The following is a 226,062-nucleotide window of genomic DNA, read 5'->3' on the forward strand; positions in this document are numbered from 1 at the left end:
CGCCTCGGCAAGATCCACTTCTGGATGCTGTTCCTCGGCTTCCACGCCACGTTCCTGATCCAGCACTGGCTCGGCGTCGAGGGCATGCCCCGCCGGTACGCGGACTACCTGCCCGAGGACGGCTACACCGCCATGAACCAGTTCTCCACCATCGGCTCCTTCGTCCTGGGCGCCTCCCTGATCCCGTTCTTCTGGAACGTCTACATCACGTGGCGGACCGGCAAGAAGGTCGAGGTGGACGATCCGTGGGGCTTCGGTGCATCGCTCGAGTGGGCGACGTCGTGCCCGCCGCCGCGGCACAACTTCACCTCGCTGCCCCGCATCCGCTCCGAGCGGCCGGCGCTCGACCTGCACCACCCGGAGCTGCAGCAGACGCACACCCCCGATGACAGCGCCGCCAGCTTCATGGGCTCGGCTGACCGACAGGATGCCAAATCATGAGGATCGAGAAGAACCTGTTCCTGATCGGTGTGCCGATCTTCGTGCCCGTCGCCTTCATCTACGGGTGGCTGACCGAATGGTCTGAATGGGTCGGGTTCCTCGGGATCCTGCTCGTGGGCGGTCTCGCCGGCATGATCGGGTTCTACCTGGCCTTCACCGCCAAGCGCGTCGGAGCACGCCCCGAGGACCGGCTCGACGCCGAGATCCACGAGGGATCCGGCGAGCAGGGTCATTTCAGCCCCTGGAGCTGGTGGCCCCTGGTCCTCGGCCTGGCGGCCGCGACAGGCTTCCTCGGCATCGCGATCGGCTTCTGGATCCTCTACATCGGCCTGGGCCTGGCGGCGATCGCCCTCGTCGGCTGGGTCTTCGAGTACAGCCGTGGGTACCACGCCCACTAGTACCCTCCGCATAGTTCACGACAAGGGAGCCCGCCATGTGCGGGCTCCCTTGTCGTATGGGTACAGTCTGATGGACGACAGTCCGGATGGGCCCCGCACGGGGACACCTCCGGAGCGAGGAGACCGACCCATGGGCGTGTTGCCGAGGCCCTTCGACGCTGACCGCCTCGACGAGGCATCCGGCACCCCCAAGCACGTCCAGTTGCGGGAGAGCCTGCGTCGCTACGTGCGCCAGTTCGGTGAGCCCGGAGCCGGCATACCGTCCGAGCGGCAGCTGAGCGAGTACTTCGGCGTGGCGCGCATGACCGTGCGGCAGGCCGTCGACGCCCTCGTCGCGGAGGAGGTGCTCGAACGCGTCGTCGGACTCGGGACGTTCGTGGCGCGCTCCAAGATGGACCTGCACATGAAGATGACCTCCTACACCGAGGAGATGATCCGGCGCGGCATGGTGCCGGATGCGCGTGTCCTGAGCTTCGAGCAGCAGGGCGCCACGCCCCTGGTGGCGCGGGAGCTGCAGATCGAGATCGGCCAGCCCGTGGTGCGGTTCCGGCGGCAGCTCCTGGCCGACGGCGAGCCCATGAGCGTGGACGAGAACTTCCTCCCGGCGCACCGTGTGAAGGGGCTTCTCGACGGTCCGCCGCCCACCTCGCTCTACAACGTACTCAGCGAGAAGTACGGCCTCGTCATGGAGTGGGGGGAGGACACCATCGAGGCCACCGCGGCGTCACCGTCCATCGCGCGCCTGCTCAACGTGGAGATGAATGCCCCGCTGCTGAAGATCCAGCGGCACGCCTATGTTGCGCGCGCCATGATCGACTACTCCGTGTCCTACTACCGCGCCGATCGCTACAAGCTGTGGGTACCCCTGCAGCGACCCGGTGTGCGTACGCCGCGCGCCTACAGTTCCAAACGCCTCGGCTAGGCAGGCCCTCCACCGCGGCGCGGCTAGGGGCGCCGCTCCACCCGGCGTTGCGCGTAGTGGTGGCCCGCGGAGTCCGTATAGACGTCGATGGACCGGAGCGTCTCGTCCGACGTATCCTCGGCCGCGTCGTGCAGGTGCACCACCGTGCTGTGGCCGTCGGTGCGGTCCGCGGGTCCGAGGAAGGTGCGGGCGGCAGCATCGATCCCGTCGAAGAGCGAGCGCCGGGCCTTGGTCTTCTCCGAGGACGGGTCGACGTCGTGCGTGTGTTTTCGTTGCCTGCGATGGATTTCCATCAGACACCTGATTCGTCGTGGGGGCGTCAGTCTACTCCTGCAGAGGGGTGCGATCCGGTCATTGCCGGGACTTTCACGCCGCATCACCCCGACGCCCCTCCAGGACCTTCTCTCACGGCACCCTGGACTCGATCCGCCGGGTGAGGGTCAGGTGGACGACGCCGCTGGGAGACGGGATCGCCTCGATGTCGAACCGTTCCTCGAGGGCCTCGAGTCCGTCCCAGAGCCGCTCGCCCCGACCGAGGACGATCGGGACGAGGACGATGTGCAGGTGGTCGATCAGGTCGGCTTCGAGGAACTGCCGCACCGTGCCGACGCCGCCGCCGATCCGGACATCCAGGTCGCCGGCCAGCGCGCGGGCCTGTGCGAGCGCCGAGACCGGATCGGCGTCGATGAAGTGGAACGTCGTGCCGCCATCCATCTCCACCGTCGGCCGGGAGTGATGGGTCAGCACGACGACGGGCGTGCGGAAGACGGGGGTGTCACCCCACCATCCCTTCCACTCCTCGTCCTCCCACGGACCGCGCTGGGGACCGAACTTGTTGCGTCCCATGATCTCGACGCCGATGCCGGGCCCCCACCCACGGGCGAATGCCTCGTCCACGCCGGTGGATCCCGGACCGTCTCCCGGCAGGCCCATCTCGCGGAAGGTGCGCGTGCCCACGGCCCACTCCATGAGGCGCATGCCCGCGTGGCCGAACGGGGCGTCGAGCTGCTGGCCCTCGCCGGTGCCGAAGCCGTCGAGGGAGATCGAGAAGTTGTGCACGCGGACGAGGGACATGGGAGCTCCTGGCACTGGTCGTTGGCGATCACTCTAGGTCGACCGGACCAACAGCTCAAGGCAGCGCTTCTCACGGCGAGGAGCACGAACGCACGGCCGCCCTGACGGCCGCCGAACGGGTCCGGGCTGTGGATGGACCGCTCGTGCGTCTCTCCACCCCGTCGCGTGATGCAGGTGTGGGTGGTGCAGGAATGACGAAGGGCCCGGACGCGTGGTCCGGGCCCTTCGATCGGTACTTCTCGGGTGCTAGTGACTCGCGATGGACTCGCGGTCCTTGGCGCCGGCGATCTCGTCATGGTGGTCTCCATGCGAGGCTGCCAGCTCCTTCGGCGTCACTGGCGCCACCCGGTCCTCGAAGAAGAAGCGGGAGATGCGGCCGTGAGCCTTGTCGAGGAGGCTCACCTTGCCGTCGGCGTCCGGCGTGGGGACCATGACCTCCGGCGACTCGAAGGCGACCAGCTGGTAGCGCTTGTAGTCGTCGACCTGCTCGTGGACCTCGATGAACTCACCGTGCGGCAGGCGCACGATACGTCCGGTCTCGCGGCCGTGCAGGGCGATCTCGCGGTCCTTGCGCTGCAGGGCCAGGGCGATGCGGCGCGTGACCATGAAGGCGAGGATCGGCCCGAAGATCACCAGGAAGCGCAGCCAGTAGGTCACGTCGTTCAGCGACACCAGGAAGTGGGTGGCGATGAGGTCCGAGCTGGCAGCAGCCCACAGGACGCAGTAGAACGTGACACCGGCTACACCGATGGCCGTACGGGTCGGAGCGTTGCGGGGGCGGTTCAGCAGGTGGTGCTCACGCTTGTCCTTCGTGACCCAGGCCTCGATCCACGGCCAGGCGAACATCAGGGTGAAGACGATGATGGCGGGCACCAGAGCGGGGATCAGGACGTTCAGGGAGAGCGCATTGACGCCCCACGGGAACGGGATCATGAACTCGAAGTCGAAGTTGTCGCCGAGCGTGCCGGGCATGAGGCGCAGGGCGCCGTCCACCCAGCCGATGTACCAGTCGGGCTGCGTACCGGCGGACACGGGCGAGGGGTCGTACGGGCCGTAGTTCCAGATCGGGTTGATGGTGAACGCTGCGGCGATCGCGGCGAGCACGCCGAACACGATGAAGAAGAAGCCGCCGGCCTTTGCCGCGTAGACAGGGCCCACGGGGTAGCCGACCACGTTGGTGTTCGTCCGGCCCGGGCCGGGGAACTGCGAGTGCTTGTGCAGCACGACCATGAACAGGTGGATACCGATCATCAGCAGGATCACCGCGGGGATCAGGAGGATGTGCAGCACGTACAGGCGCCCGATGATCATCGTGCCCGGGAACTCCCCGCCGAAGAGGAAGAAGCTCAGGTAGGTGCCGACCACGGGGATGGCCTTCATGACGCCGTCGATGATGCGCAGGCCGTTACCGGACAGCAGGTCATCGGGGAGGGAGTAGCCGGTGAAGCCGGCGGCGAGGCTCAGGATGAGCAGGACGCAGCCGACGACCCAGTTGAACTCGCGCGGGCGGCGGAACGCACCGGTGAAGAAGACGCGGAGCATGTGCACGGCGACCGAGGCCACGAACAGCAGCGCCGCCCAGTGGTGGATCTGCCGCATGAACAGGCCGCCGCGGATGTCGAAGGAGATGTCCAGCGACGACGCGTATGCCACCGACATCTCGACGCCGCGGAGAGGCAGGTAGCTGCCCTCGTAGTGCGTCTCTGCCATCGACGGGTCGTAGAAGAAAGTGAGCCAGGTACCGGAGATGAGCAGGATGACGAAGGTGTACAGCGCCACCTCACCGAACATGAAGGTCCAGTGATCGGGGAAGATCTTCCGGCCGAACTCCTTGACGATCCCCGAGCCGCCGACCCGCGAGTCGACGTAATCGGTGACCTTGCCCACGCGCGTCTTCGGCACGTAGGTCGGCGTAGCAGTAGAGCTGCTCATGTCAGCCTCGCTCCCAGAAACTAGGTCCTACGGGTTCTTGGAAATCGCTCGACGCCACGAGGTAGCCCTCGTCGTCGACTTCGATGGGTAGCTGTGGCAGCGGCCGTGCAGCCGGTCCGAAGATGACCTTGCATTCCTGCTCGAGGTCGAAGGTGGACTGGTGGCATGGGCACAGCAGGTGGTGCGTCTGCTGTTCGTAGAGCGCTACCGGGCAGCCGACGTGCGTGCAGATCTTGGAATACGCAACAATTCCGTCGTAGCCCCAGTTCTCCCGTCCAGGAGAGGGATTGAGCTCCTCGGGGTCGAGGCGCATGAGCAGAACGACTGCCTTGGCCTTCTCCTCGAGCTTGTTCTCGATTTCGTTGAGACCTTCGGGGATCACATGGAACGCCGATCCGACCGTCACATCGGAGGCGAGGATCGGTGTTCCGCTCGGGTCGCGGGTGAGGCGGACGCCGGTGTCCCACATGGTCTGCTTCAGCGCATTGCCGGGCAGGGGTCCGAGATCGCGGAAGATGGCGATCGCAGGCAGGGGAGCGAGGATGGCCGCTCCGAGGAGGGTGTTCCGGATCAGCGGGCGTCGCTTGATACCCGACTCGTCGAGGATGTCGTTGACGATCTTCTCGGCGTCCTGGCGGTCCTGCTCGGGGCGGACCTCGTGGCGGCTCTCGGTCACCTCGTGATCCGGCATGAGTGTCTTGGCCCAGTGCACGATCCCGACGCCGATGCCGAGCATCGCGAAGGCGGTGCCCAGTCCGAGCATGAGGTTCTGCAGGCGGAGCCGCTCCACGCTCTCATCGAGCGGGATGAAGAAGTAGCCGACGAAGAAGAGCAGTGTGCCGAGGATCGAGATGAGGAACAGCAGGGCCACCTGCCGCTCGGCGCGCTTCTCGGCGCGTCGGTCCCGGTCCGCGAGGCGCGGCCGGTGCGGGGGCAGGCCCGGGTTCTCGAACTGGTCCAGCTCGCGGCCCGGCGTGGCGACGGTAACCGAGGTCCCGGGAGCGCCGTGACTAGAGTCGGCCATGATCCCTCTCATCCTTCTTCAGGTACTGCATACGAAAGTCTGTCTGTGATTCGTTCACGGTGGGCGCGTGGATGGTCAGGAGGACCGCGACGTGAGCCACACGGTGAAGGCGATGATGACACCCAGGCCGGCGACCCAGATGAACAGGCCCTCGGAGACCGGACCGAGCGAGCCGAGGTCGGCTCCACCGGGGGAACCCTGCTCCTCGATGGTCTTGAGGAACGCGATGATGTCCTGCTTGTCCTCCGGGGAGACGTTCGCATCGTTGAAGACGGGCATGTTCTGCGGACCGGTCACCATGGCCTCGTAGATGTGCTTTTCGCTGACACCATCGAGGGACGGGGCCCATTTGCCCTGCGTCAGGGCGCCGCCGGCAGCTGCGGCGTTGTGGCACATCGCGCAGTTGACGCGGAACAATTCACCGCCATGGGCGGGGTCGCCCTCGGATACGTCGAGGATCTCCTCGGAGGGGATCGCGGGACCGGCGCCGAGGGAGGCGACGTACGCCGAGAGCTGGCTGATCTGCTCCTCGGTGAACTGGACGGGCTTGGCCTGGGCCTGGGGGCCGTCCATCTGCATGGGCATGCGGCCCGTGCCGACCTGGAAGTCCACGGAGGCCGCACCGACGCCGACGAGCGACGGCGCCGCCTGCGATCCGGTGGCGCCCATGCCGTGGCAGGAGGCGCAGTTCGCGCTGAACAGCTTGCCGCCCTCCTCCACGTCGTCGGCCGTGAACGTGGTGGTCTGCGCCTGCGCTTCGTTGGCGGTGCTGGCGGCGGCGTACAGGCCGCCGGTGACGAGGAGCGCCATCAGGAGCAGCGCGAACGCTGCAAGTGGGTGACGCCGCCTCTGGGAGAGTGCCTTCACGGAGTGGTTCCTGCCTTTTGTGGTACCAGAGCTGCTGGAGTTCTTCTTTGAATTCTACCTCTAGTAGAAGAGTTTACGTGAGGCAGTTACTGGAGGAAGTAGATGATGATGAACAGGCCGATCCAGACCACGTCGACGAAGTGCCAGTAGTAGGACGTCACGATGGCGGACGTGGCCTCGAAGTGGCCGAACTGGCGGGCGATGAACGCGCGTCCGATGATGAACAGGAAGGCGATGAGCCCGCCGATCACGTGGATCCCGTGGAAGCCGGTGGTCATGTAGAAGGCCGACCCGAAGGCGTTGGAGGACAGTGCGACGCCCTCGGCCACCAGTTCCGCGTACTCGTAGGCCTGCACCGAGACGAAGATCGCACCCATGACGAAGGTCAGGAGGAACCACTCGACCATGCCCCAGCGGCCGACGGCGAACACGCCGCCGGTGCGGCGCGGCTGCAGTCGCTCGGCGGCGAACACGCCGAACTGGCAGCTGAACGAGCTCGACACCAGGATGATGGTGTTGATGAGGGCGAACGGTACGTTCAGCTTCTCGGTCTCCATGGCCCACAGCTCGCTGGAGGTGGAGCGCAGGGTGAAGTACATGGCAAAGAGGCCGGCGAAGAACATCAGCTCGCTGGACAGCCACACAACGGTTCCGACGGAGACCATGTTGGGGCGGTTGAGCGCGGGATGCGGGGCGGCGCTGGGGGCTTGGGTCGCAGATGTCACAGAGTCATTATGTCCCCAAGAACATGACGATCACCAACGCGAAATGGCCCTCCGAAGTCAGTCCGCAGGCCGTGGGGACCCCCAACGCCCGGTTTTCCGCGGAAGTTCCCCGTGATGACTTTCTACAATTCGTAGATAATCTGGGACGGTGAGCGTGACTACGACCCCCGACGGGGCGCAACCGACCTGGCCGTCGATCTTCTCGTCCCTCCTGTCAAGGACCGATCTGACGACGGCGCAGAGCCGCTGGGCGATGGACACGATCATGGCGGGTGAGGCCAGCCACGCCCAGATCGCCGGGTTCCTGATCGCCCTGCGCGCCAAGGGCGAGTCGGTCGGCGAACTCGTCGGGCTGGTGCAGGCGATGCTGGGGCGCGCACACCGGATCGAGGTCGGCGGACCCACCCTTGACATCGTCGGGACGGGCGGCGACGGACTGAACACCCTGAACATCTCGACCATGGCGTCGCTCGTCGCCGTCGGCGCCGGCGCCACGGTGGTCAAGCACGGGAACCGCGGGGCGTCGTCGGCGTCCGGCGCGGCCGACGTCATCGAGGAACTGGGCGTCCGGCTCGATCTCGCGCCGTCCGACGTCGCGAGGACGGCCGAGCACGCCCGGATCACCTTCTGCTTCGCGCAGGTCTTCCACCCGTCGATGAAGCACGTCGCCGTGCCCCGACGAGAGCTCGGGGTGCCCACCGCGTTCAATTTCCTCGGACCGTTGAGCAACCCGGCGGGGGTCACGGCGCAGGCGGTCGGCTGCGCCGACGCGAGGATGGCTCCCCTGATGGCGGGCGTGCTGGCGGCACGAGGCATCCGCGCCCTCGTCTTCCGGGGCGACGACGGCCGCGACAAGCTCACCACCAGCGGGTCCTCGACGGTGTGGGAGGTCCGCGAAGGTCGGGTGCAGGCGCACCATGTGCACCCCGGGGACTTCGGGCTCGACGCCGTCCCCGTCGACGCGCTCCGCGGCACCGACGCCACGGGCAATGCCGCGGTGGTGCGCGCGGTCCTCGCCGGGAACGCGGGACCCGTGCGCGACGCCGTCGTCCTGAATGCGGCCGCGGGCCTCGTGGCGCTCGACGACACCGCCGAGGGGGCCCTCGTGGACCGGATCCGGGCCGCGATGGACAGGGCGCGCGCCTCGATCGACTCGGGTGCCGCGGCCGGCGTGCTCGAGCGCTGGGTGGGCGTCACCCGGTCCTACTGACCGCCAGACGCCTGGCGCCTCCCCGCCGGGCGTCAGCTGTCGAAGCCGAGGGAGAACGCGGCGTCCAGGTCGTGCTGCGAGTACGAGCGGAAGGCGATCTGCGTCGTCGTCGACCGGACGCCCTCGATCTTCGACAGGCGGTCGGCGATGACGTCCGCCAGGTCCTCGTGCCGGGGCACGCGGGCGATCGCGATGAGATCCCACTCGCCGGTCACCGAGTAGACCTCACTGATGCCCTCGATCTCGGAGATGGCCTGCGCGCTCTCGGGGATGCGTGCGGCGTCGGTCTGGATGAGGACGAATGCGGTGATCATGGCGTGCCTTTCGGGTTGGGACCTCGGCTCTTACGCTACCGGCCGGCGACGGCGGGAGCTGACCATGCGCGCGACGGCCCTCGGGACCACCAGGAACACGCCGAGGACGAGCAGGGTGACGACCTGGAAGCTGAGGGCCACGCCGCCTCCGGAGGCGGCGCGCAGCGCGAGTCCACCGGCGACGGTCCCGAGCCACAGGACGACGCCGGTGGGCAGGGGCGAGCCCGGTAATCGCCACGCCCGCGTCACGAGGGCTGTGAGGGCGTAGGCGAGGAGGAACGGCCAGGCCGTCTCGAGCACCCCCGCGACGGTGACGCCGTGCTCGTGGGTGCGGCGACCGGACGCCGCGAACACCAGGACGAGGAGGACGTCGGCGGCGCACCACGCGAACGGAGCGGTCGTCCACGGCCGCCGGGTGGTCGGGCGGACAGGGGTGCGGCGGGCCATGCAGCCAGCCTACTGGTTGTCGATGTCGGAGCCGTGGACTACATTCGGGCCACGTCCGGCCGTCGGCGCGCGGACATGAGCGAAGGACATCCGCGATGGGATCGATCACCCCGTGCCTCTGGTTCGACGGTAAGGCCGAAGAGGCCGCCACGCTGTACACCTCTGTGGTGAGGAACTCCCGGATCGTGAACGTCTCACGGGCGGGCCACGACGGTCCCGCGCTGACGGTCTCGTTCGAGCTCGACGGTCAGCCGTTCGTGGCCCTCAACGGCGGTCCCCAGTTCTCCTTCACGGAGGCCGTCTCCTTCCAGATCTCCTGCGCGGACCAGGCCGAGGTGGACCACTACTGGACCGCCCTGACCGAGGGCGGCGAGGAGAGCCGGTGCGGCTGGCTCAAGGACCGGTTCGGCCTGTCGTGGCAGATCATCCCCGCGGTACTGCCCGATCTGATCGGCGGCGACGACGCCGAGGGTGCTCAGCGTGCCATGACGGCCATGCTCGAGATGCGCAGACTGGACATCGCCGCCCTCGAGGCGGCCTACAGCGGCGCCTGACGGGACCGGTTCATGGGCCGGGGTGGCTCAGGGCAGAGGGCTCAGGGGAGGCGCGAAGGTCGCAGCACAGAGGCCTCGCCGGCCCTGCCGGGATCCAGCGGCACGGGACTCACGAGCACCGCAGGCCCGCGATGAAGCGTCCCGCTCCCGAGCGGACGGCACCGCAGGCCGCCCCTGCCACGCATCGCCTTGTGCGCGCCGGGGGCGAGGACCCTGTCCATCCAGGCGCAAGGGTGGGCGTGCCGCCCGCCGTGGAAGGCGACGGATGCGTCCGCGGACGTGAGGACGAAGTCCTGACCGATGAGCGGCGGGAGTTCGACCCCGCGCAGCACCACGTTGCGGCGGGCGAGCAACGGGTCGAAAGGGTCGGCGCCGAGCTCCACGGCGATGGCCTCGAGCGATTCGACGGCGAACAGCGTCACGGCGGCGTCCATGTGAGCCGCCTTGCCGAAGAACCTGTCGCCGACGATCCCCTTCCCGGCGACGACCTCCGCGCTCGCGGCGTCGGTGGTGGGCACGTCGGCTGCGCCGTCCCGCGCGCGGCCGAAGTAGGCGTGCGCTGGTGATACGAGCAGGTGCAGGATGTCGACGTCGTACCGGAACTCGTGCGTCATGGCTCCCACGCTAGTCTCCCGCCCGTCGTCCGTGGGACCACCATCGCCGGTGCTGTCGTTCGTCCTGTCGTTCGTCCTGTCGTTCGTCCTGTGGTTCGCGCCCTCGGAGAGGCAGCGGAGGGTTCAGGCGTCGCCCGGGGGCGGTTCGCGCTCCCCGTGGACGGCCCAGTAGCCCACGGACCTGGCCTTGTAGATGGCCGGGTTGTGGGAGGAGATGGTCCGGGCGTTGCGCCAGTGCCGATCGAGGGCGCGGCCGGTCGAGGTCGCCGAGGCCCCGCCGACCTCGAACAGGTGGGTGGCCGCACGCAGCGCCTGGTCCACGGCGACCAGCTGCGCCTGGCTGACGGCGATGTCCGCTGCGTCGAGCGCCACCCGCGTGGAGCCCGGCCCGTCGGAGACGCCGGCGTCGTCGGAGCCGCCCGATACGAAGGCGTCGTCCTGTTCGCCCCTGGCCCGCTCGGCCCGGAGTCGCTCGTACGCGGTGTCCAGGAGGTCCGCGGCGGCGAGCACGACGGCGTCCGCCGCGAATGCATGGCCCGCCAGTTCACCCACCACCTGCAGTACCTGAGGGTCCTCCCGCGGGAGCGGTGTCGTCGCGTTGACGTAGGACCGCGTGCGCGGCCGGACGAACGCCGCGGCGTCCCCCGCCGCAGCGCGGGCGATCCCTGCCAGCGAGGCGACGAGCACGAGCTGGAAGAAGGAGTGCACGTGGCCCGGCGCATCGGGGGAGAAGGGCCGCACGTTCCGCGGGTCCACGCGGACCTCCGTGAAGTGGGTGGTGCCGCTGCCGGTGAGCCTCTGGCCGAAGCCGTCCCAGTCGTCGATCCGCTCGACGCCGGGAGCGGTGGCCCGCACCGCGTACCCGACGCGCTCGCCGTCGTGCACGGCGCTGCCGGCGATCCAGTCCGCGTAGAGGCTGCCGGTGCTGTAGTACTTGGTGCCCGTCAGCGCCAGGGCGCCGTTCGACGGGTCCGGCGAGGTGAGGGCCGTGCGGATGTCACGCAGCGATGTGCCGGTCAGCTCGCTCGAGGCGTTGCCGACCATGGTGCCCGCTGCGACGTCGAAGAGCCAGCGGTCCCGGTGTGCCGACGACGGCTGGAGGAGCGTCCCCTCGACGTAGGCGAAGTGCCCGCGCCACAACTGCGTGAGGTTCGAGTCCGCTGCGGCCAGGTCGGTGAGCAGCGTGAAGAGCTGGCGCAGAGATACGCCCGATCCGCCGTACTCGACCGGCACACGGAGGGCGCCGAACCCGGCATCCTTGAGGGCCGCCACCTCGTCATGGGGCAGCACGCGGTCCTGCTCGCGGCGGGCCGCACCGGCGGCGATGGTGTCGAACACGGGGCGGAACCGCTCCTGGAGCGCGGTCGTCGACGGTGGGGCTCCTGACGGTCCCGACTCGTTCGCCGGGGCCCGGTGGGTGGTCGTCGTGGTCGTCGTGGTCATGATGGACTCCTAGGCGTAGGACGGGGCGGTGGCGGGTCCGGCAGCCGCGCCGGCGGTATCCGCGGCGGGCGCGAGGGGCGCGGCGTCACTGCCGAGGTGGACGCCGCCCCGGTAGCGCGCGCCCGGGTGCTGGTCGAAGAGCCGCGTGTTGCCTGCGCCGAAGAGGCGCTCGCGGAGGGTCGATTCCTCGTAGGACCGGCGGTACAGGCCGCGCCGCTGCAGTTCGGGTACGACGAGTTCGATGAAGTCCTCGGCGGTCCCGGGGGTGAGGAACTGCCGCAGGTTGAACCCGTCGAGGTCGGTGCCCTCGACCCACCGCTCGATCTCGTCGGCGACCTCCGTGGGGGTGCCGATCGCCACGAAGGGGCCGCGGTCGAACCGCGTGATGCGCTCGAGCGCCTCGCCGACGGTGGTGCCTGCCGGGTGCCGCCGGTTGCTGGGCTGTCGGTCGCGGCCGGGGCGGTCCTCGCGCGCGAGGATGTCGTCGATCACCTCGTCGGGCCGGTAGGCCGCGAGGTCGATCCCGCCGCCTCCGGCGTGCGCGAGGTAGCCCTCGGCGCTGGAGAGGCGGCGGTATTCGTCCGTTTTCCGCTGGGCGTCCTTGTGCGTCCTGCCGACGATCACCACGGCGCTCGCGAAGGCCTTGATGTGGTCCGCACCGCGGCCGTTGGCGACGGCGAGCCGGCGGAGGTCCGCCACGTTGTCGCGGTAGGCCGCGGCGTCGCGACCGCCGACGAAAACGCCCTCGGCGTGGCGGGCTGCGAAGGCCTTGCCGGCCACGGAGCTTCCGGCCTGGAACAGCACGGGCGTGCGCTGGCGCGAGGGGGCGCTCAGGTGCGGTCCGGCCACGGAGAAATGGGGGCCGCGGTGGTTAATGTAGCGGACCTTCGACGGGTCGGTGTAGACGCGCCGTTCGCGGTCCTCGATCACGGCGTCGTCGTCCCAGGACCCCTCCCACAGCTTGTAGAGGACGTCGAGGTACTCGTCCGCGATCGCGTAGCGCTGGTCGTGTTCCACCTCGTCGGCGAGCCCGAAGTTCCGAGCCGCGTTGGGGAGGTAGGACGTCACGATGTTCCAGCCGAACCGCCCCTTCGTCAGGTGGTCGAGCGTGGATGCGCGCCGCGCGAAGGCGAACGGTGGCTCGTACGTGGTGGAGAACGTGGCCGCGAAGCCCAGGTGCTCGGTCACCGCGGCCATGGCCGGGATGACCAGGAGGGGGTCGTTGCTGGGGATCTGGACGGCCTCGCGGAGCGCCGTGTCCGGGCCGCCGCGGTAGCCGTCGTACGTTCCGACGACGTCGGCGAGGAAGACGCTGTCGAACAGCCCGGCCTCGAGCAGCTTCGCCGTCTCGACCCAGAAATCGAGGTCGTTGAAGCGGTGGCGGTTGTTCTCCGGGTGCACCCAGAGACCGTGGGAGATGTGTCCCACGCAGTTCATCTCGAAGAGGTTGAAGGCGATCTGGCGTGTCATGAGGTGGGGAGGTCCTTCCGGACGGCGGGGAGTTCGGGGATGGCGTTGATGAGCTGGCGTGTGTACTCGTGCCCGGGGTGGTCGAAGACGTCGGCGACGGTCCCGTGCTCCAGGACCACGCCGTCCTTCAGGACCAGCACCTCGCGGCTGACGTGCTGGATGACGCCGAGGTCGTGCGAGATGAAGAGGTAGCTGAGCCCGAAGCGCTCCTGCAGGTCCGTCAGGAGGTCGAGGATGCGGGCCTGCACCGTGATGTCGAGGGCGGAGACGGGTTCGTCGCAGATGATGACCTCCGGCTCGGCGGCGAGCGCGCGGGCGATGGCGACGCGCTGCCGCTGCCCGCCCGAGAGTTCCAGGGGGCGGCTGTGGGCCCGGTCGGCAGGCAGGCCGACGAGGTCGAGCAGGTCGAGGACGCGTCCGGCCCGCGCGGTCCGCGGAGTGCCGGCGGCAGCGACGGCCTGCCCGATGACCTGCCGCACGGTCTTCCGCGGGTCGAACGACTGCAGCGGGTCCTGGTAGATCATCTGCACCGAGCGGCGGGCCGCGAGGTCGCGAACGGCGCTGTGCTCAGCCCAGGTGCGGCCCCGGACATGGACGGTGCCTGTGTCCGGGGCCTCGACGCCCAGCGCGATGCGCGCCACGGTGCTCTTGCCGCTGCCGGATTCGCCGACGATCCCGAGGGTCGTCCCCTTCGCCAAGGTGAAGGACACGCCGTCGACCGCCGTGCGACGGCTGCCGTCGGGACCGGCGAAGGTCTTGGTGAGCGCCTCGACCGCCAGGGCGGCCGGTGGGCTCGGCGCCTCGCGGGAAGGCCCGCGGAACGGCTCGCGGGACGGGTCGGGCGCTGCGATGTCGGGCTCCGCGCGGTCCCGTACGGTCAGCCGCCGTCCGCGCGACGACCGGGAGGGGATGGCCGCCAGGAGTCCCTGGGTGTAGGGGTGCCGGGGGTCCTGCAGGACGGCCTCGACGGTGCCCTCCTCCACGATCTCGCCGTTGCGCATCACGGCGACGCGGTCGGCGAGGCCCGCGACGACGGCGAGGTCGTGGCTGACCACGAGCATCGCCGTGCTGCCTCCCTTCAGGCCGCCGAGCAGACGGAGGACCTGTGCCGCGATGGTCGCATCGAGCGCCGTCGTCGGCTCGTCGGCGATGAGGAAACCCGGGTCCGCGGCGATCGCCGAGGCGATCAGGGCGCGCTGGCGGAGCCCGCCCGAGAGCTGGTGCGGGTACTGTCCGGCCCGCACCTCGGGATCGGGCACGCCCACGGAGGCGAGGAGCTCGACAACGCGCGCCCGCCGGGCAGCCCGGTCGAGGTCGCTGTGGAGGCGGAGGACCTCACCCACCTCGTCGCCGACCGTGCGCAGCGAGTCGAGGGAGGAGAGTGCGTCCTGCAGGATGAAGCCGGCCTCCCGGCCACGGACGCGGGCCCACTGCCGCTCGCCCCACGCTGCGGCGTCCTGGCCGTTGAAGCGCTGGGCGCGGGACCGGACGTGGGCGCCGGCACCGGTGAGACCCACGAGGGTCCTCGCGGTGACGGACTTGCCGGACCCGGACTCGCCCACGAGCGCGAGGCATTCACCCGGGCGGACGGACAGGCTGAGGTCGTGGATGACCTCCCGGTGGTGGGCGCCGCGGCCGAACCCGACGGAGAGCCCCTCGAGTTCGACGACGGGTGCCTGCGGCACGAGTGCGGCGGTGGTGGCGGCCAGGGTGGTGGAGCTCATGCGAGCCTTCCTTCGGCGCGGCGACGGAGCTCGCGCCCGATCACGGTGATGGACAGGACGGTGGCGACGAGGAACGCAGCGGGGAACGTGATCATCCAGGGCGCGTTCGAGATGAAGTTACGGCCGGCCGAGAGCATCGCGCCCCATTCGGGGGCGGGCGGAGGGGTGCCGAGCCCGAGGAAGCTCAGCGACGCCCCGGCCCCGATCGCCGAGCCGATACCGATCGTGGCGAGGACGAGGACGGGCTTGATGACGTTCGGTACGGTGTGCGTCAAGAGGATCCGCCAGGCCGGCAGGCCCAGGGTGCGGGCGGCCTCGACGAAGCCCGACCGACGGACGAGGTGCGTCTGCGCCCGAGTGATCCGGGCGTAGTAGGCGATGCTGCCGGCACCGATCGCGAGGATCGCGTTCTCCGTGCCGCCGCCGATGATGCCGATGACCACGAGTGCGAGCAGGATCTCCGGGATGGCGAGGGTGACGTCGAGGAAGCGCATCACCGAGGCCTCCACGAGCCGCCCGTTGAGACCGGCGAGGAGGCCGATAGCGGTCCCGCCGACCACGCCGATCGCCGTCGCGCCGACCCCGATGTACAACGAGGTGGCGGCGCCGTGCACGATCCGCGTGTAGTTGTCGGCGCCGGAGTCATCCGTGCCGAACCAGGCGGCGGCGCCGGGCGCCTCGAAGCTCCTGGCGGTGTTCACGGCGTACGGGTCGGCGGGAGCGAGCAGGCCCGGGGTCAGGACCGCCGCCGCCAGCCAGAGGAGGAACGCGGAAGCCAGCAGGATCCCGGGGCGGACGCGCCACCGGCGTCGCCGTGGCCCGGGGGTCCCGACCCGTGCTGATTCAAGTACGGGGAGTGCGGCCGGCGGGGCGACGGCGGGCGGGACGGTGCGTGAGGCGATGCTCATGCGGTCACCACTTTCGGGTCGATGAGCGTGTAGAGGAGGTCGATCACGAGGTTCACCACGACGTAGACCGCGGCGGACAGCAGCACGATCCCGAGGATGACCGGCAGGTCCTTGTTGTAGACCGAGGCCAGGGTCAGCGACCCGATGCCCTGCCTGCTGAAGAGGGTCTCGACGACCACGGACCCGCCGAGCAGCGCGGCCACGACGAAACCTGACATGGTCATGACCGGGATGGCCGCGTGCCGGAGTGCGTGCCGGATCCGGACCGGGAGGTCGCGCATGCCGCGGGAGCGGGCCGTCAGGATGAACGGCTGTTCCAGGACGTCCTCGAGTTCGTTCCGCAGCACCTGGGAGAGGGTCCCGAAGACTGCGAGGGCGAGGGTGAGGGCCGGGAGGACCAGCGCGGCCGGTCCCTGGTTCCCGCCGATGGGGAACCAGCGCAGCGTGAACGAGAAGACGATCAGCAGCGCGAACCCGATGATGAACGTCGGCGTCGCGGCGAAGACCACCTCGATGCCGGAGACGATCGACCGGATCCAGGAGGCGCGCTGCGCGGACAGGATCGCCACGACGAATGTCAGGGGCAGCGCGACGGCGACGGCGGACGCCGCGAGTGCCGCCGTCGCGCCGATCTGCTGCCCGATCGCCACCGAGACGGGCAGGCGCAGCCTGTAGGACTGCCCGAGGTCGCCCTGCACCAGGTTGCCGAGGTAGCTGCCGTACTGCACGAGGAGGGGCTGGTCGAGGAGGTAATCGGCGCGGACCTGCGCCAGCGTCTCCTCCGTGGGCCGTGCGTCGGGCCCGCCGAGGATCAGCAGCGCGGTGTCGCCCGGGATCAGGTAGACGGCGAGGAACGTCAGCGTCGCGGCTCCCCAGAGGACGCCGATCCCGATTGCGAGTCGCGTGAGGACGCGGCGGAGCACGGTCACCTACTCGGCCTTCCAGGCGTAGGTGAGGACGGGCACCGGGTGGGAGGTGTCCACCGCGACGTCGTGCAGGGTGTTCGCGTACGCGAACTGGCTCGGGTTCTCGTAGAGCGGTACGCCGGGCACGATCTCGAGCAGCCGGTGCTGCGCCTTCGAGTACGCTTCTTCGGCCACAGGCCCGTCGTCGGCCTCGCGGGCCGTGGAGAGCAGGGCGTCGAGCTGGGGGTCGTCGACGTAGGACGAGTTCTGGCCGATCCGCTCACCCGTGATCTCGGAGGAGTGGTAGCGGATGAACAGGACGTCGGTGGTGTTGGTGTGCCAGACGCCGGCCAGGGCGTCGTAGTCGCCGGCGTAACGGAGTTCCGTCAGTTGTGCCTGAGGAAGCTGGATGATCCGCAGGTCGAAGCCCACCTTGCGGGCCTCTCCCTGCAGCTGCACGAGCAGTGGGCTCGGCGTGGAACTCTCCACCGTGGGGACCTCGACCGTCAGCCTGCTCCCGTCCTTCGTGCGGAAGCCCTCGCCGTCACGCCCGGTCCACCCGGCGTCGTCGAGCAGCTGGTTCGCGCGCTCGGGGTCATACGTGAGGACCCCCTCGACAGTCGGGTCGTAGTACCTGCTCTCCCTGGACAGGAAGCCGTCGATCGGCGTGTAGGTGCCGAAGCCGAGGCTCTCCGTGACGGCCTTCGTGTCCACTGCGGCGGCGAACGCCTGCCGCACCGCGAGGTCGTCGAACGGTGCACGATTCAGGTTGAAATTGAGGACGTAGGGGTTGCCGGTCCGGGCGAGGTTCTCGTACGTGAAGTTCGGGTCGGCCTGCACGGCCGAGGCGTTCTGCGGCGCGAGGTTCTCCGTCAGGTCGTACTGGCCCGAGACGAGGGACTGGTGGCGGATGACGGGTTCGCTGACGAGGGTGACCTCGACGCCGTCGAGGTACGCGGCACCGTCACCGTCCAGCCACTCGGGCGCCCAGGCGTAGCCCTCCCGCTTCGTGTAGCTGATGCTCTGGCCGGGGCGGTAGTCGGCGACGGTGAAGGGCCCTGTGCCGATCGGCTTCTGGCACAGCGTCTCGGGCGCCTCGGTGATGGCCTTGCCGGAGTTCATGCCGAGCCAGGACTGGGCGAGGGTGTAGAGGAAGGGGGTGTAGGGGTAGGCGAGGTGGGCCTCGAAGGTGTATTCGTCGAGCACCGTGCCGTCGACGTACGGGGCGATGTACGCGGCAGCGAGGGGTGACTTCGTGGCGGGGTCCCTCATGTGCTCGAAGTTCTGCCCGAGGACCTCCGCGTTCCAGGGCGAGCCGTCGCTGAACGTGACCCCCTGCTTGAGGCGGAACGTGTACGTCCTGCCGTCCTCCGAAACATCCCAGGACTCGGCGAGGTACGGCGCGATGTCCCCGTTCTCGTCGAGGGTCACCACGTTGTCGTAGATCAGGCGGCCGAGGAACTGCTGCTGCGTGGCGGAGATGCCGTGGCCGTCGAGGCAGCCCGGCTCGGCCGAGATGGACACGTCCAGGACGCCGCCGGAGACCGGCTCGCCACCGGTGACGGCGGACGAATTCGCCGGACCGGCGCAGCCGGCCAGGAGGACGAGGAGGCCCACCGCGGCCAGGACCGTGGCGTTCCCGGAGCGGTTTCGATTTCGGGCAGGACGAATTAAGGGTGCGTTCATGGGAAATTCCTCAAGAGTCGTTCCGGCGCAGCGCGGAGCATATTGCGTCCGGAAGGAGAATGAAAAGGAGAGTGAAGGGAAAAGACGCACCGAGGGCGCCGGGATCCTGCTAGGGGAGGGCGGTACAGCTCACGATGAGTGCCTTTCGAAGTGCTCTTGCCCGCACCGGACCGGCACTGTGTGCCGAGGAGAAGGCCGCTTCGTCATCCGAACCACCCAGGAACATGGGGTTGGCGCGCGATCCAGTCGGAGCTTTACGATCGCGTCTCTTGAAGCTGGAACCAACTATAGGCAGATGCCCGGGGCGTCCGACCAATAAAAAGAAATATGACACGGCGCGAATTGCCGTGGAGTGGACGGAATGTCCTGCGGTGCATTTCAGCGAAGGGTGACGGTGCCGTCGTCGAGGATGCGCCACCCGGGATTATGGGCGATCTCCCACACGATTCCGTTCGGATCGCGCACGAGCCCGCGGAAGATGCCGCCGAAGACGCTCTCCTGCGGCTCCTGGACAGGGGTGCCGCCGGCGCGCATCATGGCAGCGACGGCGGCGCGGACCTCTTCCGGGCCGTCGACATTGTGGGACAGCACTATGCCCGACGGTACCGGTGTGGCGTCGAGCCCGAGGTCCTGGGCGAACTTACCGGCGAGGAACAGCCCGAGGAGCACTCCCGGAGCCACTTGGTAGAAGATCACCTCGTCGGGCACATCGAGAGTCGGCGTCCACCCGAGCCCTTCGCTGTAGAAGGTCCGCGCGGCGTCGAGGTCCCGCGCGGCGACGGTGACGAAGTGGAGGCGTGCGTCCATGGAGAGAGCGTACGGGTTCCGACCCTCGCGGAAGCGTTCCCGATCCCGGTGGAACCGGGAACGCTTCGGTCGGGACGGGTGTCAGTGGCTCAGAGGAAGAGGGTGCGTCTCCCTGTACCGCTGGATGTGGAGGGCGAGCTTCCGCTCCGCTTCACGGCGACGCTCGCACTGGCGTTTGAGGTCGGACTCGGACAGCGCGGGTGCGCCGCGCTGGATGCGTTCCCCTGAGGGGGGAGCGGTGGCAGGCAGACTCACGGGTCGGGGCTCCGACTGTTCTGTGGTCATGGCGGTCTCCTTCGGTGGGAAGGGCGCGCGACGAATGGTCCGACGGTGGGTGGTCGACGCGCGCCTTCGTCGACCCAGGGCTCGTGTCGGTCCTCGAGTTCCGCAATTGTGCACCTGATCGGCGCATCCCTCTAGGGTCTTTCGGCCCCACCGCGCAGCGGAAGGGGGTCGTCGGCCGGCAGAGACCTGCTGACGTCCGACCTGGCGAGGATATACAGTGCCCTATGCGCGCTGAGCCTGTTGTGGAGATCGAGCGGAAGTTCGACGTCGAGGATGACACCCCGCCTCCCGCACTCGAGGACGTCCCCGGGGTCGGAGGTGTGGATGCGCCCGTCGAGTTCCACCTCGAGGCCGAGTACTTCGATACGGAGGACCTGAGGCTGGCGTCCCAGCGGATCACCCTGCGACGCCGGACCGGCGGCGAGGACGCCGGTTGGCACCTGAAGCTGCCGGCCGGTGCCGACGAGCGCCACGAACACCATGCGCCACTGGGCAGGACCTCGGTGGTGCCGAAGCCGCTCCTGAAGCTGATCCGGGTGCACACGAGGGACAGTGCGCTGGTGCCGGTCGCCCGGCTGGACACGCGGCGCGTCGTGCACCGCCTGCGCGGTCAGGACGGGGTCCTCGCCGAGTTCATGGACGACCGCGTGCAAGCAGAGGCGCTCCACCCCGAGCCGTCCAGCCTGCGCTGGCGGGAATGGGAGATCGAGCTGGTCGGCGGCTCCAGGGACGTGCTGGACGCGGTGACGGAGATCATCGCCGCCGCAGGCGTCCGTCCCGCAGCTCACCGATCGAAACTGGAGCGCGCCCTCGTCACCGGCTTCCCCGCAGACGCGGCGAGGGTGACGGAGCCCTCGGCGGAGGGCCCGGCAGGCGATGTCCTCCTCGCCTACCTGCGCGAGCAGGTGGCCGCGCTCAAGCAGCAGGACCCGCAGGTCCGGATCGACGGGTCCGACGCCATCCACAGGATGAGGGTCGCCATCCGGCGCATCAGGTCGGTCCTCGCGACCTACCGGACCCTGCTCGACGACGTCGAGGGCATAGGGCGCCTGCGGGGAGAGCTCAGGTGGCTCGCCGGGGTGCTCGGCACAGCGCGGGACGCGCAGGTGATACACGCACGGCTCCAGCAGATGCTCGCCGACGAACCTCCCGAACTCCTGCTCGGCCCGGTGCAGCGCAGGCTCGAGATCGAACTCGGAGGGGACTACCGGAAATTCCACACCCGGGCCGTCAAGTCGCTGGACGGGGAGCGGTACTTCCGCCTCCTGGACTCACTCGACGCCCTCGTGACTGCGCCCGCGCTGACGCCCCGCGCAGCACACCCCGCCGGTCAGGTGGTCCCGGGCCTGATCAACCGGGACCTGAAGCGCCTGCGCAGAGCGGTGCATGACGCGAGGAACCACCGCGCGGGGATCGGTGACCACCCTGCGCTGCACGAGGCGCGGAAGGACGCCAAGCGGTTGCGATACGCAGCGGAGGCCGCCTCGCCTATCGGCCGCAAGAAAGTCGCCCGCATCGCGGAGGCCGCGCAGGTCCTGCAGAAAGTCCTCGGCGAGCACCAGGACAGCCTGGTGACCCGCGACCTGCTGCGACGGATCGGCAGCAAGGCCTTCCAGGAGGGTGAGAACGGTTTCACCTACGGCCGGCTGCACGGCCTGGAACAGGCGGCGGCGCTCGACGCCGAAGCCCGCTTTCGCCATGAATGGAAGTACATCCCCTCGCCACTGCGGAAGAAGTAGCCCTGGAAGGACCGGGCGGTGCCGGCGTCCTCGTGGGACCACGGGCGTCGCCTGACCCGCGTCTTCGCCCTCACCAGGCGTGGGTCAGCTCATGACGGGTCGGAGGCCCTCCGGACGACGAGGACCGGGCAGTGTGCGTGGGCCACGCAGGCGCTGCTGACGGACCCGAGCAGCAACCCTCTGAACGTGCCGTGGCCACGCCCGCCGATGACGAGGAGGGCCGCATCATGGGACACCCGCACGAGGGTCTTCACGGGGTGCCCAAACACCACCGCCTTTTCCAGTCCTGGCGGGGGATTCTCCCCGAACGCGGCCGTGACGGCCTCGTCCAGCTGCTTACGGGCGACGTCCGTGTACTCGCTGCGGCCGAGCGGAATGTACGCGGGGTACTCGGCGGGATCGTCCCACGCAGCGACGGCACGGATGCTCGCGTCGAAGACGGGCGCCAGTTTCTCGGCGTAGCGCAGCGCCGCGATGGACGGTTCCGACCCGTCCACGCCGACGACGATGTGGGCTGCGGGGGTGGGACTCATGGCGCTTCTCCCTCTGGTGGCGGAAACATGAACCTGCTGTGAGCACCCTTCAGGGAATCCGTCCGATGACCTAGGGTCTTTCGGCCCTACTTCCGCTCCTGTCGGGGGCGGACGGCCGTGCGTCAGCCGAGGGTTGCGAGGGCCTGGCGGATGCTGTCGACGGTGATGTCCGTGCCCGCGTCGACGTCCTTCACTTCGCCGTCGATCTGGTAGGGGAGTGGCTTGAGCGTCGAGAAGCGGTACTGGGAGTAGCTGGGCTGGTCGCCGAGTCCCTTCGTGGAGGCGCGCAGGGCGGTCAGGAGGATCTTCCATTTGGCCATGTGGGGGAAGGTGATGACCTCGAACTTGCCGTCGGAGGGATGATCGTCGGCCTCGCTGAGGGTGGCGTACTTCGCCATCTGGGAGATGTTCGCGAACACGAGGCTGTCGAATTTCCGGCGCCTGCCGTCGCTCTGCCGGATCTCGAAGGGCTTGAACTTGCGGAAGGTCCGGACGACGGAGAACATCTCCTTCATGGCGCCCTTGCTGCCCTTCTCGAGGTCGATCGCCATGATCGGGGTCAGACCGAAACCGATGTAGGAGTGCGCGTACACCGGCTCCGCGGCGGGCACGGCGTCCGTCCCGGCGATGCTGATCCGGAGCAGGTCGATCCTTCGCACCTGCCCCTCCACGATTGCCTCACCGAGCGGCTTGCGACCCGTGACGCGGCTGTGGTCGTTCGCGTTGCCGGCCGCCAGGACGGCGCAGACGACGTCGTCCGCGCCGCTGGCCATCACACCGTTGACCACCTCGTTGTACCCGCCGTCACCGCTGACCGAGACGACCAGGGCGTTTCCCGATGATGCGGCTTGGCGGGCGAGGTCGATCGCATGACCGGCGTGCTCGGTCGGGGTGAGCCTCATCTCGGTGTCCGGCAGGGCGGGCACCAGTTCATCCCGGAGCTCCTCGGCCAGTTTCGGCGCATCGCCGGTGCTGTTCGGGTTGAAGATGATCGTGATCGTGTCGAACCTGCGCGGCGATTCCATGGTGTCTACCTTCGGTGATGACTCTCGTATGAAGCGGCAGCTCCCAGCATAAGTAAGCGGGCTTATTATAAGAAGTCACAGGCCGCCACGAGTGCCCGTTCGGGCGTCGACGGCCGGCAACCCCTCCAGTAAGAGCAGGCGTATCGGGGTCGGGCGGTTGCGGGTCCGGCTCGTCCAGCCCATGATTGTTGCGTGCCTCGCTGCCGGATCGCGCCGATCGGTCTCAGATCATTGATCGATCTCAGATCATTGATTCACGATGGCCACGCAGGCCGGTATCAGTCCGGTTCACCTTTGTGGGGTGGTGGCGTGAGGAATCCGCTGGCGGAGGATCGCACCTATGACGAATGTTCCAGCCCCGGCTGACGGTGGTGGGTGGCAGGGTCTACGAAACACTGTTTTCGGTCACCCCGAGTTGCGGGATGTCCAGCGGATGACGGAACGTCTTTTCTTGTTCGACGGAGGACGCGCGAAACTTGCGGCGTTCTGGGTTCTCATCCTCCTGGCAGCTGTGATTGCTTCCGCAGGTGTTGTCGCTGATTCGACGGCTACGGTCATCGGGGCGATGATCGTCGCTCCGTTGATGACTCCGATTCTTGGCACGGCGTTGGCAATCGTCCTGGTTGAACACCGAGCGTTGCTACTCAATCTGGCGCTCGTTGCGGCGGGGGGCGTAGCCGTCGTAACTGTCGGGTTTCTTATCGGGCTGACAACTCCGTTCGACGTAGTCGCTGCGACTAATAGCCAGGTCTCAGGCCGGGTGAGTCCCCGCCTGGTCGACTTGCTTGCGGCTCTTGCCACGGGCTTGGTGGGCGCATACGCACTCATCCGGTCGGACGTATCCGACACCGTACCGGGGGTTGCTATCGCCATATCCTTGGTGCCGCCGCTAGCCGTTGTCGGCTTGACTCTCGAATCCGGGGCGGCTGATCAATCGGTCGGCGCCCTGCTGCTCTTCGGGACCAACGTCACCGCGATTCTTGTCACCGGGATGGCCGTGATGCTTGTCGCGGGTATCAGGAAGGCTGCCTTCGGGGCATCCGCGATGAACGCGATGCCGAGCAGCAGGGCATTACTGGTCCTAGCGGCGGTGCTCGTGGTGATCGCGGTTCCACTTAGCCTGGGCAGCGCTCACCTGGTGAGAGAAAACGCCCTTATCGGGCAGGCCGACATAGTGGTTCAACAGTGGGAGGAACGATACGACTGGCGCACTGTCGACATCGCCTATCGTCAGGGAAAGCTTGTCATTGTGCTGCTGGGACGGACACCTGCCATACCTGCCCAGATTGAGGAAGAGCTCGACTCCTCAGGTTTCGGGAACGTTCCGGTCGAAGTTCTGCTGGTAGGCGGAGATGACACCATTGTGCAGCCCTGATGTCTATTCTTTCGATGCGTGATGCCGGTTGTGGAAGACCAGCCAGTTGCCAATAGCACTGAGGATCGATATGAAAGTGGCGGCGAGGAGGGTACCCAGAGGGCCGCCGACCTGTAACCAGTCGCTGAGGCCCGCGCTGATGCCAAGTAGCGCACCGTTGACGACCAGCGCGAACAGCCCGAAAGTAATGGCAGTGATTGGAAGGGATACCAGCTGAAGTAATGGCCCGAGAACCGCGTTGACCAATCCGAATACTGCTGAGGCAAGGACCAGCCCTCACACGCCACCAGATATCTCGACGTCCGGGAAGAGTTGCGCCGTGATTGCCAGTACAACAGCGATGACCAACCAATTCAGTGCTATCCGCTTGAGAAGCTTCATCTCGCCATTCTTTCCTTGATCAGCGCAAGGACTCCGCGAACATCTGATTCTTGATGTCGGCGAAGCGTGCGTGCCGGCCTTGCCATGGAGTATTGACCCGGCGAACTCAGTACAGACCGATGTAGGTTGAGCCGTATTCACCCTTCGCGGGTGAACTCGACAGGATCGGGGGGATGGCCGAGTCCTGCAGCCTGATACCCCCGAAACCACTGACGCATCCGCTCGTAAGCCATCCGGCGGGGTTGTGGGGCGGACAGGACCACATCGTGCATGGCGTCCTTGACTCGGATGACTGTCACGTACTCGCCGAGCGACAGCGCCCGGTGAGCGACCACATCGACGTTCAGGGCGATGTCCGACGACGCGACGTCATCGGACCAGACGGGCTGTAGGTAGCTTTTGTCCGACAGCATCACCAGCGTGGGCAGCTCCAGTTCTAGGCCCTCTTCGACTGTGGCCTGTCCTTGCATCACGGCGTAGAGAAACGCGACGGTGACGGGAAACCCCTGGCGCGGCCTCCACTCCTCGTTGTAAGGAAGACGGCCATCGAAGGCATCTGCCACAGCTCGAGCGTAGTAGCCGCGGTCCACAGGAGGCAGGGGGGCCAGGGGATGGCGTCGAGCTTCGAATCCCAGCAGCGGAGAAATCAGTCGTCGGGCCGCACCGGTGGCCTGGAACTCCAGCCATGGGCTGTTCAGAATCAGGGCGGACGCCGTTCCAGGGTGACGTGCGGCCCAAAGACTGACCGTCAGCCCGCCGGTGGAGTGGCCCATGAGGATCAGTGGCAGTCCGTCGTGGTCCTCTGCGATCCGGGTCAGTGCAGCCTGCAGGTCTTCGTCGTACTCCGTGAGGTCGGTCACGAACCCCGGGACGAGCCCCGGCCGCAGGCTCCGACCGTAGTTGTGCAAGTCGAGAGCGTAGAAGGATGCCCCTCTGTCATGCCAGAAGCGAGCGAGGTCGGCTTGGAAGAAGTAGTCGGACCAACCGTGCACATACAGCACCACGCAGGATCGGCGGCGAAACGAGTTGAGGCTGAAGTGGGGGCGATACCTGACAAGCGTCGCGACGGCGCCCGAGGGAAGATGCAGGGTGCACTGTTCGAAGTGTCTCCCGAGAACGTCGGGCCGCCATGGATCAGGCATGACCGGGCCCAGACATGGTGCTACTGGAGCCGTCGTGCAGGGACGACGACCCGGTTGATGATGAGCAGGAAGGCAGCGGCGACAGGGATACAAACGAGCGCTCCTGGTAGGCCCAGCAACGTACCACCCGCGGTAGCTGCGATCACGACCAACGCTCCAGGCACCTGCACAGCTTTGCTCATGACGCGCGGAGTGAGGACGTACGCCTCGACCTGCATGTAAACGAGCATGCCCGCCAGCACGATAATCGCAGCCGACAATGACGTCAGCAATGCGATGAGTGTCATGAAGACTGTGGTCAGGATTGTCCCGATAAGTGGAATGAGGGTGATGAAGAAGGCGGCGACGGAGATCAATAGTGCATAGTCCACGCCCGTGACGGTCAGCAGAATCAGGCTGTAGGTAGCATTCAGGAAAGCCAGAACCACCATTCCGCTAAGATATTTACCCACGGAGTCGGCGATTCTTTCACTCAGGGAGGTCACGGTGCGGCGGCTGGATGCCCGCACGAGCGCATAGAATCCCTTCTTGATGCGGGGGAGCCCAGCAAGAAAGTAGAGCGTCAAGATCGCGATGAAGATGACGGACGTGATGAATCCCGCGACGCCGGCGCCCAGCCCGATCAGGCCGTTCGCCACTCCGGTCAGCACCTCGGGTGTAAAGACCGCCGAATCCAAGGTAACGAATGCGTCCTGAGCGGCGCGCCCGCTCATGTGGTCCACTCGAACGAACCAGTGCTGCGAGGCCACCCCTTGGATGGCATCGGGAAGAGCCGAGACGAACGACGAAGCTTGGCTCGCGAGGAATGGAACTAGAAGCCAAAGGGATCCGGCCACCATGACGGCTACCGTGATGCCGACGAGCGCAAACGCACGGGATCGAGCAAGGACTTGCCGGCCGAGTGCCCGGACCAACGGATTGAGCCCGAGCGCGAGGAACAACGCGGCTTCGACGGAGAGCACGACCGGCCTCAAGGACACTAACGCTGCAGCAAGCAGGAGAGCTGTCAGGACTCCCAGGGCTATACGGAATCCGGCACTGAAGAACGAGCTCCTGAACGCGTTCGCTGGATCATGGTGTCCGGGCACCTGCAGTGGGGGACCGGTCACGGATGAGCCTCGGCAGCTTGGTCCTCCCACATCGCAGATGCTGCCGATCCTGAAGACCAGCCATGCCGAATCGGCCCCTGAGCGTGCCTCATGGCCATCGATGCATGATTCTGAACCGGGATGACTGACGGGCAGTCCGATATGCGGTGACCCGGAGCGCAGACGGCATCTCCGAAGCTATGGTCGAGAGCTTGATCACCATTGGCTGTGGCCTCCCATGAGTCGGAATGATCCTAGAGTGCTACGAATACAACAGTGGCGCGGGGGCATGCCTGACCAATGATCACCCTCAGCGGGTGAACGGGTCCGAGCGTCATGGTTCTACTCCGGCGGTTGAAAGGACCGGCGTCCGGTCGCAAGGGCTCTGCTGCGCATTCCAAGCCCACATGCCGCTGCCGCGCCATCCGAACGAGTATCTTCGTTCCGGGATTGAGGCCGCTCGCGAGGAGAGGAGCACTGGCTTACCTCAAGGGGCGGCTCCCAATTTTGCGCAGTTGGCTAGGCACCGTCGAGGTATCGAGGAAGCCCAGTGTGACAGCAGCGGTGATCGCATCGCGGCGGGTTCTGACTCCAAGTTTTCGATAGATGCCCTTGAGATGGGTTTTCACCGTATTCGTCGAAATCTGCAGGTCGCGCGCCATCTCCTCGGCTGTCGCGAATGTCGGTAGGAAAGTCAGCAGTTCTACCTCACGGGGAGTGAGCGACGGCCCCCCGGCAGCAGGTTCGTCCTTCGGCAGATCCGCGATCGAATTCAAGGCAGCCTGGTGGGCGGGGTAGAAGTGCCGGTCCCGCTTCAACGCCGCGCAGGTCTCCGCGCCCGCAAATTTGAAGGCGCGCAATGTTCCTTGATCTGTGGCAAATTGTAACGCCTTCTCGAAGGCATCTCTGGCTTTGAAGGGCCTGTCTTCGATCATTTCAACGCGACCGAGGAGTGCGAAAGCGGTCATCGCGCCGACGATACTCTGACTATGCACAAAATCGCGTGTCACGGTTGTCAGCAGGCGCCGCGCCCGAGACAGCTGCCCGGAGGTCATCAGCTCCCATGCAGATATGGTGACCAACTCACCGCTCATACCCTGATGTTTTCGCATTCCCGCCTGCAGCCGGACGAGATCCCTTGCTCGTCGCAGAGAGAGCATCATTTCGGTTACCTGCAGGGAACAGAGCGCGATGTCTTGTGGCGCAGCACCGTGTTCCAGGTCGAAGCACACCTTGTCGAGGAGGTCATCCGCTACGGAAGCCCGTTCCTCACATGCCGGGAAAGCGAGGATCGACGACAGTTTGGAGGCGGAATACTCGACGATCGGCGCCGCCGACTGGGCTCTGAAGACGAAGGCATTGTGATGCCGGGCGGCCGCGTCGTCGAGGCGGTGATAAGAACACCAGGCTGCGATGAGGCGAGCCGGTCGTAGGCGTTGATGGTAACGCATGCCATGTTGGTCCCCGAGATCGATCGCTGCCTGAGCGTGCTCTGCGCCGTCAAGAAAATTCTCCCGCATCAAACTAAGAGCGCCACGGGCGATGTGCGCGTCTATGAGGCCTTCGGGATTTTCGCGGACCGCGGCGATCTCCAAATTGTGTTCTGAGACCGCCTCCGCTTCATCCACCCGTGAATCGGCGAGCAGTGCTGAAGCCCGAATGCTTGAGATGAAGAGAGCGGAATCAGGATGCAGTCTTTCTGCCTCGAGGTGATGTAATTCCTTCAAGGCATCGGCAAAACGTCCCCGGGCTACCATGAGCTGAGCCGTCAGGCCCGACTGTATAGCTGTGAAAGCCGGGGTCAGCCGCGCCGGGCTGGAGGCGGGTGTACGATTTTCGAGCCAATGATTCGCTGGCCCGATATCGCCTTTGCTGAAAGCTATGAAGCTTGCCAGTAGTGGGATTTCGTTTATGCGTGTACCGTCCATCTCGTTTATCGCGTCGAGTAATTGTTCGCCGTCATTGTGCCAGAGCAGATGAATGCCGGACGTCGACAGGATCTGCTTCAACAGATCGTCATCATGGGCCCTGCTTGCGTGTCGTAGAGCTTCCAGATGCCGCCCTTGTGCGGACCTGCGCTTCGATGCGCGCGCATAGACTGAATCGTCGACCAATTCACCGGCGCCCTGAGCGACATTCCGAAGGTACCTGCTCATCAACCGATGCAGGCGGAACGCCGTTGGACTTTCGGCACACCCTGTCGGCGCTATCATCCCGGTCGTCTGCCGGGTTCGCAGGAGCGTTTGAGTTCCGGTCGCGCTGCCCGTGATGGCTTCCAGATCGTCGACCGTAAAGGGTTCGATAAGTGCCATGATGTGTAGTGCTCGGCGCTCGGCGGCCGGGTACGAGGAGAATAGTGGACCGCAAAGAGCTTTGAGCAGCTCGGGGCAGTCGTAGCTGGCGGCTGCATCGGCCGAGCTGCGGACTGCTCGTTTGGCGAGCATGACAGCTGCCGCCCAGCCCTCCGTGACTCCGAGGAGCGCGTCGACGTCGCAGGAGGTGTGCGGAAAGAGAGTGAGAATTTCCTTCCTGGACATGACAAGATCGTCCTGGCTGATTCGGCCCAGAGTGCCCTCCAATTCAGCTGTATAAAGCGTGTCCACTGCTGGGACGGATCGTCCCGCTAGGAGTGTCACCATATTTGCCGGGGAGCGCTTGAGGAAGTAATCCAGTTCGGAGAGCAAAGTGGCATTTGTCAGGCACTCGCAGTTATCGATGATGAGGGTTAGTTGCAGGTCAGCCGGGCACTGGTGATCGATGATGCTGTCGATGTGGTCTGTGTGCGTCTGGGGACCGCTGGGGAGTCCGGTAGGGGCGTCTGGCGTCCGGTTTTGAGCGAACGCAAGGGAAGCATCCAGAAGGTTCCAGAAGCGCGTCGAGCAGTTGTCCGCCGGATCCAGGGTGATCCATGCGATCGGAGCGTGGCGGTCTGGTTTGTGGTGTGCCCATTGAGTCAGTAGAGCCGTCTTTCCGTAGCCTCTGGCCGCGGCCAGGGTGATGACATCGGAGCCGGTGTCGATCATCGCATCCAGTTTGTCCAGCAGACGCTTGCGGACTGTGTATCCGCTGGAAAGACCAGGGATCAGGTGGAAAGACCAGGGATCAGGATCTTGCTCTGTGTCGCGCTAGTCATGCCGGTTAGTGCAGCATGTCGGCTGCGCGTAGTCCAGCAGGTCGGCTGCGCGGATGGTGCTGTTTTTGCGGGTTGACGCCGCGAAACAGGTGTGTCCGACGTCGCTCTCGCTGATCCCGGACACGCAGCGATGGACGATCGGCCCTGTCATCTGTGACTTACTCCTGCGTAAAGGCACCGCGCAGGGCTTCCTCACCTTCGTGGCTGAGGTTCGTCTCGAGTAGCTCCATATGGGTTCCTTGAAACGCCTCGGCGACTCGGTCCGTGACTGCTCCGGATGTCATGACGAACAGGGCAGAAGTTCCGGGTACCACCTTGTCGCGGATTCTCTTGATGAAGGAATCGTCGATGCCGACGTCGGTAAGGGCTCCGGTGAGCGAGCCGACGGCAGCACCTACCGCAGCGCCCAGCAGCGGAACGAAAAAGATGATGCCGAACAGCAGACCCCAGAACGACCCTCCGAGCCCCCCTACGCCGGCCATGTTAGTGAGCTGTTTCGTCTTCGGCTTCTTGGCATCGGGCGCCCAATAGACTACGGCCGCGTCGTGCACCCTGATGAGTTCCTTGCTTTGCAGGTCCAGGAGCACGCGTTCGGCCTTTTCTGCGCCATCGACGTCACTGAACTTCCATACAGATAGAGTAGACATCAGCGTTCTTTCTTATAGAAACGATCGGGCGGGTTCGCCCTTCAGCCACCTTTCCCCTTTGTGCATGCCGGCGTATCACCCGCCAGGGGTGATCAGCACTCTGCCGTCACCCGGGCGCATAGAACGCCGACGCCCATCTGTTGCGTGAGTCGTCACCACCGACCAGCACACAGATGACCAGAAGAGTCATCGGCACTGCCAGCACCGCCCCAACCGGTCCCAGTATCCACGTCCACAGGACCAGGGAAAGGAACGACGCCGTGCCGCTGAGCCCGACGGCGCTCCCGGCCACGCGCGGCTGTATGACGGTCTGGACGAGAACGTTCAGAACCGAGTAAGCGGCAACGACGGCGATGAGTCGGGCCGGTCCGCCCTCGAGGAGCGCCAACAGCGCAGGAGGGATAAGGCCGATGACAAATCCCACGTTGGGTATGAAGTTGGTGATGAAGGCGAGTAGTCCCCAGAGCCAGGGCAAGGGAATCCCCAGTAGGTACAGCACACCGACGTCCAAAACCGCGACGATCGCACCGAAGACAGTAGACACAAAAAGGTACTTCCGGGTCCCGTGCACGAATCGCTGCATCGCGGACGAAAGCTGGGCGTACTCCCCGCCGATGCCTCGAAATTTCCGAGCGAAACTGCCTAGATCCAGTCCCATGAATAAGAGGAGTGAGATCAAGAACACGAGGTTCGATAGTAGCGATGCGGCACTGCTGATGACCTGCACCACGGCCGCGGTGATTTGTTCGAACCCGAAGGTGCGTTGCATCCAATCGACCGCGTCTGTCGTCAACCCTCCTCTTCTCAGCACTTCTGCAACATCGGTCCGCGTAGTTGCGAAAGCGCTTTCGTACTGAGGGAGTATCTCGGCAAGGCGCGTCACCATGAGATAGAACACCCAACCGAGACCGGCCAGGACAACGAACACGACAGTCAAAATCGCGCCTGTCGCCAACCATCCTGGTACTCCACGGGAAACCAGCATCTCCCTCAGCGGGGAGACGGCGATCGAGACAACCAGTGCAAGCAGCACTGGGGCGAGTACATCCGACGCCGCGCGGATGCCTGCCAGTACAACGACGGCGGAGGCCAGCGATATCAAGATAGCGGTTGGGCGTGGTGACGACGCTGACGATCCTGAGACGGGCATGGCCATACCTTCTCAGCCCGGTTGGGTAGGGCAGATCACCCCACGGGTGTGAGGTTTGCCGGCATCAGACACTTGATGATCTTCATAGGCGACAAGTTGGTGGAAGGAACAATCATGAAGGTAGGCCCTGTGGAGGTGATCGTGTGTGCCTTTCCCAAGCACACTGTCAGCAACCTGGTGACAGAAGCGTTGAGCGAGGCGGTTCAAGCTGGGGCGGTGGCGCTTATCGACCTCGTCCTCATCGAGCGAGGAGCGGATGGTGCTCTGACCATCATCGACTTGGATGATGACCTTCCGCCGGTGTGGGCCGACATGATCATCGATCCGCGTCCAATGACGTTGTTCAGCGATGACGATCTGGCTCTCGCCTCCCGAGCTATCCGGAACGAGGAACTGGCGGTGGTGGCGGCGGTGGAGCACCGGTGGGCTCGTCGACTGTCCGAAGAAATCCGAAACGCCGGCGGACTCACTTCCCTGCATGTGCGTGTCCCGCACGACGAAGTGGTCAAGGCCTTTGAAGCCGACGGCGTCGCAGCCAGCTAGCCCAGCCTCCCTGGAAGGAAGCCCATCCGATGACATACACCCGCCGGGGCCGGCCAGGTCTGCTGGGAAGCATCTCGAAAACGGGAGTCATAACCGGTACAACACGGATGACGATCCACGCAGTCAGCGTCAGAACGAAGACCGACGACTTGAGATGCCTGAACAACCAGTCCCTGAAATCGGACCAGCTCCTGGAAAGTCTGAATCGTGTCGCAGCGATGCGCGCCCAGGGACTTCTGACCGCCGATGAATTCAGCACGGCCAAATCCAGGCTGCTGGCGGCTCCTTCGCAAGAAGGTTCGGTGCAGGGCCCCGATCAATCGTGAAGCAGAGCCACGCGGACATTCCCTCCCACACCACACCATGGGCGCGCTATCGCGCACCAGATCTGCCATCGGGCCTCATCGACAGGCCTCGCCTCGTCGGATCCGTCGAGAGAACGACAACGCAATATCCGGTGACCGTCATATCCGCGCCCAGCGGGTACGGAAAAACCATGGCCGTCGCATCGTGGGCCTCTGGCCACTTCGGGTCGGTAGCATGGCTCACACTCAGCTCCGCCGACAGCGATGCTGGACCTCTCGCGTCCGGGATCGTGGAATCCCTTCGATCGCTGCCTTCGTCATTGCAGGACGCGCAACACTCCTTCCTCGACATCGCACCCGATGGTGACGTCAACGCCATCTATCGGCGAATCTGTCAGGATGTCCTCCGTCGGCGTTCCACGATCTATTTGGTGATCGATGACGCTCAACGAGCCGGCGCGGGTCTCAGGAACGGCCTCTTGGGGCTCCTGTTGGAGGGTGTCCCGGATCGCCTTCGTTTGATCCTCGTGGGAACCCCGTATCTGGAGATGGCAATGCCCAAGAAGTTTGTCGCCGAACCGGCTGCTTTCTTGACCGGCGCAGACTTAGCCTTCGACGATCGAGAACTCTCCCGTCTATGCGAACGATCCGGTTCACCTGCAACGCCTGAATCCATCATGCGGGAGACCCAAGGATGGCCCATTGCCGCGCACATGGTCGTGATGTGCGGCGAGCCGCTGGGTGCAGCGGATCACGCCGCGCGATTGCGACTGCGTCACTACGTCGGCGCGCACGTGTTGGCAGCCCTTCCGGAACACCTGATCTCATTCATCCTCTCGACGACGATCTGTGCGGAACTGACTAAAGACCTTGCGGCCGCAATTACGGGTCGGAACGACGCGGGGGCCCTTCTTGAGGACCTCGCTGACCACGGGTTCTTCCTGCAGCGGTTCTACCTGGACGACCAGACCGTCTACCGATGGCATCCCGTCTTCGCCCGTCAATGCAGGCACATGATGTCCGCACGCGGAGGAGACAGGATGCTCACCGCGCACGTCCGCGCCGCGCAGTTCCTCGAAGAAAGGGACCCGCTCACGTCCATGGGACACCTCATTGCTGCGGGAGCAGCAGCGCAGGCGGTGAACACCCTGCTGCGCCACTGGGTGAGACTCCTGGTGGACGATCAGGCGGTCGCCGTCGCCCAGTGGTGTGCCGGCCTCCAAACACATCACTCCGAGGACCCCCGTGTTCTTCTGGTGTGGGCCTGTGCCGAGGACATCATCGGAGAACGAAAGGTTGCTCGGACGCGCTTCGACCGCGCCGTGCGGCTGACAGCGAAAGCACCAGGAGATGAGAGCACCGAAAGCGTTCTGCGTCTGGCGCGGCTTTTTCTCGTCGATGACCGGGCGGAAGCCCTGACCGCCAGCACTGCTGTGCAAGCTCTGATATCCGGCCATCAGACAATCAGCGGCCTGGACCAAGGAGCTCTGTTCTTCCTTTTGGGTTGGACCGAACTGCGGTTAGGCGCTCACCCGTGGTTGGCCCAGGAGCTGCTTTCGGCGGCGGCGCGCGAGGCCGCCGCGGTAGGAGACATCGTCCTGGAACGCCGTGCCTTGAGCCACCTCGCCTCCGCATCCGCCTTGGCCGGCAAGCACCGCCGCGCGGAGGAGCTCGTAAGTCAGCTGTCAGCATCACCCGACTCAGCGCTACCGATACGAACGTCTTATGGGGGAGACGGATGTGCATTGGCGGCAGGTTGCACAGCCTATTGGTCAGCCGATTTTGACATGGCAAACCACAATCTGATCAGGGCAATTGAGAGCGAAAGTTCACGGGTGTCCTTCGCTGCATTCGCTCGCATCTTGCTTGCCTTCAACGCTGCCGCATCCCATGACCCGGGCATCCGACGTCGTGCTGCAGCGGAGCTTCACGCCTTACCCTACAAAGACGTGCATGGACTCGCGTGGACGGTCTATCGAGACACCGCCGTCGCTGTCCTGGAGGAAGCAGCCGGACATCGCACGAAGGCAGTTGCCATCGCTACGAAGTACAGCCAGACCAGCAATTCACCCTTGATCGGGGTAACCCTCGCCGGCGTCCTCCGCCGGGCGGGAGACCCAGCAGCTGCTCTGACGCTGCTGGCGCATCATCGGAAGTACCTTGATATTTCGTACGTCCAAGTTGCGACTCGGGTCACCTCGGCGCTTTTGCACAAGCGGCACGGGAAACTGGACCTGGCTCACGAGATGTGCGAACTAGCACTCGACACGGCGTCGATCGAAAATGTCCGACTGCCTTTCTGCGAAGGTGATCTGGACATGCGGCTGCTCCTTGCCGAGCACATGCTGCGTCGGACCAAGCACGAGGCCTTCATCGCGGAATGCCTCACCGAAATGCCAGGCAGCGGAATACTGGACGTGCTGTCCGATCGGGAGGTCGATGTCTTCCGACTTCTACAAACATCAAGGACGATTCGGGAGATTGCCGACGACATGGGCGTCTCCATCAACACGGTCAAGACTCATCAACGGTCCATCTACCGCAAGCTGAAGGTTCAGACTCGTCGGGAAGCGCAGAAGGTTGCTCTATGACGTTGCTCACTGCTATGGGCTGGTGAGTAACCGCCGCGCCACCCTAGTCCTAGGCATCCCTCAGTGCGAACTCCACGATCGAGGGTGGTATCTGCGCTACGGACCGGACTGTTGCCCCCGGGTGCATGAACCTGCGATCGGGGAAAGACCAGGTGTGTTCCACCAGCACAATAGCCCAACTACCTGGAGGAACAATCGTCAGGACGTCGCGGATATCTTCTTCCGCGATCAGCCCTGAGGTGACCAGTTCGATGCCGGCCAGAGCAAATTCCTCCACATCGACGTCGCTCCAGGAAACTCCGCCATGGGGGCTACCGGTAGAGAGTACGAAATCCAGGACCCGGATGCCGCCAGCACGAACTAGGTCACTCAGTCGTTGCAGCAGGTCGGGGTCCGGCTGGTTCTCGGCCAGAGGGGCAACGAGAATTTCAACGAGCCCGAGGCCTTTCAGCGTCATGATGCTTTTCCGACTTTCGGATCAGTATCGGAATCATGCAAGTACTCGGGCTTTGATCTTCTCGAACTCTTCGGGCTGAATGGTCCCTGCATCCCGAAGTCTTGCCGCCTTCTCGATCTCATCACTCGGACTTACGCCGGCGACATCACGGATATATGCGTTCGCATCTTCCTGCTGCCTTTGCAGACTTTCCGCCCCGCGTCGTGCCATTCCGCCACCGCGCACGATCAGGTAGATTATGGCGGCAAGGAATGGAATGAAGATCAGGAACGCAATCCAGATCGCTTTCGCCCACCCTTTGAGTTCTCTGTCCCGAAAAATGTCTGCGAATATCCCGAATATCGCCATCAGGTATGCAATGAAGACGAACGACCAGATGAACCACCAGATGATCGACCAGAACGACTGCCAAAACTCCATTTGTCTGCCTTCCTCGAATGCTGAAGTAGTACCTGTCACACGTTGATCGGTGTGTAGTAGCGAGGATTACATGCGTCGAGACCATGGTGGTGTGCGCCTCACCCTGAGAGGGCGAAAGCGCTGCTCGTCACCGTCCACCCGGCCCGGTGCCCAGAGAACGGACACCATCAGCTTTACCGCAGGGATCCTGCCTCGCCCACTTCAGATGAGCGACCGACAACCGCTGCCTTTGGGGGGGAACGATGGAGCAGACGATCGTCACCTCGCACCCAAGCCAAGAAAGGTCGATCAAGGACATGAACGGGAACCGCATGCCTGAATTCCGATATGGACCCGTCGAGCTCTACCTAGTCGGTTTTGCTGAAGAACAACCGGATCCCAAAGCTCTACGAGCCCTGTCCGATCTGCTGGCCACCGGAGTCGTCCGGCTTCTCGACCTCGTCATTATCAGCAAGAAGGGCAATGGTGAGGTCGCTGTTGTCGACCTCGAGGAGGGATCCAATCCACTCGGGCTTGCTGCGGAGCCGGATGCCGTCGCCACTGGTCTCGTGTCTCATGAGGACCTTTTCGATCTTGCAGCCTCTATGAGCCCAGGATCCTCCGCAGTTGTTGTCGCTCTGGAGATGACTTATGCGAAGACACTTGCGGCGGAGCTGGCGCGAGGCGGAGGCGAGGTTCTGCGAAGCGAACGAATCCCGGCGCCGGTGGTCAATGCACTCATCGACGTATACGAGGACCTGCAAGAACCAGTAGAGAGAAGCTGATCATGCCTATTCGTCGTATTGGCCGCCCTGGCCTTATCGGACTTGCCGCTCGAACCGCCGTTGTAGCCGGCACGGCGCAAGCTGTGTCAGGGCGAGTAGCTGAGAACCAGCAGCGTAGAGCACAGTCCCAGTACGAGCGCGAGCAGGAGCAGTATGCGGCCGCCCGACAGCAGGCACAGATGGCCGTCCCTCCGCAGGCTGCTTCATCGCCACCACAACAACCAGTCGCCCCAGCCCCCAATGCGGGTGCGGATGTTCTCGCGCAACTACAGCAACTGGCCGATCTCAAGCAGTCAGGGCTACTCAGCGACGAGGAATTCGCTGCTGCAAAAGCCAAACTTCTCGGTTGAGCCTACGAGTACTTCCCACCACGCCGTACCCCATCGACAGGAGATCTTCATGGAGCACAAGCCAGCAACCCCGTCCATCAAAGCTCAGCACAGTGGAACTCGCGAGAATCTCCCCTTCGGGGATACCGCCGATTTCGACCAGGCCGAACGCGGCTTCATCGCCACGATTCAGCCCAACGTCATCCGGAACACAGCTGGGGCTGTGATCTGGGACAGCGACAGCTTTGGCGACTTCTCCGGCGAGGCACCGGACACCGTGCATCCGAGTCTGTGGCGCCAGTCGACGCTGATTGCTCGCGCCGGCCTGTACGAGGTCACTGACCGCATCTACCAGGTGCGCGGTTTCGACCTGTCCAATGTGACCTTCGTCGAGGGGGACACCGGAGTCATCGTCATCGACCCGCTGCTGACCAGGGAAACTGCGGCCGCTGCCCTGAAGCTGTACAGGGAACACCGGGGGGAGAGAGAAGTCGTCGCTGTGATTCACACCCACAGCCATGTCGATCACTTCGGCGGCGTCTTCGGTGTGACCACTCAGGAGGATGTCGATTCCGGTGCGGTCCAGGTCATCGCGCCTGACGGATTCGTCGAGGAAGCGGTGTCGGAGAACGTCTATGCCGGTACGGCCATGGCTCGGCGCGCCGGCTACATGTACGGTGCGGCACTGGGGCGCGGACCTCTGGGCACTGTCGGAGCGGGGCTGGGCCAGACGACGTCCACCGGTGAAGTCGGGATGATCGTTCCTACTCTGAGCATCCACGAGACAGGGGAGACCCATACTCTTGACGGCGTCGAGATCGAGTTCCAACTCGCACCAGGCACGGAAGCACCGTCAGAGATGCATTTCTATTTCCCACAGTTCCAAGCGCTGTGCATGGCAGAGAACGCCACCCACAATCTGCACAACCTCCTGACCTTGCGAGGTGCACTCGTCCGCGATCCTCACGTGTGGGCGCAGTACCTCACGGAGGCCATCGAACGGTACAGCGGTCGCGCAGATGTCGTGTTCGCTTCCCATCACTGGCCGACGTGGGGTCGGGAAGCGCTTGTCGAATACCTGTCCATTCAACGCGACCTCTATGCCTACCTCCACGATCAGACCTTGCGGCTGGTGAACCGCGGGTACACGGCGGCCGAAGCGGCCGAACAGTTCGTGCTGCCTCCGGCACTCGAGAACGTCTGGCACACACGGGGCTACTACGGTTCAGTCAGTCACAACGTCAAGGCCATCGTGCAACGGTATCTTGGCTGGTTCGACGGCAATCCGGCGCGCTTGTGGCCGCACCCGCCTGTCGAACAGGCCAAGCGCTACGTGGAAGCGATCGGCGGCGTGGACAAAGTGGTGGAGGCAGCGCGAAAAGCCTTCGATGCGGGCGATTTCCGCTGGGCCGCGACTCTGCTCGACCATGCCGTCTTCTCGGACGAGCATCACGCGGCGTCGCGGGAGCTTCTGGCTGACACGTTGGAGCAGTTGGCTTATGGATCAGAGAACGGCACGTGGCGGAACTTCTACCTATCCGGCGCCACGGAATTGCGCGACGGCAACTTCGGCACGCCGACCAAGACCAATGCGCCGACCGTCATGGCTCAGCTGACACCCGAGCAACTCCTCAGCGCGATAGCGATCACAGTCGATGGGCCCAAGGCCTGGGACCTCAGTCTGACCTTCGCGGTCGAGTTCACCGATCTGGACCGACGGTTCCTGGTCACCTTGAGGAACGGCGTACTGATCTATCTGGAGACAGACGACGTGGAGACAGACGGCGAGAAACTACAGGCAACCGTCCGTGTCACCAAGGGCCGCCTCCTGGCGTTGCTGGCTGGCGATAGTGATTCGCCAGGTGTTGACGTCGAGGGCGACGCTTCGGTGCTGCGGCAGCTACTCGCAGTCCTGGAGCCCGGTGATGAAGCATTTGCAATAGTGACTCCCTGACGTGCGATCGCTGGTGTCGATAGCGGCCTCTTCGGCCACGATCGGCACCAGCGTTCGCTTTTGCCGGCCCCCAGCCAGCCCTCCCTATATCGAATCTGGAGAGATGAGCGGTGGGGGGCCTGGAGATGCACTGACGGATCCGGACAGGCCGTTGGCGCTCAGTGCGGCTGACACCTGGGCAACGACGTCGGAGGTGACCTGGGGGCCGGACAGGGGATGATGCCAATACCGAAGACGCATGATCCACCGGTCCGGTGATGTGGACAGTACCAGGGCACGCGTCGGTCTGGTCTCGTCCACGCCGTCGACTGCGGCCGCGACATCCTCCAGCAGCTTGAGCATTGCGTGAAGCTGCTGGAGGGTGTCACCAGCCCGTCTCGTGCGGACCTGTATTTCGCTTCGACGTAACCCCTGCCGGGAATGGTTGATGAGGACCCCGCCGAGTAGGACAGCATTGGGCGTGTGGACCGTCCTGCCATCCACCGTCACCATGATGACCGAGCGGGCGTTCAGTTCCGTGATCGTTCCCGTGATCTGGCCCTCGGGACCCTCGACTTGTATTTCGTCTCCTACTCGGACCGGCTGTCGCGACTGAATGAGCATGCTTGCAGTGAAATTTTCGACAAATCCCTTGATCACCAGGACGAAGACAGTGATGACAATCGCTACGACCGCGAGCAATGGTTGGACGTTGACGCCGAGAAACGCCAGAGCCAGCCCTACCCCAACCAGGACCAGCACGTACTGGACGATCCGGGCTATCACATAGGACACATTGCGCGGGGCGCCTGGCGTCCGCTGCAGGAGTAGGAGTGTCCCGCGCCGGGCGTATCGCGCGGCAATCCATCCGACGACGACCGACAGAATCGCTAGGAGCACGTCCCACCAGGTCGTCGTTGTAGGGATGTACTGAGTCGGGTCGAGCTGTGTCAGATCAGTCATGACGAATGCGAAGCGTCAGGTGCAACGGATTGGCCGTCCTGGCACGCATCAGAAGCTGCCGATACCTTTGCCGATCGAGTTGACGCCAAGGACTAGGAGGAGAACGGACATGATGGTCGAATTCTCCTTCACGAGCCAGGCCTGAAGCTTTCTGAGCGGTTCACGAAGTCGGTCGGCTGCGAGAAGAAATCCGACGACAGGCGTGAGCACTGTGGCACCGGCCAGAAGCGTGAAGATGACGATAGCGACGGCTCCCGCCCCGATACCAAGAGAGGCGGAACCGATATCCAAACCCGCAGAGGCGGCCATCACCAGATTCTTTGGGTTGACCGCCGCGAGCAGGAAGCCCAAGCCGAAGGACTTCATGGCCTTCATGTCATCAATGGCTTGCATCCACTGCGGCAGCGGAGGCTCTTCGCCAGCTACTGGCCGCTTACGCCACTGCCTGATGGCGACGATCAGCAGCAGGACCCCGAAGGCGAGATGAATGATGCCGCGGATCGGTCTGGAACCCTCGTCCTCGGTACTGGGAAGTAGCGACGAGAGCAGGGTGAACACGATTGCGATGGTGAAGATGCCGCCCAGCCATCCAAGCAGGAAGCCCACAGCTGTCGATTTCGCCCTCGGCGACATCAGCATCAGGACGGCGGCAATGATTGGAATGGGGCTGATCGCTACGCCTAGAGCCAGGGGAAGCATGTCTCCAATGACTGGACCCATGTCACGTTCCTTCCTGATCGTTCTCGGTGGACTCGTTGATGGTCGAGACGGCGTCCACGGAGTTCTCCCGCCTCGATGTCAGCGATGAAATGGCCTCTCGATTGGTGGGATAAACGGTGGCTCCTTGAAGCAGGCCCAATCGCTCCAAACGCGGCATTGTGGTTGACCTGACACGACTGAAGGAAAGTGAGATCCTGCGGTCCTCGAGCCAGGCTCTGAGTCCCTCGAAGGATTCTGCGGCAGTGACATCGACATCGTTGACCGCTTCCATATCGACGACCAGGTGACGGACGCGGTGTTCGCTGTCTTGGACGTCCTCGTCAGCAGAACTTACAGCCGCTTTCACTGCCTGCCCGAACACGTCGCTGTTGGCGAAGAAGAGAGGAGCAGCCAGTCGGACCACGACAATTCCTGGAGCGGTCATCGTTCCCTCCGGTGCGCTTTCCAGGAGGGACTTACTCAGGTCTCCGTCCGATCTCAGTACATCGACGACCGGATTTGCCGCACGTCGAGTGAGGTTGATGAGCGCCAGCACGAAGGCGACGAGAATTCCAGGGATGGAACCGACCAGCAAAGTGACGAGAAAGCATGTGGCACCGATGCCGAACTCAAAGCGGTCGAGTTTCCATAGTTCCCTGAACTCGGTGATCCCGAGCAGAGGCAGGATTGCGACACCGACAATGGCACCGATCGCAGGCGATGGAATGTCCTCAAGGAGAGCCGTCCCGAACAGAAGCAATAGCAGGGTCCCGGCGGCCAGGACGATGGAGGGTAGCTGGGTCCTCGAGCCTGCCTGATCCATGGCTGCGGTTCTGGAGGTTGACGATCCGACGGAAAAACTGCCACTGACTCCGGCCGCTACGTTCGCAACGCCGAAGGCTGCCAGATCACGGTTCGGGCTCGTCGAGTAACCTCCTTTCTCGCCATAGGATCTGGACACCAGAAGGCCCTCAGCCGTAGTGACCATCGTCAGGGCGAGAGCCGAGGGGACGAGCAGGAACCAGTCCAGCCACGACAGAACTGGCCACGTGAGCACAGGGGGGCCGGCAGGTACCTCGCCCAGGACAGCCACACCAGCCTCATTCGCGGCCGTCCACACCGTGATCACCGTCGCGGCGATAAGCACAACCAACGCCCAAGGCACCGCAGGCATCAGGCGGCGGCCTACCAGAAGACCTGCGATTGAGAACACAGAGATCAGCAAGGACCAGAGATTGAGCGTCGGCAATCCTGAGAATAATCCGATCACCTTCGAGACGAACTCGGCGCCCGGCTCAAGCGTGACCCCGACCATCTTGGCTATCTGTGAAATCAGGATGTCGAAGGCAAGACCCCCCACGAATCCGACGAGGATCGGCCTGGACAAGAAGTTTGCGAGAAAACCCAACCTGAACCATGACATGAGTAACAGCATGACCCCGCAAAGAATTGCCTGTGCCATCGCCATGACGAGGTATTGGTCATCACCTGCAACTGCGAGGCCCCCAAGAGAGGAGGCCACGAGTGCGGCTGCAGCGGCATCCGGGGACGCGACAAGCTGCCGTGATGACACCACGAGCGCGTACAGAACCGTCGGGACGACGAGTGCGTACAAACCCGCCGTCGGTGGCAGGCCCGCAATCTGCGCATAACCGATATTGAGTGGAACGGCGATTGCGATGAGCGTGATGCCCGCGAGAACTTCCCGACCGGCATTCTGCCTTGTGAGCCCGACCAGGGGTCGTTGCACGTCTGCCTCCCATCAGTGGATAGGACGACAGTAATCACGAAGCGGATCGGCTCGGGGCGCTGCTCATCCGGACAGGGTGACGCTGTCTTCCGCGGCGATCGATCCGTGTCTACGGTGGGCGGAGGAGGCCGACATGACCGAGCAAGACGAGCCGAACTCTGCGCCCGAACGGACACGTGGTGACAGGATCTTCAGCATCATCACCGTGTTCGTGCTGTCCGCTACAGCAGTGCTGACCGCCTGGTGCGGATTCCAGTCCTCCAAGTGGGGCGGTGAGATGTCAATCGCATTCAGCGAGGCCTCCAGCTCCCGAATCCAGGCCGAAGCAGCCGCGGGGCAGGCCCGCGACGCTCGGCAGTACGACTTGTCCATCTACTCGCAATGGGTTGTGGCCGAGAGCGACCGACGGCGGGGATTGACCGAGTTCATCGAAGAACGCTTCACACCTGAGTTCCGGACCGCCTATGAAGCCTGGAACGCCGGCGACCGACAGGAGTTGGGCCCGCTTTCGATGGAGGAATATGTGCCACCCGGCGCACTCGAAGCCGACCAGTTGAGAACCAAGGCCGACACAAAATTCGATGAGGCTTTGACGAACAATCAGCGGGGTGACAACTACTCGCTTCTGACGGTCCTCTTCGCCCTTGTCCTGTTCTTCACGGCCATGTCACAACGCTCGCTGGAGACGTGGTCGCAGCGACTTCTTCTCGGATTGGCGATTGCCGTTGGTTTTGGCTCCCTTCTCGTCATGCTGACATTTCCTGTCAAAATCTGAGCGTGATGCCGCATTGCAAGGCCAGCTTGCCACCAATTGGAATTACGCGAGGAATCGCGGTGTGTCGAGTTGCACGTTATCCGCGTCGAATTTCCATGAGTACTGTAGTTCGAGTTCACCCCGGACGGGTGAAGTGGCTCGTTCGCACTGCGGCTGACCATAGTAGAGCCAAGGGGGCACGAATCTGGCCAGCACAAGCAGGCCAGCGATCACGGAGAGGATATCTAATGTTGGAGCGACACTCATTCATGACGAGGCTGGCGGGGCTTGGGGTAATTCTCATGGTGGCCACGAGTTGTTCATCCAGTCCTGAGGAGAATGTTTCACAAGCATGTGAAGCATCTTCGACCTACGAAACTGCGCTGCAGAACTTTCAGGACACTCTCACGCCGGATGCGACAGTTGAACAGATCCGAACGGCCCGAGAGGAGGTTTCCAGCAGCCACGACGAATTGGTGGAAGAAAGCGAAGATGTTGTCGAGGACCGAGTCGAAGAACTAAGGACTGCTGAGGAAGATTTGGGCGAAGCCGTCGATGCACTTCCTGATGAGGCAACGGTTCCTCAGGCAATAGACGCGCTGAAGGACAATGTGAACTCAGTGGAATCCGCTCGAAACAACGTAGAAAGCGAACTCAACTGCTGACCGGCAGCGGAACGCCTCTCGACAAGACGTCGCTCTCATCCTGACGCCATCATCCAACAAGCGCAGGTGAGACCAGACCTGGTAGGGGAGTCCGCGGCAGGAGCTGGCCGTGCTTGGCGAATCCGCAATGCAATTCAGGTCCGGTGTGTCCCTGCGCCGGCACCGGATGGCCCGAACCTTCGGAGGCAGATTTCAGCGCCTTGTCGTGCGAAATGGAACGATCCTCTCGGCAGTGCCTCCGTCGTACACGCTCTAGTTCGGCCTTCTTGTGGTCTGCTCCTGCATCTTCCCGGCGCGGCCGGTGTGGAGGTCGACGTAGTGATTGCTACCAGCCGTGATCGACCCGCCGATGAAAGCGCATGCCGGCCTTACCTCCGAGTATGGCTCCGACCAGTGGGATGACAACGGCAACTGCGAGACCGATAAGGCCACTGATCGTGAAGGTTCAGAGACAGATCGCCACCCCCTGCTTCGCGCCGTCGAACCGCGCCAAACGGCCAGCGACGTAGCCGCCGCGTCGGTGCTTCTACGATCGGCCGGCGCTTCGAGCCGTGCACGCGTGCAACAACTACCGCTACCAACATGAAAACGGATGCGGTCAAGTCGCCAGGCACGTGATGACTGGCGGCCAAGGTTGTCCAGGGACGACGCATACCGGGACGATCTTGGTGCACACCTCAATTTCAATCACTCCCAGCCATGCCTGCATCACCCCACGGGGGGGTGACGGTGTGCCTCACTTCTTGCCGGGCAGGGTTCGGCTCAGCTTGCGAACGGTGTGATTCGTCCAGCAAGTCATCGCGGGGATCGGCAGGAGGATCACGCGAGGATGGAAGGCTGGCAGCAGTGGCGAGATCCAGGACTGCGGTAGCAACCAACAAGAATGGGTCCGCGCCCGAGGGAACTCGAAGCTGAGGCGTCACCCAGCCATGGAGCTTCACCCAGCCATGGAGCTATGGGCTGGACTCCTGGTGACATAAGAGCACAACCCCGTCGTCGAGTGTGGCGGCCCGGCCGTCCGGCCCAGTTGTTTCTCGGGCGCGCACTTCAGCGATGCGCACCTTCCACCGGTCTGGGTCCAGTCCTAGCTCGGAGATCTCCTGGTCGGGGGTGAGAAAGGTGTGAGCAGCGTGTGCCTCGGGCGGCGCCCAGGGCGGCACTGCCGCATGGGTCACTAGGAGCAGGTGACCGCCGGCGGCCACACGGGATGCTGCCTGACGCAGAATTGACGTCCTGGCCAGGGCGACGGGGGAGTGGAAGAACGATGCGGTAACAAGGTCGTACTCATCACTGCCTGACCAGTTGTCTAGGTCGACCACCTCGAATTTGATCGAGTCTGACCCAAGGCCGACAGCGGTGGCTGCAGTTCCTGCCCGAGCTATGGCGGTGGGGGATATGTCGACACCCGTTACTTCCCAGCCCTGCTGCGCTAGCCAGATCGCGTCGCTGCCCTCACCGCAGCCGAGATCTAGGGCTCGCCCCGGCTGCAGTCCGCGGACTACGTCGGCTGTCGTTGCGTTGACGCGCCCTGACCAGACGACGCCGGATCCCTGGTACCGGTTCTCCCAGAATGAGAGTGGAGTCTGAGTATCTGCCGTGCTGTGGGTGCTCACCTGATGCTCACGCCTTCATTGTTGCTGATTCGAGTTCCGCACCCAGCGGCGCAGGGGAGGTAGCCGCACTTGACCCGGATGCGCCATCACTGATGATGATCGAATCAAGACACTTGTCCGCAGCCATGCAAGAAGCCTCACCCATCGCCCTCGGCAGCGCCAAGGATTCTTGCCGAGTCGGCAAATTGTCGATCGCCACCTCCACCATATGCGGATAGGGATGGGTGCTCTCGGCCGGTTCCGCTGCCGCCGGTGCGGCGCGAGTGTTTACGAGATCTGTAGGCCACCGTTGATGTCGTAGGTGGCGGCGGTGATGTAGCCTGCGTCGGGTCCCACCAGGAAGCAGATCAGGGCGGCAATGTCGTCGACGGTGCCCACGCGTCCCATCAGGATGTCCTTGGACATGTCCTGCTTGCGGTCCTCCGTGAGAGTTCCGCCCATAATGTCGGTATCGACAGGGCCGGGCGCCACGGCATTGACGGTGATGCCGTGTTCACCCATCTCGCGCGCGAGGGCACGGGTGAAGCCGATGATGCCCGCTTTCGATGCACTGTAGGCCACCTTCGAGTAGGTGCCGCCGCCGCGCTGGGCGGAGATGGAGGAGATGCTGACGACGCGGCCGAGCTTGCGTTCGATCATCCCGCGCAGGGCGCGTTGCGTGACGAGGAAAGTGCCGGTCATGTTGACGGCGAAGACCCTGTCCCAGGCCGCCCTGGTCTCCTGCATGAACTCGGTGGGGGAGCTGATGCCGGCCAGGTTGATGACGGCGACGATCGACGGTACCGACGCCTCGACCGTGGTGATCGCGGCGTCCACTGACGCCTCGTCGGACACATCGGCGGCGACACCGACCGCGCGAACGCCGTGGCGGTCCGCGATGGCTGCCGCGGCTTCCTCGGCCGCGGCGCCGTCGATGTCGAGGATGGCGATTGACCAGCCGTCGCGGGCCAGCCGGTCGGCCGTCGCACGGCCGATGCCGCGGGCCGAGGCCGCGCCGGTCAGGACTGCGGTGCGTTCTGTCGGGAAGCTCACGTGGTCTCCTGGTGTCGTTGCTGCTGGTGGATGAAGTGCTCGTAGTCATCGTAGGTCTGGTTGATGTGGAGCAGCTGGCTGAGCGGGCCGAGGATCACCGGGAGGAACGGTTTCGCCGAGGCCTGGAAGATCGCGTCGTGGAAGGCGATGTCCGAGGCGGTCGCGGCGTCGAGGTCACCGGCCTCCACCATCCGGCGGATTTCCAGCAGACGCAGCGCCACGCCGGGGGAGTCGGCCGTGGTCGACGCGTACCGGAGGATGGCCCGCAGATCGGTCGCCTGGGCCGCCGGGTTCACGTACGTGCCGAGGCCGCGTCTGATCTGCACGATGCTCTGGGCCTGCAGCCGATTGAGCGCTTGCCGCCGCGTCAGGCGACTCAAGTCGCTCGACGCGGCGAGGTCGTTCTCGGGCGGGAGGGCTGAGCCGGGCGCGTAGGTGCCGTCAGATGTGATATGTACAGTGCTAGTGTGACGGGCAGCACATTTCCCGTCAAAGTACCGGCCAGGTCCGTGCTACCCCTGAGATGGCAACGAGGCCTACTTAGTGACCGAGGAGCAGTACGTGGATATTCGACTTCTTCTGGCGCTCGTCCTGGGCATCGCCACCATCATCGTGCTGGTGCTGAGGACCCGGCTCGATGCCTTCGTCGCCCTCCTGATTGCCGCGCTCGTCACCGGCATCGTTGCCGGCCAGGCGCCGCTGGACATCGTCACGGCGATCACGACGGGCTTCGGCAACACTCTGGCCTCGATCGGCATCGTGATCGGCCTGGGGGTCGGCATCGGCAAGATCCTCGAGGTGTCGGGTGCCGCCAACTCGCTGGCGATGGCCTTCCTCAAACTCTTCGGCAAAGGACGTGAGCCCTGGGCGCTCGGCAGTGTGGGCGCGCTGGTGTCCATCCCGGTGTTCTGCGACTCCGGCTACGTCATCATGAATCCGCTGGCCCGTTCGATCGCCCGGGTCAAGCGCGCCGGCTATATCACCCTTGCACTGGCACTCGGGTGCGGCATGACGCTGACCCATCATCTGGTACCACCGACCCCCGGCCCGCTGGCCGTCGCCGGTATCCTCGGAGCGGATCTCGGAGCATTGATCCTCGCGGGTCTCGTGTTCACGGTCCTGCTGCTGCCGATCGTCGTCGTCTACGCTAAGTGGATCGGCCCGAAGATCGAGCCATCCATGAACGAGAGCGTGCGCGAGGTCGTCTACGGCACGGCTCAGGCCCAGTCCGGGCACCGGGGCGGTACCGCTGTCGTGGACCGTGACGGCCCCGCCGGGACCGGCGCCGTCGACGGCGCCGATCATGATGCTCCCTCGATGGACGTCGACAACAGCACCCTCGGCACCCCGCCGGAGGGCGCCGCACCGCACCGGGTCGGCGCCTTCGTAGCATCACTGCCGCTGCTGGTTCCGTTACTCCTGATCATCCTCAACACGGTCAGCGGCGCGATCGACCAGAACAACCAGGGCGTCGTCGGTACGGGGGAGTACGTCCCGTCGTCATGGGCCGTTCCTCTGGCCTTCGTCGGCAACCCCGTCGTCGCGCTGGTCATCGGCGTCATCCTGGCCGTCTACATCCTGCTGCCGCGCTGGACCCCGCGTTCGAAGGTGCAGGGCTGGTTCGCCGAGGCCGCGGCGTCCGCCGGCCTGATCCTCCTCATCACCGGCGCCGGTGGCGCCCTCGGTCAGGTGCTGCGGAGCTCAGGCGTGGGCGATGCCCTTGCTGAGGCCATAGCCGGCACCTCCTTGCCGGCGTTCCTCGTGCCGTTCCTCATCGCCACACTGGTGCGCCTTGCCCAAGGCTCCGGAACGGTCGCCATGATCACCGCCGCATCGGTGACCGCGCCGCTGGTCGGCTCACTCGGCATCGATCCGATCGTCGCGGCGATGGCCTGTACCGCTGGATCCATGGTATTCAGCTACTTCAACGACTCCTACTTCTGGGTTGTGACCCGCTTCGCCGGACTCGACGGCGTCGCAGCCCTCAAGGGCTGGTCGGGCATCACGACGGCGGTGTGGGCCGGTTCGATCCCGCTCCTGTTCATCGCCAACGCGGTTCTCGGCTGAGTGACGAAGGCCCACTGACGTCCAGGGCGGTCCATCGGTCCCGCTTGTCCACGGCTTCCACCTCGACTTTCCACCTCGGCGAGATATCTCCGTCGAGGCGCGGGGACCGTCCTCGGCGTCAGGTTCGTCTCCGAACGCGGCTCCGATACGCAGAAGTTCGGTTTCGTTGTAGGCGGGGCCGACCTGACGGTTCGGGCAATGCCGAGAAGGGGTGCTCGTCAAAGCAAGTTGACATAATGTAGATTATCGGCGAGTTGGTGTGGTCTCGAAGAGAGGGCGTTTGCAGCCCCTGAACCGTCGCCCGATACGTCATTTCTTCCTTGATGACGGAGTTGATCGGCAGGATCGAAGGTCTCAGCTGTCAACCGCGTTTGGTTGTCTCGTGCTCGAGTGCAGCGGTGATGGTGGCCGGTGACGGCAAGGTGGCTTGTTCATCGGCGGGAAGTGCGTCGTAGGTGTAGGAAGTCACGGCCAGGGGTTGGGTGGATCCCTTGAGGGCGTAGCGTACGACGCGTTCGGTCTTCGAGCCGCATATGAGGATCCCGACGGTGGGTGCTTGTCGTGGGAGGCGCAGGGTGTCGTTGACGGCTGCGACGTAGAAGTTGAGTTGTCCCAGGTTCTCCGGTTTGAACTTGCCTGCTTTGAGTTCGACGACCACGTACCGGTCGGAGGGAACGTGGTAGAGCAGCAGATCGATGTAGAAGTCGTCCCCGTCGATGTTCAGGTGGTGTTGCCGGCCGACGAAGGCGAAGCCGGGACCGAACTCCGCCAGGGTCTGTGCCATCCGGCGGGTCATGGCCTCCTCGATGGCGTGTTCCTGGGCCTCCTCGGTCAGGCCCAGGAAGTCGAGCACCAGGGGCTCCTTCGCGGCTTCCCGAGCCAGATCCGTACCGACACCGGGCAGCCGTGCCTCGAGGTCATTCGGTGCCGCGCCGGCCCGGGCGTAGAGGTTAGTGAGGATCTGATGTTCAAGGACGGCCTCGGACCAGCCGTGCTGGGCGGCGCGCGAGGCGTACCAAGTGCGGAGGTCGTGGTCGTCGACCTTGTTCAGGAGGATGACGGCGCTGAAAGCCCGCATGTTGTACAGGTTCGTCCGGGAGAAGCCCCTCATGTGGGGGAACTCTGACTTCAAGTCCTTTGCCAGCCGGTCGAGGACCCTACTCCCCCAGGGTTCGTCGGCCTGCCTGTCCAGAATGGACCGCCCGATGTTCCAGTACAGCTCGATCATTGCGGTGTTCACGACGCGCTGCGCAATGCTGGGCTTCCCGCACCAGCGCCGTCAGGGCTGTGAGGGTGGCGGCATAGTCTCCCGGAAGATCCGGCTCGAGCCGGGGCATGAAGCCAACCTCGTTGGGCTCGCCACTGTTCATTCCGCGTCAACGAGAGCAGGATCCCCTGATAGCACCTCACCTTTGGTGCCACCAAGGGATTGCGGCGCAGGAGGTCCGCACTTCTGCGTATCCGTGCTCGAACCGCTGAGGGCTTGTTCCAGATACGGGTAAGTCGACTTGTACTGATGGAGGACTATCACTTCCGGGCTCTCGGAATTCGGGACTGCGGAAGTCTGGAAGTTCGGATGGTCGAGTCGACCGAGCGGTGGAAGAACGGCGTCTTCTTGCTGCTCCGACCCGTTGCGACCGCGATGGCGTCCTGTCTCCGCAGGGTGGGCGCCTGTGGCCCGCTGGTTCCGCTTCTCAAGTTACACGGTGGGGACGGTCCCGCCGTCGATCACGTATTCTGCGCCCACGATCGATGACGCTCGATCGGACACCAGGAAGCCCGTGAGGTCGGCGACTTCCTCGGGGGTTGCGAACCGGCCCAGCGGTACGCCGCCGAGAGAATCGAAAATCTTCTGCTTGGCTTCCTCTCGGCCGATACCGCTTCCCTCGACGATCCGATCAACGAATCGTTCGTACGCTTCGGTCTCGATTCCGCCGGGGCTGATCGCGTTGACTTTCACGCCAAGCGGTGCGACTTCGTTCGCAAGGCCTTTGCTGTAGGTACGCAAGGCCGCCTTCGAAGCCGCATACGCCAGTGATGCTTCGTATTGCGGCATCTGGTTCTGAATGGAGGTGAAGTGGACGACGACGCCGGAGCCGGAGCGAATCATTGCCGGAAGGAGCGCCCGGTCGAGACGGACGGCGCCGAGGAAATTGAGCTGCAGCTCGGTCAGCCACTGCTCCTCGGTGATGACCGCATATCCGCCGGCAGGTGTCGATGCACCACCCACGACGTGAACGAGGATGTCTACTCCGCCTACCTCACTCAGTCGTGCGGCAACTGTTTCCGTCCCGCCGGCAATCGAGGTGTCGGCCTTGATGAAGTGGTCAGGGAATTCATAATTGTCTGGCATTGATCTGGCCGTCACGAAGACATCGGCACCGAGCTCGCGGAGCCTCTCGGCCACCGCTTTGCCCGATCCTTTCGACCCGCCTGTAACAAGTGCTCGACGTCCATCCAGTCGATCGCGATTCACATTCGACATGTCTTCCCCTCTGGAGCCCGTGGCTCCACCAGAAAATCCCTAGAATTCGTGCGTACTGCTGGGCGGTCTTCTTGAGGCGACCGGCCCTGACTATCTCTCGTGAGGCAGCGGACAAGCCCGGCTATCTCTATTCACTGCAGCGACCGGGAGCGGGTATCTTCGCTACTCAACCGGACTGGGACCGGTCCTGCTGGAGCAGCCTAGAATCGTTCAGCGGGCATCAGACCTCGCTGTGGTGATGCGATTGCCGGCCTCGACAAGCCCGTCGCGCATGAGAAGGCTCCGGCCACCTTGCTCGAGGTCGATGTCCCGCGTCTCCGGTGGCCGCTGGTCACGTGCACCTTTTTGAGGATGACCGAGCGACGCCAGCACTGGTAGGAGCCAGTTGCAGGTCCGGGCCCGGCGTTTGCGTCCGTCGTCGCCCTTAAGTCACTTGTGCTTTTGACCCAGTCCGTTCGGCTACCTGAAGCGGAGGACCTGGTGCCGATGTTCATTCCGCCAGATAGGGCCCGAGGAGGGAGCGAATCCTCGCAGCCCCTACCAGGTGTGCAGCCTGACCTGCCTCCCCCACGGCTATTGGTCAGGCTGCGCCTCGTGCGGCTTGTTCGATGGTGTCCGCCACCGCTGCAGGCTGGGTGAAAAAGACGGCATGACTGGCCGTGACCTCGGTGATCGTCGCGTTCGCGCGTGCGGCCATGCGCTGCAGCATGGCCTGATCGAAGGCGCGGTCTTCGGTCGCTATGACAGCCCAGGTGGGCTTCTGCCGCCATGCCGCGTTCGTTACCGGGGACGCGAAGACCGCCATGTTGATCGGTACCTGCGAGTCCCGGAGGAAAGCGGCGTCAGCGTCGCTGGTGTCATGAGCGAAACCCGCCTTGAACTTGTCCCGGTTTACGTAGCCGTACCCATCACCACCGACGTCGATGACGAAGTCGGGGGTCTCAGCGAAGCCTTCGTACTGCTGCGCGGTCGTCTCCCCCGCATCCGGTATTAGCGCCGAGACATAGACCAGGCCGGCAACATTCGGATGCACCCCGGCTTCGGTGATGACGGTGCCTCCCCACGAATGACCGACGAGGATCGACGGACCGCCTTGCTGGTCCAGCATACGGCGGGTAGCCGCTACGTCATCCTCGAGCGACGTCAACGGATTCTGCACGATCGATACCTTGTATCCGCGCGCAGTGAGGTCGTCATACACCCCCCGCCACCCGGCGCCGTCAGCGAACGCTCCGTGCACCAGCACGATGTTCGAGATGTTCGCTTCTGCCTCGGTCGCTGAGCCTTTATCACCCATGATTCTCATCCTTTCGTCATGACTTCTCTGTGTACAAAGAACTGATTCGGCACTCACAGTGCCTCTGGGCGCTCTCCTCTGTGCGGGAGCGGATCAGCTGCTCCCGCCGTTGCGCCAACTAGACCGGGCCGATCACCAGGCTGGTAATGACGTCGTTCTCCTCAGTGAAGTCGAAGGCGAAGGTCAAGGGTCCTCCAGGGAACTCGCCGTTGACCGATCCAACCAGTCGGCCTCCCCGGAATGAGATCGGAGTGATGACGATCATGGGATCGATCTGGTGAACCTTGATCCACTCGCGAATCGCGGTTTCGGTGTCGTAGGTGGTTCCATCGTCAACAACGGCCGCTCCCAGGGCGAAGACGTCGAAAAGCGCCTCGGCATCATGGGCGTTAGTGGTTGCCACGAACATGTGAACAGCTTTGGGAAGGGCGATCTCAGCCATCTTCTATCTCTCCTTCTTCGAGGGTGAACGCGACACACGCCCACCGAGTTCGGTGAGGGTCTAGACCGGTTGAAAGGCTGCGACATGGTGCCGCACAGCCTGAGCATCCTCACCAGGGATACGGATGCAGCCGCGTGCATCGCTCTACCTGGTGGATCAACTGGGAATAACACTAGCAAGTACTGTCCTGCAGGACAATACTTTCGGGATTGTTTCGCCCCGGAACGGTGACGTTAGAGTGCTGGAATGACTGAGACCAATGAGGACCACGAGAAGGAGCGACACCGGCCCCTCGTCGCCGGCGACTTCCCCTACCAGTCGAAACTCCTTGCGAATCTCAGTGCGCTGATCCTGCTGTGGGACTCCCCTGCCCTACAGGGACAGATACTCGCAAGAAGTGGCGAGTCGTTGGATCAGCCCTCGCACCAAACGCTTCGGCTCCTTCTGGCCTGGGAGTCGATGCGACCGACCGCCCTCGCGGACGAGCTCGGCGTCGGCGCATCGTACGTCAGCAAGATCGTGCGTCGTCTGGAAGCTGATGGGCTCGTTGAGCGGACCCCGGACCAGTCCGATCGCCGGGCGAACCTGATCCGCCTGACCGAAGCAGGAGTGGAAGCCGCACGTGGCGTCTACGCTTTGGGAGACCGGATGATCGCCGAAGTGCTCGATGACTGGTCACCTTCAGATGTCCGCCGCTATACCGAACTGACGGAACGCTTCGTCAATGACGCAATCAGATCGGCCGCGCAGATGCGCAAAAGAGGCCTACGACCTGCTGAGTGAGGCTAGGGGTGGATCAATGGTGGGCGCCTCTCTATCTGCAATCGGACGAGGTTTAAGCGCATGCAATGGGGACTTGACGGCCTCTAGCAGTCCACCGATTGGAACAATGCCGGCGCCAAGTACGAAATGGCCCCTTCCGCGACCAGCAGGAGTACCCGGATAGGGGTGGCACACAGCGAAGCCGAAGGCGCTTGTCAACCAGAGCGCATGACCGCTCCAAAGACGAGGAACCCAGCACCCACCGCACCTGCTCCCCACCGTTCCCGGCTGCCTGACAGTACGCTAGGTTATCGGCGATCAGGTGGCTTCTCGAGAAGGGGTCTGCAGCGCACGAGTTCTGGCGCATCAACGGCAAGCTGCCCGTTCTGTCCCCCAGCTGGCCAGGAACGGCATTTTTCGTGCTGTCTCGGATTCAGGTTGCGTCGTGTAGACGACAAGCACCTGGTTCTCCGATCGTGGAGACGTGACCGTCTCGATGGCGAAGGACAGTTCCCCGACGACGGGGTGCATGATCCGTTTGTCCGCCGAGGCATAGTCCTGCACCTCGTGGTCTTCCCACCACCGGTCCGCATCCGCGTCGCGCGACCGTAACTCATCGATCAGGGTGATCAGTCGTTGGTCGTCGGGGTGGCGGCCGAGTTCGCCGCGGAGAGCGGCGATCGACGTCGCGGCGAAATGCTCCCAGTTCACGATGCGTTCACGAGCAATCGGGTCGAAGAACATGAACCGAGCCAAGGATGTGGGCGGCCGGAGGCCCTCGAGGGCGGCGGTAAGGAGCGCGTTGGTGGCCAGTACCTCCCCACGGCGACCCAGGACCAAGGCCGGCACATCGTCCAGTGCCGTCATGAGCCGCAGGAGGCCCTGGTCGGCCTGCTGCGCACCGGGCGACGCGACGCGCGATCTGGTGGAAGGGTTCGCCAGGGCGAGGAGGTGCTTTCGTTCCACGTCGTTCAGGCGCAGCGCGTGTGCCAGCGCGTCGAGCACGCTCACGGAGACATTCGCCTGTCGCCCCTGTTCGAGCCGGCTGTAGTAGTCAGGACTGACCCCGGCCAGCACCGCGAGTTCTTCCTTGCGCAGACCGGGCACGCGGCGCGGCCCCGGGAAGGGCCGCATGCCGGCGGCTGCGGGGGTCAGGGCGTCGCGACGAGAGCGCAGGAATGCTCCGAGTTGTGTGCGATCAGCGGCCATCTCCTCACTGTAGATCCCCTGGACTCTCCGAACATGGCCCTGCCATGCCCCGGTTGACCAGGATCTGGCTGAAGAAAACGGCCCGATCTACAACTGACTCATGACAACGAACACCACACCCATCAGCACCATCCGCCTCGACGGGCGGACTGCTCTCGTCACTGGTTCCACCAGCGGTATCGGAGCTGCCATCGCCTCCGCCCTGGCCGCGGCAGGGGCTCATGTCGTGGTGAGTGGACGTGACCAGGCCCGCGGGCTGGAGGTCACGGCCCGTATCAGGAAAGGCGGCGGCCACGCCGAGTTCCTCACCGTCGACCTGTCAGGCAGCTGCACCGGGATCCGTCAATTCGCCGCGGACGCCACAGCCTTGCTGGGAGGGCACATCGACATCCTCGTTAACAACGCCGGAATCTACCCCGCAACGGCAACCGCTGACCTCAGCGACCAGGACCTCGACGCAATGCTCGCGGTCAACATCCGGGCACCTCACGTCCTCGCCGCTTCCATCCTTCCCGCCATGGCCGACACCGGTGGCGGCATTGTCGTCAACATCGGTTCCTGGATGGCATCGGTCGGCAATCCCTTCGCCGCCCTGTACACGGCGACCAAGGCCGCCATGGAGCAGCTGACCAGGTCCTGGGCCGCTGAATTCGGCCCGAGAGGCGTGCGTGTCAACACGGTCTCACCAGGCGTGACGCTCACGCCCGGCAACGAATCCGCCCGCACCGTCCTGGACGCGATGACCGCCACGACCCCCGCAGGCGTTGTCGTGCAACCCGAGGACATCGCGCAGGGCGTACTGTTCCTGGCGTCGGACACGTCCCGGATGATCCACGGAAGCATCCTCGCCATCGACGGCGGGATCTCTTCGGTCCGGCCGGCCTGACCCCGACCATGCCATGCGCTGCAACCTGAAGGACGAGGCACCTGCCGTGACCCATATCGAATCCCCCTTCGATGCGACGAGCACCGCGGAAGAGGTGGTCGAGGGCATCGACCTCACCGGCAGGCGGGCGATCGTCACCGGCGCCTCCTCCGGCATCGGCATCGAGACCGCCCGGGCCCTGGCCCGCGCCGGTGCGGAGGTGACCCTCGCCGTGCGCGACCTGGACGCCGGGCACCGCGCCGCCGCCGACATCATCCGCACGGATCACCATGCTCACGTGCGAGTCCGGGCACTCGACCTCGCCGACATCACCTCCGTACACCGCTTCGCGGATGCCTGGTCAGGGCCCCTCCACCTCCTCGTCAACAACGCGGGGATCATGATGACGCCTGAGCTGCGTACAGGAGCCGGCTGGGAGCTGCAGTTCGCGACGAACCACCTCGGACATTTCGCACTCACCTGCAAGCTGCACCACGCGCTGGTCGCCGCAGGCGGAGCGAGGATCGTGTCCCTGAGTTCCAGCGGCCATGGCATGTCCGACATCGTCCACGACGACCTGTTCTTCGACCGCCGCCCCTATGACGCAGGCAAGGCCTACGGTCAGTCCAAGACCGCCAACGCGCTCTTCGCCGTCGGAGCAACACGGCGGTGGGCTGGTGAGGGCATCACCGCGAACGCCGTGATGCCCGGCGGAATCTGGACGAACCTGCAACGCCACTGGACCCCGGACACCCTCGCTGCAGTCAGGGAGCAGGCCGCTGCCGCAGGCCTCGCCGTGAAAACTCCCGAGCAGGGCGCCGCAACATCCGTATTCGCCGCAACCTCTCCCCTGCTCGACGGCATCGGAGGTAGGTATCTGGAGGACTGCGCCGAAGCTGCCGTCGTACCGGAGATTGTCGACGGCATGCACGGAGTCCGCGCCTACGCTCTGGACCCTTCCAACGCCACCCGGCTATGGGAGGTCTCGCTCGAACTGCTCCATGGTTACGCAGCTGCCCCACCGCGATATCGTTCGGCTGGGTCGACGCGACCGTAGCCCATCTGCACGGTCCGAGTGGCACCTGACGCCACGGCTCGGAACCCGCAGCGTGCGGCTCAGGACCCTCTGGCGGGCAGCAGCTGACGGGTCCGCGTGGCGCCGGGCGCCGGGACGCCAGTACCGATCCCGTCGGCGACGCCGATGGTGGGTGCGGTGGCACCGAACGTGGCGGTGACTGAGGTCCCGACCCCCGGGGCCAACCGGACGTCGAGTGTGCCGCCGACCTGACGGATGGTGTTCCTGAGGATCCTGAGACCGAGGTGGCACTCGGCGCGGGTCGCCCCCGGGTCGAAGCCGACACCGTCATCGGTGATGCAGATCTCGCTCAGTCGCCCGGTGTGCCGGATCCGGACGACGACGGAGCGTGCCGAGGAATGCTTGCCGACGTTCACGAGGGCTTCGCGCGCCACCCGGAACAGCAGTGCCTCCCGGTCGCGGTCCAGGACGAGATCCCGGGGACCTCCATGGCCAGGCCTATCCCGCGCTCGACGAGGGGCGCCCCGAGGCGCATGAGCGACGCCTTCAGCCCGAGCTCGTCGAGATCGGGGGGATGGAGCTCGGTGGTCATGGCTCTGGATCACCTCGTCGTGGAGTTCGCCGGCGATCCTGCGGCGCTCCTGGTCGGACGACTCGATCGCGCATCGCAGCAACGCCGTGCGGTCCGCCTGGTGAACCTGGATCCGCCGTGCCAGGCGGACCGCTGAAACCAGTTGCGTCGGCTGAAGTGCCGCCAGGAAGAGCAGCATGGGTGGGATCACGCCCATCAGGACCGTTCGCTGCTCTCGTCGGACCCCCTCGCCGGAGGAGTAGGACTCGAGGATCACCGGAGCTCCGCTCTGCGACGCGGAAAGGACGTGGACCTCCAGACTTCACCGGAACCCGCCTCGTAGTCGTCCTCCTCCGTGGTCCGGGATTCGAGAGCGACTGTGGCCGGCCCGCCCGCGAGGAGTCGTCGGACCCGCTGATCCTGCTCGGCCTCCAGTGCGATGAGCGACTCAGCGTCCGATTGGACCAGGCGGCCGTGTCCGCCGGCGGCTGGGTGACGTCCCGCGCATTGGTCAGTGCATGGCGCTTCGCCTCCGCCCAGACCCAGAGGACGATGGGAAGGGCCACCAGGACCGGAGCCGCGAAGCCGGCCGTGAGGAACCGTCCAACTGCCGCCTTCACCTCGTGTCGTTCCACGGGAGCACAGATGATCTCGGTGCCCTGCGTGCGCTCCCCCGCGTCAGATCCGCACATCGGGTTCTGCCCGGTCGCTGTCCCGCAGGTCGCGCACGGACGAGGCACTGCGGCGCCACCTCGAGCACGAGGACCAGCGCGGTCCACGCCCGTTCGTCGAGGGGATCATCCTGCGCCGCAGCACCTGCGAGCGCGATCACCAGACCTGCCTCCTCCACGGACAGTGCCGCTTCAGCGGCCAGGACGCAGACCCGGCCGACGGGCGCTGCATGTGCTGCTCGTTCCTCCTCGGCCCACGCGGGCACCGACGCCCCGGTACCGGGTCGGCTGCGCGGGACGCAGTGTCCGGCAACCGCTCCACCGAAAGCCCTCAGGCGCCGACGTACTCGGCCAGGTGCCGGCCCGTGAGAGTCGACCGTGCGGCGACGAGGTCAGCGGGCGTTCCCTCGAAGATGACCTTGCCGCCGTCGTGCCCCGCGCCGGGTCCGATGTCGATGATCCAGTCAGCATGCGCCATCACGGCCTGGTGGTGCTCGATGACGAGCACCGACTTGCCGGCGTCGACCAGGCGGTCCAGCAGGCCGAGCAGATTCTCGACGTCGGCCAGGTGCAGGCCCGCCGTGGGTTCGTCGAGGACCAGGATGCCGCCCTTCTCCCCCATGTGGGTGGCGAGCTTGAGGCGCTGGCGCTCGCCGCCGGACAGTGTGGTCAGGGGCTGACCGACGCTCAGATACCCGAGCCCCACGTCGGACAGCCGGCTGAGGATGGCGTGGGCGGCGGGCACCTTGCCCTCGCCGACCCGGAAGAACTCGGTGGCCTCGCTGACGGGCATCGCCAGGACCTCGCTGATGTCCTTACCGCCGAGCTTGTACTCCAGCACCTCGGCCATGAACCGCTTGCCGCCGCAGACCTCGCAGGTCGTGGCGACGCCGGCCATCATGGCGAGGTCCGTGAAGATGACGCCGGCGCCGTTGCAGGTAGGGCAGGCGCCCTCGGAGTTCGCGCTGAACAGGGCCGGCTTGACACCGTTGGCCTTCGCGAATGCTTTCCTGATGGGCTCGAGCATGCCGGTGTACGTAGCGGGGTTGCTGCGGCGCGAGCCCTTGATGGCGGTCTGGTCCACTGCCACCACGCCCTCGCGGGGAGATACCGACCCGTGGATCAGGGTGCTCTTGCCCGATCCGGCCACACCGGTGATCACGCACAGCACGCCGAGCGGGATGTCGACGTCGACGTCCCGCACGTTGTGCGACGTCGCTCCCCTGATCTCCAGCTCGCCACGGCGCCCGCGCACCGTGGCCTTCAGGGCCGCCCGGTCGTCGAGGTGCCGGCCGGTGAGCGTGCCGCTGCGCCGCAGTCCATCGACGGACCCTTCGAAGCACACAGTGCCCCCCGCGGTCCCGGCCCCCGGGCCGAGGTCCACCACGTGGTCGGCGATCGCGATCATCTCGGGTTTGTGCTCGACCACGAGGACGGTGTTCCCCTTGTCGCGCAGGCGCAGCAGCAGGTCGTTCATGCGCTGGATGTCGTGCGGGTGGAGCCCGATCGTCGGTTCGTCGAACACGTAGGTGATGTCCGTCAGCGACGATCCGAGGTGCCGGATCATCTTGGTCCGCTGGGACTCGCCCCCGGACAGCGTGCCCGAGGGGCGGTCGAGGCTGAGGTAGCCGAGCCCGATCTCCACGAACGAGTCGAGCGTCTCCCCCAGCGCGGTCAGCAGCGGTGCCACGGACGGTTCGGCGAGCCCGCGGACCCAGGCCGCGAGGTCGCTGATCTGCAGGGCGCACGCGTCGGCGATGCTGACGCCGTCGATCTTCGAGGACCTGGCCGCCTCGCTGAGGCGCGTCCCGTCGCATTCCGGACACGTGGTGAAGGTGACGGCCCGGTCCACGAAAGCGCGGATGTGCGGCTGCATCGCCTCACGGTCCTTGGAGAGCATCGACTTCTGGATCTTGGGGATCAGGCCCTCGTAGGTGATGTTGATGCCGTCGACCTTGATCTTCGTCGGCTCCTTGTAGAGCAGGTCCTGCAGCTCCCGCTTCGTGAAGGCCCGGATGGGCTTGTCCGCGTCGAAGAACCCGGTGGCGCTGTAGATGCGCCCGTACCAGCCATCCATGCTGTACCCCGGGATGGTGAGCGCTCCCTCGTTCAGCGACTTCGCCTCGTCGTAGAGCTGCGTGAGGTCCATGTCGGTGACGGACCCCATGCCCTCGCACCGCGGGCACATGCCGCCGGTCACCGTGAAGCTGCGGCGTTCCTTGACCGTGGTCCCCCCACGCTCGATCGTGACGGCACCCGCTCCGCTGATCGACGCCACGTTGAACGAGAAGGCCTGCGGGGATCCGATCTGCGGCTGGCCGAGACGCGAGAACACGATCCTCAGCATCGCGTTGACGTCCGTCGCCGTGCCGACGGTGGACCGCGGATTGGCGCCCATGCGCTCCTGATCGACGATGATCGCGGTGGTCAGACCCTCGAGGACGTCCACCTCGGGGCGGGCGAGGGTCGGCATGAAGCCCTGCACGAAGGCACTGTACGTCTCGTTGATCATGCGCTGCGACTCGGCGGCGATGGTGTCGAAGACGAGCGAGCTCTTACCGGACCCCGAGACGCCCGTGAACACCGAGAGCCGCCGTTTCGGGATGTCGATCGTGATGTCCCTCAGGTTGTTCTCCCGCGCGCCCCGGACCCTGATGAGGTCATGGCTGTCCGCGGCATGCGCCTGTCCCTGCTCGGCGTCCGTCGTGGCCGTGCTCATCGTGCCTCCATCCTCCGGCCTCCCGCCCTCGCGAGCGGCCGGTGTGCGTACGGGATACCGCCGCGGGACCGGCCGCGGGCAGCACGTCTGATTCTCCGTCGTCGCCCGGCAGGCGGCAATGGGGCGCGCACCCGTTCCTGTCCGCGATTGTGCTTTGCTGGAGGGATGACTGCAGCTGCTCCAGCCGACGATGTCCCCCCGATGCTCCCCTCCGGGGCCCTCGTGGAGCGGGTCGAGGCCGTGCTGGCCCAGGACCTGCCCGCGGTAGTCCGCGCGGGGCACCCGGTTCTGCGTCGACCGGCCCAGGACTTCGACGGCCAGCTCGACGACGGGACGCTGGGTCGGCTGATCTCCACGATGCGGCGCGTGATGCACGAGGCGCCGGGCGTGGGCCTCGCCGCACCGCAGATAGGCATCCCGCTGAGGATCGCCGTGCTCGAGGACCGCGGTGTCCAGGACCCGGCCGTCGCCGACGCCCGCGGCCGCACTCCGCTGCCGTTCACCGTGCTCATCAACCCCCGTTACGAGGCCGCGGACGGCACCCTGGCGGCATTCTACGAGGGCTGCCTCTCCGTGCCCGGCTACCAGGCCGTCGTCGAGCGCCACGCCCGCATCACGGCCACCTACACGCAGCCCGGCGGCATCACCGTCACCACCGGGTTCGAGGGCTGGCCCGCCCGGATCGTGCAGCACGAGACCGACCACCTGAACGGGCAGCTGTACCTGGACCGGGCCGTCCTGCGGTCCCTCACGGCCGACTCCGAGCACCACCGGTGGGCGCAACCGACCGTCGACGCCGCACGGCAGGGTCTCGGCTTCTGACCCCGCCGCGCGGCGACCGGATCCGCTACTGCGCGGGAGAGTGCGCGGGATTCGCTTCCGTGGGCAGGTAGCGTGCCCACCACCGCAGGATGTGCTCGAAGCGCTGCCTGCGGTGCCACGGTGACCCCGACCTCGACAGCTCGTGGGTCTCGCCCGGGAACACGAGCAGCTCCGCCTCGACCCCCTGCTTCTTCAAGGCCGTGTAGTACCGCTGGGCCTGCTCGATGGGACACCGCAGGTCCTCCTCCGAGTGGATGACGAACGCCGGCGTCCGCACCTGCCCGATCTTCGCGAACGGGTTCTGCTCCGCCACCCTCGCCGGGTCCGTCCCGGTGTACTGCTCGGAGAAGAACCAGCCGATGTCCGAGGAGCCCACGAACGACGGCGGGTCCAGGTAGCCGCGCTCGACGATCGCGGCCTCGAAGCGGTGGTCGTGGGCGATCGTCCAGGCCGTCAGGTAGCCACCGTAGGAGCCGCCCATGACCCCGAGCCGCTCGTCGTCCATGACGTCGTACTCGGCGAGCGCGCCGTCGAGGAACGCGAGGACGTCGTCGAGGTCCACCGTACCCATCGCCTCCTTGATGACGCGGCCGTGTGCCTGCCCGTAGCCGGCGGCGCCGCGTGGGTTGCACAGCAGCACCGCGTAGCCCGCGGCGGCGTACACCTGGGCCTCGTCGAAGTAGCCCCACCCGTACTGGGCGAAGGGCCCGCCATGGATGACGAGCAGCACCGGGTGCGGACCCTCGCCCTCGGGCAGGACGACCCACCCGTGCACGGGCGTCCCGTCGGGCGCAGGGTAGGTGCGCTCCTGCGGCTCCGCCACGCGTGTGTCGTCGCGGAGGGCGGCCGAGAAGTCCGAGACACGACGCAACTCGCCGCTTTCGACGACCGCGGCGTCGCCGGAGGTGGTCGGGTCGGTGTAGGACACGACGACGCCGCCCCCGGCTGCCGAGGCTCCCGTCACCACGGTGGGCCCGGTGACGAGGGTCTCGCTCTCCCCTGCGGCCGAGACTCGGAGGAGTTCACCCATGCCGCGCGAGCGGTTGACGACGAGCACGGAGGCGGGCCCGTCCGCGACGATCTCCTGGACATCGCCGACGTCCACGGTCTCGGGGTCGGTGAGTCGCCGCACGTCCTGCGGGTCCCCGATCGGCAGGACGTGGAGGGCCGTGTTGCGGGCCACGAAGTCCAGGCCCGAGGGCGAGAGATCCGATGCCAGGAAGAACAGCCACGCGCCGTCGGTGCTCGGCCGAGGTGCGCTGCACCCGAGGCGCGTGTCGCCGCCGAGGTTCGTCAGCGTGCGGTGTTCGCCGCCGTCGAGCGCGATCGAATGGAGGTCGGACACGAGGGTGGAGTCCGCGTCCTGCGCGAGCGCGGCCGTGAAGAGGATGCGCTGCCCGTCGGGGGAGAACACCGGCTCGAGGTGGTCGGCGTCCGCCGTCGTCAGCTGCGTCGCGGGTGGCACCGCTCCCTGCTCCTCGAGCGCGCCCGGGCCGTCCGCGTGCTCCTGCTTCATCCGGCCGACGGCGGCGATGTACGGCTCTGCATCGAGGCTGGGCACCGGGACGCTGAACAGCTGGGAGCGCTTGTCCGTCGTGTAGCCGAGGCCGTTCATCCGGTACTTGTACCCGGTGATCAGGCGCGGATCCTCCAGTGCGCTGCTCACGCCGTCGACGGTGCCGTAGCGCCCGTGCTCGGGTACGCGTGCCGCGAAGACGATGGTCGTCGCGTCCGGGGAGATGTCGAAGTGCGCGACGCCGAGGGGCTGGTCGGTGAGCTGCACGGGTTCGCCGCCCGAGGCGCGCACGGCGAACAGCTGCGGCTTGCCGCCCGGCGCCGTCCGGAGGAAGACGAGCAGCGCGCCGTCGCGCGAGTACCGGGGCGCCGTGTCGCGGAAGCCGCGAGTCAGCCGGCGTCGCTCGCCGTCGAGCGTGATCTCCCACAGCTGGCCCACATAGCTGTCGGCGCGGAGGTCGGGCCGGGTCGCGGCGACCACCAGGCGGGAGCCGTCCGGATGGAGCGTCGGTGTGCCGGTGGTGGTCAGGAGTTCGATCTGGTCTGGTTTCACCCTCCCGATCAGACCCGAAACAGTGGCCTGAGTCAACGGTGCAGGGCGTCCTCTCCCTAGGATGGGACGGTGTCCGCCCTCCCCCATCACCTCCTCGTCTGCTCCGTCTGCTCCTCCGCGCTCGAGGAGGGGGACCGGTCGCTGGCGTGTGCGCTCGGGCACCGCTTCGACGCCGCCCGCCAGGGCTACTTCAACCTGCTCACCGGCAAGGGGTCGCCCTTCGAGAGCGACACGGCCGAGATGGTCGACGCGCGGGAGCAGTTCCTCGGGTCGGGCGCCTACGCCCCGCTGCGCCGGGCGGTGGTTCGGTCCATCCTCGGCCATACGGCGGACCCCGCCGTGGCCCTGGACGCCGGCGCGGGCACGGGCTACTACCTGGAAGGGCTCGTGGCCGAGACGCCCGCGTGCTATCCCGTGGCGCTCGACCTCTCGAAGATCGCCCTGCGGCGTGCCGCCCGCAGGCTGCCCGGTGGGATCAGCCTGGTCTGGGACATCTGGCGGCGGCTCCCGCTCGCCGACGGGTCGGTCGACGTGCTCCTGAACGTGTTCGCGCCGCGCAACCCCGGCGAGTTCGTGCGCGTCCTCGCGCCGGGCGGGTGCCTCGTCGTCGTCACTCCGCGGCCCGGACACCTCGCCGGGCTGGAGGCGGTGGGTCCGCTGCTGTCCGTGCCGGCACACAAGGCCGACGATGTCCTCGCATCCTTCGAGGGAGCGCTGGTGGAGACCGGGCGGGAGGATCTGGACTACTCCCTGTCCCTTCCGCGGGACCTCGCCCGCTCCGCCCTGGTCATGGGACCCGCGGCGCGGCACGCACGGGCAGAGGACGTGGCGGAGGACGTGGAGGTGGCCGGCGCTGCCCCGCTGGAGGTCGCGGCACGCTTCACCGTCCAGGTCCTGACCCGCCCCTGACCACTGTCAGGCAAGGAGCCGCCAGGTTCGGAGCCGCCAGGCGCGGACGGCACGGAAGGGTAACAACTCGCGGGTATGCGGCCCGGCACCTAGGTATTGTCGGACCCCTTTGCCAGAATGGGACCGACGGCCGCTTCCTGCGGCACGCAGACGAGGGGATGCCCGATGGAGTGGTTGCTCGACAACGGCTGGATCCTGTGGCTGGTCCTGTTCCTGGGGCTCGCGGCAGTGGAGACCCTGACCCTCGACCTGCTCTTCCTGATGCTCTCGGTCGGCGCCCTGGCGGCACTGGTCGCCACGTTCGTCGGAGCGGGGTTGGTGCTGCAGGTCGTCGTGTTCGCCGTCGTCTCGCTGCTCATGATCCTGCTCGTCCGGCCGGTGGCCGTGCAGCACCTGCGCAAGGGTCCACGGGACCAGCTCGACAACATCGACCGCCTCGTCGGCGCGTCGGCCCTCGCCCTGGAGCCGGTCACGGCCAACTCCGGAACCGTGAAGATCGGCGGTGACACCTGGACGGCGCGCTCGTCGGACGGCGCCGCGCTGCCCGCCGGCACCCGCCTGTCCGTCGCGAGGATCGACGGCGCCACCGCCGTCGTCGAGCCCGCCGGCCCCGACACCGACCGCGCCGCGCCGATTGCCGGCGACTAGCGCCGACCGTCCCGCTTCCCGCTCCCCGACCGACCCCGGCCGGAGGGCAACCACCACAACAAAGGGGATTCATGAACGGCTCCGCCGGAACGATCGGACTCGCAGTAGCCCTGATCGCCCTCATCATCTTCGTCCTCGTCGTCCTCGTGAAGTCCGTGCGGATCATCCCGCAGGCCCGCGCGGGAGTCGTCGAGCGGCTCGGCAAGTACCAGCGGACCCTGAACCCGGGGCTGACGATCCTGATCCCGTTCGTGGACCGGCTGCTGCCGCTCCTCGACCTCCGCGAGCAGGTGGTCTCCTTCCCGCCCCAGCCCGTCATCACCGAGGACAACCTCGTGGTGTCCATCGACACCGTGGTCTACTTTCAGGTCACCGACCCCCGGGCGGCGACCTACGAGATCGCCAACTACATACAGGCCGTCGAACAGCTGACCACGACAACCCTCCGTAACGTGGTGGGCGGGTTGAACCTCGAGGAGGCGCTCACCTCCCGTGACCAGATCAACGGACAGCTCCGCGGAGTGCTCGACGATGCCACGGGCCGCTGGGGTATTCGGGTAGGTCGCGTGGAGCTCAAGGCGATCGATCCGCCCCACTCCATCCAGGATTCGATGGAGAAGCAGATGCGTGCCGAGCGTGATCGCCGCGCCGCGATCCTGACGGCGGAAGGAACCAAGCAGTCGCAGATCCTCACGGCGGAGGGCCAGCGCCAGGCCGCCATCCTTGCTGCAGAGGGTGACGCGAAGGCTGCGATCCTCCGTGCAGATGGTGAGGCGCAGGCCATCCACAAGGTGTTCGACGCCATCCACAAGGGCAACCCGACGCAGAAGCTGCTCGCCTACCAGTACCTGCAGACCCTGCCCAAACTCGCTGACGGCTCGGCGAACAAGCTCTGGATCATCCCGAGCGAGGTCGGCGAGGCGCTGAAGGGCATCGGCAACGTCCTCGGCACCACCACGCCGGATTCGCCGTCGGACGGGCCGGAGATGGTGTCGCGGTCCTGAGCCGCGCCTGCCGGACCACGATGGGCCGCCACCGCTCCGGTGGCGGCCCATCGCCGTCCGCGGCCCCTCGCGGAGCCCAGTGGGCGGCCCTGTATACTTAGGTGTTTACCCCTCCGCCCGCGGGAACATCCCTGCGGCGGACGGTGTTATACCGACAGCTTCCCTTCCGTCCCTTCGGCGGGAGAGGCACCGGGCGTTTCGGCGGCACGGCCCGCCCAGATTTCCGGTGAACACCAGCGGCAACGGCCCCACGGGCCATGGGAATGAGGAGATCATCATGAGCGATCGCAGCCTGCGCGGCATGCGCCTCGGAGCGCAGTCGATGGAGACGGAATCCGGCGTCGAGCCCGCTCCCCGGCAGCGGGTCGAGTATCGGTGCGAGGACGGCGAGCGGGTCTTCGTGACCTTCTCCTCCGAAGCGGAGATCCCGGCGACCTGGGTCTCCAAGACCGGCAAGGAAGCTCTCCTCGTCGACGGGGAGAAGCCCGACACCTCGAACGACAAGCCCGTCCGCACCCACTGGGACATGCTGCTCGAGCGCCGCTCCGTCGAGGAACTGGAGCAGATCCTCCAGGACCGCCTGACGATCTTGCGCGAGCGTCGCGGGGAGCGCCGCTCCGCCTGACCTTCAGGCGCATCACGGATACGACGAAGGCACCCGCCGGACGGCGGGTGCCTTCGTCGTTGGTGCGGTGCCGGGGTGGGGCCGGCTGCCGGCTGCCGTGGTGTGTCGGCGTCTGCCGGTGTCTGCTAGGCGCGGCCGGTGAGCTTCTTCCAGCGGGCGCCCAGGCCCCAGCGCGTGACATTCGCGATCGCCTCGAGCACGATGTTCCCGCTCATCTTCGAGTCCCCGAGCTCGCGCTCCACGAACGTGATGGGCACCTCCACGATGGTCAGGCCCAGCCGGGCGACCCGGAAGGTCATATCCACCTGGAAGCCGTAGCCCACCGACTCGACCGCGGACAGATCCAGGGCCTCGAGGGTGGAGCGCCGGAACGCCCGGAACCCGGCGGTGATATCACGGACCGGCAGACCCAGCATCAGCCGCGAGTAGGTGCTGCCGGCCCGCGAAAGGAGCTTGCGGTGCGCCGGCCAGTTCACCACGCTGCCGCCGCTCACCCAGCGGCTGCCGATCACCAGATCCGCCCGGTCCACGGCATCCAGCAGGCCCTGCAACTGTTCGGGCCTGTGCGAGCCGTCCGCGTCCATCTCCACCAGGACGTCGTAGTCGCGCTCCAACGCCCACCGGAACCCCGCGATGTACGCCGCTCCCAGACCCTCCTTGCCGGTGCGGTGCAGCACGTGCACCTGCGCGTCGGCGGCCGCGGCACGATCGGCGAGATCACCGGTACCGTCGGGGCTGTTGTCATCGACGATCAGGACATCCGAGGCCGGCACGGCCGCGCGTAGCCGGGCCAGGGTCCGCGGCAGGGACTCGACCTCGTTGTAGGTGGGGATGATCGTGATGACTCGCACGCAGCTGGGGCCTTTCCATCAGAGGGTGCGCATCGCGCAGGGACCGCCCCGCACACAACGGAGCCAGTGTCCAAGCATAGGCGACCGCCCCCGCCCTCCACGGCAGGCCCACGCCGGACGGGCGACGGAGGGGCGGCGGACGGGCGGGCAGATCCACGCACCTTCGTACCGGCGTCGGCACGGATGGCGGCGCCGTTTTCTAACGACACGTGGACCTGCCCTTGAGTGCCAGCTCTGCCTAGATGGGCAACACGCGCCATTCAGAAGGCCGATGCATTGCGCTCAGGAGACCAGCCAGGTGCCCTCCCGTGGGAGGTCATCCAACCCGTAACGCAAAAGCTTACGTGCTGTGGAGTGAGAGTCAACGGGCGTCTGACCTGCGACGACGTCTTCCATCGCAGGTCAGGACGGCGTGGGAAGACATCTGGGCCGTCCTCCGATGACCGCATCCCGCGTCCCGCGCTAGGCCGTGGCGAAGCCTTCGGCGGCGTAGAGGCGCCGCCCGTCGTGGACGGTCTCGAGGCAGAGCGGGGCGTTCTCGGTGTCCAGGGCGGGCAGCAGCGGTGTTCCGGCGCGCGGATCGGTGCTCCAGGGCTGCACCCGGTTGTCCGGGGTCTGCACCATCAGCTCGTCGACCTTCCACACAGCGAAGGACGCAGGGGTCCCGGGCGCGAGCTGGCCCATCATTGGGCTGCGGCCGGAAAGGCGCCAGCTCGCCCGCGTGTGGGCGATGAACGCGGCCCGGGCGGAGATGTTCTCCGCCGGGTTGCTGTGCTGCAGGCACGCGCGGACGGACGCCCAGGGGTCGAGGGGGGTCACGGGGCTGTCGGAGCCGAGCGCCACGAGGACGCCCGCGGAGAGCAGGGAGGCGAAGCGGTTCATGCCGGCGCTGCGCTCCCCCAGTCGCTGCCCGTAGAGGCCGTCCTCGACCCCCCACAGGGCGTCGAACGCCGGTTGACCGCTCACGGCGACGCCGTAGTGCACCAGCGCCGCGATGGCGGCGTCGTCGGCGAGTTCCACGTGTTCCAGCCGGTGCCGCGCCCGGCGGACCTCCTCCACGCCGAGCTCACGGGCGGCCACGTCGAGACCCTGCAGGACGACGTCGAGCCCGGCGTCCCCGATCACGTGGAAGCCGGCCTGGACGGTCTCGGCGGTGGTGGCGAGCAGATGTGCTCCGACCGCGTCCGCGTCGAGATAGAGCGTGCCCCGGTTGCCGGGATCGTCGCTGTAGGGCTCACGGAGGGCGGCGGTGCGAGAGCCGATGGAGCCGTCCACGTTGAGGTCACCGGCGAGGCCCGCGAGGCGGCCCCCGAAGCCCTGCATGAGCTCGCGCACCTCATCACGGGAGGATGTCAGCTGAGCCCAGTACGGGATGACCTCGGGCAGGGGGACGTCGCGGCCGGGACCGTCGAGGGACAGCAGCGTCTCGAGGTCCTCGCGCGGGGCGATGTGCGGCGCGGCCATCTCCGTGACGGCCACGTATCCGCGGCTCGCGGCGTGGAGCAGCGCGGCGCGCTGGTAGGTGCCGCGCTGCTCCGGCGTGAGGCTGCGTGTGGCCTGCCGTGACGCCTCGTGGGCCGCACGGACCACGAACCCGTCGTCCCAGCCATCGAGGGCTGCTAGGCCGAGCGCTGCGGCGAGCGTGCCGGATACCACGGCGGAGTGGATGTCGGCCCGCACGAGGTACACGAGGGCGCCGCCGCCGGCACGGTCCAGCTCCGCGGCCGTGGGGACGCGCTTCTCCGGCCACTGCGACTCGTCCCAGCCGAAACCGAGGACGGTCGCGGACCCGATGGCGGCCGCGGTGGCCACGGCGTCCAGCAGTCCTTCGAGCGATCGGCATCCCGTCAGGTCGATCGAGCCGAGGGCGATGCCCGTCTCGGTGGTGTGCGTGTGCGCGTCCACGAAGCCGGGCGTCACGAGTGCGCCGTCGAGGTCGACGCTGCGCACGTCCGGCCCCTCGAGGTTCGTTGCGGCGTGTTCGGTGCCCACCCAGGCGATCGTGCCGCCATCGACGAGCATGGCGGTGGCGAAAGGATCGGCGGGGCTGTAGACGGAGCCGTTGCGGTAGAGGACGGGTGCGGGGCGGGGGCTGGGCATGGGGGCGCTGGGCGGCTTTCTGTGGTCGGCGGGTCCGGGGCGGGGACTACTCACTGATGTTCGAGTATGCCACCACGCCGCGGCGCACCAGCCTGATGGCCCGCACGCAGGTCTGCTGCAGGTTGCCCGGTAGGTCCGGCACCTTCGCCATCTGATCGAGGAGGTCGATGACCTGCTTGGCCCAGCGCACGAAGTCGCCGGCCGCGAGTTCGGTGCCGCTCAGGGCTGCCTGCAGGGACCGGCCCTGCGCCCACTTGAACATCGGCCAGACGAGCGACAGCTCGGGCTCGCTGGTGACGGGGAGCCGGTGCTGCTCCTCGACGTCGTTGAGCTGGGACCACTGGCGGATGATCGTCTCGACGGAGCCCTCGAGCGAGACGCTCGGCATGACCGGCCGCACGCCCCGCTCCTCGCGCTTCGCCTGGTAGACCAGCACCGTGGTGAGGGCGGCGAGCTCGGCGGCGTCGAGGTCGCTGAACGCGCCCTGCTCGATGCACAGCGCGATCAGGAGGTCCTTCTCACCGTAGATGCGGCGAAGCTTCTGGCCCGATGCGCTGACGGACACCCCGTCATCGGTGTACTCCAGGTACCCGTAGTGGCCGAGGACCTCCGAGACGCGGTCGAAGGTCTTGGCGATCGTGTTCGTGCGGCCGCGGATCTGGCCTGCGAGGTTGTCGGTCTCCCGGCGCAGCTTCCACCACCGCTCGGCCCAGCGGGCGTGCTGCTCCCGCTCGCTGCACCCGTGGCAGGGGTGGGCGCGGAGGCGCCGGCGGAGGTCCGTGATGGCCCGCTCCTCGGCGGCTGCGGACGCGGAGTGGCCGGCCGAGACCCGGTCGGCGCCCCGGCGTGGCGGTCGCTTCTCCTCGAGCGCGTTGCGCAGGGACGAGGTAAGGTCGCGGCGGTCCTTCGGGCTGCGCGCGCTGAAGTGCTTCGGGATGCGGACACGCGAGAGGACCTCCACGGGCCCGTCGAGGTCCTGCACACCGACGCGTCGGATCTGCGTCTCGAGGGTGAGCACCGTGGGCCGCGGTTCCCGGGACGTGTCGCTGTCGAGCACCACGGCGTAGCCCTGGCTCCGCCCGCCCGGGACGTCGATCACGTCGCCCGGACGGAGGGCCTCCAGCGAGGTCTCGGCGGCGGAGCGCAGGGTCCGCGACCGGTCCCGCGACGCCCGCGACTCGAGGTCGGTCAGCTCGCGCCTGAGGTTCGCGTACTCGCGGAAGTCCCCGAGGTGGCAGGTCATGGATTTCTCGTAGCCCTTGAGCGATTCCTCCCGGCTGCGCACCTGCTTGGCGAGCCCGACGACGGACCGGTCAGCCTGGAACTGGGCGAAGGACGTCTCGAGGATCTCGCGTGAGCGCTCCTGCCCGAACTGCGCCATGAGGTTGATGCTCATGTTGTAGGTCGGCCGGAAGCTCGAGTTGAGCGGGTAGGTGCGCCGTGAGGCGAGCCCTGCGACGGCGCCGGGGTCTGTGCCCGGTTGCCACAGGACGACTGCGTGGCCTTCGACGTCGATGCCGCGGCGTCCGGCGCGGCCGGTGAGCTGCGTGTACTCCCCCGCCGTCACGTCCACATGCGCCTCGCCGTTGAACTTGTCGAGCTTCTCGAGCACGACGGTCCGGGCGGGCATGTTCACGCCGAGCGCGAGTGTCTCGGTGGCGAACACGGCCTTCACGAGCCCTGCGGCGAACAGGCGCTCCACGATCTCCTTGAACGTGGGCAGCATCCCGGCGTGGTGCGCCGTGAAGCCGCGGATCAGGCCCTCGCGCCAGGTCCAGAACCCGAGGATCTCGAGGTCGTCGCGCGGGATGTCCAGCGTGGCCTGGTCGATCGTCTCGCTGATCTCGTCGCGTTCGTCCTCCGTGGTCAGCCAGAGCCCGGCGTGCAGGCACTGGGTCACGGCGGCCTCGCACCCGGCCCGGGAGAAGATGAACGTGATGGCGGGCAGCAGGTCCGCGCGGTCCAGGGCGCTGATCACCTGGGGTCGGGTGGCGCGTCGTACCGCGCTCACCTGCGGGGGCCCGCCGCGTCCGTTGCGCTGCCGGCCGCGCCGCCCGCCGCCGCCCCAGTTCGCGCGCTGGTTCAGCCGGATCTCGTTGCTCGCCAGTTCCAGCAGCTCGGGGTTCACGTCGTACTGGTCCCGCGCTCCGCTGCCCGCCCCGGCGGGTGCCGTCTCGTCGAAGGCGACGTCGCCGGCGAAGAGGTCGATGAGGTTCTGCCCGACCATGACGTGCTGCCACAGCGGGACCGGGCGGTGCTCGGACACGACGACGTCCGTGTCCCCGCGGACGGTGTCGAGCCAGGCGCCGAACTCCTCCGCGTTGGACACCGTGGCGCTGAGCGAGACCAGCTTGACCTCGGTGGGCAGGTGGATGATCACTTCCTCCCACACCGCCCCGCGGAACCGGTCGGCAAGGTAGTGCACCTCGTCCATCACCACGTAGCCGAGGTTGTCGAGGGCGTCCGAGTTCGCGTACAGCATGTTCCGCAGGACCTCGGTGGTCATCACGATCACGTCGGCGTCGCCGTTGATGCTCGTGTCGCCCGTGAGCAGCCCCACGCGGTCGGCACCGTGCACCGCCGCCAGTTCCGAGTACTTCTGGTTGCTGAGGGCCTTGATAGGCGTGGTGTAGAAGGCTTTCAGGCCCTGCTGCAGCGCCATGAAGACGGCGAACTCGCCCACCACGGTCTTGCCGGCGCCCGTCGGCGCCGCGACGAGCACTCCCCGGCCCGCCTCGAGGGCCGTGCACGCCTCCTGCTGGAACGGGTCGAGCTCGAAGCCGAGGGTCTGCGCGAACTGGAACAGCTGGGTCCGTGAGCGCTCTGTCCGGGCCTTTGCAGCGGCGTATCTCTCCGCGGGGGTGGTCATTCGTCCACCCTAGACGGTCGGCCCGGAGCGGGCACGCCGAGCATGTCGACTCCGTCCGGGCACCGGTGGTGCTTGCAGGAGGGGCCGGAGCGTGTCCTGCGGACGGGGCGGTCGCCGTAGCGCTTCCGGCGGTCCGTCCGGCGCGGGGTCAGGCTGTTTACAGGGCGTCGAGGGGGGACGCGGTGTCGGCGGTGGCCTCGACGGAGGCTTCGCGGGCGGCGTTGCGCCGGGCGCGACGCTTGTCGTTGAGCAGGCACAGCCCGATGGCGACGAAGAACAGCAGCAGCAGCGGCACCGCGAGGTAGAACATGCTCAGCGCGTCCCCACCCGGTGCAGCCATCGCGGCGAACAGGCAGACCAGGAACACGGTGATCCGCCACGCCTTGAGGATCTGCCTGCCGGAGACCAGGCCCACCATGTTCAGGCCCACCAGCACCACGGGCAGCAGGAACGCGATGCCGAACGCGAGCATGAGCCGCAGCACGAACGTGAAGTACACGGTGACGCTGATGTAGTTGGAGAAGTCCTCGGGGGTGAACTCGGTCAGCACGCGCACCGCGTTGGGCAGGATCAGCCAGGCCAGGTAGATGCCCGCCAGGAACAGCGGGACGGCGACGGCGATGAACGCCAGCGCGATCCGGCGCTCCTTGGACTTCAGCCCCGGGGTGATGAACGCCCACAGCTGATACAGCCAGACCGGACTGGAGATGACAAGGCCCAGGAACACGGAGACCTGGATGAGCAGGTCGAACGGCGACGCGGCGCTGTCGAAGTTCAGCGACGCCGTCCTGCCCTCCTGGGTGTTGATCGCGATGATCGGTGCCGCCAGGGCGCGCAGGACCGGCTCGTAGACGAAGAAGCCGGCGACGGTTGCGAGGATGACCGCGATCGCGGACTTGAACAGGCGGTTGCGCGCCTCGCGCAGATGCTCCTTCAGGGCCATCCGCCCCTCGGGGTTGGCCTTCCTGCCGCGCGGACGGACCTTGGATGGTGACACCGGGACGTCCGGGCCTACTGGCCGGTCGAGGGGGAACTGCCGTGCTGCGACGGGCCGGCCTGGGTGCCATCAGCATGACCATCAGCACGGCCGTCAGCGCGGCCGTCAGCGCGGCCGTCACCCTGGTGGGGTGCCTGCCCGGGCTGCCCCGGGTGCTGCACGGGCGTCTGGTAGGTGGGCGCGTACGTCTGCGCGTTGGCCTGCGGGGCGGGGTTGGTGACCACGCGGCCCTCGACAGGATCGGTCCCGGCGTCCGGGGTGTTGTTCTCGTCCTTCATCTGCTTCACCTCGGACTTGAAGATCCGCAGTGACTGTCCCACGCTGCGCGCCAGGCCCGGCAGCTTCGGAGCGCCGAACAGGACGATCGCAAGAACGATGATGATGACGATATGCCAGCCTTCGAGCCTCATGCCCAATTCCTCTCGTTGATCCCCCCACCAGTTTAGGTCACAGGTGGGGCATGTCCTGCAGGAGCTGGGGCTGTCCGCGACGGGCGCGCTTGACGACACGCCTGCTGCGTCGGTCGTCGGCACGGCGTAGCCGGGCGAGCTCACGAGCGGCACGGATGTCCTCGGGCCGGGAGAACACGGCGGGCACGGGGATCCCGGGTACTCCCGATGAGCTCGCGGCGACGGCGTCGTCGGGCGGGACGTCCACCTGGAGGCGGTCCATCGATTCCCCGAATTCACCGAGAGTTCGCATTCCACGACGGAACACGCGGAACCCGACGACGGCCAGGAAGATCACACTGACCGCCACCAGTGCCACCCACAGCACGATCCACATCCACCAGAGCATGGGTCCAGTCTAGGCCAGGGCCTGGTGCGCCCTGGCTGCCTCGAGCCAGCGGAGGGTCTCCTCGCGCAGGTGGTCCGGCGCGACGACGGCGGCGGACCCGCCGAGTCCTGCCACCAGACCGGGGATCCAGGCGCTCGACGCCACCTTCAGGCGCGCCGCGAGGCGGTCCTCGCCGAGTTCCTCGACGGCGTCCGCGTTGTACTGGGCAGCGATCCAGCGCGCGCGCGGCTCCAGCAGGAGCGTGACGGCCTGGTCCGTGTCACCGGAACGGTACGGCAGGACCGCGCGCCGGTCCCGGGCGAGGGACTCCTCGTCCACCAGGGCCGTGGCCGGCTGGTCCGTCAGTGCCGCGCTCTGGATGCGGTCCAGGCGGAAGTTGCGCAGACCGTCAGAGTCCACGCTCCACGCCTCGAGGTACCAGGTGTCCTGATGCAGGAAGATCCGGATGGGCTCGAGGAGGCGGTGCGTGATCTCGTCGCGCGTGGGCACAAAGTAGTCGACCTCCACCCGGACCCGGGAGTGCAGGGCGGCCTGCAGCACCTCGAGTGTGGGGTCGATGTCGTCTTCCGTCAGCTTCGTCGCCACCGCGGTGCCGATGCGGGCGGCGTCGCCCGCGGCGGCGGTGAGCTTCGTCTGGGCGCTGACGATCGCCTCGTTGTTCCGCATGCCGGGCAGCTCGCGCAGTGCCTGGAGCCCGACGATCAGGGAGCAGGCCTCGTCCATGCTCAGCTTCACGGGCTCCGCCAGGTCGCGTGCGTTGGTGAGGTAGATCCGGCCGTCCTCGATGTTCACGTCCATCAGGCCGTCGGGGTAATGGCGCGGCCCGCTGACGAACAGCAGGTCGAGGTCCTTGGTCAGCTGGCTCTCGCTGACGTCGAACCGCCGTGCCGTCTCGCCCACCTCCGCGCCCGGATGAGCCAGGAGGTAGGGCACGAGGTCCAGCAGGCGGAGCAGATGGTCCTGGGCGGAGGATTTCCGCCGCGGCGCCGGCCGCACGCCCTGGGTGATCTCGAGGCCGTGCGGTGCGGCGACGGCGGCCTCGTAGGCACCGTCGAGCAGCCGCCCGACCTCCACGGCGAGCTCCTGGGGCTCGCGCACCCTCGCGTTGGTGCCCAGTCCCGCGACCGTGGCCGCCATGGGGCTGGCCGCCGCGTACGGTACCCGCAGGACGTCCCACTCCTCCCCCGTCTGCAGGACCTCCGTGTCCTTCCGGACCCGGAGCACCTGGCAGGAACCGGGGCGCACGGCGATGACGGCCGTGCGGTCGGGTTCGCGGCGCGAGAGCGAGGAGAGCGTCTGGTTCATGTCGAACGACGCCGGGACGTCGAACGTCCCCGGCAGGATCACCGGCTCGCCGGTCATGCGGGAGAGGCGGAAGAAGCGTTCGGCGTCGCGGGTGGTGTCGAAGCCGACCAGGTACCAGTGGCCGAAGCGCGCGCCCATCCCCCACGGGTGGACGGTGCGGACCTCCTCGCGCCCGGTGCTGGCCGCGCGGTACGGGAAGCGGAGGGGCGCCCGGGAGGTGAGAGCCTGCCACACGACGTCCCAGTAGGGTGCGTCGGTGGTGATGCGCGGCTGGATGAGGGGCGTGAGTTCGATCCCGCCGTCGGTGCTGCGGGAGCTGAGCTTGCGCAGAGCCCGGGATGCCGCGGAGTCGAGGGAGCCCTGGTCCCACACGCCGGCGGCGAGGTTGAGGACGGCGTATTCCTCGGGCTGGAAGGTGACCCCGCCGAGGCGGTAGTCCTCGGCGTCGATCCGGTAGCGCTGCACCGTGTTGTCGTTGTCGAACAGGGCGTCCTCGCTGAAGGACTCGAGCGGGATCCCCTGCTCGCGGAGGGCTGCCTTGTCCCGGTCGAAGAGCTTCTCCCGTGCTGCCACGGACGTCGCCTCGCGGTACAGGTCGATCTCCTCGAACAGTTCCTCCTTCGTGAACCCGCGGCGGCTCGACAGCAGCATGATCACGAGGGTGAGGAGGCGTTCGGTACGTTTTGCGGACACGGTGAAACCCTACCTTTCCTCGGAGCGGCAGGAGGGACGCACGCCAACCGGGGCTGACCTGCGTCCCTCCTGGACGATGCTGCTGGGCGAACGGGCTGGAGCGGAGGCTCCGGCCCGCGTGGTGCTAGCGGACGGCGAGCAGGTCCACCACGAAGATCAGCGCCTCGTTGGGGCCGATCGCCGAGCCCGCACCGCTCGGGCCGTAGGCGAGGTGCGACGGGATCTCCAGGCGGCGACGTCCGCCGACCTTCATGCCGAGCAGTCCCTGGTCCCAGCCCTGGATGACCTGGCCCACGCCGACGCGGAAGTCGAGCGGCGCCCCACGGTTCCAGGACGCGTCGAACTCCTCGCCCGTCGAGAACGCCACGCCCACGTAGTGCGTGGACACGGTGTTCCCGGGCTTGGCCTCGTCGCCGGTTCCCTCGATGATGTCCTCGATGACGAGGTCGGTGGGGGCGTCGTGGGCGGGGAAGTCGATCTCCGGCTTCTGCCGGTCGAAGCTGCGCTGTCCGAAGGACATGGTTTTCCTCTCGTGGGAAGGGCGTTGGAAGGGTGCCGGGTCATCCGGCGGCAGGGGTGTGCCTGGTACTACTGGGCGGCGTCCTTGCTGACGATCTCGACGTAGAACACGAGCGTGCCGGACGGCTGGCCCTGGGCGGCGTTGGGGTAGGCCCACGGCTCGGGGATGACCAGCATCACCTTGGAGCCGACCTTCTGGCCTGCGAGTCCCTTGGTCCAGCCGGTGATGACGCCGTTCAGGGGGAAGCTGGCCGCCTCGCCGCGGTCGAAACTCGAGTCGAACTTCTCGCCGTCGGCGTAGGTCCAGCCGGTGTAGTTCGCGGTGATGGTGTCGCTCTCGGCGAGCACCTCGCCGTCGCCCTCCTCGAGCACCTTCACGACGAGGTCGTCGGAAGGGTCGTTCTCGGGGATGGTGACCTCGGGGGCGCCGTTCCCATCGAACGTGAAGGTCGGCAGCTGCCCCTCGTCGTCGAGCTTCTTGACGTCCTCGGGGGACATCACCTCGGGCTCGGGCGGGGGCTGCTCGGCGGAGATGACCTTCAGGACGAGGATCTGCTTCGGGCTCTCGGCCGCTCCCGCGCCCTGTTCCGGGGCGGGCGCCGCGAAGGCGACCTGGGACCCGACCTTCGTGCCGATGAGGACCTCGAACAGCTCGGGGAACTCGCCCTTGAAGGTGTCGTCCAGGGGCAGGACCTGCGGCTCGCCCTGGCTGTACGTCTCACCGAGCACCGAGCCGTCCTCGGCGTTGAGTGCCACGAGCTGCACGCGGATCTGCTCGCCCTCCTGGATCTCGTCGCCGTCGCCCTCCTGGACCGTCTTGGCCGCAGCGGCGCTGGTGTCCAGCGGCTCGTCGAACTCGACGGTGGGCGCCTCCTCGTCGGAGCCTCCGCTGACCTCGACGGTGTCGAAGATCTCGGCGGCTCCCGCGGACTTCCCCGACGCGTTTCCCTCGAAGGAGTCCGTCGTCGGGCCGCCGCACGCCGTCAGCAGCAACAGCAGCGGAAGAAGGATTGCTAGTACTTTTCGCACAGAACCACTTTCAGGTTGGTGTCCAGGTCGGGCTGCCCGCGAAACAAAGGGCCCTGACAAGCCTAACGGCTCGGGCAGCACGGTTTCTCCTGCGCCTGCGCCGTTGACGGGCGGGCCCGTGCCGGCGGCGACCGGGACACACGGGGTAGCACCGGATGACGCGGCGTCCTGCCGCGCCAGGGTCAGGTCCGAGCTGTGTCAGAGCTGCTGGAGCAGGGCCTCGACGCGTTCGTCGACCGAGGCGAAGGGGTCCTTGCAGAGGATGGTCTGCTGGGCGCGGTCGTTGAGCTTGAGGTGCACCCAATCGACGGTGTAGTCGCGGTTCGCCTCCTTGGCCCGGCGGACGAACTCCCCGCGCAGCCGTGCGCGCGTGGTCTGCGGAGGTACGTCGACGGCCTCCTTCACCGCGGTGTCGTCGACGACGCGTGCAGCCTCCCCCCGGGCCTGAAGCAGGAAGAAGAGTCCGCGCGAACGGGAGATGTCGTGGTAGGTCAGGTCGAGCTGGGCCGCCCGGGCGGAATCGAGGTCGCCGCCGGAGCGGGCGAGGTAGCGGTCGATCAGCTTCTTCTTGATGGCCCAGTCCACCTCCGTGTCGATGCCCGAGGTGTCGCCGGTCTCGACGGCGTCGAGCACCCGCTCCCACAGGTCGAGGATCGCGGGCACGTGGTCGTTGTGCGCACCGTGCCGGCCGACGAACGCCGTCACACGCGCGAGGTACTCGCGCTGCATCTCGAGCGCCGTCATGTGCCGGCCGTTCGCGAGCTTGAGCACCTGCCGGCCCGTGAGGTCGTGCGAGATCTCGCGGATGCTGCGGATGGGGTTCTCCAACCGGAAGTCCCGCATCACCTCGCCCGCCTCGACCATGCGCAGCAGCAGGTCGACGGAGCCGATCTTCAGCACCATCGTGGTCTCGGACATGTTGGAGTCGCCTGCGATCACGTGCAGCCGGCGGTAGTGCTCGGCGTCGGCGTGCGGTTCGTCGCGCGTGTTGATGATGGGGCGGGACCGGGTGGTGGCCGAGGAGATGCCCTCCCACAGATGGTCGGCGCGCTGCGAGAAGGCGTAGATGGAGCCGGTCTGCGTCTTCAGGACCTTGCCGGCCCCGACGAGGAGCTGCCGGGTCACGAGGAACGGGATGAGGATGTCGGCGAGCCGGGCGAACTCGAGTTTGCGCGGGATGAGGTAGTTCTCGTGGCTGCCGTAGGAGTTGCCCGCGGAGTCGGTGTTGTTCTTGAAGAGGTAGATCTTGCCGTCGTAGCCCTCCTGGGCCAGCTTGCGCTGCGCCTCGGACACGAGGTCCTCGAGGATCAGCTCACCCGCGCGGTCGTGGGCGACGAGCTGGGCGAGGTCGTCGCATTCCGCGGTGGCGTACTCGGGGTGGGAGCCGACGTCGAGGTACAGGCGCGAGCCGTTCGTCAGGAACACGTTGGAGGAACGCCCCCAGCTGACCACCTTGCGGAACAGGTACCGGGCCACCTCCTCCGGCGAGAGCGGGCGCGAGTTGGGGCCCGAGTAGGAGATGCCGAACTCGGTCTCGACTCCGAAGATGCGCCGGTCCATCAGGTGTCCTGTCCGTGCTGCAAAAGGTTCTCGAGTTCGGGTCCGCCGATGCGGCGGAATGCGCGGCGGCTGCCGCGCAGGGTGTCGGGATCGCGTTCGAGGAAGGCGACTTCGAGGACCGACGGGTCGAGTGCGGCGCCGGGCCGGTCACCCTCCACGGTTGTGCCGGCGGTCGTGCCGGCGGTCGTGCCGGCGGTCGTGCCGGCGGTCCCGCCGTTCCGCAGGGCGCGCGCGGCGGCCCGGACGCCCTCGGGGAGGGCGAGTTCCGCGGACCAGGTGCCCTGCAGGGCGTCGACGACGACGTCGGCCGCGCCGCCCATGACCACGAACCCGGATTCGTCCGCGATCGAGCCATCGAAGGTGAGCCGGTACAGGTGGTCGGCGTCCTGGCTGCGGCCCACCTCGGCGACCACGAGTTCCACCTCGAAGGGTTTGCTCTCCGCGGTGAAGACGGCGCCGAGGCTCTGCGCGTAGACGCTCGCGAGACCGCGGGCCGTCACGTCCTCCCGGGCGTAGGAGTAGCCGCGGACGTCGGCGTAGCGCACGCCGGCCTGCCGGAGGCTCTCGAACTCGTTGTACTTCCCCACGGCGGCGAACGCGATGCGGTCGTAGATCTCGCCCAGCTTGTGCAGCGAGGGCGAGGGGTTCTCCGCCACGAGGGCGATCCCGTCGCGGCAGCTCATGACCACGACCGACCGGCCGCGGCCGATGCCTTTCCGCGCGAAGTCCGCGCGGTCCTTCATGAGCTGTTCCGGGGAGACGTAGAACTGCTGTGTCATGGCCTAGGCCTCCCGGCCCGCGGCGGAGCGGGCGTCGATGATGGCGTGCGCCACGGCCTCGAGATCACGTTCGGGGACGCGCCGTGCGCCGGCCGCGTCCACCACGTAGACCACGGGCCACAGCGAACGCACGGCGTCGGGGCCTCCCGTCGCGGAGTCGTCGTCGGCCGCGTCATAGAGGGCCTCCACGGCCACGCGCACCGCGGACGCCTCGTCCAGGCGCGGGTTCCACAGCTTCTTGAGCGACCCGCGGGCGAACACGGACCCGGAGCCCACCGAGTGGTGCTCCTGCTCCTCGTACCGTCCGCCGGTCGCGTCGAAGGAGAACAGCCGCCCGACGTGGCGGTCGGCGTCGAACCCGGCGAAGAGCGGCACGACGGCGAGGCCCTGCATCGCCATGGGGAGGTTCTGCCGGACCATCGCCGCGAGGCGGTTGGCCTTGCCGTCGAGGCTCATCATCGTGGCCTCGATCTTCTCATAGTGCTCGAGCTCCACCTGGAAGAGCCGGGTCAGGTCCAGCCCGATGCCGGCGCTCCCCGCGATCCCGAGCACCGAGGAGCGGTCGGCCGGGAAGACCTTCTCGATGTGGCGGCTCGCGATGACGTTGCCCATGGTGGCACGGCGGTCCCCCGCCATCAGGACGCCGCCGGGGAAGGTCAGGGAGACGATCGTCGTGGCGTGGGGGGCGAGGTGGCCTGCGTCGGCGGAGGGGCTCACGGACCCGAGCGTGCGGTTGGACGGCAGCAGTCCGGGGTGGTGCACGTCGAGGTAGTCGGCGAAGGAGGTCGAGGCGGCTCGGGGAACCGCTGCTGCTGCATCGTCCGGGAGCATCCGCTACTGGCCGCCCTTCTGGACGAATCCACGGACGAACTCCTCGGCGTTGGACTCCAGCACGCCGTCGATCTCGTCGAGGAGGTCGTCCACGCCCTGCGTCTGCGCGGAGCCCTGGGCTTCCGGGGCGGCGGGGGTGGGATCAGGTGTCTCCTCCTCCGCCTCCGTTGCCGATCCGCTGGTGTTCCTGCGGTCCTGCGTCGCCATGATGGCTCCCCTCCCGTGTCCGTGATCCGTTGTGGGATCGCAATCCTATGGTGCCACGCGCCGATCAGGCCCGCTCAACAATCGGGCGAGGAAATCCTCGGCGTCCGCTGCTACCTCGAACAACTCCTCGGTCAGGGCCGCCGTTCCCCGGAGTGGCTCGCGGGTCTGGACGCGCTGCAGCCGCCGCTCCCCCGCGAGCTCGAAGATCAGCGAGTCCCAGCTCGCACCGACCACCTCCGCGGGGTACTCCGCGATGCAGCGGCCCCGGAAGTACGCGCGGGTGTCCCTCGGCGGGTGGACGGCAGCCCGGGCCACCTCGGCGGGCGGCACGAGCAGGTCGACGTCGTTCCTGCGTGCGAGCCGCTGGTAGATGCCCTTCTCGGGCCGCAGGTCGGCGTACTGCAGGTCGATCAGCGCCAGGCGGGGGTCCGTCCAGGCGAGCCCGTCGCGTGCGCGGTACGCCTCCAGCACCTTCAGCTTCGAGATCCAGTCCACCTGCCGGGCGGCGTCCGAGGGGTCGCGGCGCAGCGTCGCGAGGAGCGCCTGCCAGCGGTCGACGACGTCACGCGTCTGCTCGTCGGCGTCCGCCGGAAGGGCTGCGAGCACGGCTTCGCAGTACAGGTCCTGCAGGTCGAGCCCCGTCACGCTCCGCCCGTCGGTGAGGCGCACCGTGGTCCGCAGCGAGGGGTCGTGGCTGATGGCGTGCAGCGCCCCGACCGGGTCCTCGAGCACGGGCACCGGCGCGACGCCCTGCTCGACGAGGGAGAGGACGAGGGCGGTGGTGCCCACCTTCAGGTAGTTGGACACCTCGTTGAGGTTCGCGTCGCCGATGATCACGTGCAGCCGCCGGTACTTCTCGGCGACCGCGTGCGGTTCGTCGCGGGTGTTGATGATGGGCCGCCGGACCGTGGTCTCGAGGCCGATCTCGTTCTCGAAGAAGTCGGCGCGCTGGCTGATCTGGAACCCCGGCTCCTGGTTCAGCGGTCCGAGGCCCACGCGTCCCGCACCGCAGATCACCTGGCGGGAGACGAAGAACGGGATCAGTGCCTCGGCGAGCTTGGAGAACGGGACCGTGCGGGGCACGAGGTAGTTCTCGTGGGATCCGTAGGAGACGCTCTTGTTGTCCGTGTTGTTCTTGTAGAGGATCACGGGTGAGAAGCCGGGCATCGCGCTGATCCGCTGCATGGCAGTGACGGCGACGTGATCGCCCGCCCGGTCCCAGAGGACGGCGTCGAGGGGATTGGTCACCTCGGGCGACGAGTACTCTGGGTGCGCGTGGTCGACGTAGAGCCGCGCCCCGTTGTTGAGGACGAGGTTCATGAGGACGGCGGTCTCGGTGGGTTCCCCGCGTTCGAGCGCGATCTGCTCGGCGCTGAGCTCGGGCGGTTCGTCGGTGAGCTGGCTCGGGTGTGCGCTCTCGCGGTCCATCCGGAAGCCCCGGGCGTCCGTCAGCGGCGTCTCGTCCGTGTAGTCCCACCGCGTGCCCGCGAGGTTGCCGAGTCCTTCGCGCAGGGTGGCTGCGTAGGCGTTGACCACTTGGGAGGACAGCAACGTCGGGTTCGCCGACGGCAGGGCCGGCGCGATGATGCCGTACTCCGTCTCCGTCCCCATGACGCGGTGCACGGAGATCCCCTCACCGACGGCGGGCAGCGCGGCCCCCGAAGCGGTGCGTCGTCCCCCGGTTCCGATCACAGGTATTGGCCGGTATTCGCCGTCGTCTCGATGGCCTTGCCCGGTTCCTGCCCCGCCTTGCCCTGCACGATCGTGCGGATGTACGTGATGCGCTCGCCCTTCTTGCCGGAGATGCGCGCCCAGTCGTCGGGGTTCGTGGTGTTCGGCATGTCCTCGTGCTCGCGGAACTCGTCCACCACGGCCCGCATGAGGTGCTCGATGCGCAGGCCCCGGCTGCCGTCGAGGAGGAGGTCCTTGATGGCGTACTTCTTGGCGCGGTCCACCACGTTCTGGATGACGGCCCCGGAGTTGAAGTCCTTGAAGTACAGCATCTCGGTGTCGCCGTTGGCGTAGGTCACCTCGAGGTACTCGTTGGACTTGTCCGTCGAGTACATCTGCTCCACCGTGCGGCGGATCATTTCGGCGATGGTGCTCCGCGGATCGTTGCCGTTCTCGGCGAGGTCGTCGGCGTGCAGCGGGAGGTCGGCGGTGACGTACTTCGCGAAGATCTCCGCAGCGCCCTCCGCGTCGGGCCGCTGGATCTTGATCTTCACGTCCAGCCGGCCCGGGCGCAGGATGGCCGGGTCAATCATGTCCTCACGGTTGGAGGCACCGATGACGATCACGTTCTCGAGCTTCTCGACGCCGTCGATCTCGCTCAGCAGCTGCGGCACGATGGTGGTCTCCACGTCGGAGGACACCCCGGTGCCACGAGTGCGGAAGAGCGAGTCCATCTCGTCGAAGAACACGACGACAGGGCTGCCGTCGGAGGCCTTCTCGCGCGCCCGGGCGAAGATGAGCCGGATGTGGCGTTCCGTCTCGCCCACGTACTTGTCCAGCAGCTCCGGTCCCTTGATGTTGAGGAAGTAGCTGCGGATCTGCTCGACGCCGGCGCGCTCGGCGGCCCGCGCCGCGAGCGAGTTGGCCACGGCCTTGGCGATCAGCGTCTTGCCGCAGCCGGGCGGACCGTAGAGCAGGATCCCCTTGGGCGGCTTGAGCCCGTGCTCGCGGTAGAGGTCGGGGTGCAGGAAGGGCAGCTCGACGGCGTCGCGGATCTGCTCGATCTGCGGGCCGAGCCCACCGATGTCGCCGTACGCGATGTCGGGCACTTCCTCGAGCACGAGGTTCTCCACCTCGCTGCGGGGGACCTTCTCGAGACCGTATCCGGACTTCGTGTCGACGGCGAGGGCGTCGCCCACCCGGATCTTCTCCGCGCGCAGCGGCCCGCTGAGCCTGATGACGCGCTCGTCGTCGGTGCGGCCCACCACGAGCGCGCGGTCCGCGCCGAGGAGCTCCTTGACGGTGACGATCTCCCCGGCCCGCTCGAAGCCGAGCGCGGCGACGATGGTGAGCGACTCGTTGAGCAGCACCTCCTGGCCGGGAGCGAGCTGGCGGACGTTGATGAGAGGGCTGACGGTGACGCGGAGCTTGCGCCCCGACTGCAGGATGTCGGCCGTATCCTGCACGGTCGCCTCGGTGGTGGTCCCGGGCTCGGACGGGCGCTTCGGGTTCACCTGCATCACGGTGGCGAAGCTGAACGGGGCGGCGCCCTCCTTTTCGAGGGCCGCCTTCAGCCGGACGATCTCCGTGCGGGCGGACTCGAGCGCGGAGACCAGCTTGGCGTTGTTCTGCGTGGCCGATGCGAGCTGCCGGTCGATATGGCGGAGCTTGTCCCGCAGCACGTTCAGCTGGCGCTGGGTGATCGAGTGGTCGGCGGGGGGTTCGGCGGCAGGCGGGTTGAGGCCGCCCTGGTCGGCGGCAGGAGCGTAGTCGTCTGATTCCGGCATTCTGGTTCGCCACCTCGTGATCGACGTTCGGCTGTCTTTCGACCTTAGCGCAGAGCCGGGCCCCCGGTCTGCCGAGTTCCGTCCGGAGTCTTCCGATGCAATGTCATCCCGCAGTCGACCCGCAGTCGATCCCGCTGTCGTTCCCGCTGTCGATACTGCATCAAGGACTGCATCGGCGTGGGGCGCACGCGGTGAGACCGACCCGTTGTCCGCGGCGCCCCCGCGACCTGCCCGCGCCTACTCGACGGAACCGCCGTCGGCGATCGCGTCGCGCCGGGCCTGGGCCTCCTCCGGGGGCAGGGACCCGCGCTGGATGGTGGATGCCGCGTCGCGGGCCACCCGGCGGAGGCGCTTGTCGGAGACGTCGCGCTCCCCCACGGCCTGGGGCGTCCAGGCATTGAGGTCCTCCTCGCTGAACCCGGTCTTCGAGGGCCTGCGCTTCGGGGTGAAGCCCGTGGCGCCGGGGGCGAGTCTGCGCGTGGTGATGAGAAACCCCGTGTGCGCGACCATGCGGTGGTCGGGGCGGACGGCGAGGCCCTCGAGGTGCCAGCCGCGCACCATGGACTCCCACCCCTCGGGTTCGGTGAAGCGGCCGTCCGCACGGATGGCTTCGGCCGTCCGGGACAGCTGCGTGACGGTGGCCACATAGCTGATCCACACGCCGCCGGGGGCGAGGACCGTGGCGACGGCGTCCAGGCACTCCCACGGGGCCAGCATGTCGAGCACCACCCGGTCCACGGTGCCCGCTTCCTCGTGCTCCAGCACCTGCTCCTGGAAATCGCCGAGCGTGATCTGCCAGGCCGGGTGGGGTCCGCCGAAGATCGTCTCCACGTTGCCGCGGGCGATGTCCGCGAACTCCTCACGACGCTCGAACGAATGGAGGGAGCCGGCGTCGCCGACGGCCCGCAGGAGCGAGATGGAGAGGGCGCCGGAGCCGACGCCGGCTTCGACGACGCGCGCGCCGGGGTAGATGTCGGCCATGGTCACGATCTGTCCGGCGTCCTTCGGGTACACCACGGCCGCGCCGCGCGGCATGGACAGCACGAAGTCGGACAGGAGGGGCCGCAACGCCTGGTAGAGCTGCCCGGTGGTGTTCTCCAGGATGGTGCCTTCGGTGGCGCCGATGAGGGTGTCGTGCTGCAGGAATCCCTTGTGCGTGTGGAACGCGCCGCCGGGCGTCAGGGTGATCGTGTTCATCCGCCCCTTCTCGTCGGTCAGCTGCACCCGCTCCCCCGCCCGGAACGGGCCACGCCGGGCCGCCGCTCCGTGCGGTGTGGAAGGGGTCTCGGGGGCGGGTGACGTGGGGACGGTGCTCATGGAGGTCCTTCGGCAGGGGCCGGCGGAACCGGCGTGAACAGGCGGTGGGGCGAACGGGTGGGGGGGCGAACGGTGGAAGCAGGTCGGAACGGGGCGTGGAGTCTGTGGTTCGGGGGTGCCGGGCTGCCGTCAGGGACCGGGGGTGCCCTTTCCGGTGATGGCCTGGACGACGGTCCGCTGGTGCAGGAGTCCGGTGACGGCGCCCTGCCGGTTGATGACGGCGTACTCGTTGCCCTCGAGCCGCGCGAGGAACTGGACGAGCTCCTGCCCCTCCGCCGACTCGGGGACGTAGGCGCCTGCGGCGAGGCGCCGCGCAGCCGCGTCGACCGGCGTCGTGCCAGCGGCTTCCTCGGGGACGGCGAGCAGCGCGGCTTCGTCGACGACGGCCTCCGGAATTCCCGAGGCGGCGGTGATGACCACGGCGGCACCGGGGTTCTCGCGCAGCAGGCGGCGGGCAGCGGCGATGCTCGTGCCCGCGGGCAGCCCGATGGCGCGCTGCTGCAGCCGTCCGGCGCTGATCGCAGGCAGGCGCAGGCGCATGCGCGCGTTCTCGATGGCCGCCGACGCGCCCAGCCAGAGGAAGGCGCCCATGACGACGGCGATCACGATGACCGTGAGGTCCGGCAGCAGCCCGCGGACCAGCGGGATCCCGACCACGACGCCGAGGAGGAGGATCACGATGATACGGCCGGCCCAGCCGGCCGCCACCGTCCCCTTCTCCTGGCTCCCGGTGGCCTTCCAGACCGCGCTCTCCACGAGGCGGCCGCCGTCGAGCGGAAGGCCCGGCAGCACGTTGAAGAGAGCGACCAGGAGGTTCGCCCACACGAGGATCGTGATCAGCAGGTAGGCGACCGACCCGGGATTCATGGCCTGCAGGGCACCCCAGCCGATCGCCGCGAGGACGAAGTTGGCCGCCGGGCCGGCGAGGGCCACGAGGAGCGACCGCCCGGGTGAGGCGTTGAAGCTCGCGAACTGCGTGTGGCCGCCCCAGAGGTTGAGCACGATGCGCGTGGTGGGCCACCCAAAGGCGCGCGCCGTGAGGGCGTGTGCGAGCTCGTGGAGGAGCACCGAGGCGGCGAGGAGCAGGGCGTAGCCCAGGGCGACGGCGTACGCGCCGGCCCCGATCCCGGGGAAGGCATCGGCGACGCGGGGTCCGAACACCACCACGATGAAGAGGGTGATGATGAACCAGGACCAGGCCAGGACGACGGGGATACCGGCGATCCGGCCGAGGGACAGGCCGGGCCTCGGCTCGGTCCGGACCGGCTGCTCAGCGTCACTCATGCGCCGCCACTCCCCCCTCGCGCAGGTCGCCTCGTCCGGTGTCCGTCCCGGCGTCGTGCCCGGCGTCGGTCCCGGCCATGGGGGGCAGGAGCGCCGCGAGATCGGCCGCCGTGCGGCCGGCCAGGGTGTCCCAGTCGGTGCGGCGGTCATCGGGGGGCAGGGGGACGAAGTGCGGGACCGCGAGCGTGACGAGCCCCGCGGCGAGCGCGGACGTCACTCCCGGCAGTGAGTCCTCGACGGCGACCACGCGGTCCTTGCTCAGGCCCGGGTGGTCGGCGGCGAGCAGGTCGAATCCGAGCTGGTAGGCCTCGGGGTCGGGCTTGCCGGCGCTCACCCGGTCGCCCGTCACGAGGTGCTGGAAGGTGCCCTCGGGGAGTCGGGAGGCGACGGCCGTGGCGAGCAGGGTCTCGGACATGGTCACCATCGCACACGGGATGCCCTCCTCGCGGAGCGCGGCCAGGAGTTCCCTGGCCCCGGGGCGCCACGGGACGTCGGCGCGCACGTCCGCCGCCACCCGCTCGGTGAGGTGCTCGATGATGGCGCGGATGCCCAGCGCCACCCCTGCCTCCTGGAGGCGCCCTGCGGAGTACTCGAGCGCCTGGCCCACGAGCGCCGTGGCCTGCTCGGTGGTCCACGTCCCGCCGTGCGACTCGACGAGGTCCTTCTCGGCCCTGATCCAGTATGGCTCCGTGTCGACGATCGTCCCGTCCATGTCCCACAGCACGCCCTGAAGCCCGTGGAGGTTCCCTCCGGGGGCCCGGCCGTCGCCGTCGGGGTCCGTGCGGGACAGGGTGCGGACAGTGCCGGTGGGGTGGTAGGCCATACCTTCAAGTCTACGGTGGAGCCCCGGGAGGGCCGTACGTCAGCTGTGCGCGTAGCGGCTGAAGCCTGCCTGACATGCCCGCGCGCCGGGGTTTAGGGTGAGAGCGTGGACAGCTTCGAAGAGAACCAGCCCAACGGCATACAGGACATCTTCCAGGATGCCGGCGAACCCGAGCGACGGACCACGATCCTGCTCGCCGCGTTCGAGGGCTGGAACGACGCCGGCGAGGCCGCCAGCGATGCGCTGAAGTACATGGGCCGGTTCTTCGGCAGCGAGCGGATCTCGACGATCGACGCCGACGAGTTCTACGACTTCCAGTTCACGCGCCCCATGATCAAGCGCAACTCCACGGGCCAGCGCCGGATCAAGTGGCCCAACACCCGCATCAGCAAGACGGTGGTCCCTGATTCCAATGTGGATCTGATCCTCGTCAACGGCGTCGAGCCGTCGTACAAGTGGCGTGCGTACACTGCCGAACTGGTCGCGCTCGCCAAGGAGCTGAGCGTGGACTGCATCGTCCTCGTGGGTGCCCTGCTCGCGGATGTGCCGCATTCCCGTCCCATCCCCGTGACCGTGACCTCGGACGACGACCTCGTGCGCGAGAGCCTGGACGTGGAACCCTCCACCTATGAGGGGCCGATCGGGATCGTGGGCGTCCTGGCGGAGATGGGGCTGCTCGCGGACATCCCCACGATGTCGCTCTGGGCGGCCGTCCCCCACTACGTGGGGCAGTCGCCCTCCCCGAAGGCGCAGCTCGCCCTGCTCAACAAGCTGGAGGAGATCCTGCAGATCACGGTGGACACCCACGTCCTGACGGAGGAGTCGGAAGCCTGGGAACGCGGCGTCGACGAGCTCGCCACCGAGGACCCGGAGGTGGCCGCCTACGTGCGCCAGCTCGAGGAGGCGAAGGACACGGTGGACCTGCCGGAGGCGAGCGGCGAATCGATCGCCCGCGAGTTCGAGCGCTACCTGAAGAAGCGCCGCCGCGAGCAGTGAGTCCGAACCGCCAGGCGCGCCGGATGCAGGTGGCGCGAGCGGCGGAGCGGAGTAGAGTCGCGGCAGGGCGCGCGGAAGAACCGCCGCGCCAGCATCCACCCGCCCCGCGCCGGGATCCGTGCCGGCCGGGCTGATCGGAGGCCCCCGTGTCACAGCAGCCATACGAGCACCCGTCCGGTACCGGACCGCTTCCCCCGGAGGCGGGCAAGGCGAGGACGGCGTCCCTCGTCCTGGGCATCGTCGGGATCTTCTTCCTCGGCATCGTCCTCGGGCCGCTCGCCATCATGCAGGCCAACAAGGCCGAGCGCCTCGGCGAGCGTTCCAGCGCCGGGCGCGTCCTCGGCTGGATCGCGACGATCTTCGGCGTGGCCGCGCTGGTGTTCGGCGTCCTGAGGGTCGTGCTCCAGTAGTCCTGGAGCGGCGGGCACCCGGGGACGACCCGTCCGGGCCGGACACGGTCCCGCCCGGACGTCCCTGGGGAGCCGTCCGGCTAGAGCCGGACGCCGAGCAGGGCGTCGACGACGTCGGCCAGGCCGCGCCGCGTTTCCCCGTCGGCGGCGACCTCCGCGGGCCCCCCGCGGGCGGCCCGCCGGTGGATCTCCGCCGCCCGGGCGTCCACTGCGGCCAGGGCGGACGGCGCGTCGAGATCGGCCGCCAGGTGTGCCCGGATCTGTTCGCGAACGGCGTCGACGTCGTCCTGCGTCGCCCCGCCGACGGCCGCACGCCAGGTGGCGAGGCGGTCGATGGCCCGGCCCAGGACGCCGTCGGTCCATGCCCAGTCCCCGCGGTAGTGGTGCGCCAGGATGGCGAGACGGATGGCCGCGGGGTCGATGCCGGAGCGGCGCAGCACGGAGACGAGCACGAGATTCCCGCGGGACTTGCTCATCTTCCCGCCGTCGTAGCCCACCATGCCTGCGTGGGCGTAGTGCCGGGCGAGCGGGGTGCCGGCGGCCGCCCAGGCGTGGGAGGCGCTCATCTCGTGGTGGGGGAACACGAGGTCGGAGCCGCCGCCCTGCACGGTGAAGGGGGACGGGAGGAAGCGCTGGGCGATCACCGAGCACTCGATGTGCCAGCCGGGCCGGCCGTCGCCCAGCGACCCGCCGGGCCAGCTGGGCTCGCCCTGGCGGGCGGCCCGCCAGAGGAGAGGATCGAGGGCGTTGCGCTTCCCGGGGCGGGCCGGGTCGCCGCCGCGCTCCGCCGAGAGCTCGAGCATCGTGCCGCCGTCCAGGTGCGAGACCTGGCCGAGGAACCAGCGGGCCTCATCGGCCTCGTCGAGGGTGGCGCAGGCGTCCAGGGAGAAGTAGACGTCACCGTCGGGCTCGCCGTCCATGCCGGGGACGGAGTAGGCCAGGCCGCGTGCCACGAGGTCCTCGACGACGGGGACGATCCAGTCGATCGACTCGACCGCTCCGACGTACTGCTCCGGCGGCAGCACGTTCAGGGCTTCCATGTCCTCGCGGAAGAGGGCGATCTGGCCTGCGGCGAGGTCGCGCCAGTCCACCCCGGTGGCTGTCGCACGTTCGAGGAGGGGGTCGTCGACGTCGGTGACGTTCTGGACGTAGTGCACGGTGGACCCGGCATCACGCCAGGTCCTGTTGAGCAGGTCGAAGGCCACGTAGGTGGCCGCATGGCCGAGATGGGTCGCGTCATAGGGGGTGATGCCGCAGACGTAGAGGCTCTGCTCGGGACGTCTGGGAAGGAGTGCCGGCTCCTGGCGGGCGGTGTCGAACAGGGTGATGTCCGACTGGGTGCCATCGAGTTCTGGGACAGGAGTCGAGTTCCACGCAATCACACGTTCTACCTTACGGCCCGGCGTCAGGCGCTGATGACGCCGAGTCCGAGCAGCACGTAGAGCGCGAGACCGAGCAGGATGCGGTACCAGACGAAGAGCCCGTAGCCGCGGGTCGTGACGTACCGGAGGAACCAGCCGATGATCGCGAAGCCGACGAGGAACGCGACCACCGTGGCCAGGGCCGTCTCCGGCAGGGAGTACGGCCCGGCCTCGTCGTAGCTCTTCACGAGCTGGTACACACCGCTGCCGAACACGGCGGGGATGGCGAGGAGGAACGAGTAGCGGGCCGCCGCCTCACGGGTGTAGCCCATCAGCAGGCCGGCCGTGATGGTCCCGCCCGAGCGCGACACGCCCGGGACGAGGGCCAGTGCCTGCGCCAGTCCGTACAGGATGCCGTGCCGGTATGTGAGGCTCTGGAGGTCGCGTGTCTGGCGTCCGACGTGGTCGGCGACGGCGAGGAACAGCCCGAACACGATCAGCATGGTCGCCACGAGCCACATGCTGCGGAACGTGCTCTCGATCTGGTCCTGGAAGAGGAGCCCGAGCAGCACGATCGGCACGCTGCCGAGGATGACCAGCCAGCCCATGCGGACATCCGGGTGGTTCCGCGGGACCCTGCCCGCGAGGGCGCCGAACCAGGCCCTGATGATCCGGACGATGTCCCGCCAGAAGAAGACGACGACGGCGGTCTCCGTCCCCAGCTGGGTGATCGCCGTGAACGCCGCGCCCGGGTCCTGCGCGTTCGGCAGGAGCTCGCCGACGATGCGCAGGTGCGCACTCGAGGAGATGGGCAGGAATTCGGTGAGACCCTGGACGAACCCCAGGACGACTGCTTCTATCCAATGCACCCTTACGACCCTAAGCCATCCGGCCGGGCTCAGGCTTTAGGCTTGGCTCCATGCAACGGCGAAACGTGGGAGCGAGCGGCCTGACCGTCTCGGCGCTGGGACTCGGCACCATGACCTGGGGGCAGGAAGTCAGCGAGGAGGCCGCCCGCGAGCAGCTCCGCCTCTTCACCGACGCCGGGGGCACGCTCGTGGAGACCGCGGCCCGCTACGGCGAGGGCCAGGCCGAGGCGATGCTGGGCGGCTTCATCGGCGACACCGTGGCGCGCTCGGAGCTCGTGCTGGTGGTGCAGGGCGGCACGACGCGCTCGGGCAGCCGGCGCCTCGACAGCTCACGCCGGGGACTGCTGGACTCGCTCGACGCATCCCTGTCGCTGCTCGGCACGGACCACGTCGACGTGTGGCTCTCGCCCTCCCCCGATGCGTCCGTTCCGCTGGAGGAGACCCTGAGCGCGCTCGACGTCGCCTACGCCAGCGGCCGCGCACGCTACGTGGGCGTCTCCAACTACGCGGGCTGGGAGTTCGCTCGGGCGGCGGCGACGGCGTCGTTCCCGCTGCTGGTGAACGACGTCGAGTACTCGCTCGTCAGCCGTGGTGCCGAGCGCGACGTCCTGCCGGCCGCGGAGGCAGTCGGTGCTGCGATCCTGGCGTGGGGTCCGCTGGGTCGGGGCGTCCTCACCGGCAAGTACCGCGGCAGGATCCCGTCGGAGTCCCGTGGCGCGTCCGATGTGTGGGCTCCCTACGTGGAGCCGTACCTCACGGGGAAACCGCAGCGCATCACGGAGGCGCTGTGCACGGCGTCGAGGGGCCTCGACCTGCAGCCGCACGAACTCGCGCTGCGATGGCTCCTCCACCGGCCCGGCGTCGCCGCCGCGATCGTGGGCGCGCGGACCCCGCAGCAACTCAAGGAGATCCTGCAGACGAGCGGCGCCCCGGTGGCCGAGCCCATCGCGGAAGTCCTGGATGAGGTCTCCGCCCTGCTCTGACGCCCCTGCTCCGGAACGTGGTGCCGTTCCGCCCGGCGACGAATCCGGTCCGGTCAGTTCTCCACTTCGGCATCGACCAGATCGGAGGCGTAATCGGAGTCCTCGTCATCAGGATCCTCGTCGGAGTCCTCATCGGAATCCTCCTCGTCGGTGTCCTCGTAGATCTCGAGCGGGGTCACCTCACCGAAGGCGTCGTAGAGGGCTTCCTCGTAGACCTCGAAGGCATCCGCGATCCCGAGGTACGCCGCTTCCACCGCGGGATCGTTGTCGTCCCGCGGTGACGCCGCGGCCGCCAAGTGCTCTTCGAGGGCCGTCACGAGGGACTGGAGCGCGACACGCGGATCTATGCTCATGGCCTAGACGTTATCGGTAAAGTGATCAGAATTGGAGGGATATGCGAGAACATTTTCTGAATGCCACCGCCGTCCGCGAGCGCGATTACGGGCGGCAGTACGAGTACCTCGTACTCACCGTGAGCGCAGGCGAACCCCTGCCCGCGGCCCGCAAACTGCTCACCGAGCACGCCGAGTACGGCAAGTGGGAACTCGAGCGCAGCTGCATCTATATGGGCGGCGGCAGGCGGTACTGGCTGCGGCGCAAAGTCCTCCGGGTCGAACGCACGGCGTAGCGCCGCACCGGCAGGACGCCTCCACATCGGGACGCGGGTGGGCCGACTCAGCCCGAGGGCGGCCCGAGGAGGGCCGTGGCCACCGTGGCCCGGGCCGATTCCTCGGTGGAGGGATGGAACTGCCCGGCGAGGGCGTCGCGGTGCAGCCGCACCGCTTCCGACGACGCCGAGAAACCCGATCCGCCACCCACGTGTAGCGCAGTCCTCGTCGCAGCGACCGCCGCCTCCACCGCGTGGGTCTTCAGGGTCACGAGGCGGGAGAACCACGCCGGCCCTTCATCGACCCTGGCGTCCAGGTCCTGCACCACGCCGCGAAGCTGCGCCTCGGCCGCGGTGCGCTGCATCGCTGCGGCCGCGAGCGTGCTCCGGAGGACCGGATCGTCGGACAGCGGGCGATCGGCGACCATGCTCCGCCGCCGGCTCAGCGCCTGCGCCGAGAGGTCGAGTGCCCGGTCCGCGATCCCGAGGTACACCGCGGCGATGAGGGTCTCGAACGCCGCGAAGATCCCGAACACCAGGAGGTCGGCGTTCGGTCCCACCGGGACGCGCCGGAACACGGCATCGGCCGGCACGCGGACGCCGGAGAGCCGCGTCGTGTGGGACTGCGTGGCGCGCATGCCGAGCGGATCCCAGTCCTCGACGATCTCCACCCCGGGCGTCCCGCGGGGCACGAAGGCATGGAGGATCACGTCGTCGCCGTCGCGTCCGTCCAGCTTGCCGAAGATCCCGAGGCGGGTCCACACCGGCGACAGGCTCGTGAAGACCTTGGTGCCGGTGAAGCTGTACGCGCCGTCGGGCAGACGGTCCACGCGGGTCAGCGAGTCGAACAGGACGGCGTCATTGCCGGGCTCCGAGACACCGAAGGCGAACACCTCGCCCCGCCCGGCCTCGTCGAGAACCGATTCCAGCGACGCGTCGCCGCGGTCCCCGAGCAGGCCCGCGACCGCCGTCCACACCAGGTGCATGTTGATGCCGAGGGCCGTCGCGGGAGCGGCCGCGGCGAGCCGGCGCTGGGCGGCCGCGGCGCCGGCCATGCCGCCTGCGTCCCCCGGCCGCGTGTCCGCCAGGATGCGGAGGTAGCCCGCCTCCCGGAGGTCGGCGAAGTCCTCCGCGAAAAACGTGTTCGCCGCGTCGTAACCGGCCGCGCGTGCCCGGAAGCGTTCCAGCAGGTCCGCGGGCAGCAGTCCGCCCGCATCCGTCGTCGCCGTCATGCCCATCCGCTCAGTAGGTCGTCAGCAGTCGGGAGAGCACCTTGGCGCCGAAGCGCAGGGAATCCGTCGGCACGCGTTCGTCGACGCCGTGGAACATGCCCGTGAAGTCGAGCTCGTCGGGCAGCTGCAGGGGCGCGAAGCCGTAGCCGGTGATGCCCAGGCGGCTCAGCGACTTGTTGTCCGTGCCGCCCGAGAGCGTGTAGGGCAGCACCTTCGCCCCGGGGTCCTCCGCCTGCAGGGCATCGATCATCGAGTCGACCAGGTTGCCGGCGAACGGCACCTCGAGCGAGGTGTCCTTGTGCTCGTAGCTCACGTCCACTCCCTCGCCGGCGAGCCCGCGGATGATCTCCAGGACCTGGTCCTGCTGACCCGGCAGCGTGCGCACGTCGATCAGCGCTTCGGCCGTACCGGGGATGACGTTGTGCTTGTAGCCGCCCTTCAGGACGGTCGGGTTGGCGGTGTTCTGCAGGGTCGCCCCGACGAAGCGCGCCACGGTCCCCAGTTCCTTGAGGATGATGTCGGGGTTGTCCGGATCGAATTCGACGCCGGTGAGCTCGGTGACGCCGTCGAGGAACTGGCGCGTGGTGGGCGTCAGCTCGATGGGCCAGGAGTGCTCACCGATCCGGGTGACGGCGCGGGCCAGCGCGGTCACGGCGTTGTCGGTGTTGATCTGCGACCCGTGGCCCGCGCGGCCGTGGGCGACGAGGCGCAGCCAGGAGATACCCTTCTCCGCGGTCTGCAGCAGATACGTCCGCTGGCCCCCGATGGTCGCGGAGAAGCCGCCGACCTCGGAGATGGCCTCCGTGGCGCCCTCGAACACCTCCGGCTTGTTGTCGACGAGCCAGGACGCCCCGTACGCACCGCCTGCCTCCTCGTCGGCGAAGAACCCGAAGATGAGGTCGCGCTGCGGCTTGACGCCGTCCCGCTGCATCGACCGCAGGACGGACAGGATCATGGCGTCCATGTCCTTCATGTCGACGGCCCCGCGGCCCCAGATCAGGCCGTCCTTCTCCTCGCCGCCGAACGGGTCGACCGTCCAGTCCTCCTTCTGCGCCGGCACCACGTCGAGGTGGCCGTGGACCACGAGTGCGGGCAGCGACGGGTCGGAGCCTTCCATGCGCGCGACGACGGACGTGCGGCCCGGGGCGGACTCGAAGAGCTGCGTGGAGAGCCCGACCTCCTCGATCAGGCCCGCCGTGTACTCGGCGGCCCGGCGCTCCCCCGGACCCACGCTGTCCCCGAAGTTCGAGGTATCGATCCGGATCAGTTCCTGGCAGATCCTGACAACTTCATCGTCGGGTGAGATGCCCACGTGGTCCTCCTGGGTTGCGGTTTCTCCCAGCCTACTGAGGTTCGTGCCCAGCGCGCGCGGTTGCGTGCCACGAGCCGTGGCTACGGCAGCACGAACGGTTCAGGCTCTCGTGCGGGCACCCCGGCCGCTTTCGGTACCGGCGCTGAAACCCAGCTGCACCGCGAGGCGCTCGACCGTGTGGTCGTGGAGAGCGTCCAGGTCGGTGAAGGTATCAGCACCGTACTGCCCGAACACCTCGAAGGAGATGGCGCCGAACAGGGCCGACCACGCCTGCACGGTGGCTGCAACCACCCCGTCCGGGACCGACAGCGACAACTGGTCGCGGATGGCCTGGTAGTCCGCGGCGAGCGCGCCCGGCGCCGTGCGGTCGCCGCCCTCGAGTTCCCCGGCCCGCCAGGCGTCGTCCATGACATGCGCGAAGAGCGTGATGACGCGGGTCCCCTGCGCCGTCGTGCGCTCCGCAGGGGCCGCGTACCCCGGCACCGGACTGCCGTAGAGCAGCGCCCAGCGGGACGGCTCCCGCACCGCCCAGGCGCGGGAGGCGTGGGCGAGGGCGGAGAACCGGTCGACCCCGGCGGATCCGGCCGCTCCGACAGCGGCCTCCACCTCGTCCCCGAGCTCCGTGTAGGCATCGACCACGAGGAGGGTCAGGAGGTCGTCGCGGTTCGCCACGTACCGGTACACCGCCGAGGACACGACGCCGAGTTCCCGTGCGACGGCCCGGAGGGAGAGCGCTGCGGCACCGACCTCGGCGAGGTGGCGGCGGCCTATACGGGTGATGTCGTCGAGTGTCTGCTCACGGGCGCGCTGTCGTGGTGTTCCTGGCATGTCTTCACTCTCGCATCAATTCGAGAGCATCACCAACATTAGAGAGCACTGCTCTTGACGGTGGATCGAGAACGGTGCATCCTCAACATGAGAGCACTGCTCTTGCTTGTGGATCACCCCTCCCAGAAAGGCAACATCATGACCCTGTATGTCGTCACCGGAGCAGGACCCGTCGGCTGGACTCTCGCCGAGCAGCTGGCCGAACGTGGGGACGCCGTGCGCATCCTCACCAGGAGCGGAAGCGGCCCGGAACACCCGCTCATCGAGAAGCGGAGCGTCGACGTGTCGGATGCTGCAGCGCTCACAGCCGCCGTGACCGGGGCCGCAGCCGTGTTCCACTGCATCCACGGCAGCGCCTACTCCGCGGCGGCATGGAGACGCGAGCTGCCCGCGGCCGAGGGGGTGGTCCTCGAGGCCGCCGGCCGGCAGGGCGCCGTCGTCGTCTTCCCCGAGAGCCTCTACTCCTACACCCGCCCCGAGGAGGTGATGACCGAGGTTTCGGAGCGGGCCGCGGAAGCGGGCAAGCGCGGCGTGCGTGCGTCGCTCCTCGCGGCCCGGGCGGCGTCGGTGACGCACACCGTCTCCGTCGTCGCCTCCGACTTCTATGGTCCCAGGGTCCGCATGGCGCACGCCGGGGAGCGGATGGTCCCGTCGGTGCTGAAGGGCACGCAGATCCGGCTGATCGGAGATCCTGACGCCCCCCACTCGTTCACCTACGTGCCCGATCTCGCCGCCGCCATGATCGCGGCGGCCGGCCTGCCGCGGACACCGGACCGCCTGCTGCATGCCCCGACCCTTCCGGCGCTGACACAGCGCCTCCTCGTCAGGGCCTTCGCCGCAGCGGCCGGTGTCAGCGCCCCCAGGCTCACCGGCACATCAGGCGGGGTCGTCCGAGCACTCGGCGTCGTGATGCCGTCCATGCGCGAGATCGGGGAACTGGCCTACCAGTTCGACCGGCCGTTCGTCATGGACTCCACCGCATCGGAGCAGCTGCTCGGCCTCTCGCCGACACCCCTCGTGACGGCCGCCGGCGAGACCGTCCGATGGTGGCAGGCAGACCTGGCCGCGCCGTCACCCGCCCGGACCTGATCCGACTGCACCGCATCCCAGCTCCCCGGCGAACCCCGAACCGTCACAGCCCACCCGACAAGCCTTCCTCCCACCTCGAGCAATGCCTCCACGAGTTCTCCCTCCCTGCCGTCATGCCTGCAGCGTGGAGTCCGGGTGGGGTGGTGCCTCGCCGGGCGATCTCCTCCTGGGTTTCGTCATCCGCAATGGGTGATGCGTGAGCGTGCGGTCGACTTTAGCGTGGCCCGCATGAGCGATGCACTGGCGAGTTGGAACGATGGCGCGGCGAGGCAGGCGATCGTCGCGTTCGTCGAGTGAGCGGTGTCGGATGTGCCGGTCGAGCAGCGCGTGGCGGTGTTCGACAACGACGGAACCCTGTGGTGCGAGAAGCCGCTCCCGATTCAGGCCGACTTCATTCTTCGTCGGCTGTTCGCGATGGCGCAAGCCGACCCTCGGTTGCGTGATCGTCAATCCTGGAAGGCTGCGTATGAACGCGACGACGGTTGGCTGGGCAGGTGCTGGCCGAGCACTACGCGGGCGATGAGACCAACGTGCGCACACTGCTGGGCGGTGTGCTTGCAGCGTTCGCCGGGATCACCGTCACCGACTTCGAGGCGAAGTCCGACACGTTCCTGCGGACAGCGCGGCATCCGACGCTCGACCGCTCGTACCTGAAGTGCGCGTATGTGCCGATGATCGAGCTGCTTGCGTACCTCGAAGCCAACGGTTTCTCGAACTACATCGCTTCGGGCGGCGGGCGTCACTTTATGCGGCCCATCAGCCAGGAGGTCTACGGCATCCCGCGCGAGCGCGTCATCGGGAGCGCAACCGCGCTGGAATAAATCGCCGACGAGGACGGCGGCACGATCACCTGCAGGCCCGAGGCCGACTACCTCGACGATGGCCCCCAGAAGCCCATCCGCATCTGGAGCCGCGTCGGCCGCCGACCATTGCTTGCCGCGGGCAACTCGAACGGTCACATCCCCGTGCTCGATTACATGCAGCACCAGGACATGCCATTCCTCCGGCTGCTCGTGCACCACGACGACGCCGACCGCGAATTCGGCTACGCCGCCGGCGCGGAGCGGGCGCTGGAGCGCGCGGACACAGCCGCCTGGACGGTGATCAGCATCAGGCGCGACTGGTCCGCCGTCTTCCCGGCCTAGGTAGGTGGCGACGGGAGCCAGTTCGGCGTCGATCCTCTACACATCCTGATGAAGGTCCGTGCCGATGCGGTGCCGGCCGGGTGAGCTTGCGGCTACCGAAGTCACCCTCAAACGATGATGAGTTGCCCTGCTGCAGGGGCGAGCGTACGAGCCACGCCGGAACAAGTCGGCGACGCGCAGGAAAGGGACCCTGACGGCAACTCTCTCAGTGTGGAAGATCAGTGACGTCGACGGAGCTCAGCAGGCCGAATGCGTCCTACCGGACCCGCTCGGGAGTCGATCGGCGCGTTGCGTCATCTCCTCGCCCGCGACCTGGAGTTCTAGTGGCTGAAGATCGCCCCGGTGAATGCGATTGGGCGTCAGCCGTTGTCGGCTTAAATGCTCTCGCCGGTCTGCTGTCGTCCGACAGGCGCGGACCAAGGCGCCGATTGGGGCCGGACCAGTCGCGATCCATCAGCGTCTCGCCTTCGGCCCCCTCCTACGAGGGTGATGTTCCGCCCTCGTAGTGCTATTGCAGTGCCGACGTCAGCCGTGCGACACCGTCGAGGGAGGTCGAAGAAAGCGGTTCCTGTGCCCATTCTTCGCGGGTCAATTCGCTTGAGACTGATCGATAGTGCTCCTCGACTTCGCGCATCTGTTGCACGAAGACGCGTCCGCGCACCACGAGCGACACTTCGAGATTCAGGCTGAAGGAACGGATGTCCATGTTGCTGGATCCGATGACCGCGATGTCGTCGTCGATCGACAGGTGCTTCGCATGCAGGATGTACGGCGCCGGGTAGCGGAAGATCCGTACCCCGGCATCGAGGAGATCGCCGTAGTAGGAACGCTGGGCATGGAGGACCGGACCTTGATCGCCGATCTCTGAGACGAAGAGTTGGACGTCGAGGCCGCGCTGGCAGGCGGACGTGATGGCGTACATCATCGCCTCGTCGGGTACGAAGTACGGGCTCGTGATAATCGCTCGTTTCGATGCCCCGTACAGCAGGGACAGGAAGAGGTGCAGGTTGTTCTCGGTATCGTAGGACGGCCCGCTTGGCACCACCTGGCATTCGATCGCATCCGGGGACCGGTTGAAGGTGGTCGTACGAATGGGCAGATTCGCTCTGGGCGATGCGGGGTCGAGGTGTTCCCCGGTCTCGGTCAACCAGTCGGAGTGGAACACGGCATTCAAGCATGTCACCACCGGTCCCTCGAGCCGTGTCATTAGCTCCTGCCATCGCAGACCGCGTTTGAGGTTCTTCGGGGTGTTGTAGCTGCGGTCGATCAGGTTCTGGGAGCCCATGAAGGCCACCCGCCCGTCGACCACCACAAGCTTCCGGTGGTTGCGGAGGTCGGGTCGTTGATACTTACCTTTTAGGGGCATCACCGGCAGCATGTAGCTCCACTGCACGCCGATGCGGTCGAGTTCAGCAAAGGTCTCCTTGCTGTGCGCCGCTTTGACGGAGGAGATGTGGTCGGCGAGTAAACGCACTGTTACCCCACGGCGAACGGCGGCTTCCATGGCTGCGAAGAAGCTTTTGGTCGTTTCGTCGAAGGACACGATGAAGAACTCCACGTGCACGAATTGTGAGGCAGTATCGATCTCCGCGGCCATGGAGTCCATGGACTGTCGGTAATCCGCCAGGAGAGTACCGGTGTTGCCGCCCACAATCGGGATGCCGCCGAGCAATTGGTTCTGCCGGGTGGAATTGGCGAACCACTCTGGCCAGCTGTCCCGTTGCGGGGTGAGATCCAGTCCTTCTGCAGCGGCAGCGATCAGAGCGGTGATCCGCGTCTGTTCCGCACGGCGTCGCTTCGGGAGTTTGGTCGAGCCGATGACGAGGTAGAGTACCACGCCAATGAGCGGGAGTAGCGCGATGGCCAGAAGCCAAGCCATTGCCGCGGTGGGCTTGCGCCGCCTGGGGATGATGATGAGCGCGATGATGCAAACAGCAAGGTGTGCGAACACCCCGATGATCCACGCAAGGTTCGTGCTGAGTACCGGATCCATCTGTCTGCCCTCACGTGGTCCGTCTTGGGGTATCACCGTTCAGGGATCATGGCTCACGATAGGGCGATGCCCGGCCTGTTATACCACCCCAGAAGGGTGACGTGGCTGACCGCCCTGAGCGACAGCTGCCACGTTGGAAGATCCGAGTGCTCCGGTAGGTGCATAGACAGGTATCAGTTGTCGATTTCTGATAGTCGTTCGGGAAGTAGTCACGGCTCGTCGGAGTTCCCGATCGAAGCTTTGCTTTCTCGGCAGAGCGCTATTGGGCAAGACAGGGCAGATATTCCTTTATCGAGGACCTATCCCACCTGCAGAATGTTCTGCGAAGAGCGGAAGAGGCGACTCACACGCCAAGAACGCAGTCGACTACAAGAGGCGATCGATGCTGCGAAAACGTGAGTTCGGTGGAACGCACTCGTAGCGACTTCCGCCCCACGATATGCGTCGCTTGTCAGTTGCTCCCGGGTTTTCATCCGGAAAAGGTGAGGTCGGCACCGCTCGGCGGACCAACACTTGCTGCAGCGGCCGTCCGCCGGTCAGTGAGGCCGGCAGACGTCAGCGATACGGGCGTAGACCTACGAGGGAGCTTCCAGTGTCAAAATCACACCATCTTCTTGCCGGCCTCTCCGCGACGGGAATAGCGGTCATGGCGCTGACGGGCTGCGGTTCCGATGCGCCAAGCAGTACGCCGAGCAGCACTGAAAGTCCGAGCACCAGCAGCAGTCCAAGCTCCAGCAGCAGCCCGAGCACCAGCAGCAGCCCGAGCACCAGCAGCAGGCAGAATCAGGCCGACGTGGAACGCCTCTGTGAGACTGCTACGGCCTTTGACGGCACGGTGACCGATTTCGTGACGATCCTTACCCCCGAGGTCAGGATCGAGCAACTCCGGGAGGGTCGGGATGAGGTTGTAACGACCTACACCGAGATGGAGAGGGCTGCGGCGGACGTCGCCGCGGACCGCCTCGCCGACGTCACTGCTGCTGAAAAAGAACTCGAGAAAGCCGTCGAGGACATCCTGATCAGGCCACGGTGCGTCAGGCGGTCGATTCACTCCGAGATGAAGCATCCGAGCTTCGGGCTGCCATCGGTGGGCTCGTCGAGGAGGTCGAGTGCCCGGGCAGTCGGGCGGGATTACGTTCACGAAGCGCTGCGTTCTCAGCCTCGAGTTCTTCGATACGCCGCAGCAGGTCGGAATGCGCTGAATCCGCCATAGGTTCCTCCATCGAGAGGCCGGTCACCGCAAGCCTGCGGCTGCACTGCCCTATTAAGATCACCCGAAAAGCATGAGATATGAGCGATAGCACCACCTGCCTAAAACGCCGGCGATACCCTGTCGTTGACCGTTGGTGAGTTCCGATGGATGACGGAAATGGACCTTTCCACGAACGCACGCGGCATTGAGGACCAGTCGGATGCCCGGAGCCCCGCGTTCGAGCCGGACGGGTTCGTTGCTGACCCCCCAGCGGCGCGGACGTCCAGCGGCGGTCACCGATGAAGCCCCGCCGCTCCATCTGGCTGTCGGGCTACTGGATAGTGCTTGTGCTCCTGGCACTCTCCTACACCTTCTGCGCGATCCAGGGTTCGCAGTATCCGAGCGTCTTCGCCCTGTTGTGGCAACTCGGCACCGTCGCCGCCACGCTCAAGGTCGCTGAGGTCAGTGCGCGAGCCCGGTACACCGGATGGGTGGCACTGGCGGTGACCGGGCTGGCTCTGGTGGTGGTGTTGACCGAGGGCCTCGAAGGACGGCTGCTCAACGTGTTGCTCACATCGGCATCACTGGTGGCTTATCTCCTCGCGCCGGCGATCATCATTTCCCACCAGTTAGGACGAAAGCAGGTCGACGGCCAGACGCTGCTTGCTTCCATCGCTGCGTACATCATGGTCGGCATGATCTTCACCTTCGTCTACAACCTGATCGGGCTCACGACCACAGAACCCTTGTTCGGCGTCGGTAACAACGATTCGCTGAGCAGCCAACTGTTCTTCTCCTTCACCACGCTGACCACGACGGGCTACGGCAATCTGGTTCCGGTCGGGGCCCTTGTCCAGAGCGTCGCCATCGCAGAGGCGATCACGGGTCAGCTGTTCCTCGTGATAGCGGTCGCGGGAGTCGTCTCCGCCTGGCGGCCACCGGCGCGGGGCTCAGCGTGATAGCCAGTCGGCGCTCACCGGACCAGAGGCTGACCGATGGAGCGGAGGACCTAGGTCAACGAGTCGATCGCGACCGCGATTGTCAGGATCAGAGGAACATCCTCGGCCCTCACCTCGATCGAGAAGCGATCCCGGATCCCCACCAAGCTGCTATGAGTGCCGTTCGTCGGCGACCAGCCTCCCTATACGCGCTTCGAACGGCGCTCGATCGCCCCCACCAATTGCATTGACACGACTACTCAGCCGCGGCTGCAACGTGAAAAGCATCAAGGAGTCTCGGGCTTCTCGGCGTCCATCATGCACGCATTCGTGTTGAGCCAGGATAGGAATCGGTGTCCTGTGAAGAGAATCGTGGCAGCACCTGCAGCAAGAGCCAGAACGCTCAGGATCGCAAGGGTTGTGAGAACTCCAGCCACGAAAAATACGATGGACACGAGCAGGAGGACTATTTCTCGAACCCATGAGGTGCGCGTATCTGCCGTGAACCAGGGCGCAACATATCCTACGTCCATCGACGAATCACTGTGGTCGAATTGCTGTTCCAAAACGGCCAAAGCATGCCGTTCGCGTCTCGTCAGCGACATAGCGAACACCTTTCTTGTGGTGATATGCCTTCCCAGAGCGTTTCAGCTCAGGGCTCGTCTCACGGGTGGGGGGTTCCACGGTGAATCTCGTAGGAGCGCGAGTGGCCAGGCTCATCAGGATTGTCGATGATCGGTTGATTCGACATGAACTGGCTGATGACGTGAGCCAGCTCGCCCGGATTGCTGAAGTTGATAGCGTGCGCTGCCCCTCCGATGATGACGATAAGGACGTTGTTGTTCGTGCGGCTCGCGATCTCGCGGACCCGGGCGGGGCTCGGCATCAGCGGATCTCGGTCACCGATGACGACAAGGGTTGGGATCTTCAGGGCCAGTAGCCGATCGAGTGTCGGGTATTGAGTGAGAGCACGGAACATTCGGAGAGTGCTGGGGATACCGAATCTGAGATAGTCCGGGACGGCCACGCGCATCATCCCGACCGGCTCGCGTGTACCATCGCGAGCAAGTTGCTGCATGGCGCGTCGTAACGGCTGATTATGCAGTCCCCCGGCCGGCGAGACGAGGACAGCCCGCTCCACGCGTTCAGGATGACGGTAGGCGAACTCGCAGATGATCGGACAACCCATCGAGTTGCCGACGAGTGTGGCCGATGCGATGTGACGATCGTCGAGGAACCTGACAGCCGCGTCAGCGAGACCGGGTATGTCGAGCGGCACGGTCGGCTTCCCGCTGCGTCCGAATCCTGGGAGGTCAGGAACCACGGTGTGGAACTCGTCGCGGAGACGTTCCGCCGTCGGCAGTAAGTACCGGCCTGAGAGGCCGAAGCCGTGCACGTGCATCATGGCGGTCCTAGCGGTCCGGGTATCGGGCGCGGCGCTTGATTCCCGGTAGAAGACATCGACTCCGTCGATCCGCGTCCAACGTTCTGCCAACGTTGAGGCCGCCCGCCTGGGCAGCCGGCGCGCTCTGCCTTGAAACCCAGGTAGACCCGGCCCGCTGGTCGTCACGTCGACTCCGACCGGTCATCAGACGGCCACATCGTCTCGCGCAGTCGGAATCGCTGTCCCCTGAGTGCGTCAGGTTGTCTTCGTACGGGTCGCTCTTGTAGTAGTCGCATGCCAGACCGTAGACCCACATCGTCGCCTGGTGCTTCACCCGAAACGGATGATCGCGGCCAAGCACCAACCGGCCGCCGGACCTAGAGGCTCAGTGCGGGACAGCAGGCGGACAGCCACAGCAGGAGCGCGTTCACCACGAGAATGAAAAGCCGGACGTCAGGGGGTTGATGAGTAGCGCCAGCAGCCGGACCACAGAGCCCCCGTGTGTGTCTTCGTAGGTCCGGCGACGCTCGGAAAACCGGAGGACCAGTTTGCGCGCTTCCTTGCTTGCTCGTGGTGATCGGTTCATCAACAATGGCACAACCCTAGGAACTAGAGCTTCCTGGTCTATAGAAGTGATGGTCAACCTTCGGCACTCACCAAAAGGAACGTGTCTTACGGTCCTTATAGCGCGGGATAGGGCATCGCGTCGGCCCCGGTCGAGAGGGCCGGCTCATCCTTCGGAGATGCGGACAACGCACGGGCGCGCCGCGAGGATGAGGGCGAGCACCCGGGACATCCGCACCGCCTACCGGAAGCGGCCCGCCGTGACCGTGCCGTTGAATGAACCCGAACCCGACCGCGAGGAGGTCCTCCCGGCCCATCGCCGTCGTGGCCGTGGGCATGAGCATCGCCGTCTGGTGGTCCTCCTTCACCCTCGGCGCCTGGGGGGTGCTGTTCTTCGAACAGATCCTGGGTGTGTGGGCTGCCGCGACGGCAGCGCTCTTGGTCGTCCTCATACGGTGCCACGACGATCCCCATCGGGTCGCCAAGGCGGCGGCCCTGTCGGTCCCCACGCTGTGGCTGGTGCTCGCCATCTTCCTCCGGGGCGACCGCGGCTTTCTCGGACCGGTGATTGACACTCTTGGCGGTACAGTCGCCATCCTCGGATTCCCCGCCACCGTCTGGGTTCTGGCGCGGATCGTCTTGCCCGAGTTCGGGGACGACCTACCTCTGACCTGGCGCTTCATCGTCGTTGCAGCCGAGATGGCCATCGCCGCCACGTGTTTCGTGTTGGGCCGGAACCACGCCGCGTTTTTGACATGCAAGGACTTCACCATCAGCGGTAATTCGGAGCCGCCGGGCTGCGTCCGGGAAACGCCCTGATCGGTAGCGTTCGATCGGTTGCCAGTCCTACTGCGGCGCGACCGGTGCGTCCTTGCCCTCGCCGGGTGTCTTCGTGTGGATCAGCATCTCGGGTGCCCGGGACACGAGGAGCCAAGCCGGCAGGATCGCGACGCAGAGGACGGGGAGTATGGTGGGGTCCCCGACCACCACGACGGCGATGAACAGGGCGATCCAGCCGTCGCGCGCGACGGGCAGCACGACGCCGAGGATCCCGCAGGCCAGCGCCAGTCCGAGCGGGATCGACGGGAAAAGCGCGCAGGCCACCAGGCCCGCCGCGGTGCCGATGAACACCGCCGGGAAGATGCGGCCACCCCGGAAGCCCGCGGCGGCGGCCACGACGAGTGCTGCGAGTTTCACCGCGATGATGAGGCCCAGGTCCAGGCCAGAGTAGTCGGCCTGGTTGCGCATCAGCTCCCCCATCTGGTCGGCGCCCTTGAAGAGGGTCACGGAACCGCCGAAGACCCCGAGAACACCCAGGACCACCCCTCCGAGAGCGATGTAGACCGCGGGATTCCTCAGTCCGTGGAAGAAGCGGTGCGCGTGCGGGAACGCGTAGACGGCGCCGAGCCCAATGAGCGTGGCTCCGACGGTGACACCTATTCCGGCCACCAGGTCGGCGGCACCGGGGATGCCGAGCGTCGGAAATCCGGCATCGGGAAGTTGGGGACCGTCGAGCCACCGCATCGTGATGGTCCCCGCCCCTGCGGCGACCAGCGGGATGAAGAGGCGGTCCCAGAGCGCTCCCCCGCCCGCGAATCCGGCAACGACGCCCGTGAAGACGAGTGCTGCCGCGACCGGCGTCCCGAAGAGCGCGCCGATGGTACCCGCGGCGGTGACCATGACCACGAGGTCGACGCCGATGCCCGGCCACAGCCGGCTCACGAGCGCCACGAGGATGGCCGTGTTGAACGCGATGATGGGGATCTCCGGCCCGAGGCTGACGCCCCCTGCCAGGCCGATCACCGTGACCGCCAGCAGGCTCGGGATGGCGGCCAGCCGCAGCGGCGGTGCGATGAGCTCTGTCGTCGCCGAGTCCGTACCTCCGTGCCCGGGAGCGAACTGCACGATCAGCCCGATCACTACACCGGTCAGAGTGAGGATTCCGAAGATCCACCACCCGGACGCCGGGTTCACGTTCCATGTGCCGGGGAGGGTCTCCCACAGCAGGTGTTCGACTGCGTGCGCGAGTTCTTCGACGGCGAACAGCCCGAGGGCGGAGACGGCGCCGACGACGATCGCGGGGAAGGCGAGGATCAGGTGGGCCCGGAACACCGGGGTCTCCCCGGCGGTGTCGGTGGCCTCGGTCCGCTTCATAGCGGCGTCACTTCTGTCCCTGCACGTGGGGCGAGGTGCACGGAGCAACCTGGTCCGTCTCGCGCGTCAGTTCAGTCAGGGCCTCGCGGGCGGCTCCCTCAATATCCGTCGCAGCAGTGACCTGTGCGGTGACCTTGCCGGCGATGTCGCGCTGGAACTCGGCGACCTGCGACCTTGGGCGGATGAGCTCCTCACTCTCGGTACTCATGGCTTCGCCGTCTCGGTGTCCGCCCCTAATGGCACAGCGGCGACGCAAGGGGTGGCTTCCGGTCGCCTCCGTTCGTCCTCCATGTGACGCTCCCTCCGGTCCCGGAACTGCGGCCCTTGAATACTCGCTGCACTCACGCGCCCAGGCCTCACCCGCGCAGGATGATCTGCGAATTTCCTCCCTGTGCAGACCGCACTGCTCGGCGGCACCATAATCGCTGCATCAGCCGTGGACCGGACCGCCATGGCGGTCGCCGAGGACCGGATGGCTGCGATCGCCGCCGCTGATCGTGAACTCGCGAAGGAGGTCCAGTGCTGAACGCCGAGTGATCCGTGAAGCGACCACTCCGAGGAGGCGGACATGGCCCCATGAAGTATCGAGAGCAGACGGAGGACGAGCACGACAGTTTGCACCACGGCCTCGACAGCGCGAACCACGGGTGCAGTCGAGCGGGCCGCCAGGCGGACCTGGAAGGTCATGGCCGCAAGGAACACCAGAGGCGACGAGTAATCGGGGCTGCATGCCACGATCGATGTGCACGAACAGCGCCGGGCGTCTGAGGTCCTACCGTCAGGTCATGGTCACCGTAGCCCTCGGACCGCCGCAGCCGGGTGATGGAGCCAATGCGACCGGTAATTCAGATCACAGGCCCGTCGCCTCTCTCATCCTTAAGGGGTGAGACCCGGGCGACGTCCCGCATAGACAATGAAAACAGCGCTTGCGTGCGGTTAGATGGGCTGCGACACGGTCGTCAGGATCCGGGGGTGCTCGGTGCTCGCATATTTCCAGGACCCGGAGAGGGCCGCCCTCCTCGTGCTGGTCATCCACCTCGTCCTGATCGCAGTGGCGGCGGTACTCCTGTCCACGAACCGCCGGCCGTCGTCCGCGATCGCCCGGGGGCGGAAAGTCCAGGTGAGGATGACGTCCGATCACCTCGCCACCCTCATGTACCCCGGGCGAAAGGAGACCCTCGAGTTCCTGCGAAGCGCCGTCGTGACGTACCACCCGATGCTGCCGCTCATACCGTTGAACGGGAAGAGGCAGCGCCCGGATCCGCGCACTCACACGAAGATCGTCGTCGACGGCGCGGTCGGGTCCATGAACTCACAGATCCTCGTGGATTCCAGCTACAACCGAGCGATCAACAGGAAACGCGGCCTCAGCTGGCGGGAACTGAGGCTCCGGGTTGAGGGGCCCATCGTGGGTGACCTCGATGCGGTCTTTGTCACCGACTGGTACAGCGAATCAGAGGAGCTGTCGGTGAAGACCTTCCCGGTCGCTGCCGGGCATGGGGCGCCACTCCTCGATGTGCAGGTGCTGCCGAGCGGGCACAGCTTCGACAGCGAGAACAACCTGAAGCTGTACACCGCGCTGATTGACAAGGCCGAGCACCGCATCAACATCATCAGCCCCTACTTCGTCCCGGACGAATCAATCCTCGTGGCCATCGCGATGGCCCCGGCTCCGGGGGCTCGACGTCGAGTTGTTCGTCTCCGCCGGCCGCGGAAGCAGAAGGCGTTCGACAACCTCGCACGGCTCACCGCGTCACTGCAGTAGAAGGAGAATCCCATGGCGCCGGAACAACCCGCTGCCGAACCACGATCCCTGGTCCCCCGGGGCACCACGCTCCTGCTCGCCCTGGCAGGAGCGACGGTAGCGGCCTTCGGCATGGCCGCGATCAGAGGGGTCGTTAGCCCGGTGTTCCTCGCTTTCGTCCTCACCCTCTGCGTACATCCGCTTCAGACCCGGATGCACCGGCGCGGGGTTCAGCGCGGCGTGGCCACTGCCGCGTCGATCGCTGCCGTGTTCGCCCTCCTCGTCGCCTTCGCCGCCGTCCTCATCTTGGCTCTCGGGCAGTTCTCCTCGCTCCTCCCCCAGTTCGCGCCGCAGCTCGAGCGGGCCGGCGCTGCTGTCTCCGCGATGCTGGCGTCCGCCGGTTTCGGTGCGGAACAATCGGATGCGGTGCGGGAAGGGTTCACGCCCGGCCGGATCATGGGCTTCATCAACGGCCTGCTGGGCAGTGTCACAGGCATCGTGAGCGCTCTCGTGGTGGTCCTCACGATGCTGATCCTCATGGCGGTCGACGGATCTCGGGTGCCGGCACTCCTCACCTACCTGAATCCCCACCGACCGGCGCTCGTGTCTGCGCTGGTCGGGTTCGCGGCCGGGGTTCGCCGGTATATGGTCGCGACGACCGTGCTCGGGGTCGCACAGGGTGCGTTCAACTGGGTCGTGCTCGTCATCCTTCAGGTGCCCGGCGCCCTCCTCTGGGGTCTGCTCTCCTTCATCTGCAGCTTCATCCCCAACGTCGGCTATTTCATCGCCATCATTCCTCCACTGTTCTTCGGGTTCCTCAGCGGAGGCTGGCCGACCGCCGTCGGGGTCATCATCGTTTACGGGGTAATCAACAGCGCCATCCAGTCGATCATCCAGCCCAAATACATCGGCAACGCAGTGTCGCTCAGCGAGACCCTGACCTTCGTCTCGGTACTCTTCTGGGCGCTGATCCTCGGGCCGATCGGCGCCATCCTGGCCGTACCGCTCACGCTGCTCGTGCGGGCGGTCCTGATCGATGCCGACCCCACGGCGGCCTGGCGGAGGGCGATGACCGGGGACAGGACAGCTCTCGAGGAGATCCTCAAGGACGAGGACAGTGAGATCAGGACCAGGCGGGCACAATGGGGGGCACGGCGCCCGTCGCCCGGAGAGGGGAAGACATGATGTTTCCCCCTGAACTCAACAAGTACGGCGCGAGTGCGGCATGCTGAGTCTGCTGATCAGCCTTGTGCCGGTCGCGCTCGCGGGTGCAATGAGCACAGTGCCAGCCAGCGTGACCATCATCATCCTGCTCTCCCCAAGGGCCCAACGGGGTGCTCTAGCGTTCCTTATGGGGAGCGTCGTCGGCGCCGTCCTGCTCGTGGGCGGTGCGACTTTGGGACTGCGCTTCCTGCCGGTCCGGGAGAGTGCGGACCAGAACGTCACGCTGGCCGTGGTCGGCGTCACCGCGGCGGTTCTCGTGATCGCCTACGCCGTCTACGTCCTGTCGCGCAGGAGCACGACGAACAGTGCAGCGCTGGGCAGACTGCGCACCCGGGTCGCCTCGGCCCGTCCGTGGGAGTTCGTGGCCCTGGGTGTCGCCCTGAACCTGCGGCCGAAAGCGATCCTGCTCTCGCTGACCGCGGGTGCCCTCATCGGCCTTCAGGGCCTTCCGCTGCTGGCCGGGACGCTGGTGGTTCTCGGCTATGTCCTCGTTGCTCAGTCACAGATCCTCGTGCCGATCCTCCTCCAGATGCGCAGGCCCGAGCGCGCGAGCGCGATGCTGACCGGGCTGGATGCGTGGATGCAGCGCCACAGCAAGACGATCACCGGGGTCACCCTCATGGTGGTCGGGCTGTTCATCGCCGGTGTGAGTGTCGCGCGGCTCTGATGTCCAGTGCAGGGCCGGCGCAGGCGTTCCAGGGCGAGCTATCCCGTCCTGGAACGCCTGCGCGGAAGGACCCCCAAAGGGCGATCTGAGCAGAGCGTTCTGCTCTGCAGTCGTCGACCTAAACGGCCGTCACGCACCCTTCACTGACCGAGCGATGGCTACTTCTCCGCCTGGAGCTCGTCGTTCTCGATTCCGAGGATGAGGAGCTTGCCGCTCTTGCGGTCGGCGAGGTATTCACGCATCTCCCGCTTGATCACGGGGAGCAGGAAGTAGACGCCGAGCAGGTTCACGAATGCGCAGACGAACAGTGCGGCATCGGCGAAGCTGATGACCTGGCTGAACGTGAGGACACAGCCCGCAACGGTGAAGAACAGGAAGACGATCTTGTACGTGATCTCCGCCGTCTTTCCGCGACCGAACAGGAACTCCCACGCCTTGAGCCCGTAGTAGGACCAGGTGATCAGCGTGGAGTAGGCGAAGAGGACGACCGCGATGGCGAGGACGATCGGGAACCAGGGAAGGACGGTGGCGAACGCGTCCGAGGTGAGGATCACGCCGTCGGGCACGTCTCCTCCGCCCTGCACCTGGTCAATACCGGCCTGGAAGCTGGGGGCTCCCGCGATGACGATCGCGAGCGCCGTCATGGTACAGATGAGCACGGTGTCGACCAGCGGCTCGTAGAGAGCCACGAAGCCCTCGCTGACCGGGCGGCGGGTCTTCACGGCGGAGTGCGCGATGGCCGCGGAACCGATACCGGCCTCGTTGGAGAACGATGCCCGCTGGAAACCGACGATCAGCACGCCGAGGATGCCGCCCGCGATGCCCTGCGGATTGAAGGCGCCGCTGATGATGGCGCCGATCGCGGCAGGTACTTGGTCGATATTGACGATGATGACGAACAGGCATGCCAGGACGTAGATGCCGCCCATCGCCGGGACGAGACGCGACGTCGTGGCGCCGATGGACTTGATGCCGCCGAGGATCACGATGGCAACGAAGAAGGCGAGGACCAGCCCGAAGATGAGGGCGGCTCCGGCGCTGCCAAGGAAGCCGTCGGCACCACCCGTGACGTTCTGCACCTGAGCGAACGTCTGGTTGGCCTGGAACATGTTGCCGCCGGCGATGCCGAAGATGAGGATCGCGACGGCGAAGATCCCGGTGAGGATCTTCGCCGGGATGCGGCCGAGCTTGTGGAAGGCGATGGGGAGGTACTTGAAGGGACCGCCGCTGACAGTGCCGTCCTCGTGGACCTCGCGGTACTTCACGCCGAGCGTACACTCGGCGAATTTTGTCGCCATGCCGATGAGTCCGGCACAGATCATCCAGAACGTGGCCCCTGGGCCACCGAGGGCCATCGCCGCACCCACGCCGGCGATGTTGCCGAGCCCGACAGTGCCGGAGAGCGCCGATGTGAGCGCCTGGAAGTGAGGCACCTCGCCTGGGTCGTTCTTCGAGGAGTAGCGACCGCGGACCACCTCGTACCCGACCTTGAGGCCGCGCAGCTGCGGGACCCCGAAGTAGATCGTGAAGATGATGCCGGCGAGGATGAGCCACGCCACCACGGCGGGGAAACTGACATCCCCGATCGTGATCGGGAAGAACACGATGCTGGAGAAGATCTCGGTGGGCTTCGCGAAAGCCGTGTTGATTGCCTCATCGATGGCTGCGAGCCACCCGACGTCCTCGGCAACCGTCGTTTTGGGAAGTGTCATCTGAATGTGCATTCGTCAACTGAACCGCGTTCGGCCTGTGAAGGCAATCACACCGTGAACCTGCACTCCGAATGTGGCGCGACTGTAACGCTTTGCTTTCATCCTGTAGGAGGCCACCGAACGATGTACTGCACGAACTCCTGACACCCTCGTCCGGTCCCTGCCGGACTGGATGGACCCGGCGACGTCAAACCACTCCGAGCGCAAGCATGGCGTCCGCGACCTTCACGAAGCCGCTGATATTGGCGCCTGCTACATAGTCTCCCGGGAGGCCGTACTCCTCCGCTGTCGCCGCGCACCTGTCATGGATGCCCACCATGATCTCGGTGAGGCGCTGTTCGGTGTGTTCGAAGGTCCAGGAATCGCGGCTGGCGTTCTGCTGCATCTCCAGTGCGGAGGTTGCAACACCACCGGCGTTGGCAGCCTTGCCGGGACCGAACAGCACACCGGCCTGCTGGAAGGCTTCGACGGCCTGAGGAGTGCACGGCATATTCGCCCCTTCTGCAACCGCCAGCACCTCGGAGCGGATGAGCGCCCCTGCTGCTGCTTCGTCGAGTTCATTCTGCGTCGCGCACGGCAGGGCGACGGTCGCACCTACATCCCAGATCGACCCACCCGCTACGAAGTGCGCACCAGATCCTCGACGCCGCGCGTACTCGGAGATCCGTCCGCGCTCATGCTCCTTCACCTCACGCAGCAGGTCCACATCGACGCCCGCCTCGTCCACGACATATCCGGAGGAGTCCGAACAGGCGACGACGCTCGCACCGAAGTGCTGTGCCTTCGCAATGGCGTGAACAGCGACGTTGCCCGAACCGGACACGATGACCCGCTGTCCCTCGAAGTCGAGTCCCTGCGCCCGAAGCATCTCACGAGCGAACAAGACCGCTCCGTAACCTGTCGCCTCCGGACGGACCAGTGATCCTCCCCAACTGATCCCCTTGCCGGTCAGCACCCCTGACTCATACCGGTTCGTGATCCTCTTGTACTGCCCGAACAGGTAACCGATCTCCCGTCCGCCGACCCCGATATCACCGGCGGGGACGTCTGTGTATTCGCCGATATGCCGGTACAACTCCGTCATGAAGGACTGGCAGAACCGCATGACCTCCGCATCCGACTTGCCCTTGGGGTCGAAATCCGAGCCGCCCTTTCCCCCGCCGATCGGCATCCCGGTGAGCGCATTCTTGAAGACCTGCTCGAAACCGAGGAACTTCACGATCCCCAGGTACACCGAGGGGTGAAATCGCAGGCCGCCCTTGAAAGGTCCCAAGGCGGAATTGAACTCCACCCGGAACCCGCGGTTGATCTGCACGGTCCCGGCATCATTGACCCAGGGAACCCGGAAGATGATCTGCCGCTCGGGTTCGCACAACCGCTCCAGCACCGCCGCATCGACGAACTCGGGGTGTTTTCTCAACACCGGCCCCAGTGAGTCGAAGACCTCGACCACAGCCTGATGGAACTCCGTCTCACCCGGGTTACGCCGGAACACCTGATCGCGCACAGCAGACAATGCCGAATCCATGACACCCACCGATCTCTAGAACGGGGTCCTCCGCGGGGCGAAGGACGAGCACTTCCCTGGCGCATCTGCAGCACGAGAGGCCGCAGACCAGCAGGTCCTGAGTGCACCGTACATCCTGAAGTCCCCACCGGCAGCCACTTCGTTCCACCACCCGATCTTGCGCAGATGAACTACCGACCGAACCGTACGATCCATGAGAAACACGATCGAAGGATCTGTGTTCTGTCATCCAGATCCTGCGTGATCACGGCGGCGAGCTGCAGCGAAGCCGGTCAGCCTCGCCAGGCGTAGGTCGTTCGGTTGAGGGCGACGATGTCATCGGTGGTGAGCGAGTCGAACTTCTCGCCGATGGTCGCCATGGCCTGATCACGCCGACCGGGCAGGACGTCCCTGTCCGCGCGAGCCAGGGCGTCGGGAAGCTCGTCACGGGTGAGTTCGGTGCAGTAGGCGGGCGCACCGGGTTGCTGGCGCCAGGAATCAGAAAGACGGCCGGCGTAGACGGCATCGAAGCCGGTTTCCTCCACCAGGCTCATCGCAGTCTGCTGATCCGCCTCGTGGTCGGCTGCCACGGGGATGGCGAGACGGCCTGGTTGTCCTGCTGCGAGCCCTTTGGCTTCGAAGGTCCCGGAGAGGATCGCGTTCCACGCTTTCACGACGGGACGGCCGATCTGCTCGGCGACCCAGACACTTTCGGCCTGTCCCTCATCGAGGGCCTGTAGCTGCCCGTCCCTGGCTGGGTAGTAGTTCGACGTGTCGATGACGACGACATCCGCGGGAAGCTCTGCGACGAGGGGCTTGATCGCCGGCATGGCGCTGAGCGGGATCGAAGTGATGAGGACCTCGACGTCGTGCACCACGCTGGACGCTTCGACTGCAGTCGCGCCTGTCGCGAGGACGTCGGAGTCGATCGTCTCCGGCCCGCGCGAGTTGGCGACCTTGACCTCGTGGCCTGCTGCAGCGAGCTTGCGTGCCAGCGTCGAACCGATTGAGCCTGCGCCGAGAATGCCGATTCTCATGAAAATCCTTCCGTGGAGTGACTGAGCACTCCCAGTGTCCAACCTTCCAGCAGTGTCAAGGTCAAGGAGCGACACCGAATGCACCGCACTCCGCAGAGTGCAGTCCGTCACATCCGCTCGGCGAACTTGACCTTCACACTAGTGGCAAGGTTGCACGATGATCTGGTGACTTCCCCATTCACGCCTTTCAGGAGAGCCCAATGTCGATAGCCAGTCCGAACGAGTCCACGCTGGAAACCGCCTCCCCTGGGCCGGCCGTCGGCACCCCTGCGGCTCCATTCGAAGACCGGTTGGCCCCGGGTAGCGCGATGATCATCGGGCTGCTGATGGTCTCGACCTTCGTCGTCCTGCTGAACGAGATGATGCTCGGCGTTGCCCTGCCGACACTGATCACCGATCTGGACATCACTCCGACGACCGGTCAGTGGCTGACGACGGGATACCTGCTGACCCTGGCCGTGCTCATTCCCGCCACCGGGTTCGTGATGCGCAGGTTCCACACCCGCACGATCTTCCTGGCTTCCATGACGCTGTTCCTGATCGGGACGGCCATCGCTGTGATCGCTCCTGGCTTCGGCGTGCTCTTCGCCGGCCGGATCATTCAGGCAATCGGTACTGCGGTGTTCGTACCCCTGCTGATCACGACGACCATGCGCCTGGTGCCGGTCTCGCGGCGGGGCAGGATGATGGCCCTCGTCACGGCGGTCCCGGCGATCGCGCCGGCCGTCGGGCCCGCACTCTCCGGGTTGATCCTGTCCCAGCTTTCCTGGCGGTGGCTGTTCATCCTCATGCTGCCGATCATCGTCGCGACACTGGTTCTCGCGGCCGTGAAGCTGCGGAACGTCACCGTACCTGAGCGGGTGACCCTGGACGTGGTGTCCGTGCCGCTGTCGATCATCGGGTTCGGCGGACTGGTCTTCGGGCTGGCAGCCATCGGCGAATCCGTCTCCGGCCACGCACCGGTCTCCCCCGCCATCCCGATCCTCATCGGTCTCATCGGCGTGGGCGCGTTCGTCCACCGTCAGGTCCGCCTGCAGCGCTACCGGGACCCGTTCCTGGACATGCGGATCTTCAGGACGCGCTCCTACGTCCTACCCACGATCGTCATGACCTTCGTCGCGATGAACGGCTTCGGCGTCGTCCTCGTCCTGCCCCTCATCCTCACGGCCGTCCTCGGACTGGACACCCTGCAGATGGGCCTGTTCCTCTTCCCTGGCGGGGCGATGATCGCGATCGTCTCCGCGCTCGGCGGACGCATCTACGACAGGGTCGGACCGAAGCCCCTGGCGATCCCCGGCTCGATCATCTGGGCGGCGGCCATCTGGTCCCTGACCACCATCGACGAGAACACCAGCGTCTGGCTGGCCCTGGGCACCTACCTGGTGATCACCGGAACGCAGGCACTGATGTGGGCCCCCATGACCACCTCGGCCCTCGGCTCGCTGCCCACCGAGCTGTACGCCCACGGCACGGCGGCGTTCTCCACCGTCCAGCAGTTGGCCGGAGCCGCGGGAGGCGCGATCCTCATCTCCGCCTTCACCATCGGCGCGAACGTCACCCAGACAGGCGCCCTCAGCATCACGCAGGGCATCGACGCCGGACAGGCGGCCTTCACCGTCGCCGCGATCCTCGCCCTCGGTGCGGTCATCGGCACCCTGTTCGTCAGCAAGGCCCCACCCGCACCAGACGAAAGCTAGCCGGCGTTGGACGTCCGGCGTGGAGAAACGGTGGCACTGTCGATCGCTTCGATGTACCGGGTGATCGAGTCCCGGTTGTGGATCAGGAAGTCGATCTTTTCGGTCATGCGGTCCCGCTCCGTCACCAGCAGCTCCCGCAACCCGGGTTCGGCGTTCCTCACGACGATGGCCTGCGGCTGGTCCAGGCACGGCAGGATGTCCGAGATGATCCGCGTCGGGATCCCGGAATCGACCAGCCCACGGATCTTCCGCACCCGATCGACCAGGTACTCGTCATATGTCCGGTACCCGTTCTCCAGGCGACGAGGTGAGATCAGGCCCTGTTCCTCGTAATACCGCAGCATCCGGGAAGGAACCCCGGTCATCTTCGCCAGCTCACCAATACGCATACGACCTCCTGGGTCCCGATGCTTCACACGGGTTAGACCTTCACACTAATGGCAACGTTGAGATCGGCCAAACGACCAGGAACGACAGTGTCGGCTTGCACCGCGAGCGGCACCGGAAACAGAACCGCACACGAACGACAGCAGGACGAGGAGAAGCAATGACCAAGCCACAGATGATCCTGGGCATGCACCTGGGCAACGGATACGGATCACAGAGCTCAGCCTGGCGCGCCCCCGGCGTCGATCCGGCGAACTACGCGAGCTTCGATGCGCAGGTCCGCTACGCGCAGGCCGCAGAACGCGGAAAAATCGCCTTCCTGTTCCTTCCGGACTTCCCCGGCCTGCAGGCCGACGTGGACCACGAGGCACCACAGATCACGCTCGATCCCATGATGACCCTCGCGGCGATCGCCCGGGCCACCGAGCGCATCGGCCTCGTCGCCACCGGTTCCACGACCTTCAACGAGCCCTTCACCATCGCCCGCCAGTTCAAGGCCCTGGATGTGATGAGCCACGGCCGTGCCGGATGGAACGCGGTCACGACCAGCGACCCGAACGCTGCAGCGAACTTCGGCCAAGCCGTCGCGCCCCGGCCGCAGCGATACCAGCGCGCCCACGAAACCATCCAGATCGCCCAGGCCCTCTGGGGGAGCTGGCAGCAGGACGCATGGGTCAAGGACCAGAAGACCGGTCGGTTCGCCCACCCCGAGAAGATCCAGCCCATCAGCATGCAGCGCGAGTACGTCGCCTCCCGCGGGCCGCTGCCGATCCCGCCATCGGAACAGGGCCAGCCCGTCATCTTCTCCGCCGGAGGAGGCGCGAACGGTCTCGACCTGGCCGGACGCTACGCCAACGGGGTCATCGGCGCCACGTTCACCATCCACGATGCCCGCAAGCAACGCCAGGCCTACCGTGACGCCGCCCGCCGGGCAGGACGGAACCCGGATGAGATCAAGTTCTTCGCCGGGGTCATGCCCGCCATCGGCAAGACCAAACGTGCCGCCCTGGACCGACGCGTCCAGCTGGGTGAGTTCACAGCAGCATCCCGCGTCCCCTACCTCGGCTCGATGCTGAACCTCCAGCTCGATGCCGGCCAGCTCGACCAACCCCTCACGACCGCCCAGCTGGCGGTCGCATCCCCGAGCCCGTTCGATCCCCGCTCCGCACGGGCGCTGGAGGTCGCGCGCGAAGGATGGACCATCCGCGACATCCTCGCCCACGGCGTCATCGACTACCACCCCACCCCCGTGGGGAAGGCATCCGTCACCGCGGACCATATGCAGGAATGGTTCGACGCCGGCGCCTGCGACGGGTTCTGGGTCTCCATCGACATCAACGAAGACGGCATCGACACCTTCGTCGACGAGGTCGTCCCTCTCCTGCAGGACCGCGGCATCTACCACCACGAGTACGACGGCACCACGCTCCGCGACCACCTCGGCGCCCCCGGGCAATACGGACTGGACCCACGCCTCACGGATCCCGCCACCTGACAACCACCAGGACCGCTACGGAGACAGCAGCAACGCGAGCGACAGCATCATGAAGACCAGCACCACCTACCCCCGAATCCGCGCCCCCCCTCCCGCCATCGACGGCTTCACCCTGAGCTGGCGGGCAGGCCCGCTCTCGGAAGCGGAACTCGATGGCATGACCTCGACGGGCTGCCTGCAAGGCCGGAGGCAGGCCGTCCGGCCGTTCTTGCGGGGTCTCTTCCTGGGTCTGTCCCGCAGATCACGCTGCGAACCGCAGGGCCACGGCTGGCCGAACTCGGCACTCGCCTGGTCGAGCAGCACTCCCGTGATCGAGGGCACAAAAAAACCCCGGCGAACCGGGGTTTTCTTTGTGCGCGGAGGGGGACTTGAACCCCCACCCTCAATAAGAGGACTAGCACCTCAAGCTAGCGCGTCTGCCATTCCGCCACCCGCGCGGGTGGTTTTTCACCGTACAAACCGGTGAAAGCAACGAGAAAGACTCTAGCACGACTCCTGCCCGGTTGTTGAATCGGCCGGCGCCCGGGGTGGGCCGACGCCGTCGTCCCGGTGGCAACCGGCACGACATCCCGTCGCGGGGCTTTCCGGCGCCCGGGGCGTGCGTATGCTGTTTTTCAACACCGCCGAAGCGCCGGCCTGACGGCGCCCGAGTGCATGGAGTTGGACGACGTGGACGAGACGAACCCCGACCAGGAGCAGTACGCCCTGACGTATGACGCGATGAAGCGCGCCAACATCTCCCCCGGCGAGCTCTGGATGCACTACTTCGGCATGGGCGGCGGCGTGGACGAGTACGAGGTCAACGCGTACCTGCACGGCCTGATCGAGCTGCCCGACCACGAGCGGGACTGCATCTCCCAGGCCGTCAACGAACTGTTCGACGACCTGTGCCGCGAGCAGGGCGCACCGTACAGCTCGGGCCATACCCGGCACTGCGACTGATCCGCCGCAGCACAGGCCGGTCGCCGGGCACCGGCAGCGTCAGCCGCGTGCAGACCGCTCTGCAATGAGCACCAGCGGCTCCACGGACTGCGCGAGCGCTGCACCGATCACGAGCGCGAACGCACCGAGCCAGACCGGTGACGGGACCCGTGTGGCGCTCTGCAGCAGGAACGCGTCGGAGGAGCCGAGGTCACGGCGTCGCGCATGGACGCGCACCACCTTGACCCAGTCCCGGCAGGAGCCGACCAGCAGCGCGAGGCCGAGGACGAGGCAGGCGTACCCGGCGGTCACGGGCCTCCCGAACCAGACGAGCGCGAGCGACGCGGCGGCGCTGCCCCCCAGGATGAGGATGCCCTGGGCGTTGCGGACCAGGACGAGCGCTGCCACCAGCACCAGCGCGCCGGCCGAGAGTGCCGCCGCGGCCCAGCCGGTGGCGGCACTCCAGACAAGGATGGCGCCGACGACGGCGGGCACGGGGTAGCCCCAGAACGTCGTGAAGGCGGCGCGCCAGCCGCGGCGCCCCCTGCTCGTGGTGGTGCCGGAATGGTCGAGGCGCAGCGTGATCCCGGTGACGCGCTGCAGGGTCAGGAGTGCCGCGGCGGCGTGGCCGAGTTCGTGCACCACGGTGACGAAGAGCCCGAAGATCCGCCATGAGCGGCGGGGCACGGACAGCGCGACGGCCACCAGCACGATCGCGACGAGCCCGGGTACTCCGACCGCCGGCGGGATCCCGCGCGTGAAGCCGTCGGTGATCCGGTCCCAGAGCAGGGCGGGGTCGGGAGGCACCACCGGCGCTACCGGCCCACCGCCGGCCCGCTGTGCCGCTGGGTGCCGGCCGTGTCCTCACCGATCTGCCCGCCTGCTTCCGCCAGGCGTGCCGCGATGGCGTCGACCGCCACCGCGATCTCGGCGAACGACGTCGAGAGCGGTGACAGGCCCAGCCGGATCCCAGCGGGGTTGCGGTAGTCGGGGATGACGCCCTCCCGCCACAGCTCGGGCACCATCGCGGAGAACGCCGGATGGTCGATGGTGATGTGGCCGCCCCGCTCCGACGCGGTGCGCGGCGAGGCGAGGACGACGCCGTACGGGGCCAGCCGCTCCTCGACAGCCTCGACGGCGAACGCCGTCAGGAGTTCCGACTTCCGGCGGACGGCCGCCATGCCCGACTCCTCGATGAGGTTCAGCATCTCGCGCATGGCCAGCATCCCGAGGATGGGCGGAGTCCCCGAGACCAGCCGGCGGATGCCGTCCGCGGGCTGGTAGGCGGAGCCCATCGCGAAGGGATCCGCGCTGCCGAGCCAGCCGAGGATCGGCTGGTCGAGGGTGGCGAGGTGGCGCTGCGCCACGTAGGCCCAGGCGGGGGCGCCGGGCCCCCCGTTGAGGTACTTGTAGCTGCAGCCGGCCGCGAAGTCGACGCCCCAGGCGTCCAGTTCCGCGGGCACCGACCCCACGGAGTGGCTGAGGTCCCACAGGACGAGGGCTCCGGCGTCATGCGCGATGGCCGTGATGGCGGGGACGTCGGCGATGAACCCCGACCGGTAGGCGACATGGCTCAGCAGCACGAGCGCGGTCCGCGGCCCCACGGCCGCCGCGACGTCCGCGGGGGTGGCGCCGCCGTCGTACGCGACGTCGATCCAGCGCAGTGTGAGCCCGCGCTCCCGTGCGATCCCCTCGACGATGAAGCGGTCCGTGGGGAAGTTGTCGCGGTCGATCACGATCTCGGTGCGGTCCGGGCGCGCAGCCACCGCCGCGCGCGCCAGCTTGTACAGCAGGACGCTCGTGGAGTCGGCCACGATGCACTGTCCGGCGTCGGCACCGAGCGTCACGCGGCCGAGCTGGTCACCGGTCCGCTGGGGCAGCTCGAGCCAGCCTTCGTCCCAGCCCCGGATCAGGCGCCCGCCCCACTGCTCCTCCACGAAGGAGGTGAGGCTGTCCACCGTGCTCGCGAGGGGGCGGCCGAGGGAGTTGCCGTCCAGGTAGGACTGCACGGCGTCGGCGCCGAGAAAGAGCTTGCGGTGGTGAGCGAGCGGGTCGGCGGTGTCGAGGTCGGCCGCGCGCGCGGCGAGGGTGGAGCCGGTCATGGCCCCAGTCTAGGCTGGCGGCTCCGGTGGCGGCCTCCGCGTCGCCCGGGAAGGCGCAGTGCCCGGACGACGGCACGGGCGGTCCCGCGAGGGGACCGCCCGTGCCGTCGTGCTGTGGGACGTCCCGCCGGCCTACCGGCTCGCCGCGGTGGAGTACGCGGCCTGGATGGAGGTGCCGAAGTACGGGCCGTACATCACGTTCGCCTGCGTGGAGTAGCCGAAGCTGTTGACCGAGTTCTGCGTACCGGCGGCACCGGATCCGACGAACCAGGGGCCGCCCGAGGACCCGCCGTTCATGTCGCACGGGATGCCCTGCGACTGGGTGCCGCCCACGCGGTCCCGCAAGGACGTGCCGGAGCAGCTGAAGAGGCGCTCGCCGTTGTAGGGCGCCGCCGCGGGGTAGCCGTACGCGGTGTAGGTGAGGTTGCGTGCCAGGTTGAAGCCGATGCTGGACGCGCCGACGGTCGCGGCGAGCGTCCTGCCGCCGAGGGTGTTGACGACCGCGAAGGCGCCGTCGTAGTTGATGTCGCCGCGCGACACCCACTCGCTGGCGGCGTGGAGCGAGCGGGCCGTCCACTTGCCGTACGGTGCCGCGCCGTTGTTGTAGGCGGGGACGAAGACGAAGTTGGTGACCCAGCCCGTCGCGACGTCGTAGGTGCAGTGGCCGGCCGTGGCGACCGTGCTCTGGTTGCCGCTCTGTACGGAGTTGGCGGAGCAGACGTAGTTCTGCCCGGCCTGCGTGAAGAAGACCTTGCCGATGCGCGAGACGGCAGGCTGGGAGATGGCCCGCGGCTGGACGACGGGCTCGCCGGGAGCCTTCGCGACCGTTTCCTGGCCGGCCTTCGGCAGGACGGAGCGCCCTTCGGAGGCCCAGCCGGAGTTGATGGTGTTCGCCGGCTTGGCGCTCCTCATGCGATCGGCGGTCCAGTACGCGTCGAGCGCCGCCTGGCTCTCGTCCTGGGTGTGGGACTGGGTGCTGGGGGTACCGGCGACGACGGCGTCGACGGAGGACCCGGCGGGTGCTGCCTGGACGGGACCTGCTGCCATCAGCGCTGATGCCATCAGGGCCGACGCCGCGATCAGGCCCGCTTTGAGACCTCGAGAGTTCACGACACTCCTCTTTCCATACTGTGGGTCAGCCCTCGTCGGCTGGTCCCTGGAGTGTGCCCTGCGGGCGGCGGCCCTGCCAGTGCAAACGACGACTTCGGGGGAACTCCCCCTGAAAATCGTCGGCACTCTGGACAGGGCCGCGCCGCCATGCGACTATTCCGCGCGCACCCAGCCCGTGAAGTGCGGCCGCCGGCGCTTCGCGGACCATCCGACCACCTCGACGTCACTGCCGACGCTCACAGGGCCGTCGCTGCGCTCCGCGCGCGTGAACGACATCGTCACGGTCCCGGGCAGGAGGACCGGAGCCGCGAAGTCGATGCGCCACGCCAGGGCGCCTTGCGGGGCGGGTACCGCCTCGTCGACCATGCGCGCGGCGAGGTACATGCCATGCGCGATCGCCGTCTTCATGCCGAGCATCCGCGCGGTGGGCCCGCTGAGGTGGATGGGGTTCCAGTCGCCCGAGACGGCCGCGTAGCGCCGTCCCGTGTCCGCGCCGAGCCGCCAGAGGCCCGTCGGCGTGGGCGCCGAGAAGACGGGCCGTTCGTCGTCGCGCGGCACCCGCGCCGTACCGGATTTGCCCGCGGCGCGGACGCCGCGGGCCAGGTAGACGGACCGGCCCGTCCAGACCCGCTCGCCGTCGACGGAGGCCTCCGTGACGAGATCCACCTGCGTGCCGGCCGCGTGCGGGCGCAGGTCCTCGGCCCAGGCCACGACGTCGATGGCCTCGGACGCGCCGATCTGCCGGCCCTGGTGCACCTCGTTGCTGAGGTGCACCATGCCGAGCAGGGGCAGCGGGAAGTCCGGCCGCGCGAGGATGCTCATGGCCACCGGGAAGGCGAGGGTGTGCACGTAGGCCGATGGGAGGGTGTCGCGGGCGGCGGAGCCGAGCAACTGCTGGAAGCGCGTCAGCGCGCCGAGCTCCGCCACGATGCCGTCCACGCGGTGGCGGGCGGCGGGCAGACCGTCCGGCGGGCCGGCCCGCCGGACGGAGCGCTCCGCGGCGAGCAGGATCGCCTGACGGTACAGCGCGGGGAGGGCCGGCCTGCCGGGCAGGGTGACGTCCGCCGCGAGCGCCCCACTCACGCGCCCACCAGGTTCTGCCCGCACACGCGGACCACCTGGCCGTTGATCCCGGCCGCCGCATCGGAGGCCAGGAACGCGATCGTCTCGGCGACGTCGACGGGGAGACCGCCCTGCTGCAGGCTGCTGAGGCGTCGTGCCACCTGACGCGTCAGCGGCGGGATCTTCGCCGTCATGTCCGTCTCGATGAAACCCGGCGCCACGGCGTTGATGGTGCGGCCGCCGCCGTCGAACGCCGCCGCCTGCGCCCGGACCATGCCGATGACCCCCGCCTTCGACGCGGCGTAGTTGCTCTGCCCGCGGTTGCCCGCGATGCCGCTCGTCGAGGCGAGGCTGATGATGCGACCGGTGCCGGAGAACACCGGGGAGGCCAGGATCTGCTCGTTCATGCGCAGCTGCGAGGCGATGTTCACGGCGATGACGGAGTCCCAGCGGGACGCGTCCATGTTGGCGAGCAGCTTGTCCCGCGTGATGCCCGCGTTGTGCACCACAATGTCCAGGACGCCGTAGCGCTGCCCCACGTGCTCGAGGATGCGTTCCGCGGCGTCGGGCGCGGTGATGTCGAGCTGCAGGGCGGTGCCGTGCACGGTGTTCGCCACCCGGGCGAGCTGCTCGCCGGCCGCGGGCACGTCGACGGCGACCACGCGGGCCCCGTCACGGGCGAGGACCTCGGCGATCTTCGCGCCGATGCCGCGCGCGGCCCCGGTGACCACCGCGGTCCTGCCGGCCAGCGGTCGGTCGGGCACGCCCTCCCCCGCCGCGGTCGACGCGGCGGCGAGGTCCGCGATGCTCTCGGCAGGAGTGGCGGACACCTCGATGAACTGGCCGTCCACGTAGGCGCTCCTGCCGGAGAGGAGGAACCTGAGGGCACCGAGGGTAGTGGGGTCCGTGGTCGTCGCGTCCCCGCGCAGCACGATGCCGTTCGCCGTCGCGCCTCCGCGCACCTCGTGCGCCACAGATCGGACGGCGCCGTCGATGCCCTGCCGGGCGGCAGCTTCGGCGGGATCGGTGGTGTCCGCGGCTGAGCGGGACAGCGCGACGACGCGCCCGCCCGGCACCAGCAGTTTCACCGCCTGCCCGAGCTCCAGCATGGGAGCTGCCAGGTCCGCCGGCGCGGCTGCGGCGTCGAGGACGACGACGGCGGCGCTCAGCTTCTCGCCGGGCAGGACATGGCGCCGCACCTCGACGTCCCAACCGAGCAGCACGTCGGCGAGCGCATCCGCGCCGGCGCCGGAGCCCGCGACCAGGACGGGCCGGGATGCGATGGGCTCGCCCGGCGTGTAGCGGCGGAGTACCGAGGGGCGTGGCAGCCCGAGGGCCTTGGCGAGTCTTCCTGGCAGCGGGGTATTGACCAGGTCCAGATACTTGTCGGCCATCAGTTCCTCGCCTCGAGGATCGCGGCGACGCCCTGGCCGCCGGCGGCACAGATCGAGATGAGGCCTCGTCCGCCCTGCTCCGAGAGCGTCTTGGCGAGCGACGCGACGATGCGGCCTCCGGTCGCTGCGAAGGGGTGCCCGGCTGCGAGCGAGGAGCCGTTGACGTTGAGCTTCGAGGGGTCGATCCTGCCGAGGGCACCGTCGAGCCCCAGGATCCGCTTGCAGTAGTCCTCGTCCTCCCAGGCGGCCAGTGCGCTGAGGACCGTCCCGGCGAAGGCCTCGTGGATCTCGAAGAAGTCGAAGTCGTCGAAGGTGAGCCCGTTGCGCTCCAGCAGGCGGGGTACGGCGTGGACGCCCGCCATGAGCAGGCCCTCCTCGCCATGGACGAAGTCGACCGCAGCCGCTTCGGCATCGACGATGTTCGCGAGCATCGGGAGGTTGTTGGCGGTGGCGTATTCCTCACTGCCGAGCAGGACGAGGGCGGCGCCGTCGGTCAGGGGCGTCGAGTTGCCTGCAGTCATCGTCGCAGGAGTGTCGAGGGACCTGCCGAACACGGGCTTGAGCGCCGCCAGCTTCTCCGGCGACGTGTCGGCGCGGAGGTTGGCATCCCTGGTGAGACCGCGGTACGGCGTCATGAGGTCGGAGAAGAATCCGCGCTCGTAGGCTGCCGCGAGGTTGTGGTGGCTGCGGTAGGCGAGCTCGTCCTGTGCCTCCCGCGTGATCTTCCATGCCGCCGTCGTGAGCGCCTGGTGCTCGCCCATCGACAGGCCCGTGCGGGGCTCACCGGTGGTGGGGGCGTTGGGCGAGAGGTCCTTCGGTCGGAGCGTGGCGAGGGCCTTCAGCTTCTGCTGCGTCGTCTTCGCGCGGGAGAGGTCGAGCAGCACGCGCCGTAGCCCTTCGCTCACCGCGATCGGCGCATCCGACGCGGAGTCGACGCCGCCCGCGATGCCCGACTCGATCTGCCCGAGCCTGATCTTGTTGGAGAGGCCCACCACGGTCTCGAGGCCGGTGGCGCAGGCCTGCTGCAGGTCGTAGGCCGGGGTCGCGGGTGACAGGGCGGAACCTAGGACGGCTTCCCGCGTCAGGTTGAAGTCGCGGGAGTGCTTGAGGACGGCGCCCGCGGCGACTTCACCGACGCGCTCGCCCTGCAGGCCGAACCGGGCGACCAGGCCGTCCAGTGCCGCGATGAGCATGTCCTTGTTGGACGAGTAGGCGTACGCGCCGCCCGAGCGCGCGAAGGGGATGCGGTTGCCGCCGATGACGACTGCGGTGCGGGGGGAGGCAGTGGTCTGCGCTCCGGCCTGATCTGCCATGGAGATGCTCCTGGTGCGAGAGGGTGGATTACCGATACCAAGCGTACCTGATACGCTGGGTATCATGAAGCTCGCCGCCGCCCTGAAGAGCGCCTCCGCGCCGACCGCGTCCGACGGCCGGTCCAGCCGCTGGGAGCAGCACCGCGCGGAGCGGCGGCGGCAGCTGATCAAGACCGCACGACGGGCCGTCAGCGCACTCGGGCCGGGAGCCTCCATGGAGGACATCGCCGCGGCCGCCGACACGTCCAAGTCGGTCTACTACCGCTACTTCGGCGACAAGACCGGGCTGCAGCGGGCCATGGCCGAGGTGGTCATCGGACAGATGCAGCAGAAGGTGCTCGACGCGGCGAAGGCGGCGTCGACGCCGCGGGAGGGCCTGTACTCGATGGTGCTCGCCTACCTGCAGATGGCCCAGACCTCCCCCAACGTGTACGCCTTCGTCACGCGCGTGGGGATCGCCGAGTCCACGACGGCCGACGACGACGCGCAGGACACCCTCGCGCACTTCCTCGCCGCGATCACGGAGATGATCTCGCGGCCCATGCACGCCTACCTGCGCTCCCCCGACCGCCCCGCCGGCCCCGACGACGCCGCGCCCGACTACTGGCCCGTGGCGGCGATCGGCATGGTCCGGGCCGCCGGCGAGCGCTGGCTCTCCACGCCCGACGGCCCCGACAGACCCAGTGAGGAGCAGATGGCCCGCCACATCACGGGCTGGCTCTTCGACGGCATCAGCCGGTACGAGGACCTCGTACCGGCTGCCCCGCTTCCCCCCGCCACCCGCCGACCAGCGAAGGACACGCCATGACCGACATCCTCTCCAGGCCCCAGCAGATTCCCGCCACCGCGGACATCCGGGACGACGACCGTGCCGCCATCGACACCGCCGAGCTCGGCGAACTGCTCCTCGGCCGGTGGGCGCACGTCCGCCGTGTGGCCCGTGAGCTCGCGGGACGCCCCGAGCTGCACAAGATCGAGGGCCTCACCCACACCGAGCACCGCCTGCGCTGCTTCGACCAGCTCCACTACCTCGTGGGCCAGAAGGCCGTGCACCGCGCCTTCCCGAAGGCCTTCGGGGGCGACGGCGACAACGGCGGCAACATCGCCGGGTTCGAGGAGCTCGTCGTGGCCGACCCCTCACTGCAGATCAAGGCCGGCGTGCAGTGGGGCCTCTTCGGGTCCGCCGTCCTGCACCTCGGCACCGAGCAGCACCACGAGGCATGGCTCCCGGGCATCATGAACATGGAGATCCCGGGCTGCTTCGCCATGACCGAGACCGGTCACGGCAGCGACGTGGCGAGCATCGCCACGACCGCCACATTCGACCCGGCGACGGACGAGTTCGTCATCGACACTCCCTTCCGTGCCGCATGGAAGGACTACATCGGCAACGGCGCCATCGACGGGCGGGCCGCGGTCGTCTTCGCCCAGCTCATCACCAACGGCGTGAACCACGGCGTCCACGGCTTCTACGTGGAACTGCGCAACGAGGACGGCTCCTTCAAGCCCGGCGTGGGCGGGGAGGACGACGGCATCAAGGGCGGCCTCAACGGCATCGACAACGGTCGGCTGCACTTCACCGACGTCCGGGTCCCGCGGACCAACCTGCTGAACCGCTACGGCGCCGTCGCCGCGGACGGCACCTACAGCTCGTCCATCGCCTCCCCCGGCCGCCGCTTCTTCACGATGCTCGGCACCCTCGTCCAGGGGCGCGTCTCCCTCGACGGGGCAGCCGTGGCCGCGAGCAAGCTGGCCCTCACCGCCGCCATCACCTACGCGACCCAGCGCCGCCAGTTCAACGCGTCCTCGAACCTCCGCGAGGAGGTGCTGATGGACTACCAGCGGCACCAGCGCCGGCTCCTGCCCCGCCTGGCCGCGACCTACGCGGCCGCCTTCGCGCACGAGGAACTCCTCGAGAAGCTCGACGGCGTGTTCTCGGGCGAGCTCGACACCGACGAGGACCGCCAGGACCTCGAGACCCTGGCCGCGGCCCTCAAGCCCCTCAGCACGTGGCTGGCCCTCGACACGCTGCAGGAATGCCGCGAGGCGACCGGCGGTCAGGGGTTCCTCATCGAGAACCGGTTCGCCTCGCTCCGCGCGGACCTCGACGTGTATGTGACGTTCGAGGGCGACAACACCGTCCTGCTGCAGCTCGTCGCCAAGCGCCTGCTCACCGACTACGCCAAGGAGTTCAAGGGCGTAGACTTCGGCGTGCTCGCCCGCTACGCCGTCTCCCAGGCCGCGGGGAAGACCCTGCACCGCTCCGGGCTCCGCCGTGTCGCGCAGACGGTGGCGGACACGGGATCGGGCAAGAAGTCCGCGATCGCCCTCCGCGACGAGGACACGCAGCGCGAGCTGCTGACCGACCGCGTGCAGGCGCGCGTTGCCGACGTCGCCGCCGTGCTGCGGGGCGCGAAGGGCATGTCGCAGGAGCAGTCCGCCGCGCTCTTCAACGAGCACCAGAACGAGCTCATCGAGGTGGCCCACGCCCACGCCGAGCTGCTGCAGTGGGAGGCGTTCACGCGCGGCCTGCGGAAGCTCCAGGATCCGGGCACGCGCGAGGTCCTCACGCGCCTCCGCGACCTGTTCGGCCTGTGCCTGATCGAGAAGGACCTGGCCTGGTTCCTGATGAACGGGCGGCTGTCCTCGCAGCGGGCACGGACCCTCGACGGCTACATCAACCGGCTTCTGGTGAAGATCCGCCCGCACGCGCTCGACCTGGTGGAGGCGTTCGGCTACGGCCCGGAACACCTCCGGTCCGTCGTCGCCAGCGGTGCCGAGCAGCAGCGCCAGGAGGAGGCGGCGGAGTACCTGCGCCGCCGTCGCGCGAGCGGGGACGCCCCGATCGACGAGAAGACGCTCCTGGCCCGCCAGGCCAAGGAGAAGAAGGCGAAGAAGGCCGCGAAAGTACGCGCGCAGCGCTAGTCGTCCACGCAGGAGCGGGAGCCGGGACGCGTGTCCCGGCTCCCGCTCCTGTTCCCGTCCGGCTCGACGTCCGCCTCGAGGCGGACGTCGAGGCGGCGATGGATGCTGCTAGAGGACGCTGCGGTACACGCCGAGGGTCGTCTCGGCGATCGAGTCCCAGCCGAAGTGCCGCTCCGCCCGCTCCCGCCCGGCCGCGCCCATGGCGGCGGCCCTGGCCGGATCCGCGACGAGGGCGTTCACGGCCGCCGCGAAATCGGCGACGAACCTCTCCGGGTCCAGCGGCGTGCCCGTGCCGTCCTGGACCTGCTCGAGGGGCACGAGGGTACCGGTCACGCCGTCGTCGATCACCTCGGGGATGCCGCCGGTCGCGGAGGCGACGACGGCGGCGCCGCACGCCATGGCCTCGAGGTTCACGATGCCGAGCGGCTCGTAGATGGACGGGCAGGCGAACACCGTGGCATGGCTGAGGATCTGGACGACCTCGCGGCGCGGCAGCATCTTCTCGATGAGCACCACCGAGCCCCGCTTCTCCCGCAGGTCCGAGATCAGCACCTCCGTCTCCGCCGCGAGCTCCGGGGTGTCGGCGGCGCCCAGGCAGAGGACCAGCTGCACGTCGGCCGGCAGGTGCGCGGCCGCCCGCAGGAGGTAGGGCACGCCCTTCTGCCGGGTGTTGCGCCCCACGAACACCACGCTCGGCCGATCCGGGTCGATGCCGTGGGCGCGGAGGGCGTCGTCGTCCTCGTCGCGCGACCACAGGGACACGTCGATGCCGTTGTGCACCACGTGCACCCGCCCGGGGTCCACGTCCGGATAGCTGCGCAGGATGTCCGCGCGCATGCCCGCTGAGACGGCGATGACCGCGGCTGCCGCCTCGTAGGAGGTCTTCTCCACCCAGGAGGAGAGCGCGTACCCGCCGCCGAGCTGCTCGGCCTTCCACGGGCGCAGCGGCTCGAGGCTGTGGGCGCTCAGGACGTGCGGGATGCCGTGCAGGAGCGAGGCCAGGTGCCCGGCCATGTTGGCGTACCAGGTGTGCGAATGCACGAGGTCGGCGCCGCCGATCCCCTCCAGCATCTGCAGGTCCGTGCCGAGTGTCTGCACCGCGGCGTTCGCCGTCGTGAGGCCCGCGGGCACGCCGTAGGAGAGCACCGAGGCGCCGTGGTAGTCCTCCGGGCGGGGAGCGCCGAACGCGTGGACGCGCAGGTCCACCTGCGGGGCGAGAACCCGGCTCAGCTCGGCGACGTGCACTCCTGCGCCACCGTAGATCTCGGGCGGGAACTCCTTGGTCACAATGTCTATTCGCACCACCCCAACGTAGTGCAGTGCGTCGGAGTCCTCTAGTGTGAGGAAACCGGAAGGGTTCCGGGATACGTGGATCCACGCGTGATCGACCGTCCATCGGGAACGCAGAACACTCAAGGAAGAGCGGGGGGTCAGAAGTGGCACCGAAGAAAGTACTTGCCGTGGTGTTGGCAGGCGGAGAAGGCAAACGGCTGATGCCGTTGACCGCGGACAGGGCCAAACCGGCTGTACCGTTCGCCGGGAGTTACCGCCTCATCGACTTCGCGCTGTCCAATCTCGTCAACTCGGGGTACCTGCAGATCGTGGTGCTCACCCAGTACAAGTCCCACAGCCTCGACCGGCACATCTCCGAGACGTGGAGGATGTCCACGCAGCTGCAGAACTACATCGCCTCCGTGCCGGCGCAGCAGCGCCGGGGCAAGAGCTGGTTCCTCGGCAGCGCGAACGCCATCTACCAGTCCCTGAACCTCATCCACGACGCCCAGCCGGACATCGTGGTCGTGATCGGCGCGGACCACGTCTACCGCATGGACTTCGAACAGATGGTGGACGCGCACGTGAAGAGCGGGGCGTCCGTCAGCGTCGCCGCCGTCCGCCAGCCGATGAACCTCGTGGACCAGTTCGGCGTGATCGAGACGGCGCAGGACGATCCCGGCCGGATCGCCGCGTTCGTCGAGAAGCCGGCGACGACGCCCGGACTGCCCGACGATCCGAACAGCTTCCTCGCGTCCATGGGCAACTACGTGTTCACGACGGACGCCCTCGTGAAGGCGCTCGAGGACGACGCCGCGCGGCTCGACACGAAGCACGACATGGGCGGGGACATCATCCCCTACTTCGTGGAGCGCAACGACGCCGCGGTGTACGACTTCACGACGAACGACATCCCGGGGGCCACCGACCGCGACCGCCAGTACTGGCGCGACGTCGGCACCATGGACTCGTACTACGACGCCAACATGGACCTCATCTCGCCCCTGCCGCTGTTCAACCTCTACAACCTGCAGTGGCCCATCTACACGCGGCAGAGCGTCTCACCACCGGCCAAGTTCGTCCGCAGCTCCTCGGGGCAGCCGGGCGAGGCCCACGACTCGATCGTCTCGGCGGGCGCGGTCATCACCGGTGGAGCGGTCCGGAAGTCCGTGCTGGCCACCGACGTCTACATCGCGGAATCCGCCGAGGTCACCGGGTCCGTCCTCCTCGACAAGGTCAACGTGGGACCCGGGGCCGTGGTGCGGCGCGCCATCATCGACAAGAACGTGCGGATCCCTGCGGGGGCGACCATCGGGGTGGACCCGGAACTCGACCGCCGCCGCGGGTTCTCCGTGACGGACTCGGGACTGACGATCGTCAGCAAGGGCCAGACCGTCGCCACTGACTGACGGGGACCACGTTCCACGGGACGGACAGGAGGCCCCGGCGGTGCGCCGGGGCCTCCTGTCCGTCCGGGAGACGTCAGCTGGGACGCCGCCTGACACACCGCCTGACACACCGCCGGGCAGGCCCGGCAGCGCTGCTACGCGACGCGCGTGATCGAGACGGTCACGTTGAGCGTGGAGCCTCCGCCGCCGGACAGGATGCCCTTGAGCGGTGAGACGTCGCGGTAGTCGCGGCCGCGCGCCACGGAGACGTGGAAGTCGCTGACCGGTCCGCTGTTGGTCGGGTCCCAGCCCCGCCACTCGCCGTCGTACCACTCCACCCAGGCGTGCGACTGGCCGGCGACGGTCTCCCCGATGCCGGCGCTGCGCCGCGGGTGCAGGTACCCGGAGATGTAGCGGGCGGGGATGCCGAGGCTGCGCAGGGCTCCGATGGCCACGTGGGCCAGGTCCTGGCACACGCCCTTGCGCTCCGCCCAGGCGTCCTGGGCGTTCGTCTGCACGCCCGTGGCGCCCTGGACGTAGTCCATCTGCGTGCGCAGCCAGCCGAACACGGCCCGTGCGGCCTCGTGGGGGTCGAGGCCGCGTGCCACACCCGTCACGAGGTCCCGTACCTCCTCGCCCGGTTCGCTGAGGGCGGTCTGGCCGAGCCAGTCCGCGAGCGCGTCGGAGATCTCCGGGGAGGCGAGGTCCTGCCACGAGAGGATGTCACCCTCACCGGGCACACGCTCGATCCGGCTCACCTCCACGGTGGAGACGGCGGTGACCTCGAGGTGCTCGTGCGGCACGTGGACGTCGAAGGACGTGACACGGGTGCCCCAGTAGTCCCGGTAGGCGGCGACGGCCGCGCTCGAAGGACTGACCTTCAGCGTGGACTCGAGGACCACCTGCTGCGGATCGGTGAGCGGCGTCATGCGCGCCTCGTTGTAGGACAGCGAGACGCGGCGCAGGTAGTCGTAGCCGGTGCGGTGTTCGATCAGCAGGCGTGTCATGAGACCTCTCCGACCCAGGACAGCTCGTCGGCCTGGGAGAAATAGGTGCGGGAGACGGCATCGGAGGCCCTGGCGCAGGCCTTCTGGACGCGGTCCATGTGCTCGGGCAGCTCGGACATCAGGTCCCGGGTCTGGTGGAACTCCAGGAACGTCCGCGCCTGCCCGACAATGCGGCTCGCGTCGTTGATGAAGCCGACGCGCTGGTACGCGGGGTTCAGCTGCGTCAGGCACTTCTCGGCGTCGCTCAGCGCGTAGACGATCGAGCGCGGGAACAGGCGGTCCAGCAGCAGGAACTCGGCGGCCTGCTGGTCGCCGAAGGACGCCCGGCGCGTCCGCAGGAAGGATTCGTAGGCGCCCGCGCAGCGCAGCATGTTGACCCAGGAGAGGCCCGCCGCATGCACGTCGTGGGTGGAGAGCATCCGGGCGGTCATGTCGGCCCGTTCCAGGCTGCGTCCGAGCACGAGGAACTGCCAGGACTCGTCGTGGCTCATGGTGGTGTCCGAGAGCCCGCGCACCATGGCGGTGCGCTCCACCACCCAGTGGCAGAACCGGTAGGTGCCGACGACGTCCTTGCGGTGCTGGGTCAGCCCGTACCAGGTGGTGTTCAGGGATTCCCAGACGCTGCTCGAGACGGTCTCGCGGGCCCGCCGCGCGTTCTCCCGTGCGGCCCCCAGGGCGCCGGCGATGGAGGTGGCGCTCGTGCGGTCGTAGGCGAGGGCCTGCAGGAGATCCGACAGGTCGGCGTCCTCCTTCTCGGGCCTGCTGCCCATGACCCCCATGAGCTGGCGGGAGGTCTCCCGCTGCTGGGGCAGGGGCATCTGGTTGAGCCGTTCGAGGTGGACGTCGAGGATGCGCGCCGTGCCGTCGGCCCGTTCGACGTAGCGGCCGATCCAGAAGAGGGATTCAGCGATGCGGCTGAGCATGGGTGCTGCCTTCCCGTAGGTCGGTGGTGGGGGTCGTCATTGCTGCTGCTGCTCCGACTGCTTGTCCTGCCAGTTGGTCTCGATCGGCCAGACGCTGGTGCGCTCGCGGACCGTCACGACAGGGCGCTCCGGGGGCGCTGCGCCGTCCACCGGCGCGCGGACCTCCCCGTCGACCACCCACGTGTCCTTGGACCCCCCGCCCTGGCTGGAGTTCACGATCAGGGAACCCTCCTTCATGGCGACGCGGGTGAGGCCGCCGGGCAGCACCCAGACGTCCTCGCCGTCGTTCACGGCGAAGGGGCGCAGGTCCACGTGGCGGGGGCTGAACTGCCCGCCGGACATCGTGGGCACGGTGGAGAGTTGCAGGACGGGCTGCGCGATCCAGCCGCGCGGGTCCTCGAGGATCTTCGCGCGGAGCGTCTCGAGCTCGGCCCTCGTGGCGTCCGGGCCGATGACGAGACCCTTCCCGCCGGAGCCGTCGACGGGCTTGACGACCAGCTCGTCGAGGCGGTCGAGGACCTCCTCGCGGGCCGGGGCGTCCTCGAGCCGGTAGGTGTCCACGTTCGCGATGATCGGGTCCTCGCCCAGGTAGTAGCGGATGAGGTCGGGCACGTAGGTGTACACGAGCTTGTCGTCGGCGACGCCGTTGCCGACGGCGTTCGCGATGGTCACCATGCCCGCGCGCGCCGCGTTGACGATCCCCGGGCACCCGAGCACCGAGTCCGCGCGGAACTGCAGCGGGTCGAGGAACTCGTCGTCGATGCGCTTGTAGATGACGTCGACGCGCTGCTCCCCCGCCGTCGTCCGCATGTAGACGCGGTTCCCGCGGACGATCAGGTCGCGTCCCTCGACGAGCTCCACGCCCATGAGACCGGCGAGCAGCGTGTGCTCGAAGTACGCGGAGTTGAACACGCCCGGCGTCAGCACGACGACGGTGGGGTCCTCGACACCGGGGGGTGCGGTCTTCCGGAGGGCGGCGAGCAGGCGGCGGGGGTACTCTTCGACGGGGCGGATGCGCTGCTGGCCGAACGCCTCGGGCAGTCCCTTGGCCATGGCTCGGCGGTTCTCGAGCACGTAGCTGACGCCGCTGGGGACGCGGACGTTGTCCTCGAGCACGCGGAAGGTGCCCTGCTGGTCGCGGACCACGTCGATCCCGGAGATGTGGACGCGGACCCCGCCGGCGGGCGCGAAACCGGCGACCTCGCGGTGGAAGTGTGCGCTGGAGGTGATCAGCCGGCGGGGGATGACGCCGTCGGACACGACCGCCATCCTGTCGTAGACATCGTCCAGGAACGCCTCGAGCGCCCTCACGCGCTGGGCCACACCGCGCTCGAGGACGTCCCAGTCGTCCCCGGCGATGACCCGCGGCACGATGTCGAGCGGGAAGGGCCGCTCCTCCCCGGCGAAGTCGAAGGTGACGCCGCGGTCCAGGAACGTGCGGGCCATCGAGTCGGCCCGCGCCGTGACGGCCGCGAGGTTCAGCTCGTCCAGCGCTGCGGCGACCTGGCCGTACTCGGTGCGCGGCAGCTGCCCGGCGCCGAACATCTCATCGAACGCGGGCGTCTTGCGGGCGGCGGCTGCATAGTCAGCGAAAAGCTCGGACATGGGACAACAGTGCCATGGATCACCCCTCGGTACACACGCGCACACACCGGTACACGAGCAGTTAATCCGCCGGAAACATCGCGTCCCGTCTGCGTGATTGAATGGCCGGATGGAGAACGAGAATCTGCGCCGCGACGAGGCGGCCGCCCGGTCCGCACTGCTGCGGACCGAGAGCTACGCCGTCGAACTGGACCTCTCCGCGGCGCGCGACCCGGAGGCCGCCACCTATCGCACGGTGACCACCGTGGTCTTCTCCTGCCGGCAGCCGGGCAGCTCCACGTTCCTCGATTTCATCGGGGACGTCACGGCGCTGGAACTCAACGGGCAGGCCCTGGACCCTGCGGCGGCCGACGGCGCCCGGGTGGCGCTGCACGACCTCGCCGCACGCAACACGGTGAGGGTGGAGGGGCTGGCCCGCTACAGTTCGAGCGGTGAGGGGCTCCACCGGTTCGTGGATCCCGCGGACGGCGAGACCTACCTCTACACGCAGTTCGAGCCCGCCGATGCCCGGCGTGTCTTCGCGTGCTTCGAGCAGCCCGACCTCAAGGCGTCCTTCTCCTTCAGCGTCCTCGCACCCGCCGACTGGACGGTCGCCTCGAACGGCACTGAAGAAGCGGTCGAGGCCGTGGAGGCCGCCGGGGCCACGGACGCCACGGACGGGGCCGCCGACACCGCGCGGTGGACGTTCGCGCCGACCGAGCGCATCTCGACGTACATCACCACGGTGCTCGCCGGCCCGTACCACCGGGAGACCGACGTGTGGACCGGGGCGTCCGGGACGTCGGCGGAGGGGCTCGTCGTGCCGCTCGCCCTCTACTGCCGCCGGTCCCTGGCGCCGTCGTTCGACGCCCCGGAGATCTTCGACACCACCAGGCGCGGCCTCGGCTTCTTCCACGACCTCTTCGACTACCCCTACCCGTTCGGCAAGTACGACCAGGCGTTCGTGCCCGAGTACAACCTCGGGGCCATGGAGAACCCGGGACTCGTGACGTTCACGGAGAACTACGTGTTCCAGTCCGCCGCCACCGAGGCACAGCGCGAGGCTCGCGCGAACACGATCATGCACGAGATGGCGCACATGTGGTTCGGCGACCTCGTGACGATGTCCTGGTGGGACGACCTGTGGCTCAAGGAGTCCTTCGCCGACTACATGGGCGCCCTCGCGGTGGCCGAGGCCACGCGGTGGGAGACCTCGTGGGTGAGCTTCGCGAACCGCCGGAAGACCTGGGCGTACGTGCAGGACCAACTCCCGACGACGCACCCGATCGTCGCCGACATCCCGGACCTCGAGGCGGCGAAGCAGAACTTCGACGGCATCACGTACGCCAAGGGCGCCTCGGTACTGAAGCAGCTGGTGGCCTTCGTGGGCCGGGACGCCTTCACCTCCGCCGCGCGGCAGTACTTCCGGAGGCACGAGTACGGGAACACGACGCTCGCCGATCTCCTCGACGTCCTCGCGGACGCGACGGGCCAGGACCTCGCGGGCTGGTCCCGCGCCTGGCTGGAGACCTCGGGTGTCCCCTCGCTGCGCCCAGAGGTGACCGCGGAGGACGGTGTCCTCCGCGGGGTGACCATCGTGCAGGACGCCGTCGACCCGGTGACCGGGCGGGACGAGCCCCGGCCGCACCGGATCCGGCTGGGGCTGTACTCGTTCGACGACGACGGCTGGCTGGTCCGCTCGGCGACCGAGGCCGTGACCGTCGAGGGCGGCCGCACGCCGGTGCCGGGGCTCGCCGGTGCCGCGCAGCCCGACCTGCTGCTGGTGAACGACGACGACCTGACCTACGCGAAGGTCTCCTTCGACGACCGGTCCCTCGCGACCCTCCTGGCGTCGATCCACCGTCTGCGCGACCCCCTCGCCCGCGCCACCTGCCTCACCGCCCTGTGGTCCTCGACCCGGGACGCGGGCATGCCGGCGGCGTCCTACCTCGACGCCGTGATGCTCGCGGCCCCGGCGGAGACCGGCGTCGGCGTGCTGCAGGTCCTGCTGGCCAACGCGCGGACCGCGGTGGAGCGCTTCGCCCCCGCGGAGGGCCGGGCCGGGCTCCGCGACCGCCTGAGCGACTTCCTCGCCGCCGGCCTCCGGGCCGCGGAGTCCGGGTCCGACCTGCAGCTCGCGTGGGCCCGTGCGCTCGCGGACGCCGCCCGGACCGCTCCGCGCGCGGCCGACGTCGCACGGTCCGTGCTCGACGGCGACGAGGTGATCGGCGGCCTGCGCCTCGACGCCGAGCTGCGCTGGTTCCTGCTCCAGGGCCTCGCCGCGCAGCAGCGGGTACGCCCCGGGGAGCTGGAGGCGCAGCGCAGCGAGGACCCGACGGCGTCGGGGCGCGTGGGCTTCACCCTGGCCTCGGCCGCCGTCCCCGACGCCGCCATCAAGCAGGCCACCTGGGCGGAGGCCGTCCGGGGCGAGCGGCTGTCCAACGAACTGCTCGGCGCCGCGATCGAGGGCTTCATGATCGGTCCACGTGATCTCCTGGGGCGGTACGAGGAGCCCTATTTCGAGGCCGTGCGCGGGGTCTGGGCCACGCGCGGCATCGAGATGGCCAGCAGGATCGTCCGCGGGCTGTATCCGGGGCACCAGGACCTCGACGGCGCACCCGACCGGCACCCCGTCGTCGTGCGGACGGACGCATGGCTCGCCGAGCACCCCGACGCGCCCGCGGCGCTCGGCCGCATCATCGTCGAGGAGCGCGACCACCTGGTGCGGTCGCTGAGGGCCCAGGCTCAGGGCACCCGGTAGAGCCACTCGTCGGTGCCGAACTTGGTCTCCACGAGCTCGCCGGCCCGGCGGAGCTCGTCCTCGGACAGGGTGGTGTCCACGGCGCCGTAGCGCCGGCGGAAGGTGGACATCAGGACGTCGATGATCTCCTCGCGGGTCCGCCCGGTCTGGCGGCGCAGCGGATCCACGCGCTTCTTCGCGCTCCGCGTCCCCTTGTCCGACATCTTCTCCTTGCCGATGCGCAGCACCTTGAGCATCTTGTCCGCGTCGATGTCGTAGCTCATGGTCACGTGGTGCAGCATGCCGCCGTTGGCGAGCCGCTTCTGCGCGGCACCGCCGATCTTCCCGAGCTCGGTGGCGATGTCGTTGAGGGGCTGGTACCAGGCCGAGATGCCCAGCTCCTGCAGGGCCTCCATCACCCACGCGTCGAGGAAGGGGTAGGAGTCGGCGAAGCTCATGCCGTCCACGAGGGACTGGGGCACGTAGAGGGAGTAGGTGATGGCGTTGCCGTGCTCCATGAACATCGCTCCCCCGCCGCTGATCCGCCGGACCACCGTGACGCCGTGACGCGCAGCGCCGTCGGGATCCACCTCGTTCCGCATGGACTGGAAGCTGCCGATCACCACGGAGGGCGACTGCCATTCCCAGAACCGCAGGACGGGGTTGCGGGCGCCCGTGCCGACGTCGTGCGTGAGGACCTCGTCCATGGCGACGTGCATCGCCGTGGTCAGCGGGGTGGGCGGGATGATCTCCCACACGTGGTCGGCGAAGCCGGTGGCCCGGCCCAGCGCGCGACGGACGGCGGTGGCGATCGCCTCGGGCGAGAACCCGAACAGGACGGCGGACGGGTCCAGGCGCGCCGTGACGGCTGCGGCGAGTTCCCCGGGGGCCGTGTCGGCGGGCAGCCCCTCGAGGGCCGCGTTGATGTCGAGGAGTGCCTCGTCGGGTTCGAGGAAGAAGTCGCCGTTGACGGAGACGTCGGCGAGGCGCCCGTCGCGGACCGAGAGGTCCACGGCCGTGAGCTTGCCGCCGGGCGTCTTGAACTCACCGTGCAGGCGGGACGTGCCGCGTTCCTGGGTCATTGCCGGACCTCTCCGTGCCGCCCGCCGCCGGGCGCATCGGTGTCGTGATGGGTGATGTCTTGCCGGGTGTCGTACCGAATGCCGTCAGGGGCTGCCTTAAGCGGGAAAAGCCACGCCGGGTGGGCGTGGCTTTTCCTCGAGAACAGGCTCGTGCCCTGTGCGGAGCTGGACTACTTCTTGGCGCCGAAGCCCTTGAAGCGGGCGTTGAAGCGCTCGACGCGACCGGCGGAGTCCATGATGCGCTGCTTGCCCGTGTAGAACGGGTGGGACTCCGAGGAGATCTCGACCTCGATGAGGGGGTAGGTGTTGCCGTCTTCCCACTCGATGGTCTTGGCGGAGCCGACCGTGGACTTGGTCAGGAACGCCTTGTCGGAGGCCAGGTCGCGGAACACGACGGACTGGTACTTGGGGTGGATATCAGACTTCACGGGACTACCTTCTCTGGTTGCCTGGATTTTGCCAGGCACGGGGGATGGAAAGGTTGGCGTCAGCGCCAGCTACCAATACTAGCCCAGGAGCCGCACCGCCGCTAAACCGCGGCGGTGCCCCTCGTTCCTGCCGTGCTGTCGTACCGGCACTCCCAGAAGGCGACGGCGGCAGCCGCCGCGACGTTCAGGGAGTCCACGCCCCCGTGCATCGGGATGGTCAGGGCGACGTCGGCCTCGGCGAGGGCCGCGACCGTGAGGCCGTCCCCCTCGGTGCCGAGCAGCAGGGCGAGCCGCTCGTGGTCCCGGGCGGGGAACGCGCCGAGCGCCACCGCGCCGGGCGACAGGGCGAGGGCCGCGAGCGTGAACCCCGCGGCGCGGACGGCGGCGAGGTCCTCCGGCCAGGAGCGGAGCCGGGCCCACGGCACCTGGAAGACACTGCCCATGCTGACGCGCACCGCGCGCCGGTAGAGCGGATCGGCGCTGCGCGGGCTGACCAGCACGGCATCGATCCCGAGCGCGGCGGCGGACCGGAACACGGCGCCGAGATTGGTGTGGTCCACCATGTCCTCGATGACCGCGACGCGCCGGGCGGATGCCAGGATCTCGTCCAGCGCGAGCGGTGCGGGACGCTGCATCGCTGCCAGGGCGCCGCGGTGGAGGTGGAACCCCGTGATGGCCTCGAGCACCGCCTCCGGCGCGACGAAGGCGGGCACCGACGGGAACCGCCCGAGGACGTCCTCGAGGTCCGGCAGCCATTTCGGCGCCAGGAGGAAGGAGCGTGGTGCGTGGCCGGCGTCGACTGCGCGGCGCAGCACCTTGGAACTCTCCGCGATGTACAGGCCCTCGGCGGGCTCGCGTGCCAGGCGCAGCTGCACGTCGGTCAGGTTCCGGTAGTCGGCGATCCGCGGATCGTCGGCCGAATGGAGCTCGACGAGCGGCATCAGCGGCCGGCCTGGTCCGCCGCGCGGGTGCAGGAGGCCGTGCTCACGCCCGGGCGACGGCGCTGTAGCGGCCGTTCTCCTCGGTGACTTTCAGGGCGACGTCGAAGGCGGTCCCCAGGTTCTCCTCGGTCAGCACCTCGCCGATCGGTCCGGCGGAGACGACGGCGCCGTCGCGGAGCAGCAGCGCGTGCGTGAATCCCGGCGGGACCTCCTCGAGGTGGTGCGTGACGAGCACCATCGCGGGCGCGTCCTCGTCGCGGGCGAACTCGGTGAGCCGCTTCACCAGATCCTCGCGGCCGGCGAGGTCGAGGCCCGCGGCGGGTTCGTCGAGGAGCAGCAGCTCCGGGTCGGCCATGAGGGCCCGGGCGATCTGCACGCGCTTGCGCTCCCCCTCACTGAGGGAGCCGAAGCGGCGGTTCAGGAACCGGGACACGCCCCAGGCGTCGAGCAGGCGGAAGGCCCGGCGCTCGTCGAGGCGCTCGTACTGTTCGCGCCAGCGCCCGGTCACGCCGTAGGAGGCGGTGACGACGACGTCGAGGACGGTCTCGTGGTCCGGCACCTGGGACGCGAGGGCTGCGGAGGCGAGGCCGATCCGCGGCCGCAGCTCGAAGACGTCGACGGCGCCCATGACCTCGTCGAGGATCCCGACGACGCCGCGCGTGGGATGCAGGCGCGCTCCGGCGAGCTGGAGCAGCGTGGTCTTGCCCGCTCCGTTGGGGCCCATGACCACCCAGCGCTCGCCCTCCCGTACCTGCCAGTCGATGTCGTCGAGCAGGGTCTTGCCGCCCCTGACGAGGCTCACTCCCGCCAGTTCCAGAACGTTGCACATGGTCCTAGACACTAGGCTAAGAAACGGCCCCATGGCGAAACCGTGGGGCCTTGCGGGCGGCGGCCGCCCGCCCCGACCGTCCCGCCCCGGAGGCGGCCGCGCGGGTACGGGACGACGACGCCGATCACGGCGCGGACACAGCGCGGACACAGAGCGGACAGGAGTGGCACATGCCGGACCAGGCCAGGGTGGTCGCCTACGCGCGGCACCTCGACGACGGGCACCGCGACGACCTGGCCGCGGCCCTCGGCGGGCTCGGGGCCGGTGTGCGGGATGCATCCGCCGCGGCGGCGGCGACCTATGACGTCCTGACCCTCGACGTCGATCTCCCCGTCGGGACGTCCTCCCCGGTGCGCGTAGGCCTCGCCCGCTGGAGCGCGGCGACCGGAATCGGCGCGGCCCTCGTCCCGGCTGCGGTGTACGCACCCGGCCCGAAGCTGCTGATCATGGACGTCGACTCCACGCTCATCAGGCAGGAGGTCATCGAACTGCTCGCCGCGCACGCCGGGCGCGAGGCCGAGGTGGCAGCCGTGACGGAGGCCGCGATGCGCGGCGACCTCGATTTCGCCCAGTCCCTGCACCACCGCGTCCGCGCCCTGGCAGGCCTGCCCGCATCGGTGATCGACGACGTCGTCGCGCGGATCGAACTCAGCGACGGCGCGGAGCAGCTCGTCTCGGCGTACCTGGACGCGGGCCACCGGGTGGGCGTCGTCTCGGGCGGCTTCTCCCAGGTCCTGGCACCTCTCGCCGCCCGCCTCCGCCTCTCCTTCGCGCGGGCGAACGACCTGGAGATCGATGGCGGTGTGCTCACCGGCCGCGTGGCCGGCGCCGTCGTCGACCGCCGCGAGAAGGAACGCGTCCTCCGCGCCGAGGCCGGGAGCGCCGGTGTGCCGCTGGTGGCGACGATCGCCGTGGGCGACGGCGCGAACGACCTCGACATGCTCGCGGCGGCGGGACTCGGTGTGGCGTTCAGGGCGAAACCCGCCGTGAGGGCCGCGTCCGACGCCGCGCTGGACCTGCCCGACCTCGACGTGGTGCGCTACTTCTCCGGCCTCTGAGCATCGTCCAGGTGGCGCACACGGCGCCGCTGCCCTGGCGAACCCCTCCACCGGGCCCACCGGCGCCGTCGTCGCCCGACGGCGCCGGTGGGTCAGCCCTTGGCCAGGAAGTCCTGGGCGCCGCCCACGTACTCGGTGTGCCCGGTGGGGACATCGGCGGTCGCCATGCGGACGATCTCGGCGGCGAACTCGGCGACCGAGTAGAGGCGCCCGGCCTCCTGGCGGCGGGCCTCGATGGCGCCCGGGGTCGCGCGGTCGAGCAGGGTCGCGGTGACGGTGCCCTCGATCATGTCGCCGGAGACGACGACGAGCGAGATGCCCTTCGCGTCGAGCTGCGGGATGAGGGCTCGCAGCGCGTCCTCACCGGCCCGCTTGCTGCGTGCCACCGGCTCGTAGGCGTCCATCGTCTCCACCTTCTCGATGAAGTGCGCCTGGTGGCTCGTGATGAAGACCACGCGGGAACCCGCGGGCATGACCTCGACGGCGGCCGTGAGCATGGCGACCTGCGCGTCGCGGTTGAGGCGGAGGGCGTAGTCCTCCCCCATCGACGTCTCCATGCCGCCCGAGGCGTTGAGCACCAGCAGGTCGAGCCCACCGAAGGTCGTCACCGCGGCGTCGACCAGCGCCGCCGGCCCCTCGGGCGTGGTCAGGTCCGCGCCGACGGCGACGGCCCTGCCGCCGGACGCCTCGATGCCGGCCACCACCTTGTTCGCGCGCGGCGCCTTCTGCCGGTAGTTCACGACGACTGCCGCGCCCTGCCCGGCGAGCAGCTGCGCGACGTCGGCGCCGATGCCGCGGGACGATCCGGTGACGATCGCTGTGGTTCCCTCGAGGGTGGCCATGGTGCTCCTTCTGCTCAGAATCAGGACTGGTGCTGGTACTGGTGTCGGTACTGGTGCCGGTTCGGGCGGGGCGTCAGTGGCCCATGCCGAGGCCGCCGTCGACGGGGATGACCGCGCCGGAGATGTACGCGGCGGCGTCGCCGGCAAGCCAGGAAACGACGCCGGCCACCTCGTCCGGGGACGCGAAGCGGCCGGCCGGGATGGTGGCGAGGTAGCTCTTGCGGGTCTCCTCCGGGAGCTCCGCCGTCATGTCGGTGTCGATGAAGCCGGGGGCGACCACGTTCGCGGTGATCCCCCGCGAGCCCAGCTCCCGCGTGAGGGAACGCGCGATGCCGACGAGGCCGGCCTTCGAGGCGGAGTAGTTGATCTGGCCCGGGGCGCCGTACAGCCCCGTGACGCTGGAGATCAGGATCACACGGCCGCGGCGGAGTCGGATCATGCCTCGGGACGCGCGTTTGACCACCCGGAACGCCCCGGTGAGGTTGGTGTCGATGACGTCGGTGAAGTCGCTCTCGGTCATGCGCAGGAGCAGGACGTCCCGCGTGATGCCGGCGTTGGCGACGAGGACCTCCACCGGGCCGTGCTCCGCCTCCACCTGCGTGAAGGCCGCGTCGATCTGCTCCTCGCTCGTCACGTCGGCCCTGACGCCGAGCATGCCCTCGGGCACTTCGCCGCTTCGATACGTGATGGCAACCTTGTCGCCGTTGGCTACGAATACCTTTGCGATAGCAAGGCCGATGCCCCGGTTGCCGCCCGTGATCAGGACGCTCCGACCGGTCGCCGTCGGTGTGCTGTCTGCACCAGGTGCCAAGGGGAAACTCCTCTGTCTGTGGGCCGGGACCGGCCCACGCCATTCCCGTCAAACTATCGAAGACGATCCTAGCGGCGCATCCCTCGACTTCGGGAACGGGACCCGGAGTGAGACAATTGAGGGAGTCTTTTTGGAGTGTGATGAGCAACAAATCGAAGCACAACACAGACGTCCACAGCATCTCCGACGCTCGTGTCGGTCACAGCGACGAGATGCGCACGCGCATGATCAGGTACACGGTGTCGATGAGCATCCGTCTCGTCTGCTTCGTCCTGGTCTTCGTGGTCCCCTACGTGTGGCTGCAGTGGGTCATGATCGCCGGAGCGGTGTTCCTGCCGTACTTCGCCGTGATCGTGGCCAACGGCGGCAGTGACACGAGCAACATCCGGCACAGCGACGCGCTGATCGACCGCGCCCCCGTCCGCGAGATCGAGGCGAAGGTCCTCTCCTCCGACCCGGACGACGGCGAGGACGTCCTGAGCGGCGAGATCATCGACGACGCGCCGAACCCGGCGCAGCACGGCTCCCACGCCGCCGGCCGCGGCACGCCCGATGCGTGACGCATCGCCGCTCCCGGGACCCGCACCCGCATCGACGGCCGGTCTCGCGCTGTTCGCCGCACCCCGGCGGACGGCCGGCGAAGCCCCGGTGTGCTCGCGCAAGGGCTGCCGGAACGACGCCGAGTGGCAGCTGCTCTGGAACAACCCGCGTATCCACACGCCCGAGCGCCGGAAGGCGTGGGCGTCGTGCCCGGACCACGTGGCATGGTTCGAGGAGTACCTGCGGGACCGCGGCCTCTGGAAGCAGACCCTCCCCCTGACCGCAGATCGACCGATGGAGACCCGATAGGTGTACCGCTTCCTCTTCTCCGCGCGCTGGCTCGGCTGGCTCGCCGTGGTGGCCGTGATCGCTGCGGGCTGCGTGGGCCTCGGCCGCTGGCAGCTCGACCGGCGCGAAGAGGTCGTGCAGAACATCCAGCGGATCGAGGCGAACTACGACGCCGCCCCCGCGCGCTACGTGCCCGGGACGAACGGTTTCGACAGCTACGACCCGAGCCGTGAGTGGACGCCCGTCACGTTCACCGGGACCTACGACGTCGGGAACCAGGTGGTGGTCCGCAACCGCCCGCTGAACGGGCAGCCGGGCTACGAGGTGCTGACACCACTGAGGCTCGACGACGGCACGGCTGTCATCATCGACCGCGGCTGGCTGCCCATAGGCAACGCCGAGGCCGGACGTCCGGACACCATCCCCGCCCCGCCGCCCGGCCGGGTCGAGGTCACGGCCAGGACGAAGCCGGGCGAGCCCGCCGTCAACCGCGGCGCCCCCGAGGGCCAGGTGGCCTCCATCGACCTGCCCGCCCTCGCCGGGAGGCTCGACTACCCGGTGCAGGACGCGGCGTACGGCCTGCTCGCCCTGGAGCGGCCGGCGGCGGCCGAGACGCCCGTCGCGGCACCCAAACCCTCGATCGACGAGGGCGCGCACCTCTCCTACTCCATGCAGTGGTTTGCGTTCGGTGTGCTGGCGTTCGTCGGGCTTGGGTATGCCGCGCGCATGCAGCGCAGGAGCGACGCGGAGCGGGACGGCACGGCTCCCGACCGGCCGGTCCGCCCGCGCCGTCGACCCTCCTCCGAGGAGGAGGAGGACGCCATCCTCGACTCGCAGGGCATCCGCTGACCGCACGTAACCCTCACGGGGCGCCTCCCGGCCAGCCCAACGCGTGGCGGTGCGCGGCGGGCAGCGACGCGACCACCAGGTCGTAGGAGTCCTCGATCAGGTCGCGCACAGTCCCGTCCGGAAGATCCCCGTCGAGGCGTACCCCGTTCCAGTGCCTCTTGTTCAGGTGCCATGCACCCGTGATCTCTGGGTGGGCGGCGCGCAGCTGCTGGGCCAGCGCCGGCTCGCATTTGAGCGACACCGACGGCGGGTCGGCGTCCACCGGGGCGAGGGCGAAGATCTTGCCCGGAATGCCGGAGCCCTCCCGCCGGTCCGCCCGGACCCGGAACACCGCGATGTCCGGACCGAAGGGGTAGTCCTCGTAGGCGCCGCGGAAGGACAGGCACGAGGTCCGCAGCCAGTCGAAGTCCACGTCATCACCCTAGCGGCAGCCGGCCGGCCACGAGCAGCCTCGAGGATGCCGGCCGCTCCGTCCCGTCGAGGTCAGGCCAGGGTGACGAGCTCCAGGTAGTCCTGGTTCCAGAGGTCCTCGACGCCGTCGGGAAGCAGGACCACGCGCTCCGGGTCGAGGGCGTCGACCGCGCCCTCGTCGTGGCTGACCATCACCACGGCCCCGCTGTAGTTCTTGAGCGCCCCGAGGATCTCGGCGCGGCTGGCGGGGTCGAGGTTGTTCGTCGGCTCGTCGAGCAGCAGCACGTTCGCCGAGGAGGCGACGATCGTGGCGAGGGCGAGCCGGGTCTTCTCGCCGCCGGAGAGCACCCCGGCCGGCTTGTCGACGTCGTCGCCGGAGAACAGGAACGACCCGAGGATGCCGCGCACCTCGGCGTCCTGCATGTCCGGCGCCGAGGACTTCATGTTCTCGAGGACGGTCCGCTCGGTGTCGAGCGTCTCGTGCTCCTGCGCGTAGTAGCCGACCTTCAGGCCGTGACCGGCGATGACCTGCCCGGTGTCGGGCTTGTCCACCCCGGCGAGCATGCGCAGCAGGGTCGTCTTCCCCGCGCCGTTGAGCCCGAGGATCACCACCTTCGAGCCACGGTCGATCGCCAGGTCCACGTCGGTGAAGATCTCGAGCGAACCGTAGGACTTGCTGAGGCCCTCGGCCGTCATGGGGGTCTTGCCGCACGGCGACGGTTCCGGGAAGCGCAGGGCCGCGACGCGGTCCGACGCGCGCACGGCGTCGAGCCCGCCCAGCAGCCGCTCGGCACGCTTGGCCATGTTCTGGGCGGCGACGGCCTTGGACGCCTTCGCCCGCATCCTGTTCGCCTGGTCCATGAGGACCTGGGCCTTCTTCTCGGCGTTGGCGCGCTCGCGCTTGCGGGCCCGCTCGTCCGTCTCGCGCTGGAGCTGGTAGCGCTTCCAGCCCATGTTGTAGATGTCGATCGTCCCGCGGTTGGCGTCGAGCTGGAACACCTTGTTCACGGTGGCCTCGAGGAGTTCGACGTCGTGGCTGATCACGATCAGCCCGCCCTGGTGGTTCTTGAGGAAGTCGCGGAGCCACGCGATGGAGTCCGCGTCGAGGTGGTTCGTGGGCTCGTCGAGGAGCATCGTCTCGGCCCCGGAGAACAGGATGCGGGCCAGCTCGACGCGTCGGCGCTGGCCGCCGGAGAGGGTCTTGAGCGGCTGGTTGAGGATGCGCTCGGGCAGCGAGAGGTTCGAGGAGATGGACGCTGCCTCGGCCTCCGCCGCGTAGCCGCCGCCGGCGAGGAAGGCCGCCTCGATGCGGTCGTAGCGCGCCATCGCCTTGTTGCGCACGGACGTCTTCTCGCTCGCCATGTCCTCCTGCGCCTGGCGCAGTTCACCGACGACGGCATCGAGGTTGCGGGCCGAGAGGATGCGGTCCCGGGCGAGCTGTTCCATGTTCGGCGTCCGGGGGTCCTGGGGCAGGTACCCGATCTCCCCCGAGCGGGTCACCGTGCCGCCGGCGGGCAGCGACTCGCCGGCCAGCACCTTCGTGAGCGTCGTCTTGCCGGCGCCGTTGCGCCCCACGAGCCCGATCTTGTCGCCCCTGTCCACGCGGAAGGAGACCTCGTCCATGAGCAGGCGGGCTCCGGCCCGGAGCTCCAGGTTCGATACGCTAATCACGGGTGGACCTTTCGATGGTGCTGGAGACGGCGTTTGTTGTAGGAATCCCACAAGGGAGTCCCGGATGACCGGCGCTAGTCTCGGTACAGAAGCAGGTGCGGCTGGAGGGAACCGACATATCACCGGAGTGGCCGGTGCGACTCCGGCCCGCTGAAGGAGGATGTCCCATGCAGCCAGCCGGAACAGCCGATGCAGGACCGGCCCGCAGCCGCCGGCCGTCGTCCCGCCGGAGATGGGATACCACCGATCTCTCGCTGGTCGCGGTCTTCGCCGCCCTCATCGCCGCCCTGGCAATCCTACCCGGAATACCAGTGGGTCCGCTCGGGGTGCCCATCACACTCCAGACCCTCGGCGTGATGCTCGCCGGCGTGGTGCTCGGGCCGGGCCGCGGCACGGCCGCCGTCCTGCTCTACCTCGTCGCGGGGCTGATCGGCCTGCCGGTGTTCAGCGGCTTCAGCGGAGGCTTCGGCGTCCTCGCCGGGCCGTCCGCCGGGTACCTCCTGGCGTTCCCGCTGGCCGCCCTCGTCGCCGGGTCGCTGGCCGTCGTCGTCCTGCGCAGGGCCGAGCGCTTCCGCACGGGCCTGTTGTTCCTCGCCTGCCTCGCTGCGAGCCTGACGACCGTCCATCCGCTCGGCATCGCGGGACTCGTCGTGAACGCAGGGCTGCCCCTGCGGGACGCGATCGTCGTCGACGCCGCCTACCTCCCCGGGGACGTCCTGAAGAACCTCCTGGCGGCGGTGCTCGCCGTGTCCGTCCACCGGGCGTTCCCGCGCCTGCTCGGCGGGCGGCGCGCGGACGCGTGATCGAGTTCCGGGGCGCGAGCGTCCGCGCCGACGGCGGAAGGACGCTCCTCCACCCGCTCAGCCTGACCCTGACCGAGCACCGGATCTCGGTGATCGGGGCCAACGGGTCCGGCAAGTCGACACTCCTCCGCCTCGTCAACGGCCTCCTCGTGCCCTCCGGGGGGTCCGTCGCCGTCCTCGGCCGGGACACCCGGTCCGAGGGGCACGCCGTCCGGCGCAGCGTCGGCTTCGTGTTCACCGATCCGCTCTCGCAGCTCGTCCTGCCCACGGGGCGCGAGGACGTGGAGCTGTCCCTGCGGTCCCGGAAGCTGCCGGCGGCGGAGCGGCGGCGGCAGGGTGAGGCCGTCCTGCGCCGCTTCGGTGTGGAGCACCTGGCCGACCGCAGCATCTACGACCTCTCGGGCGGGGAACGGCAGATCCTCGCCCTCGCCGTGGTCCTGGCCGTGGAGCCGCGCATCCTCGTGGCCGACGAGCCCACCACCCTGCTGGACCTCCGGAACGACGCCCGCGTACGGTCGCTCATCGCGGGCCTCGACCAGCAGGTGGTGTTCACCACGCACAACCTCGACTTCGCCCTCGAGAGCGACAGGACGCTCGTGGTCGACGACGGCCGGATCGTCTTCGACGGGCCGCCGGCCGAGGCGGTGGCCCGCTACCGCGCGGTCGCTGCAGCATCCGTGTCCGCGTCGGGAGCGGACGCGACGTGAGGGGCTTCGGCAGCACGCTCGGGTTGTACCGGCCCGGCTCGGGCTTCCTCTACCGGGTGCCGCTGTGGCCGAAGGCGGTCGTGTCCCTCGCGTGCGCCGTCGTCGTGATCGCGTGGCGCTCACCGGCGACGAGCGCCGTCGCCCTCGTGCTCGCGCTCGGGGCCCTGACCGTCGGCGCGCGCCGCTCCCCCGCATGCGTCCTCCAGATGCTCCTGCCGGCGCTCCCCGTGCTGGGGATCCTCGCGGTGTACCAGGGCGTGACCCAGGGCTGGCCGCAGGCGGTGGCCGTGGTCGGCGGTATCGCGGCGTGCCTGCTCGCGGCGCGGGCCGTGACCCTCACGACGCCCCTGCAGGACCTGCTCGACGGCGTGGCGCGCCTCGCGGAGCCTTTCCGCGCGGTGGGTGCCGACCCGGAGCGGTTCGCTCTCGCGCTGTCCATCATGCTGCGCAGCATCCCGTACCTCGCGGGCCTGTTCGTCGACGTCCGCGACGCGGCGCGCGCGCGAGGGCTGGAGCGCAATCCGCGCGTCGCGGTGACTCCGCTGGTGGTCGGCGCCGTGGCGTACGCGCACCGTACGGGCGAGGCCCTCGCGGCGCGGGGTCTGGGCGACGACGGGCAGGACGACGGACAGGACCACGGGCAGGACGACGGACAGGACCACGGGCAGGACCACGGGCAGGACGCGGGAGGCGGGAGCCGCCCTTGACGATCGACCGCCCGCGGGGAGTCAGGTCTCCCGGGATGGCCGAAGGGCGGTCCCGGCGCATGCCGGAACCGCCCTTCGACCTTTGGTGCTGCTACTGGTGCTGGTGCTCAGATGTTGAAGCCGAGGGCCCGCATCTGGTCGCGTCCGTCCTCGGTGATCCGCTCGGGACCCCACGGCGGCATCCACACCCAGTTGAGCCGCCACTCGTCGACGACGCCGTCCAGCGCCTGGCCCACCTGCTCCTCGAGCACATCGGTCAGCGGGCAGGCGGCGGTGGTGAGGGTCATGTCGATCAGGAGGGCGCCGTCCTCCGCGTAGTTCAGGCCGTACAGGAGACCGAGGTCGACGATGTTCACGCCGAGCTCCGGGTCGATCACGTCCCGCAGCGCTTCCTCGATGTCATCCAGCGCGGTCGGCGCCTGCTGCACATCACTCATGCGACTCTTCCTTTCAGGCGATGGTCAAGCCATCTTCAAACTGTCGGCGCGCGTCCGCGCCGGAGAACGTGGTCCTAGGCCTCGACCGCGGACTGCGCCGTGAAACGATCGTAGCCCTCTTCCTCGAGGCGGTCCGCGAGTTCCGGTCCGCCCTCCTCGGCGATGCGCCCGGCGACGAAGACGTGCACGAAGTCCGGCTTGATGTAGCGCAGGATCCGCGTGTAGTGGGTGATGAGCAGCGTGCCCATCCCGCCCTTGGCGTGCTCGCGGTTGACTCCCTCGGAGACGACCTTGAGGGCGTCGACGTCGAGGCCGGAGTCGGTCTCGTCGAGGATGGCGAACCTGGGGCGGAAGAGCTCGAGCTGGAGGATCTCCACCCGCTTCTTCTCGCCGCCCGAGAAGCCCTCGTTGACGTTGCGCTGGGCGAAGTCCGCGTCGATGCGCAGCTGCGCCATGGCGGTCTTGACGTCCTTGGTCCAGTGGCGGAGGCTCGGGGCCTCGCCGTCGAGCGCGGTCTTCGCGGTGCGCAGGAAGTTGGTCATGGTCACGCCCGGGACCTCGACGGGGTACTGCATGGCGAGGAAGAGACCCGCGCGGGCCCGCTCGTCGACGCTCATGGACAGGACGTCCTCGCCGTCGAGCGTGATGGAACCGCTGTCCACCTTGTAGCGCGGGTGGCCGGCGATGGTCGACGCCAGGGTCGACTTGCCGGAGCCGTTCGGGCCCATGATGGCGTGGGTCTCGCCGGTGTTGATGGTCAGCGTGACGCCCCGGAGGATGGGGACGTTGCCCTGCTCGGTGTCGATGCTGACGTGCAGGTCCTTGATTTCAAGTGTGCTCATGGTGTTCTTTCTTCGTCGCCTGCTGGGCAGGGAGGGGGACGGGAAGGGGGCGGCGGCTAGCCGAGCTGCGGGGCGGGTGCTCCGTTGGTGACCGTCGCGACGTCCACGTAGACGTCGCCGTCGTGGATCTCGAGTGCGAACACCGGGACGGGCTCGTACGCCGGGAGCTGCAGCGGGGCACCGCTGCGCAGGTCGAACTGGGAGCCGTGGCCCCAGCATTCGATGGCGCACCCCTCGACGTCGCCCTCGGAGAGGGAGATGTCCGCGTGGGAGCACGTGTCGCCCAGCGCGTGGATCTCGCCGTCGGAGTCGCGGACGACGACCACGGGGTAGTCGTCGATCAGGACGCGCAGCGCCTGCTTGACCTGGATGTCGTCGACACTGCAGATCAGCTCGCCGCGGGGCGCGTCGGCCATCAGAGGTTTCCTGCCGCGAGCTCGCGCTCCACCGACTCGGAGAGGCGCTCCTCGAGGGCGGGGACCTTGATCTGCTGGATGACCTCGGTGAGGAAGCCGCGGACCACGAGGCGGCGGGCGGCCTTCTCGGGGATGCCGCGGGCCATCAGGTAGAACAGGTGCTCGTCGTCGAAGCGGCCGGTGGCGCTGGCGTGACCGGCACCCTCGATGAGGCCCGTCTCGATCTCGAGGTTCGGCACGGAGTCCGAGCGCGCGCCGTCCGTGAGGATCAGGTTGCGGTTCGTCTCGTAGGTGTCGGTGCCCTCGGCAGCCTTCCGGATCAGCACGTCGCCGACCCAGACGGTGTGCGCGTCGGCGCCCTGCAGCGCGCCCTTGTAGGTGACGCGCGACTTGCAGTTGGGAACGGCGTGGTCCACGAGGAGGCGCTGCTCGAGGTGCTGGCCGGCGTCGGCGAAGTACAGCCCGTACATCTCGACCTCGGCGCCGGTGGCGGTGAAGATCGACGACGGCGTGAGCCGTACGAGGTCACCGCCGAGGCTGACGACCACGTGCTTGTAGCGGGCGTCGCGGCCCACCTTGGCCTGCTGCGAGGACACGTGCACGGCGTCGTCGTCCCATTCCTGGACGCTGACGACGGTCAGCTCCGCGCCGTCGCCGACGATGATCTCGACGTTCTGGGCGAGCGTGACCGATCCGGAGTGGTCCAGGACGACGACGGCCTTGGAGAAGGCCTCGGCGTGGATGAGGATGTGCTGCGCCGCGGCGTCCGCGGCCGAACCGATGACACCGACCATGACCTCGCCGTCGGCCACCGTCTCCTTCGGGATGGTGATCACGGTCGCGTGGGAGAACGCGTTCCACGCTGCGGCGGAGACGCGGTCCTCGGGCGTCGCCGCGGAGCCGAGGCGGGCATCGGTGCGCTCGACCGTCTCCACGGTGACGTTCCCGGCACCGGTGACCTCGACGGCGGGAGCGGTCCCGGTCAGGGCGTCGGTGTGCAGTCCGCGCAGGCGCTTGAGCGGCGTGAAGCGCCAGTCCTCCTCGAGCCCGGTGAGCGTCGGGAAGTCGGCGAGGTCGAAGGACCTGCGCCGCTCGCCCCGCGATGCCTCGGGCACCACGGGGGCGTTGCCGTGGCTGTGCTTCTTGAGGCCGAACTGCTCCGAGCCCTCGTTGCGGGCGGAGAGGCTCTCGCCCTCCTCCGTCAACCCGTCGATGGCGGCCGAGGCACCCGAGGGGGCGCCCAGGCGGGCCTTCTCGTCGAGGTCGCCGAGATCGGTGACCTCGCCCTCGGGGTCGGTGGTGGGCGATATGTCCGTGTGGGTGGTCTCAGCCATTACTAGCCTACGGCCCCTTCCATCTGCAGTTCGATCAGCCGGTTCAGCTCGAGCGCGTACTCCATGGGCAGCTCGCGGGCGATCGGCTCGATGAAGCCGCGCACGATCATGGCCATGGCCTCGTCCTCGGGGAGCCCGCGGGACATGAGGTAAAACAGCTGCTCCTCGCTGACGCGCGACACGGTGGCCTCGTGGCCCATGGTGACGTCGTCCTCGCGGATGTCCACGTACGGGTACGTGTCCGAGCGCGAGATGGTGTCGACCAGCAGCGCGTCGCAGCGCACCGTGTTCGCGGAGTGCTTGGCGCCGTCGCGCACCTGGACCAGCCCGCGATAGGCGGCTCGCCCACCGCCGCGTGCCACGGACTTGGAGATGATCGAGGACTTGGTGTTCGGCGCAATGTGCACCATCTTCGATCCGGTGTCCTGGTGCTGTCCCTCGCCGGCGAAGGCGATGGAGAGCGTCTCGCCCTTGGCGTGCTCACCGACCAGGTACACGGCCGGGTACTTCATGGTGACCTTCGAGCCGATGTTGCCGTCGATCCACTCCATGGTGGCGCCCTCGTGCGCGATGGCGCGCTTGGTCACCAGGTTGTACACGTTGTTCGACCAGTTCTGGATGGTGGTGTAGCGGACGCGGGCGCCCTTCTTGACCACGATCTCGACGACGGCCGAGTGCAGGGAGTCCGACGTGTAGATCGGGGCGGTGCAGCCCTCGATGTAGTGCACGTAGGAGTCCTCGTCGGCGATGATGAGCGTGCGCTCGAACTGGCCCATGTTCTCGGTGTTGATCCGGAAGTAGGCCTGCAGCGGGATCTCGACGTGGACGCCCTTCGGCACGTACACGAACGAGCCGCCGGACCACACCGCGGTGTTGAGCGAGGCGAACTTGTTGTCGCCCACAGGGATGATCGTGCCGAAGTACTCCTTGAAGATCTCCGGGTGCTCGCGCAGTGCGGTGTCGGTGTCGAGGAAGATGACGCCCTGGCGCTCGAGGTCCTCACGGAGCTGGTGGTACACCACCTCGGACTCGTACTGGGCGGCGACGCCGGAAACGAGCCGGGCACGCTCCGCCTCGGGGATGCCGAGCTTCTCGTACGTGTTCCGGATGTCCTCGGGGAGGTCCTCCCACGTGTTCGCCTGCTTCTCCGTGGAGCGCACGAAGTACTTGATGTTGTCGAAGTCGATGCCGGAGAGGTCCGCGCCCCAGGCCGGCATGGGCTTGCGGTCGAAGTACTTGAGGCCCTTGAGGCGGAGATCGAGCATCCACTCGGGCTCGTTCTTCTTGGCGGAGATGTCGCGGACGACCTCCTCGCTCAGGCCACGGCGCGCGTTGTCGCTGGCCTCGTTCTTGTCGGCCCAGCCGTACTGGTAGGTGCCGATGCCCTCGAGCTCCGGGTTCTTCTCCAGGATGTCGGTGATCACCGACTCCGGCACTGCCGACGCAACTGGCTTGCGGTCTACTTGATCCGTCATCATGGCCTTCCTTGCTGATGGATGGATAGCGTTGCTGGGGTGCCGGGGGTCGCTGCTGCCGGATCATCCGGTGTCGCGGCGGGCCCGGAGGCGTCAGGGGTGCCCGGTGGGGGCACCGCCGTCGTCCGTCCCAGGGGTATATGGGTGGTGCAGACGTGGCCGCCGGCGGCGAGCGTCGACAGGCGGCGCACGTCGACGCCGAGCAGGCGGGCGAACACGCCCGTCTCCTGCTCGCAGAAGGCGGGGAAGGCGGAGGCGAGGCCCTGGATGGGGCAGTGCCCCTGGCAGAGCTGGACGCTGAGCATCACCGGACGGGCGCGCGGGACGCTCCGGGCGCCGCGTCCCTGCGGCAGGCCCACGGTCTTGGTGGAGCCGACGAAGCCGTCCGTGGTCAGCGCGGCGGCCAGGGCCCGCGCGCGTGCCTCCAGGTCAGGCCCCGCAGCCTCGACGATGGGGCGGTAGCGCTCCTCCATGCCGGCGAACCGCGTGCGGGCGAACTCCTCGATGGCCGCCGGTCCGGCCGCTGCACCCAACTGGGCGAGGGCGGCCGTGGCGATGTCGAGGTAGTCGTTGCCCATCTTGGCCTGGCCGCGCTGACTGAGGACGTAGCGGCGGGCAGGACGGCCGGCGCCGGTCGCCGAGGCGCGGGAGCGCTTGACCTCGATCAGCCCGTCCTGCGACAGGGCGTCGAGGTGGCGGCGCATGGCCGCCGGGGTGAAGCCGAGGCCGTCACCGAGCTCCGCCGCACTGACGGGGCCACGTTCGAGGACGGCGGACAGGACGCGGTCGCGGGTGCGCTCGTCGGGGTCCGGCGAGACGATCTGCGCCGTCCGGCCGGCGGGGGCGTCGGCAGGAGCCTGGGCGTCAGCGCGGGATGTTGCGGTCACGGTCCACTCCTCACTGTCGGCACACATTAGACAACACAAGCATGACCTAATGTATTCCGCGCCACCAGTTAGGCGAGGCTACCCATCGGCAGCCCCGGCTCGATTACTACCTGACGTAGAATAAGGGCGTGCCGACACCTCCCCCAGCCCTCGAGATCGACGGCCTCATCAAGGACTTCGGTCCCGTCGGCGCCCTCGACGGGCGGATGGTGCGCGTGCTCGAGGGCGTGAGCCTGAGCGCGTCCCGCGGCGCCGTCACGGTCCTCCTCGGAGCGAACGGAGCGGGCAAGACGACGACGCTCGAATGCGCCCAGGGACTCCAGCGCGCCGACGGCGGCACGGTGCGCCTCCTCGGCGAGGACCCGTACCGCGCCTCCCCGCACCTGCGCGCGAGAGTGGGGGTGATGCTCCAGGACGGCGGGCTCCCGCCGTCCGTGCGCCCCATGGCCCTCCTGCGGCACGTCGCCTCCATGTACAGCTCGCCGCTGCCGGTCGATGCCCTCGCCGAGCGCCTCGGGCTCGACGAGTTCGGGAGCGTGTCCATCCGCAGGCTCTCCGGCGGGCAGAAGCAGCGCCTGGCCCTCGCGTGCGCCCTCGTGGGGCGGCCCGAGGTCGTGTTCCTCGACGAGCCGAGCGCGGGCCTCGACCCGCAGTCCCGCACCATCGTGTTCGAGCTGATCCGCGAGCTGCGCGCCGACGGCCTCGCCGTCATCCTGACCACACACCTGCTCGGCGACGCCCAGCGGCTCGCGGACTACGTCTACATCCTCGAGGGGGGCCGGACCGTCGCCGAGGGCACCGTTGCCGCCCTGACCGCGGACAAGGACGCCGACGGCATGCGGGAGCTGCGGTTCGAGACGGTGCCCGGCCTCACGCTGCCACCGGATCTCCTCCCCCACCTGCACCAGCGCGAGGACGAGCCGGGACAGTACGTCCTCCGGGGCGCCCTCACGGCCGCCGACGTCGCGAACCTGGCCCGCTGGTGGGACGCCTGCGGCGTCATGCCCACGGCGATCTCCATGGCACCGCGTTCCCTCGAGGACGTCTTCCTCGACATCTCCGGAAGGAGCATCCGATGAGCGCGGCATCCTCCCCCGCCCCCGGCACGGCGGCACCCCTCGTGGCGCGCGTGCTGCGGCACGGCGGCTACGAGGCACTGGCCATGCTCCGCAACGGCGAGCAGCTCGTCCTGGCGATCGTCCTGCCGCTCCTGGCGCTGACAGCCCTGGTGATCACGCCGCTGCTGGACGCGTACGGGCCCAGCCGCATCGACGTCGCCGCGCCCGGCGTCCTGGCCCTCTGCACCATGTCCACCGCCTTCACGGGACAGGGCATCGCCACGGGCTTCGACCGCCGCTACGGCGTCCTCCGGTTCCTGTCGACCACCCCGCTCGGCCGATCCGGGCTCATTCTCGGCAAGGCCGTCGCCGTCGCCGCCGTCCTCGCCGTCCAGCTCGTGGTCATCGGCGGTGCCGCGCTGCTCATGGGCTGGTCGCCGCGGGCCGAGGGACTGCTCCCGGCCGTCCTGCTGCTGCTCGTCGGGTCCGCAGCCTTCACGGCCCTCGGCCTGCTCGTGGCCGGGACCCTGCGCCCCGAGGCCACGCTCGCCGTCACCAACCTCGTGTGGATCCTGCTCGCCGCGGCGGGCGGGGTCATCATCCCGGCGGCGAGCCTGCCCGCCGCCGCCGAACCGTTCGTCGCCGTCCTCCCGTCCGCCGCACTGGGCGACGGACTGCGGAGCGCCCTCGCGGACGGCATCCTCGATCCCATCGCGTGCCTGGTGCTCCTCGCCTGGGCCGCCCTCGCCGGCCTCGCGGCCATCCGCTGGTTCAAATGGAGCTGACCGAATGACCATCCCCGTCCTGTCCCGCGTCCGCGGGGCCCTCCCCCGCGACACCACACCGCTCGTACGCAGACTGGCCGTCGCGTCCCTCGTCTCGCAGATCGCCATCGTGGTCACGGGCGGCGCGGTGCGCCTGACGGCGTCGGGTCTCGGCTGCCCCGAGTGGCCGCGCTGCACGCCCGACTCGATCATCACCACCCCCGAGATGGGCTTCCACGGCGTCGTCGAGTTCGGCAACCGGCTCCTGACCTTCGTCCTGGTGATCATCGCCCTCGCGATGATCGTCGCGGTCCTCGGCCTGCGGCGGGAACGCAAGGATCTCTTCCGGCTGTCCATCGGGCTCTTCCTCGGCATCCCGGCGCAGGCCGTGATCGGCGGCATCACGGTCTGGACGGACCTCAACCCCTGGGTGGTGGGCCTGCACTTCGTCGTGTCCATGATCCTCGTCGCCCTCGCGACGGTGCTGGTCGACCGTGCGCGGCTCACCACGGAGCAGTACCGGAGTCGGCGCGCGCCCGCCGCTCCGCCCCTCCTGCGCCAACTGCTCGTCACCGCGACGGTGCTGACCTCCGTCGCCATCCTCCTCGGCGTGGTGGTGACGGGATCCGGCCCCCACGCCGGCGACCACGGCGCAGCCCGGAACGGGCTCGACGCCCTCCTGGCGACCCGCCTGCACGCCCTCCCGGTGTACCTGCTCGTCGCCACCGTGGCGCTCGCCGTCGTCGTCGCGTACCGCAGCGGCGTCCACGGGACGCTGCGCAGGGCGCTCACGCTGCTGGCCGTCGTCGTCGTGGTCCAGGGCGCCATCGGGTACACGCAGCACTTCCTGCACCTGCCCATCGCCCTCGTGGCCCTGCACATGCTGGGGGCGTCGCTGCTCATGGCGGCCGCGGTCCACGCGCTCTACATCGGGACGACGACGAAACCGCTGCCGGGCGCGACGGTCCGTGCCGGAGTGCGGGAGTCCGTGGCGTAGGAGTCGGGAACGACGGCGGGGTCCCGTGCCGGTCCTGCCTCAGTCGTCGTCGAACTCCGCCTGGAGCACGTCGAGCAGGCGACCGAGTTCGCGCAGCTCGGACCCGGGGCTCGGCAGCAGGGGCGGGCGGGGGTCTCCTGCGGCGATGCCGCATGCACGCGCCAGCAGGTGCAGCCCGCTGATCTTCCGCAGTCCCGCCACATGGTCGACCAGCGGTTCGAGGACATGCCGCACGCGGTCGATCGCGTGCCGGTCACCGGCGACGACGGCGGCGCGGAGGCGGGCGTAGTACGCGGGAAGGAGCGCCGCGGGGCCGCTGTGCCACGCATCGGCCGCGACCTCCCCGGTCATCATGAGGAGGTCGCCGCTCACGCCGTGGCTGAAGCCCTCGGGGACGAGTGGGGCGAGTCGTGCATGCCGCGCGTTGAATGTCGCGGCGTCGGCGGCAGTGTCCTTGAACGCGACGACCTGCGGTAGCGCGGACAGTTCGGCGACCACCTGCAGCGAGTAGTCGAACTGCGTGGTGCCCGGGTTGTTGTACAGGCAGATCGGCAGGTCGGTGGCCGAGCAGATGGCGTGCACCTGTGCCACGACCTCGTCGTCGGTCAGCGGGACGTACGAGACGGGAGAGAGGACGAGGCCGTCCGCGCCGGCCGCCTGTGCGTCGGCGGCGGCGTCGAGCACCTCACGCGTCCCCACGGAACTGATGCCGACGGCCACCGGCACCCGTCCGTCCACGGACTCGATGGCCGTCCGGGCCACGAGGGAGCGTTCCGCGCGGTCGAGGTAGGCGAAGCTTCCGGAGGACCCGAGCACCGTGACGGCGTCGACCGCCGTCGTGGCCAGGTGGCCCACGAGGCCGCGGAGATCGTCCCGGCTCACGGAACCGTCGGCGGCGAACGGGGTGACGGGGTAGGCGATGAGGCCGGTGAAGTCCATGGCAGCAAGCCTAAGCGGGACGGACAGGTACCGTCGCGCCGGGATCAGGCGAGGACGGCCGATCCGACGAAGGGGTCGATCGCGAGGGCCAGGAACAGCACCGTCAGGTAGCTGATGGAGCCGTGGAAGACCTTCATCGCGGCCTTGCTGCTCAGTTCGCCCTGCTGCGCCAGCGAGTACAGGCGGTGGGACTCGCGGATGAACCAGGCACCGCCGACGAGCGCAGCCACGGAGTAGACCCACCCGGCGCCGGCGGGGATCAGCAGGAGCGAGCAGGCCACCATGGCCCACGCGTACAGGACCACCTGCACGGACACCACGCGCGCGCCGGCAATGGCGCCGAGCATCGGGACGCTCGCTGCACGGTAGTCGTCGCCGTACTTCATGGACAAAGGCCAGTAATGCGGCGGCGTCCACAGGAAGATGATGAGGAACAGCACGACGGCGGGCCACTCGATCGAGTTGGTGACCGCCGCCCAGGCGATGAGCACGGGCATGCAGCCGGCGGCCCCGCCCCAGACGATGTTCTGCGACGTGCGGCGCTTGAGCACGAGGGTGTAGACCACGACGTACAGGAAGATCGCGGCGACCCCGAGCATCCCGGCCAGCGGGTTGGCGCCGAACCAGAGGACGGCGATCGCCACGACGCCGAGGATCCACGAGAAGGCGAGAGCCTCGCGCGGTGTCACCTCGCCCGTGACGAGCGGGCGGTTCTCCGTGCGGTGCATGAGCTTGTCGATGTCACGGTCGATATAGCAGTTGAACGCCCCCGCGCTACCGGCCGCGAGTGCACCGCCGACCATGGTGGCGAGGATCAGTCCGAGGGGCGGGAAGCCGCCCTGCGCGAAGATCATCGTGGGAAGGGTGGTCACCAGGAGAAGCTCGATCACGCGGGGCTTCGTCAGCGCGAGGTAGGCCTTCGCCTTGCGCCCGAAACCCTGACGGGCCTGCGGGGAACGTGCCGGAGCAGGAACCTGCTGGGTCTTCACGAGGCAACACTTTCGATTCTTCCGGAGTAAAAGACAACGCCATCATACCCTTTTACGCCGTGTAGAAATCGGCGCCGGATCCCGGCAGCGCGGCCCTTGCGAACCGCGGGGACGGTCGCTCGACCGCGCCCGTCCCGGTCTGCACCGCCCGCGGACGGTGCACGGGACGCCCGCGCCCACGGTCCGACAGGACGAGCGGTCCCCGCCGGGCACCGGCGCACGGCGTGCCGGGCCGCAGCAGTGCAACCTCGTAATGTGAGGAAGGACATTCTTCGCCTCCCACGGTGCAACGCTGTCCGGAAGGGATAGTGTGGATTCGAAAGCCCGCTGTGGAAGCGCCTCCGGACCATGATGCCCGGATTCAGTGCTGTCCCCGGTCGGAGCCTAACTTCGCAGGATTCAACGGTGAACGGCCAGCCCGACGGCGTGCCCCGAGGTACGCCGTCGCCAGCTAGGGTGCCGTTCCGGACAGAGAGGGGCCCGGAAACGTGCCACAGACGCAAGAGCAGGAACTGACCTGGACCGAACTGGACCAGAAGGCGGTCGACACCGTCCGCATCCTCGCGGCGGATGCCGTGGAGAAGGTGGGGAACGGACACCCGGGCACGGCGATGAGTCTCGCACCGGCCGCCTACCTCCTCTTTCAGAAGCTGATGCGGCACGACCCCTCGGACCCCGAGTGGACCGGACGCGACCGCTTCGTCCTCTCCCCCGGCCACACCTCGCTGACCCTCTACATCCAGCTCTTCCTGTCCGGCTACGGCCTGGAGCTCGACGATCTCAAGGCCCTCCGCACCTGGGGCTCCCTCACCCCTGGACACCCCGAGTACCGCCACACCAAGGGCGTGGAGATCACCACCGGCCCCCTGGGCCAGGGCCTCGCCACGGCCGTCGGCTTCGCCTACGGCCAGCGCCGCCAGCGCGGCATGTTCGACGCCGACGCCCCGGCCGGCACCAGCCCCTTCGACCACACCATCTGGGTCATCGCCTCGGACGGCGACCTCCAGGAGGGCGTCACCTCCGAGGCCTCGTCCCTCGCGGGCCACCAGCAGCTCGGTAACCTCGTGGTGCTCTACGACGAGAACCACATCTCCATCGAGGACGACACCGACGTCGCCTTCACCGAGGACGTGCTGAAGCGCTACGAGGCGTACGGCTGGCACACGCAGCGCGTGGACTGGACGAAGACCGGCAAGTACGTCGAGGACGTCGCCGAGCTCTACACGGCCCTCGTCGCCGCGAAGAACGAGACCTCCCGCCCGAGCATCGTCTCGCTGCGCACCATCATCGGCTACCCCGCGCCGAACAAGCAGAACACCGGCAAGATCCACGGCTCGGCGCTCGGCAAGGACGAGGTCGCGGCACTGAAGGAAGCCCTGGGCTTCGACCCTGCGCAGCACTTCGACGTCGACCCGCAGGTCCTCGAGCATGCGCGCGGTGTGGTGCAGCGCGGATCCGAGGCGCACGGCGCCTGGCAGGAGGGCTTCGACGCCTGGAAGGCGGGCCACGCCGAGGAGGCAGCCCTGCTCGAGCGGATCCAGGCACGCACCCTCCCCGAGGGCTGGGAGTCCAGCCTCCCCAGCTTCGAGGCCGGCAAGGACATGTCCACCCGGGCGGCCTCCGGCAAGGTCCTCACGGCCATCGGTCCCGTGCTCCCCGAACTGTGGGGCGGCAGCGCGGACCTGGCCGAGTCGAACAACACGACCATCGAGGGATCCCCCTCCTTCATCCCGGAGAGCCGGCAGACGAAGTCCTGGTCCGGCAACCAGTACGGACGGGTGCTGCACTTCGGCATCCGCGAGCACGCGGCCGCCGCCATCGTCAACGGCATCGTGATGCACAGCAGCACGCGTGCGTTCTCGGGCACCTTCCTGATCTTCAGCGACTACCAGCGTCCCGCCGTCCGCCTCGGCGCCCTGATGGGCGTGCCGGCGATCTACGTCTGGACGCACGACTCCATCGGCCTGGGCGAGGACGGCCCCACGCACCAGCCCGTCGAGCAGCTCTCCTCGCTGCGGACCCTCCCCGGACTGGACGTGGTCCGCCCCGGTGACGCGAACGAGGTCGCGATCGCCTGGCGTACCATCCTCGAGAACACCGAGAACCCCGCGGGCATCGTCCTCACGCGCCAGAACATCCCGACCTACGAGCGGGGCGACGGCGCCGCGACGGGTGACACGTTCGGTTCGGCCGAGGGCGTCGCGAAGGGCGGGTACGTGCTCGCCGAGGCGAAGAGCGGCACCCCCGATGTCATCCTCATCGGCACGGGCTCCGAGGTGCAGCTCGCCGTCGAGGCCCGCGAGCAGCTCGAGTCACAGGGCATCTCGGCGCGCGTCGTCTCCATGCCGTGCCTCGAGTGGTTCAACGCCCAGGACGCCGCCTACCGCGACAGCGTCCTTCCGCGCACCATCCGCGCCCGCGTCTCGGTCGAGGCAGGCGTCTCGCAGAGCTGGCACGGGATCGTCGGCGACGCCGGCCGGAGCGTCTCGCTCGAGCACTTCGGCGCCTCCGCCGACTACAAGACGCTCTACCGCGAGTTCGGCATCACGGCCGACGCCGTCGTAGCGGCAGCGAAGGACTCGCTCGAGGCCGTTGCCGCCGACCCCCTGGCACCCAACGGCACGGCCGCGATGCCCTCCGGCCACCACGCCACGGAGACCGGCGACCAGCAGTAGCCCGCACCGCTCCCGGGCCCCGGCCCGGGAGCGGCCCTCCACCTCTTCTCGATCCGTCCGATCCGTCCGATCCGTTCACGACACATCTCCGCGGAAGCGGATAAGGAGCACATCATGACCGCATCACCCACGGCCGACCTCTCGGCCGCCGGAGTATCCATCTGGCTCGACGACCTCTCCCGGGAACGCATCAACTCGGGCGCCTTCAAGCACCTCATCGAGGACCTGAACGTCGTCGGCGTCACGACCAACCCCAGCATCTTCGCCGCGGCACTGAAGAACGGCGAGTCCTACGCCTCCCAGGTCGGAGCGCTTGCGGAGGCGGGCGCCGACGTCGACCAGGCGGTCTTCGACATCACCACGCACGACGTCGCCCAGGCCTGCGACCTGTTCGCTGCCGAAGCCAAGCGCACCAACGGCGCCGACGGCCGTATCTCCATCGAGGTGGACCCCCGCCTCGCCCGTGACACCCAGGGCACCATCGCCGAGGCCAAGCGCCTGCACGCCAAGGTGCAGCGCACCAACGTGCTCATCAAGATCCCCGCCACGGTCGAGGGACTCGAGGCCATCACCGAGACGATCGCCGCGGGCATCAGCGTCAACGTCACCCTGATCTTCTCCCTCGAGCGCTACCGTGCCGTGATCAACGCGTTCATGCTCGGCATCGAGCAGGCGAAGGAGAACGGGCACGACCTGACGAAGATCACCTCCGTCGCCTCCTTCTTCGTCTCCCGCGTCGACGCCGAGATCGACGGCCGGCTGGACACGATCGGCACCGACGACGCGTCCGCGCTCAAGGGCAAGGCCGGGCTCGCCAACGCGCGCCTCGCCTACCAGATCTTCGAGGAGCAGTTCGCCTCGGAGCGCTGGCAGGTCTTGGCGGCGGCGGGCGCGAACGCCCAGCGTCCCCTGTGGGCGTCGACGGGCGTCAAGGACCCCGACCTTCCCGACACGCTCTACGTCGCGGGCCTCGTGGCCCCTAACGTCGTCAACACCATGCCGGAGAAGACGCTCCTCGCGACGGCCGACCACGGCGTCATCGAGGGCGATACGGTCACCGGCACCTACGACGAGTCCAACGAGGTCCTGAACCGGCTCGACGCCCTGGGCATCTCCTACGACGAGGTGGTCGACCAGCTCGAGACCGAGGGCCTCGACAAGTTCGTCGCCAGCTGGTCCGAGCTCCTCGAGACCGTCCAGGCCGCCCTCGACGCCGCGAAGGGCTGATACCCATGGGATCGTTCGCCATCACAGCATCAGGAGACGCGCTCGCCGCCGTCGAGTCGGCCGTCCCCGCGCTCGTGCACGACCGCGTGGCCTCCCGTCTCATGGCGAAGGACCCCAGCCTGTGGGGTACCAACGCCGAGTCGGAGGCCTCGATCCGGCTCGGCTGGATCGACCTCTTCGAGGGCTCCCGCGCCCTCGTACCGGACATCGCCGGCCTGCGGGCCGATCTCCACGCAGAAGGCGTGGACCGGATCGTCCTCTGCGGCATGGGCGGCTCGTCGCTCGCCCCCGAGGTCATCACGAAGGAGGCCGGCGTCGAGCTCGTCGTGCTCGATTCCACCGACCCGGAGCAGGTCCGCGCGGCCCTCGAGGAGGACCTGCAGCGCACCGCCATCGTGGTCTCCTCGAAGTCCGGATCCACGGTGGAGACGGACTCCCAGCGGCGGTTGTTCGAGCAGGCCTTCACCGACGCCGGCATCGACGCCGCCTCCCGGATCGTGATCGTGACCGATCCGGGTTCGCCGCTCGACGAGGCGTCACGCAAGGCCGGTTACCGCAAGGTGTTCAACGCGAACCCCGAGGTCGGCGGCCGCTACTCCGCGCTCACGGCGTTCGGCCTCGTGCCCTCGGGACTCGCGGGAGCGGACATCGCGGCGCTCCTCGACGACGCCGAGGACGCCGCCGAGTTCCTCGGTGACGATGTCGACGACAACCTCGGCCTGCAGCTCGGCGCCGTCCTCGGCGGGACGGCTCCGCTGCGCGACAAGATCGTCTTCGCCGACGCCGGGTCCGGCCTCCCGGGCTTCGCGGACTGGGCCGAACAGCTCATCGCGGAGTCCACCGGGAAGCTCGGTACCGGCCTGCTGCCGGTCGTCGCCTCCAGCGGCGCCCCCGAACTCGCCGCCGTGGCCGACGACGTCCTGCCCGTGCTGCTGGCACCGTTCGACGAGGCCCCCAGCGACGAGATGACAGGCGGGACCCGGGTCACGGTCAGCGGCACGCTGGGCAGCCAACTGTTCGTCTGGGAGTACGCCGTCGCCGTGGCCGGCCGGCTGCTGGGCATCAACCCCTTCGACCAGCCCGACGTCGAGGCCGCGAAGAAGGCCGCCCGCGGTCTGCTCGACGCCCGGCCGGAGCCGGCTCCGGCCGCGTTCGTCGACGGCGCCGTGGAGGTGCGCGGCGACGCGGGCCTGCTCGGCTCGTCCGCCACCGTCGCCGAAGCGCTGGAGGCCCTGCTGGCGGCCATCCCGGCCGACGGCTACCTCTCGGTGCAGGCGTACCTCGACCGCCACCGCCAGGCGGCCCTCGAGGAGATCCGCTCGCCGCTCGCGGCAGCCACCGACCGGCCGGTCACGTTCGGCTGGGGGCCGCGGTTCCTGCACTCCACGGGCCAGTACCACAAGGGCGGCTCCCCGATCGGGGCGTACCTCCAGCTCACCGGGGCCAGCAGCACCGACCTCGCGATCCCGGGCCTGCCCTTCACCTTCGGTGAGCTGATCTCGGCGCAGGCCGCCGGGGACGCCCAGGTCCTCGCCGACCACGGCCGCCCCGTACTCCGCCTCCACCTCACGGACCGGGCGGCCGGCGTCGAGCAGCTGCGCGGTGTCATCGCCTACCTCACCGCCTCCGGGCGGTCGGCGCACGGGATCGGCTGAGCCGTGGCCGACAGCACCGGGGCGCGCAACGCCAATCCCCTGAGGGATCCGCGGGACCGGCGCCTGAGCCGCATCGCCGGACCCTCCTCCCTCGTCCTGTTCGGGGTGACGGGCGACCTCGCCCGGAAGAAGCTCATGCCCGCCATCTACGACCTCGCGAACCGGGGGCTCCTGCCGCCGAGCTTCGGCCTCGTCGGCTTCGGCCGCCGCGACTGGAGCGACGCCGAGTTCGTGGAGCAGGTCCGGGAATCCGTGACCCAGTACGCGCGGACGCAGTTCAACGAAACCGTCTGGGAGCAGCTCTCGGCGGGCATCCGCTTCGTCACGGGCAACTTCGACGACGACGACGCCTTCAAGCAGCTGAAGGAGTGCCTCGACGGACTGGACCAGAGCAGGGGCACGCGCGGCAACGCCGCGTTCTACCTCTCGATCCCGCCGAAGGCCTTCGAGGCGGTGTGCCAGAAGCTCTCCGAGCACGGCCTCGCGCAGCCCGACGACGGCCAGTGGCGCCGCGTGGTGATCGAGAAGCCCTTCGGGCACGACCTCGAGTCCGCACGCGAGCTCAACACGATCGTCGAGGAGGTCTTCCCTGCCGACGCCGTGTTCAGGATCGACCACTACCTGGGCAAGGAGACCGTCCAGAACATCCTGGCCCTGCGCTTCGCGAACCAGCTCTTCGAGCCGCTGTGGAACGCGAACTACGTGGACCACGTCCAGATCACCATGGCGGAGGACATCGGGATCGGCAGCAGGGCCGGGTACTACGACGGCGTGGGCGCGGCCCGCGACGTCATCCAGAACCACCTGCTGCAGCTCCTCGCCCTCACGGCCATGGAGGAGCCCATCTCGTTCGACGCCGACCACCTGCGCACCGAGAAGGAGAAGGTCCTCGCGGCCGTCACCCTGCCCCGCGACCTCTCGGGGCGCTCGGCGCGCGGACGGTACGAGGCCGGCTGGCAGGGCGGTGAGCGGGTGAACGGCTTCCTCGACGAGGAGGGCATCCCGGGCGACTCGACGACGGAGAGCTTCGCCGCGCTCCGGCTCGACATCAACACGCGACGCTGGGCCGGCGTGCCGTTCTACCTGCGGGCGGGCAAGCGCCTGGGTCGGCGCGTCACCGAGATCGCCGTCGTCTTCAAGCGCGCCCCCAACCTGCTGTTCCGCTCGCACGACGACGAGGACTTCGGCCAGAACGCCGTCGTGATCCGCGTGCAGCCCGACGAGGGCGTGACCATCCGGTTCGGCTCCAAGGTGCCGGGCACCCAGGCCGAGGTCCGCGACGTCACGATGGACTTCGGCTACGGCCACTCCTTCACCGAGTCCAGCCCCGAGGCCTACGAGCGGCTCATCCTCGACGTGCTCCTCGGGGAGCCGCCGCTGTTCCCCCGGCAGCAGGAGGTGGAGCTGTCCTGGAAGATCCTCGACCCGTTCGAGGAGCACTGGGCGGCTCTCGACAGCCAGCCCGAACCCTACGTACCGGGCAGCTGGGGGCCCGCCTCGGCGGACGCCCTGCTCGCCGCCGACGGACGCACCTGGAGGCGACCTTGATCGTGGACCTGCCCGACACCACCACCTCGAGGGTGTCGAAGGAACTCATGGCCATGCGCGACCGCGGCGGCGTCGTCGCGCTCGGCCGGGTGCTGACGCTCGTTGTCATCACCCGGTCCGGCTACGAGGAGGCGGCGATCGACGCCGCGAACGAGGCGAGCCGGGAACACCCGTGCCGCATCATCGTCCTGGCCGAGGGCTCGGCGGACGAGCAGACGCGGCTCGACGCCCAGATCCGTGTGGGCGGCGACGCCGGCGCCTCCGAGGTCGTGGTCCTCCGCGGCTACGGCGACCTCTCCGACGAGAACGAGTCACTCGTCTCCGCCCTCCTCCTCCCGGACGCCCCGATCGTGGCCTGGTGGCCGCACGGCGTGCCCGAAGCCGCGTCGCAGACCTCGATCGGAGGCATCGCGCACCGAAGGATCACCGATTCCGCCAACGAGGCGGATCCGACGGCGGCACTGTTCAACCTCAGCAGCACGTACGCGGCCGGCGACACGGATCTAGCCTGGACGCGCCTGACCAACTGGCGCATCCAGCTCGCCGCTGTCCTCGACCAGCTCGAGGGGAGTCAGCCCATCACCGCCATCACGGTCGAGGGTGCGTCCGACTCCCCCAGCACGGTGCTGCTCGCGGCATGGCTGACGAAGGCCCTCGATGCCCCGGTGACCATCGTGGCCGGGCAGGTCGGGACGGGCCTGAAGCGGGTCCGCCTGACGCGGAGCGGAGGCGACGTCGAGCTGCACCGTCCCGACAAGAACGTCGCCGAGCTCCACCAGCCGAACCAGCCCGTCCAGCGCATCTCGCTGCCCCGCCGGAGCCTGCGGGACTGCCTCGCGGAGGAGCTGCGGCGACTCGATCCGGACGAGGTCTTCGGAGAAGTGATCACGGAGGGCCTGGCCCGGACCAACCTAAGGAGTGTGCGCACGAGTGAGCGCTGAACCGAAAGTCAGCATTCATCCTTCCCAGGCCTCGCTCGCGGCGGCGGTGGCGGCACGGCTGATCACGCGCCTCGTCGACGTGCAGAGCGACCGGGGTACGGCGACCGTCGTCCTCACGGGCGGTTCGATCGGCACGGCCGCCCTGCAGGCCGTCGTGGAGTCACCCGCGCACACCGCCGTGGACTGGGCCAACGTGCACTTCTGGTGGGGTGACGAGCGGTTCCTGCGCGCCGAGGACCCCGACCGCAACGCCGTCCAGGCGCGTGCGGCGCTGCTCGACCGGATCGCAGTCGACCCGGTGAAGATCCACGAGTTCGGGTCCAAGGACGAGTTCCCCGACGAGGACGCCGCCGCCGCGGACTACGCCGCGCAGCTGGCGGCCGCGGCGCGGGCCGAGCTCGACGCGGACCCGGAGGCGGCCCAGGCCGATGCCCGGCTCCCCCGCTTCGACGTGCTCCTCCTCGGTGTGGGCCCGGACGCGCACGTCGCATCGCTGTTCCCCGAGCTGTCGGGCATCCGTACCAAGGGAGCGACGACGGTGGGCGTGCCGGACGCGCCGAAGCCGCCGCCGCAGCGCATCTCCCTGACCCTCGAGGCGATCAACACGGCGCAGGAGGTGTGGCTCTCGGTCAGCGGCAGCGACAAGGCCGGCGCCGTGGGCCTCGCCCTCGCCGGTGCCGGCCACGTCCAGGTCCCTGCCGCCGGACCCCGCGGCCTGAAGAAGACCCTGTGGCTGATCGACCAGGACGCCGCCCAGAAGCTGCCCGGCCGCCTCATCGACCACGACGACGAGCCCGCCGGCTGACAGCCGGTCCCTGCGCGGGCCGGACGGTCCGGACGGTCCGGACGGTCCGGACGCACGAAGCCCCCGTTCCCTGCAGGGAACGGGGGCTTCGTCGAATCGGGGTGCCGGGTGTCTACGCTTCGCCGGCGAACCGCTGGATCAGGCCGAGGGCCACGATCACGACTCCCCAGGCGAGCCCGAGGGCCACCGTGAACCGGTTGAGGTTCCGTTCGGCCACACCCGAGGACCCCATGCTCGAGGTCATGCCGCCACCGAACATGTCCGACATGCCGCCGCCGCGTCCCTTGTGGAGCAGGATCAGCAGGGTCAGCAGAAGGCTGGTGATCCCGAGCAGGACGAGCAGGATGATACGAAGGATTTCCACGGGGCCCTTTCAAGGCTGAGTAGCCGCTGTCTGACGCGGCCGGCGCACGGAACTAGTCTGTCACCAGATGCTGTTCGAACCTGACAATACTAGCAAACTCGGACACGTCGAGACTCGCACCGCCGACGAGGACGCCGTCCACGTCGCGCTCCCGGAGGATGCTCGCGGCGCTGGCCGCCTTGACCGAGCCACCGTACAGGAGGCGGGTCTTCGCGGCGGTGGCGGCATCGAACAGCGAGCCGAGCTCCGCGCGGATGGCGGCGCACATCTCCTGCGCGTCACCGGGGCCGGCGACCTCGCCGGTACCGATGGCCCACACGGGTTCGTACGCGATGACCAGCGACGCCGCCTGCTCGTTCGTGAGCCCGGCTACGCCGGCCCGCACCTGCTGGAGGGTGTGCTCGACGTGCGCCCCGGCCTGCCGGACCTCGAGGCCCTCGCCGACGCAGAGGACAGGTAGGAGGCCGTGCCGGTAGGCGGCGTGCACCTTGCGGTTCAGCAGCTCGTCCGACTCGGCGTGCAGGGTGCGGCGCTCGGAGTGGCCCACGAGCACGTAGGTGCAGTCGAGCTTCGCGAGGAACTGGCCGGAGATGTCGCCGGTGTACGCGCCGGAGTCCTCGGGCGAGAGGTCCTGCCCGCCGAAGACGAGCTGCAGGTCGTCGCCCTTCACGAGCGTCTGGACGCCCCGGAGGTCGGTGAACGGCGGGAAGACGGACACCTCGACCCGCGAGAAGTCGTGGCCCGCGTCGTCGAGGGTCCAGGCGAGCTTCTGCAGGAAGGTGATGCCCTGCATGTGGTCCAGGTTCATCTTCCAGTTGCCCGCGATGAGCGGCCGGCGATCATAGGCGCCGTTGGTCGAGGTGGTCATCGTCGTACTCCATCTGTTCGTGTCATGGACGCGGGATCCGCGGGGCCGAAGCCCCGCGGATCCCGCCGTTCCGGTGCGCCCGTGCCGGGCGGCTGGTCGGGGCGGCCCGGCACCCTCTGCCGGCCGTCCCGCTAGTCGCGGGCCAGGGCGGTCAGTCCGGGCAGTTCCTTGCCCTCGAGGTACTCGAGGCTCGCGCCGCCGCCCGTCGAGATGTGCCCGAACCGGTCGTCGGCGAAGCCCAGCCCGCGCACGGCGGCCGCGGAGTCTCCGCCGCCCACCACGGTCAGGGCGCCGCCGGCCTGCGCGTCCGTGAGTGCCTGGGCGACGGCGCGCGTCCCGCCGGCGAAGGCGTCGAACTCGAAGACGCCCATGGGGCCGTTCCAGAACACGGTCTTCGCCTCGGCGATGTTCGCCGCGAAGTCCTCGCCCGTCGCGGGTCCGATGTCGAGCCCGATGCCCGTGGCGCCGTAGGTGCCGGACTCGATGGTGTCGGCGGCGACCACGCTGTGGCCGGCGTCGGCGGCGAACTTCTCCGCGACCACGATGTCCGTCGGCAGCACGAACTGCGTGCCGTCGCGCGGTCCGCGCTCGAGGTAGCCGCGGACCGTGCCGATCTGGTCCTCCTCGAGCAGGCTGGCGCCGACACGGTGCCCCTGGGCGGCCAGGAATGTGAACACCATGCCGCCGCCCACCAGGATCCGGTCGGCGGTGCCGATGAGGTTCTCGATGACGGCGAGCTTGTCGGACACCTTGGAGCCGCCGAGGACGACGACGAAGGGCCGCTGCGGGTCCTTCGTCAGCCGTTCGAGGACCACCAGTTCGTCCCGCACGAGGTCGCCCTGGTAGGCGGGCAGCAGCGCGGCGATGTCGTACACGCTCGCGTGCCGGCGGTGCACCGCGCCGAAGGCGTCGTCGACGTACGCGCCGTCGGCGCCCGCCAGGTCGGCCAGCTCGCGGGCGAACGCCGAGCGCTCGGCGTCGTCCTTGCTCGTCTCCCTCGCGTCGAAGCGCACGTTCTCGACGACGAGCACCTCGCCGTCGGCGAGGGCGGCCGCCGCCGCGCGCGCACCGTCACCGGTGGTGTCGGGGGCGAGGGTGACCGGGAAGTCGGCCAGCTCGCGGAGCACGTCGACGGCGGGTTTCAGCGAGTACTTCTCCTCGGGCGTGCCCTTGGGCCGCCCCAGGTGGGCGAGGACGATGACGGCGGCGCCGGCCTCGCTCAGTTTCCGCAGGACGGGCAGCGAGGCACGCACGCGGCCGTCGTCGGTCACCGTCAGGGACGGGACCTCGCCCTCGAGGGGCACGTTGAGGTCGGAGCGCACGATGACGCGGCGGCCCCGGACCCCTTCGGCCAGGAGGTCGTCGAGCGTTGCGTAAGCCACGGTCGGACCGGCCTAGGAGAGCTTGGCGGCGACGATTTCCGTCAAGTCCACCAGGCGGTTCGAGTAGCCCCACTCGTTGTCGTACCAGCCGACCACCTTGACCTGGTTGCCGAGGACCTTGGTGAGGCCGGAGTCGAAGATGCACGACGACGGGTCCGTCACGATGTCCGAGGAGACGATGGGGGCGTCGGTGTAGGACAGGTAGCCCTTCAGGGAGCCGTCGGCGGCCGCGGCCCGGTAGGCGGCGTTGACCTCGTCGACCGTGACCTCGCGGCTCACGGTGACGGTGAGGTCGGTCGCGGAACCGGTGGGGACGGGCACGCGGATGGCGTAGCCGTCGAGCTTGCCCTTGAGCTCGGGCAGCACGAGCCCGATGGCCTTGGCCGCACCCGTGGAGGTGGGGACCATGTTGATGGCTGCTGCGCGCGCACGGCGGAGGTCCTTGTGGGGGCCGTCCTGCAGGTTCTGGTCGGCGGTGTAGGCGTGGACCGTGGTCATCAAACCGCGCTCGATACCGAAGGAGTCGTGCAGCACCTTGGCGAGGGGGCCGAGGCAGTTGGTGGTGCAGGAGGCGTTGGAGATGATGTGGTGGTTCTCGGGGTCGTAGTCGCCGTCGTTGACGCCGAGCACCACGGTGAGGTCCTCGTCGGAGGCGGGGGCGGAGATCAGGACCTTCTTCGCGCCGGCGTCGATGTGCTTCTGTGCGTCAGCGGCCTTCGTGAAGAAACCGGTGGACTCGATGACGATGTCGACGCCGAGGTCGGCCCAGGGCAGGTTCGCGGGATCACGCTCGGCGAGCACGCGGACGCGCTTGCCATCGACCACGAGGTCGCCGCCGTCGACCTCCACGGAGGCCTTCAGACGTCCGGTGACGGAGTCGTACTTCAGCAGGTGGGCGAGTGCCTCGGGGCTCGTGAGGTCGTTGACGGCAACGATCTCGAGGTCCGTGCCCTGCTCGAGAGCGGCGCGGAAGTAGTTGCGGCCGATGCGGCCGAAGCCGTTGATGCCAACACGAGTAGTCACTGGTTTCCATCTCCTTCATAGGTGGTGCCGCCTGCTTGACCCTTCTCGGGCGAGTCCGGCGACGTATACATCTGGTACCGGGCACACCTTCGTGCCGAAATTCTTCGGGTCCTGCGGGCTCCTCGCGGAGCGGTTCTTCGGGTCCTGCGGGCTCCTCGCGGAGCGGGGTGGTCCTGCGGCGCGGCCGGGGGCCTCCCGGCTCCCACCTTACTCAGCACGGCGTGTCGCACGCATCCGGGCCGCCGGGCGGCCGACGCCGGTTGCCGCGGACGGGCGGCCGTGATGCCGGCCGTGCCCGTCCGCGGACTGTCAGGCGCCGGGCGTGATGAGGACGGAGGCGCCGGTGCGTGCTGCCTGGAACCTGGTCTGGACGTCCGCCCAGTTGACGAGGTTCCACCAGGCCTTGACGTAGTCCGGCTTCACGTTGACGTAGTCCAGGTAGAAGGCGTGCTCCCACATGTCCAGCATCAGCAGCGGGATGGTGCCCACCGGCACGTTGCCCTGCTGGTCGTAGAGCTGCTCGATGACGATGTTCCTGCCCAGCGGCTCGTACGCGAGGACGGCCCAGCCCGACCCCTGCAGCGAGGTGGCGGCGGCCGTGAAGTGAGCACGGAAGGCGTCGAAGGACCCGAAGGCGTCGTCGAGGGCCGCGGCGAGCTCGCCGTCGGGCTTGTCGCCCCCTTCGGGGGACATGTTCTTCCAGAAGATGCTGTGGTTGATCACCCCGCCGACATGGAAGGCGAGGTCCTTGGACAGCTTCGGGATGGTGCCGAACTCGCCCTTCGCGCGGGCCTCGGCGAGCTGCGCGAGGGCGTCGTTGGCGCCCTTGACGTAGGTGGCCTGATGCTTGGAGTGGTGGAGCTCCATGATCCGGCCCGAGATGTGCGGCTCGAGGGCTGCATAGTCATAGTCAAGATCCGGCAGTACGTATTCGCTCACGTAGTCCTCCATGTAGTGATCTCAGATGCGATCTCAGGTGTGGTCCCAGATGCCCGCGCGGACCGTCGTCCCCGGGGTGCGGAGGGCAGGCGGCCCGATCGATCGGAAGCGGGCTTGCTGTTCCATCCTATGCACTTCTTCACTCGTCGAGCATGTCCGCGGTCACATTCGCGTCCGTACCGGGGATCCCGATGTCCGAGGCCCGCTTGTCGGCCATCGCGAGGAGCCTGCGGATGCGCCCGGCGATGGCGTCCTTGGTCATGGGAGGGTCGGCGAGACGCCCGAGTTCGTCGAGGCTCGCCTGCTTGTGGGCCACGCGCAGCTCCCCCGCGTAGCGCAGGTGCTCGGGCACGCTCTCGCCGAGGATCTCGAGGGCGCGCTCCACGCGCGCTCCGGCGGCGACGGCGGCCTGCGCGGAGCGGCGCAGGTTCGCGTCGTCGAAGTTGGCGAGGCGGTTGGCCGTGGCACGGACCTCCTTGCGCATGCGGCGCTCCTCCCACACCATGAGCGCGTCGTGGGCTCCCATGCGCGTCAGGAGTGCCGCGATGGTGTCACCGTCGCGGATGACCACCCGGTCGATGCCACGGACCTCCCGCGCCTTCGCGGAGATGTCGAGGCGGCGTGCGGCGCCGACGAGGGCGAGGGCGGATTCGGGGCCTGGGCAGGTGACCTCGAGCGAGGAGGACCGGCCCGGTTCGGTGAGCGAGCCGTGCGCCAGGAACGCACCGCGCCAGACGGCTTCGGCGTCCGCCGTCGAGCCGTTGACGACGGCGGAGGGCAGGCCCCGCACGGGGCGGCCGCGGCTGTCGAGGAGACCCGTCTGGCGGGCCAGGGATTCGCCGTCGCGGACCACGCGGACCACGTACCGGTTGCCGCGCTTGAGTCCGCCGCCGCTGACCACGATGATCTCGCTGTTGTGGCCGTACACCTCGGCGATGGCCGCGCGAAGCCGGCGGGCGGTCGAGGCGAGGTCCACCTCGGCCTCGATGACGATCCTGCCCGAGATGATGTGGAGGCCGCCCGCGAACCTCAGGAGGGCGGACACCTCGGCCTTGCGGACCGAGGATTTCTTGACGTCGAGGTGCGAGAGCTCCTCTTTGACGTCGGCGGTCAGGGCCACAGATGCACTCCTAGTTCTCTCCGAACATGTCGTTGTAGGACGTCGCCAGCCGGAGCGGGTCGTGGACGGGCCTACCGGTCGAAGCTCCCACTGTACCGAAGACGGCGCGTCCGCCCATTCCCGCCACGACCTGCTCGAACTCGTCCCGGTCGGCGATCACGGACGGGTCCGCGAGCACGACGTCGACCGTGAGATCCGGTGCGTAGCGCGAGATCACGTGGAGGTGGTCCACGGCGCTCATGCCCTGGGTCTCCTTGGTGTCGTTGCTGAGGTTCATGGTGAGGCACCGCTTCGCGGACGTGCGGCACAGGGCGTCCCGCAGCTCCGGCAGCAGCAGGTGCGGCAGCACGGAGGTGTACCAGGAGCCCGGCCCGAGGATCACCCAGTCGGCCAGTTCGATGGCATCCAGGGCGTCCGTGCAGGCCGGGGCGGCAGGCGGAAGGAGCCGGACATTGCTCACGTTGCCCGTCTCGGAGGCGACGGCGAGCTTCGCCTGGCCCGTCACCGTCGTGACGCGCAGGGTTCCCTGCACCTCGCTGAGGAGGTCCCCCTCGATGGTCAGCGGGACGCTGGCCATGGGCAGGACCCGCCCGCGTGCACCGAGGAGGGCGCCGGCCCACTGCAGGCCCGCCACCGGATCCCCCAGCAGCTCCCACAGTGTGACGATCAGCAGGTTGCCCATGGCGTGGTTGTCCAGCGGGCTCTCGACGCCGTGGCGCGCGGTGAAACGGTGCTGCATGACATCGCGCCACGTGCGGCCCCAGTCCGTGTCGTCGCAGAGGGCGGCGAGGGCCATGCGCAGGTCCCCGGGCGGCAGCACCCCGAGTTCGTGGCGGAGGCGGCCGGAGGAGCCGCCGTCGTCGGCGACCGTGACCACCGCGGTCAGCTCCTGGGTCAGGAGCCGCAGGGCCGAGAGGGACGCCGAGAGTCCGTGGCCGCCGCCGAGGGCGACGACGGACGGCCCGCCGCCGGAGTCACCCTGCCGGCGCGCGGACGGCGGGACGAGGGGCAGCGGCCCGGAGAACGGTCCCACTACTCACGACCGAGGTCGCGGTGGTGCGCGGCGACCTGCACTCCCGGCAGCTGGGCCAGGCGCTGCGCGATCTCCTCGGTGACGGCCACCGAGCGGTGCTTGCCGCCCGTGCAGCCGACGGCGATGGTGGCGTAGTGCTTGTTCTCGCGGCGGTAGCCGTCGAGGACGGGGATCAGGGCGTTCACGTAGCGTTCGATGAAGTCTCCGGCGCCCTGCGCCCCGAGCACGTAGTCGCTGACCGGCGCGTCGAGCCCCGTCTGTGGACGGAGGGCCGGCACCCAGTGGGGGTTCGGGATGAAGCGGACGTCCGCCACGTAGTTGGCATCCGCCGGGAGGCCGTACTTGAACCCGAAGCTCATGACGTTGAGCCGCAGCACGATCGGCCCGGACTCGGAGAACAGCTCCGTGACCTTGGTGGCCAGGGCGTGCACGTTGAGGTCGGTCGTGTCGATGACGTCGTCCGAGGAGTGCTTCAGTTCCTTCAGCACCTCGCGTTCGGCGGCGATCCCGTCGAGGATGCGGCCGTCGCCCTGGAGCGGGTGCGGCCGGCGGCCCTGCTCGAAGCGCCGCACCAGCACGGCGTCGTCGGCGTCGAGGAACAGCACGCGGTACTTCACGCCGGCGGAGCGGAGGCCCGCGAGGGACGCCTGGATGTCGCGGAACAGCTCCTTGCCGCGCACGTCGACGACGACGGCCAGCTTGGGGATGGTCTCGGGCGTCCGCGCGACGAGCTCGGTCAGCGTGGTGAGCATCTGCGGCGGGAGGTTCTCCACCACGTACCACCCGTGGTCCTCGAGGGCGTTCGCGGCCGTGCTGCGGCCGGCCCCCGACATGCCGGTCACCACCAGCAGCTCGGATTCGGCGGGTTCGACCGGAGTCAGGCTCGTGGCCTCAGTCATCGTGGTGCATCCGTTCCGGCTCGACGGGGCATCCGGTCTCCCGGCCTGCCCTGGGGGTGGCGCGGCAACTGCGGCCGCGCCTTCAGCCTAACTAATCTTCGATGATCTCGCCCGTGGCCATGTTCACGGCCGGGGCGGGCGCGTCCTCGGGGGCGACGGCGAGGGACGTGCGGATGGTCTCGGCGAGCGTGGGGCCCACGCCGGGTACCTCGACGAGTTCCTCGACGGTGGCCGCCCGGATCTTCTTGACCGACCCGAAGTGCTTGAGCAGGGCCTTGCGCTTGGCGGGGCCCAGCCCGGCGATCTCGTCGAGCGCCGAGGCGGTCATCGACTTGCCGCGCTTCTGCCGGTGGAACGTGATGGCGAAGCGGTGCGCCTCGTCGCGGATGCGCTGCAGCATGAACAGCCCCTCCGAGGCGCGCGGGAGAATCACCGGGAACTCGCTGTCCTGGATCCACACCTCCTCGAGCCGCTTGGCGAGGCCGATCACGAAGACGTCGTCGATCCCCAGATCGGCCAGCGCCCGCGACGCGGCGGCCACCTGCGGCGGACCGCCGTCGACGACCACGAGGCTCGGCGGGTAGGCGAACCGGTTGCGGGTGATCGCCGTCGTCGTGTCCTGCAGCGGGCCGTCGTCGGACGGCTCGTCCACGGCCGGGTGTGCGAGGACCGACGCGTCGTCGTCGACGGGGTCGGTCTCCGGGTCGGGGGCAGCGGCGTCCCGCGCCGGGCCCGCCTTCCCCGCGAGATAGTTGCGGAACCGGCGGTGGATGACGTCGTACATGGAGGCGGTGTCGTCGCGGGCGGCGTCGCCCGTGATGGAGAACTTCCGGTACTCGGACTTGCGCGGCAGCCCGTCCTCGACGACGACCATCGACGCCACGACGTTGGTGCCCTGCACGTGGGAGATGTCGAAGCACTCGATGCGCATGAGCGGCTGGGGCAGGTCGAGGGCCTCCTGCAGCTCCTGCAGCGCGGTGGACCGGGTGGTGATGTCGCCGGCGCGGCGGCTCTTGTGCAGGCGGAGCGCCTCGGCGGCGTTCTGCTCCACCGTGCCCATGAGGGTGGCCTTGTCACCGCGCTGCGGCACGCGCACGTCCACGCGGGCGCCGCGGAGACCGCGCAGCCACTCGAGCATCTGGTCGGAGTTGCTCGGCAGGACGGGGACGAGGACCTCGCGCGGGATCTGTTCGTTGCTGCTGCTGCCCTCCCCGTAGACCTGCTGCAGCAGGTGTTCCACGAGGTCCGGCGTGTCCATGTCCTCGACCTTCTCCACCACCCAGCCGCGCTGGCCGCGGATGCGCCCGCCGCGGACGTGGAAGACCTGGGCCGCGGCCTCGAGCTCGTCCTCCCTGATCGCGAAGATGTCGGCGTCCGTGTCCTCGCTGAGCACGACGGTGTTGCGTTCGAAGACGCGTCGGAGGGCCGCGATGTCGTCGCGGAGACGCGCCGCGGACTCGTAGTCGAGTTCCTGGACGGCCTCGGCCATCTTCTTCTCGAGCCCGGAGATGAACTTCTTGGCCTCACCGGACATGAAGTCGCAGAAGTCCCCCGCCAGGGCCTTGTGGTCCTCGGGACTGATGCGTCCCACGCACGGCGCGGAGCACTTGTCGATGTATCCGAGAAGGCATGGCCGGCCGGTCCGTTCGGCGCGCTTGAACACCCCGGCGCTGCAGGTACGGACCGGGAAGACGCGGATCATGGTGTCGACCGTCTCGCGGATCGCCTTCGCCGGGTAGAACGGGCCGAAGTAGCGCGTGTCCTTCTTCTTGTCGCCGCGCATGACCTGCACGCGGGGGTACTTCTCCCCCATGGTGACGGCGAGGTAGGGGTAGGTCTTGTCGTCGCGGAACATGACGTTGAACCGCGGGTCGAACTCCTTGATCCACGTGTACTCGAGCTGCAGCGCCTCGAGCTCGCTGCCCACGACCGTCCATTCGACGCTCGCCGCGGTGAACACCATGCTGCGGGTCTTGGGCAGCAGGCCCTGCGGGTTCGCGAAGTAGGAGTTGAGGCGGGAGCGCAGGTTCTTCGCCTTGCCGACGTAGATGACGCGGCCGTGCTCGTCCCGGAACCGGTAGACCCCCGGATCGAGCGGGATCTCGCCGGTCTTCGGCCGGTATGTCACTGGATTCGCCACACGTCAATCCTAGGTGCGGACGCCGACACGCCCCGACGCGGGCCGCCCGGTTCCGCTCACCGCTGACGCCCGACCCGCCGGGCGCCCGCCGCGAGCCGGCTACTCGGCGACGGGGCTCTGGTTGTAGTGCGACACCCGTTCCTGGCCGGTGAGCGCCGCGATACTGTCCATGATGGCGTCCGTGGCGTTGCGCCGGGCGGGCAGCGGGTGCCCGGGGCCGGTCTTCGCGAAGACCAGCGGCCGGCCGACCCGGAGGGTGAAGTGCTGCGGCCGGACGCCCTTCTTCCCGGCCGGCTGCAGGGCATCGGTGCCGATCAGTCCCACCGGCACCACGGGGGCGCCGGTGGTGAGCGCGAGCCAGCCCACGCCGGTCCGTCCCCGGTAGAGCCTCCCGTCGCGGGAGCGGGTCCCCTCCGGGTAGATGCCGACGCCGTCGCCCTTCTCCAGCAGGTCGAGGAGGGTCTTGAGGGCCTGCACGCTGGCGGCCTGCTGCCCGCGTTCGACGGGGATGGACCCCACGCCCTCGAAGAAGGACTTCATGAGGGCGCCCTTCACACCGGTCCCCGTGAAGTACTCGGCCTTGGCGAAGAAGGCCACGGGGCGGGGCATGAGTGCCTGCACGAGGACGCTGTCGAGGAAGGACAGGTGGTTCGCAGCGACGATGAACGGACCGTCCGCGGGGACGTGGTGCAGTCCCTCGACCGTGGGGCGGCAGAGACCTGCGATGAGCCCTCGGGTGGTGCTGCGCGTCAGGTCATAGACTCCCACCGAGCACCTCCAGGAGCTCGTCCGCGGACTCGACGACGGCCGTGGCCCCGGCGCCCTGCAGTTCGCCCGGTGCCGCGAAACCCCAGCCCACGCCGATGCACGGCAGACCGTTCGCGGCGGCGCCCTCGACGTCGTGCCGCCGGTCGCCGATCATGACGGCGGAGCCGGCCGCGCCCGGGTGCCGCTCGAGGGCCGCCCGGATGATCGACGCCTTCCCGGCAGCGGCCCTGGTCTCGTCCCGTGGGGAGCCGTGCACCGAGGCGAAGAGGTGCCGGAGCCCCTGCGCGGCGAGGAGCTCCTCGGCGAGCCACTCGGGTTTCTGGGTGGCGACCGCGACCACCGCGCCGCGACGCGCCAGCGCCTCCACACAACGGGCGATCCCGGGGTAGGGGCGGCTCCGCGCCATGCCCGTGTCCACGTACCCCGCGCGGTAGGTATGGAGGACATCCTGCAGGCGGGAGGCGGGCACACCGGCACGCTCGGTCAGCGAGGAGACGAGGGGCGGACCCACCATGGCCCGGAGGGCGTCGTCACCGGGCACCGGGAGGCCGTGGCGGCGCAGGGCGTCCGCGATACCCTCGGTGATCGCTCCCGCCGGGTCGACGAGCGTTCCGTCGAGGTCGAAGAGTATCAGCGAATGCATATATGCCACCGGGCAAGCTTGCCATAGCACCGGCAGGGCACGCGCCATGCATACCCTGCCCGGCATACCCGGACCGGCGGGGCCGGCTACTGCGCCTTCTCGAAGATCTCCTTGAGGAACGTCCCCGTGTAGCTCGCCTCGTTCCGGGCGACCTGCTCGGGTGTACCCGTCGCGATGATCTGCCCGCCGCCGGAGCCGCCGTCGGGTCCGAGGTCGATCACCCAGTCGGCGCTCTTGATCACGTCGAGGTTGTGCTCGATCGTCACCACGGTGTTGCCCTTGTCCACGAGGCCCTGCAGCACGAGCAGGAGCTTGCGGATGTCCTCGAAGTGCAGACCCGTGGTGGGTTCGTCGAGGACGTAGATGCTCCGGCCGTTCGACCGCTTCTGCAGCTCGCTGGCGAGCTTGACGCGCTGCGCCTCGCCGCCGGACAGCGTGGTGGCGGGCTGCCCGAGGCGCACGTAGCCGAGGCCCACCTCGACCAGCGTGTTCAGGTGCCGGGCGATCGGGCTGAACGCGGCGAAGAACTCCGCGCCCTCCTCGATGGGCATGTCGAGCACGTCGGCGATGGTCTTGCCCTTGTAGTGCACCTCAAGGGTCTCGCGGTTGTACCGGGCGCCGTGGCACACCTCGCACGGCACGTACACGTCCGGCAGGAAGTTCATCTCGATCTTCAGGGTGCCGTCGCCGGAGCACGCCTCGCAGCGGCCGCCCTTGACGTTGAAGGAGAACCGGCCGGGCAGGTAGCCGCGGACCTTGGCCTCCGTGGTCTCCGCGAAGAGCTTCCGGATGTTGTCGAAGACTCCGGTGTACGTGGCCGGGTTGGACCGGGGCGTACGCCCGATGGGGCTCTGGTCGACGTGGATCACCTTGTCGAGGTGTTCCAGGCCGTCGATGCGCCTGTGCCGGCCCGCGACCTGCTTGGCGCCGTTGAGCTTGTTGGCGAGGACCTTGTAGAGGATGTCGTTCACGAGGGTCGACTTGCCGGAGCCGCTCACGCCGGTGACGGCGGTGAGCACGCCGAGCGGGATGCTGGCATCCACGTTGACGAGGTTGTGCTCGCGCGCGCCGACGACCTTCAGCTGCCGGGACCGGTCGATCTTGCGGCGCTTCGCCGGGATCTCGATCTTCCGGCGCCCGGAGAGGTAGTCGCCGGTCAAGGACTGCTCGTTGGCGAGGAGGTCCTCGAGGAGCCCCGAGTGCACCACCTGGCCGCCGTGCTCCCCTGCGCCCGGTCCGATGTCGACGATCCAGTCGGCCTCGGCGATGGTGTCCTCGTCGTGTTCGACCACGATGAGCGTGTTGCCGAGGTTCCGCAGGCGCGTGAGGGTCTCGATGAGCCGGCGGTTGTCGCGCTGGTGCAGCCCGATGGACGGCTCGTCGAGCACGTAGAGCACGCCGACGAGGCCGGAGCCGATCTGCGTGGCGAGGCGGATGCGCTGCGCCTCCCCACCGGACAGCGTGCCCGAGGCCCGCTCGAGGTTGAGGTACTCCAGGCCGACGTCGAGCAGGAAGGTCAGGCGCGCCTGGATCTCCTTGAGGACCTGGTTGGCGATCTGCGCCTCACGGCCGGTCAGCACGAGGTTGTCGAGGAATTCGGCGCAGTCGCGCATCGGCATCGCGGAGACCTCGGCGATGGAGCGGCCGTTGATGAGGACCGAGAGCGACGCCGGGTTGAGGCGTGCGCCACCGCAGGTGGGGCACGGGATCTCCCGCATGTACTCCTCGTAGCGGTCCCGCGCGTTGTCGGATTCGGTCTCGGCGTGCTTGCGCTGGATGTACTGGATGGCTCCCTCGAAGCCGGTGCTGTACTTGCGTTCCCGGCCGAAGCGGTTCTTGTACTGCACCACGACCTTGTGGTCCTTGCCGTACAGCGCGGCCTCGCGGGCGCGGTCGGGGAGCTTCCGCCAGGGGGTGGTGATGTCGAAGCTCAGCTCCGACGCGAGCCCCTCGAGCAGGCGGGTCCAGTACTCGAGCGTCGCGGTGCCCAGCGACCACGGGGCGATGGCACCCTCGGCGAGGCTGAGGTCCGGGTTGGGGACCACGAGCTCCTCGTCGACCTCGAGCTTGCTGCCGATGCCGGTGCAGGCCGGGCACGCGCCGAAGGGGTTGTTGAAGGAGAACGAGCGCGGTTCGATCTCGTCGATGGCCAGCGGGTGCTCGTTCGGGCAGGCGAGGTGCTCGGAGAAGGCGTGGAGGCGCTTCGCGTCGTCCTCGGGCAGGTCGACGAACTCCGCGAGCACGCGGCCGTCGGCGAGCTTCAGGGCGGTCTCGACGGAGTCGGTGAGGCGCTGCTGGATACCGCCCTTGACCACGAGGCGGTCGATGATGACCTCGATGGTGTGCTTGTACTGCTTGCCGAGCTTCGGCGGATCGCTGAGCTGGATAAGCTTGCCGTCCACCCGGGCACGCGAGTAGCCCTTGGCGGTGAGCTCCTGGAAGAGGTCCACGAACTCGCCCTTACGCGCCCGCACGACGGGCGCCAGGATCTGGAAGCGCGTGCCCTCGTCGAGCTCGAGGAGCTGGTCGACAATCTGCTGGGGTGTCTGCTTCGCGACGGGCTCACCGCAGACCGGGCAGTGGGGGCGGCCGACGCGCGCCCAAAGGAGGCGCATGTAGTCGTAAATCTCGGTGATGGTGCCCACGGTGGACCGGGGGTTCTTGCTCGTGGACTTCTGGTCGATCGACACGGCGGGTGAGAGACCCTCGATGAAGTCGACGTCGGGCTTGTCCACCTGGCCGAGGAACTGCCGGGCGTACGCCGAGAGGGACTCGACGTAGCGACGCTGGCCCTCCGCGAAAATGGTGTCGAAGGCCAGCGACGACTTGCCCGAGCCGGAGAGGCCCGTGAACACGATCATGGCGTCGCGCGGCAGGTCTAGGTCGACGTTGCGCAGGTTGTGCTCGCGCGCGCCCTTGACGATCAGCCGGGACAGGTCCTGGGGGGCCGGCTCCGGATTGTGGGCGTGCTGCTCGAGGGAATTTGCAATAGACACCCGTCCACTGTAGGTGAAAACGCCTTCGAAGACATATTCGAATGGTGCGTTTTCCGCGTGGTTGCCGCGGCCCGCGGCGCGCCGTTCACGCTCGGCGCAATGCCGCCTGCACGAAGGCGACGGCGTCGCGCTCGGACAGCCCCGAGGACCGGACGACGGCGGCGAAGTCGTCCGCCGCGGCGGCGACCCGACGGCGCGCCTCGTCTCCCCCTGCGGTGATGACCGTGCCGGCCCGGCCCCGGGTCTCCACAACCCCTGCCTGCTCCAGTTCGCGGTACGCCCGGGCGACGGTGTTGGCGGCGACGCCGAGATGCGTGGCGAGGCCGCGGACCGGCGGCAGCCGCGTCCCCACGGCGGCCTTTCCCGAGGCGGCGGCCGCCAGGACGGCCTGCTTGACCTGCTCGAAGGGTGGTACCGCGCTCTGCGGATCGAGTTTGAGCCACCGGGGGATGTCCTGCTCCACGCCCTGCCCCTTTCCGGGAGGATCTGCGCCGGGCCGGAGGAAGCCGCGGTGTCCTCGAACCCTACCCGCCGGGTTCGCGTCCCCGGTGCCCGCCCGTGCGCGCCGTGTCTACACTGTGCTCATGACCGGCCCCCTGCACGACCTCAGCGAGCTCACCATCCGCAGCATCGCAGTGTCCGAGATGGACAACAACGTGTACGTCCTCACCTCGAAGTCGAGTGGCGCGCAGGTGGTCATCGACGCCGCGGACGACGCGCCGGCGATCCTCGGCCTGCTCGCGGACGCGCAGGAGGACACGGACGCCGAGGCCCGCGTGGCCCTCGTCATCACCACGCACTCGCACTGGGACCACGTCCGGGCGCTCGCCGAGGTCGCGGAGGTCGCGAAGGCGCGCACCGCCGCGGGCGAGGACGACGTCACGGACATCGCCGTACCGACGGACGTCCCGCTGCGGCACGGCGACGTGGGGTCCTTCGAGGGTTTCGACCTCGAGGCGATCCACCTCCGGGGCCACACGCCGGGCTCCGTCGCGATCCTCTACCGGGATCCCCACGGGCCGGCGCACGTGTTCACGGGCGATTCCCTGTTCCCCGGGGGCATCGGGAGGACAACAAGTGATAACGATTTCGACACGCTCATCGAAGACGTAACGACGCGGGTATTCGACTACCTACCCGACGACACCCTCGTCCACCCCGGACACGGCAAAGGAACCACGCTCGGCGCGGAAAGGCCCCACCTCGACGAGTGGCGCGCCCGTCGCTGGTAGACAGCTCCTACACCATCAAACAGGTCTGATTGAAAGGTATTCATGCTCGCCACCACCTGCGCCTACTGCACGTCGTACTCCGGAATGAATTATGTAGCCACTGGTCCCGGAATGCTGCGAACTGAACAAATTGCGCGAGTACAGGCTGCCTTCTCCTGCTCAACCTGCGGGAGGTTAAGCATCGGTACAATTGATATCAACCGCCACGATCTGGATTACGCACAGCGGGAGAACTGGTGGGCCAGCCAAAGTCTCAATTGGGTTCCGGAACACGTGGGTGGCAGGGACTTCCCGGATGTTCCCGAGCATATCGGCTCCGCTGCTGACGAGGCGCACCGCAGTCGCTCCATCACCGCGCTACGCGCGGCCATCCTGATGGCTCGTTCCGTCATTGAGGCCACGTGCAAAGACCACGGAGTAACCAAGGGGCAACTTGCAAGCAAAATCGACGAAATGGAAAGCAAGGGCCTGATCCGCGCTCATACAAAAGATGCCGCCCACGAGTTGCGTTTCCTTGGAAATGACATGGCTCACGGTGATTTCGTCGAGGCCATCGACGAGGATGATTCTGATGCTGTCTTGGACGTCATGGACGAGATTCTGAACGAGGTTTACCAGGGCCCAGCGCGCGTGCAACGAATGAAAGACAAGCGCGCGTCCAAGAAGCAGGGGGCTCAGTCTGCCCTACCTGCCGTGCCGAGTCGGTCCGGCGGTGAGTTTCCCTAACCCACGAGGGTCTTTAGGTCGGGCGCGGAAAGACCCATTGCCCCCTCCGCTCGAAGGAGGGGCCGAACTGCGACGATGAAGCCATGAAACTAGTCGTGGCACTGATTACGGTCCTATCAGCACTACTCCCCCTTATCGCGATTTTCCTCGGCGGCCGCACTGCAATCCGTGAAGCGAACAAGGCGGAGCGGCAAATCGGTGACTTGAAACAGCTCTTTCGACGGCAGGAGGCAGAGCGCGAAGCAGAACTAGCTAGCCTCACCTATGGGACCTCAGAGTACGAAGAAAGCAGTGTGGCACTTAGCACCCGTCATGCTGACGAGAAGCATCGCGCTGGATATCGCGCCACCACATGGGACGACATGGAGCTGATGAAGAACTTGGTGTGGGTATACATTCTTCAGCACGCTGTTTCCAGCTTCCGCACTGAGGCCGCCCTCGTCATAGGCGGCATTGTGCTTGCGGCTGTTGCCGGTATCTGGTCGCTGTATCTGCCCTCCTAGCCCGTCCCTCTAGTTCAGTCGGCATCGGGCATGGAAGAGGCCCCGCAACGATGCTGCGGGGCCTCTCGTTATCCGTGCTTGGCGCTGGCCGGCTGTGAGCCAGGAGCTCACGGGCTGCCGACCATCGTTCCCCCGCCTGGACTACTCGATAACGGGCAGGGGTGACGTTGACGCCGTGGCGCGGAAGCTTAGGCGGCCGTGAGGTCCACGACGCGGAGGCTCTTCGGGGACGAGACCTCAAGGGCTACTCGCACTTCGAGGCGGGGCTCGATGAGGTTCCGGCGGAAGTAGGAGACCGTCGTCGGGGCCTCTTCCGTTCCGCCGAGGCCCACAAAGGGGTTCCAGGCTAGGAGCGCCGAGGAGCGCGTCAGGAGCGTCACGGTGGACAGGTCCCCTACGACGGCCTGGTCGGCGGGAATGTCGGTCGTCAGGGTGACGGGCCGGTTCCAAAGGGTGCGGGCCGGCGCTGCGGTGGGCTGGTTCGGGCCGAGGAGGAAGCGGCCTTCCCCGTCCGTGGAGAGCTCAATGTCCATCCACGCTTCCGGGTGCATGACGATCCCGGTAGCGGTGACGCCCTCGGCTTCGAGCTGCCCGAGGGCCCGGCGGACCGACTGCATGGCCGACACTCCGTAGGCGGTCTGGAGAACGCCGGGCGTGGTGAGGATGCCCTCGACCGTGCTGCCATCCTCTGCGGTCCCGCCGCGCAGGATGAAGTCCGACACCGCCGATTCCAGGCCGTAGGCCATTTCCGAGGCGAGGAAGCGGTCCAGGGAGTTGTAGTCCTCGAAGTGCTGCACGGGTACGGGCTCGGCCAGGTGCGCGATCGTCGCCGCGTGCCAATTCTTGGGCTCCAGCGTGTACCGCGAAACGGGCTTCAGCTCACCACGGGCAACCGTCGCGGCGTTGTTCTCGCGGAGGACCTGACGGAGGTAGGAGCCGTTCGGGGTGTCAACAGGGCGGGTATTCACCGCCGCCGGAAGGCTGTACTCCGCTTTCGGGTCCTCGATGATCCGGCCGTCAAAGCCGAAAGCGACCGCGCCCTGCGGGACGAGGGCCTTACCCGCTGCGGGCCCGCCGACAGTGTTCGCGGCGGCGTCGAGAGCCTTCCGCATTTCGCCGGCGAACGCTGCGGCCCGCTCGTGCTGTCCGCCGGTGGCGCCGGCGGCCTTCCTCGGGGTGGCGCGGAACGGGGTTCGGGGGTCCTCGGCCGGCGCGTCGTTGTCCGTCGAGGACTGGAGGGGGCCACCGCTGACACCGGCGAGGGCTGCCGATGCAGCATTTTTCGCGGTGATCCGCTTCTCCGTGTCGCTGATGGCTTTGCCGAGCTGTTCCGCTCGTGCGCCATCCGCCGCTGTGAAGTCTGCGGCCTTGTTGAGGGCCTTGTCTCGGAGGGTCCCGGCCTCATTGCGGAGCTGTGCGAGCTGTTCTTCAAGTGTCATGGTGCCGTCGCCTATCTAGTTCGTGAGGGATCTACCAGGCGGTGGCGATGAATACATGGTTTCAGAGGTCGGCGGTCGAATGTGTGCGTTTTCAGCCGCCGGCGCCGGCTATTTTTCGCGAGCTGCTCGCGCGGCGGTTTCGAGCTGGTCGAGGCGGGCCCCGTATTCGTCGAGAATCCTCTCGGGCCCGATGCTTGCCGGCATCTGCGAGGCCATAGCAAACATGGTCCCGGTCAGCCTCTCGACTTGCTCCAGCTCCTCGGGTGGCATGGCCGCCGCTTGTGCTTCGAGGACGGCTAACGCGTCCGTGTCGTCCAGGCTGGTGGCTCGGAAGAGGGCCAGGGCAAAGCGGCTCAGCCGGAAGTAGTCGTCGGTCAGTAGGTGCAGATTCTCGTCGATCATGGTCGTGCCTTTCGGTTGGTGTTGCTGGTGTTGTGGGTGGTGGTCAGCCGGCGAACGGGTTGCCGGTCTCCGCTGCTGCTATGCGGTCCTCGCTGCGGCGTGCTGCCGGGGTGAGCTGGAGCTGCACCGCCCAGAGCCGGAGTTGCTGGGACGCTTCACGGCCGGAAGCCAGGCTCGGATTCTTCACACGCCGGCCGTGGTCGGCGCTGGACCGGCCTTCGACGGTGACGCCGCGCTCTCGCACGTCCTCGGCGGCCGCGCAGAAGTCGCTCCAGAACGTGCAGTAGGCGACGACGCCGGCCCGGTCCGCCTCGGTGAATTTGTCAGGCTCCCCGGCGAACACTCGGGACAGGCGCCGCCACTCCGCCAAGCCTTCCCCGCCCAACGCGGCAGGCTCGTCCGCCCACACGAGGCAAGGACCTCCCGCCGGCGGTCTTGGGGCCGTCGCAGGCTGGGAAGGGGCGGCGCTCGTGCGCGGCATGAGCTTCAATCGCGGGCTGCTCGGCCGGCGGGTGATTGGTGCTCTCCTCGGTGCTGGTGTCGTGGTCACTATCGGGCCTCTCTCGTCGTGGCTTTCAAAAACAGGTTCTGGTCGGGCATATCGCACGGCGAACTACCCCGGCGCGGCTTCTCGGGTCGGGCTTCACGATCGGAACGCCCCCTACCCGGTCGTCGGTGTGCGGTGGCTGCTGCGTGGTGGGGTCTCATGCCGCGCCGCGTTGTCGTCGGCGGTAGCGCTTCCGGTCGGCTGCGGTGAGACCGCCTAGGACGCCGTGGCGCTCTTGGACGGCGAACGCGTATGCGCGACATTCGCGGAGCGCGTTGCAGCCGTTGCAGGTTGCTGCTGCGCGTGTTTGTTGCTGCTCGTCATCGCTCGTCCACTCAGGGCCGTTGGTGCAAGGCAAGGTTGCGTTGCTGGTCGCGGCGAGGAAATCGCGCCATTCAGCCGTCGAGGTCGTGTCGTCCCTCGTGGTCTCTCTACTCATGACGCACGCCGCTGCTGCTGCGCCTCACGCCATGCTGCTGTGCGTTGCTCGCGGTCCTGTTCTGTTGTGCCGGCCCAGACGCCTGGCTCTCGCGGGTGACCGCTGATGTAGCTCTTGCAGGCTCGCAGGGCTGGACACGTCGCGCATAGGGCTGCTGCTGCTGCCTGCTGCTCGTGTCGTGGGTCTAGCCAGTCGAGGCCGGCGGGCTGCACGAGGCAAGGGGTGGCGCCTGTGTGGGCGGCTACCTGCTCGACGAGGGCGGCGTGCAGCTCCTGCCGGGCCCCTCTGAAAAGGGGTGGGGCCCCTTTGTACTTGCGGCGGGGGCTCATGGCTGCCTCCAGTCGGCCAGGAGTATGCGGGGCGCTCGCTGGAGCTCCTCGAAGAATTGCCGCCGTTCGGGGTGCTCGTCCTGGGGGTCTCCTGCGAGTCGGACGCCTTGGAGGAGCGTCAGGCGCATGTAGGGGTCGAGGGCTAGGGCTTCGTATCCAAGGTCTGAGGTCATTGCCAGGCCGGTCGTGACTGTGCCGAGCAGGTGGAACCGCTCCAACTTCCATCCGGCTACCCGTGGAAGCTGGAGGCCTTCACCTTGGGTGAGTCGCCGTTCGCCGAGGATGAGGCGGGCGAGGCCTGGCGCGATGTTGTCTAGCCGGATGTGGTCGGGCAGTGGTGGCGGTGGCGGCTGCCAGTTGTTGGGGGCAGGGATTGAGGGATGGGAAGTGGTCATTGCCGTGTCCTGTCGTGAGTGGTGTCGACGCTTTTTGCGGTGTTGGAGTTGCATTGCTTCCCTCCCCCCGCCTTACAGGCAGGGGAGGGAACGTGAAGCTAAGGGCGTGATAGCCGTGATAGGGGTCGTGATGCTTATTCCTGCGGGGCCGTGATGCCTTCGGGTGAGTCGTGGGGGTTCACGTCGAAGAGGGTGCGTGAAGGGTCCATGAAGGGCCGTGAAGGGTCCACGGGGTAGTAGATGCGTGACGCTTTCGGGCCCTCCCCGCTGAGTGTTGTCGCGCGGACCTTCCCTGCCCGTTCGAGTGCTGCGAGCTTCCGCCGGGTCTTCTCGACTTCGGAGGGACTGACGGTGTGCCCCTCGGCGGCGTAGAGCATTTCTGCCGCGTCTCGGACGGTGGTGCCCCTCGGTCCTCGCCCGTTGATGAGTTCTAGAGGGTCCCCGCCGCCGACGACGGAGGACAGGCCGGCGTCGTGGTCGTGGAGAACTTTGAAGGGGCCCACTGGCTCAGCGGGCTGCTTGAGGTGCAGGAAGTCCACGATCGGGTCGCCTGCTTGTCCGTGGAGGAGGATTACGCTGCCGGCGCCTCCGGTGATCCATGTACTGCCGAACACGTCTGCGAGGGTGTTGGGCTTCTTGCCGTTCTCGCCGCGCTTCACCTGGTGGTGCAGCTCCAGTACTTGAATGCCGGCGGCGAGGACTGCCTGGCGGGCGTTGTTGTAGCCGGCGCCCACCGCGTCCTCGGAGAGTCCGATGGCGGCGTCTTTCAGGCTGTCCACGATCACCACGGAGGCGCCGGCCATCTGGCAGAGGTTTAGGAGGATCGCGGGGTTCTTGGCTATGTCGCCGGGTGGTGGGCCTTGCATGACCACGAGGCGCTCGGTCATGTGGTGGCGGTGCTCGGCCCGGAACACTCGTTTGAGGCTGCGGGCGATCTGCTGGGGTCGATCCATTGCCAGGTACAGGATCCGTCCCGCTGCGGGCTGCACGGAGTAGCCGAGAACATCGGGGAGGATGCCTAGTAAGCCGGCGACGAGTTGGTTAGCGAGGGTGGTCTTGCCGACGCCGGAGGGTCCGACGAGCATGCAAGCTTCTCCTTCGGCCCAGAGCACTTCTTTGCCGATTCCCCACACTGCGGGTACGTGGTCGGGACGGTCGAAGATGAAAGAGCCGCCGTCGATGAACGTGACCGTGACGGGGGGCGCGGGTTCCGCCTGGACAATCTCGGATGCCCTGCTGCGTAGCCGGAGTTGCCGGGCGAGGGCGGCCGTCTCGTGGTCGTCGACGAGTGCTTGATAGGCGTCGCGATCGAGGGGCCCCTCGGTGCCGGTGACGATGCCGATCAAGTGGAAGTCGATAGCGTCGAGCGTTTCGGGTGCGGGTGGCTTACCCCCGTTCGCCGCTTCCGCTCGCGCTACTTCCCGCGCCCGCTGGTCGTGGTAAGCAGCGCGCTGCGCTTCGGTGAGGGCGTCGAGGCGTCGGTAGATTTCGGCGCGAGCGGCGGACGCTACCCGGCTCACTGGTGGCCGCCTTCTCGGTGCATGCAGTCGTGGCAGAGCCCGAACATGACGATGAGCGGTGCGGTGGTGTTGTTGGACGGCAATAGCCTTACGCCGCCGGGATACACGCCGGCGGGGTCGTGGTGCCCGCACCTGTCGCAGGTGTTGTCGGCCGGCCCGGTGAGGTTGAGCTGGGGCTGGCAGTCCTCGCATACGACGAGGGCAGGCGCCCATACGGCGTGCACCACAGGCCGAGCCGGGTGGGTCAGGTGCCCGCAATGGGTGACTTCCCCGGCAGCGATCCGGGTTCCGAGTGCTCGAATCTGTTGCCGGAGCCATAGGGATGGCTCGTGGTTGTTGGAGGCGTGGAACAGGTTCGGGTCGGTGTCGGCCCGGTTGCGGTGCGTCGGGCCGGTCACGATGCGCCGCCAGTGAACAGGGCTGCGAGCCGTTCACGCTGCTGTGGGGTCAGGGGCGGGGCGTCAGCAACGATCTTTTGGACGTAGGCTTCGAGCTTCGCTGCGGCGAGTTCTTGCCGGGCGGCTTCGATCTGTGACGGGTTCTTGCGTCTGGTGGCGACGCCGAGGCGGCTACGGGCCGCGAGGACTTCATTCGGCATGGAAAAAGCTCCCAAGTGCAGGCAGCAAGATGCTGCTCGTCACCGGGAGCTGATGGGCTACTTCCCCTGATCGGGGCCCTGAATAGTTCGCGGCCTATGCAGGCCGCCGCCGAATAGCACCACCGTAACACCTAAACCTCAGGTCAGGGGAGTTTGATGGGAGTTCTTCCACCCGGCTTGTCCCTGGAAAGAACGGCGAACGCGAGTTCGAGTAGCTTGATGCCGCTCCTGCCGTCACGCCGACCGCAGGAGCCGCACACGATCGTGTGCGACCAGTAGGGATGCAAAGGCCTGTCGAGGCCGGCGGGTCCCCCCTGGTGGCTCGGGTCGGCGATGAGGAACATCTGCACGCGCGTCGGATACTCGGCCCGCTCGTCGGAGCTGGTGGTCATCACGTTGTTGTTCCGTTGCAGGACTAGCGCCGCGCCCGTCGCGTGGCCTCGGTGATGCAGCGCTATCGGCCTGGTAGTTCCCTCGCCGAGCTGGTGTCTGCCGACTGCGAGGATATTGCCGTCCGCAGTGACCGCGTTCTCCCACTCCCCCGCCTGGTTGCTGGTGGTACTCATGCGCTCTCGCCTTCCCATTCGATGCGTACTGATTCGGGCTTGAACCCGGGACCTCGCGTGGTCTTGAGGATGACCACGTGCATACCAAGGAGAGTCAAAAGCCGGCGGCGCTGCGCTATCTCCCAGCCGTCCCAGCGTGCTGCGAGCGCGTCGACGTCGGCGCCGGCCAGCTCCTCGAGGAGCCCTGTCGGGATGTTCGAGCGCTCGGACAGGGTGCGTTGCAACTTCTCGATACCCGGCGTGATCCTGCTCGTCACGGTTTCGAGCTGCCCGATGGACAGCCGGCCGGCTAGATACGATTCGGTCGCTTCGTCGAGCTTCACGCGGAGGCTGGCGAGTTCCTCCCGTTCCGGGCCGTGATCGGGTGCCTGGGCAGCTTGGAGGAGTTCGGCGAAGTCGGGGCGGGCCATGCGGGCGAGGACCACCTGGCGGACGAGAGCGTCAACATGCGCTTCGTTCCGGCCGACACAGGCGTTGTCTGTGCACTGGTACAGCGACACCTTCGCCCCGGGCTTCCCCTTCGGAGCGGTGCGCAGGATGCCCCCGCATTCCCCGCAGTACCCGATACCGCCCGTCAGCAGGTGCTTGAACGCACCTGCCCTGCCGAGAACCTGTCCCGGCTGAAATAAGCCTGTGACGGCTTCGTACTTCTCCATCGTGATAAGTGCCGGCCACGCGGCGGGGAAGAGCTCCTGGTCGGGCTTTCCCCGGTGATGAAGCCGTAGGCCGGCGTTCGACGGGCGGAACGCGATCTTCTTGACCGTCGAGGGCAACCATTGCGCTGCGCCGCCCTCACGGTGGCCGAGGTAGGCGCTCGGAGTCGGCACGGACCGAGCGTTGAGGTCGGCAGTGACCGACCTGAGGGATTTCCCGGCCAGGAGGGCGGCCACTATGCCTCGGACGACGGTAGCGGCTTCCTCGTCGATGCTGTCTGTGAAAGCGTTCGATTTGCTGTCGGGGTCGTAGGTCCTCGTCCACCCGTAGGCGACGGCTCCCGCCGCCCGGCCTTCCCTTGCCCGCCGGTTCGCTGCGGCTCGGATACGCTCGGACTTCACTTCAGACTCCATCGTGTCGAACTCCCCGATGAGGCCGGCCATGCCTCGCCCGTATGCGCTCGACAGGTCCAGCTCGGGGCCTTTCACGGCGGCGATCGACACCCGGTGATCGGCGAGCGCCTTGATCCCATTGGCCCGCTCGATGCGGTTTCTCCAAAGCCGGGACGTGTGGAACACGACTATGCGGCTGTAGTTGCCGGTCGCGGCGTCGTGCATGAGCTTGGTGTAGCCGGGCCGAGCCTTGCCGGTGAGCGCGGAAATGTCGTTGTCGGTGTAGACGCCGCCGACGGTCCATCCTCGCTTTTCAGCCATCTGCCGGGCGTCGGCTACCTGCTGCCGGACGCCTGCGGCCTCGCCTGATGGGTCCTCGCTGATGCGGGCGTATATCGCTACCTGCTGCTCTGTGGTCATATTTCCACCTTAGAGCCGCACGGCTTCCCCGGGGGGCTGGGCAACACGCAGGGCGACCCGGAGCGGTTCGCGTCCCTGTACGACGACGTCGTGACCCGGATCTTCGACCGCCTGCCGGACGACACCGTCGTGCACCCGGGGCACGGCAAGGGCACCACGCTCGGCGCGGAGCGGGGCTCCCTCCCGGAGTGGAAGCAGCGCGGCTGGTAGGAACAGAAACCGGCTGAGGCCGGCTGCGGCCGGCCGGAACCGGGCCGCCTCAGGCGCGGCGGTGCCCGACGGCGAAGATCCGGCGGAATCCGAACACCGTGCCGTGCTCGCCCCGCGGGTACGCCGTCCGGAGCAGCTCCGCGTAGCCGGCCTCGAACGCGTCGGCCTCCCCCGCCCCCAGCACCTCCAGCACGGGCCGCAGCGCGGTGCCGCGCACCCAGCCCAGCACGGCGTCCTCCCCCGGCAGCACCTGCTGGTACGTGGTCTCCCACACGTCGGCGTCGAGGCCCGCGGCGAGGAGCAGCTGCAGGTAGTCGGCGGGTTCGCCGACCGCGTCGTCGTGGCGGAGCACACCCTGCAGCGTCCCGGCCCAACGTGGACTGGCTGCGTGCTCGCGCATGAGGACGTGGGACGGTGCGGAGAAGTTGCCGGGGACCTGCAGCGCGAGCCAGCCTCCTGCCGGCAGCCCGTCCGCCCAGGCCGAGACGAGGTCCTGGTGGCCGGGCACCCACTGGAGGGCCGCGTTGGTGACGACGACGTCGTCGGATCCCGGCCGGTAGTCGCGGAGGTCGCCCTCCTCGAAGGACAGGTTCGGCAGGGCCGGGCGGCGGCGGGCGGCGTCGATCATGTCGGCGCTGGCATCGATCCCCCGCACCGTCGCGTCGGGCCACCGCCGCGCGAGCGCCTCCGTCAGGTCCCCCGGGCCGCAGCCGAGGTCGACGACGCTCCGCGGAGAAGGGTGATCGATCCGTGCCACGAGGTCGAAGAACGGCCGCCCGCGATGACCGGCATGGCGGGCGTACAGTCCGGGGTCCCAGCGCATGATCCACCCTAACGCGCCCACCGGTAGGCTGAACGGACCATGAGGATCCAAGAGCACCTGCCCCGGCACGACGACGGCCGACTCACCGCCGACGCGGTCTACGAGGCCTTCACGGCGTGGGCGACGGCGCGCGGCCTGGCCCTCTACCCCGCGCAGGACGAGGCCGCCATGGAACTCGTCTCCGGCAACAACGTGATCCTCGCGACCCCCACCGGTTCCGGGAAGTCACTCGTCGCTGTCGCGGCCCACCTGAAGTCCTTCGCGGACGGACGGACGAGTTACTACACGGCGCCGATCAAGGCCCTCGTGTCCGAGAAGTTCTTCGCGCTCTGCGACATCTTCGGGCCGGAGAACGTCGGCATGATCACCGGTGACTCCGGGGTGAACCAGGACGCGCCGATCATCTGCTGCACCGCGGAGATCCTCGCGAACCTCGCCCTGCGGGAGGGCGCCCTGGCCGACGTCGACACCGTGGTCATGGACGAGTTCCACTTCTACTCGGACCCGCAGCGCGGCTGGGCGTGGCAGGTCCCGCTGCTCGAGCTGCCGCAGGCGCAGTTCCTGCTCATGTCCGCGACCCTCGGCGACGTCACGCGCTTCGAGAAGGACCTCACCGAGCGCACGGGCCGACCGACGGCGACGGTCACGTCCGTGGAACGGCCCATCCCCCTGCACTACTACTACGTCGAGACACCGGTGCAGGAGTCCCTCGAGGAACTGCTCTCCACCCGGCAGGCGCCCGTGTACGTGGTGCACTTCAGCCAGGCGGAAGCGATCGAGCGGGCGCAGAACCTCATGAGCGTCAACGTGTGCACGCGCGAGGAGAAGGACCGCATCGCGGACCTCATCGCGACGTTCCGGTTCTCCTCGGGGTTCGGCAGGACCCTCAACCGGCTGGTCCGCCACGGGATCGGCGTGCACCACGCCGGCATGCTCCCGAAGTACCGGCGCCTCGTCGAGCAGCTCGCGCAGGCCGGGCTGCTGAAGGTCATCTGCGGCACCGACACCCTCGGGGTCGGCATCAACGTGCCCATCCGCACCGTGCTCCTGACGGCCCTGAGCAAGTACGACGGCGTCCGCACGAGGTTGCTCAACGCGCGCGAGTTCCACCAGATCTCCGGACGCGCCGGGCGGGCGGGCTACGACACCGCGGGCACGGTGGTGGTGCAGGCGCCCGACCACGTGGTCGAGAACACCAAGGCCATGGCGAAGGCCGTCTCCAAGTTCGGTGACGACCAGAAGAAGCTGCGCCAGGTGGTGCGCAAGAAGCCGCCCCAGGGCTTCGTGTCGTGGGGCAAGCCCACCTACGAGCGGCTCGTCGAGAGCATCCCCGATCCCCTCACGTCGTCGTTCTCCGTCAGCCACTCCATGCTCCTGAACCTGCTGGAGCGGCCCGGGGACCCCTTCACCGCCGTCAAGCGTCTGCTCACCGAGAACCACGAGACGCGCGCCTCCCAGCTGCGGCTCATGCGCCGCGCCATCGGGATCTACCGGGAGCTCGTGACCGCCGGGATCGTCGAGCGGCTGCCCGTGCCCGAGCCGGACGGCCGGACCGTCCGCCTCAAGGTGCACCTGCAGGCGAACTTCGCCCTGAACCAGCCACTCTCCCCGTTCGCCCTCGCGAGCCTGGAGCTCCTCGACCCCGAAGCGCCGGGCTACGCACTCGACGTCGTCTCGGTCATCGAGGCCACGCTGGAGAAGCCCCGGCAGGTGCTCAACGCCCAGGAGAAGAAGGCCCGCGGGGAGGCCGTCGCCGCCATGAAGGCCGAGGGCATCGACTACGACGCGCGCATGGCCCGCCTGGAGGAGATCGGCTACCCGAAGCCGCTCGAGGAGCTGCTGCAGCAGGCCTTCGACGTGTACCGGGCGTCGGCGCCGTGGCTCAACGACTTCGAGCTGGCCCCCAAGTCGGTGGTACGCGACATGTACGAGCGGGCCATGAGCTTCGGCGAGTACGTGGCGTTCTACGCCCTGACGCGCTCCGAGGGGATCCTGCTGCGCTACCTCGCCGACTGCTACAAGGCCCTGCGCCACACCGTGCCCGTCGAAGCCCTGCGCGAGGACCTCAGCGACATCATGGAGTGGCTCGGCGAACTGGTGCGGCAGGTCGACAGCAGCCTCCTCGACGAGTGGACCCAGCTCTCCGCCGGTCTCACGCCGGCCCCGGCGGACGCCGTGGACCTCCCCGAGGAGCCGCCCTCGGTCACGTCCAACGAGCGCGCCTTCCGGGTCATGGTCCGCAACGAGATGTTCCAGCGCGTGAAACTCTTCGCCGACGAACGGGACGAGGCGCTCGGCGCCCTCGACGCCGACTCGGGGTGGACCGCCGACCGCTGGGCCGGGGCCCTTGACGGCTACTTCGGGGACTACGAGGACATCGACGACGGCCCCGAGGCCCGGGGGCCTGCCCTGCTGCTCATCACCAAGGCACCGGGGGTGTGGAGGGTGCGCCAGATCCTCAAGGACCCCGAGGGGAACGGCGACTGGGGCATCAACGCCGAGATCGACCTCCCGGCGTCGGACGAGGCGGGCAGCCCGGTGGTCCGGATCCTCGGGGTCGGGGCGCCCGTCGCCGCCTGAGCCGCCACGCGCGCTTCGCTAGTCTTGGGGCATGTCGATTCGCGAAGCACGGCCGGCGGACGTCCCGGTCATCCTCCAGCTCATCCACGATCTCGCCCTCTACGAGAAGGAGCCGGACGCCGTCAGGAACACCGTCGGGTCCCTTGAGGACGCCCTGTTCGGCGACCGCCCCACGATCTTCGCCCACGTCGCCGAGGCCGAGGGGCAGGTCCAGGGATTCGCGCTCTGGTTCCTCAACTACTCCACCTGGGAGGGCGTCAACGGCATCTACCTCGAGGACCTGTACGTGCGCCCCGAGGCGCGCGGAGCGGGGCACGGGAAGGCGCTGCTCGCCAACCTCGCGAGGATCGCCGCCGAGCGCGGGTACGCCCGCGTGGAGTGGTCGGTGCTCGACTGGAACGAGCCGTCCATCCGCTTCTACCAGCAGCTCGGCGCCCGCCCCCAGACCGGGTGGAGCACGTTCCGGCTCACGGGCAGCGCCCTCGCCGAGGTGGCCGCGCTGTGACGGCGCCGTCCACGCCGCCATCGTCCCCCGCTCCACCGCCCGCGTCACCCCCGGCCGCCGGGACCGCCGCCGGGACCGCTGCTGGGTCCGCGACGGACGCCGACGCCCACGTGGTCGGCCGGACCGCCGTCATGCGCGGACTGCGCGCCACGGGCCACACCTTCCGCGTGCCGCTCGACCACGGGGACCCGGCGTCCCCCCTCATCGACGTGTTCGCCCGGGAGTACTCCTCGCTCGAGCACAGCGACGAGGACACCGCCCGCCTGCCGTGGCTCCTTTTCCTGCAGGGCGGGCCCGGTGGCCGGGGTGTCCGCACCACGCAGCTCTCGGGCTGGATGAAGGCCGCCGCGAAGGAGTTCCGGATCCTCATGCTCGACCAGCGGGGCACGGGGCTCTCCACGCCCGCCGACGCCGCGACGCTCGCGGCGCTGCCCTCGCCGCAGGCCCGGGCCGAGTACCTCACCCACTTCCGCGCGGACGCGATCGTCGCGGACGCCGAGCTGATCCGCCACCGTCTCGGCAGCGGGCCGTGGACTGTCTTCGGGCAGAGCTACGGCGGCTTCTGCACCCTCACCTACCTCTCGAACGCCCCGGAAGGGATCGAGCGCGCCCTCCTCACCGGCGGCCTCGCTCCCCTCGCGGGCCGGCCCGACGAGGTGTACCGGGCCACGTTCGCCCGGGTCGAGGAACGCAACCGGGAGTACTTCTCGTGGTACCCCGAGGACCGCGACCTGGTCACGCGTATCGCCCGCCACCTCGAGGCCGTCGAGGAGCACCTCCCCAGCGGCGAACGCCTGACCGTACGGCGCTTCCAGATGGTCGGCTCCTTCCTGGGCGGGAACACGAGGGTGCACGCGCTGCATTACCTCCTCGAGGACGCGTTCATCGACACGCCGGGCGGGCCCCGCCTGTCGGCAGGGTTCCTCGAGCAGGTCCAGGGCGTCGTCAGCCGTGCGTCGCACCCGCTGTACGCGCTGCTGCACGAATCCATCTACTGCCAGGGCTTCGCCTCCGACTGGGCGGCCCGGCGCGTGCTCGAGGAGTACCCGCAGTTCCGCGACGACGCCGCCGAGGTCCTGTTCACCGGCGAGATGGTCTACCCCTGGTACTTCGAGGAGGACCCTGCGCTCCGTCCGCTGCGCGAGGTCGCGGACATCCTGGCGGCGAAGGAGGACTGGGGCCGCCTGTACGACCGGGACGTCCTCGCGAGGAACACCGTCCCCGCCGCGGCAGCCGTGTACCGGCACGACATCTATGTGGACAGGGGCCTCTCCCTCGCCACGGCAGCCGCCGTCCGTCGGCTCGAGGTGTGGGAGACGGACGAGTTCCACCACGACGGCATCGCCGACGACGGCGAGGCGATCTTCGAGCGGCTGCTCGGCATGACGCGCTCCTGACCGGACGCGCTCGGCCCGCACGGCCCCGCGCTCCAGATGCAGACAGGGAGGGACCCCGCACATCGCGTGCGGGGTCCCTCCCTGTTCCGGTGCGGCCAGGGCCTAGCGGCGCGGTTCCTTCGCGCCGGCCTCGTCAGCGGCCTCGTCCAGTCCTTCGTCCACGGCGGGCGAGGACGTCGAGGCCGAACGGACGGCGGCCTTCTCGTCTGCCCGCGAACGGATCAGGCTGGCGACTACCGCGATGACGATCGTCGCGACGATCACGGCGAGGGACACGAACGTGGGGATCTCGGGGGCCCACTCGATGTGCTCGCCGCCGTTGATGAAGGGCAGCTCGTTGACGTGCATCGCGTGGAGGACGAGCTTGACGCCGATGAAGGCGAGGATCACGGAAAGCGCGTGCTTCAGGTAGATCAGGCGCGTCATCAGGCCGCCCAGGAGGAAGTAGAGCTGGCGCAGGCCCATGAGGGCGAAGATGTTCGCGGTGAACACGATGAACGCACTCTGCGTCAGGCCGAAGATGGCCGGGATGGAGTCGACGGCGAAGAGGAGGTCGGTCAGGCCGATCGTCACGAAGACGATGAGCATGGGCGTGAACACCTTCTTGCCGTCGACGACGGTGCGCAGCTTGTTGCCGTCGTAGGACTCGGACATCGGCAGGACGGACCGGAGCTTCGCGATGAGCTTGTTGTCGCCCGCGTCCTCCTCGTCCTCACCGGAGTCCGTGGCCTGCTTGTAGGCGGTGTAGAGGAGGAAGGCGCCGAAGATGTAGAAGATCCAGCTGAAGTTCTCGATGACGGCCGCGCCCAGGGCGATGAAGATGCCGCGCAGGATCAGCGCGATGATGATGCCCACCATCAGCACTTCCTGCTGGTACTTCCGGGGCACCGAGAACCGCGCCATGATGATGATGAAGACGAACAGGTTGTCGATGCTCAGGCTGTACTCGGTGATCCAGCCGGCCACGAACTGGCTGCCGTACTCCGCGCCCGTGAAGACGAACATGAGGGCCGCGAACACGAGCGCGAGGCCCACGTAGAAGGTGACCCACAGTCCCGCCTCCTTCATCGACGGCTCGTGGGGGCGCTTGACGACGAGGAGCAGGTCGAACAGCAGGATGATCCCGAGCACGACGAACGTGCCGATCTCGAATGCCAGGGGCAGAGCGGGCATGAAGTACCTTCCGGGGGTGCAGGTGATCGCCGTAAGTCTCTCCGCGGCGGCATGATGCCGTCTCGCCGCTACGCCCGGCAGGGCAACTGTGCCCTGCGTGCTGACGTTCGTAGCGCTTGGGATACTCCCCTACGTCCGGTCAATGCTACCCGGGCAGGCGCACGGCGGACGAATACCCGCTATCGGTGGCGTCTCCCGCCTGCACCCTTGACGCGGCCGGGCGTGACAGCATCGTCGGGCACCGTAGACGTCGCCCCCGGCCCGGACCGACTGCCCCGCACCGCCGCGCCGATCAGGCGTGGCCGGCGGACTGCATCTGCCGGAGTTCCTTCTTGAGATCGCCGACCTCGTCGCGCAGCCGCCCGGCGAGCTCGAACTGCAGCTCCGCTGCGGCGGCGTGCATCTGGTCGGTCAGCTGCTGTATGAGGTCCGTGAGGTCCTCGGCCGGTACCGACGCGAGACCGTCGTGCCGCCCGGCGCCCTTCTTCGGCTTCCGCCCCTTCGAGGCCTCCTCGAGGAGCGCCCGGGTGTCGGCGTCCTCGCGGTTGATGGTGTCGGTGATGTCCGCGATCCGCTTCCGCAGCGGCGTGGGGTCGATCCCGTGCTCGAGGTTGTGCGCCACCTGGATGGCGCGGCGCCGGTTGGTCTCGTCGATCGCGCGCTCCATGGAGTCGGTGATCCGGTCCGCGTACATGTGCACCTCGCCGGAGACGTTGCGGGCGGCGCGGCCGATGGTCTGGATGAGGGACGTCGTGCTGCGCAGGAACCCCTCCTTGTCGGCGTCGAGGATGCTGACGAGCGACACCTCGGGCAGGTCGAGGCCCTCACGGAGGAGGTTGATGCCCACCAGGACGTCGAACGTGCCCATGCGCAGTTCGCGCAGCAATTCCACGCGCCGCAGGGTGTCCACGTCGGAGTGGAGGTACTCGACCTTCACCCCGTGCTCGAGGAGGTACCCGGTGAGGTCCTCGGCCATCCGCTTGGTCAGCGTGGTCACGAGCACGCGCTCGTTCACGGCGGTGCGCTTGCGGATCTCGCCCAGCAGGTCGTCGATCTGCCCCTTGGTGGGCTTGACGACCACCTCGGGGTCCACCAGACCCGTGGGGCGGATGATCTGCTGCACGTAGCCGTCGGCCTTGCCCAGTTCGTACTTGCCGGGTGTAGCCGAGAGGTAGACCGTCTGTCCGATGCGGTCGAGGAACTCGTCCCACTTCAGCGGGCGGTTGTCCATCGCGGAAGGGAGCCGGAACCCGTGGTCCACGAGGGTGCGCTTGCGGGAGGAGTCCCCCTCGTACATCGCGCCGATCTGCGGGATGGTCACGTGGGACTCGTCGACGACGAGCAGGAAGTCGTCGGGGAAGTAGTCGAGCAGGCAGTGCGGTGCGGAGGCGGGGTCCCGCCCGTCGATGTGGCGCGAGTAGTTCTCGATGCCGTTGCAGAAGCCCATCTGCTGCATCATCTCGAGGTCGTAGGTGACGCGCATCCGGAGGCGCTGCGCCTCGACGAGCTTGTTCTGCGACTCGAGCTCGGCCAGCCGCTGCTGCAGCTCGTCCTCGATGTCCTTGATGGCCCGCGTCATGCGGTCGGGCCCGGCGACATAGTGCGAGGCGGGGAAGACGTACATCTCCTCCTCCTCGCGGATGACGTTCCCGGTCAGCGGATCGAGCGTGTAGATGTTCTCGACCTCGTCGCCGAAGAACTCGATGCGCAGCGCGTGCTCCTCGTACATCGGGATGATCTCGACGGTGTCGCCGCGCACGCGGAAGGTGCCGCGGTGGAAGTCCATGTCGTTGCGCGTGTACTGCATCCCGACGAACTGCCGCAGGAGCTCGTCGCGGTTCATCTGGTCGCCGCGGCGCAGCGTGACCATCTTGTTGATGTATTCCTCGGGCGTGCCGAGTCCGTAGATGCAGGAGACCGTGGCGACGACGATCACGTCGCGGCGCGTGAGCAGCGCGTTGGTGGCCGAGTGCCGGAGGCGCTCCACCTCCTCGTTGATGGAGGAATCCTTCTCGATGAAGGTGTCCGTCTGCGGGACGTACGCCTCGGGCTGGTAGTAGTCGTAGTAGGAGACGAAGTACTCGACCGCGTTGTTCGGCAGGAGCTCCCGGAACTCGTTGGCGAGCTGCGCGGCGAGCGTCTTGTTCTGCACCATGACGAGGGTGGGGCGCTGCACCTGCTCGATGAGCCAGGCGGTGGTGGCGCTCTTGCCGGTGCCGGTTGCCCCGAGGAGGACCACGTCCTTCTCGCCCGCGTTGATACGCTCGGCGAGCTCCTTGATGGCGGTGGGCTGGTCGCCGGCCGGCTGGTACTCGCTGATGACCTCGAACGGAGCGACGACACGCTTGATATCCTGCGCAAGACTCATGGCTTAACGGTAGCCCCTGGCTGTGACACTTCTCCTCGGATCTGCTGGCGGCTGAACGCAGCTCGCAGCCGGCGCGGGGGCTCAGGCCGGAGCCGGAGGAGCGGTCACGACCACCGTGACGTCGACCCCCGGATCGGCAGCGCGGTGCACCGCCCCCTCGCCCTCCATGGACAGGTCCCGACGGCGGTCCGCGCGCAGGTCATGGGGGAATCCTGCGGCGCGCACGGCTGCGGACACGGCCTCCGGATCACCGTCCGGGGCGACCGTCACGCGCACCGTCACGCGCCCGGCGTCGTGCACGTCCGGCGTGGCCGGGTCATGCCCGTCCTGCTGTCCACCGGCGCCGCCCAGGGTCTCCATCGAGGCGTCGGGCGGCAGCAGCGCGGCGAGCTTCGCCCGGACGCGCCGAGCGAGTCCGGTGGTCCCCGCAAGCCCTGCAGCGACCGGGCCGATGATTTCCCCGGCGGGCGTACCCGCCATGAGGTTGTCCCGGAACGCGATCATCCGCCCGTCCCAGAGCGCATCGGTCGCGGCCAGGAGGTCGTCGAGGCTCCGGTCGTTGGTGAGGACCGCGTCCGCTTCCCGCAGCCGGTCCGGACGTGAGGCCTGGGCCGCGATGCGCCGTCGCGCGTCCGCCGGGTCCATGCCCCGCTGTCCGACCATGCGGTCGATGCGCAACTCGTCCGGCGCATCGACGACGACGACGAGGTGGAAGCGCGCCGCCTGCCCGGTCTCCACGAGCAGCGGGATGTCCTCGACCACGACGGCGTCCTCCGGCGCCGCGTCGATGAGCCCCGCGGCCAGAGCCCGCACGCGCGGGTGCACGATCGCATTGAGCCGTTCCCGCGCGGAGGCGTCCGCGAAGACCAGGGCCCCGAGCACCGGCCGGTCCAGCGCACCGTCCACCCCCAGGACCTGCGGGCCGAAGGCGGACACGACCTCGTCGAGGCCGGCGGAACCGGGCGCCACGGCCTCGCGCGCGAGGAGGTCCGCGTCGACGACGACGGCACCCCGCTCGCCGAGCCGGCCGGCCACGGCGGACTTCCCCGCGGCGATGCCTCCTGTCAGTCCCACACGCAGCATGGACCAACCCTAGCCCGGGCTCCCGCATCCGCTGTCAACCCCGCCCGGGACCGGCGGTGGCTGCGGCCGGGTGTCGGTGCGCCTGAATACGCTGAGGGGACTGACCGTTCGTGAGGAGCACAGTGACCATCACCCTGCACGACCTGCAATCGACCGCCGCCGCCACGTTCGGCTGGGACGACCTGCGCCCCGGCCAGGAGCACGCCATGAAGGAGGTGCTGGAGGGCCGGAGCATCCTCTGCGTCATGCCGACCGGCTCCGGCAAGTCGGCCATCTACCAGGTGCCCGCGATGGCGTTGCCCGGGGCGGCCGTCGTCATCTCCCCCCTGATCGCCCTGCAGCACGACCAGGCGGAGTCGATCAACGAGAGCGCAGGATCCACCCGTGCCTACGTCATCAACTCCGCGGTGAGCAAGGCCGAGCTCGACGCCGCGTGGGAGGCCGCACGAGACGACGACGAGGCGACGCGGGCGAAGTTCCTCTTCCTCGCGCCCGAGCAGATCGCGCGCGACGAAGTGGCCGCCCGCCTGAAGGCGCTCGACGTGTCGCTCGTGGTGGTCGACGAGGCGCACTGCGTGGCGTCCTGGGGACACGACTTCCGACCCGACTACCTGCAGCTGGGCCACCTCCTCAGGGACCTGCGGGCGCCGGTGGTCGCTCTGACCGCGACGGCTTCCCACCCCGTACAGGCGGAGATCGTGGAACGGCTGCACCTGGCCGATCCCACCGTGATCGTGGAGGGCTTCGACCGCCCCAACCTGTCCCTCGAGGTGGTGCAGCACGTGGAGGCCGGCGAGAAGGAACGCGCCGTGCGCGACCGGGTCCTCGACCTCGAAGGGCCCGGCCTGGTGTACGTCGCGACGAAGAAGGCCGCCGACGCGCTCGCCGCCGATCTCCAGGAGCGCGGGTGCCGTGCCGACGTCTATCACGCCGGCCGGCTCAAGAAGGAACGCCAGGCGGTGCACGAGGGCTTCCTCGACGGGTCGATCGACGTCGTCGTCGCGACCACCGCCTTCGGGATGGGCATCGACAAGCCGGATGTACGCTTCGTCCTCCACGCCGACATCCCGGATTCCCTGGACAGCTACTACCAGGAGATCGGCCGCGGAGGACGCGACGGACTCCCCTCGAAGGCCGTCCTGCACTACCGACCGGAGGATCTGTCGCTCCGCCGGTTCTTCGCGGCGAAGTCCGTCAACCGCACGCAGCTGAGGGAGCTGTTCGCCCTCCTCTCCGCGCAGGGCAAGCCAGTGAAGACGAAGAAGCTGAAGGAGCTCTCCGGCCTCCCGCCCCGGAAACTGGCGGGCCTCCTGAACCTGCTCGAGGCCGCCGGCGCGGTCACGGACGGCGTCAAGGGGTACCGGGCGCGGAAGATGTCCACCGCTGACGCCGTCGAGGCGGCGGTCGCGCAGGCGGAGAACCGTGAGCGCATCGACCGGTCGCGCGTCGAGATGGCGCGCCGCTACGCGGAGACGCGAGGCTGCCGGCGTCAGTTCCTGCTCTCCTACTTCGGGGAGGAACTGCCGGAGGCCTGCGGCAACTGCGACACCTGCTCCCGGCAGGAGTCGGCCGGAACCCACGCGGAGCAGCCCGGCGACGCGGTACCGGAAGCGGACGTGCCCTTCGACGTGGACACCGTCGTGGAGCACCCCGAATGGGGGCGCGGGACGGTCATGGGATACGAGGACGGCATCATCACGGTGCTGTTCGACTCCGTGGGCTACAAGACCCTCTCCACCGAACTGGTCGAGGAGAAACAGCTGCTCACCGCCGTGCCGTCCGCCGGCTGAGGCGGACGGCACGACACCGGGCATGTGCTCGATGCGTCGGGCTGCTCGGGGCGTCGGGCACGGGTTGACGGCGGCCCGGAGGGTGTCGCGGGGTCAGCGCGGCATGGCAGGGTTGGTCGGGTCGCCGTGCGACGGCGGATTGATGGGCGGGCCCGACGTCGCGGGCGTCACGGGCGACCCGCCGGCCGTACTGCCGACCTCCGGCATCGAGGTGGCGGCACCCTCGGACAGTTCGGCGCCGCCCTGTACGGCCTCGAGCCTGTGCTGCAGCACGAGCTTCACGGGCAGGCGGTCGCCATGTGCCTCCTCGTAGTCGAGGAGCGCCTGCAGGCCGCTCTCATCGAGGCCCGTGATGCGCGTCGGCAGTGTTCCGAGCGGGATGTGGTCGTAGTCGGGCAGCGGCAATGCATCGTGGCCTGATCCGGTCATGTCGACTCCTGGGCTCGTTGGAAAGGGCGCTTAGTAATTCAACCCTAGACACGCGGATCGCCGCGCGGCAAGCAGGTCGTGGACGGTGCCGGCGGCTGGTCGCGGATGCCGGCAGGTGCCCCCGCACCCCGCTCGGGAGCCGCTCCGCAACCGTAAGACCCGGCCCGGATGCCGTTGGACGACGTATGGATCCTGATAGCGTTGGTCCGACCGCATTTGCCCTGCTGCCGAGGCTGGAACCGTGACATCACCGATGGAAGAACTGACGTTCGTCTTCGCGCGGCTCAAGGGCCTGCTCCTGACCGAACAGACGGCGTCGCGCGCGGTCGAGGACCTCGCCGAAGCCATCAAGAAGTCGGTCCCCGGCTCGCTCGGAGCGGGCGTCTCCCTCCTCGACCCGCAGGGCCGACGGCGCAGCACCGGATTTACCGACCAGGTCGTCACCGAAGCCGATGCGCTGCAGTACGAACTCGGTCAGGGCCCGTGCCTCACTGCCTGGGCCGCGGAGGTCACGGTGCAGATCGACGACATCCACGAGGACGAGCGCTGGCCCCTGTGGCGGGATGCCGTCAGCCACCTCCCGCTGCGCTCCACCCTCAGCACCCCGCTGATCAGCGACGGCAGGAGCATCGGCGCGCTCAAGGTCTACTCGCCGCTCCCGTCTGCGTTCTCCCCGCAGGACCGCAAGCAGCTCGAGCTCCTCGCGTCCCCGGCGGCGACACTGCTCGGCAACGTCCAGGCGGACAGCTCGGCGGCGGCGGCGAGCCGGGCACTGCGGGACGCCATCGCGACCCGTGACCTCGTCTCCACCGCGCGCGGCATCCTCATGGAACGGCACGCGATCGACAACGACGCCGCGATGCGCAGGATGCTCTCGCAGGCGTCGACCACGAGGGTGGACCTGCGGGCGGTAGCCCTCTCCGTGATCGACGGCACCGCCGGCAGCCCCCGCTAAGGCACAGCAGGTGGAAAACCATCCGGACCACGAATACCAGCGCATCCACCTCCTTCGGGCGATCCGCGCAGCGCAGATCGACCCGGGCGAGCTGTGGCTGCACTACTTCGGGCTGGCCGGCGACGCCGGGGAGTACGAGGTGGAGGCCTACCTCCACGGATCCTTCACCCTCCCTCCCCTGCAGCGCGACCTCCTCGCGCATGCCGCGAACGAGCTGATCGACCGCCTGCCCGCGCCGCCCCGGGCCCCGTACAGCACGGACCTCGTCCCCGGTACCGGGGACGGCGACGGGGACGGGGACGCGGCACCGGAGGCGCCGTGGGCCCCGGACCCGGCCGGCCCGACCGGTCGTCCGCTGGACTGGCTCCTCGACACGACGACCACGGACGCGCCCGCGGACGGCACCGATCCCGGCGGCACCCGTCCCGACGGCACCCGTCCCGGCGGCACCCGTCCCGACGGCACCCGTCCCGACGGCACATTCGCCGACGGCCCCCGCCCGGAGGACACCGGGCCGGACGCTTCCTGAGCGGCGCGGTGAGCCACCTAGGATAAAGAGGGTGAGCCCGTTCAGTGTCGACCTTTTGCGCCGCCGTCCCGATGTGGAGGCACCGGAACTGGTTGCCGTCGATGCCGCCGACCGTCTGCTCCTCGACACGGCCGCGGACCGTCTCCGTGAGGGGGGCGGCATCGCGACCGTCAACGATGCCTACGGCGCCCTCACGCTCGGCGCGGCGCAGGCGTCCGGGGTCGCCGTCCGCGCGTTCCAGGACGGCGTGGTGCACGAACGGGCCCTGGCCCTGAACGCGGCGGACCAGGGGCTGCAGGGTACCTACCGGTCCTTCCCGCTCACTGCCGCCCTGCTGGACGGCGTCACCACCGTGCTGCTGCGGCTGCCCCGATCCCTCGACGAGCTGGACGAGATCGCCGGGGCCATCGCACAGTACGCCCCACCCGATGTCCAGGTCCTCGCCGCGGGTCGGGTCAAGCACATGTCGCTCTCCATGAACGCTGTGCTCGCCCGCCATTTCACGGACGTCTCCGCGGGGTTCGCCCGCCAGAAGTCACGGGTCCTCGTCGCGTCGGGGCCGCGCCCCGGAGCCGCGTCCCCCTTCCCCCGGAGCGCGAGGTTCGACGTCGGCCTCGGCGCGCCGCTGGAGCTGCGCGCCTACGGGGCGACCTTCGGCGGCGCCGCCCTCGACTCCGGGACGCAGCTGCTGCTCCCCCACCTGCGTGGCCTGACGGATCCACTGTCCGGACCGTCCCGGCCGGCGGAGGTCATCGACCTGGGGTGCGGGAACGGCGCGATCACGGCCTTCCTCGCCCTGAACGACGCCCACCTGACCGTCCATGCCACGGACCAGTCGGCGTCGGCGACCGCCTCGACGCTCGCCACGGCGGAGGCGACTGGCGTGGCGGACCGGGTGAGGGTGAGCAGGGACGACGCCCTGTCGGCGGTACCGGATGCCTCGGCGGGCGTGATCGTCCTGAATCCGCCGTTCCACATCGGCAGCACCGTCCACGCGGGCATCGCGCACCGGCTGTTCGGCGCATGCGCCCGCGTGCTGGCCCCGGGAGGCGAACTCTGGACGGTGTGGAACAGCCACCTCCGCTACCGGCCCGTCCTCGAGCGTCTCGTCGGCCCCACCCGCCAGCTCGACCGCTCCCCGCGCTTCACCGTCACGGTGTCCACGCGCCGCTGACGCCGCGGCAACGGCAGGGCCACCGAAGACGCTGGAAAACGCAGGGAGGGCCCCCGCCGACCGGCGGAGACCCTCCCTGTGCTGTGCGTCAGCGGACCGCTGGCGCGCGGTGCTTACGCTCCGGTCAGCTTCTCGCGCAGTGCGGCGAGAGCCTCGTCGGAAGCGAGCGTGCCCGAACCGGAGTCCGTGACGACGGGCTCGGACGAGTAGCTCGTCGAGTTCGACTCGACGGGCTCGTTCGCTGCGGCGGCGTCGTCGGACGCGTGCTGCACGACCTGCTTCTTGTGCGACTCCCAGCGGGACTGTGCCTCGGCGTACTGGGCCTCCCAGGCGGCGCGCTGCGTCTCGTAGCCCTCGAGCCATTCGTTCGACTCGGGGTCGAAGCCCTCGGGGTACTTGTAGTTGCCCTCTTCGTCGTACTCGGCGGCCATGCCGTAGAGCGCGGGGTCGAACTCGGTGCTGTCCGCGTCGACGCCCTCGTTGGCCTGCTTGAGGCTGAGGGAGATGCGGCGGCGCTCGAGGTCGATGTCAATGACCTTGACGAAGAGCTCGTCACCCACGGAGACGACCTGCTCGGCCAGTTCCACGTGGCGGACGGCCAGCTCCGAGATGTGCACGAGGCCCTCGATGCCGTCCTCGACGCGGACGAACGCGCCGAAGGGCACGAGCTTGGTGACCTTGCCCGGGACGACCTGGCCCAGGGCGTGCGTGCGTGCGAAGGTCTGCCAGGGATCTTCCTGCGTGGCCTTCAGCGAGAGGGAGACGCGCTCGCGGTCGAGATCGACCTCGAGGACCTCCACGGTGACTTCCTGACCGACCTCGACGACCTCGGAGGGGTGGTCGATGTGCTTCCAGGAGAGCTCGGAGACGTGCACCAGACCGTCGACGCCGCCGAGATCCACGAACGCACCGAAGTTGACGATCGAGGAGACGACGCCCGGACGGACCTGGCCCTTCTCGAGCTTGTTGAGGAACGTGGAGCGCACCTCGGACTGCGTCTGCTCGAGCCACGCACGACGCGACAGCACGACGTTGTTGCGGTTCTTGTCGAGCTCGATGATCTTCGCTTCGATCTGCTGGCCGATGTACGGAGCCAGGTCGCGGACGCGACGCATCTCGACGAGGGACGCGGGCAGGAAGCCGCGCAGGCCGATGTCGAGGATGAGGCCACCCTTGACGACCTCGATGACGGTGCCGGTGACGACGCCGTCCTCTTCCTTGACCTTCTCGATGTCGCCCCAGGCACGCTCGTACTGAGCGCGCTTCTTGGAGAGGATCAGTCGGCCTTCTTTGTCTTCCTTGGTGAGCACCAGAGCCTCGACCTGATCGCCCACGGAGACGACGTCCCCGGGATCGACGTCGTGCTTGATGGACAGCTCGCGGGAAGGAATGACACCCTCGGTCTTGTAACCGATGTCGAGCAGGACCTCGTCGCGGTCGACCTTGACGACCGTACCCTCGACGAGATCTCCGTCGTTGAAGTACTTGATGGTGGCGTCGATCGCTGCGAGGAAGTCCTCAGCGGTGCCGATGTCGTTGATGGCGACGACGGGGGCACCTTGCTTCTCGGTGGTGGTGATGGTCATGTAGTTGGGGCTCCGTTGTGGATGATGACTTGCTCCGGTCATGGCGGACCCCGCGATTCCGGCTGCGCCGGGAGCGGGTTCCGATGTCCGGATGTGGACGAAATGGAAAGAACCTCGAAAGATTCAGGAGGAGTGGCGCGCCCCGCGGGCGCCCGATCTTCATCGGGACCTGCCAGAGCGCACTACGCGCCTGATTAGTCTAGCCGCGGGCTCCAACACCGTCAAAGCAGCGCGGAGGCCCCGGATGGCACGCGGAACGCGCCCCCACCCGGGGCCCGGCGCCTAGAAGTGGGTGATGCAGTAGGGCTCCTGAGCCCGCCCGAAGAGGGAGTCGAGCAGGCTCACGGCGTCGTCGGCGTGGGCCGTCAGACCGCCGGCGTCCGCCAGCGTGGAGGCGCCCACTCCCCCGAGGTACAGCGAGCCGAGCGCGTTGGCCGTCAGGGTGGCGTCCGGGGCCGAGGCCGTGTCGACGGGTTCGACCTGCGCCGCGCCGTCGACGACGGTCAGCACGTAGGAGCCGTCGACGAGCCCGTGCTCGTCCACCACCTCCAGCACGACCCGGCCGCTGCCCCGGTACGAGCGCTTCCCGAGCGCGGCCGGCACGTCGAGCAGCCGGACCCAGAGCACGTCGTCGGTGCCCTTGACCTGGTAACAGCGCCGGTCCCGCAGCGCCCACGGCAGGGCGTCGTCGAGCCGCGCACCGTCCCAGGTGATGCGCTCCACGAGGTCCAGGGACCCGAGGTAGCGCCACAGCTCGAGGTAGGCCGACGGCGTGGAGGCCACGAGGTCCACGATCTTCATCGTCGGGGGCTCCGAGTCCCAGCCTGCGAACCGGTAGCTGACGAACCCGGCGGGCTCCCCGGCGTCGTCGTAGTGCACGGCCATCCGCACGGCGCGGTCCTCGACGGGTCGCTCGCGGCCCCAGGCGCCCGAGGCGCGGCGCGGGTAGGCGTACTGCCGGCCCACGGAGCCGAACGTCGCGGCCTGGAAGCCCGCGAAGATCCTCTCGGCCAGGCCGATGGCGTGCTCGCGGGCCACGAGCGTCGTCGTGCCGGTCCTCGGCGCCGTCACCTCGAAGCGTTCGCGCACGTCCACCTCGATGCTCTGGGTGAAGGTCGCGCAGCCGAATCCGAAGCGCCCGTAGATCGTGGCCTCCGAGGCCGTCAGGATCGCCAGCGCCAGACCCCGCTCCTTCGCCTCGCGCAGGTCCCGCATCATCAGGGAGCGGAGGATGCCGTTGCGCCGGTGGCTGGTGCGGACCGTGACAGCGGTGATCTGGTGCGCGTCGAGCTGCGCGGCTCCGACGTTGAGGGCGTGGACCATGGTGCCGTAGGTGGCCACCGGCTGGTCCGCACCGAGCGCTTCGGCGGGCTGGGCCCGGTCGTGGACGCCCCAGAGCACGCGCCGGTCCGCCTGGTATGCAGCCAGGTAGACGGGGACGTCCTCGGGGTCGAAGGTCCCCTCGTGGAAGCCGATCCCCTCGGCGTCGAGCCACCTGGCGAAGCGCCCGTCCGGTGTGGCGTCCTCGTCGGGGTCGAGGGTGAAGGTTTCGGTCTGCAGGTCGGGTGTGTAGTGGCTCACAGGTCACCAGCCTAGCGGGGACGGTCCTGCCCGACCACCTGCCCCACCTGCCGCAGGCGGGCCGGGGTGGACGGGCGGGCCGGGCCGCCTAGTGCGCGGCCTCGTGCCAGGTGGCGCCGGTTCCGACCGAGACGTCGAGCGGCACGGTGAGGTCGGCGGCGCTGCCCATCTGTTCGCGGACCAGCGCCTCGACCTCCTCGGCCTCGCCCTGGGCGATCTCGAGGACCAGTTCGTCGTGCACCTGCAGCAGCATGCGCGAGGCCAGCCCCCGCGTGGTCAGGGCGTCGTCGACGCCGAGCATGGCCTTCTTGATGATGTCGGCGGCCGATCCCTGGATGGGCGCGTTGAGCGCCGCGCGCTCCGCCATCTCTCTCAGCTGGCGGTTGTCGCTGGAGAGATCGGGCAGGTAGCGGCGCCGTCCCTCGATCGTCGAGGTGAAGCCGTCCTTGCGGGCCTGCTCCACGATGCCGCGCAGGTAGTCGCGCACCGCGCCGAACCGCTCGAAGTAGTCGCGCATCAGGGTGCGCGCCTCGTCGACGGAGATGTTCAGCTGCTTGGAGAGCCCGAACGAGCTCAGTCCGTAGACGAGACCGTAGGACATGGCCTTCACCTTCGAGCGCATGGCGCTGGTCACCTGCTCGGGCGCGACCCCGAAGATGTGCGAGCCCACGAACCGGTGCAGGTCCTCGCCCTCCTGGAAGGCGGAGATGAGCCCTTCGTCGCCGGAGAGGTGCGCCATGATGCGCATCTCGATCTGCGAGTAGTCGGCAGTCATGAGGCTCTCGAACGCCTGGCCGTCACGGCCCTGGCCGACGACGAACACCTCGCGGATGCGCCGCCCCTCGTCGGAGCGGACGGGGATGTTCTGCAGGTTCGGGTTGGTCGAGGACAGGCGCCCGGTCGCCGCGATGGTCTGCAGGTAGGTCGTGTGGATGCGACCGTCCTCGCCCGCGGCCTTCCGGAGGCCCTCCACGGTCTGGCGCAGCTTGGTGGCGTCGCGGTACGCGAGGAGCTGCTCGAGGAACGGGTGGCCCGTCTTGGTGATCAGGTCGGTGAGGGCGTCCGCGTCGGTGGAGTAGCCCGTCTTGATCTTCTTGGTCCTCGGCAGTTCGAGCTCGTCGAACAGGACCGTCTGCAGCTGCTTGGGCGAGCCGAGGTTGATCTCCTTGCCGATGATCCGGAACGCCTCGGAGCCGGCGGCGCTGATGGTCTTCGAGAAGTCGTCGTACAGCCGGTCGAGTCCGTCGAGGTCGACGGCCACACCCGTGAGCTCCATGCGGGCGAGCACCTCGGCGAGCGGCAGTTCGAGCCCGCCGAGCAGTTGGTTGGCACCCTTCTCGACGAGCTGGCCGGCGAAGTGCTCGCTGAGGCGCAGTGCGGCGTAGGCGGCGACGACGGCGGGTGATGCGACGTCGTTCCCGCCGAGGTCCAGTGCCTGCTGCCCGGAGGAGTCGTTCGCCGAGGCTGTGATGGACAGGCGCAGGTGGTACTGCGCGAGGTCGGCGAGGTCGTAGCTGCGGCGGTCGGGCTGGATGAGGTACCCGGAGATCGCGGTGTCGTCCACCTCGCCGGCCAGGTGGAAGCCGCGGGCGGACAGGAGCTTGAACACGGTTTTGAAATCGTGGACGATCTTCGGTGCGTCGGTGGCGGACAGCCAGTCCCCGAGGACCTTCTCGGCCGCCGCGTCGAGCGGCTCGAGCGGGATGAACGCGGCATGAAGTCCGGTGACGACCGCGATGCCGACGACGTCCGGAGTGCCGCCCGTCGTCTCGGTCGCCAGGGCCACGGACGCCTGCGCCTGATTGGTCGAGCGGAACCACTGCGTGAGCGCCTCGGCGTCCTCGAGCAGCACATGAGCGGGCGCGATCTGCTCGTCGCCCTCGTCCTCGGTCTCCTCCTCGCCGAACAGGTCGAAGAGGCGCTTGCGGAGCGTGTTGAACTGCAGCGAGTCGAAGAGATCCTCCACGGCCGGGCGGTCCGGGTGCTGCGACACCATGGCGTCGAGGTCCACCGGCAGCTCGAGGTCGGTCAGGAGGCGGTTGAGGCGCCTGTTCCGCTTGACGTCGTCGATGTTGGCGCGCAGCGAGTCTCCGACTTTCCCCCCGATCTTGTCGAGGTTCTCGAGGATGCCCTCGAGCCCGCCGTACTGCTTGATCCACTTGGCGGCGGTCTTCGGCCCGACGCCGGGCACGCCGGGCAGGTTGTCGGCGCTCTCGCCCACGAGCGCGGCGAGGTCGGAGTACTGGTGGGGCGGCACGAAGTACTTCTCCTCGATGGCCTGGGCGTCCATCTGCGGGATGTTGGTCACGCCCTGCTTCGGGTACAGCACCGTCACGCGGTCGTTGACGAGCTGGAAGGCGTCGCGGTCCCCGCTGACAACCTGCACGTCCCAGTCCGCCTCGGCCGCCTGGTGGGCGAGGGTCGCCAGGATGTCGTCCGCCTCGTAGCCGTCGAGGGAGATGGTGGGGATCCGCATGGCCTCCATCACCTTGATGATCAGGTCCACCTGCCCGTGGAACTCCTCGGGCGTCTTGTTGCGGCCACCCTTGTACTCGGTGTACTCCTCCGAGCGGAAGGTCGGGGTGTCGAGGTCGAACGCCACGGCGACGTGGCTCGGCTTCTGGTCCTTGATGAGGTTGATGAGCATCGCCGTGAACCCGTAGACGGCGTTGGTGTGCTGGCCGGTGTCGGTCGAGAAGTTCTCGGCGGGCAGGGCGTAGAAGGCCCGGAAGGCCATGGAGTGACCGTCGATGACGAGGAGCCGGTTGCGTGAACCGTCGCTGCGGCGGGCCGGCAGCGCCGGCGTCGACGGCGTCTCCAGCGGTGTCTCCGGAGGGGTATCGACGGTCAGGGTGGCGGGTTTGGCTGTTTGACTCACAGGTGCCAGCCTAGTTCCCATGACAGACAACCGCACCCGGACCGACGCCCCCTCCACGCCTTCCGAGGACCGGCTGGCCGAACTGGTCGCCGCCGGGGTCCCCGCCGAGATGCACGGGTGGCTGGGGCGCTACGGGGTGGGCGCGCTCACCGTCAAGATGGGCATCGTCTTCACCGAGATGAGCGCGGAGCGGGTGGTCGCGACGATGCCGGTCGAGGGCAACCAGCAGGTCGCCGGCATCCTCCACGGCGGCGCGCACGTCGTGCTGGCGGAGACCCTCGGCTCCTTCGCGGCAGGGCTCCACGCGGGCCCCGGGCGGCAGGCCGTGGGGATCGAGGTGGGCGCCACCCACCATCGCAGTGCGGACTCCGGCCTCGTGACCGGCACCGCCACGGCCATCCACCTCGGCCGGACCCTCACGACCCACGAAGTGGTGATGACGGACGACCAGGGCCGCAGGCTCTCGACGGCGCGCATCACGAACATGATCCGCGACGTCCGCGGCTGACCCCGGCAGGGGCGGCGCGGGACAGCGGCGAACGGACGGGGCACGGGGGCCGCGATTGCAAGCACTGCCGTGCCCTGAGCGCCCGGTTGCCCCACTCCCGCGCCCTGCCTACCGTGGGAAAGGACGCCGGAACCGGCGCCCGACGGATCGAGCACCTCGGAACGGACCCATGGCTGACAAGAAGCTGAAGACCATCGCCGCTCTCCTCGCCGCCGGCAGCCTCTTCCTCGGCGGCTGCGACCTCGGCAACCAGGACAACGACAACTCCGGCACCGACACCGGGAACTACGACGACAACAACGGCATCGACACCGATCTCGACGACGACGCCCGAGGGGACGACGACTAGTGGCCGGGCGCGGGCCCGCCCTGGCGCGGGCAGCACTGCGCGGAGCGGCGGTCGGTCTCCTCGGCACGGCTGCCATGACCGCGGGCGAGCTCGTGGAGCAGCGCCTCACGCACCGCCCCGACTCGCACATCCCCGGACGGACGCTGCGCAGTCTGTTCGGCCGGCCCACCAGCAACACCGCGCTCTACCCGGCCTGGAACCATGCCATGCACTGGCTGACCGGCGCCACCCTCGGGGCGCTCAGGGGCGTCTGGTCCGTGACGGGCATCAGAGGGCCGTCCGCCACCGCGGCCCATGCAGTCGTGCGCCTCGCATTCGACCAGACGCTCGAGAACGCGACGGGAGCAGGAGCCGCCCCGCGCCTGTGGCCCTTCGGCGAGAAGGCGGTGGATTACCTGCACAAGGGCGTCTACGCGCTGGTCACGGGCATGGTGTCCGACGCGGTCATCGCGCCGGAGCTGGAGACCAGCGCGGGCGCGCACTCGCACTGAACGGGTCGGCGCGTCAGGCGTCGGCCGTCCTCGTGCCTTCCTGGATGTGCCGGCGCAGGTCGGCGGGCCGGAAGGGTTTGCGCAGGTAGCGGTCCGCTCCGGCGTCGAGCCCGCGCTTCTCGTCCGACGGGTCCGCACGCGCCGTCAGCATGACGATGAAGGTGGTGGAGAAGCGGCGGATCCTCTCGGCCACCTCGAAGCCGTCGATGTCCGGCAGCCCCACATCGAGGGTCACCACGTCCGGCATCAGGCGCCGGACCATCTCCACGCCGGCGAGCCCCGCCGGCGCCGTGTGGACGCGGAACCCCGTTCCGGTCAGCACTGTGTGCAGCAGGTCGCGGACGTCGTCGTCGTCCTCGATGACGACCGCGGTGCGGGAGTGCTCGGTGCTCAGCATGGGGCCAAGTTTACTCCGGCGCATGCCGCGTCAGCGGCCGGAGAGGCACCTAGGACTCGGGACGGACGGTCGCCTCCACCGGCTCTCCGCCGCCCGTCGGCTGCACGGTCACGGTGCGCACGATGTCCGGTACCTCGGGGAACCCGCCGATCATGAGGAGCTCGCTGGTCCGACCCGGCAGCGCTCCTCCGCTGTACTGCTCGACGAGCCCCACGACGTCGGGCGAGGACTCCCCGCCGTTCGCCGCCGCGCCCCACTCCTCGATCACGGTGGACGCAGGCCGGAGCTCCAGGTCCTGGCCCTCCGGGGTGGACACCGTGATCGTCTCGAGGTCGAGCGTCAGACCGCCCTCCGGGTTCTGCACCGTGACGAGCGCGTAGGTCACCGCCTCCTCGCCCAGCTGGGTCCGCAGGCCCTCGACCTCCCCGGGCGCCTCGGCGGGCAGCACGATCTCGCCCTTCGCGGCGTCGAGGAGGAACGCGAAGGTACCGCTGTCGGCGTCGGCGAGGCCCTCGACCGAGGGGGCGTCCGACGGCGCCGCGGCCTGCTCCGTGGCGGTCTCGGCGGGGTTCGGCGTGGGTCCGGCGGGTTCGGGCCCAGTGGCGGGGTTGCCGCCGCAGCCCGTCACGAGGAGCACCAGGACGGTGGCTGACAGCACGCTCTTCTTCATGGGTCTCCCAGTGGCCGGGCGCGGGGCCGGCGCGGAGTCAGGCCCGGCTCCTGCCGGGCGCGGCAACGGTCCTTCCTGTTCTACCAAAGCAGGACGGCGCCCCGCAGGGCGGCCCGGTCCGGGGCGGAGCGTTGACAGCGGGCAGGACAGCAGGAATCAGGCGCGGTTGCGTGCGCGGCTCGGTTGCACCCTCATCGGCTCGCCGGGCATCTTGGGGAAGTCCGGCGGGAAGGGCAGCTCGCCGAGGCCGTTCTCCACGTCCCGGTCCCACCAGGCGCGCAGCACGTCGATGCTGCCGGGCTCGGCGTGGAGATGCTCCCACGGATCGCCGAGGCTGCGCAGCCGCTCGGGCACGGTGGCGATGGTGAGGGCGGCGGGGTCGACGCCGTCCAGTTCGTCCCAGGTGACGGGGCAGGACACGGGCGCGTGCGGCAGGGCCCGCGGGCTGTAGGCGCCGGCCATGGTGCGGTCCCGGTTGGCCTGGTTGTAGTCCACGAAGATGCGCGCTCCGCGCTCCTCCTTCCACCACGCCGTCGTCACGGCCTCCGGCATGCGGCGCTCGAGCTCCCGCGCCGCGGCGATGACGGCGCGCCGTACTTCGAGGAACTCGTGGGCCGGCTCGATGGGCGCGAACACGTGGAGGCCGCGGTTGCCCGAGGTCTTCACGAAGCCCACCAATCCGGCCTCACCGAGCACCGCACGGAGCTCGTGGGCGGCGGCGACGACGTCCGCGAAGGTGGTGCCGGGCTGCGGGTCGAGGTCGATGCGCAGCTCGTCGGGCAGATCGGGGGCGCCCGCCCGGGATGCCCAGGGGTGGAAGACGACGGTGTTCATCTGGATCGCCCATACGGCCGCGGCGGGTTCGTCCAGCACCAATTGGGGGTGCTGGCGGCCGCTGGGATAGGTGACCGTCACGCTGCGGACGTAGTCGGGCGCACCCTTGGGCGGGTTCTTGCTGAAGAAGTGCTCGCCGTCCACGTCCCCGCCGAAGCGCTGCAGAGAGACAGGCCGGTCACCGTTGGCGGTCAGGAACGCCGGCGCGACGTCGAGGAGGTACCGCGCGAGGTCGAGCTTCGTCAGGCCCGCCCGGGGCCAGAGCAGGCGGGACGGGCTGGAGAGGCGGACCGCCCGCGGTCCGTCCGGTGAATCGACGTCGAGGATCATCGCTTCGCTGGCCATGGGCCCAATGTACCCCGGCTCCCGTCGCCGCAACGGGGTGCCGCCCTCTGCCAGGTGCCGCATGGCTCGAGGTCACCGCGTGGACTTCGCCTTGTCCTCCACATCATCGACGAACGCCACTTGAGCCGTGTACTGCTGGTACAGCTGAATAGCATCCTCGAGGGGCAGTCGTCCGAGGTCCAACGCCGTCTGCAGTCCCTCGAGTTGGACATAGGACGCCTCTGCTGCGGTGACCTTCTCAGCCACTGAGTGCGAATTGGCCAGATTCGTCGATATCGCCGCCACGATGGAGGCCAGCATCGCGCCCAGGCAGAGAACCTGCCATACGACAGAGCTTTGTTCCACGTCCAAGGCCCCTTGAACGCCTGTAGCGAATTGGGTCCCGCCGAGGGCCGGGCCCGCTGTGAGTGTCGCAGCCAGTGCGCTACCAACGACGCTTGCCATGGTCAGCCTGTTCCGACGGGGTCGTTCCTGCCGGAGGAACAGCTTGATACATGACCGTCGGTGCCTGATGTTCTCAACGAGTTTCTGACGAGCCTCTTCTTCGTTCACGGCTTTTTCCCCGATCGACTGTCTATCGTGCCATCACCTGGTAGGAGGGCGACGGCAGATATCTCCGAGGACCGGCCGCCCGATGACGAGACCCGGCAGTGGACGGGCCCATGGAGGGCCGGTCCAGTGCCGGGTCGAGGATTCATATCAGTCGAGAATGCCTATCAGGCCGTCTGCGCCCGTGTTCCCGGGCTCATCCCGTGGAGTGCGCTGTTCGTGGTGTCAGTGACCGTGCCTATCGCACTTGATCCAGATCCTGTCGCTCTTGTCCCACCCGTCCTTCTTGCTCTCGCTGAAGGCCTGGTAGGTGTTGCCGCACTTCACATTCTTGATCTGGTACTTGAAGTCCCCCTTCTCCGTCCACACCTTCCGATGGTCGATCACCCGCTCCTTGCCGTGGTGATTGGTCTGGACGACTTTCACGACAACCCACTTCGCATCGTAATCGTCGCCGATGACCTTCAGATTGACGTGTTTGCCGTCCCGGTTCACCTTGAGGTTCAAATCCTCGTAGTCGTAGTGACTGCCGGCGGTGGCGACCTGGGCGGGTGATGCAGCAGCCGGTGCGGACAGGCCCATACCTGCTATGAGGGCGAACAGGGTTCCTGCGACGAGGACGAACAGACGCCAGCTAAGAGATTTCTTCATGATGGTTTTCTTCCACGCATGCCGGCCAGATAGAGGGGATGGGTGCGTGCCGTGTACAGCACGCCGCGGGCCGCTGTCCGGCGAGGCCGCCCGTTCATACCCGGAGCAGATTCGCGCTGACCCGTACCGGAATGGGGCGTCCTCGCTCGGATTCCTCGTCTACGCTGCCTGCAGTTGCGATGTTCACTTTCGGACTGTGCTTCCCCAGGGAGGCCGTCCCAACACCGTCGCGCGGTGGACCCCAATCATAGACGTCCGCCACCGATGAGAGAAGGGGTACGGCCCGCCGTCGCGGGTCCGGCGTCGGCGTGTCGGCGTGTCGGAGAACTGACCGTGCGCCGGTCGCCCGCCCCGGGAGCGGGACAGCCGCCGCTGAGGCGTTTTAGGTGCCCGAAGTGGGACTCGAACCCACACACCTCTCGATACTGCATTTTGAGTGCAGCGCGTCTGCCAATTCCGCCATTCGGGCCGTCCGCGCACCGGCCGCGGGAGGGAAGCCCTGCTTCCGCGTCCGCCGGTGCGCGAATCCACTCTACATGCCGATAGTCTGTTTCCGGGTACGCGAGCACGCTCTCCGCGGACCCACCGGAACGCCACCATCATCAAGGAGCAACAGTGTCTGAACCCACCGAATCCACGCCCGCCGGGCCCGCACGCCGGGTCATCGTGGCCGAGGACGAGACGCTCATCCGGCTCGACATCATCGAGATCCTGCGTGGGGAAGGCTACGAGGTCGTGGCCGAGGCCGACAACGGCGAGAAGGCCGTGGCACTCGCCGAGGAGCACAAGCCCGACCTCGTCCTCATGGACGTGAAGATGCCCGTCATGGACGGCATCACCGCCGCCGAGCAGATCGTCAAGGCCAGGATCGCCCCCGTGGTCCTGCTCACCGCCTTCAGTCAGAAGGAACTCATCGAACGGGCGCGTGACGCCGGGGCGATGGCGTACGTCGTCAAGCCCTTCACGCCCGCCGACCTGATCCCCGCCATCGAGATCGCGATGTCGCGTCACGAGGAGATCAAGGCCCTCGAGGCCGAGGTGTCCGACCTGCAGGAGCAGTTCGCCACCCGCAAGCTCGTGGAGCGCGCCAAGAGCCTCCTGACCACCAAGATGGGTCTCACCGAGCCCGAGGCCTTCCGCTGGATCCAGAAGACCTCCATGGACCGCCGCCTCAGCATGCGCGAGGTCGCCGAGACGATCATCAACCAGGTCAACTGAGAGCAGGGTCGACCGACCCGGTCGAAGAGACGACGAAAAGACCCCCACCCGGCGAGGGTGGGGGTCTTCTGCGTCAGGGACCCGCTACTTCTTCTTGACGGGCCAGGGGCCGACGCCCTCCTTCACGTAGGACGTGTGGTCGTCGGGCAGCTGGCCGGCGTCGGTGATGTCGCCGACGCGGTGGACCTTGATGGAGTTCGTCGAACCGGCCTGTCCGGGAGGGGACCCGGCTGCGATCACCACGAGGTCGTCCACCTCGACCAGGCCCTGCTCGAAGAGCACCTTGTCCACCTGGGCCGTCATCTCGTCGGTGTGCGCGACGAACTCGACGAGCTTGGGCTGGATGCCCCAGATGAGGGACATGGCGTTCAGGGTGGACTGCACCGGTGTGAAGGCGAAGACGGGCTTCTTCGGGCGCAGGCGGGACAGGCGGCGTGCGGAGTCACCCGACTGGGTGAAGGTGCAGATGTACTTCGCGTCGAGCTGGTCCGAGATCTCGACGGCGGCACGCGTGATGGCTCCGCCGCGGGTCTTCGGCTTGCTGCCGAGCGGCGGCACGCGCTCGAGGCCGTGGCGCTCGGTGGACTCGATGATGTCGGCCATGGTGCGGACCGTCTCGATCGGGTACTTGCCCACGCTCGTCTCGCCGGACAGCATGACCGCGTCCGCGCCGTCGAGCACGGCGTTGGCGCAGTCGGAGGCCTCGGCGCGCGTGGGACGCGGGTTGTCGATCATGGACTCGAGGACCTGCGTGGCGACGATGACGGGCTTGGCCCAGCGGCGGGCGAGCTCGACGGCGCGCTTCTGCACGATCGGCACGTCCTGCAGCGGCAGCTCCACGCCGAGGTCGCCACGGGCCACCATGATGGCGTCGAACGCGTCGATGATCGACTCGAGGGCGTCGACCGCCTGCGGCTTCTCGATCTTCGCGATGACCGGGACGCGGCGGCCTTCCTCGTCCATGATCTCGTGGACGCGCTTCACGTCGCCGGCGTCACGCACGAAGGAGAGGGCGACCATGTCGACGCCGATCCGGATGGCCCAGCGGAGGTCCTCCTCGTCCTTGTCGCTGAGGGCGGGGACGTTCACGGCGACGCCCGGCAGGTTGATGCCCTTGTTGTTGGACACCATGCCGCCGACGACGACCTCGGTGGTGACCTTCACGTCGTCGACCGCCGTGGCGCGCAGAGAGACCTTGCCGTCGTCGATGAGCAGCATGTCGCCGATGTTGACGTCCTGCGGCAGCCCCTTGAACGTGGTGGAGGAGATCTCCTGCGTGCCCTCGATGTCTTCGACGGTGATGGTGAAGACGTCGCCGGGGGCGAGGGCGTGCGGGCCGTCGGCGAAGCGTCCGAGGCGGATCTTCGGTCCCTGGAGGTCGGCGAAGATGCCGACGGGCTTGCCGAGCTCCTCCGAGGCACGGCGGACGTTCTCGTAGGTGCTGCTGTGCACGGTGTAGTCACCGTGGCTCATGTTCATCCGGGCCACGTCGACGCCCGCCTCGAGCACAGCGAGCGTGTTCTCATAGCTGGCGATTGCGGGGCCGAAGGTGGCAACGATTTTTGCGCGTCTCATGAACCTAGCCTAGTCGTGTTGGGTCGTCGGAATGGTGCAAGAAGATGGGGCGGGGTGGTGCCGGTGCCGGTCAGAGGACGGCGATGGAGCGGTCGGTGGGTGCCACGGGGGCGGGCAGCTTGGTGGATCCCATCAGCCACTGGTCCACCGCGGCGGCGCACGCACGGCCTTCGGCGATGGCCCACACGATGAGCGACTGGCCGCGGCCGGCGTCGCCCGCCGAGAAGACGCCCGGGGTGTTGGTCATGTAGTAGCCGTCGCGTGCCACGTTGCCGCGCTCGTCGAACTCGGCGTGGACCTGCTCGGTGATGCCCGCCGGTTCCGCTCCCGTGAAACCGAGCGAGAGGAACACGAGGTCCGCGGGGATCTCGCGCTCGGTGCCGGCCTTCGGCACCCGGCGGCCGTCCACGAACTCGGTCTCCGCGACCTTGATGCCGCGCAGCACGCCGTGGTCGCCGACGAACTCCACGGTGGATGCCAGGTAGCGTCGCTCGCCGCCCTCCTCGTGGGCGCTGGCGATGTCGAAGAGTGTCGGGAACGTTGGCCAGGGCTGGTCCGGGCGCCGTTCGGACGACGGCTGCTGGCCTATCGCGAGCGTCGTGACGCTCGCCGCCTTCTGCCGGTGCGCGGTGCCGAGGCAGTCGGCGCCGGTGTCGCCGCCTCCGAGGATGACCACGTGCTTGCCCTCGGCGTGGATCTGGTCCTCGATGGCCTCGCCGGCCACCACACGGTTCGCCTGAACGAGGTAGTCCATGGCGAAGTGCACGCCCTGGAGTTCCCGGCCGGGGATGGCGAGGTCCCGCGGCACCGTGGCCCCGGTAGCGACGACGACGGCGTCGTAGCGCCGCTTGAGCTGCCCCCAGCTGATGTCCTTGCCGACGTCGACGCCGGTGCGGAAACGCGTGCCCTCGGCCTTCATCTGGTCGAGGCGGCGCTCGAGGTGGATCTTCTCCATCTTGAAGTCCGGGATGCCGTAGCGCAGCAGCCCGCCGATCCGGTCGTCGCGCTCGTAGACGGCGACCGTGTGGCCCGCGCGCGTCAGCTGCTGGGCCGCAGCCAGTCCGGCCGGTCCGGAGCCGACGACGGCGATGGTGCGGTCGGTCAGGCGCTCCGGCGGGTGGGGTTCCACCCATCCCTCCTCGAACGCCTGGTCGGCGATGGAGACCTCGACCTGCTTGATGGTCACGGGCGGCTGATTGATGCCGAGCACACAGGAGGACTCGCACGGCGCCGGGCAGAGGCGGCCCGTGAACTCCGGGAAGTTGTTCGTGGCATGCAGCCGCTCGATCGCCTCGCGGCCCTTGTCGCGGAAGGTGAGGTCGTTCCACTCCGGGATGAGGTTGCCCAGCGGGCAGCCCTGGTGGCAGAACGGGATGCCGCAGTCCATACAGCGGCCGGCCTGAGACTTCAGGACGCCCTTCTCCTGCGCCTCGTACACCTCCTGCCAGTCCATGATGCGCACCGGCACGGGCCGCCGCGGCTGGGTCTGGCGCTCGCGCACCTTCAGGAATCCGCGTGGGTCAGCCACCGGTAACCTCCAGGATCTTGGTCCACGCCTCCGCACCGTCGGGATCGAGTCCCTGCTCGACGGCGGTGGCGCGGGCGTCCAGTACCGCGGCGTAGTCGCGCGGCAGGACCTTCGTGAATCGGGCGATGGTGTCCTCGAAGGACTCGAGCAGACTCTCGGCGAGCGTGGACTCGGTTTCCTCGACGTGCTGGATCAGCAGGCGCCGGACGATCTCGATGTCCTCGGCGTCGAGGTCGACGAGCAGGAGCTCGCCGTTCTCGAGGCTCTGCTTGTTGACGCGGGCACGGTCGAGGTCGAGCACGAAGGCCGTGCCGCCCGACATGCCCGCGCCGAAGTTGCGGCCCGTGCGGCCGAGGATCAGGGCCTGCCCGCCGGTCATGTACTCGCAGCCGTGGTCGCCGATACCCTCGGCCACGGCCGTCGCCCCGGAGTTGCGGACGAGGAACCGCTCCCCCACCTGCCCTCGGAGGAACATCTCTCCACTCGTGGCGCCATAGCCGATGACATTGCCCGCGATGACGTTGTCCTCCGCGCGGAAGACGTTGGCGCGGTCCGGACGGACGATGATCCGCCCGCCGGACAGCCCTTTGCCCACGTAGTCGTTGGAGTCCCCGAGCAGCCGCAGTGTGATGCCGGCCGGCAGGAAGGCGCCGAGCGACTGCCCGGCCTGGCCCGTGAGGGTCACGTCGATGGTGTTCGTGCCCAGGGTGTCCAGCCCGAACGTGCGGGTCACCTCGTGGCCGAGCATCGTGCCGACGGAGCGGTCCGTGTTGACGACGTCCACCGAGATGCGGACCGGTGAGCGGTGGTGCAGCGCGTCGGCGCTCATCTCGATGAGCTTGTTGTCGAAGTGCTGGTCGAGCTCGTGGTTCTGCGGGAGCATGTTGCGCATCGGCTCACCCGAGTCGAACTCGTTGCCGCGCAGGATCGGGTCGAGGTCGAGGCCGTCGGCCTTCCAGTGCTCGATCGCCTCGCGGGCGTCGAGCAGCTCGCTGTGACCGATGGCCTCCTCGAGCGTGCGGAAACCGAGCTCCGCGAGGATCTCCCGGACCTCCTCGGCGATGAACTCGAAGAAGTTCACCACGAATTCCGGCTTGCCCGTGAAGCGGCTGCGCAGCTCCGGGTTCTGCGTCGCGACGCCCACGGGGCAGGTGTCGAGGTGGCAGACGCGCATCATGATGCAGCCGGACACCACGAGCGGGGCGGTCGCGAAGCCGAACTCCTCGCCGCCGAGCAGGGCGGCGATGACGACGTCGCGCCCGGTCTTGAGCTGTCCGTCCACCTGCACCACCACGCGGTCGCGCAGGCCGTTGAGCATCAGGGTCTGCTGCGTCTCGGCCAGGCCGAGCTCCCATGGGATGCCGGCGTGCTTCAGCGAGTTGAGCGGGCTCGCGCCGGTGCCGCCGTCGTGCCCGGACACCAGGACGACGTCGGCCTTGGCCTTCGTGACGCCCGCGGCGACCGTGCCGATGCCCACCTCGGAGACGAGCTTGACGTGGACGCGCGCGCTCGGGTTGGACCGCTTCAGGTCGTAGATGAGCTGGGCGAGGTCCTCGATGGAGTAGATGTCGTGGTGCGGCGGCGGCGAGATGAGCGCGACGCCGGGCGTGGAGTGCCGCGTCCGGGCGATCCACGGGTAGACCTTCTGGCTCATCAGCTGGCCGCCCTCGCCGGGCTTGGCCCCCTGCGCCATCTTGATCTGGATGTCGTCGGCGTTCGTCAGGTACAGGCTCGTCACGCCGAACCGGCCGGAGGCCACCTGCTTGATGGCGGAGCGGCGCTCGGGGTCGAGCAGGCGCTCGACGTCCTCGCCGCCCTCCCCCGTGTTGGACTTGCCGCCGAGGCGGTTCATCGCGATCGCGAGGGTCTCGTGCGCCTCCTGCGAGATGGAGCCGTAGCTCATGGCGCCCGTGGAGAACCGCTT

The 226,062-nt window shown here is 68.2% G+C and carries 218 protein-coding genes, 2 tRNA genes, 2 pseudogenes and 1 riboswitch (1 of these 223 only partly in view); of the genes and pseudogenes, 77 read left to right on the top strand and 145 right to left on the bottom strand.

Translation table 11 applies throughout. The features are described from left to right. The 3 genes from AC4D2O_RS06085 to AC4D2O_RS06095 form a co-directional block, all read left to right on the top strand. Positions 1–441, top strand: a 441-nt coding sequence (locus tag AC4D2O_RS06085) for a cbb3-type cytochrome c oxidase subunit I (RefSeq protein WP_490905875.1), incomplete at its 5' end; no start/stop codon positions are given. Beyond that, positions 438–839 (top strand): cytochrome c oxidase subunit 4, encoded by a 402-nt coding sequence (locus tag AC4D2O_RS06090; protein ID WP_490905877.1) that lies wholly within the window; start codon positions 438–440, stop codon positions 837–839. The genes AC4D2O_RS06085 and AC4D2O_RS06090, both read left to right, overlap by 4 nt. A 130-nt stretch (positions 840–969) precedes the next feature. Further along, a complete protein-coding gene (locus AC4D2O_RS06095; protein ID WP_490905880.1) occupies positions 970–1,761 on the top strand; it encodes a GntR family transcriptional regulator in 792 nt (263 codons plus the stop codon). A 23-nt stretch (positions 1,762–1,784) separates the two neighbouring features. Here the strand turns inward: AC4D2O_RS06095 and AC4D2O_RS06100 are convergent, their stop codons facing one another. The 6 genes from AC4D2O_RS06100 to ctaE form a co-directional block, all read right to left on the bottom strand. Continuing rightward, positions 1,785–2,054 (bottom strand): hypothetical protein, encoded by a 270-nt coding sequence (locus AC4D2O_RS06100; RefSeq protein ID WP_490905882.1) that lies wholly within the window; start codon positions 2,052–2,054, stop codon positions 1,785–1,787. 112 nt (positions 2,055–2,166) lie between these two features. After that, the gene (locus AC4D2O_RS06105) at positions 2,167–2,835 is read right to left on the bottom strand and encodes a dihydrofolate reductase family protein (RefSeq protein WP_490905884.1); all 669 of its coding nucleotides are present in this window, start codon (positions 2,833–2,835) and stop codon (positions 2,167–2,169) included. 246 nt (positions 2,836–3,081) lie between these two features. Next, on the bottom strand, positions 3,082–4,767 hold the full coding sequence (gene qcrB, locus AC4D2O_RS06110; RefSeq protein WP_490905886.1) for a cytochrome bc1 complex cytochrome b subunit: 1,686 nt from the start codon (positions 4,765–4,767) through the stop codon (positions 3,082–3,084). A gap of 1 nt (position 4,768) precedes the next feature. After that, positions 4,769–5,791, bottom strand: a complete 1,023-nt coding sequence (gene qcrA / locus AC4D2O_RS06115; RefSeq protein ID WP_490905888.1) for a cytochrome bc1 complex Rieske iron-sulfur subunit — start codon at positions 5,789–5,791, stop codon at positions 4,769–4,771. A 75-nt stretch (positions 5,792–5,866) separates the two neighbouring features. Beyond that, positions 5,867–6,658 carry a cytochrome bc1 complex diheme cytochrome c subunit gene (qcrC, locus tag AC4D2O_RS06120; protein ID WP_490905890.1) on the bottom strand — a complete coding sequence of 264 codons (792 nt, stop codon included), beginning with the start codon at positions 6,656–6,658 and terminating at the stop codon, positions 5,867–5,869. 86 nt (positions 6,659–6,744) lie between these two features. Then, positions 6,745–7,383, bottom strand: coding sequence for an aa3-type cytochrome oxidase subunit III (gene ctaE, locus AC4D2O_RS06125; RefSeq protein ID WP_490905892.1), 639 nt, complete (start codon positions 7,381–7,383; stop codon positions 6,745–6,747). Between the two features lie 148 nt (positions 7,384–7,531). Between ctaE and trpD the strand changes: the two genes are divergently transcribed. After that, positions 7,532–8,593, top strand: a complete 1,062-nt coding sequence (gene trpD, locus AC4D2O_RS06130) for an anthranilate phosphoribosyltransferase (protein ID WP_490905894.1) — start codon at positions 7,532–7,534, stop codon at positions 8,591–8,593. A 32-nt stretch (positions 8,594–8,625) separates the two neighbouring features. Here trpD and AC4D2O_RS06135 read toward each other — a convergent pair whose 3' ends face one another. Together AC4D2O_RS06135 and AC4D2O_RS06140 are read right to left on the bottom strand one after the other, a co-directional pair. Further along, positions 8,626–8,907, bottom strand: a complete 282-nt coding sequence (locus AC4D2O_RS06135; RefSeq protein ID WP_334209966.1) for an Lrp/AsnC family transcriptional regulator — start codon at positions 8,905–8,907, stop codon at positions 8,626–8,628. A 30-nt stretch (positions 8,908–8,937) separates the two neighbouring features. After that, the gene (locus AC4D2O_RS06140; protein WP_490905896.1) at positions 8,938–9,354 is read right to left on the bottom strand and encodes a DUF3054 domain-containing protein; all 417 of its coding nucleotides are present in this window, start codon (positions 9,352–9,354) and stop codon (positions 8,938–8,940) included. Positions 9,355–9,449: 95 nt separating this feature from the next. On the opposite strand from AC4D2O_RS06140, the gene AC4D2O_RS06145 reads away from it, so the two are divergent. Then, the gene (locus AC4D2O_RS06145) at positions 9,450–9,908 is read left to right on the top strand and encodes a VOC family protein (RefSeq protein ID WP_490905898.1); all 459 of its coding nucleotides are present in this window, start codon (positions 9,450–9,452) and stop codon (positions 9,906–9,908) included. A 41-nt stretch (positions 9,909–9,949) separates the two neighbouring features. On the opposite strand, the gene AC4D2O_RS06150 is transcribed toward AC4D2O_RS06145, so the two are convergent. From AC4D2O_RS06150 to AC4D2O_RS06190, 9 genes are all read right to left on the bottom strand, one after another. Further along, a complete protein-coding gene (locus tag AC4D2O_RS06150; RefSeq protein WP_490905900.1) occupies positions 9,950–10,522 on the bottom strand; it encodes an MOSC domain-containing protein in 573 nt (190 codons plus the stop codon). Between the two features lie 123 nt (positions 10,523–10,645). After that, positions 10,646–11,965 carry an acyl-CoA dehydrogenase family protein gene (locus AC4D2O_RS06155; protein WP_490905903.1) on the bottom strand — a complete coding sequence of 440 codons (1,320 nt, stop codon included), beginning with the start codon at positions 11,963–11,965 and terminating at the stop codon, positions 10,646–10,648. Positions 11,966–11,974: 9 nt separating this feature from the next. Beyond that, on the bottom strand, positions 11,975–13,435 hold the full coding sequence (locus AC4D2O_RS06160; protein WP_490905904.1) for an LLM class flavin-dependent oxidoreductase: 1,461 nt from the start codon (positions 13,433–13,435) through the stop codon (positions 11,975–11,977). Further along, positions 13,432–15,159: a dipeptide ABC transporter ATP-binding protein gene (locus tag AC4D2O_RS06165; RefSeq protein ID WP_490905905.1), complete on the bottom strand. Its 1,728-nt coding sequence runs from the start codon at positions 15,157–15,159 to the stop codon at positions 13,432–13,434. Before AC4D2O_RS06165 ends, AC4D2O_RS06160 begins: the two co-directional genes overlap by 4 nt. Next, a complete protein-coding gene (locus AC4D2O_RS06170) occupies positions 15,156–16,067 on the bottom strand; it encodes an ABC transporter permease (protein WP_490905906.1) in 912 nt (303 codons plus the stop codon). The genes AC4D2O_RS06165 and AC4D2O_RS06170 overlap by 4 nt, the downstream gene beginning before the upstream one ends. Further along, positions 16,064–16,996: an ABC transporter permease gene (locus AC4D2O_RS06175; RefSeq protein WP_490905907.1), complete on the bottom strand. Its 933-nt coding sequence runs from the start codon at positions 16,994–16,996 to the stop codon at positions 16,064–16,066. Before AC4D2O_RS06175 ends, AC4D2O_RS06170 begins: the two co-directional genes overlap by 4 nt. Beyond that, the gene (locus AC4D2O_RS06180) at positions 16,997–18,658 is read right to left on the bottom strand and encodes an ABC transporter substrate-binding protein (protein WP_490905909.1); all 1,662 of its coding nucleotides are present in this window, start codon (positions 18,656–18,658) and stop codon (positions 16,997–16,999) included. Between the two features lie 147 nt (positions 18,659–18,805). Next, positions 18,806–18,933, bottom strand: a riboswitch (SAM riboswitch). Between the two features lie 103 nt (positions 18,934–19,036). Further along, on the bottom strand, positions 19,037–19,465 hold the full coding sequence (locus AC4D2O_RS06185) for a VOC family protein (protein ID WP_490905911.1): 429 nt from the start codon (positions 19,463–19,465) through the stop codon (positions 19,037–19,039). Between the two features lie 81 nt (positions 19,466–19,546). Continuing rightward, positions 19,547–19,750 carry a hypothetical protein gene (locus AC4D2O_RS06190; RefSeq protein WP_490905913.1) on the bottom strand — a complete coding sequence of 68 codons (204 nt, stop codon included), beginning with the start codon at positions 19,748–19,750 and terminating at the stop codon, positions 19,547–19,549. Positions 19,751–19,974: 224 nt separating this feature from the next. On the opposite strand from AC4D2O_RS06190, the gene AC4D2O_RS06195 reads away from it, so the two are divergent. Further along, on the top strand, positions 19,975–21,489 hold the full coding sequence (locus tag AC4D2O_RS06195) for a CYTH and CHAD domain-containing protein (RefSeq protein ID WP_490905915.1): 1,515 nt from the start codon (positions 19,975–19,977) through the stop codon (positions 21,487–21,489). An 89-nt stretch (positions 21,490–21,578) separates the two neighbouring features. Here the strand turns inward: AC4D2O_RS06195 and AC4D2O_RS06200 are convergent, their stop codons facing one another. Further along, the gene (locus AC4D2O_RS06200; RefSeq protein ID WP_490905919.1) at positions 21,579–22,022 is read right to left on the bottom strand and encodes a universal stress protein; all 444 of its coding nucleotides are present in this window, start codon (positions 22,020–22,022) and stop codon (positions 21,579–21,581) included. Between the two features lie 122 nt (positions 22,023–22,144). Beyond that, on the bottom strand, positions 22,145–23,047 hold the full coding sequence (locus tag AC4D2O_RS06205) for a diacylglycerol/lipid kinase family protein (protein ID WP_490905923.1): 903 nt from the start codon (positions 23,045–23,047) through the stop codon (positions 22,145–22,147). Between the two features lie 340 nt (positions 23,048–23,387). Between AC4D2O_RS06205 and AC4D2O_RS06210 the strand changes: the two genes are divergently transcribed. Then, positions 23,388–24,422 (top strand): DUF389 domain-containing protein, encoded by a 1,035-nt coding sequence (locus tag AC4D2O_RS06210; protein ID WP_490905926.1) that lies wholly within the window; start codon positions 23,388–23,390, stop codon positions 24,420–24,422. Between the two features lie 3 nt (positions 24,423–24,425). Here AC4D2O_RS06210 and AC4D2O_RS06215 read toward each other — a convergent pair whose 3' ends face one another. The 6 genes from AC4D2O_RS06215 to AC4D2O_RS06240 form a co-directional block, all read right to left on the bottom strand. After that, a complete protein-coding gene (locus tag AC4D2O_RS06215) occupies positions 24,426–24,695 on the bottom strand; it encodes a phage holin family protein (RefSeq protein WP_490906480.1) in 270 nt (89 codons plus the stop codon). Between the two features lie 245 nt (positions 24,696–24,940). Further along, on the bottom strand, positions 24,941–25,945 hold the full coding sequence (locus AC4D2O_RS06220) for an alpha/beta hydrolase (RefSeq protein ID WP_490905928.1): 1,005 nt from the start codon (positions 25,943–25,945) through the stop codon (positions 24,941–24,943). 20 nt (positions 25,946–25,965) lie between these two features. Next, on the bottom strand, positions 25,966–27,084 hold the full coding sequence (locus AC4D2O_RS06225; protein ID WP_490905931.1) for an AI-2E family transporter: 1,119 nt from the start codon (positions 27,082–27,084) through the stop codon (positions 25,966–25,968). Between the two features lie 431 nt (positions 27,085–27,515). Then, positions 27,516–30,056: a LuxR C-terminal-related transcriptional regulator gene (locus tag AC4D2O_RS06230; RefSeq protein ID WP_490905933.1), complete on the bottom strand. Its 2,541-nt coding sequence runs from the start codon at positions 30,054–30,056 to the stop codon at positions 27,516–27,518. Positions 30,057–30,324: 268 nt separating this feature from the next. Continuing rightward, positions 30,325–30,813, bottom strand: a complete 489-nt coding sequence (locus AC4D2O_RS06235) for a DUF1269 domain-containing protein (RefSeq protein WP_490905936.1) — start codon at positions 30,811–30,813, stop codon at positions 30,325–30,327. A 106-nt stretch (positions 30,814–30,919) separates the two neighbouring features. Continuing rightward, positions 30,920–31,963 (bottom strand): AI-2E family transporter, encoded by a 1,044-nt coding sequence (locus AC4D2O_RS06240; RefSeq protein ID WP_490905938.1) that lies wholly within the window; start codon positions 31,961–31,963, stop codon positions 30,920–30,922. 75 nt (positions 31,964–32,038) lie between these two features. On the opposite strand from AC4D2O_RS06240, the gene AC4D2O_RS06245 reads away from it, so the two are divergent. From AC4D2O_RS06245 to AC4D2O_RS06255, 3 genes are all read left to right on the top strand, one after another. Next, positions 32,039–32,506: a DUF6325 family protein gene (locus tag AC4D2O_RS06245; RefSeq protein ID WP_490905940.1), complete on the top strand. Its 468-nt coding sequence runs from the start codon at positions 32,039–32,041 to the stop codon at positions 32,504–32,506. A 107-nt stretch (positions 32,507–32,613) separates the two neighbouring features. After that, positions 32,614–32,832 carry an SHOCT domain-containing protein gene (locus AC4D2O_RS06250; protein ID WP_490905942.1) on the top strand — a complete coding sequence of 73 codons (219 nt, stop codon included), beginning with the start codon at positions 32,614–32,616 and terminating at the stop codon, positions 32,830–32,832. Between the two features lie 131 nt (positions 32,833–32,963). Then, the gene (locus AC4D2O_RS06255; RefSeq protein ID WP_490906482.1) at positions 32,964–35,402 is read left to right on the top strand and encodes a winged helix-turn-helix domain-containing protein; all 2,439 of its coding nucleotides are present in this window, start codon (positions 32,964–32,966) and stop codon (positions 35,400–35,402) included. A gap of 49 nt (positions 35,403–35,451) precedes the next feature. Here the strand turns inward: AC4D2O_RS06255 and AC4D2O_RS06260 are convergent, their stop codons facing one another. Further along, entirely contained in the window at positions 35,452–35,859 is a 408-nt protein-coding gene (locus AC4D2O_RS06260; protein ID WP_490905944.1) for a DUF6325 family protein, read from the bottom strand. Positions 35,860–35,892: 33 nt separating this feature from the next. Then, positions 35,893–36,279: an SHOCT domain-containing protein gene (locus AC4D2O_RS06265; RefSeq protein ID WP_490905947.1), complete on the bottom strand. Its 387-nt coding sequence runs from the start codon at positions 36,277–36,279 to the stop codon at positions 35,893–35,895. Positions 36,280–36,521: 242 nt separating this feature from the next. Here AC4D2O_RS06265 and AC4D2O_RS06270 point away from each other — a divergent pair, with 242 nt between their 5' ends. The 3 genes from AC4D2O_RS06270 (at position 36,522) to AC4D2O_RS06280 (ending at position 39,326) form a co-directional block, all read left to right on the top strand. Then, the gene (locus tag AC4D2O_RS06270; RefSeq protein ID WP_490905949.1) at positions 36,522–37,043 is read left to right on the top strand and encodes a DUF6325 family protein; all 522 of its coding nucleotides are present in this window, start codon (positions 36,522–36,524) and stop codon (positions 37,041–37,043) included. Between the two features lie 179 nt (positions 37,044–37,222). Continuing rightward, a complete protein-coding gene (locus AC4D2O_RS06275; RefSeq protein ID WP_490906483.1) occupies positions 37,223–37,393 on the top strand; it encodes an SHOCT domain-containing protein in 171 nt (56 codons plus the stop codon). 49 nt (positions 37,394–37,442) lie between these two features. After that, entirely contained in the window at positions 37,443–39,326 is a 1,884-nt protein-coding gene (locus tag AC4D2O_RS06280; protein WP_490905953.1) for an alkyl/aryl-sulfatase, read from the top strand. An 84-nt stretch (positions 39,327–39,410) separates the two neighbouring features. Here AC4D2O_RS06280 and AC4D2O_RS06285 read toward each other — a convergent pair whose 3' ends face one another. The 3 genes from AC4D2O_RS06285 to AC4D2O_RS06295 are packed head-to-tail and all read right to left on the bottom strand — an operon-like array spanning position 39,411 to position 42,717. Continuing rightward, a complete protein-coding gene (locus AC4D2O_RS06285) occupies positions 39,411–40,268 on the bottom strand; it encodes a mechanosensitive ion channel family protein (protein WP_490905957.1) in 858 nt (285 codons plus the stop codon). 48 nt (positions 40,269–40,316) lie between these two features. Further along, positions 40,317–40,988, bottom strand: coding sequence for a GAP family protein (locus AC4D2O_RS06290; RefSeq protein WP_490905959.1), 672 nt, complete (start codon positions 40,986–40,988; stop codon positions 40,317–40,319). A 1-nt stretch (position 40,989) separates the two neighbouring features. Further along, positions 40,990–42,717 (bottom strand): SulP family inorganic anion transporter, encoded by a 1,728-nt coding sequence (locus AC4D2O_RS06295; RefSeq protein ID WP_490905961.1) that lies wholly within the window; start codon positions 42,715–42,717, stop codon positions 40,990–40,992. Between the two features lie 133 nt (positions 42,718–42,850). On the opposite strand from AC4D2O_RS06295, the gene AC4D2O_RS06300 reads away from it, so the two are divergent. Further along, positions 42,851–43,492, top strand: a complete 642-nt coding sequence (locus AC4D2O_RS06300) for a hypothetical protein (protein ID WP_490905962.1) — start codon at positions 42,851–42,853, stop codon at positions 43,490–43,492. A gap of 227 nt (positions 43,493–43,719) precedes the next feature. Further along, positions 43,720–44,136, top strand: a complete 417-nt coding sequence (locus AC4D2O_RS06305) for a hypothetical protein (protein ID WP_490905963.1) — start codon at positions 43,720–43,722, stop codon at positions 44,134–44,136. Between the two features lie 325 nt (positions 44,137–44,461). Here the strand turns inward: AC4D2O_RS06305 and AC4D2O_RS06310 are convergent. The 4 genes and pseudogenes from AC4D2O_RS06310 to AC4D2O_RS06325 all read right to left on the bottom strand — a co-directional run. Then, a pseudogene (locus tag AC4D2O_RS06310) lies at positions 44,462–44,650 on the bottom strand (hypothetical protein); the annotation flags it as partial. A gap of 439 nt (positions 44,651–45,089) precedes the next feature. Beyond that, positions 45,090–45,749, bottom strand: a complete 660-nt coding sequence (locus AC4D2O_RS06315; protein WP_490905964.1) for a class I SAM-dependent methyltransferase — start codon at positions 45,747–45,749, stop codon at positions 45,090–45,092. A 267-nt stretch (positions 45,750–46,016) separates the two neighbouring features. Next, a complete protein-coding gene (locus AC4D2O_RS06320; protein ID WP_490905965.1) occupies positions 46,017–46,781 on the bottom strand; it encodes an SDR family NAD(P)-dependent oxidoreductase in 765 nt (254 codons plus the stop codon). Continuing rightward, entirely contained in the window at positions 46,778–47,233 is a 456-nt protein-coding gene (locus AC4D2O_RS06325; protein WP_490906484.1) for a FadR/GntR family transcriptional regulator, read from the bottom strand. Before AC4D2O_RS06325 ends, AC4D2O_RS06320 begins: the two co-directional genes overlap by 4 nt. A 109-nt stretch (positions 47,234–47,342) precedes the next feature. Between AC4D2O_RS06325 and AC4D2O_RS06330 the strand changes: the two genes are divergently transcribed. After that, positions 47,343–48,848: a GntP family permease gene (locus tag AC4D2O_RS06330; RefSeq protein ID WP_490905966.1), complete on the top strand. Its 1,506-nt coding sequence runs from the start codon at positions 47,343–47,345 to the stop codon at positions 48,846–48,848. A gap of 361 nt (positions 48,849–49,209) precedes the next feature. Here the strand turns inward: AC4D2O_RS06330 and AC4D2O_RS06335 are convergent, their stop codons facing one another. The 4 genes from AC4D2O_RS06335 to AC4D2O_RS06350 all read right to left on the bottom strand — a co-directional run bounded on the left by AC4D2O_RS06335 (position 49,210) and on the right by AC4D2O_RS06350 (position 53,072). Further along, on the bottom strand, positions 49,210–50,076 hold the full coding sequence (locus tag AC4D2O_RS06335; RefSeq protein ID WP_490906486.1) for a PDDEXK nuclease domain-containing protein: 867 nt from the start codon (positions 50,074–50,076) through the stop codon (positions 49,210–49,212). Between the two features lie 471 nt (positions 50,077–50,547). Beyond that, a complete protein-coding gene (locus AC4D2O_RS06340; RefSeq protein ID WP_490905967.1) occupies positions 50,548–51,333 on the bottom strand; it encodes an SDR family oxidoreductase in 786 nt (261 codons plus the stop codon). A 580-nt stretch (positions 51,334–51,913) separates the two neighbouring features. Next, positions 51,914–52,630 (bottom strand): alpha/beta fold hydrolase, encoded by a 717-nt coding sequence (locus AC4D2O_RS06345; RefSeq protein ID WP_490905968.1) that lies wholly within the window; start codon positions 52,628–52,630, stop codon positions 51,914–51,916. Between the two features lie 118 nt (positions 52,631–52,748). Continuing rightward, positions 52,749–53,072 (bottom strand): RING finger protein, encoded by a 324-nt coding sequence (locus tag AC4D2O_RS06350; RefSeq protein WP_490905969.1) that lies wholly within the window; start codon positions 53,070–53,072, stop codon positions 52,749–52,751. A 246-nt stretch (positions 53,073–53,318) separates the two neighbouring features. On the opposite strand from AC4D2O_RS06350, the gene AC4D2O_RS06355 reads away from it, so the two are divergent. After that, positions 53,319–53,855, top strand: a complete 537-nt coding sequence (locus AC4D2O_RS06355) for a MarR family winged helix-turn-helix transcriptional regulator (RefSeq protein WP_490905970.1) — start codon at positions 53,319–53,321, stop codon at positions 53,853–53,855. A gap of 345 nt (positions 53,856–54,200) precedes the next feature. On the opposite strand, the gene AC4D2O_RS06360 is transcribed toward AC4D2O_RS06355, so the two are convergent. Then, positions 54,201–55,043: a helix-turn-helix transcriptional regulator gene (locus tag AC4D2O_RS06360; protein WP_490905971.1), complete on the bottom strand. Its 843-nt coding sequence runs from the start codon at positions 55,041–55,043 to the stop codon at positions 54,201–54,203. Positions 55,044–55,143: 100 nt separating this feature from the next. Here AC4D2O_RS06360 and AC4D2O_RS06365 point away from each other — a divergent pair, with 100 nt between their 5' ends. Continuing rightward, positions 55,144–55,929: an SDR family NAD(P)-dependent oxidoreductase gene (locus AC4D2O_RS06365; RefSeq protein WP_490905972.1), complete on the top strand. Its 786-nt coding sequence runs from the start codon at positions 55,144–55,146 to the stop codon at positions 55,927–55,929. A 46-nt stretch (positions 55,930–55,975) separates the two neighbouring features. Next, positions 55,976–56,965: an SDR family NAD(P)-dependent oxidoreductase gene (locus AC4D2O_RS06370; protein WP_490905973.1), complete on the top strand. Its 990-nt coding sequence runs from the start codon at positions 55,976–55,978 to the stop codon at positions 56,963–56,965. 59 nt (positions 56,966–57,024) lie between these two features. On the opposite strand, the gene AC4D2O_RS06375 is transcribed toward AC4D2O_RS06370, so the two are convergent. After that, the gene (locus AC4D2O_RS06375) at positions 57,025–57,378 is read right to left on the bottom strand and encodes an ATP-binding protein (protein WP_490905974.1); all 354 of its coding nucleotides are present in this window, start codon (positions 57,376–57,378) and stop codon (positions 57,025–57,027) included. After that, positions 57,357–57,536: a hypothetical protein gene (locus AC4D2O_RS06380; RefSeq protein WP_490905975.1), complete on the bottom strand. Its 180-nt coding sequence runs from the start codon at positions 57,534–57,536 to the stop codon at positions 57,357–57,359. The genes AC4D2O_RS06375 and AC4D2O_RS06380 overlap by 22 nt, the downstream gene beginning before the upstream one ends. Here AC4D2O_RS06380 and AC4D2O_RS06385 point away from each other — a divergent pair. Further along, positions 57,535–57,672, top strand: coding sequence for a hypothetical protein (locus AC4D2O_RS06385; protein ID WP_490905976.1), 138 nt, complete (start codon positions 57,535–57,537; stop codon positions 57,670–57,672). The two genes, AC4D2O_RS06380 and AC4D2O_RS06385, sit on opposite strands and share 2 nt — an antisense overlap. 845 nt (positions 57,673–58,517) lie before the next feature. On the opposite strand, the gene AC4D2O_RS06390 is transcribed toward AC4D2O_RS06385, so the two are convergent. Continuing rightward, on the bottom strand, positions 58,518–60,905 hold the full coding sequence (locus tag AC4D2O_RS06390; RefSeq protein ID WP_490905977.1) for an ATP-binding cassette domain-containing protein: 2,388 nt from the start codon (positions 60,903–60,905) through the stop codon (positions 58,518–58,520). A 165-nt stretch (positions 60,906–61,070) separates the two neighbouring features. Here AC4D2O_RS06390 and AC4D2O_RS06395 point away from each other — a divergent pair, with 165 nt between their 5' ends. After that, a complete protein-coding gene (locus AC4D2O_RS06395; RefSeq protein WP_490905978.1) occupies positions 61,071–61,727 on the top strand; it encodes a peptide deformylase in 657 nt (218 codons plus the stop codon). A gap of 25 nt (positions 61,728–61,752) precedes the next feature. Here AC4D2O_RS06395 and AC4D2O_RS06400 read toward each other — a convergent pair whose 3' ends face one another. Further along, positions 61,753–63,795, bottom strand: coding sequence for a S9 family peptidase (locus AC4D2O_RS06400; protein WP_490905979.1), 2,043 nt, complete (start codon positions 63,793–63,795; stop codon positions 61,753–61,755). Positions 63,796–63,864: 69 nt separating this feature from the next. Here AC4D2O_RS06400 and AC4D2O_RS06405 point away from each other — a divergent pair, with 69 nt between their 5' ends. The 4 genes from AC4D2O_RS06405 to AC4D2O_RS06420 all read left to right on the top strand — a co-directional run bounded on the left by AC4D2O_RS06405 (position 63,865) and on the right by AC4D2O_RS06420 (position 66,981). Further along, positions 63,865–64,704 (top strand): putative RNA methyltransferase, encoded by an 840-nt coding sequence (locus AC4D2O_RS06405; protein WP_490905980.1) that lies wholly within the window; start codon positions 63,865–63,867, stop codon positions 64,702–64,704. Between the two features lie 165 nt (positions 64,705–64,869). Further along, positions 64,870–65,352: an NfeD family protein gene (locus tag AC4D2O_RS06410; RefSeq protein ID WP_490905981.1), complete on the top strand. Its 483-nt coding sequence runs from the start codon at positions 64,870–64,872 to the stop codon at positions 65,350–65,352. Between the two features lie 71 nt (positions 65,353–65,423). Then, positions 65,424–66,356 (top strand): SPFH domain-containing protein, encoded by a 933-nt coding sequence (locus tag AC4D2O_RS06415; RefSeq protein ID WP_490905982.1) that lies wholly within the window; start codon positions 65,424–65,426, stop codon positions 66,354–66,356. Between the two features lie 277 nt (positions 66,357–66,633). Further along, positions 66,634–66,981: an RNA polymerase-binding protein RbpA gene (locus AC4D2O_RS06420; protein WP_104051092.1), complete on the top strand. Its 348-nt coding sequence runs from the start codon at positions 66,634–66,636 to the stop codon at positions 66,979–66,981. A 125-nt stretch (positions 66,982–67,106) separates the two neighbouring features. Here the strand turns inward: AC4D2O_RS06420 and AC4D2O_RS06425 are convergent, their stop codons facing one another. The 18 genes from AC4D2O_RS06425 to AC4D2O_RS06510 form a co-directional block, all read right to left on the bottom strand. Further along, positions 67,107–67,832 (bottom strand): polyprenol monophosphomannose synthase, encoded by a 726-nt coding sequence (locus AC4D2O_RS06425; RefSeq protein WP_490905983.1) that lies wholly within the window; start codon positions 67,830–67,832, stop codon positions 67,107–67,109. A gap of 462 nt (positions 67,833–68,294) precedes the next feature. Continuing rightward, positions 68,295–69,932: an amidohydrolase gene (locus tag AC4D2O_RS06430; protein WP_490905984.1), complete on the bottom strand. Its 1,638-nt coding sequence runs from the start codon at positions 69,930–69,932 to the stop codon at positions 68,295–68,297. 46 nt (positions 69,933–69,978) lie between these two features. Then, the gene (locus AC4D2O_RS06435) at positions 69,979–72,801 is read right to left on the bottom strand and encodes a DEAD/DEAH box helicase (protein WP_490905985.1); all 2,823 of its coding nucleotides are present in this window, start codon (positions 72,799–72,801) and stop codon (positions 69,979–69,981) included. 157 nt (positions 72,802–72,958) lie between these two features. Next, complete coding sequence (gene tatC / locus AC4D2O_RS06440) at positions 72,959–73,744, bottom strand: twin-arginine translocase subunit TatC (protein WP_490906487.1); 786 nt, start codon at positions 73,742–73,744, stop codon at positions 72,959–72,961. Positions 73,745–73,812: 68 nt separating this feature from the next. Beyond that, entirely contained in the window at positions 73,813–74,208 is a 396-nt protein-coding gene (tatA, locus tag AC4D2O_RS06445) for a Sec-independent protein translocase subunit TatA (RefSeq protein WP_490905986.1), read from the bottom strand. 37 nt (positions 74,209–74,245) lie between these two features. Continuing rightward, complete coding sequence (locus tag AC4D2O_RS06450; protein ID WP_490905987.1) at positions 74,246–74,596, bottom strand: hypothetical protein; 351 nt, start codon at positions 74,594–74,596, stop codon at positions 74,246–74,248. Between the two features lie 9 nt (positions 74,597–74,605). After that, positions 74,606–76,594, bottom strand: a complete 1,989-nt coding sequence (locus tag AC4D2O_RS06455; RefSeq protein WP_490905988.1) for a helix-turn-helix transcriptional regulator — start codon at positions 76,592–76,594, stop codon at positions 74,606–74,608. Positions 76,595–76,718: 124 nt separating this feature from the next. After that, positions 76,719–77,114 (bottom strand): FKBP-type peptidyl-prolyl cis-trans isomerase, encoded by a 396-nt coding sequence (locus AC4D2O_RS06460; RefSeq protein ID WP_490905989.1) that lies wholly within the window; start codon positions 77,112–77,114, stop codon positions 76,719–76,721. A 68-nt stretch (positions 77,115–77,182) separates the two neighbouring features. Beyond that, entirely contained in the window at positions 77,183–78,142 is a 960-nt protein-coding gene (locus AC4D2O_RS06465) for an FKBP-type peptidyl-prolyl cis-trans isomerase (protein WP_490905990.1), read from the bottom strand. A gap of 198 nt (positions 78,143–78,340) precedes the next feature. After that, on the bottom strand, positions 78,341–79,702 hold the full coding sequence (gene pafA, locus AC4D2O_RS06470; RefSeq protein ID WP_490905991.1) for a Pup--protein ligase: 1,362 nt from the start codon (positions 79,700–79,702) through the stop codon (positions 78,341–78,343). Beyond that, a complete protein-coding gene (prcA, locus tag AC4D2O_RS06475; protein ID WP_490905992.1) occupies positions 79,702–80,481 on the bottom strand; it encodes a proteasome subunit alpha in 780 nt (259 codons plus the stop codon). Before prcA ends, pafA begins: the two co-directional genes overlap by 1 nt. A gap of 3 nt (positions 80,482–80,484) precedes the next feature. Beyond that, entirely contained in the window at positions 80,485–81,312 is an 828-nt protein-coding gene (gene prcB / locus AC4D2O_RS06480) for a proteasome subunit beta (RefSeq protein WP_490905993.1), read from the bottom strand. A gap of 3 nt (positions 81,313–81,315) precedes the next feature. Further along, the gene (locus tag AC4D2O_RS06485) at positions 81,316–81,519 is read right to left on the bottom strand and encodes a ubiquitin-like protein Pup (RefSeq protein WP_490905994.1); all 204 of its coding nucleotides are present in this window, start codon (positions 81,517–81,519) and stop codon (positions 81,316–81,318) included. A gap of 45 nt (positions 81,520–81,564) precedes the next feature. After that, on the bottom strand, positions 81,565–83,130 hold the full coding sequence (gene dop / locus AC4D2O_RS06490) for a depupylase/deamidase Dop (protein ID WP_490906488.1): 1,566 nt from the start codon (positions 83,128–83,130) through the stop codon (positions 81,565–81,567). 77 nt (positions 83,131–83,207) lie between these two features. Further along, on the bottom strand, positions 83,208–84,977 hold the full coding sequence (arc, locus tag AC4D2O_RS06495; protein ID WP_490905995.1) for a proteasome ATPase: 1,770 nt from the start codon (positions 84,975–84,977) through the stop codon (positions 83,208–83,210). 237 nt (positions 84,978–85,214) lie between these two features. Beyond that, positions 85,215–86,294: a tRNA (adenine-N1)-methyltransferase gene (locus AC4D2O_RS06500; RefSeq protein ID WP_490905996.1), complete on the bottom strand. Its 1,080-nt coding sequence runs from the start codon at positions 86,292–86,294 to the stop codon at positions 85,215–85,217. A gap of 129 nt (positions 86,295–86,423) precedes the next feature. After that, on the bottom strand, positions 86,424–87,578 hold the full coding sequence (locus AC4D2O_RS06505) for a site-2 protease family protein (protein ID WP_490905997.1): 1,155 nt from the start codon (positions 87,576–87,578) through the stop codon (positions 86,424–86,426). Further along, positions 87,571–88,401 (bottom strand): HAD family hydrolase, encoded by an 831-nt coding sequence (locus tag AC4D2O_RS06510; RefSeq protein ID WP_490905998.1) that lies wholly within the window; start codon positions 88,399–88,401, stop codon positions 87,571–87,573. Before AC4D2O_RS06510 ends, AC4D2O_RS06505 begins: the two co-directional genes overlap by 8 nt. A gap of 105 nt (positions 88,402–88,506) precedes the next feature. Between AC4D2O_RS06510 and AC4D2O_RS06515 the strand changes: the two genes are divergently transcribed. Together AC4D2O_RS06515 and AC4D2O_RS06520 are read left to right on the top strand one after the other, a co-directional pair. Beyond that, positions 88,507–89,397 (top strand): PAC2 family protein, encoded by an 891-nt coding sequence (locus AC4D2O_RS06515; protein WP_490905999.1) that lies wholly within the window; start codon positions 88,507–88,509, stop codon positions 89,395–89,397. A gap of 146 nt (positions 89,398–89,543) precedes the next feature. After that, complete coding sequence (locus AC4D2O_RS06520) at positions 89,544–89,807, top strand: hypothetical protein (RefSeq protein WP_490906000.1); 264 nt, start codon at positions 89,544–89,546, stop codon at positions 89,805–89,807. A gap of 80 nt (positions 89,808–89,887) precedes the next feature. On the opposite strand, the gene mshC is transcribed toward AC4D2O_RS06520, so the two are convergent. Then, entirely contained in the window at positions 89,888–91,189 is a 1,302-nt protein-coding gene (mshC, locus tag AC4D2O_RS06525; RefSeq protein ID WP_490906001.1) for a cysteine--1-D-myo-inosityl 2-amino-2-deoxy-alpha-D-glucopyranoside ligase, read from the bottom strand. Between the two features lie 23 nt (positions 91,190–91,212). After that, positions 91,213–92,037 (bottom strand): undecaprenyl-diphosphate phosphatase, encoded by an 825-nt coding sequence (locus AC4D2O_RS06530; protein WP_490906002.1) that lies wholly within the window; start codon positions 92,035–92,037, stop codon positions 91,213–91,215. A gap of 50 nt (positions 92,038–92,087) precedes the next feature. Between AC4D2O_RS06530 and AC4D2O_RS06535 the strand changes: the two genes are divergently transcribed. Beyond that, the gene (locus AC4D2O_RS06535; RefSeq protein WP_490906003.1) at positions 92,088–93,020 is read left to right on the top strand and encodes an aldo/keto reductase; all 933 of its coding nucleotides are present in this window, start codon (positions 92,088–92,090) and stop codon (positions 93,018–93,020) included. Positions 93,021–93,073: 53 nt separating this feature from the next. On the opposite strand, the gene AC4D2O_RS06540 is transcribed toward AC4D2O_RS06535, so the two are convergent. Continuing rightward, entirely contained in the window at positions 93,074–93,373 is a 300-nt protein-coding gene (locus AC4D2O_RS06540) for a hypothetical protein (RefSeq protein ID WP_490906004.1), read from the bottom strand. A gap of 41 nt (positions 93,374–93,414) precedes the next feature. Here AC4D2O_RS06540 and AC4D2O_RS06545 point away from each other — a divergent pair, with 41 nt between their 5' ends. Next, on the top strand, positions 93,415–93,648 hold the full coding sequence (locus tag AC4D2O_RS06545) for a DUF5703 family protein (RefSeq protein WP_104051116.1): 234 nt from the start codon (positions 93,415–93,417) through the stop codon (positions 93,646–93,648). 47 nt (positions 93,649–93,695) lie between these two features. Here AC4D2O_RS06545 and AC4D2O_RS06550 read toward each other — a convergent pair whose 3' ends face one another. The 3 genes from AC4D2O_RS06550 to AC4D2O_RS06560 all read right to left on the bottom strand — a co-directional run bounded on the left by AC4D2O_RS06550 (position 93,696) and on the right by AC4D2O_RS06560 (position 96,999). Next, positions 93,696–94,859 carry an acyl-CoA dehydrogenase family protein gene (locus tag AC4D2O_RS06550; protein ID WP_490906005.1) on the bottom strand — a complete coding sequence of 388 codons (1,164 nt, stop codon included), beginning with the start codon at positions 94,857–94,859 and terminating at the stop codon, positions 93,696–93,698. Positions 94,860–94,869: 10 nt separating this feature from the next. Further along, positions 94,870–96,171, bottom strand: coding sequence for a M20/M25/M40 family metallo-hydrolase (locus AC4D2O_RS06555; RefSeq protein ID WP_490906006.1), 1,302 nt, complete (start codon positions 96,169–96,171; stop codon positions 94,870–94,872). 99 nt (positions 96,172–96,270) lie between these two features. After that, the gene (locus tag AC4D2O_RS06560; protein ID WP_490906007.1) at positions 96,271–96,999 is read right to left on the bottom strand and encodes a TetR/AcrR family transcriptional regulator; all 729 of its coding nucleotides are present in this window, start codon (positions 96,997–96,999) and stop codon (positions 96,271–96,273) included. A 138-nt stretch (positions 97,000–97,137) separates the two neighbouring features. Here AC4D2O_RS06560 and AC4D2O_RS06565 point away from each other — a divergent pair, with 138 nt between their 5' ends. Continuing rightward, positions 97,138–98,088 carry an NAD-dependent epimerase/dehydratase family protein gene (locus tag AC4D2O_RS06565; RefSeq protein WP_490906008.1) on the top strand — a complete coding sequence of 317 codons (951 nt, stop codon included), beginning with the start codon at positions 97,138–97,140 and terminating at the stop codon, positions 98,086–98,088. 111 nt (positions 98,089–98,199) lie between these two features. Here the strand turns inward: AC4D2O_RS06565 and AC4D2O_RS06570 are convergent, their stop codons facing one another. Then, on the bottom strand, positions 98,200–98,538 hold the full coding sequence (locus tag AC4D2O_RS06570) for a hypothetical protein (RefSeq protein WP_490906009.1): 339 nt from the start codon (positions 98,536–98,538) through the stop codon (positions 98,200–98,202). A gap of 44 nt (positions 98,539–98,582) precedes the next feature. Here AC4D2O_RS06570 and AC4D2O_RS06575 point away from each other — a divergent pair, with 44 nt between their 5' ends. After that, the gene (locus AC4D2O_RS06575) at positions 98,583–98,909 is read left to right on the top strand and encodes an HAD family hydrolase (protein WP_490906010.1); all 327 of its coding nucleotides are present in this window, start codon (positions 98,583–98,585) and stop codon (positions 98,907–98,909) included. 156 nt (positions 98,910–99,065) lie between these two features. Beyond that, entirely contained in the window at positions 99,066–99,233 is a 168-nt protein-coding gene (locus AC4D2O_RS06580; protein WP_490906011.1) for a hypothetical protein, read from the top strand. Between the two features lie 508 nt (positions 99,234–99,741). On the opposite strand, the gene cls is transcribed toward AC4D2O_RS06580, so the two are convergent. Beyond that, positions 99,742–101,226 carry a cardiolipin synthase gene (gene cls, locus AC4D2O_RS06585; RefSeq protein ID WP_490906012.1) on the bottom strand — a complete coding sequence of 495 codons (1,485 nt, stop codon included), beginning with the start codon at positions 101,224–101,226 and terminating at the stop codon, positions 99,742–99,744. Positions 101,227–102,019: 793 nt separating this feature from the next. Here cls and AC4D2O_RS06590 point away from each other — a divergent pair. Beyond that, the gene (locus tag AC4D2O_RS06590) at positions 102,020–102,439 is read left to right on the top strand and encodes a hypothetical protein (protein WP_490906013.1); all 420 of its coding nucleotides are present in this window, start codon (positions 102,020–102,022) and stop codon (positions 102,437–102,439) included. Positions 102,440–102,717: 278 nt separating this feature from the next. Beyond that, entirely contained in the window at positions 102,718–103,377 is a 660-nt protein-coding gene (locus AC4D2O_RS06595) for an ion channel (RefSeq protein WP_490906014.1), read from the top strand. Positions 103,378–103,643: 266 nt separating this feature from the next. Here the strand turns inward: AC4D2O_RS06595 and AC4D2O_RS06600 are convergent, their stop codons facing one another. Together AC4D2O_RS06600 and AC4D2O_RS06605 are read right to left on the bottom strand one after the other, a co-directional pair. Continuing rightward, positions 103,644–103,961: a DUF3040 domain-containing protein gene (locus AC4D2O_RS06600; protein WP_490906015.1), complete on the bottom strand. Its 318-nt coding sequence runs from the start codon at positions 103,959–103,961 to the stop codon at positions 103,644–103,646. 59 nt (positions 103,962–104,020) lie between these two features. Beyond that, entirely contained in the window at positions 104,021–104,761 is a 741-nt protein-coding gene (locus tag AC4D2O_RS06605; protein WP_490906016.1) for an alpha/beta fold hydrolase, read from the bottom strand. 879 nt (positions 104,762–105,640) lie between these two features. On the opposite strand from AC4D2O_RS06605, the gene AC4D2O_RS06610 reads away from it, so the two are divergent. Beyond that, positions 105,641–106,123: a hypothetical protein gene (locus AC4D2O_RS06610; RefSeq protein WP_490906017.1), complete on the top strand. Its 483-nt coding sequence runs from the start codon at positions 105,641–105,643 to the stop codon at positions 106,121–106,123. Between the two features lie 27 nt (positions 106,124–106,150). Here the strand turns inward: AC4D2O_RS06610 and AC4D2O_RS06615 are convergent, their stop codons facing one another. Together AC4D2O_RS06615 and AC4D2O_RS06620 are read right to left on the bottom strand one after the other, a co-directional pair. Further along, positions 106,151–107,458, bottom strand: a complete 1,308-nt coding sequence (locus AC4D2O_RS06615; protein WP_490906018.1) for an ion channel protein — start codon at positions 107,456–107,458, stop codon at positions 106,151–106,153. A 7-nt stretch (positions 107,459–107,465) separates the two neighbouring features. Continuing rightward, positions 107,466–107,666 carry a hypothetical protein gene (locus tag AC4D2O_RS06620; RefSeq protein WP_490906019.1) on the bottom strand — a complete coding sequence of 67 codons (201 nt, stop codon included), beginning with the start codon at positions 107,664–107,666 and terminating at the stop codon, positions 107,466–107,468. Between the two features lie 183 nt (positions 107,667–107,849). Between AC4D2O_RS06620 and AC4D2O_RS06625 the strand changes: the two genes are divergently transcribed. The 4 genes from AC4D2O_RS06625 to AC4D2O_RS06640 all read left to right on the top strand — a co-directional run bounded on the left by AC4D2O_RS06625 (position 107,850) and on the right by AC4D2O_RS06640 (position 111,093). Beyond that, the gene (locus AC4D2O_RS06625; protein ID WP_490906020.1) at positions 107,850–107,984 is read left to right on the top strand and encodes a hypothetical protein; all 135 of its coding nucleotides are present in this window, start codon (positions 107,850–107,852) and stop codon (positions 107,982–107,984) included. Between the two features lie 453 nt (positions 107,985–108,437). After that, entirely contained in the window at positions 108,438–109,223 is a 786-nt protein-coding gene (locus AC4D2O_RS06630; protein WP_490906021.1) for a phospholipase D-like domain-containing protein, read from the top strand. Positions 109,224–109,235: 12 nt separating this feature from the next. Next, positions 109,236–110,387 carry an AI-2E family transporter gene (locus AC4D2O_RS06635; RefSeq protein WP_490906022.1) on the top strand — a complete coding sequence of 384 codons (1,152 nt, stop codon included), beginning with the start codon at positions 109,236–109,238 and terminating at the stop codon, positions 110,385–110,387. 40 nt (positions 110,388–110,427) lie between these two features. Continuing rightward, positions 110,428–111,093 (top strand): GAP family protein, encoded by a 666-nt coding sequence (locus AC4D2O_RS06640; RefSeq protein ID WP_490906023.1) that lies wholly within the window; start codon positions 110,428–110,430, stop codon positions 111,091–111,093. Between the two features lie 158 nt (positions 111,094–111,251). Here AC4D2O_RS06640 and AC4D2O_RS06645 read toward each other — a convergent pair whose 3' ends face one another. The 3 genes from AC4D2O_RS06645 to AC4D2O_RS06655 all read right to left on the bottom strand — a co-directional run bounded on the left by AC4D2O_RS06645 (position 111,252) and on the right by AC4D2O_RS06655 (position 115,349). Continuing rightward, positions 111,252–112,805: an alanine/glycine:cation symporter family protein gene (locus tag AC4D2O_RS06645; RefSeq protein WP_490906024.1), complete on the bottom strand. Its 1,554-nt coding sequence runs from the start codon at positions 112,803–112,805 to the stop codon at positions 111,252–111,254. Positions 112,806–112,992: 187 nt separating this feature from the next. Next, on the bottom strand, positions 112,993–114,333 hold the full coding sequence (gdhA, locus tag AC4D2O_RS06650) for an NADP-specific glutamate dehydrogenase (RefSeq protein ID WP_490906025.1): 1,341 nt from the start codon (positions 114,331–114,333) through the stop codon (positions 112,993–112,995). A gap of 272 nt (positions 114,334–114,605) precedes the next feature. Next, on the bottom strand, positions 114,606–115,349 hold the full coding sequence (locus AC4D2O_RS06655; RefSeq protein WP_490906026.1) for an NADPH-dependent F420 reductase: 744 nt from the start codon (positions 115,347–115,349) through the stop codon (positions 114,606–114,608). 200 nt (positions 115,350–115,549) lie between these two features. Here AC4D2O_RS06655 and AC4D2O_RS06660 point away from each other — a divergent pair, with 200 nt between their 5' ends. Then, a complete protein-coding gene (locus AC4D2O_RS06660; protein ID WP_490906027.1) occupies positions 115,550–117,046 on the top strand; it encodes a DHA2 family efflux MFS transporter permease subunit in 1,497 nt (498 codons plus the stop codon). Here AC4D2O_RS06660 and AC4D2O_RS06665 read toward each other — a convergent pair. Continuing rightward, complete coding sequence (locus AC4D2O_RS06665) at positions 117,043–117,435, bottom strand: MerR family transcriptional regulator (protein ID WP_490906028.1); 393 nt, start codon at positions 117,433–117,435, stop codon at positions 117,043–117,045. The two genes, AC4D2O_RS06660 and AC4D2O_RS06665, sit on opposite strands and share 4 nt — an antisense overlap. Positions 117,436–117,593: 158 nt before the next feature. On the opposite strand from AC4D2O_RS06665, the gene AC4D2O_RS06670 reads away from it, so the two are divergent. Next, positions 117,594–118,928 (top strand): NtaA/DmoA family FMN-dependent monooxygenase, encoded by a 1,335-nt coding sequence (locus tag AC4D2O_RS06670; RefSeq protein ID WP_490906029.1) that lies wholly within the window; start codon positions 117,594–117,596, stop codon positions 118,926–118,928. 353 nt (positions 118,929–119,281) lie between these two features. Here the strand turns inward: AC4D2O_RS06670 and AC4D2O_RS06675 are convergent. Beyond that, positions 119,282–119,365: transfer RNA gene (locus AC4D2O_RS06675), tRNA-Leu, on the bottom strand. A 217-nt stretch (positions 119,366–119,582) separates the two neighbouring features. On the opposite strand from AC4D2O_RS06675, the gene AC4D2O_RS06680 reads away from it, so the two are divergent. Next, entirely contained in the window at positions 119,583–119,870 is a 288-nt protein-coding gene (locus AC4D2O_RS06680; protein WP_490906030.1) for a hypothetical protein, read from the top strand. 39 nt (positions 119,871–119,909) lie between these two features. Here the strand turns inward: AC4D2O_RS06680 and AC4D2O_RS06685 are convergent, their stop codons facing one another. The 6 genes from AC4D2O_RS06685 to AC4D2O_RS06710 form a co-directional block, all read right to left on the bottom strand. Beyond that, entirely contained in the window at positions 119,910–120,659 is a 750-nt protein-coding gene (locus AC4D2O_RS06685) for a M50 family metallopeptidase (protein WP_490906031.1), read from the bottom strand. Positions 120,660–120,664: 5 nt separating this feature from the next. Then, a complete protein-coding gene (locus AC4D2O_RS06690; RefSeq protein ID WP_490906032.1) occupies positions 120,665–121,951 on the bottom strand; it encodes a kynureninase in 1,287 nt (428 codons plus the stop codon). A gap of 132 nt (positions 121,952–122,083) precedes the next feature. Continuing rightward, positions 122,084–123,061, bottom strand: a complete 978-nt coding sequence (locus AC4D2O_RS06695; RefSeq protein ID WP_490906033.1) for a trypsin-like serine peptidase — start codon at positions 123,059–123,061, stop codon at positions 122,084–122,086. Positions 123,062–123,214: 153 nt separating this feature from the next. Further along, positions 123,215–124,144 carry a MaoC family dehydratase gene (locus AC4D2O_RS06700; RefSeq protein WP_490906034.1) on the bottom strand — a complete coding sequence of 310 codons (930 nt, stop codon included), beginning with the start codon at positions 124,142–124,144 and terminating at the stop codon, positions 123,215–123,217. After that, positions 124,141–125,517 carry a 3-oxoacyl-ACP reductase gene (locus AC4D2O_RS06705; RefSeq protein ID WP_490906035.1) on the bottom strand — a complete coding sequence of 459 codons (1,377 nt, stop codon included), beginning with the start codon at positions 125,515–125,517 and terminating at the stop codon, positions 124,141–124,143. Before AC4D2O_RS06705 ends, AC4D2O_RS06700 begins: the two co-directional genes overlap by 4 nt. Beyond that, the gene (locus AC4D2O_RS06710) at positions 125,517–126,830 is read right to left on the bottom strand and encodes an acetyl-CoA C-acetyltransferase (protein WP_490906036.1); all 1,314 of its coding nucleotides are present in this window, start codon (positions 126,828–126,830) and stop codon (positions 125,517–125,519) included. Before AC4D2O_RS06710 ends, AC4D2O_RS06705 begins: the two co-directional genes overlap by 1 nt. A 64-nt stretch (positions 126,831–126,894) precedes the next feature. Between AC4D2O_RS06710 and AC4D2O_RS06715 the strand changes: the two genes are divergently transcribed. Further along, the gene (locus AC4D2O_RS06715) at positions 126,895–127,638 is read left to right on the top strand and encodes a TetR/AcrR family transcriptional regulator (RefSeq protein WP_490906037.1); all 744 of its coding nucleotides are present in this window, start codon (positions 126,895–126,897) and stop codon (positions 127,636–127,638) included. Beyond that, positions 127,635–129,755, top strand: coding sequence for an acyl-CoA dehydrogenase family protein (locus AC4D2O_RS06720; protein WP_490906038.1), 2,121 nt, complete (start codon positions 127,635–127,637; stop codon positions 129,753–129,755). The genes AC4D2O_RS06715 and AC4D2O_RS06720 overlap by 4 nt, the downstream gene beginning before the upstream one ends. A gap of 108 nt (positions 129,756–129,863) precedes the next feature. Here the strand turns inward: AC4D2O_RS06720 and glgA are convergent, their stop codons facing one another. After that, on the bottom strand, positions 129,864–131,057 hold the full coding sequence (glgA, locus tag AC4D2O_RS06725) for a glycogen synthase (RefSeq protein WP_490906039.1): 1,194 nt from the start codon (positions 131,055–131,057) through the stop codon (positions 129,864–129,866). A 134-nt stretch (positions 131,058–131,191) separates the two neighbouring features. Here glgA and glgC point away from each other — a divergent pair, with 134 nt between their 5' ends. Continuing rightward, positions 131,192–132,436 (top strand): glucose-1-phosphate adenylyltransferase, encoded by a 1,245-nt coding sequence (gene glgC / locus AC4D2O_RS06730; RefSeq protein WP_490906040.1) that lies wholly within the window; start codon positions 131,192–131,194, stop codon positions 132,434–132,436. Between the two features lie 134 nt (positions 132,437–132,570). Here the strand turns inward: glgC and AC4D2O_RS06735 are convergent, their stop codons facing one another. The 3 genes from AC4D2O_RS06735 to AC4D2O_RS06745 are packed head-to-tail and all read right to left on the bottom strand — an operon-like array spanning position 132,571 to position 135,950. Beyond that, a complete protein-coding gene (locus AC4D2O_RS06735) occupies positions 132,571–133,422 on the bottom strand; it encodes a transglutaminase family protein (RefSeq protein ID WP_490906041.1) in 852 nt (283 codons plus the stop codon). Further along, positions 133,419–134,345: an alpha-E domain-containing protein gene (locus AC4D2O_RS06740; protein WP_490906042.1), complete on the bottom strand. Its 927-nt coding sequence runs from the start codon at positions 134,343–134,345 to the stop codon at positions 133,419–133,421. Before AC4D2O_RS06740 ends, AC4D2O_RS06735 begins: the two co-directional genes overlap by 4 nt. Positions 134,346–134,381: 36 nt before the next feature. Further along, on the bottom strand, positions 134,382–135,950 hold the full coding sequence (locus AC4D2O_RS06745) for a circularly permuted type 2 ATP-grasp protein (protein WP_490906043.1): 1,569 nt from the start codon (positions 135,948–135,950) through the stop codon (positions 134,382–134,384). A 109-nt stretch (positions 135,951–136,059) separates the two neighbouring features. Between AC4D2O_RS06745 and pepN the strand changes: the two genes are divergently transcribed. Next, positions 136,060–138,690 carry an aminopeptidase N gene (gene pepN, locus AC4D2O_RS06750; RefSeq protein WP_490906044.1) on the top strand — a complete coding sequence of 877 codons (2,631 nt, stop codon included), beginning with the start codon at positions 136,060–136,062 and terminating at the stop codon, positions 138,688–138,690. Here the strand turns inward: pepN and lplAB are convergent. The 4 genes from lplAB to AC4D2O_RS06770 all read right to left on the bottom strand — a co-directional run bounded on the left by lplAB (position 138,675) and on the right by AC4D2O_RS06770 (position 141,949). After that, positions 138,675–139,751 (bottom strand): lipoate-protein ligase LplAB, encoded by a 1,077-nt coding sequence (lplAB, locus tag AC4D2O_RS06755; RefSeq protein WP_490906045.1) that lies wholly within the window; start codon positions 139,749–139,751, stop codon positions 138,675–138,677. The two genes, pepN and lplAB, sit on opposite strands and share 16 nt — an antisense overlap. Before the next feature lie 170 nt (positions 139,752–139,921). After that, a complete protein-coding gene (locus tag AC4D2O_RS06760; protein WP_104051131.1) occupies positions 139,922–140,179 on the bottom strand; it encodes a type B 50S ribosomal protein L31 in 258 nt (85 codons plus the stop codon). A gap of 101 nt (positions 140,180–140,280) precedes the next feature. Beyond that, positions 140,281–141,120 (bottom strand): TrmH family RNA methyltransferase, encoded by an 840-nt coding sequence (locus AC4D2O_RS06765; protein WP_490906046.1) that lies wholly within the window; start codon positions 141,118–141,120, stop codon positions 140,281–140,283. A 43-nt stretch (positions 141,121–141,163) separates the two neighbouring features. Then, complete coding sequence (locus AC4D2O_RS06770; protein WP_490906047.1) at positions 141,164–141,949, bottom strand: ABC transporter ATP-binding protein; 786 nt, start codon at positions 141,947–141,949, stop codon at positions 141,164–141,166. A gap of 170 nt (positions 141,950–142,119) precedes the next feature. On the opposite strand from AC4D2O_RS06770, the gene serB reads away from it, so the two are divergent. Then, positions 142,120–143,007: a phosphoserine phosphatase SerB gene (serB, locus tag AC4D2O_RS06775; RefSeq protein WP_490906048.1), complete on the top strand. Its 888-nt coding sequence runs from the start codon at positions 142,120–142,122 to the stop codon at positions 143,005–143,007. A gap of 92 nt (positions 143,008–143,099) precedes the next feature. On the opposite strand, the gene AC4D2O_RS06780 is transcribed toward serB, so the two are convergent. Both AC4D2O_RS06780 and fabG read right to left on the bottom strand, forming a co-directional pair. Further along, the gene (locus tag AC4D2O_RS06780; RefSeq protein WP_490906049.1) at positions 143,100–143,849 is read right to left on the bottom strand and encodes an SDR family oxidoreductase; all 750 of its coding nucleotides are present in this window, start codon (positions 143,847–143,849) and stop codon (positions 143,100–143,102) included. A 73-nt stretch (positions 143,850–143,922) separates the two neighbouring features. Continuing rightward, complete coding sequence (gene fabG, locus AC4D2O_RS06785; RefSeq protein ID WP_334209831.1) at positions 143,923–144,660, bottom strand: 3-oxoacyl-ACP reductase FabG; 738 nt, start codon at positions 144,658–144,660, stop codon at positions 143,923–143,925. Positions 144,661–144,800: 140 nt separating this feature from the next. Here fabG and AC4D2O_RS06790 point away from each other — a divergent pair, with 140 nt between their 5' ends. Genes AC4D2O_RS06790 through AC4D2O_RS06800 form a run of 3 tightly spaced genes read left to right on the top strand, consistent with a single transcriptional unit; the run spans position 144,801 to position 146,337 of the window. After that, positions 144,801–145,220, top strand: a complete 420-nt coding sequence (locus AC4D2O_RS06790; protein WP_490906050.1) for a DUF3099 domain-containing protein — start codon at positions 144,801–144,803, stop codon at positions 145,218–145,220. Then, positions 145,213–145,509, top strand: coding sequence for a hypothetical protein (locus AC4D2O_RS06795; protein ID WP_490906051.1), 297 nt, complete (start codon positions 145,213–145,215; stop codon positions 145,507–145,509). Before AC4D2O_RS06790 ends, AC4D2O_RS06795 begins: the two co-directional genes overlap by 8 nt. Continuing rightward, complete coding sequence (locus AC4D2O_RS06800) at positions 145,510–146,337, top strand: SURF1 family cytochrome oxidase biogenesis protein (protein ID WP_490906052.1); 828 nt, start codon at positions 145,510–145,512, stop codon at positions 146,335–146,337. It begins immediately after the preceding gene. 13 nt (positions 146,338–146,350) lie between these two features. Here AC4D2O_RS06800 and AC4D2O_RS06805 read toward each other — a convergent pair whose 3' ends face one another. Together AC4D2O_RS06805 and AC4D2O_RS06810 are read right to left on the bottom strand one after the other, a co-directional pair. After that, complete coding sequence (locus AC4D2O_RS06805; RefSeq protein WP_490906053.1) at positions 146,351–146,749, bottom strand: MmcQ/YjbR family DNA-binding protein; 399 nt, start codon at positions 146,747–146,749, stop codon at positions 146,351–146,353. Between the two features lie 71 nt (positions 146,750–146,820). Beyond that, entirely contained in the window at positions 146,821–148,419 is a 1,599-nt protein-coding gene (locus tag AC4D2O_RS06810) for an ABC-F family ATP-binding cassette domain-containing protein (RefSeq protein ID WP_490906054.1), read from the bottom strand. Between the two features lie 167 nt (positions 148,420–148,586). Between AC4D2O_RS06810 and AC4D2O_RS06815 the strand changes: the two genes are divergently transcribed. From AC4D2O_RS06815 to AC4D2O_RS06825, 3 genes are read left to right on the top strand one after another with little or no spacing between them, the layout of a single operon-like run. Beyond that, complete coding sequence (locus AC4D2O_RS06815) at positions 148,587–149,222, top strand: biotin transporter BioY (RefSeq protein WP_490906055.1); 636 nt, start codon at positions 148,587–148,589, stop codon at positions 149,220–149,222. Next, a complete protein-coding gene (locus AC4D2O_RS06820; protein WP_490906056.1) occupies positions 149,219–149,929 on the top strand; it encodes an energy-coupling factor ABC transporter ATP-binding protein in 711 nt (236 codons plus the stop codon). The genes AC4D2O_RS06815 and AC4D2O_RS06820 overlap by 4 nt, the downstream gene beginning before the upstream one ends. After that, positions 149,926–150,636: an energy-coupling factor transporter transmembrane component T family protein gene (locus AC4D2O_RS06825; RefSeq protein WP_490906057.1), complete on the top strand. Its 711-nt coding sequence runs from the start codon at positions 149,926–149,928 to the stop codon at positions 150,634–150,636. The genes AC4D2O_RS06820 and AC4D2O_RS06825 overlap by 4 nt, the downstream gene beginning before the upstream one ends. 107 nt (positions 150,637–150,743) lie before the next feature. Here the strand turns inward: AC4D2O_RS06825 and AC4D2O_RS06830 are convergent, their stop codons facing one another. From AC4D2O_RS06830 to AC4D2O_RS06855, 6 genes are all read right to left on the bottom strand, one after another. Beyond that, positions 150,744–151,073 carry a metal-sulfur cluster assembly factor gene (locus AC4D2O_RS06830; RefSeq protein ID WP_334209818.1) on the bottom strand — a complete coding sequence of 110 codons (330 nt, stop codon included), beginning with the start codon at positions 151,071–151,073 and terminating at the stop codon, positions 150,744–150,746. A 74-nt stretch (positions 151,074–151,147) separates the two neighbouring features. Next, entirely contained in the window at positions 151,148–151,915 is a 768-nt protein-coding gene (sufC, locus tag AC4D2O_RS06835) for a Fe-S cluster assembly ATPase SufC (protein WP_490906058.1), read from the bottom strand. Positions 151,916–151,971: 56 nt separating this feature from the next. Then, positions 151,972–152,331 carry a non-heme iron oxygenase ferredoxin subunit gene (locus AC4D2O_RS06840; protein ID WP_334209816.1) on the bottom strand — a complete coding sequence of 120 codons (360 nt, stop codon included), beginning with the start codon at positions 152,329–152,331 and terminating at the stop codon, positions 151,972–151,974. Continuing rightward, a complete protein-coding gene (sufD, locus tag AC4D2O_RS06845; RefSeq protein ID WP_490906059.1) occupies positions 152,331–153,665 on the bottom strand; it encodes a Fe-S cluster assembly protein SufD in 1,335 nt (444 codons plus the stop codon). The genes AC4D2O_RS06840 and sufD overlap by 1 nt, the downstream gene beginning before the upstream one ends. Before the next feature lie 2 nt (positions 153,666–153,667). After that, on the bottom strand, positions 153,668–155,140 hold the full coding sequence (gene sufB, locus AC4D2O_RS06850; protein WP_307082645.1) for a Fe-S cluster assembly protein SufB: 1,473 nt from the start codon (positions 155,138–155,140) through the stop codon (positions 153,668–153,670). After that, positions 155,140–156,054 (bottom strand): helix-turn-helix transcriptional regulator, encoded by a 915-nt coding sequence (locus AC4D2O_RS06855; protein ID WP_490906060.1) that lies wholly within the window; start codon positions 156,052–156,054, stop codon positions 155,140–155,142. Before AC4D2O_RS06855 ends, sufB begins: the two co-directional genes overlap by 1 nt. A gap of 101 nt (positions 156,055–156,155) precedes the next feature. Here AC4D2O_RS06855 and AC4D2O_RS06860 point away from each other — a divergent pair, with 101 nt between their 5' ends. From AC4D2O_RS06860 to AC4D2O_RS06870, 3 genes are read left to right on the top strand one after another with little or no spacing between them, the layout of a single operon-like run. After that, positions 156,156–157,106 (top strand): ABC transporter ATP-binding protein, encoded by a 951-nt coding sequence (locus AC4D2O_RS06860; RefSeq protein ID WP_490906061.1) that lies wholly within the window; start codon positions 156,156–156,158, stop codon positions 157,104–157,106. Next, positions 157,103–157,870 carry an ABC transporter permease gene (locus AC4D2O_RS06865; protein WP_490906062.1) on the top strand — a complete coding sequence of 256 codons (768 nt, stop codon included), beginning with the start codon at positions 157,103–157,105 and terminating at the stop codon, positions 157,868–157,870. Before AC4D2O_RS06860 ends, AC4D2O_RS06865 begins: the two co-directional genes overlap by 4 nt. A 4-nt stretch (positions 157,871–157,874) precedes the next feature. After that, positions 157,875–158,846, top strand: a complete 972-nt coding sequence (locus AC4D2O_RS06870) for a COX15/CtaA family protein (RefSeq protein WP_490906063.1) — start codon at positions 157,875–157,877, stop codon at positions 158,844–158,846. 39 nt (positions 158,847–158,885) lie between these two features. Here the strand turns inward: AC4D2O_RS06870 and AC4D2O_RS06875 are convergent, their stop codons facing one another. Together AC4D2O_RS06875 and AC4D2O_RS06880 are read right to left on the bottom strand one after the other, a co-directional pair. Then, a complete protein-coding gene (locus AC4D2O_RS06875; protein WP_490906064.1) occupies positions 158,886–159,785 on the bottom strand; it encodes a dihydrodipicolinate synthase family protein in 900 nt (299 codons plus the stop codon). A 44-nt stretch (positions 159,786–159,829) separates the two neighbouring features. After that, positions 159,830–160,774: a heme o synthase gene (locus AC4D2O_RS06880; protein WP_490906065.1), complete on the bottom strand. Its 945-nt coding sequence runs from the start codon at positions 160,772–160,774 to the stop codon at positions 159,830–159,832. Between the two features lie 488 nt (positions 160,775–161,262). On the opposite strand from AC4D2O_RS06880, the gene tkt reads away from it, so the two are divergent. The 6 genes from tkt (at position 161,263) to pgl (ending at position 169,625) form a co-directional block, all read left to right on the top strand. Next, positions 161,263–163,449 (top strand): transketolase, encoded by a 2,187-nt coding sequence (gene tkt, locus AC4D2O_RS06885; RefSeq protein WP_490906066.1) that lies wholly within the window; start codon positions 161,263–161,265, stop codon positions 163,447–163,449. A gap of 114 nt (positions 163,450–163,563) precedes the next feature. Further along, entirely contained in the window at positions 163,564–164,676 is a 1,113-nt protein-coding gene (gene tal / locus AC4D2O_RS06890; RefSeq protein WP_490906067.1) for a transaldolase, read from the top strand. A 5-nt stretch (positions 164,677–164,681) separates the two neighbouring features. Further along, a complete protein-coding gene (locus tag AC4D2O_RS06895) occupies positions 164,682–166,331 on the top strand; it encodes a phosphoglucose isomerase-related protein (protein WP_490906068.1) in 1,650 nt (549 codons plus the stop codon). Positions 166,332–166,334: 3 nt separating this feature from the next. After that, positions 166,335–167,879: a glucose-6-phosphate dehydrogenase gene (gene zwf / locus AC4D2O_RS06900; protein WP_490906069.1), complete on the top strand. Its 1,545-nt coding sequence runs from the start codon at positions 166,335–166,337 to the stop codon at positions 167,877–167,879. Further along, on the top strand, positions 167,876–168,820 hold the full coding sequence (locus tag AC4D2O_RS06905) for a glucose-6-phosphate dehydrogenase assembly protein OpcA (RefSeq protein ID WP_490906070.1): 945 nt from the start codon (positions 167,876–167,878) through the stop codon (positions 168,818–168,820). Before zwf ends, AC4D2O_RS06905 begins: the two co-directional genes overlap by 4 nt. Continuing rightward, on the top strand, positions 168,810–169,625 hold the full coding sequence (gene pgl, locus AC4D2O_RS06910) for a 6-phosphogluconolactonase (RefSeq protein ID WP_490906071.1): 816 nt from the start codon (positions 168,810–168,812) through the stop codon (positions 169,623–169,625). The genes AC4D2O_RS06905 and pgl overlap by 11 nt, the downstream gene beginning before the upstream one ends. A 112-nt stretch (positions 169,626–169,737) precedes the next feature. On the opposite strand, the gene secG is transcribed toward pgl, so the two are convergent. From secG to AC4D2O_RS06975, 13 genes are all read right to left on the bottom strand, one after another. After that, positions 169,738–169,989: a preprotein translocase subunit SecG gene (gene secG, locus AC4D2O_RS06915; RefSeq protein WP_104179598.1), complete on the bottom strand. Its 252-nt coding sequence runs from the start codon at positions 169,987–169,989 to the stop codon at positions 169,738–169,740. Between the two features lie 52 nt (positions 169,990–170,041). Continuing rightward, a complete protein-coding gene (gene tpiA, locus AC4D2O_RS06920) occupies positions 170,042–170,857 on the bottom strand; it encodes a triose-phosphate isomerase (protein ID WP_490906072.1) in 816 nt (271 codons plus the stop codon). A gap of 131 nt (positions 170,858–170,988) precedes the next feature. Beyond that, the gene (locus tag AC4D2O_RS06925; protein WP_490906073.1) at positions 170,989–172,239 is read right to left on the bottom strand and encodes a phosphoglycerate kinase; all 1,251 of its coding nucleotides are present in this window, start codon (positions 172,237–172,239) and stop codon (positions 170,989–170,991) included. A gap of 12 nt (positions 172,240–172,251) precedes the next feature. After that, positions 172,252–173,262 carry a type I glyceraldehyde-3-phosphate dehydrogenase gene (gene gap / locus AC4D2O_RS06930; protein ID WP_490906074.1) on the bottom strand — a complete coding sequence of 337 codons (1,011 nt, stop codon included), beginning with the start codon at positions 173,260–173,262 and terminating at the stop codon, positions 172,252–172,254. A 309-nt stretch (positions 173,263–173,571) separates the two neighbouring features. Next, positions 173,572–174,201, bottom strand: coding sequence for a superoxide dismutase (locus tag AC4D2O_RS06935; protein ID WP_490906075.1), 630 nt, complete (start codon positions 174,199–174,201; stop codon positions 173,572–173,574). A 139-nt stretch (positions 174,202–174,340) separates the two neighbouring features. Further along, a complete protein-coding gene (gene whiA / locus AC4D2O_RS06940) occupies positions 174,341–175,321 on the bottom strand; it encodes a DNA-binding protein WhiA (RefSeq protein WP_490906076.1) in 981 nt (326 codons plus the stop codon). Positions 175,322–175,331: 10 nt separating this feature from the next. Further along, complete coding sequence (locus tag AC4D2O_RS06945) at positions 175,332–176,354, bottom strand: gluconeogenesis factor YvcK family protein (protein ID WP_490906077.1); 1,023 nt, start codon at positions 176,352–176,354, stop codon at positions 175,332–175,334. Further along, entirely contained in the window at positions 176,354–177,253 is a 900-nt protein-coding gene (rapZ, locus tag AC4D2O_RS06950; protein WP_490906078.1) for an RNase adapter RapZ, read from the bottom strand. Before rapZ ends, AC4D2O_RS06945 begins: the two co-directional genes overlap by 1 nt. 91 nt (positions 177,254–177,344) lie before the next feature. Then, positions 177,345–179,393 (bottom strand): excinuclease ABC subunit UvrC, encoded by a 2,049-nt coding sequence (gene uvrC, locus AC4D2O_RS06955; RefSeq protein WP_490906079.1) that lies wholly within the window; start codon positions 179,391–179,393, stop codon positions 177,345–177,347. Between the two features lie 99 nt (positions 179,394–179,492). Then, complete coding sequence (locus tag AC4D2O_RS06960) at positions 179,493–180,161, bottom strand: lysophospholipid acyltransferase family protein (protein ID WP_490906080.1); 669 nt, start codon at positions 180,159–180,161, stop codon at positions 179,493–179,495. Continuing rightward, on the bottom strand, positions 180,148–180,804 hold the full coding sequence (locus AC4D2O_RS06965; RefSeq protein ID WP_490906490.1) for an HAD hydrolase-like protein: 657 nt from the start codon (positions 180,802–180,804) through the stop codon (positions 180,148–180,150). The genes AC4D2O_RS06960 and AC4D2O_RS06965 overlap by 14 nt, the downstream gene beginning before the upstream one ends. A gap of 86 nt (positions 180,805–180,890) precedes the next feature. After that, a complete protein-coding gene (uvrA, locus tag AC4D2O_RS06970) occupies positions 180,891–183,800 on the bottom strand; it encodes an excinuclease ABC subunit UvrA (protein WP_490906081.1) in 2,910 nt (969 codons plus the stop codon). 85 nt (positions 183,801–183,885) lie between these two features. Continuing rightward, complete coding sequence (locus AC4D2O_RS06975) at positions 183,886–184,263, bottom strand: GntR family transcriptional regulator (RefSeq protein ID WP_490906082.1); 378 nt, start codon at positions 184,261–184,263, stop codon at positions 183,886–183,888. A gap of 121 nt (positions 184,264–184,384) precedes the next feature. Here AC4D2O_RS06975 and AC4D2O_RS06980 point away from each other — a divergent pair, with 121 nt between their 5' ends. The 3 genes from AC4D2O_RS06980 (at position 184,385) to AC4D2O_RS06990 (ending at position 186,261) form a co-directional block, all read left to right on the top strand. After that, positions 184,385–185,032 carry an MBL fold metallo-hydrolase gene (locus tag AC4D2O_RS06980; RefSeq protein WP_490906083.1) on the top strand — a complete coding sequence of 216 codons (648 nt, stop codon included), beginning with the start codon at positions 184,385–184,387 and terminating at the stop codon, positions 185,030–185,032. 42 nt (positions 185,033–185,074) lie between these two features. Further along, the gene (locus AC4D2O_RS06985) at positions 185,075–185,758 is read left to right on the top strand and encodes a DUF4145 domain-containing protein (RefSeq protein WP_490906084.1); all 684 of its coding nucleotides are present in this window, start codon (positions 185,075–185,077) and stop codon (positions 185,756–185,758) included. A gap of 83 nt (positions 185,759–185,841) precedes the next feature. Then, positions 185,842–186,261 (top strand): hypothetical protein, encoded by a 420-nt coding sequence (locus tag AC4D2O_RS06990; protein ID WP_490906085.1) that lies wholly within the window; start codon positions 185,842–185,844, stop codon positions 186,259–186,261. 188 nt (positions 186,262–186,449) lie between these two features. Here the strand turns inward: AC4D2O_RS06990 and AC4D2O_RS06995 are convergent, their stop codons facing one another. From AC4D2O_RS06995 to AC4D2O_RS07045, 11 genes are all read right to left on the bottom strand, one after another. After that, entirely contained in the window at positions 186,450–187,700 is a 1,251-nt protein-coding gene (locus tag AC4D2O_RS06995) for a phage major capsid protein (RefSeq protein WP_490906086.1), read from the bottom strand. Between the two features lie 108 nt (positions 187,701–187,808). Next, positions 187,809–188,102: a hypothetical protein gene (locus AC4D2O_RS07000; protein ID WP_490906087.1), complete on the bottom strand. Its 294-nt coding sequence runs from the start codon at positions 188,100–188,102 to the stop codon at positions 187,809–187,811. A 43-nt stretch (positions 188,103–188,145) separates the two neighbouring features. After that, positions 188,146–188,487 (bottom strand): P27 family phage terminase small subunit, encoded by a 342-nt coding sequence (locus AC4D2O_RS07005; protein WP_490906088.1) that lies wholly within the window; start codon positions 188,485–188,487, stop codon positions 188,146–188,148. A 319-nt stretch (positions 188,488–188,806) separates the two neighbouring features. Continuing rightward, positions 188,807–189,088, bottom strand: a complete 282-nt coding sequence (locus tag AC4D2O_RS07010) for a WhiB family transcriptional regulator (protein ID WP_490906089.1) — start codon at positions 189,086–189,088, stop codon at positions 188,807–188,809. After that, the gene (locus AC4D2O_RS07015) at positions 189,085–189,417 is read right to left on the bottom strand and encodes a WhiB family transcriptional regulator (RefSeq protein WP_490906090.1); all 333 of its coding nucleotides are present in this window, start codon (positions 189,415–189,417) and stop codon (positions 189,085–189,087) included. Before AC4D2O_RS07015 ends, AC4D2O_RS07010 begins: the two co-directional genes overlap by 4 nt. Further along, positions 189,414–189,812 (bottom strand): hypothetical protein, encoded by a 399-nt coding sequence (locus AC4D2O_RS07020; protein ID WP_490906091.1) that lies wholly within the window; start codon positions 189,810–189,812, stop codon positions 189,414–189,416. Before AC4D2O_RS07020 ends, AC4D2O_RS07015 begins: the two co-directional genes overlap by 4 nt. Positions 189,813–189,946: 134 nt before the next feature. After that, a complete protein-coding gene (locus AC4D2O_RS07025; RefSeq protein WP_490906092.1) occupies positions 189,947–191,332 on the bottom strand; it encodes an AAA family ATPase in 1,386 nt (461 codons plus the stop codon). Beyond that, positions 191,329–191,730 carry a hypothetical protein gene (locus AC4D2O_RS07030; RefSeq protein WP_490906093.1) on the bottom strand — a complete coding sequence of 134 codons (402 nt, stop codon included), beginning with the start codon at positions 191,728–191,730 and terminating at the stop codon, positions 191,329–191,331. Before AC4D2O_RS07030 ends, AC4D2O_RS07025 begins: the two co-directional genes overlap by 4 nt. Further along, a complete protein-coding gene (locus tag AC4D2O_RS07035) occupies positions 191,727–191,930 on the bottom strand; it encodes a hypothetical protein (protein ID WP_490906094.1) in 204 nt (67 codons plus the stop codon). The genes AC4D2O_RS07030 and AC4D2O_RS07035 overlap by 4 nt, the downstream gene beginning before the upstream one ends. A 143-nt stretch (positions 191,931–192,073) precedes the next feature. Next, positions 192,074–192,496 carry a hypothetical protein gene (locus tag AC4D2O_RS07040; protein WP_490906095.1) on the bottom strand — a complete coding sequence of 141 codons (423 nt, stop codon included), beginning with the start codon at positions 192,494–192,496 and terminating at the stop codon, positions 192,074–192,076. Continuing rightward, positions 192,493–193,962 (bottom strand): recombinase family protein, encoded by a 1,470-nt coding sequence (locus tag AC4D2O_RS07045; protein WP_490906096.1) that lies wholly within the window; start codon positions 193,960–193,962, stop codon positions 192,493–192,495. The genes AC4D2O_RS07040 and AC4D2O_RS07045 overlap by 4 nt, the downstream gene beginning before the upstream one ends. 24 nt (positions 193,963–193,986) lie before the next feature. On the opposite strand from AC4D2O_RS07045, the pseudogene AC4D2O_RS07050 reads away from it, so the two are divergent. Beyond that, a pseudogene (locus tag AC4D2O_RS07050) lies at positions 193,987–194,172 on the top strand (MBL fold metallo-hydrolase); the annotation flags it as partial. Between the two features lie 49 nt (positions 194,173–194,221). On the opposite strand, the gene AC4D2O_RS07055 reads toward AC4D2O_RS07050, so the two are convergent. Next, the gene (locus AC4D2O_RS07055) at positions 194,222–194,995 is read right to left on the bottom strand and encodes a trans-aconitate 2-methyltransferase (RefSeq protein ID WP_490906097.1); all 774 of its coding nucleotides are present in this window, start codon (positions 194,993–194,995) and stop codon (positions 194,222–194,224) included. 39 nt (positions 194,996–195,034) lie between these two features. Between AC4D2O_RS07055 and AC4D2O_RS07060 the strand changes: the two genes are divergently transcribed. The 3 genes from AC4D2O_RS07060 (at position 195,035) to AC4D2O_RS07070 (ending at position 199,477) form a co-directional block, all read left to right on the top strand. Further along, positions 195,035–197,575, top strand: coding sequence for a DEAD/DEAH box helicase (locus AC4D2O_RS07060; RefSeq protein WP_490906098.1), 2,541 nt, complete (start codon positions 195,035–195,037; stop codon positions 197,573–197,575). A 31-nt stretch (positions 197,576–197,606) separates the two neighbouring features. Then, positions 197,607–198,080 carry a GNAT family N-acetyltransferase gene (locus tag AC4D2O_RS07065; RefSeq protein ID WP_490906099.1) on the top strand — a complete coding sequence of 158 codons (474 nt, stop codon included), beginning with the start codon at positions 197,607–197,609 and terminating at the stop codon, positions 198,078–198,080. Positions 198,081–198,211: 131 nt separating this feature from the next. Then, positions 198,212–199,477: an alpha/beta fold hydrolase gene (locus AC4D2O_RS07070; RefSeq protein WP_490906491.1), complete on the top strand. Its 1,266-nt coding sequence runs from the start codon at positions 198,212–198,214 to the stop codon at positions 199,475–199,477. Between the two features lie 102 nt (positions 199,478–199,579). Here AC4D2O_RS07070 and AC4D2O_RS07075 read toward each other — a convergent pair whose 3' ends face one another. From AC4D2O_RS07075 to coaE, 3 genes are all read right to left on the bottom strand, one after another. Next, positions 199,580–200,650, bottom strand: a complete 1,071-nt coding sequence (locus AC4D2O_RS07075) for a TerC family protein (RefSeq protein WP_490906100.1) — start codon at positions 200,648–200,650, stop codon at positions 199,580–199,582. A gap of 292 nt (positions 200,651–200,942) precedes the next feature. After that, positions 200,943–203,018, bottom strand: a complete 2,076-nt coding sequence (uvrB, locus tag AC4D2O_RS07080) for an excinuclease ABC subunit UvrB (protein WP_490906101.1) — start codon at positions 203,016–203,018, stop codon at positions 200,943–200,945. 81 nt (positions 203,019–203,099) lie between these two features. Further along, positions 203,100–204,101: a dephospho-CoA kinase gene (coaE, locus tag AC4D2O_RS07085; protein WP_490906102.1), complete on the bottom strand. Its 1,002-nt coding sequence runs from the start codon at positions 204,099–204,101 to the stop codon at positions 203,100–203,102. Between the two features lie 122 nt (positions 204,102–204,223). Between coaE and AC4D2O_RS07090 the strand changes: the two genes are divergently transcribed. Further along, on the top strand, positions 204,224–205,891 hold the full coding sequence (locus AC4D2O_RS07090; protein WP_490906103.1) for a RecQ family ATP-dependent DNA helicase: 1,668 nt from the start codon (positions 204,224–204,226) through the stop codon (positions 205,889–205,891). Between the two features lie 93 nt (positions 205,892–205,984). On the opposite strand, the gene AC4D2O_RS07095 is transcribed toward AC4D2O_RS07090, so the two are convergent. Then, positions 205,985–206,320, bottom strand: coding sequence for a DUF8129 domain-containing protein (locus tag AC4D2O_RS07095; RefSeq protein WP_490906104.1), 336 nt, complete (start codon positions 206,318–206,320; stop codon positions 205,985–205,987). A 241-nt stretch (positions 206,321–206,561) separates the two neighbouring features. On the opposite strand from AC4D2O_RS07095, the gene AC4D2O_RS07100 reads away from it, so the two are divergent. From AC4D2O_RS07100 to AC4D2O_RS07110, 3 genes are read left to right on the top strand one after another with little or no spacing between them, the layout of a single operon-like run. Continuing rightward, positions 206,562–207,275: a GAF and ANTAR domain-containing protein gene (locus tag AC4D2O_RS07100; RefSeq protein ID WP_490906105.1), complete on the top strand. Its 714-nt coding sequence runs from the start codon at positions 206,562–206,564 to the stop codon at positions 207,273–207,275. A 10-nt stretch (positions 207,276–207,285) separates the two neighbouring features. Further along, positions 207,286–207,804 (top strand): hypothetical protein, encoded by a 519-nt coding sequence (locus tag AC4D2O_RS07105; RefSeq protein WP_490906106.1) that lies wholly within the window; start codon positions 207,286–207,288, stop codon positions 207,802–207,804. 31 nt (positions 207,805–207,835) lie between these two features. After that, the gene (locus AC4D2O_RS07110) at positions 207,836–208,978 is read left to right on the top strand and encodes a class I SAM-dependent methyltransferase (RefSeq protein WP_490906107.1); all 1,143 of its coding nucleotides are present in this window, start codon (positions 207,836–207,838) and stop codon (positions 208,976–208,978) included. Positions 208,979–209,091: 113 nt separating this feature from the next. Here AC4D2O_RS07110 and rpsA read toward each other — a convergent pair whose 3' ends face one another. The 3 genes from rpsA to polA form a co-directional block, all read right to left on the bottom strand. Beyond that, a complete protein-coding gene (gene rpsA / locus AC4D2O_RS07115) occupies positions 209,092–210,564 on the bottom strand; it encodes a 30S ribosomal protein S1 (RefSeq protein WP_490906108.1) in 1,473 nt (490 codons plus the stop codon). A 282-nt stretch (positions 210,565–210,846) separates the two neighbouring features. Next, a complete protein-coding gene (locus AC4D2O_RS07120; protein ID WP_490906109.1) occupies positions 210,847–212,145 on the bottom strand; it encodes a GNAT family N-acetyltransferase in 1,299 nt (432 codons plus the stop codon). 88 nt (positions 212,146–212,233) lie between these two features. Then, on the bottom strand, positions 212,234–215,023 hold the full coding sequence (gene polA, locus AC4D2O_RS07125) for a DNA polymerase I (RefSeq protein WP_490906110.1): 2,790 nt from the start codon (positions 215,021–215,023) through the stop codon (positions 212,234–212,236). A gap of 19 nt (positions 215,024–215,042) precedes the next feature. Between polA and AC4D2O_RS07130 the strand changes: the two genes are divergently transcribed. The 3 genes from AC4D2O_RS07130 to AC4D2O_RS07140 all read left to right on the top strand — a co-directional run bounded on the left by AC4D2O_RS07130 (position 215,043) and on the right by AC4D2O_RS07140 (position 216,371). After that, positions 215,043–215,531, top strand: coding sequence for a hotdog fold thioesterase (locus tag AC4D2O_RS07130; protein ID WP_490906111.1), 489 nt, complete (start codon positions 215,043–215,045; stop codon positions 215,529–215,531). A gap of 169 nt (positions 215,532–215,700) precedes the next feature. Next, a complete protein-coding gene (locus AC4D2O_RS07135; protein WP_490906112.1) occupies positions 215,701–215,880 on the top strand; it encodes a hypothetical protein in 180 nt (59 codons plus the stop codon). Continuing rightward, complete coding sequence (locus AC4D2O_RS07140; protein WP_490906113.1) at positions 215,880–216,371, top strand: hypothetical protein; 492 nt, start codon at positions 215,880–215,882, stop codon at positions 216,369–216,371. The genes AC4D2O_RS07135 and AC4D2O_RS07140 overlap by 1 nt, the downstream gene beginning before the upstream one ends. Before the next feature lie 13 nt (positions 216,372–216,384). On the opposite strand, the gene AC4D2O_RS07145 is transcribed toward AC4D2O_RS07140, so the two are convergent. The 6 genes from AC4D2O_RS07145 to AC4D2O_RS07170 form a co-directional block, all read right to left on the bottom strand. Continuing rightward, positions 216,385–216,768 carry a response regulator transcription factor gene (locus AC4D2O_RS07145; protein WP_490906114.1) on the bottom strand — a complete coding sequence of 128 codons (384 nt, stop codon included), beginning with the start codon at positions 216,766–216,768 and terminating at the stop codon, positions 216,385–216,387. A 49-nt stretch (positions 216,769–216,817) separates the two neighbouring features. After that, positions 216,818–217,438 carry a hypothetical protein gene (locus AC4D2O_RS07150; protein WP_490906115.1) on the bottom strand — a complete coding sequence of 207 codons (621 nt, stop codon included), beginning with the start codon at positions 217,436–217,438 and terminating at the stop codon, positions 216,818–216,820. Between the two features lie 156 nt (positions 217,439–217,594). Next, positions 217,595–218,617 (bottom strand): non-homologous end-joining DNA ligase, encoded by a 1,023-nt coding sequence (ligD, locus tag AC4D2O_RS07155; protein WP_490906116.1) that lies wholly within the window; start codon positions 218,615–218,617, stop codon positions 217,595–217,597. Between the two features lie 72 nt (positions 218,618–218,689). Then, entirely contained in the window at positions 218,690–218,863 is a 174-nt protein-coding gene (locus tag AC4D2O_RS07160; RefSeq protein ID WP_490906117.1) for a hypothetical protein, read from the bottom strand. Positions 218,864–219,391: 528 nt separating this feature from the next. Continuing rightward, positions 219,392–219,817 (bottom strand): hypothetical protein, encoded by a 426-nt coding sequence (locus tag AC4D2O_RS07165; RefSeq protein ID WP_490906118.1) that lies wholly within the window; start codon positions 219,815–219,817, stop codon positions 219,392–219,394. Positions 219,818–220,204: 387 nt separating this feature from the next. Further along, positions 220,205–220,286 (bottom strand) — tRNA-Leu (locus AC4D2O_RS07170). 146 nt (positions 220,287–220,432) lie between these two features. On the opposite strand from AC4D2O_RS07170, the gene AC4D2O_RS07175 reads away from it, so the two are divergent. Beyond that, positions 220,433–221,035 (top strand): ANTAR domain-containing response regulator, encoded by a 603-nt coding sequence (locus tag AC4D2O_RS07175; protein ID WP_208741031.1) that lies wholly within the window; start codon positions 220,433–220,435, stop codon positions 221,033–221,035. An 84-nt stretch (positions 221,036–221,119) separates the two neighbouring features. Here AC4D2O_RS07175 and pyk read toward each other — a convergent pair whose 3' ends face one another. The 3 genes from pyk to gltB all read right to left on the bottom strand — a co-directional run. After that, a complete protein-coding gene (pyk, locus tag AC4D2O_RS07180) occupies positions 221,120–222,610 on the bottom strand; it encodes a pyruvate kinase (protein WP_490906119.1) in 1,491 nt (496 codons plus the stop codon). Between the two features lie 70 nt (positions 222,611–222,680). Further along, the gene (locus tag AC4D2O_RS07185) at positions 222,681–224,138 is read right to left on the bottom strand and encodes a glutamate synthase subunit beta (RefSeq protein ID WP_490906120.1); all 1,458 of its coding nucleotides are present in this window, start codon (positions 224,136–224,138) and stop codon (positions 222,681–222,683) included. Beyond that, positions 224,131–226,062, bottom strand: partial view of a glutamate synthase large subunit gene (gltB, locus tag AC4D2O_RS07190; protein ID WP_490906121.1) — the end only. 2,685 nt of this gene lie beyond the right edge of the window; the window shows 1,932 of its 4,617 coding nt (coding positions 2,686–4,617); its start codon lies beyond the right edge, outside the window; it ends in the stop codon at positions 224,131–224,133. The genes AC4D2O_RS07185 and gltB overlap by 8 nt, the downstream gene beginning before the upstream one ends.

Source organism: Arthrobacter sp. TJ-238, assembly GCF_058269215.1.

Coding starts and splice junctions, on each gene's coding strand:
- AC4D2O_RS07070 (WP_490906491.1), top strand. CDS start 198,212: ATGCGCGGACTGCGCGCCACGGGCCACACCTTCCGCGTGCCGCTCGAC.
- AC4D2O_RS06770 (WP_490906047.1), bottom strand. CDS start 141,949: ATGTGCAACGTTCTGGAACTGGCGGGAGTGAGCCTCGTCAGGGGCGGC.
- AC4D2O_RS06100 (WP_490905882.1), bottom strand. CDS start 2,054: ATGGAAATCCATCGCAGGCAACGAAAACACACGCACGACGTCGACCCG.
- AC4D2O_RS07010 (WP_490906089.1), bottom strand. CDS start 189,088: ATGAGTAGAGAGACCACGAGGGACGACACGACCTCGACGGCTGAATGG.
- AC4D2O_RS07130 (WP_490906111.1), top strand. CDS start 215,043: ATGACAGACAACCGCACCCGGACCGACGCCCCCTCCACGCCTTCCGAG.
- AC4D2O_RS06560 (WP_490906007.1), bottom strand. CDS start 96,999: ATGCCAGGAACACCACGACAGCGCGCCCGTGAGCAGACACTCGACGAC.
- AC4D2O_RS06875 (WP_490906064.1), bottom strand. CDS start 159,785: ATGGACTTCACCGGCCTCATCGCCTACCCCGTCACCCCGTTCGCCGCC.
- AC4D2O_RS06485 (WP_490905994.1), bottom strand. CDS start 81,519: ATGGCGACGCAGGACCGCAGGAACACCAGCGGATCGGCAACGGAGGCG.
- AC4D2O_RS06360 (WP_490905971.1), bottom strand. CDS start 55,043: ATGGCCGCTGATCGCACACAACTCGGAGCATTCCTGCGCTCTCGTCGC.
- rpsA (WP_490906108.1), bottom strand. CDS start 210,564: ATGACCATCACCACCACCGAGAAGCAAGGTGCCCCCGTCGTCGCCATC.
- AC4D2O_RS06385 (WP_490905976.1), top strand. CDS start 57,535: ATGGCTCTGGATCACCTCGTCGTGGAGTTCGCCGGCGATCCTGCGGCG.
- tatC (WP_490906487.1), bottom strand. CDS start 73,744: ATGGCCCTGAAGGAGCATCTGCGCGAGGCGCGCAACCGCCTGTTCAAG.
- AC4D2O_RS06410 (WP_490905981.1), top strand. CDS start 64,870: ATGGAGTGGTTGCTCGACAACGGCTGGATCCTGTGGCTGGTCCTGTTC.
- AC4D2O_RS06235 (WP_490905936.1), bottom strand. CDS start 30,813: ATGTCTACTCTATCTGTATGGAAGTTCAGTGACGTCGATGGCGCAGAA.
- AC4D2O_RS06245 (WP_490905940.1), top strand. CDS start 32,039: ATGATCTTCATAGGCGACAAGTTGGTGGAAGGAACAATCATGAAGGTA.
- AC4D2O_RS07040 (WP_490906095.1), bottom strand. CDS start 192,496: ATGAGTACCACCAGCAACCAGGCGGGGGAGTGGGAGAACGCGGTCACT.
- AC4D2O_RS06275 (WP_490906483.1), top strand. CDS start 37,223: ATGGCCGTCCCTCCGCAGGCTGCTTCATCGCCACCACAACAACCAGTC.
- AC4D2O_RS06985 (WP_490906084.1), top strand. CDS start 185,075: ATGCTCGCCACCACCTGCGCCTACTGCACGTCGTACTCCGGAATGAAT.
- serB (WP_490906048.1), top strand. CDS start 142,120: ATGCCGGACCAGGCCAGGGTGGTCGCCTACGCGCGGCACCTCGACGAC.
- AC4D2O_RS06435 (WP_490905985.1), bottom strand. CDS start 72,801: ATGACCACCCCCGCGGAGAGATACGCCGCTGCAAAGGCCCGGACAGAG.
- AC4D2O_RS06280 (WP_490905953.1), top strand. CDS start 37,443: ATGGAGCACAAGCCAGCAACCCCGTCCATCAAAGCTCAGCACAGTGGA.
- AC4D2O_RS07055 (WP_490906097.1), bottom strand. CDS start 194,995: ATGCGCTGGGACCCCGGACTGTACGCCCGCCATGCCGGTCATCGCGGG.
- gdhA (WP_490906025.1), bottom strand. CDS start 114,333: ATGGATTCGGCATTGTCTGCTGTGCGCGATCAGGTGTTCCGGCGTAAC.
- AC4D2O_RS06665 (WP_490906028.1), bottom strand. CDS start 117,435: ATGCGTATTGGTGAGCTGGCGAAGATGACCGGGGTTCCTTCCCGGATG.
- AC4D2O_RS06780 (WP_490906049.1), bottom strand. CDS start 143,849: ATGGCCACCCTCGAGGGAACCACAGCGATCGTCACCGGATCGTCCCGC.
- AC4D2O_RS06195 (WP_490905915.1), top strand. CDS start 19,975: ATGCGCGCTGAGCCTGTTGTGGAGATCGAGCGGAAGTTCGACGTCGAG.
- AC4D2O_RS06765 (WP_490906046.1), bottom strand. CDS start 141,120: ATGCCGCTCGTCGAGCTCCATTCGGCCGACGATCCGCGGATCGCCGAC.
- coaE (WP_490906102.1), bottom strand. CDS start 204,101: ATGCTGCGTGTGGGACTGACAGGAGGCATCGCCGCGGGGAAGTCCGCC.
- ligD (WP_490906116.1), bottom strand. CDS start 218,617: ATGGCCAGCGAAGCGATGATCCTCGACGTCGATTCACCGGACGGACCG.
- AC4D2O_RS06200 (WP_490905919.1), bottom strand. CDS start 22,022: ATGAGTCCCACCCCCGCAGCCCACATCGTCGTCGGCGTGGACGGGTCG.
- AC4D2O_RS06185 (WP_490905911.1), bottom strand. CDS start 19,465: ATGGACGCACGCCTCCACTTCGTCACCGTCGCCGCGCGGGACCTCGAC.
- AC4D2O_RS07020 (WP_490906091.1), bottom strand. CDS start 189,812: ATGACCACTTCCCATCCCTCAATCCCTGCCCCCAACAACTGGCAGCCG.
- AC4D2O_RS06680 (WP_490906030.1), top strand. CDS start 119,583: ATGGAGTTGGACGACGTGGACGAGACGAACCCCGACCAGGAGCAGTAC.
- AC4D2O_RS06790 (WP_490906050.1), top strand. CDS start 144,801: ATGAGCAACAAATCGAAGCACAACACAGACGTCCACAGCATCTCCGAC.
- AC4D2O_RS06105 (WP_490905884.1), bottom strand. CDS start 2,835: ATGTCCCTCGTCCGCGTGCACAACTTCTCGATCTCCCTCGACGGCTTC.
- AC4D2O_RS06380 (WP_490905975.1), bottom strand. CDS start 57,536: ATGACCACCGAGCTCCATCCCCCCGATCTCGACGAGCTCGGGCTGAAG.
- AC4D2O_RS06205 (WP_490905923.1), bottom strand. CDS start 23,047: ATGGAATCGCCGCGCAGGTTCGACACGATCACGATCATCTTCAACCCG.
- arc (WP_490905995.1), bottom strand. CDS start 84,977: ATGCCGGAATCAGACGACTACGCTCCTGCCGCCGACCAGGGCGGCCTC.
- tpiA (WP_490906072.1), bottom strand. CDS start 170,857: ATGACCACCTCGACCAACGGCGCCTATGATCGCCGGCCGCTCATCGCG.
- AC4D2O_RS06710 (WP_490906036.1), bottom strand. CDS start 126,830: ATGGCAGATCAGGCCGGAGCGCAGACCACTGCCTCCCCCCGCACCGCA.
- lplAB (WP_490906045.1), bottom strand. CDS start 139,751: ATGACCCAGGAACGCGGCACGTCCCGCCTGCACGGTGAGTTCAAGACG.
- AC4D2O_RS06355 (WP_490905970.1), top strand. CDS start 53,319: ATGACTGAGACCAATGAGGACCACGAGAAGGAGCGACACCGGCCCCTC.
- dop (WP_490906488.1), bottom strand. CDS start 83,130: ATGGGGACGGAGACGGAGTACGGCATCATCGCGCCGGCCCTGCCGTCG.
- pafA (WP_490905991.1), bottom strand. CDS start 79,702: ATGGACCGGCGCATCTTCGGAGTCGAGACCGAGTTCGGCATCTCCTAC.
- uvrB (WP_490906101.1), bottom strand. CDS start 203,018: ATGAGTCTTGCGCAGGATATCAAGCGTGTCGTCGCTCCGTTCGAGGTC.
- AC4D2O_RS06335 (WP_490906486.1), bottom strand. CDS start 50,076: ATGATCGAGCTGTACTGGAACATCGGGCGGTCCATTCTGGACAGGCAG.
- AC4D2O_RS06140 (WP_490905896.1), bottom strand. CDS start 9,354: ATGGCCCGCCGCACCCCTGTCCGCCCGACCACCCGGCGGCCGTGGACG.
- AC4D2O_RS06580 (WP_490906011.1), top strand. CDS start 99,066: ATGCAGCACCAGGACATGCCATTCCTCCGGCTGCTCGTGCACCACGAC.
- AC4D2O_RS06670 (WP_490906029.1), top strand. CDS start 117,594: ATGACCAAGCCACAGATGATCCTGGGCATGCACCTGGGCAACGGATAC.
- AC4D2O_RS06500 (WP_490905996.1), bottom strand. CDS start 86,294: ATGAGCACCGTCCCCACGTCACCCGCCCCCGAGACCCCTTCCACACCG.
- AC4D2O_RS07095 (WP_490906104.1), bottom strand. CDS start 206,320: ATGACCGGATCAGGCCACGATGCATTGCCGCTGCCCGACTACGACCAC.
- AC4D2O_RS06840 (WP_334209816.1), bottom strand. CDS start 152,331: ATGGCCGACGCGCCCCGCGGCGAGCTGATCTGCAGTGTCGACGACATC.
- AC4D2O_RS06545 (WP_104051116.1), top strand. CDS start 93,415: ATGCGAGAACATTTTCTGAATGCCACCGCCGTCCGCGAGCGCGATTAC.
- AC4D2O_RS06980 (WP_490906083.1), top strand. CDS start 184,385: ATGACCGGCCCCCTGCACGACCTCAGCGAGCTCACCATCCGCAGCATC.
- AC4D2O_RS07145 (WP_490906114.1), bottom strand. CDS start 216,768: ATGCTGAGCACCGAGCACTCCCGCACCGCGGTCGTCATCGAGGACGAC.
- AC4D2O_RS06090 (WP_490905877.1), top strand. CDS start 438: ATGAGGATCGAGAAGAACCTGTTCCTGATCGGTGTGCCGATCTTCGTG.
- AC4D2O_RS06180 (WP_490905909.1), bottom strand. CDS start 18,658: ATGAACGCACCCTTAATTCGTCCTGCCCGAAATCGAAACCGCTCCGGG.
- AC4D2O_RS06815 (WP_490906055.1), top strand. CDS start 148,587: ATGCAGCCAGCCGGAACAGCCGATGCAGGACCGGCCCGCAGCCGCCGG.
- cls (WP_490906012.1), bottom strand. CDS start 101,226: ATGGATCCGGTACTCAGCACGAACCTTGCGTGGATCATCGGGGTGTTC.
- AC4D2O_RS06190 (WP_490905913.1), bottom strand. CDS start 19,750: ATGACCACAGAACAGTCGGAGCCCCGACCCGTGAGTCTGCCTGCCACC.
- AC4D2O_RS06260 (WP_490905944.1), bottom strand. CDS start 35,859: ATGACGCTGAAAGGCCTCGGGCTCGTTGAAATTCTCGTTGCCCCTCTG.
- sufB (WP_307082645.1), bottom strand. CDS start 155,140: ATGACGGATCAAGTAGACCGCAAGCCAGTTGCGTCGGCAGTGCCGGAG.
- AC4D2O_RS07060 (WP_490906098.1), top strand. CDS start 195,035: ATGAGGATCCAAGAGCACCTGCCCCGGCACGACGACGGCCGACTCACC.
- AC4D2O_RS06230 (WP_490905933.1), bottom strand. CDS start 30,056: ATGATCGACACCGGCTCCGATGTCATCACCCTGGCCGCGGCCAGAGGC.
- AC4D2O_RS06600 (WP_490906015.1), bottom strand. CDS start 103,961: ATGTCGCTGACGAGACGCGAACGGCATGCTTTGGCCGTTTTGGAACAG.
- AC4D2O_RS06265 (WP_490905947.1), bottom strand. CDS start 36,279: ATGGAGTTTTGGCAGTCGTTCTGGTCGATCATCTGGTGGTTCATCTGG.
- AC4D2O_RS06420 (WP_104051092.1), top strand. CDS start 66,634: ATGAGCGATCGCAGCCTGCGCGGCATGCGCCTCGGAGCGCAGTCGATG.
- AC4D2O_RS06660 (WP_490906027.1), top strand. CDS start 115,550: ATGTCGATAGCCAGTCCGAACGAGTCCACGCTGGAAACCGCCTCCCCT.
- qcrA (WP_490905888.1), bottom strand. CDS start 5,791: ATGGCCGACTCTAGTCACGGCGCTCCCGGGACCTCGGTTACCGTCGCC.
- tatA (WP_490905986.1), bottom strand. CDS start 74,208: ATGAGGCTCGAAGGCTGGCATATCGTCATCATCATCGTTCTTGCGATC.
- pyk (WP_490906119.1), bottom strand. CDS start 222,610: ATGAGACGCGCAAAAATCGTTGCCACCTTCGGCCCCGCAATCGCCAGC.
- AC4D2O_RS06865 (WP_490906062.1), top strand. CDS start 157,103: ATGAGCGCGGCATCCTCCCCCGCCCCCGGCACGGCGGCACCCCTCGTG.
- AC4D2O_RS06170 (WP_490905906.1), bottom strand. CDS start 16,067: ATGAGCATCGCCTCACGCACCGTCCCGCCCGCCGTCGCCCCGCCGGCC.
- AC4D2O_RS06870 (WP_490906063.1), top strand. CDS start 157,875: ATGACCATCCCCGTCCTGTCCCGCGTCCGCGGGGCCCTCCCCCGCGAC.
- AC4D2O_RS06635 (WP_490906022.1), top strand. CDS start 109,236: ATGGCGCCGGAACAACCCGCTGCCGAACCACGATCCCTGGTCCCCCGG.
- AC4D2O_RS06210 (WP_490905926.1), top strand. CDS start 23,388: ATGACGAATGTTCCAGCCCCGGCTGACGGTGGTGGGTGGCAGGGTCTA.
- AC4D2O_RS06510 (WP_490905998.1), bottom strand. CDS start 88,401: ATGGCCTACCACCCCACCGGCACTGTCCGCACCCTGTCCCGCACGGAC.
- AC4D2O_RS06995 (WP_490906086.1), bottom strand. CDS start 187,700: ATGACACTTGAAGAACAGCTCGCACAGCTCCGCAATGAGGCCGGGACC.
- AC4D2O_RS06365 (WP_490905972.1), top strand. CDS start 55,144: ATGACAACGAACACCACACCCATCAGCACCATCCGCCTCGACGGGCGG.
- AC4D2O_RS06240 (WP_490905938.1), bottom strand. CDS start 31,963: ATGCCCGTCTCAGGATCGTCAGCGTCGTCACCACGCCCAACCGCTATC.
- AC4D2O_RS06540 (WP_490906004.1), bottom strand. CDS start 93,373: ATGAGCATAGATCCGCGTGTCGCGCTCCAGTCCCTCGTGACGGCCCTC.
- rapZ (WP_490906078.1), bottom strand. CDS start 177,253: ATGACTGAGGCCACGAGCCTGACTCCGGTCGAACCCGCCGAATCCGAG.
- AC4D2O_RS06895 (WP_490906068.1), top strand. CDS start 164,682: ATGGGATCGTTCGCCATCACAGCATCAGGAGACGCGCTCGCCGCCGTC.
- AC4D2O_RS06735 (WP_490906041.1), bottom strand. CDS start 133,422: ATGACACGCCTGCTGATCGAACACCGCACCGGCTACGACTACCTGCGC.
- AC4D2O_RS06745 (WP_490906043.1), bottom strand. CDS start 135,950: ATGTCCGAGCTTTTCGCTGACTATGCAGCCGCCGCCCGCAAGACGCCC.
- AC4D2O_RS07000 (WP_490906087.1), bottom strand. CDS start 188,102: ATGATCGACGAGAATCTGCACCTACTGACCGACGACTACTTCCGGCTG.
- AC4D2O_RS06270 (WP_490905949.1), top strand. CDS start 36,522: ATGGAGCAGACGATCGTCACCTCGCACCCAAGCCAAGAAAGGTCGATC.
- AC4D2O_RS06285 (WP_490905957.1), bottom strand. CDS start 40,268: ATGACTGATCTGACACAGCTCGACCCGACTCAGTACATCCCTACAACG.
- AC4D2O_RS06705 (WP_490906035.1), bottom strand. CDS start 125,517: ATGGCCGACAAGTATCTGGACCTGGTCAATACCCCGCTGCCAGGAAGA.
- AC4D2O_RS06965 (WP_490906490.1), bottom strand. CDS start 180,804: ATGCATTCGCTGATACTCTTCGACCTCGACGGAACGCTCGTCGACCCG.
- AC4D2O_RS06795 (WP_490906051.1), top strand. CDS start 145,213: ATGCGTGACGCATCGCCGCTCCCGGGACCCGCACCCGCATCGACGGCC.
- qcrB (WP_490905886.1), bottom strand. CDS start 4,767: ATGAGCAGCTCTACTGCTACGCCGACCTACGTGCCGAAGACGCGCGTG.
- AC4D2O_RS06605 (WP_490906016.1), bottom strand. CDS start 104,761: ATGATGCACGTGCACGGCTTCGGCCTCTCAGGCCGGTACTTACTGCCG.
- AC4D2O_RS06505 (WP_490905997.1), bottom strand. CDS start 87,578: ATGAGTGACGCTGAGCAGCCGGTCCGGACCGAGCCGAGGCCCGGCCTG.
- AC4D2O_RS06565 (WP_490906008.1), top strand. CDS start 97,138: ATGACCCTGTATGTCGTCACCGGAGCAGGACCCGTCGGCTGGACTCTC.
- AC4D2O_RS06595 (WP_490906014.1), top strand. CDS start 102,718: ATGAAGCCCCGCCGCTCCATCTGGCTGTCGGGCTACTGGATAGTGCTT.
- AC4D2O_RS07135 (WP_490906112.1), top strand. CDS start 215,701: ATGGCTGACAAGAAGCTGAAGACCATCGCCGCTCTCCTCGCCGCCGGC.
- pepN (WP_490906044.1), top strand. CDS start 136,060: ATGGAGAACGAGAATCTGCGCCGCGACGAGGCGGCCGCCCGGTCCGCA.
- AC4D2O_RS07015 (WP_490906090.1), bottom strand. CDS start 189,417: ATGAGCCCCCGCCGCAAGTACAAAGGGGCCCCACCCCTTTTCAGAGGG.
- tal (WP_490906067.1), top strand. CDS start 163,564: ATGACCGCATCACCCACGGCCGACCTCTCGGCCGCCGGAGTATCCATC.
- AC4D2O_RS06305 (WP_490905963.1), top strand. CDS start 43,720: ATGTTGGAGCGACACTCATTCATGACGAGGCTGGCGGGGCTTGGGGTA.
- AC4D2O_RS06395 (WP_490905978.1), top strand. CDS start 61,071: ATGACTGCAGCTGCTCCAGCCGACGATGTCCCCCCGATGCTCCCCTCC.
- AC4D2O_RS06610 (WP_490906017.1), top strand. CDS start 105,641: ATGAGCATCGCCGTCTGGTGGTCCTCCTTCACCCTCGGCGCCTGGGGG.
- AC4D2O_RS06645 (WP_490906024.1), bottom strand. CDS start 112,805: ATGACACTTCCCAAAACGACGGTTGCCGAGGACGTCGGGTGGCTCGCA.
- AC4D2O_RS06450 (WP_490905987.1), bottom strand. CDS start 74,596: ATGCTCTGGTGGATGTGGATCGTGCTGTGGGTGGCACTGGTGGCGGTC.
- AC4D2O_RS06300 (WP_490905962.1), top strand. CDS start 42,851: ATGACCGAGCAAGACGAGCCGAACTCTGCGCCCGAACGGACACGTGGT.
- AC4D2O_RS06740 (WP_490906042.1), bottom strand. CDS start 134,345: ATGCTCAGCCGCATCGCTGAATCCCTCTTCTGGATCGGCCGCTACGTC.
- AC4D2O_RS06855 (WP_490906060.1), bottom strand. CDS start 156,054: ATGTGTGCCGACAGTGAGGAGTGGACCGTGACCGCAACATCCCGCGCT.
- AC4D2O_RS06535 (WP_490906003.1), top strand. CDS start 92,088: ATGCAACGGCGAAACGTGGGAGCGAGCGGCCTGACCGTCTCGGCGCTG.
- AC4D2O_RS06620 (WP_490906019.1), bottom strand. CDS start 107,666: ATGAGTACCGAGAGTGAGGAGCTCATCCGCCCAAGGTCGCAGGTCGCC.
- sufD (WP_490906059.1), bottom strand. CDS start 153,665: ATGGCTGAGACCACCCACACGGACATATCGCCCACCACCGACCCCGAG.
- AC4D2O_RS06615 (WP_490906018.1), bottom strand. CDS start 107,458: ATGAAGCGGACCGAGGCCACCGACACCGCCGGGGAGACCCCGGTGTTC.
- AC4D2O_RS06250 (WP_490905942.1), top strand. CDS start 32,614: ATGACGATCCACGCAGTCAGCGTCAGAACGAAGACCGACGACTTGAGA.
- AC4D2O_RS06715 (WP_490906037.1), top strand. CDS start 126,895: ATGAAGCTCGCCGCCGCCCTGAAGAGCGCCTCCGCGCCGACCGCGTCC.
- AC4D2O_RS06290 (WP_490905959.1), bottom strand. CDS start 40,988: ATGGGTCCAGTCATTGGAGACATGCTTCCCCTGGCTCTAGGCGTAGCG.
- AC4D2O_RS06390 (WP_490905977.1), bottom strand. CDS start 60,905: ATGAGCACGGCCACGACGGACGCCGAGCAGGGACAGGCGCATGCCGCG.
- AC4D2O_RS06350 (WP_490905969.1), bottom strand. CDS start 53,072: ATGGCTGAGATCGCCCTTCCCAAAGCTGTTCACATGTTCGTGGCAACC.
- sufC (WP_490906058.1), bottom strand. CDS start 151,915: ATGAGCACACTTGAAATCAAGGACCTGCACGTCAGCATCGACACCGAG.
- AC4D2O_RS06135 (WP_334209966.1), bottom strand. CDS start 8,907: ATGATCACCGCATTCGTCCTCATCCAGACCGACGCCGCACGCATCCCC.
- AC4D2O_RS06655 (WP_490906026.1), bottom strand. CDS start 115,349: ATGAGAATCGGCATTCTCGGCGCAGGCTCAATCGGTTCGACGCTGGCA.
- AC4D2O_RS06345 (WP_490905968.1), bottom strand. CDS start 52,630: ATGGGTGATAAAGGCTCAGCGACCGAGGCAGAAGCGAACATCTCGAAC.
- AC4D2O_RS06155 (WP_490905903.1), bottom strand. CDS start 11,965: ATGACCACGACGACCACGACGACCACCCACCGGGCCCCGGCGAACGAG.
- AC4D2O_RS07150 (WP_490906115.1), bottom strand. CDS start 217,438: ATGAAGAAGAGCGTGCTGTCAGCCACCGTCCTGGTGCTCCTCGTGACG.
- AC4D2O_RS06160 (WP_490905904.1), bottom strand. CDS start 13,435: ATGACACGCCAGATCGCCTTCAACCTCTTCGAGATGAACTGCGTGGGA.
- AC4D2O_RS07065 (WP_490906099.1), top strand. CDS start 197,607: ATGTCGATTCGCGAAGCACGGCCGGCGGACGTCCCGGTCATCCTCCAG.
- AC4D2O_RS06830 (WP_334209818.1), bottom strand. CDS start 151,073: ATGAGTGATGTGCAGCAGGCGCCGACCGCGCTGGATGACATCGAGGAA.
- AC4D2O_RS06165 (WP_490905905.1), bottom strand. CDS start 15,159: ATGAGCTCCACCACCCTGGCCGCCACCACCGCCGCACTCGTGCCGCAG.
- AC4D2O_RS06415 (WP_490905982.1), top strand. CDS start 65,424: ATGAACGGCTCCGCCGGAACGATCGGACTCGCAGTAGCCCTGATCGCC.
- AC4D2O_RS06095 (WP_490905880.1), top strand. CDS start 970: ATGGGCGTGTTGCCGAGGCCCTTCGACGCTGACCGCCTCGACGAGGCA.
- AC4D2O_RS06460 (WP_490905989.1), bottom strand. CDS start 77,114: ATGTCCTTCGGACAGCGCAGCTTCGACCGGCAGAAGCCGGAGATCGAC.
- AC4D2O_RS06550 (WP_490906005.1), bottom strand. CDS start 94,859: ATGACGGCGACGACGGATGCGGGCGGACTGCTGCCCGCGGACCTGCTG.
- AC4D2O_RS06990 (WP_490906085.1), top strand. CDS start 185,842: ATGAAACTAGTCGTGGCACTGATTACGGTCCTATCAGCACTACTCCCC.
- AC4D2O_RS06430 (WP_490905984.1), bottom strand. CDS start 69,932: ATGCCCAGCCCCCGCCCCGCACCCGTCCTCTACCGCAACGGCTCCGTC.
- AC4D2O_RS07045 (WP_490906096.1), bottom strand. CDS start 193,962: ATGACCACAGAGCAGCAGGTAGCGATATACGCCCGCATCAGCGAGGAC.
- prcA (WP_490905992.1), bottom strand. CDS start 80,481: ATGACACAGCAGTTCTACGTCTCCCCGGAACAGCTCATGAAGGACCGC.
- AC4D2O_RS06145 (WP_490905898.1), top strand. CDS start 9,450: ATGGGATCGATCACCCCGTGCCTCTGGTTCGACGGTAAGGCCGAAGAG.
- AC4D2O_RS06220 (WP_490905928.1), bottom strand. CDS start 25,945: ATGCCTGATCCATGGCGGCCCGACGTTCTCGGGAGACACTTCGAACAG.
- AC4D2O_RS07035 (WP_490906094.1), bottom strand. CDS start 191,930: ATGCCGAATGAAGTCCTCGCGGCCCGTAGCCGCCTCGGCGTCGCCACC.
- prcB (WP_490905993.1), bottom strand. CDS start 81,312: ATGCTCCCGGACGATGCAGCAGCAGCGGTTCCCCGAGCCGCCTCGACC.
- AC4D2O_RS07075 (WP_490906100.1), bottom strand. CDS start 200,650: ATGCCCGCTCTGCCCCTGGCATTCGAGATCGGCACGTTCGTCGTGCTC.
- AC4D2O_RS07165 (WP_490906118.1), bottom strand. CDS start 219,817: ATGAAGAAATCTCTTAGCTGGCGTCTGTTCGTCCTCGTCGCAGGAACC.
- AC4D2O_RS06640 (WP_490906023.1), top strand. CDS start 110,428: ATGCTGAGTCTGCTGATCAGCCTTGTGCCGGTCGCGCTCGCGGGTGCA.
- AC4D2O_RS06150 (WP_490905900.1), bottom strand. CDS start 10,522: ATGACGCACGAGTTCCGGTACGACGTCGACATCCTGCACCTGCTCGTA.
- AC4D2O_RS06690 (WP_490906032.1), bottom strand. CDS start 121,951: ATGACCGGCTCCACCCTCGCCGCGCGCGCGGCCGACCTCGACACCGCC.
- AC4D2O_RS06340 (WP_490905967.1), bottom strand. CDS start 51,333: ATGTCGAATGTGAATCGCGATCGACTGGATGGACGTCGAGCACTTGTT.
- AC4D2O_RS06720 (WP_490906038.1), top strand. CDS start 127,635: ATGACCGACATCCTCTCCAGGCCCCAGCAGATTCCCGCCACCGCGGAC.